Origin of the sequence: Aeromonas oralensis (genome assembly GCF_049665575.1) — a bacterium.
GTDB lineage: Bacteria > Pseudomonadota > Gammaproteobacteria > Enterobacterales > Aeromonadaceae > Aeromonas > Aeromonas hydrophila.
Map to the genome: position 1 here is coordinate 2,636,667 of NZ_CP187186.1, position 229,944 is coordinate 2,866,610.

A 229,944-nucleotide genomic window follows, 5' to 3' on the forward strand; every position below is an offset into this window, starting at 1 on the left:
ATGCCCACTCTCATGAGCACGGCCATTCCCACGCGCATCCCCATGATCACAGCCATGACCATGACCATGACCATGACCATGACCATGACCACCAGCAGGGTGATCTGCACTACGGCAAAGGGGAAGCGGGATTGTCGGTGCCCGGCATGGGGCCGCGCCAGCTGATCGCCATCGAGATGGACGTGCTGGCCAAAAACAACGCGCTGGCCACCCACAACCGCGAACACTTCGACGAGGCGGCCCAGCTGGTGCTCAACCTGGTATCGAGCCCGGGTTCAGGCAAGACCACCCTGCTGTGCGAAACCCTGCGCCAGCTGGCCGACAAGCGCCCCTGCGCCGTGATCGAAGGGGATCAGCAGACCAGTGCCGATGCGGATCGCATCCGTGCCACCGGTGTGCCTGCCGTGCAGATCAACACCGGCAAGGGCTGCCATCTGGACGCCAAAATGGTCCACGACGCCTGCCACCAGCTGCCCGCCAATGAAGGGGGCATCCTCTTTATCGAGAACGTGGGCAATCTGGTCTGCCCCGCCAGCTTCGATCTCGGCGAGAAGTACAAGGTGGCGATCCTCTCCGTCACCGAGGGGGAAGAGAAACCGCTGAAATACCCGGACATGTTTGCCGCCGCCCAGCTGATGGTGATCAACAAGATCGATCTGCTGCCCTATGTCAGCTTCGATGTCGCCCGCTGTATCGAGAACGCCAAACGGGTCAACCCCTATATTCAGGTGATCCAGGTCAGCGCCACTACAGGCGAAGGGATGGATGCCTGGCTCAACTGGCTGGCGACTGCCTGAGTGCGGATAGATCAAAACCGCTGATAACGGTGGATAACAAAAGAGGGAGGCTGATGCCTCCCTCTCTTTTATCTGTAGACCTTGTCGGTCATGCTATCCGTCCAAAATGGCCAGCATCCCACACTCGCTTCCCCTCACCCTAGCCCTCTCCCCAGGGAGAGGGAACCGGTTTGTGGATGCCGCGGCTATACGACGCCCTCAAACCCCTCAGGGGGCTTCGAGCATAACAACCAGCCATATTTTCAAACCCCGAATTTTTCCAAACCCTAACCCCGGGCGGGTGAGATGGCACCGTCTGCCCCCTTCTCCCCTTGCGGGAGAAGGGCTGGGGATGAGGGGGAACTAACCCTCAGGCCGCATTTTCAGCCAATACACCAGTCACGGGCTGCATCTCACCAAAGCGCAGCACCCGATGACAGATCTGACGCAGCAGTGCCTGCTGGTGACTGAAGACAAGCATGGCAAGGCCGCGCTGCTCGCATTCAACCATCAATTCACGCCAGAGTTGGCGCTGGATTTGCGGATCCAGCTGGGCGGTCACCTCATCGGCAATCAGCAATCGAGTGCGGGGATCGAGGGCGCGCAACAGCGCGATGCGGGCCAGCTCGCCGCCGGAGAGTTGGCCGGGTTTACGGCCAAGCCATTCAGGCTTGACCATAAAGCGGGCCAGCATGGCGTCATCGGGGCGCCACACATCCCACAGCGCCTGCCCAGTGGTGCGATAGGGATTGAAGGTGAGTTCCGGGTGCTGGGGCACCAGCTGAATGGGGTTATAACCTTTTATCTGTTCAGGCACAGGCTGCCCATCCAGCAGGAACTGACCACCAACCCCAATCGGTTGCCAACCGGCCAATACCCGCCCCAGCGTGGTCTTGCCATAACCGCTCGGGGCGGAGATACCGAGCCGTTCGCCCGCTTTCACCGTCAGCGATAAACCCTGCCAGAGGGGACGTTCCCCCTGGGCGATAGTGAGGTTTCGTACTTCCAACATCAGGAAACCTCCGGCACAGAGAAGAGCGCGTTGAACTCCGGCAGCGCCTGCCAGTGGGCACGTAGCATCTCGCTCCCCTGCCCCTGGCGCAGATGGTGGCAGCTCAAGGTATCGCTCACCTGCCCCTGATGCAGCGCCACGATGCGATCGGCAAAGCGGGCTGCCAGCGCCAGATCGTGGGTCACCCAGAGGATACCGCTGCCCTGATTGGCCAATTCACGCAACTGGCCGAGCAGCAGACAGGCCAGCCCCTCGTCGAGCCAGGCGGTGATCTCGTCTGCCAGAATGTAGCGGGCACCGCCGAGCGCCGCGGTGCAGGCCAGAATGCGCTTGGCCATGCCGCCGGAGAGCTGGCGCGGATAGCTGTCCAGCGTGGTGGCGGGCAGCTGGTAGCGCAGCAGCTGCTGGCCGAGCCGCTCGCGGGAACCGCTCTGGCCGCAGAGACGCGCCACACGGCCCAGCTGGCGCTCCACCGTCAACAGTGGATTGAGGGCGCTCACCCCTTGCGGCACATAGCAGAGGGTATGGCCGCGCAGACGGGCGCGGCTGGCATCGCACAGAGGTGTGCCATCGAGGGAGATGCGGCCGCGCATCCTCAGGTTGTCCGGTAGCAGGGTCAGGGCGCTTTGCAGCAACAGGCTCTTGCCCTCGCCGCTCCCCCCACCAGCGCCACTATCTCCCTTGGCGCCAGTTGCAGGCTGATATCGGTCAGCAAAGGCTGCCAGCTGCGCCGCCCCAGCCAGGAGTAGTGGGCCGCCTCTATGGTCACCTGATCAAAACTCAGCATGGTTCACTCCTGTGCCACAACAGCTGTTGCAAGGCGCGGGTAGCCTGATCAAACAGCAGAACCAGCAGCAGCAACATCAGTCCCGGAAAGAGGGCCAGCCACCAGCCACCACCGGCCAGATAACGCAGGGCATCGGCCAGCAGTAGACCCAACGAGGCCTCATGGGCCGCCAGCCCAAAGCCGAGAAAGCTCAAGGCCGCGCTGTGCAGCACCGCATGGGGAAACATCAGCAAGGTGCCGATAAACCACTGGGGCAGCAACCCCGGCAGCAAGTGGGTGCACCAGCGACGCAGCGCCCCCATCCCCTGACAGCGGGCCAGCACCACATAGTCGCTGCAGGCGATCCGCCGCGCTTCTGCGCAAAGAATGAGTGCCAGCTTGGGCCAGTGGGTCAGTGCCACCGCCAGGATCACTCCGCGCATACCGCCCCCCACGGTAAAGCAGATGAGGATCAGCAGCAGCATATGGGGCAGCGCCAGCATGGCGTCGATCACCATTCGCACCGCCGCATCACATCTGGGGTGAATGAGCGACACGCTTGCCGCCACCATGGCCAGCAGGCCACTGCAGAGAGCCGTGCTGATCCCCAGCTCCAGGCTGGTGAGGGTGCCCTGAAAGGCCCGCAACCAGAGATCCCGTCCCATCTGATCGGTGCCGAACCAGTGGGTCAGCGAGGGAGGCTGCTGGCGCGCCAGCAGATCCATCGGCACATCCTGATGAGAGAGGTTCCAGCCGTAGGCGGCCAGCAGCGCCAATCCGAGCAGGGCAAAAACCAGCCGCAGTATGGAGGGAAGCGGATTAAACAGCATGCTCACCCTCCCAGCCTCGATTGATGCGGGCCAGCAGCAGACAGGCCACCGTGTTGCCAATAAAGACCAGCAGGGTGCAGAAGAGCACGATGCCCATCAGCAAGGGGATATCGCCCCGCAGCCCCGCATCCACAGTGGCCTGGCCGAGCCCCGGATAAGAGAAGACCTTCTCAGCCAAGAGCGACCCGCCAATCAGCTCGCCTAGAGAGGCAAACTGCAGGCAGAGCGCCGGGGTCAGGGCGTGGCGCAGCACATGAAAACGCAGCATGGGCCAGCCGCCATCCCCCTGAGCGCGGGCATAGCGGATAAAGTCGCTCTCCAGCACCTCGGCCACCCGCCCCCGGGTATGCAGGGCAATATTGCCCAACCCGAGCAGGGCGAGCGTGGTCACCGGCAGCAACAGATGGCGCGCTCGCAATGCCCAATCTGCTTCCTCGGCAGCGAGCCCCGGCGTCCAGGCGCAGCAGACCGGCAACAGCGGCCAGTGCACCGCAAACAGCGCCAGCAGCAACAGGCCGACCCAGAAGGTGGGCAGGGAGGCGAGCAGATAGGCAAAGCGGCAAATCAGGCGATCGGGCCAGCGATTGAGATAGCGACCGGCGCATAGGCCCAGCAAAATCCCGAAAAAGCCGGAGAGCAGCCAGGCGCCCGCCAGCAGCAGGAAAGAGGCAGCAAAGCGCTGGCCTATGACTTCACCCACAGGCGCGTTGTAGAGCATGGAGTAACCGAGATCCCCATGCAGCACTTGGCTAAACCAGTGCCAATAGCGCAGCCAGAGCGGCTGATCCAGCCCCCAGCGGGCGGCGATGCGGGCGTACTGCTCCGGCGGCACATGGAGCAGATCGTTGCCGATATAGGCCTTGATGGGGTCGATGGGGGAGTAACTCAGCAGCACAAAGGTGGCGACCGAGACCAGACAGAGCAGCCCTGCCAGACGCAGCAGGGCTTTTAGAGTGGCAGTCATCATAGTGGGGAACTTAACGGCACGTCCACCGCCAATCCTGCAGGTTGTTGAGCAGTGACCAGCTACCGTGGATTTCCGGCGCCCCCTTGCCAAGGTCGATGCAGCGATTGGCCAGATAAGTGTGCTGCACGTTGAGCAGCCAGGCCCAGGCCGCATCTCCCTGCACTCCGGCGCCGGTCTTGCCATCCCACTCCACCTGCTGCCAGAACGGCACGGCCGCCTGCCAGTTCGGGGCATCCAGCGCCTGCTTGAGGTGGCCATCCACCACAGGGTTGCTGTAGTAGCCCGGATTGTAGAACTCCACGCCACCGGAGCCGCTCTGGTAGTGGTGATAGAGCTCCATGGGATCCAGACTCCCCCACCCCATCAGCACCGGATTGGCGTGCATCTCCCGCTCCACCTGCTCCCAGCTGCCGGACTTGAGGCTCACCTCAAGGCCAATGGGCCCCAGCATGGCGCGCACCGCTTCCGCCAGATCCCGGCGGGTGCTGTCACCGCTGGTGTACCAGAGGGTAAAGGCAGCGCGCAGATTGCCCTTGTGGCGAATGCCGTCACTGCCCATCTTCCAACCCGCCTCGTCGAGCAGGGCGTTGGCGTGGGCGGCATCCCCGTCCTTGAAGGCGGTGGCTTTGTTTAGCCAGGGCAGGCCTTCTACCGCGCTGTAAGCGGGGATGGCGTGCCCTTCCAGCAGCTGCTCGGCCAGCAGCTTGCGGTCGATGGCGTAGTTGATGGCACGGCGCACCGCTACATCCGAGGTCACGTCGTTGCCGATGGGATAACCCTTGGCATCCTTGCCGCCCGCAGGCGGAATGGGGAAGACGATGCCGCGGTTCTCGACACTCGGCCGCACCCACAGCTTGAGGGAAGCAGGCTCGGTGGGCGCCAGTGACGGGGCAATGCGCACCACATCGAGCTGGCTGCTCTGGGCCGCGGCATAGGCGCTCTCTTCATCGATAAAGACAAAGACCAGCCGTTTGAAGTCATTGTTGCCGCCGGCGTAATAGGGGTTCGCCTCTACCACCAGCTGTTGACCGGGCAGGAAGCTCACCAACCGGTAAGGGCCGGCACCGACCGGCTTTTGGGCATATGCTTTTGCGTCGTAATCACGCTTCGACACTATCCCCAAAGATCCCAGCACGTTGACGAAGGTGCTCTGGGGAGCACTCAGGGTGATGGCAACCTCGGTGGGCGAGAGCACCTTGGCCGAGACAAAGTTGCCCATGTCGATCTTGCCGCCGCCTTGGGCTGCGCTGTTGTAGGTGAAGGCCACATCCTCGGCGGTGAGCGGTGCACCGTTGGAGAATTTCAGGTCAGGCTTGAGGGTAATGAGCCACCCCTTGCCATCCTTGCTCGGGGTCACCGATTGGGTGAGCACATTCTGCCAACTGAGATCGGCGTTCTGCTTGAGCAGCGGACTGTGTAGCAGCAGGTAGCTGCCGTGGCTCCAGCCGAGCAGAGGATCAAACCCTTCGGTGGGTTCAGCGCCGATGGCGAGCTTGAGCTCGGCAGGCACAGGCTGGGCAGCCAGCGCCATGGACGAGAAACCGCCCGAGAGCAGGGCCAGCAAGGCGGCCGCAGTGACAGAGAGGCCTTTACGGTGGCCGGCGTTGCTGCCTGAGTGGCAGCCAAAGCATTGAATGGTCATAAGATCCCTTATTCGTTTTACCACTCACTATCGAAAAACAGGGGGACGACAGAAGCGAGTGAGGGGCCAAAACGGCCCCTATTCTAAACCTGATTGCAGATGAGACCTAGCGCTGGGTGTCGCCAACAGGGTCGCCACACCGGCCGCTGAACAGGCGGCGCCGGCTCAAGTTCACGCCGCCCTCCCCCTGCTGCACCGGAAGCGAAAGCAGCATCTTGAGGGTGCTGCTCACCAGCGCGCGCCCCTCGTCGGCCCCCAGATGCGGGTCGATGGGGGACATGAGCGAACAGGCCAGCAACTGCCCCGTCTCGGGCAATGCCCCCACCATAAAGGTCAGGTTGCCGCAGGGGAGCTGCAGGGCGAGCCGATCGCTGCTGCTGCGCACCGGCCACAGTTGATCCGGCCCCGGCAGCACTACCACGCTCAACATCCAGGGGGTGAGCACGCAGCCAAGCCACTGCCCTTCAAACAGGGTGCACTCCGCCACGATGGGCATGGTGGCGTGATAGAAGGGCAGCGCCTGCATCTCTTGTTTGGCAATCCGCTCATACTGGGCCACCAGCAAAGGGGCTGGATTGGTGGCAAAACCGGCAAATTCCTGCGCCGTCTCCGGTACTATTTCCGGCACTCTCTCAGCCTCATTCACAATGGATTGCGCCATACGCCCTCCCGCGCTCGCTCGGCCTTCTCCTGCTCGGAGAGCGGGATGGCTGGAGCCCCCAGGCTGGCCAGCAGAGTCAATATCCGATCTGTCGCCTCCCCCATGGCAGCCGCCACCACAGGGGTGAGGCCGATGCGGGGCTCGAGGGATTCGGGCTCGACCCCGATCAGGGTGAGCCGCTTTGGCGACTCCCCCGTCATGTGCAGCGCCGAGAGCACATCCGCCAGCCCCAGCTGATGGGGGGAGATCTTGCGACCGAACAGGGTCGGGATCTCCTCATCCTTCAGGGTCACCACTGTGCCCGGCGGATTGCCGCTGCGCACCGCGTCCGCCAGTATGATGTGGTCGCGACTGGCCATCGCTTCGAGCAGCTCCATGCCGGCGGTACCGCCATCGAGCAGCTCGATGCCGGGGGCGAAGCGGTAGTCGCGCTCCAGCCCCTCGACGATGCGCACGCCGACGGCCTCATCGCTCAACAGCAGGTTGCCCACGCCCAGGATCAGGGTGTTCATCACAGCACCTTCACCTGAGTCACGTCGCCGCTCTGGGTATCCACCACGTGCACCGCGCAGGACATGCAAGGGTCGAACGAGTGGATGGTGCGCACCACCTCCAGCGGCTTGGCGGGGTCGGCCACCGGGGTGCCTACCAGGGATTGCTCGTAGGGGCCGGGCTCGTCGTTGAAGTTGCGCGGGCCTGAGTTCCAGGTGGAGGGCACCACCGCCTGATAGTTCTCGATCTTGCCACCCTTGATGACTACCCAGTGGGAGAGCATACCGCGCGGCGCCTCTTCAAAGCCCACCCCGCGAAACTCTTTGTCCGCCGGGATCTCGGTCTTGATGTAGGCGCTGAAATCCCCCTTGCCGATGTTGTCCACCAGCGCCTTCCACTGATGGGACAAGGTGTCTTTGAGCACGCAGCAGCGTACCGCCCGGCCTATGATACGGCCCAGGGTGGAGTGCAGCTGTTCGGTCTTGACCGCTGAACCGGTGAGCGTCTTGTAGAGACCGTTCAGCTGATCGAAATGCGCCACCGTCTCCGGATGCTTGGCGGCGAGCTTGACCAGCAAGTCGGCAAGCGGCCCAACCTCCACCACCTTGCCGTAGAAGGTGGGAGATTTGACCCAGGAGTACTTGCCGTCATCCTGCCAGCCGGTGTAGTTGGGCTCGGTCTTGCCCTCCCAGGGCTTGAGGGGCTCGTCATCCTTGTACCAGGCGTGCTTGTTGCTCTCGGCAATGCCATCCATCAGCCACGCATCCTGATGGCTCTCGATGGGGCGATAGCCGGCCAGATCGCCGTTCTCGATGTAGCCACCGGGCATCAGGAAGCTGCCGCCGTCACCGTCGGTGGGCAGCTCCGGCACGCTCAGGTAGTGCTTGGCCCCCTGCCCCAGGTTCAGCCACTCGGGGTAGTGCGCGGCTATGATGGCGGCATCCACCTTGTAGACCTGCTCGATGAACTCGCCGAGCCGGTCGATAAAGCTCTTCACATAGAGCAGCCGCTCCAGATTGAGCACGCTCGGTGCATCCAGGTTGATGGGGTTGGCCACCCCGCCCACCGCCAGATTCTGAATGTGGGGGGTCTTGCCGCCCAAAATGGCGACGATGCGGTTGGCATCGCGCTGGCACTCCAGCGCCTGCAGATAGTGAGCCACGGCGATGAGGTTCACCTCCGGGCTCAGCTTCATCGCCTTGTGGCCCCAGTAGCCGTTGGCAAAGATGCCGAGCTGGCCGCTCGCCACCAGGGCGCGGATCTTGTCCTGCACCTTGGTCAGCTCGTCGACGCTGTTGAGGGACCAGGTCGATACCCCCTTGAGCATGTCCGCCGCTTTTTGCGGATTGGCCTCAAGGGCCGCGGTGATATCCACCCAATCCAGCGCGGAGAGCTGATAGAAGTGGACGATGTGATCGTGGATGTTGTGGGCCGCGATGATGAGGTTGCGGATAAACTGGGCATTGACCGGCACCTTGGCGCCGATCGCATTCTCCACCGCCCGCACCGAGGCGATGGCATGAATGGAGGTGCACACCCCGCAGATGCGCTGCACTATCATCCAGGCATCGCGCGGGTCGTTGCCCTTGACGATCTCCTCCATCCCGCGCCACATGGTGCCGGACGACCAGGCCTTGGTGACGACGCCGCCTTCGATTTCACAGTCGATACGCAGGTGACCCTCGATGCGGGTGATGGGGTCTATGGTGATACGTTGGCTCATACGTTGGCTTTCCCTCGGGCCTGATAATCTTGGTGAACACGTTCAAGTGATGGCAGTACCGGCAGCAGCCGGATCAGCAGCAAATAGGCACACACCTCGATGGCGACGAAGCCCAAGGAGATCAGCACTTCCGCCGCAGAGGGGAAGTAGTGGTAGCCATTGCCGGGGTTGAAGGCGAGCAGGGAGTAATCCAGTCGCCAGAGGGCGGCGCCCAGCAGCATGCTGAGGGCCCCCAGGAACAACATGCGCGAGTCCCGGCGGCTCTTGTCCCAGTGGAACACCAGCAGCGGGAAGATCATCAGCGCGATCTCGCTCCAGAACATCAAGGCGTAGCGATTCCACTCGGAGAGATACTCCGACTTGTCGTTGATGACGATCTCGGCAAAGCGCAGCGCCACGAACAGGATCAGGAAGATGTCGATCACCTGGGTCAGCTTGTAAAACAGCGACTTCTCGTTGGGGCCGCGCCCCGCCAGCCCCGCCTGCACCAGGGAGCCTTCAAACACTACGATGGAGAAGCCCATGATGAAGGCGGTCAGAAGCGAAAAGACCGGCAGCAGCTCATAGCTTTGCCAGAGCGGATGGATCTTCTCCCCCGCCACAATCATCAACGAGCCCATCGAGGATTGGTGCATGGTGGGCAGCAGTGCCCCCAGCGCCAGAATGAAGAACATGATCTTGTTGAGACGCGCCATGGAGGTTTTCCAGCCTAACTTCTCCAGCAGCACGGGGGCAAACTCCAGCGCCATCACCCCGATGTAGATGGTCATGCAGACCGCCGTCTCGAACAGCACCGAGGAGGTGTTGAAGAAACCCGGAATGTAGAAGTAGGGCAAGTTCCAGTAACGGCCGACGTCGATGGTGATGGAGAGGCCGCCCAGCGAATAGCCAAACAGACTCGCCAGCAGGGCCGGCCTTACCAGGGGGTGATACTCGCCCCGGTTGAAGACGTAGACCGCCCAGGCCAGCGCCCAGCCGCCGCAGGCGAAACCGGTGCCGATCAGCAGATCGAACGAGATCCAGAGCCCCCAAGGATAACCCCCGTTGAGATCGGTGACCGAGCCCAGCCCGAAGATGAGGCGTTTGAGGATCAGCATGCCGCACAGGATGACGAACGGCGCCAGCACCATGACCGGCCAGCTGACCAGCCTGCCCCCCAGCGGATGTGCCTTGTGATTACTCATGATCCTTGCCTCCCGATTGCTTGTCATGGCCCGCGTGCGAGTCATGATCGTCGCCATCCTGATGGTCCTTGGTGTTGCGGCGAATGAGCACCGACAGCCCGGTCAGCACCACCAGCGGCAGCACCATTCCCTTGTAGAGGGTGTGCTGGATGTGCTCGGAGCGCGCCCCGGAGGAGAGTTCCGGCAAAGCGGGCATGTCGAGCTTGGTGTAGGGCACCCCGGCCAGCACCAGCACCTGGGTACCGCCCCCTCCTTCTCGCCATAGACGTAAGGCTGGTAGTTGGGCACCTCGTGCAGGTAGGGATCGTTGGCGCTGAAGGTCTGGCGCGGGTAGGCATATTCGCAGCCCGGGGTGGCCAGCAGCCGGCGCTTGGCTTCGGCCATCAGCGCCTCGCGGGTGCCGAAGATGACGGCGCCGGTCGGGCACACCTCGACACAGCCGGGCAATTTGCCCTGATCAATCCGTTCAAGCCCCTTCTGGTTGCAGAGCTCGCACTTGTGGATCGCCCCGAACGGGTTGTCGTAGTCATATTTGGGCACGTCGAACGGGCAGCCCACCATGCAGTAACGGCAACCGGTACAGACGCTCGGGTCGTAGTGAACGATGCCGGTCTTGGGATCCTTGGTCAGCGCCTGCACCGGGCAGACGGAGACGCAGTTGGGATCGACACAGTGCATGCACTGCTTCTTGATGTAGGCATAGCCATCCACCAGCTGATCCTTGTGCTCACCCGCGCCGCTCTTCCACACCTGAATGATGTTGTTGGTGTAGGGGCTCAGCTTGTCGTTGTTGGACCAGGTCGCTTCCCCGGCCGGATTGGCCGGGTTGCCGTTGAGGCGCTGACACTCCGCCACACAGGCCTGGCAGCCGATGCAGAGGGTGGAGTCGTAGAGCATGCCGAGTGCGCCGGGAATGGGCGGCTTGTTCTCGGCCGCCGCCAGGGCAGTGCCGGAGACGGTGGTGCCCGCCGCCAGCGCACCGACGGAGGCGAATTTGAGGAAGTTGCGTCTGTTCACGGTCACTCCTCCCGTGAGGTGTGCTGCCCGGCCTCATGGCGCTTCTGCTGGCGACCGAGCTCGCGCACCGTCATCAGACTCACCCCGACCAGCACCCCGAGCGCCCCACCGATAAGGCCGGTGGCGGTGGGCGACATGTGTCCTCCCTCCTGGATGGCCACGTCGGGCTTGTTCACCCGCGGGGTGGGATTCTCCACCTTGGCGAGCTGGAAGATCCCCTTGCTGAAACCCACCCCCTGCTCGTTGCAGCCGTAGCAGGGATGGCCGATGCCCACCGGCCAGATGCCGCCGCCCACATCGCAGAACTCCAGGGTCGAGCAGTTGCCGTAGGTCTCCGGCCCCTTGCAGCCCAGGTGATAGAGGCACCAGCCCTGACGGTGGCCCTCGTCACCAAACTCCTTGGCGAAACGGCCGGCGTCGAAGTGCGGGCGACGCTCGCAGTTTTCGTGGATGAGCCGCTCATAGGCAAACAGCGGCCGCTTCTTGCTATCCAGCGCCGGCAGCTTGCCGTAGGTGATGTAGTAGGCGACCGTGGTGAGGAAGTTGTGGGGATTGGGCGGGCAGCCCGGGATATTGATAATCGGTGTGCCGAGGTTGCCGAGGGCCTCCTCCAGGCTGACGGCACCGGTCGGGTTGCCGCCGCTGGCGGGCACCCCGCCCCAGGCGGCGCAGGAGCCGATGGCGATGACGGCAGCCGCATCGGCAGCCGCGCGGCGAATATGGTCGACGATGGGTTCCCCCGCCACCATGCAGTAGATGCCGCCATCTTTAAGCGGGATGGAGCCATCCACCACCAGCACATACTTGCCCTTGTAGCGTTCGATGGCATTGTGCTTGTTCTCTTCGGCCTGATGGCCGAAGGCCGCCGAGAGCACCTCGTGATACTCCAGCGAAATGGTGTTGAGGATCAGGTTCTCTATGGTGGGGTGGGTGGCGCGCAGCAGCGACTCGGTGCAACCGGTACACTCCTGCGCCCCTATCCAGATCACCGGTGGCCGCTCGGGGCTGGTGAGCGCGGTGGCCATCTTGGCCACGGCATGCTGGCTTAATCCAAGGGTTGCGGCCATCCCGGCGCACAATTTCATAAAGTCACGGCGATTAATTCCATGAGCCGATAAAAAAGTATCCTCGACCATTCTTTTTATTCCCGTAGTGAGCACTTGTTTGATAAATGCTTAATAGCGGAAATGCTAAGTACTCCCCCCTGCCCCGCGTTGATCTCCATCAAGTGACGGAACATTATTCAAATAGAAAACCCATCAGCATGGATTTAAAAAATTCATATGTAGCATAGACTTAGAAAGCATATCGCCAACCACAAAAATACCCACTAGGAGGTATTTTTGCGTGTTAATGAATTTAATTCATTTAAATTACCCGTTAATTCGTGATGTTAAATAATCAGAATGAAAGCGTTGTCACACTATTTTACCCGGTCTTTATGTTACCAGCCATAGGCTATTTTACCTCGCCAAAAGTGGCTGACAATATATACCTTTATATTTGTATGATTATATGTAAACAAGTGGAATGGACGCGCGAACGATATTTATTATCAGATTCTGAAATAAGCTTCCCTGCCTATTTCAAGAAATATCCCCCTTGCTTGATTAATTAACTGTCATCAACAGGGTATCTGCATTTCCCCCTCTTGCGATAGGTGGCCAGACCCCTCCTTCCCTGCCCGGCTGCGCCATCTGGCCCGTACAACTGGCGCCATTTGTCTCTATTAGTCAGTGATGACATAAAAATCTCTCCAACATCAAGCTGTTGAACAACAATTATCACTGAGCCCTGTACGGGCTCTGCCCTTGGCGCTAAGGGCAAGGAACCGATGAAGTCGATGAGGATGACCGATGAGCAAAACCATACTGGTGGTGGACGATTCCGTGGGGATCAGGGCGGCCATCACCATGACGCTCAGCAGCGCCGGTTTTGAGGTGATTGAGGCCGGCGACGGCGAAGCCGCCCTCATCGAACTGGATCAGCGGCGGGTACACCTCATCATCTCCGATCTCAACATGCCCGGCATGGATGGCATGACCCTGCTAAGACGGGTCAAGGCCCAGCAGAGTACCCGCTACCTCCCCTTCATCATGCTGACCACCGAAGACTCCGAGCAGATCAAGCGGGAAGGATTCGAGGCCGGTGCCCGGGTCTGGCTCACCAAGCCGTTCGAACCGCTCAAGCTGCTGGACGATGTCTGCAAGGTGGTGCAGCCATGAGCCTGGCGATCGACACCCGGCAAACGCCGGTGACCGCCACCCTGAGCGGCGAGCTCAGCGTCATTACATTGGGGGATCTGCAGGATGAGCTGTTCGGTCTGCTCAATTTCTCGGTGTTGACGCTGGATCTCACCCCGCTGGAGATGCTCGACGGCTGCGGTGCCCAGCTCATCGCCATCCTGCAGCAGGAGGCAGGCCAGCAGGGCAAGCAGCTGCGACTCGAGGCCGCTGAAGGCAGCCAGGCCCGCCATGTCTTGAGCCTGATGGGATTGTGGCCAGCCGACCATGGGGAGGGCCGTGTGGATGGACATCAATAAGGCCCGCGCCCTCTTCTTCGAGGAGGCCTACGAGCAGTGCGACAATCTGGAACATGCCCTGCTGGATCGCGACACCTATCCGGCCCACCCCGACACCTACAACCTGATGTTTCGCACCGCCCACACCATCAAGGGCTCGGCCGGCATGCTGGGGCTGGCCATGCTGGTGCGCTTCGCCCACGCCATGGAGAACATGCTGGAGCGGCTGCGCAGCGGCGAGATCGCGCTGGACGAACACCTCATCAACCTGCTGCTGGCCTGCAACGATCAACTGCGCGACCTGCTGCAGGGGGCCGAACACAACCCCGAGCTGCAACAGACCGAGACCCAGCAGATCCTGGCCCTGCTCTCCCAACTGCAGGGGCACCAGACCCTGCCCAGCCAGCCGCTGACCATGCCGGCTCCCGCACCGGTCAATCAGACGGACCGGCGCGCCTGGCACCTCTCCCTACGCTTCTATCCCGCCCTTTATCAGGACGGCTTTGATCTGCTGGCCTTCATTCGCTACCTCGGCAACCTGGGGGAGATCCGCGTCATCCAGCCGGTCTGGCAGGAGTGGCCGCCGCTGCAACTGCTCGATGCCACCGAGTGTTTTCTCGGCTACGAGATTGGCCTGCTCAGCGCCGAACCGGCCGAGCGGATCCTGAGCACCTTTGATTTCGTTGCCCACGCCAGTCTCATCTGTCTGCTCAGCCCCCATCAGGATCTGGCGCAGTTTTCAGAACAGGGGCAACAGCTGGCGGCCTGGCGCAATGAACCGCTCGCGGCCCAGTTGCAGCGCTGGGTGCAGGCCGGCGCGCTGAGCGAAGAGGAAGCGGCCTGCATCGCGCGGGGCGAACTGACGCCCGGCGCGGCAAGCGTCGAGCCGGCCCTGGCGCCCCCCATCCTGTTAGCCCAGCCACCGCAGGAGGCCCCCCCACAGCAGGCCAGATCCGCACCGCTGCGGGCAGAGGGGCACTACATCCGCATCGAGGCAGCCAAGCTCGACCGGCTGATCAATCGGGTCGGCGAGCTGGTGATCGCCACCTCGGCCACCACCCTGCAAGCGAGGATGAGAGGCGATGCGGAGCTCATCGAATCAGTGGCCATCGTCAACACCCTGGTGGAAGGGATCCGCGATGATGCGCTCACCCTGCGCATGGTGCCCATCAACGAGATCTTCAACCGCTTCCCGCGACTGGTGCACGAACTGTCCCAGCAGACCGGCAAGGAGATCCAGCTGCAGATCCGCAACGCCGATACCGACATCGACAAGTCGATGGTCGAGAAGCTGACCGACCCCCTGATGCACCTAGTGCGCAACGCCGCCGATCATGGCCTGGAAGAGCAACAGGCTCGGCTCGCCGCCGGCAAGCCGGCGCAGGGAACCATCACCCTCAACGCCTATCACGACGCCGGCGCCGTGGTGGTGGAGGTCAGCGACGACGGCCGCGGCATCGACCGCGACAAGATCCTCGCCAAGGCCCATGGCCAGGGGCTGCTGCCGGAAGGCAAGGTCTTGGGTGAACAGGAGATCTTTCAACTGCTGTTTCTGCCCGGTTTCTCGACGGCCAGCGATGTCAGCGATCTCTCCGGGCGGGGGGTCGGGCTCGACGTGGTCAAGCGCAACCTAGAGTTTCTGCGCGGCGAAACCACCATCGACAGCCGGCTGGGGCTGGGCACCACCTTCAGGCTGAGACTGCCGCTCACCCTGGCCATCATCGACGGCTTTCGCATCGAGGTGGATCACGCCTCCCTGGTGATCCCCCTCGACATGATGGTCGAGTGTATCGATCTGCCGCAGGATGCCCTTCGTACCCCGGCCCGCCAAATCAACGTGCGTGGCGAGTGGGTGCCCTTCATCGTCCTGCGCGAGCTGTTTGCCCTGCCCCCTGCCGACGAACCCGAATTCGTGGTGATGGTGGACTATGCCGACCATCGTGCCGGCATCGTGGTGGATCGCCTGATTGGCGAGGTGCAGGCCGTCATCAAGCCGCTCGGCGAGCTGTTCAAGTCCCTGCGCTACGTAAGCGGCTCCACCATTCTTGGCAACGGCCAGCCGGCGCTCATCCTCGACGTCCCCCAGCTCATCCAGCTGGCCTGGCGGCGGGAACAACATGCGCTCCGGCAACAGACCGATGCCCTCTACAGCCTCAGAGATTGACCACACACCTTAAGCAGATCAACGGAATTGACGGAGTCAGACCATGGACTGGTTTCACAACTTGCAAGTCAGAACAAAGCTGGTGTTCTCGTTCTCCATCCTCATGGTGCTGCTGGTGGTGCTGTCGCTCACCAGCTACTACTCCACCAGGACCATGGTGCAGCTGGTCAGCAACATGCACGCCAACCAGCTGTTGCCGATCAAGGACATCGCCAACGCCAACATCTATGCGGTCTACCAGAACCGGGCTCTCTATCGCTACATCGGCGAGGTTGACCCGGCTCTCAAGGCCCAGGCGTTGGTCAATGTCGACAAGTTCGAAAAGGGAATGTGGGATTTTCTGGCCAGCTACCGCAAAACCTACCTCACCCAGCGGGAGGTGGACCTGCTGGCCCGCTTCGATCAGGCTTGGGCCACTTACAAGCAGTACGCCAGCGAGATCCTGAAACTGGTTCAGACCCCGGGGCAGCAAGGAGAACCTGAGCGCAACGCCTTTCGGCTGATGGGGGGCAAGGGGCGCCCGGCCTTCGACATCGCCGATGGACTGCTGAGCGATCTGGTCAAGATCAATGCAGAACTGGCATCCCAATCCATGGATGAGAGCCAGGCCATCTATCAGGACAACCTGCAGCTCCTCATCGCCATCGCCAGCGCCGCCTTTCTCATCTGCCTCATCCTGGCCCTGCTGGTGACCCGCAGCATATTGCGCCAGCTGGGGGGCGACCCTTCCTACACGGTGCAGGTGGTGGCCCGGGTCGCCGAGGGGGATCTCTCCACCCCGGTGCAGCTCAAGGCCGACGACACTTCGAGCCTGCTCTATGCAATCAAGAGCATGGCCCACCGCCTCTCCGACACCCTCAACGAGGTGGGCGCCATGTCGGAAGCCATCGGCTCCGCCTCCGAGCAGGTGGCCGCCACCGCCAACGCCCTCTCCCAGACCTCCTCCGAGCTCGCCTCCAGCGTCGAGCAGACCAGTGCCTCGGTCGAGGAAATGACCGCCACCGTCAGCCAGAATGCCGACAATGCCAAGGTGACCGAGAACATCTCCACCAAAGCGGCCAGCAGCGCCACCGAAAGCGGCAAGGCGGTCGGGGAGATGGTGCACGCCATGAAGGAGATAGCGTCGCGCATCACCGTCATCAACGACATCGCCAACAAGACCGACCTGCTGGCCATCAACGCCGCCATCGAGGCGGCCCGCGCAGGCGAGCACGGCAAGGGCTTTGCCACAGTCGCCGCCGAGGTGCGCAAACTGGCCGAACGCTCCCAGACCGCCGCCAAGGAGATTGGCGAGCTGGCCGGGCGCTCGGTCAGCGTCGCCGAGCAGGCGGGATCCTTGCTGCGTGAAATGCTGCCCGGCATCGATCAGACCGCCACCCTGGTGCAGGAGATCGCCTCCGCCTCCCGCGAACAGCGGGCCAGCGTCTCCCAGATCAACATCGCCGTGACCCAGATAAGCGATGGCATGCAGGCCTCGGCCGCCTCAGCGGAAGAGCTCAGTTCCACCTCGGAAGAGCTGAGCTCCACCGCCCTGCAGTTGCAGGAGCTGATGCAGCAGTTCACTCTGCGCGGCGGCAACACCCGCCAGCTCTATACCCCGCACGGCGGCGCCCATGTTGTCCGACGCAGCAAGCCGAAGTCGGCATTCTCCCGCCCCTACCCCTTTCATGAAGAGGATCTGGAGCGAGAGATAGATGATGGCAAGTTCACCAACTACTAGGAGCCGGCGATGAGAGACAAGCTTGCCCCTGACACCAGCGCCCACTTTCACTGCGTCACCTTCATGCTGGGCGGCGAACTGTACGGCATCGACATCTGCTGCATCCGCGAGATCATCGAGTTCGAGGGAATGACCCCGGTGCCCATGATGCCGCGCTTCGTGCGAGGCATCATCAACCTGCGCGGCGCCGTGGTGCCGGTGATCGACCTCTCCATCCGTTTCGGCCGAGGACAGACCCTGCTGCAACCCACCACCTGCGTCGCCATCCTCTCCCTGCCCAACAGCACCGGCGAGGAGCAGGAGATCGGCATGCTGCTGGATGCGGTCTGCGAGGTGCTGGAGATCCGCAGCGACGCCATCGAACCGGCCCCCACCTTCGGCACTCACATCCGCGGTGACTTCATTCAGGGGGTGGTCACCATCGATCAGCAGTTTGCCATCCTGCTCGACATGCACAGAGCCCTCTCCATCGCCGAGCTGAGCGCCATGGCCGAGGCGGCCACCGAGCAGCAGTTCTCCCCGGAACAGGGCGGCTGACCATGGTGGCGCCCCCTTCACGGCCGAACTCACCCCGCCCCTCAGCCAGAGTGAGTTCGATCTGTTTCGCCGCTTCATCCTGAATTCGGCCGGCATCGATCTTGCCCCCTGCAAGCGGGCGCTGGTGCAATCCCGACTCGCCAAGCGGCTGCGGGCGCTGCACCTTACCAGCTATCACGCCTACTGGGAGCGGATCAATCAGTCCAGCGATCCCCACGAACGGCAAGTCGCCATCAACCTGCTCTCCACCAACGAGACCTATTTCTTTCGCGAATCCCAGCACTTCAGCTGGCTCAAGCACCATGCCGAACAGCTGCTTGCCACTCGCCGCCAGCCGCTGCGGATCTGGTCCGCCGCCTGCTCCACCGGGGAAGAGGCCTACTCCGCCGCCATGGTGCTGGCCGAACAGCTCGGCATCAACGATCGCTGGAGCATCCATGGTACCGACATCAACACTCGGGTCATCCCCTTTGCCCGCCGCGCCGTCTACTCGGTCGAGCGGGCCCAGCACGTGCCGCCCCATCTGTGGCTGCGCTATTTTCAGCGCGGCCATGATGAGTTCGCCGGCAAGATCCGGGTCAAGCCGGAGCTGGCCGGCAAGGTCACCTTTGCCAACCTCAATCTGCTGACCTGCGGCGACTATCCGGAGCGCAACTTCGACGTCATCTTCCTGCGCAACGTGCTCATCTACTTCAATGACGAGACCAAGGCCCTGGTGCTGTCGCAGCTTTGCAACCTGTTGCGCCCGGACGGCTACCTGCTGGTCGGCCACTCCGAGATCATCCGCCAGCAGGATCTGCCGCTGGTGCAGGAGGCACCCTCCCGCTACCGCTGCCTGCCCCTTCAGCCCAAGGAGCTGCCATGACCATACGCGTGCTTATCGTCGACGACTCGGCCCTGGTACGAGAGGTACTGACCCAGATGCTGAGCAAGACGGAAGATATCGAGGTGATCGGCGCCGCCTTCGACCCCATCTTCGCCATGCAGCAGATGAAGAAGTGTTGGCCCGACGTCATCATCCTCGACATCGAGATGCCACGCATGGACGGCCTCACCTTCCTCAAGAAGATCATGGCCGAGCACCCCACCCCGGTCATCATCTGCTCCTCCCTCACCGAAGAGGGGGCCATGATCACCCTGGAGGCGATGTCGGCGGGGGCCATCTCCATCGTCACCAAACCCAGCGTCGGCATCAAGAGCTTCCTGCAGCAGTCCGCCAGCGACTTCATTCAGGAGATCCGGGGCGCCGTTGGCGCCAAGCTGCGCAATCTGTTGCCAGGTGCCGCCCCGCTACCGGTCACCCCGAGGCGCAATGCCGACGAGGTGCTCTCCCCGCCGGCGGAGCGGATCTCCTTTCGCACCACCGAGAAGATAGTTGCGCTCGGCACCTCCACCGGCGGCACTCAGGCGCTGGAGTATCTGCTCTCCCGCCTGCCCGCCACCTGCCCGGGGATCGCCATTGTCCAGCACATGCCGGCCCGCTTCACCGCCTCCTTTGCCGAGCGGCTCAACAGCCTCTCCCAGCTGGAGGTGAAAGAGGCCGAGACCGGCGATCGCCTGCTGCCCGGGGTCGCCATCATAGCGCCAGGGGGCAAGCACCTGCTGATCCAGCGCAGCGGCACCCAGTATCTGGCAGAAGTCAAAGAGGGGCCGCCGGTCTCCCGTCACTGCCCCTCGGTGGACGTGCTGTTTCGCTCGGTGGCGGTGAGTGCGGGGCGCAACGCCCTCGGCGTCATCATGACCGGTATGGGGGATGACGGCGCCCGCGGCATGCGGGAGCTGCACGACACGGGCGCTCGCACCATCGCCCAGGATGAAGCCAGTTGCGTGGTATTCGGCATGCCCAAAGAGGCCATAGCCCACGGCGGAGTGGATGAAGTCATGTCCCTCACCCACATTACCCAGACGCTCAGCCGTCCGGATCTACGAGGCGTGTAATTATGTCATTGGAAAAATGGCAAGGCCGCAGTGCCATGGTGGTGGATGACTCCCGCACCCAGCAGTACGAAGTGACCTGCCTGCTGCAGGAGCTGGGGTTCGGCCAGATCCACCTGGCCCATGATGGCCAGGATGCCCTGAACAAGCTGCAGCAGCTCGAGCGCATCGATCTGCTGCTGACCGACCTCAACATGCCCGGCATGGACGGGGTCGAGCTCATCAGCAACCTGGAGAAGAACACCCACTACCGGATGTTCGTGGCCGTGATGAGCGGGGTGGAGCGGGACGTGCTGGACGTGATCCACGCCATTGCCGATGCCAGCACCCTGGAGGTGATCGGCGTGCTGTCCAAGCCGCTGCGACAAAGTGATCTGCGCAACATGCTGCAGCATTGCGATCCGCTGGCACACCGGGAAAACAAGAAGTGGATGCAGCTCACCTTCACCGCCGAGGATGTGCAGCAGGCGCTGGACAACCGCCAGCTGATCCCTTTTCTGCAACCCAAGGTGCTGATGGCGGACGCCAGTCTCTACGGCTTCGAGGCGCTGGTGCGCTGGATCCATCCCGAGCACGGGGTCATTCCCCCCATCTGCTTCGTTCACCACCTGGAAGAGGGGCAGCTGGCGCTCGATTTCTTCTACCAGTTTCTGCATGCCACCTGCGAGGCACTCACCACTCTGGACGCACTGTCCGATCACCCCACCTGCTCCATCAACATGCCGGTCAGCCTGCTGCTGACGGACAAGCTGGTCGAGAACATGATTGCCATCGTGCAGGCCCATCAACTGCCCTGCAGCGCCATCATCATCGAAGTCACCGAGACCACCTTCATGTCCAATCTCGCCATGTCGCTGGGCACCCTGGCACGATTGAGACTGCGGGGATTCGGCATCGCAATGGATGATTATGGCACCGGCTACTCCTCCATGAAGCAGCTATCTCGCTGTCCTTTCACCGAGATCAAGATTGACAAGGAATTCGTGCACGACGCCCATAGCAGCCCCAAGAAGCTGGCTATATTGACCTCAGCCATCGTCATGAGCCAGAAGCTCAACCTCAAGACGGTCGCCGAGGGAGTGGAAACCGAAGAGGACTGGAAGCAGCTGGCAATGCTCGGCTGCGAGCTGGCGCAAGGCTATTACATCAGCCGACCGCTGCCGGTCGATCAGATTGGAAAATGGTTTGCCGAATGGCAGGCCAGAGCGACCTGAGTCGTGACCCTTTGCGCTATTGAGGAACCCCGCTCTGAGAGGGCGGGATAACAACAACACCGGCAGTATCGACATCGCTGCATGGACGCTTGAAACAAGCATGAGGCTACCATGAACAACCTACTTCGCCAGCTCTCCATCAAGACGCGGCTTATCGTCTCCTTCCTGTTGCTGAATCTCATCCTGATCGGGGTCGGCCTCTACGGCAAGCAGAACACCAACACCATCAATGACATGCTCAATGACATGTACCTCAACATCCTGACCCCCATCACGGATGTCGCCAACGCCAACATGCAGGCCATCTATCACAACCGCTCGCTGTTCGACTATGTCATCGAGCCGAGCAAAAGCGGCATGGACCAGATTGCCAGGGATATGGATCTGCACGAGCAGAAGATGGCCGCCCTGCTGGACAAGTACCGGGCAACCCCGCTGAGCGAACCGGAAAAACTGGTACTGGCGGACTTTGACCGCGCCTGGCCGCTTTACAAGGAGGCGGCACACAAGGCGATGGCGGCAAGTGCAGCCAATGACAACGACAATGCGATCAAATTGATGAAGGGGGACGCGGCCACCAGCTTCAAGGTGGTGGACGATCTGCTCAGCAAGCTGGTCGACATCAATCAGGGGCTGGGCAAGCAGGCCTTCCATGAGAGCGACGTGATTGCCAGCAACATCAACACCGCCACCTACACCATACTCGCCATCTCGGTACTGCTCTCCTTGCTGCTGGGCTGGTTGCTCAGCACCAGCATCAACCAGCCGCTGCTCGCCATCATGCAGGATCTGCAACAACTGGCGCAGGGCAGGCTCACCGCCCCGGATCAGGCCGAGGGCAACGACGAGCTGACCCGCATGCAGCAGGCGATGATCAGCACCCGCCGCAGCCTGCGCGACATCGTCTCGACTATGCAGCATGCCGCTGAAAGCCTCACCGCCAGCGCCTCCCAGTTGGGAGCGGCGGCCGAGCAGGTCAATACCAGCTCCCAGCAGCAGTCCCTCGCCACCGCCAACACCGCCGCCTCGGTCGAACAGCTCACCACCTCCGTCTCCCAGCTCTCCTCGTTCGCCAATCAGGCCAACAGCGTGGTGATGCAATCCGGGGAGATTGCCCAGGCCGGCGAGAAGCAGGTCAAGCACGCCTCAGAGGAGGTGCTCAGGGTCACCACGGCGGTCAACGACTCCGCCAAGCAGGTGCAGGGACTGTTTGACGACATCACCCGCATCAGCCAGATCTCGGTGATGATCCAGGGGGTCGCGGATCAGACCAACCTACTGGCGCTCAACGCCGCCATCGAAGCGGCCCGGGCCGGCGACATGGGCCGCGGCTTCGCCGTGGTAGCCGACGAGGTACGGACCCTGGCAGCACGCACCACCCAGGCCACTCAGGAGATCAACGAGATGCTCACCTCTATCCAGCAGGGGGCTACCAGCGCGGTCAAGGGGATGAGCGCCTGCTCCGACAGCATGAGCACGGTGCGGGAAACCACCGAGGGATCCAGTGAAACCATGGCTCAAGTTGATCAGAGCTCCCGCAAGGTGGTGGAGCTGATCCAGGAGATAAGCTCCATGCTCCACGAGCAGGCCGCCGCCAGCCAGCTCATCGCCCAGTCGGTGGAAGAGATCACCCAGATGTCGCTGGAGAACGTCTCCGCTGCCGAGAGCGTCAATCACGACGCCTCCCAGCTGACCACCATCATCCAGCAGCTCAACCAGGGCATCGGGTTCTTCAAGGTCTAATAAAAACGCCGAGACCCGCCCAGCCATGGGCCGGGCGGGTCTCTCTTCCTTATCCTGCCATCAAGACCCCATCTTGACCCCGTCTCTTTGCTACGGGCTCCCGAAGGTCCGGCGCAGGAGTGCCAACATCAGCACGGCATTCACTCAAACATCCATCAGAAATGGCCCAAAACAACCTTATTCCCCTCCCGTTTTGAGGGACAAAACCAGTGATAAATACTGGGTCATAGGGAGCCAGAGAAAGCGTCGGCAGGCAAATTTATACAGAGGAATATCCCGTATTTTGCGCATTTACGCATTCCTATTCGCCACATAATTTACCAACAAAAAAACAACTGATAACATCTTTTTACATTTTAAAGCACATAAAACAACATGGTTCGGTGGCCCCCCGTTTGCTCGTTCCGGCAGCCAGGATCACCGGATCAGGATTGAAACCAGCAGCCAACTTCTCATCGAGCAGACACCCGACCCCATGATGAACACAGTTACGGCCAGCATCGATATCGATGCACTCCAGCACAATTTCGCCGTGGTGCGCCGCCATGCCCCCCACAGCAAGATCATCGCGGTACTCAAGGCCAATGCCTATGGCCACGGGCTGCTGCCGGTGGCCCATGCACTCGCCCAGGCCGATGCCTATGCGGTGGCCAGGGTCGAGGAGGCGCTGGTGCTGCGCGCCAACGCCATCACCAAGCCCATTCTGGTGCTGGGAGGCTTCTTCAGTGCCGAAGCGCTGCCGCTGCTGGCGAAACACGAACTGCAAACCACCTTGCATACCTGGGAGCAGTTGGCACTGCTCGAGCAGGCCAGTCTGCCCGCCCCCATCAAGGTGTGGCTCAAGCTCGATACCGGAATGAACCGGCTCGGGCTGCGCGCCCTGGAGCTGCCCGCCTTCATCGATCGGCTGAGCCATTGTCGCAACGTGGTACAACCGTTCCATCTGATGACGCATTTCAGCCAATCCGATGAACAGGATACCCAGGCCACTCAGTTGCAGATCGAGGAGTTCAACCGCCTCTCTGCTCATCTGCCGGGCGAGCGGGCCATGGCCAACTCCGCCGGCATCCTCGCCTGGCCGGCGTCCCGCAGCGACTGGATCCGGCCTGGCCTCATGCTCTACGGCGCCTCCCCGTTTGCCGGTCAGCTCGCCGCCGACCATGACCTGCGCCCGGTCATGACCCTCAAGAGCCAGCTCATCGCCACCCGCGCCTGCGCGCAGGGCGAAGCGGTCGGCTATGGGGGGCACTGGGTGGCGGATCGAAATACCACCCTCGGCGTGGTGGCGGCGGGCTACGGGGATGGTTACCCCCGCATGGCACCCGAAGGGACCCCCATGCTGCTCAATGGCCGCCGGGTACCCATCGTGGGTCGGGTTTCCATGGACATGATCACCGTCGATCTGGGGCCGGCGGCCAGCGACAAGGTGGGAGACGAGGTGACGCTGTGGGGGGAAGGGTTGCCGGTGGAACAGGTGGCCGAAAAGATAGGCACCATCCCCTACGAGCTGCTGACCCGCCTGACCAGCCGGGTCCATCTGACGCACTGTGACAAACGCGAACAGATGCCGATGTTGAAGCTGGCCTGAGCAAGCCGGCACGGGCCTGCGATGTGGGCCTTTTCATCCCATCATCAGGAGCAGGTAAGCCTTATACCCAGCCTCCTAGCGAGAGCAGCAACTTCACAGAAGGAGCCCCTGCCTCTTAGCATTGGCATGAAGGGCGTCCCTGCTGCCGGGTTCAAGGAAGATCGAAGCCGACCAGGTTCTGCTCTATGCGGGCGTCAGGCAGCATGCGCCGCAGCCCGTCCCCCAGCCTGGCACCGGCCTCCTGCAACGCCGCCAGCGGCATCTCGGGCAGGCCCTGCGGGCGGCTCGAACCGAGCTACCGTCATCGGATAAAATAAAGGGCCTGTCTTGCGACAGGCCCTTTATTTTATTGGGCGGTGAGGGAGGGATGATTCGCCACTACGTGGCTCACCCCTTCGGGGCGGCCTGCGGCCGTTCATCGCAGCAAGCTGCTCTGCTCGAACCCGGCGAGGGTTCTTACCCTCCCTCTTCGACATGAGCTGATAATTCTTCCCCCAAAGCAAAAAACCGACCATCAGGTCGGTTTTTTGTAATTTGGCGGTGAGGGAGGGATTCGAACCCTTGATACGTTGCCGTATACACACTTTCCAGGCGTGCTCCTTCAGCCACTCGGACACCTCACCAAATTTTGGTCTGCTGTTTAACGTGCTCAGCCAGCACGATGTTCGCTGCGCTGTTGCGCTGGAACGGGGCGTAATGTACGGGATACGACGGCATGCGGTCAATGCAATTTTTCACTTTTTGCGTTCGCTTGCTCATTATCCGAACCAAGTGACTAAAAACATGCCGTTTCGTATCCCTTTCCATCAATTTCCAGTCGCTTCGTGCAAGTGCTCGCCTTTGAGCGCCTCTTCCAGCGAACCGTAAAACTCCAGCTGACCGGGCACCGGACGCACCTTGGCGCGCGCCAGGGTCTTGAGCGGCTGGAACTGCAGCTCGGCGACCCGCAGTTGCACTCCCGCCTTGGCCATCTGCTTTTCAAACTGCAGGAAGGCGGAGAGCCCGCCGGCGTCCAGGATGGAGACCGCCTCCATCTGCAGCACCAGCAGCTTGTGGCCCTTGACCTGGGCTGCCAGTTCGCCGAACACCCGCTCGGCAGCGGCAAAGAACAGCGGGCCGTTGATCTTGTAGAGCAGCGCCTGCTCCGGCACCTCATGGGCATAGCGCTTGTGATCCGCCAGATCGTGCAGCTTGGTCATCTTGGCAATCTCGCGCATGAACAGCAGGGAGGCGAGGATCACCCCGAAGGTGATGGCGATGACCATGTCAAAGATCACGGTCAGCGACAGACAGACCAGCAGCACCAGCACGTCGGATTTTGGGGCACGCCGGATCAGCTCTACCACCTTGTGCGCCTCGCTCATGTTCCAGGCGACGATGAACAGCAGGGCCGCCATGGCCGAGAGCGGCAGCCAGGAGAGCCAGGGCGCCAGCACCAGGATGGCCGCCAGCACCACCAGCGCATGCACGATGCCGGAGATGGGAGAAGTAGCCCCGGCCCGCACGTTGGCGGCGGAGCGGGCAATGGCGGCGGTGGCGGTGATGCCACCGAAGAAGGGGGCGACTATGTTGCCAAGCCCCTGCCCCACCAGCTCGGCGTTGGAGCTGTGCTTGCGACCTGTCATGCCGTCCAGCACCACGGCGCAGAGCAAGGATTCGATGGCCCCCAGCATCGCCATGGAAAAGGCGGCGGGCAACAGGCGCTCGATGGCGGCCAGGTTCCACTCCACCGGCGAGCCATCCGGCCCCGGCAGAGCCCAGGGCATAACCAGGGTCGGCGCGATAGGCGGGATCCCCATGCCCTGACTGCCGTCGGCCAGGGTATAGCTGAACTTGCTGCCGATGGTGGCGACGTCCACCCCGAACTGATGCAAACCAAACCCAAGGCCCACCCCCACCAGCACGGCGGGCAGGTGGCCTGGCACCGGCAGCCGCAGGCGCGGCCAGAGCAGCAGCACCGCCAGGGTCGCAATCCCGACCAGCGTATCCCCCCACTGCCAGCTGGGCAGGGCATGGGCCAGCGCCTCGACCTTGCCGATGTAGGTTTCCGGCATCTCGGGCACGTGCAGGCCGAAGAAGTCCTTTATCTGCAGGGTTGCAATCACGATGGCGATACCACCGGTGAAGCCCAGAGTCACCGAAGGCGGAATGTACTCGATGAGACGTCCGAGCCGGGCCACCCCCATGGCCACCAGAAAGAAGCCCGAGATCAGGGTCGCCATCAACAGGCCGCCCACGCCGAACTGCTGGGCTACCGGATAGAGGATCACCACGAAGGCGGCGGTCGGTCCCGAGATGGAGAAGCGGGAGCCACCGGTCACGGCGATCACGATGCCGGCGATGATGGCGGTATAGAGACCGTGCTGCGGCGGCACGCCACTGGCGATGGCCAGCGCCATGGCCAGCGGAATGGCGATGATGCCGACCGTGATACCGGCGATCAGGTCGCGGCCGAAGCGGGGAACGCTGTAGGGTTCGTCAATACAGGATTGGCGTAAAGCAATAGCCAGCTTCACGCTTTGCAAAGGTGCTTGGTTGTGCATGTATTCGTAATACCAGAAGAGGGAGATAAAGGCCGGATTGAACCGGCGCCCGATCATCATCAAGGGCCGGCAGAGCTGTCGACACGGCGATGGTATCCTGGCCAACCATACCCCAGCCGATGAAATATTTCGATGGGCGGGATCAATGAATGGCCGTTACCACGCAGAATTAGCGTTTATTGTCAGCATATCGACCACTTTTCTCACCATTACGCAGCACACTAACTTCGCCTGCTAACCAATTTATCCCGCCCTTATGCATCCCCTGTCTCTCCCCTCCTTTATATCTGCCATTGCTCGGCCATAAGACAACTGCTCATCCCGGACCATGCCATCCCGAGCATCGGCACATCCTCATCCATCCCCTCCTTATGCCACTGAGCCGTCTCGATGAGCCCGAGAGGGCCGCGCCAAGCTGCTGATTGTGCTGAAAATAGTCCACAGCGGCCAAGTTTTGGTCAAACGGGCCAAAATCCCCTTTTTGCAGCGGATCGCGGGTTGACACCCGGCGGATGGGCCATTAATATCCGCAGCGTCTCGACGAGACAGGCAATTCCTCCTTAGTTCAGTCGGTAGAACGGCGGACTGTTAATCCGTATGTCACTGGTTCAAGTCCAGTAGGAGGAGCCAATTCCCTCGTAGTTCAGTCGGTAGAACGGCGGACTGTTAATCCGTATGTCACAGGTTCAAGTCCTGTCGAGGGAGCCACATTTTAAAGCCCAGCCTTATGGCTGGGCTTTTTCGTTTCCCCTTTCTTTGCCGCCATCAGCCCTCTGTGCGCAAACCGGGATGCCCTCGATGGCGGATCCGCGCCATAATCAGCTCAACCTCACCCTCTTCAGGAGTTTTCATGCGTCGATTCAATTTCATGCTCAATGGCAGCCGGTTGATGATGTTCCCCTTCTATGTCTGCATTCTGGTGTGCGTGGCCCTGCTAATGGTGAAATTTGCCATGCAGCTCTATCTGCTCTGCACCAACATCATCGAGATCCACTACATGGACCTCATCACCGGCGTACTCACCCTGGTGGACTTCGTACTGGTGGCCCAGATGCTGATCCTGGTCGCGGTCTGCGGCTATGTGCAGTTCATTCAGACCCAGGAGCAGCGCGAGGCCATCGGCGACAACTGGCTCAGCAAGATCAACTTTGCCTCCCTCAAGCTCATCGTCATCAACTCCCTGGTCACCATCGCCGGGGTGGAGGTGCTCAAGGCGTTTCTCGAAGATGGGATCACCAATGAGGTGGAGATGAAGTGGTCCGTGGTGGTGTTTCTCGCCTTCTCCACCGCGGCACTCATCTACGCGGTCACCGAGCGACTGGCGGACCATAAATAGCGCCGGTTTTCATTCAGCCTTTATTCATCAAGAGCGGAATTGATAACTCTTTTCATTACCTTTCCTGCATTGTAAACTTGCTCCCCCCAGGCTGCAGTGCCTGGGCGTTGGAGCACCTATGACAAGCCTTTCCCTCTCACCACGACACTGCTGGCAGTGGCTGGCCTATCACCATCAGGCCGCCGAGGGCTCCCTCTATCTGATGTTCTTCTCCGGCCTGCTGCTGTGGGAACCGCTGACCCCGCTCTGGTCGCTGGCACGCTGGAACCTGTTTTTGCACGTCGCCCTCTCGCTCACCCTGTTTCCCCTGCTGTTCGGCGCGTTCTGGCTCTCCCATCGCAGCCTGCTGAGCAAAAGCCGCAAGCCATTCTTGCGCACCACCGGCCGCATCATCGAAGCCTTGCTGCTGGTCTGTCTGGCCAGCGGACTGCTGCTGGTGCTGCACGGCACCCCGGGCGATGACATGGGCAACCTTGCCAGCTGGGCCCACTGGCTGAGCGCGCTCGCGTTGACTCCCCTGGTGCTGCGCCACGCCTGGCGCTGGACCATCTTGAAATGGCGCACCTGATCTTATGTTGAAGTTGTTGTTATCCCTGATGTTGGCCGCCCTGCTGCTGGGGACCGCCTCGGCCCAGGAGATGGGCACCGCCATGATTGCCTATGACGAGGGGAGTGCCCCGCGCCTTGTCACCGCCAACCAGAACGCCGGCTCGGTCACCCTGCTTGAGCGCGATAGCGGCAAGCGACTCAAGGAGGCACAACTAGGTGGCGATCTGCGCCAGCTGGCCCGCGCCGATGACGGCACCCTGCTGGTCACCGACTACAGCGGTGATCGCCTGCTGCTGCTGGATGATGCTCTCGACCTGGAAAAGGTGATCCCCACCGGCCATAGACCCTACGGGGTCATTTTCGATGCCAAGCGGCAGTGGTTTTGGGCCACGCTGTTCGAATCAGCTCGCCTGCAGGCCTATGACACAGCGGGCAAGCTGCAGCTGGATGTGGCCACTGCCGAAACCCCGCGCGGACTGGCCTTGACCGACAATGATCGCCTGCTGCTCACCCACACCATGACCGGCCAGCTCGCCATCTATGATCTTGCCAAGCTTGAGAAGGACGCTAAGGGAGCTACTCTGCCCAAGCCCAAGCTCATCACCCTGGCGGAAACCCACAGCGATACCCCGAGCGACTCCCAGGGATTGCCGCGCCTGCTGGACGGCATCGCCCTCTCCCCCGATGGCAGCGAGGCCTGGCTGCCCCATGTGCTGTGGAGCTTCGACCACCCCTTCCAGTTTCAGAGCACCGTCTTCCCGGCGGTCTCCATCATCGATCTCGATGAAGAGAAGGAGCGGGTCGATGAAAGAAAACAGCTCTTCTTGCAGATCAACCTGCCCAGCGTCGGCAACCGCAGCCAGATCGTCTCCAACCCGTTCGCGGCGCGCTTCGCCGCCGACGGCAAGCGGGTCTACCTGACCCTGGCGGGCTCGGAAGATCTGCTGGTGTTCGACCTGTCGCGCAGCGGCAAGCAAAACAGCAACCGCCACCGCCGCAAGAAGTTTCAGGGGGGGGCCAAGGCGACCCAGCTCTTGCGTCACCTGCCGGGCCAGAATCCGCGCGATCTGCTGATCGATGGCGACCACATCCTGATCCACAACGTCATGGGGCAGGATCTCACCCGCCTCAATAGCGGCGGCAGCGGCCCGTTTGCCCGGGTCACCGTGGATGTGCCCCACTTCGCCAAACTGGTAGAGACGGATCCCCGTCCCGCAGCGCTCAAGCGCGGTGAGCGGTTGTTCAACCTCGGCAACACTGCCGCCAACAGCCGCTTCCCCATGGCAGGGGACAACTGGATGAGCTGCAACTCCTGCCATCTGGACGGGTTCAACTTCACCAACCGCTATCTGATGGCGGCCCACCGCCAGCAGAGCGGCGACAACGCCATCAACGGCCACGCCAACCTCGCCAACATGGTGGCGGGGGATTTTATCGGCGAATACCTGCGCATGACCCAGCAGACCCAGGGCGGCATGGGTCATGACACCCGCGATGGCGCCGAGCCGGTCGACCCCGCGAGGCCCCAGCCCGAGGTGAAAGCGATGATGGAAGATCTGCACGCCTTCGTCACCGCCGATGGCAACCTCCCCTATCTTGCCAACTGGCTGCGGCTCGATGCCCCGCGCACGGATCCCGCCAAGGCACCGACCACTCACCCGAAGGAGTGGCTCAACTCCGCCTCCTGCCAGAACTGCCACCAACAAGCGTTCCAGGACTGGAGCGAGAGCAACCACCGGCTGATGGGCAACTCCCACCCCTACTACAAGGTGGTGCAGGCGCTGGCCCGCGAAACCGAGGGCGAAGCCTTCGGCCAGTGGTGCCAGGGCTGCCACATGCCCCAGCAGGTAATGAACGGTCAGCAGGATCTGCCCAAGGGATCCCACATGTTTGAGCGGGGTGGTGCCTCGCTGATCGCAGCACACCAGAAAGGCGAGCCCGTGGTGGAAGAAGGCACCGGCTGCGTGCTCTGCCATCGTATCACCCGGCTCGAGGATGCTGGCGGCAACAGCGCCTTTACGGTGAATCTGAAAGACCGCGAGAGCTATGTGTTCGAGGATGCCGCCGGTGGCAGCCTCCAGCACTGGCTGGCCGAGCGGCAGATCAACGCCCGTCCGGCGGCCCACAAAGCCTCTTACCAGAAGGATTTCTACCGCGACGCGGCCCTGTGCAAGTCGTGCCACAACGAGTTTGCCCCGGGCACCGGTGCCAATATCGTCAACACCTGGGACGAGTGGGAAAAATCCAGCTTCGCCAAAGCCGAAGATCCTGCCAAGCGGCGCACCTGCATCGACTGCCACATGAATCCGGAGCCGGGCAACGGCGGCGCGCCGGTGGCGGGCCAGTCCACCGAAAACGGCACAGTGAAAGAACGACTCTATCGCCACAACTTTACCGGCGCCCAGCATCAGCTGGTGGGGCTGAGAAGTGCAACCCTTGAGCAGGAGAGCCTGGCGCTCTTGCGCTCCAGCGCCACCCTCTCGGCCCGCATTGAAAACCAGAGTGGCCAACCCGCGCTGGTAGTGAGAGTCGCCAATACCGGCGCCGGCCACGCCCTGCCCACCGGGGTTGCCGATTTCCGTGAACTCTGGCTGGAGCTGACCGTCACCGACGCCAGTGGCAAGCTGGTGCTTGAAAGCGGCCAGCCGGTAGATGGCGCCGTGCCCGACGATGCGCGGCTGTTTCGCAAGGTGTTCGGCGACGCCGAGGGCAAGCCGGTGGGGCTCAAGTTCTGGCGCTACGCCAAGCTCTTGGAAGATACCCGCATCCCGGCCGATGGCTGGCGCGATGAAGCCTGGCCGCTGCCCGCAGATGCCCAAGGGCCCTTCAAGGCCGATATCAAACTCAATTTCCGCACCTACCCCAAGTGGGTCAATGATGCGGTGCGCGCCGCCGAGCCGAGCTTGCCGGAGCCACCCATAGTGCAACTCAATCGGCTGCAACTGACCCTGCAGCCCCTCCCCGTCACGCCCGATACGGAGCCTCAATCCTGATGTTTGCAAGTTTTCTCATTACCCTGCGCGAGGGGCTGGAAGCCTTCCTGCTGGTCGGCATCTGCCTCTCCTACCTCGCCAAGCTGGGGGCAAGCCGCTACAACAAGTTCGTCTATCTGGGGGTGGGGCTGGGTCTTATCGCCTCCCTCGTCGTCGCCTTCCTGTTCCAGGTGGTGGTGAGTCAGTTCGAGAGCGAGCGCTACAACCATTTGCTGATGGCGGGGATCCTGATTTTCGCCACCCTGGTGCTCACCTACATGGCGGTCTGGATGCAGAAGCAGGCCAAATCCCAGGTGGGGGCCATGACGGCGCGCATCGATGCCGCCATCGACGGCGGCAACCTGTTTGGTCTGGTGCTGCTCGCCTTCCTCGCGGTGATGCGCGAAGGCTTTGAAACCGTGCTGTTCTTCTCGGCCTTGGTCTACTCCGGGCAAGGGGTGGATCTGCACGAGGGGCTGATGGGGGCGCTGGGCGGCCTGCTGCTGTCGGTGGTGCTGGTGTGGGGGCTGCTGCGCTCCACCCGCAAGGTGGCGCTGGCGCCCTTCTTCCGCTGGACCGGCCTGCTCATCATCATCATCGCCGCCGGGCTGCTGTCGTCCGCCGTCAACATGCTGCAGGCGGCCGGGCTCATCACCTTCTGGACGACGCCTGTCTTCAACATCAGTCACATTCTCGACGATCAGGGGGTATTTGGTACCTTCCTGCGTGCCCTGTTTGGCTACAATGCCTCACCAGCCGGCCTGCAGTTGCTGACCTGGGCCAGCTACCTGGTGATCTTCGTCACCGTCTGGCATCGCAACTATCGTCCCCAGCCCCAGCGCTGATCGCCCAGCGCGGCAGCGGATGACAAGGCGGCTCAGCGGGGCCGCCTTTTCAACGTCTTCTCTTTTGGTCAGCTTTTCGGATAACAGAGTCATGAGCGACAACAACACACAACACATTGCGGTACTGGGCGCCGGCCCTGCCGGTCTGATGGCCGCCTGGCGCCTGCGCCAGGCCGGTTTTGCAGTCACCCTGTTCGAGCAAGAGCCGGTAGTGGGCGGCATGTGCGCCACCCAGACCTTCAAGGGGCGCGATGGCGAGTATCGCTTCGACTACGGCGGCCACCGCTTCATTACCAAGAACCCCGAGCTGCTCGCTTTTATCGACGAGCTGATGGGGGACGATCTGCTCCACGCGGAGCGCAAGAGCGTGATCCGCTTTGGCGGGTGCACCTATGACTACCCCTTGAACCTGCCCAATCTGCTCAAGACGGCGCCGCTGGCCCTGATGGCCGGGGCGGTGAAAGATCTGCTGCTGTTGCCCTTTGCCAAGAAGCCCACCGATTTTGCCAAGGCGAGCTTTGCCGAGTGGATCCAGAGCCACTTCGGTCGCACCCTCTATCGCCAGTTCTTCGAGGGCTACACCGGCAAGCTGTGGGGCATCAACCCGGACCAGCTCTCCGCCGACTGGGCCGGCCAGCGCATCAGCCTGATCGATCTCAAAGACGTGGCGCGCCGCCTGCTGCCAAGGCGCAACGGCAGCATGTCGGTGCGCACCTATGCCCGCAAATACCGCTATCCCAAGTACGGCTTCGGCCAGATCTTCACCACCTTGGGGGAGCGTCTGGTAACCGAGGGGGTTGAGCTGAAAACCGGCGCCACCATCACCCGACTCGAGCAGACCGATGGCCGCATTGAACGGGTTTATTGGTCACAAGATAATGTGGAGCAGAGCGCACGCTTTGATCAGGTGATCTCCACCCTGCCGCTGCCGCTTACCTGCCAGCATCTGGGCTTGCCGTGCGATCTGCACTACCGGTCCCTGCGCTTCGTCAATATGCCCCTCAAACAGGAGAACCTGTCGGACAACACCTGGCAGTACCTCTCCGACCCCGATATTCTGGCGACCCGTCTGCAGGAGCCGCGCCGGCGCAGCCCCTTTATGGCACCAATGGGGCAAACATCCGTGATGCTGGAGATCCCCTGCAATCCGGGGGATGCCACCTGGCAGGCACCGCTCTCTGATCTGCGCGGCCGGGTCACCGCCGATCTCGCCAGCCTCGGCGTCGACACCCAGAAACTTGGCGATGAGACTTTTGAAGCACGTAGCGAGTACGCCTATCCGCTGATGGATCTGGGCTATCAGGCCCGCCGCAACGAAGCCATCAAGGCGCTGATGCCGATCACCAACCTTATCATGACCGGCCGTCAGGGGACATTCCGCTACATCTTCACCGACACCGCCATGGAGATGGGGATGATGGCCGCCGACATGGTGATCGACGGGGTGGACAGACGCCACGCCATCTTCAATCATCGCAACGAAAACACCGTGATCGAAACCCAGAGCGTGGCCTGACCGCCCCTGAATGCGGTGAACGAAGGAGGCGGACATACGCCGCAACACCTTCAATCATCGCAACGAAAATACCGTGATCGAGACCCAGAGCGTGGCCTGACCGCCGCGCCATGGGCATAACCTCTTGGCATAAGTAAGGAGAACAGGATGACCATCCGCCCGGGTTTACTTGCCCTCACCCTGCTGCTGACCCTCTGCGGGCAGGCGCAGGCTTACTCCTACGCCGCCGCCGGCAAGGAGCCGCTGATCGATGCCCGCGAGGCGCTGCTGGGCGCCGCCACTGACGGCAAGGATGCCAGCGCCACCTTGAGCGAGATTGCCGAGGAGCTGACCTATCTGGAGGAGCACCACAAGGTCGAGTTGCAAGCTCCGCTCGCGGCCGCCATCAAGGCCAAAGACGCCGCGGCTACCGCGGCTCTGCTCAACCGGGCCTACAAGGCGGAGATCGAGCGCCGTCTCGAGGGAGCCAGCCAGAACCTTGGGGACTACCAGACCGCCAAGGTGTTGGTGGTCAAGAGCAAGCGCTTCCTCGATTTGATCCTCCCCTCCCTCAATGAAGGGGATCGCAAGGCCGCCGAGCAGGCGCTAGCCAAGGTGCTCGATGCCATCGGCAACCCTGGGGTATTCGGGGTGGGTGCCAAGCCCGCCGACGCCGCCGCCTTTAGCGATGCAGAAAAAGCGCTGATGACCGTGCTGGCACCGCTTTGATGGCCACCAACCCATCATTGCGCCAATTCGTTGTGACAAACGGTGGGTTTCGCTGCACTCTCCCCACCCTACGCACAGCCTGCCGATAGATGCACCCGGACGCCGGTTTGCCCCCTTCTCCCCTTGCGGGAGAAGGGCTGGGGATGAGGGGGAAGGCAACGTATCGGCGTTGGGCTTCCACCAGCTCAATCACCATGTGGCTGCTTGCCCTGCTGCAACTGGCCTGGCTTGGCTGGCTGCTGACCTTCCCGGTAGCACTCGATTCCGACGATGCCCTCAACTTTGCCCACGGGGTGGTGCGCTTCAGCGTGCTGGAGTTCTCCCCCACTTTCCGGGCTACCCCGCCTTTATCTGGCTGGCACGGCTGATCAATCTGTTGGTGGACGATCCCGCCCGTGCCGTGCAGTGGGCAAGCCTCTTGGGTAGCAGTTTGCTGGCGCCGCTTGCCGCCTCCCTCGCGGTCAGATTGTGGCAACGGCCAAGCCTGCTGGCGCCGGTCTGGCTGCTGGTGCTGGCCCTGCCGCTCACCCCGACGCTCGCTCTTTCCGGCCTCTCGGACGGGCCGGCGCTGGCCGCCTGGCTGGGCGCGCTCCTGGCTTTGCAACAGCGAAAGATAGCGCTGGCGGGTCTGCTGCTGGGCCTTATGCTGGCGCTGCGTCCCTCCTACTTCGTGCTGGCCCTGCTGCCCCTTTGGCTGGGGATGGCGCAGAAGGGTCAGCGACTTAACTTTCTGCTCCCCATTGTTCTGGTGGGGCTAGCCTGCCTGCTGTTTGTCTGGCAGGCCGATGGCTGGGCCTATTTCAGCGAGGGGCGCCGCTTTACCGACGGTCACTTTACCCTGTGGGGCAACACGGCGGCGGCCCACGGCGATCGGCTGCTGAGCTGGGCGAATACCTTCAACGATCAGCTCACCACGCTCTGGCCCCTGTTGATGGGAGCCTTGCTGGTACTGCCACTCTGGCAACGCTCAAAGGATCACAATGCAGCTCCTTCCGTGCTCTGGACCCTCTACTGGCTCGTCCTGCTGCTGTGGACCCTGTTTGGCCAGAACCCAGACAATCCCCGCCATCTGGCCCCCATCACCCTGCTTGGCCTGGTGCTGCTGGCAGACTGGCTGCCGCGCCGGGGCGAGCTGCCAGCCATGCTGGGAGCCCTGTTGCTGCTGCTCTGCACCCTCACCCCGCCGGCGGCGCCAGCCATGACCCGGGCCGCCAGGCTGGCCGAGCAGGCGTGCCCGGCGCTGGTGACCCAGTGGGGGGTGAGGCTGCTGCGTGAAACCACGCCCCTGCCCGTCACCGACGGCTGGTATCAGGGGGATGCTCGCCTTGCATTGGCGCAAGGGGCCTGCCGGCTCAGCCGGCGTCCCCTCGGCCCGGAGGAGCTTCCCGCCGGCGGCCAACGGGTCTGGTTTGCCCCCCGCTTTCACGCCGAGCCCGGCCTTTGGCTCGGCATACAGGATCACCCCCGTCACCAAAACTGGTAGACTGGATGTTTGTCACTCCCTGACTTCGCACTCATCAAGACTGGATAGCCTATGCCCCACGCCCCCCTCTCCCCCCGTTTTCTGTTCATCCTGCTCGGCGCGCTGGCGGGCCTGACGCCGCTCGCGGTCGACATGTACCTGCCCGCCATTCCGTCCATCGCTCGGGATCTGGCCACCAGCATCGACGGTGCCCAGCTCACTATCAGCGCCTTTCTGGGCGGCTTTGCCATCGGCCAGCTGTTCTACGGCCCGCTCGCCGACAGCTATGGCCGCAAGCCGGTGATCCTGGCGGGGCTGGTGATGTTTGCCATCGCCTCGGTAGGCTGCGCCATGGCGGACTCCCTGCCCGAGCTGCTGGCATATCGGATGTTGCAGGCAGCTGGCGGGGCGGCCGGCTCTGTGGTGGTCAATGCGCTGCTGCGCGACCTGTTCGAGAAGGAGGCCTTCTCCCGCGCCATGTCGTTCGTCATTCTGGTGATGACGCTCGCCCCTCTTGTCGCACCGGTGGTGGGCGGCTACATCAGCGCCCACAGCGACTGGCGGGTGATCTTCTGGCTGCTGGTGGGGATCAGCCTGCTCATCTGCCTGATGATGCAGTGGAAAATTCAAGAAACCCTGAAGCCCGAGCACAAGCAGCCCCTCAACCTCGGCCAGATCCTGAAAAACTACTGGGGCGTGCTCTCCCATCGCGGCGCCATGGGCTACGTGCTGTGCGGCTCGCTCTCAAGCTCCGGCATGTTCGCCTTCCTGAGCGCCTCCCCCTACGTCTACATCGAGTACTTCAAGGTACCGACCGAGCACTATGGCTGGCTGTTTGGCCTCAACATCCTGCTGATGATGGTGGTCACCTTCGTCAACAGCCGGCTGGTGAAGGGGGTGGGCGCCGAGCGGATGCTGCAATACGGCCTGCTGGTGCTGCCCTGTGCCGGCGCCCTACTCATCTACAACGCCTGGAGCCAGACCGGCGGCCTGTGGGGCATCGTCATTCCGGTGGTGCTGTTCGTCGGCCACATCAGCCTGGTGGGGGCCAACGCCATGACCGGCCTGATGGGCCACTTCCCGCAATCGGCAGGTACCGCCTCGGCGCTGGCGGGCACCTTGCGCTTTGGCATCGGCGCCGCGGTGGGGATCCTGGTCAACCTCAATCCCCCCGAATCCCCGCTGCCGATGGCCATTGCCATCGCCGGCTGCGGGTTCGGCTCGACCCTGAGCTACTGGCTGCTGACCGGCAAAAAATAAGCCCAGACCACCAACAAGCAACAAGCGACAAACAACAAGGCCGCCCACCTGCATCGCAGGGGGCGGCCTTGTGTTATCTGCACGTTGTCAACGGATCCTCTGCCCTGAGGGGCGAGGGCTCAGCCTACTTCTTGCCGAACCCCGAGCGTTTGAGGGTGTAGCCGGCGCTGTTTTGCCAGGCGTCCAGCCCGCTGCGGTTGTTGCCCGCCACCAGGCTGGCAGCCAGGCTCGGGCTGTTGAACAGCTGATCGGCGGTAAAGACGAAGCCCCCTTCGCTGCGCGGGGCCAGGATCCCCTTGCCCAACAGCTCCTGGCGCAGTTCGATCACCGCCTCGCGCAGGGAAGCCGCATCCTCGCCGTTGGCGGTGGAGCCCGCCAGCACCATGAAGCCGGGGTTCTGCCGCTTGCCCACCGGATAACCGTGCGCCTCGGCCCCCTTGCCGTTGAAGTGGTAAAGCTCGCGCTCGCCCGGCTTGTTGTCGGAGAGCGCCTTTTGCAGGGTCATCAGCTCGTTGTAAATCTCGATGGGGACCACGGCAGCCTGCTTGTTGCCCTTGCTGTCGATGATAAAACTGACTTGCTTGTGTAACATCCTTGCGCATCCTGTGACCCATGGAGGCCCCTATTCTAACCACCACAGGCGAGCGGGATCCAGCCAGGATCCTCACCTCTTTTGCAGCCTTGATCACTAACTGGCACTCTCGCACAAAGGCAAAGCCGCGTGATCATTAGGCAGGGGAGCAACGTACATGGCATGATGAAAGCCATTGACCATCAACCGGTTATCCCATGCTGACCCTGCGCAATCTCGGCAAGAGCTTCGATAACGGCAGCCAACGGCTGCCGCTGTTTCACCACCTTGATCTGACCCTGGCGGCCGGCGAGATCACCCTGCTGCTGGGGCAGAGCGGCTGCGGCAAGTCGACTCTGCTCAACCTCATCGCCGGCCTCCTCCCCCCGGATGAGGGGGAGATCTGGCTGGGGGAGACCCGCCTTGACAACCAGTCGGCGGACGAGCGGGCCCGCCTGCGCGGTCGCCATTTCGGCATCGTCTATCAGGACTTCAACCTGCTGCCGACCCTGACCGTGGCCGAGAACCTCGCCCTGCCCCTTGCCATCAACCAGCTTGCCCGCGATGAGACGCGCATTGACGGCCTGCTGGAGCGCCTCGATCTGGCCCACAAGCGCCACGCCTGGCCGGAGCAGCTCTCCGGCGGCCAGCGCCAGCGGGTGGCGCTGGCCCGCGCCCTCATTCACCAGCCCCAGTGGCTGCTCGCCGACGAGCCCACCGGCAGTCTCGATGAACACAACGCCGAGCAGGTGATGGCACTGATGATGGCGGCGGTGCGGGGCACCGGCGCCGGCCTCTTGCTGGTGAGCCACAACCCCGCCTATGGCGCCCTGGCGGATCGGGTGCTGCGCCTTGAGGGGGGCCAACTGGTCGAGCTCAAGGGGCGCCGCCATGACTGACGCCCGCCACGGAGGGCCGTGATGTTGCCGCTGCCGCTCAAGGCGCTGCTGCGCCTCTATCGCGCTCACCCCTGGCTGCTGCTGATGAGCCTGGTCGGCCTCACCCTCGGGGTCTCTTTGGTGGTGGCAATCGAGCTCTTGAACCACAGCGCCCGCACCAACTTTGTTGCCGCCCGCAGCCAGCTGGCGGGGGAAGCGAACTACCGGCTGGCGCCGGACGGCGGGCTGGACGAGCAGCTCTATGTGACGCTGGTGCGCAGCCAGCCGAACTTCGACGCCATGCCCCAGCTGCACGGCTGGCTGCAGGACGAGCAGGGGCGCAGTTTTCAGCTGCTGGGGATGGATCTGTTCAACCCCGGCCCCCTGCGCCGACTGTTTGGCGCTGCGCCGGACAAAGAGCCCACCTTCTCCCTCACCCGCGTCGACAGCGTCTGGCTGGCTGCCCCCGAGGCCAAGCGCCTTGGCTGGCAAACAGGCCAGAGCCGGCGCTTCGTGCTGGGTGGCGGTGAAGGGGCGCCGCCCCGCCCGCTGACCCTCACCCTGGCCGGCACCTTCGAGCCCGGCGCCGTGCCCATGGAGCGGCTGCTGGTGACCGACATCGGCCTCGCCCAGCCGCTGCTGGGCAAGGAAGGGCGGCTCGATCGCATCGTCTTCAAACTCAGCGAGCAAGAGGCCACGGCCTTGCAGACGGCCCTGCAATCCTATGCTCACCATCAGCCCCTCTGGCTTGAGCCCATCAGCCCGGCGCTCGATGCCAGCCAGCTCGGCGATGCGCTGGCTCTGAACCTCACTGCCCTCTCCCTGCTCGCCATGGCGGTGGGATTGTTTTTGGTGTTCAACGCCCAGCGCTTCGTGCAGAGCGTACGCCGCCCCCAGCTGGCCCAGCTCATCATCCTCGGCATGCCGCCACGCCGGCTGCTGCGCTGGCTGACCCTGGAGATCCTGATCCTCGCCAGCATCGGCACCCTGCTCGGGCTGCTGCTGGGGAGCCTCCTGGCCCTCGCCCTGATGGGGCAGCTCACCCAGGCGCTGGCCGATCTCTATGGCCCCAACCCCATCGATCTGCTACGCCTCTCCCCCGCCAGCCTTGGCAAGGCGCTGGTGATCGGCCTTCTCGGCACGCTCGCCGCCAACCTGCCCGGCTGGTGGCAACTGCTGCGCCAATCCCCCTTGAGCTGCGAGAGGGCAACAGTCGCCCGCCGGCCCATCCCTGGCAACGTCGGGGGCTCGCCATCGTCATCTTGCTGCTCTGTGCGCTTTGTCTGTGGCGGCCAGAAACCGGGCTGGGCGGCGCCCTCTTCGTGGCCGGTGGCTGGCTGCTGGCCATGGCGCTCGCCCTGCCCGATGTGCTGCGCGCCGTGCTGGGCAGGCTGCGCCGACGCGAGCGCGGCCCCCTCAGCGCCCGGCTCGGGGTAGCCGAAACCCTCTATCACCTGGATCGCACCGCCATCGCGGTGATGGCGCTGCAACTGGCCATCGCCGCGGCCATCGGCATCGGGGTCATGGTGTCGAGCTTTCGCTCGAGCGTGGAGATCTGGCTCGGCCAGCGCCTGGCCGCCGATCTCTACGTCACCGCCCCCAAGGGGGTGGCCGGCAGCAAGGGCACCCTGAGCGAGCAGACCCTCACCACCATCCTCGCCGCGCCGGATGTGCGCGCCGCCTCGCGCCGCTCGGTGCACCCGGCCCACTGGCAGGGGCAGCCCATCGAGTGGGCGCAGATGGACTTTATCCCCGAGCTCAAAGCCGCCTATCCGCTGCTGGCCGGACGCTGGCCCGCCACCCCCGACGAGGTGCTGGCGAGCGAACCGCTGACGGTGCGCCTCGGGGTCAAGGTGGGCCAGCGCCTCGAGGTGAGCGGCGAGCAGGGGCCGCGAACGCTCACCGTCACCGGCGTCTATCAGGATTACGGCAGCGACAAGGGGCAGATACTGCACGCCTTCGAAGGGGGCAAGGTGCAATCCCTGGCCCTCTTCAGCCCGCACGTTGATCGCCTCGCCGATCGCCTGCGGGCCCAGTTTGGCGAGCGGGTGAACCTGTTGCCCGCCCCCGCCATCCACGCCGCCGCCCTCAGGGTGTTCGACCAGACCTTCGTGGTGACCGAGCTATTGAAGTTGCTGATCCTGGGGATCGCGTTCGTCGGCATCGGCTCGGCCTTCATGGTACTGGGGCTGGCCCGGCGCGGCGAGTTGCAGACCCTGCAAAGTCTTGGATTGAGCCCGCGCCACTGCCGCCGGCTGCTGGTGTGGCAAGGGGCGGGCCTCGGGCTGCTCACCGCGCTGCTGGCCCTGCCGGTGGGCTATGGCCTTGCCTGGGTGCTGATTGAGGTGGTCAACCCTCGTGCCTTCGGCTGGCGGCTGACCTTCGAGGCCGCCCCCTTGCACGCCGTCACGGCGCTCCTGCTCGCCCCCGTCTGTGGCGCGCTCGCCTCCTGGTACGCCGCAAGGAGAGTGGTATGAAATATTGGTTAGCGCACTGGCTCAGCAATGGCTTGACGTTCCCATTGACTACATCTCTGCCACCGCCCTTGATTCAGCGCAGAGAAGCGCACAGAGCTGCCGCGAACCATCCCCTCTCCCTTCGGGAGAGGGCCAGGGTGAGGGGAATCTTGTCCTCTTGGCTCGCAACCCTCTTGATCCCGCTTGTTGCCATAAGCGGCAACGTGCAGGCCAGCGATCTGGGGAGCATCCTTGGCGGCGGCAATGATCACTTCAAAAAGGCCCTGCCGGGTCAGTCCATCAACCTGCCCGCGGATCACGCTGCCCACCCCGACTACCGCTCCGAGTGGTGGTATCTCACCGGCAACCTGAAAGACGAGCAGGGGCGCGGCTACGGCATGCAGTGGACCCTGTTTCGCCAAGGCATCGAGCAGGAGATAACATCCGACAACCCCTGGCTCACGCCCCAGCTCTGGCTGGCTCAGTTCGCCATCACGGATGTGAGCAAAGGTAGCCACCAGCAGGACGAGCGCACCAGCCGCCAGGGGCCAGGGCTCGCCGGTGCCAGCGGCGGTCAGTATTGGCTCAAAGAGTGGGTGCTGGCTTCTCAAGGGGAATCGCTTTTTCCCGCCACCCTCAAGGTGCAAAGCAAAGCGGGAGATCTTGATTTGCAGGTGGGCGCCGCCAAGCCGGCGGTACTGCAGGGCAAAGCGGGTTACAGCGAGAAGAGCCCGGGCAACGCCTCTTTCTACTACTCCTACCCGCGCCTGACCATCAGCGGCACCCTGACCCTGGATGGCGAGATCCGCAACGTCAGCGGTGAGGGCTGGTTTGATCACGAGTGGAGCAGCTCGGTATTGGCCCAGTGGCAATCGGGCTGGGACTGGTTTTCGCTGCAATTTGAAGATGGCCGCGAGCTGATGCTGTTTCGCCTGCGCACCAAATCGGGCCACACTGAGCCGGAGAACCGCTACGGCATCCTGATTGAACGAGACGGCAGCAGCCGGGTATTAAGCCCAGATCGCATCCGCCTCACCCCCGGCAAGACCTGGCGCGGCCCCAAGGGGCAACCCTACCCCATCGAGTGGCAGCTTAAGGCCGGGGATCTCAACCTCCGCATTCAGGCTCGACAGCCCGATCAGGCCATGACGGGGCGCTTTGACTACTGGGAAGGGGCGGTCTTAGTCTCGGGAGATGCCAAAGGCGTTGGCTATCTGGAGATGACGGGGTATTGAGATATTCGGAAATGAGTTTGTTCACCTGATTTCTGAATGGCTTTCTCTTACCATATTTAATAGATTGAAAATAAAGGGTTTTTATTCTCAGGCAAAATAGCAGAGATCCACCGCATGCAAAGTGTCAGATCTTGCAGTTGATACTTATATAGAGAGTGTTGAATATCTATCGGCAATCAGAAAAGTCTTCATTCCTTTAATTTCATCAGTGTACTTGATGGCAAGTTAAGTCGTCCATCCGGTCTCTTCGAAATTAAAAATAGCATCATTACTACAAATTATAGGATGATAATATGGGAAGTTTAACCATAGTGAATGCTCTGGGTGTTGATGTAGAAATTATCGAAGCAAGCCCTTACCAATTCATGGCGCTGACCATCAAAAATGGCCAGTCAGCAGTGGCAAAGGTTTCAACCGATTTTGAACAATTCAAATTAAAAATAGGAGTGCTGAAAAATGTATACTCCTATGACCTTAATAAAGGTCATTGGTATGGTGGTGATGGTAATGAACACTACCCTAACCCAAACAGTAAAGTGAATATAATTTTGACTGGCGATCGTGGCAGTTATATTGAGACCAGCTATAACTATGCCCCTGATAATACCGACACCATGTGCAAGTATGCGTCAGATACCAAAGCATTGGATAAAGTCTAAATTCTCCCCTGACACATTTTAAGATTATGCCAATCAGACCCTAGGCAACCCCAGGGTCTGATTGATAACACAAGATGGTCAGTATTTCTCGCCCACCATCATCAGGCCATGTTGTTCGGGGAAGCCCATCACCAGGGTCGTCTTGCGGGTTTCCGGCATCTCGAATGCGGCGACGTAGGCCGTTGCCCCCTCTTTGGCCTTGCCCAGACCCAGCATCCACTTGTTCTCAAGCGGGCTGAGATCGCTTGACGCCTTGAAGCTGCACTTGCCAAACCCGCTCAGGTTTAACTTGCTGAGCCCCTTGCCAGACTCTGCACTGCCCTTGCCGGTCAGGGTACAGCCCGCCTTGGGAAATTCGATCTCCAGAGTCAGGGAGCCGCCATTGTTGGTGCTGCGGATCATCCCCACCATGGCATCGCCAAAGCCGGCGTCCTCTGCCACCCGCCAGCTGTCGCTGGTGATCGTCCGGGTGGCGAGCTTGCTCACGGCAAGGTGGCCGCTCCAGTCGCGATAGAGGGCGGTGCTCTGATCCGGATCCCGGAACTGGGTGCCGGTACGGCTGAAGTCAAAGGTCCAGCGCTTGACCTCCTTGCCAGCCAGATCGGTTACCGCTTTGTCTTGAAAACTGATCAGGTTGTGGTCGTTGCTCTGGGCATCGAGCCGCTTGCCCCGCACCGAGGTGCGCTCCAGCAGCACCGGATAGATGCCATCCTTGTTCTCTTTCTGGGCGGCCTGCCCCATCCATTGCGAAGAGGTAATCGACTTGCCGTCATTCTCGACCCAGACGCCCCAGCGCTGCTCACCATCCCCCTTGGGGTAGACCAGCGCCAATCCCTCCACTCCCTTGATCATCTTGAGCGGCCCCTGATCGCCATCGCGGCTGAGCAGGTTCGCCTCATAGACGCCGGCATCGGGCAACGGCAGCGGCGCGCGCTTGGCGATGCTGTTGGCCGCCTTCTCGCTGTCGCAGGCGGACAGGGCAGCGGTGCAGGCGATGGCCAGCATGGCTTTGTGGTGCATTCTCATGACTCTTGTTCCTTGCAATTGCTTTGTTATGTGAGGTGCATTCAATCGCCGCTGAATTTACTGGAGGAAGGGTTCGTCGGTCGACGCAAGATCTGTAACCAGCTGTTACAAGGCATTGATGAGCAAGAGATAACATATGACTTGGTTGACCGGGCGGTGCAGCAACAAGAAGAGAAGCCATCTCCCCTCCCCCATTTCTCTCGACCTTTCCATGTCAAAATCTGACCGCCATCAAGATTTCATTCAAATCCCACGAACTGGTTGTGTTTTAACTCAACAAAGTTAGCCGACGTTTGATAACCTACTCATCAGCTCCAAAGGCAGCCAGGGAACAACCATGATTTTTCCCACATCAATTCGGCTAATAGCAGCAAAATGAAAGCTGTGATCCGTGTGGTAGAATTTCCGGATGCAAGGTCATCAATTATCGGTGCACATTACATAAATTATATAGTAACCAATACATAGTTTTAGAATCATGAAATTATATACTTTAATTTATTGACTTAATCAAAAAGCACTAATAACAGAGAATAAATATGAACATATTAGAAAATTTACTACGTAGTCTTAATTCGGATATGGTTAATACTGTTTTTTTACTCAGCATGCTGGCCGTATTCGCTCTCGGGCTCAGATTCGCCAAAAAGGGAACACAGGTAGAATTCGTAAATTATGTGCCTACATTGTTAACCACCACAGGTATTTTTGGTACCTTTTTGGGCATTGTAATGGGTCTTCTCGACTTTAATCAAAATGATATTGAGGCTAGCATCCCCCCCTTCTGGAAGGCCTAAAGACTGCCTTCATAACCAGCTTAGCGGGCATTCTTTTCTCACTTGTCTTCAAGACCTTATCAACGCTTTCCTTTCTCAAAGCAAAACTGGTCGAAGAAAGTATTACTCATGCTACCCCAGAGGCAATTCTAGGAGCAATGCAAGCTCAGGTAATCGAAATAATAGCGCTAAAAGAAGCAATGACAGGTAATGAAGAATCGACATTATTTGGCCAACTGAAAATTCTGCGTGGAGATATTAATGATAATGCCAAGCTGTCTTTGAACAGTTCTATTACTCAAGCCGAGAAAAACCAACATAACTTTGAGGCATTTTCTGAGAAATTATGGCTGAAGCTGCAAGACTTCGCGGATACCTTGTCCAAATCTGCTACTGAGCAAGTAATCGAAGCTCTCAAGCAGGTTATTGTTGATTTCAATAACAAAGTCACTGAACAATTTGGTGAAAACTTTAAGCATTTCAATGAAGCTGTTCACAAGTTGGTTGAGTGGCAGGAGAACTACAAGCAGCAGTTGGATCAAATGCAACAACAATATGCACGTGGTGTTGAATCCATTACTGCCACTGAGGCTTCGGTCGCCCATATCAGTGAGCAGAGCAAAATCATTCCTAAATCCATGAGTGATTTAAAAAATGTCATGGAAGTGAACCAGCATCAACTCGCTGAGCTGGAACGCCACCTTGAAGCATTTCAAATAATGCGTGACAAAGCTGTCGAAGCTGTACCACAAATCCAACAGCAGGTACAGGCGACTGTTAATGATATATCTGCGGCAGTTATTACGGCCAGTGAGCATTATAAACAGTTACTATCTGAATCCGATGAGTACATCAGAGCTCACGTTAATACCTCCAATGCCCTGCTAGAAAAATTTGCGACTGAGACAGAAAGGGGGATCACTCATGTTGGTGAGAGGCTGAAAGAAAGCTCTGAACGTATTAGTAAAGATGTTGAAGTAGCAGCCAACGAATTCACTGATAACACGTCTCGAACCAATGAGGCATTACAAACCAGCTCCGACTATTTACAGGCTCAAACTGATATCATCAAGCAACATCTACAAGATGCGGTAAGCGACCTTAATAGTGTGATGCGCGACATGATTGAAAAAATGGTTATCGATGCAAAAGATATGACCTCGACTATGAAAGAGGCCAACCAAAATTTGGTAGTCGATACCGTACAAGTACGCGATACCGTCATTCAGTCTGCGGAAAAACTTCAGCTGAGATTGAATAAAGTGATTGATGAAGCTGCTACCCAGCAGATCAATCAAGCCAAACGCACATTCGATGCAATGGAGGCTCAAGTTAAACAACAAGTTGGTTTTACAGCCGAAGCTGTTGACTCCCAACTGAAACTAATTGACTCTGCAATGCAGCAAGAAATAAACCGAGTAATGAACGAGATGGGGCAAGCTCTGGCGCAAGTCAGTGGTAAGTTTGTTGAAGATTACATCAGGTTGACCCAGGCAATGAATGACGTTGTGAGTAAGCGAGTAGCATAATGGACAAGTTCTTTGGAACCAGTAATTCAACCCAGGAGAACGGCGAACATTGGCTGACCGTTTCTGACCTAATGGCCGGCCTGATGATGGTATTCTTGTTCATTGCCATCGTTTTCATGATGAATACTCAGAAAAAAAATGACAAAATCAAGGATGTCGCTGTAGCTTATCAACAGAATCAAGTAGCTATCTATGAGGCGCTACAGACAGAATTTAAAAATGATCTCAACAAGTGGGGCGCAACCATAGAGAAAGAAACTCTAGCATTTAACTTTCAGTCTCCTGACGTCTTGTTTGCTAACAATGAGACAACCCTTAGTGACGCATACAAAAATATTTTGAATGACTTTTTCCCTAGATATATAGATGTACTGAGACCTTATCGCGAGTCTCTCAATGAAATTAGAATTGAAGGTCATACATCAAGCGCAGGGCTTAGAGGTTCAAGCGAAAGCCAAGCTTACTTCTATAACATGCGCCTTTCTCAGGGACGAACCCGTGCTGTGTTGGAATACGCTTATGGATTGATGCCTGATGAAACAAGCTGGATCAAAGCCAATATAGCAGCTGTGGGTTTTTCTTCTTCTCGTTTGATCATGAAAGATGGAGTGGAGGATGCGGCACAATCTCGTCGTGTTTCATTTAGAGCAATAACTAATGCCGATATTCAAATCAAGCGAATATTGGAGAATAATTAAGTGAAACTGAACGTTGATCTCAGTGCATTGCATCGGGCAGTTGCACCTCTTGGCAAGATAGTAACAGGTTTTTCAATAAAGAGCCTATCCGGAGAGTGGATAGATATCGGGGAGCACCTGAAAAGTGGGATGATTTTAGGAAAAGACATCCAGCTGGATGATATTGATGGCAGCGAAGGCATACTTCATTACAATGGTCATCAGGTTATGTTGTACATTCCAGACCAAGGTGCCTTTATTAATCAGGTTCTTGCTGATGGTAAGCAAAGAGGAGCAAAGCGAGTACACGTTGCAGAGTGTAAAACAATAATAGGTATGCGTGAACGTGGAAGATTCAATGACAGATATGATGTTATCAATCGAATGGATGGTTTTTTTCCAGTATTCGGTTCTGAATACCACTCACATGAAAACATTACAGGCGAGGCCGAACTTGCTGTATGCCAGAATTGTCTTGCACTCCTTAATCACAAGAATTTTTCAAATCTCAGCTGGGGAGATAAGGCTAAATTGGTTGATGATTTTTCATATGCTAATTTTTTCGAAACCTACAGTTCATATTTTAAGTCTTTACCCAAGTCCACTGTAGTACTACAGTCAGGTAGTTATGCACCCAATTGGCCGGAAATTTCATCGAAGCTAAGAAATGAGTTGGACTATACCTGTGAGCAATGCGGGGTTAATCTTACCAAGCAAACTAAATTATTGCATGTCCATCACATCAATGGAAATAAAGCTGACAATAGCAGAAAAAACTTGCGAGCATTATGTGCGGACTGCCATAAAAAGCAACCACACCACGGTCATTTATATGTAAGTAATGAGGATACTTTGAAAATTAATGAGTGTCGACGTGAACAACATAAGTTTGACGTATTTAATTATGACAACATAGTGAAATGCACTGATTCAGCCTTGGAAGGGTTGGTATTAAAATGTCAAACCTCCGCTCTTCCTGGTCCGGAGCTTGGTATAGTCATCAATGATGGTGGGAAATTTATTTCAATGGATCTTTGCTGGCCTAGACGAAAGGTCGCCGTGTTGATAAATATGACGACCTCTCACGTGTTGAGAAAACATGGCTGGAGTGTTTTTTCTGCATTTGATGCATTAAGTAATTTCCCTGAATTCCAAGCAAAAATAAGATAACTGTAAACGTGGTCTCAAGCCAAGAGAAGCACCCACTTACATATCCATCCAGTAACCCCCGGCCGAATATATTCGGCCGGGGGGAGGTATTTATTTTGCCGCCTGATCCACCAGATAGAGGATGCTGTGATAGGGAATGCCGGCGTGCTGGCTCAGTCCCATCTCGCAGGTGCGGCTGTTGCTGAAGCCCTGACGGCAATCGCTGGGTACTTGGGCGGGCAGGCTGGCAAGCGCCGCGGCGTTGAGCTCCGGGATCATCAGCCCCTTGTCGCCGGCAAAGCCGCAGCACTGGATATGCTCAGGCACGATCACCTCCCGGGCGCAGGCGCGGGCCAGCGCCAGCATCTTATCCCCCAACCCCATGCGCCGGCTGCTGCAGGTGATATGGATCATCACTGTCTCATCGATGGGGGTCAGCTCAAGGTGGGGCAGCAGGTATTCGAGCACAAAGGTAGCGGGCTCAAACACCCGAAGGCCCTTGCCAAGCGCCCCCGAGAGCAGTCGCTGCACGCAGGGGCTGGTGTCGAGCAGCACGGGCCAGCGCCCCTGCTCGCTTGCCTGCCACAATACCTCAGCCAGCTCAGTACGCTTGGCTGCGGCCACCTCGACCATCCCCTTGCTGTCATAGGGCATGCCGCAACAGAGCTCCTCAATGCCTTGCGGCACTATCACCCGGCAGCCCGCCTTCTTGAGCAGAGATAACACCACGTCCGGCAGTGACGGGGCCTCCTCCTGCTGGCCGAACACCCGGCTGGCGCAGGATGGCAGATAGACCACAGCGCGCTCGCGTGAACCGTCATTGCTCCCCTCCCCTTGCGGCCACCGGTAGCGGCTCGGCCCCGGCAGGGTGGGCAGCCAGGCGGGTGTGCGCTGGCCGCTCAGATGGCGAACCCCGTTCACCAATCCTGCCAGCGCTTTGTCTCCCAATAGCTTGCCGGCAATCCCTTTGAGGCCCAGCGCACTGCGGGCCGTGCGGGTAACGCCGGCGAAGTGCTCGGCGCTCCAGCGGGCGATGGGCACGAAGCGCTGGTACTTTTCGCTGCGCAGCTTCTTGATCAGGCTGCCGGTGTTGATGCCCACCGGGCAGCGATCGGCGCACAGCCCGGTGGCGGCACAGGTCTCAATCCCCTGATAGTCAAACAGCCGGGCAAGATCCCCTGCCACTTCACCGCTGCGACCACGGCGTGACAGCTCCCGATAGAGCACGATGCGCTGGCGCGGCGACAGTGACAGGGTGCGCGAGGGGCAGACCGCCTCGCAGAAGCCGCACTCGATGCACGGATCCACGATGGCATCGCTCGCCGGCATGGGCTTGAGGTGGGCCAGGTGGGCCTTGGGGTCGTCGTTGATGATGACGCCGGGATTGAGCAGGTTATCGGGGTCCAGCAGCGCCTTGATGCGGCGCATCAGCGCCATCCCCTCCGGCCCCCATTCCAGCTCTACATAGGGGGCCATGTTGCGGCCGGTGCCGTGCTCGGCCTTGAGGGACCCGCCAAAGCGCACGGCGACCAGCTCGGCCACCGCATCCATAAAGGCGCCGTAGCGGGCCACCTGGGCCGGATCCTCGAACCCCTGGGTAAAGACGAAGTGCAGGTTTCCCTCCAGCGCGTGGCCAAAGATGATGGCTTCACCGTATTCGAAGCGATCGAACAGGGCTTGCAGCCCCGCCACCCCTTCGGCCAGACGCTCGATGGGAAAGGCGACATCCTCGATGATGACGGTGGTGCCGGTGGTGCGCACCGCCCCCACCGCCGGGAAGAGCCCCTTGCGAATGGCCCAGAGGCTGGCGCTGTCGCCGGTAAAGGGCACCGAGGCGACCTGGGCGAACTCGGCGGCCATGGCCGTCACCTGCTCGCAGCGATCCACCAACTCTTCCTTCGACTCCCCATGCACCTCCACAAGCAGGGCGCAGGCGGCCAGATCCAGCGTCTTGATAAAGTCCGGCAGGCCGGGCTTGCCCGCCACCGAGCGAAGGGAGCGCCCATCCATCAGCTCCACCGCCGCCACTGGCGCAGCTTTGAGCCGCGAGGTGGCCAGACAGGCCTGCTCGGCGTCCCGAAACACCAGCAGGGCTGAGGCCTTGTGGGGGTATTCGGGCACGGTGTCGAGCACCACCTCGGCGATAAAGCCGAGGGTCCCCTCCGAGCCAATCATCAGGTGGGTGAGGATATCGACGGGGTCCTCATGGTCGAGCAGGGCATTGATGGCGTAGCCGGTGGTGTTCTTGAGCCGGTACTTGTGGCGGATCTTGGCGGCAAGCTCGGCATTCGCCAGCACCTCGGCACGCAGGGCGGCAAGCCCCGTGAGCAGCTCCGGGCGCCTGGCCGCAAAGGCGGCGCGGCTCTGGGGGTCGCCGCTCTCCAGCACGGTGCCATCGGCCAGCAGCAAGGTCATGGCGTGCAGGGTGTGATAGCTGTTGTGGGCGGTGCCGCAGCACATGCCGCTCGCGTTGTTGGCGGCGATGCCACCCAGCTTGCAGGCGTTGATGGAGGCAGGATCCGGCCCAATCTTGCGCCCCAGAGGCGCCAGATAGCGGTTGGCATCGGCGCCGATCACCCCGGGTTGCAGGGCGATGCGCGCCCCCTCGTCCAGAATGCGGTGGCCGCGCCAGCTGTCGGTCAGGGTGATGAGCACCGAATCGCTCAGGGCCTGGCCCGAGAGGCTGGTGCCGGCGGCGCGAAAGGTACACGGCAGGCCCAATTCGCGGCACACCGACAGCACGAAGCGCACTTCATCGAGGGAGTCGAGGCGCACGATGCGCTCGGGCACCAGCCGGTAGAAGCTGGCGTCCGTGCCATGGGCGAGGCGCAGATCCGGGTCGCTCACCAGCCGCTCCGGCGAGATGCGCGAGAGTACGGCGGCGTCAAATTCATTCCAGCGCATCAGCAATCCTCCACCAGCACCACCAGCAGGCGGCTCGGGCCGTGGGCGCCGTAGGCCAGGGTCTGCTGGATGTCGGCGGTCTTGGAGGGGCCGGAGACCAGCAACAGATTGGTGGGCATGGCCTGCTGCCAGCGCCCGGCCGCCACCAGCCCCGCCAGGTTGTCGGCGATGGTGGAAGCCGCCAGCAGGGCGATATGGCAGGGGGGCACAAGCGAAATAGTGCGCGGCTCGCCGCCATCGGGCAGCAACACCAGGGTGCCGGTATCGGCGATGGCCCCCGCGCAATGGGTGATGCCCGCCTGACAGGCGTCGAACAGATCGTCCTTCCAGCTCGCGAACTCGCCAGAGGGGGTCAGCACAGAGCGCCCGGCGCAGGCGGCCAGAGTGGCCTCCTGCCAGCGGCCGCCCTGGCCACATGCCAGGCTCGTCACTCCCTCTTCATCCAGCCAGGCGCTCAGTTCGCGGGCAAGGGTCGCCTCCTTGACGGTCAGGATCTCGGCGTGGCTGGCGGTGATCCCGGCGAGGAAGCGCTCGCGCCGCACCTGATCATCCTCCCCACGCCAGGGCTGCCAGCCATGGGGGGCGTGGGCCATGGGGGTGGCGGCACCGCGCAGGCGATTCAAGATAGCCTCTTTGCTCGACATCTCAGGACTCCTTCTTCTTCTGGCGCAGCAGGGCGTGCAGGCTCTGGGGGGCGGGTTTGGGGGCCTCGCGGCACTGGGTCCAGGGGCCCAGATGTTTAGGCATCAGCCCCCGCAGGCGACCGGCCACCCCGGTCGCGGCGTGATAGAGGCGCGGGTGGGTGGCGGCAAAGGCAAAGCCCTGCATGGCAAGCGTCTCGAGCCGGCTCCTGGCCACCCCCTGCCCCGCCAGCGGTTCGTGGCCGGGCTGTGCGTCGTGCTTGGCCTCCCGGCGCAGGCGCTGCAACATGTCGGGAATGGGGATGCGCACCGGGCACACCTCGCCGCAGGCACCGCACAGGCTGGAGGCCGTCACCAGATCGCTGGTGCTTTCCAGCCCCAGCAGGTGGGGGGAGATGATTTTGCCGATGGGACCCGGGTAGATGGTGCCGTAGGCGTGGCCTCCGATGCGGGTGTAGACCGGGCAGTGGTTCATGCAGGCGCCGCAGCGGATGCACTGCAAGGTCTTGCGCAGCTCTTCGTCCCGGTAAGCCTGGCTGCGGCCGTTGTCGAGCAGCACCAGGTGCACCTCGTCCGGGCCGTCCAGCTCCCCTGCCCGGCGCGGGCCGCTGATGACGTTGAAGTAAGTCGTGATGGCCTGTCCGGTAGCCGAGCGGGTCAGGGCGCTGTAGAGGGGCGGCACGTCGGATAGGCACTCCACCACCTTCTCGATGCCGGTGATGGCCACATGGACTTTCGGCACAGTCGTGCACATGCGCCCGTTGCCCTCGTTCTCGACGAGACACAGGCTGCCGGTTTCGGCTACCGCGAAATTCACCCCCGAGAGCCCCATGCCGGCGCGGCGAAACTCTTCACGCAGGGCCCGCCGTCCGGTCTGGATCAGGGCGTCCACGTCCGTGGTGGGGGTGAAGCCTTCCAGGTTGCTTGCGAAGGTGTCGCTCACCTCCTGCTTGTTCTTGTGGATGGCGGGCATGATGATGTGGGACGGGGTGTCGCCGTCGAGCTGGACGATAAACTCCCCCATGTCGCTCTCAAGGCAATGGATGCCGTGGCGCGCCATCTCGTGGTTGAAGCCTACCTCCTCGCTCACCATGGACTTGCCTTTGACGATGCTGCTCACCCCGTGTTGCTGGGCGATGCCAAGGATGATGGCGTTGGCCTCAGCCGGCGTCTGGGCCCAGTGTACCCGGATGCCGTTGCGCTCGCAGTTGGCTTCGAGCTGCTCCAGCAGTTCCGGCAGACGTGAGAGACAGCGCTGGCGAATTTGCTCCGCCGCATCGCGCACCGCCGCTTCTTCCTGCGGGTCGGCGAAGGCATCCCGGCGCTTGGCGCGCAGGTAATCCATGGCGCCGCGAAAATTCTGGCGCAGCACGGGGTCGGCCAGGGCCGCCTCGGCCTGGGGATGGAAGCGGCGCGGCGAATACTTGGCGTGATCAGACATGGGGCTGGGCCTCTTTGGTATGAGCCAAATCGCTAACAGCGGCGCCGTTATGAGCTATTTCGTCACTGTCGGGGCGGCTGTGGGCGAGCAGGAAGCTCGCCAGGTGGGTGGCAGGCAAGATCCTGCCCTGATAGGCCAGGGATCCCTTGATGTTCAAGAGGCACCCCCAGTCGGCGCTCACCAGGGTGTCGGCGCCGGTGGCCAGCAGGTGGCGGGTCTTGTCCTCCACCATGGCCTGGCTGATGTGGGGGTGGCGCACCGAGAAGGTGCCGCCAAAGCCGCAGCACTCGCTCTCGTAGGCCTGTTCATGCAAGGTGACGCCATCGAGCTGCCCCAGCAGGCTGCGGGCCGTGGTGTGTACCTGCATCTCGCGCCGGGCCGAGCAGGAGGTGTGCATGACGATGCTCGCCTCCCCCACCCCGTACCAGCGCACCCGGCAGACCCGGGCCAGAAACTCGGTGAGCTCGAACACCCGATCGCAAAAATCGGCCACCTCGGGGCTCTCGGGGAAGAGGCGGCGGTAGTGGTGGTGCATCATGCCGCCGCAGGAGCCCGACAGCACCACCACCGGCCAGGGCTCGGGGAAGAGCGCCATCTGGCTTTGCGCCACCTTGCGCGCCTCCTCCTCGTGACCCGAGGTGTAGGCCGGCTGCCCGCAGCAGGTCTGTTTCTCGACAAAGTGCACCCTTATCCCTTCCCGCTCGATCAGGGCGATGGCATCGAGCCCCGCCACCGGGTCGAACAGGTCCACCAGACAGGTGGCGTAGAGATAGACATCGGCCGGCTTGGCCGGGTAGACCCGCATTACCTTCATCACTTGCTCTCCTTACTTGAGCTGCAGCAGTGCGTCCGAGATGTGGAAGCTGTACATGAGCGCCAGCCCGATAAGGCCGGTGGCCAGCAGGTAGTAGAGGGTCGGCAGCGCCGTCTTGCGCAGCGTCGCCCCCTCACGACCGAGCAGCCCCACGGTGGCCGAGGCCGCCACCACGTTGTGAATGGCGATCATGTTGCCCGCGGCGGCACCGACTGCCTGCAGGGCCAGCATGGCGGCGGTGGAAACCCCCAGGGTCTGGGCCACCTCGAACTGGAACTGGCTGAACATCATGTTCGATACCGTGTTGGAGCCGGCGATAAAGGCCCCCAGCGCACCGATGGTGGCGCTGAGCGCCGGGAAGAACTCCCCCACCAGCCCGGCGGCAAAATTCGCGGTGGTCACCGGCATGCTGGCAAGATCCGCCCCGTTGACGCCGGAGTTGATGAAGATGCGCACCATGGGCACGGTGAAAATCAGCACGAAGCCGGCGCCGATCAGGGTGCGGCTGGACTCCCCCAATGCCCGCCCGAAGGGGGCGAGGGAGCGCGATTGCAGCCAGGTGGCGAGCAGGGCGCAAAGCACCAGCAGGCCCCCCGGCAGGTAGAGCGGCTCAATGGAGGCGCTGACCCCCTTCTCCCCCAAAAGGTCCGTGAAGGCGAGGCTCACCGACAGGAGGCTGGCCTTGAATGCCGGGCTCACCCGGCTCGCCACCAGCAGGAGCGCCAGCGCCACATAGGGGAGCCAGGCCAGCATGAGCGACATGGGGCGACCGGCGGCCTCTTTGAGATCGAGCTTCAAGGAGCCCAGCCACTCGGCGGGCCACTCGTTCTCGGGGGCGAAATCCCAGGAGTTCTTGGGCACCAGAAAACCGGCTCGCGCCGCCGTCACCACCAGGGCCAGCCCCACCAGGCCGCCGATGAGGGACGGGAACTCGGGGCCGAGCAGCATGCCGGTGAGGGCATAGGGGACGGTGAAGGCGAGCCCGGCGAAAATCGCGAAGGGCAGGATGGCGAGCCCTTCGGTCCAGCTGCGGTTGCGGCCGAAGAAGCGGGTCAGCATCATCACCATCAGTACCGGCATCAGGGTGCCGACGGTGGCGTGAATGAGGGCCACGTTGGTGGTCACCTGTTGCAGGTAGATGTCCCAGCTGCTGCCACCGGCGCTCAGGGTGTTGCCGATGGCCTGGTTATCCAGCCCCTTGTTGATCCCCACCAGGATGGGGGTGCCCACCGCACCGAACGACACAGGTGTGGACTGGATCATCATGCCGAGCAGCACGGCGGCGAGCGCCGGAAAGCCGATGGCCACCAGCAGGGGTGCCGCGATGGCGGCCGGGGTGCCAAAACCGGAGGCCCCTTCGATAAAGGCGCCGAAGCACCAGGCGATGATGATGGCCTGGATGCGCCTGTCCGGCGAGATGTTGGTAAAACCGCCGCGAATGGCGCTGATGGCACCGGTGTGTTTGAGGGTGTTGAGCATCAGGATGGCGCCGAACACGATCCAGAGCACGGTCACCGTGATCACCAGCCCCTGCAGGGTGGAGGCGAAGACCCGGGTCGGGCTCATCTGCCAGCCCCACAGGGCAATGAACACGGTCAACAAAAAGGCGACGGGCATGGCGCGCTTGGCGGGCCAGTTGAGGCCGACCAGCAGCACGGCGGCCACCAGGATCGGCGAGAAGGCCACCAGGGCCAGCAGGGTGTCTGTCATCATTGCGTCCTTGTCCGAGCGGTGCAGAGGCGCACCTTGTTGTTGTTTTGTTAAGCGGACGTGACCTTACCCTGTTCCTTTTTCGCGATATATGGAAATAATGAACAACATTCGTTCCAAAAGTTGATCAATATGGCCAGTACCGACGACCTCATCCTCTTCGCCCAGGTGGTGGAGGCAGGCTCCTTCAGCAAGGTAGCTGAACAAAATTCCCTGACAAATTCGGTAGTTAGTAAGCGGATCGGGCGCCTGGAGGAAGAGCTCGGGGTGCAGCTGCTCTATCGCACCACCCGCCGGCTCACCCTGAGCGAGGCCGGCAAGGCGCTCTATCAGGGTGCCAAAAATGTGAAGGCCGCCGCACTGGACGCCTTCGACGCGGTGGCGGGTTTTGGTGAAAAAGTGAGCGGCCATGTGCGCATGTCGGTGCCCACCATCTCCGGCGAGCTGCTGTTGGCCGATGCGGTGGCCGATTTTTGCCAGCAACACCCGGGGCTCACGGTGGAGATGTCGCTGGACAACCGCTTCGTCAATCTGGTGGAAGAGGGGTTCGACCTGGTCATTCGCACCGGTTATCTGGATGACTCGAGCCTGATTGCCCGCCACATCCTCGACTCCCAGTGGGTGATCTGCGCCGCCCCCGCCTATGTGCGCCGCTTCGGGGCGCCGCGCGAGCCGTCAGACTTGCTCACCCACAACTGCCTGCGCTACGCCTACCAGAGCACGGGGGCCTCGGAGTGGGCCTTCAAGGGCGAAGAAGGCAACTATCTGCTGTCGGTGTCGGGCAGCTTTTGCACCGACAACGCCGGCGCCCTGCGCAAGGCGGCGCTGGGGGGACGCGGCATCGTCTATGTGCCGCGCTGCCTGGTCTATCACGATCTGATGAATGGCGAGCTGGTGGATCTCTTCCCCGATCAGGTGGGCAAGAAGCTCGGCATCTACGCCGTCTACCCCTTTACCCGCCAGCCGCCGCGCAAGATCCGGCTGCTGATCGAGCACATCCGCCAGCGCTACCTCGACATCGCTCACTACTTCGGCTAGCGGGGATGGCGGTCATCCTAGGCCCAAACGGGGGGCTTTTTGACCCGGACGGCAGAGTTGCCTACCATGGCCCTCCCCTTTACCGCTCAGGACCAGCCCATGTGCACCGTCTTCTCCGGCCAGGATCCCACTCACTACGCCTGCACCACCCGCTCGGTGCGGATCTGCGGCCACAGCACCAGCATCCGGCTGGAAAACAAGTTCTGGACCATCCTGGAGCAGCTCTGTCAGACCCAGGGGCGCTCCATGGGGCTGTTTCTCTCCGAGCTCTATCAGGAGGCGCTCGGCAACGGCATGGAGATGAGCAACTTTGCCTCCCTGCTGCGCTGCTCCTGCCTGGTCCATCTGGAAACAAGACAGGAGCAGAACGTCGCCGCCTGAGGGGCCTTTTCCTTCCTCATGAAAAAAGGGCCGCAGCACCAGGCTGCGGCCCTTCATATTCACCTCTTCAAGCTCAGGCGAAGCGACCGGCCCGCTCGATGAACTCGATCTGGTAACCATCGGGGTCGGTCAAAAAGAACAGCCGGGCCAGCAGGGTGCCCTCATGGTGCATCGCCTTGACCGGCGCAGGGGCCAGACCCAGGGCCGTCAGGCGCTGATGCGCCGCCTCGATGTCTTCCACCGTCACCGCCAGATGGCCATAGCCGTTGCCATGGCGGTAGGGCTCGGCCTGACCCTGGTTGTGCGTCAATTCGAGTTCGAAACCACTCTGGTCATTGGCGAGGTAGGTAAGGGAAAAACCGTCGAAGGGGAAGTGATCCCGCACCGCCAGCTCGAGGGCCTCGCGGTAGAAACGCACGGATCTATCCAGGTCGCGAACCCGGATCATGCTGTGAACGAGTTTGATCATAGGGACTCCTTGGTGATGGGAGTCACAGGGTAACCAAGGGCTCAGCCGGCCGGGTAGTAGTGGACTAGCACCCGGTGATTGGCGGCCAAAACCTGACATGACCTCGCAGGCTCAAGCCACCAGGGCCGCATCAAATCGGCGGCTGGCGCCAGCTCAGCCGGGCTGGGCGGTGAGAAAGGCCAGCGACTGGCGGTTGAAGTGCTCTGGCCGCTCCACGTTGCAGACGTGGCCGCAGCCGTCGATGATCTCGAGCCGGCTGTAGGGATCGCGCGCCACCTGCTCGCGTACCGGCGCCAGGAACATGTGATCCTCCTCCCCCATCACGTAGAGGGTCGGAATGGGCAGGGCCCGCTCCTTGAAGTAACGCATCAGGGGGTTCACCTCGGTGGCGAGGCGAAACCAGCGCTTGAACTCTTTTTGGCACAATTTGCGCGCCTCGCGCACGAACAGGTTGCGCGACTCCTGATGGTGCTGGCGCGGCATGATGATGAAGGCAAACAGCCGGTAGAGCCACATGTAAGGCAGGATATGCTGGCCGAGGCGGCCGAGCTGCACCAGCACCCGCGAGCGGATGTCGAGCCGCAAAATGGCGCCACCCAGCACCATGCTCTTGACCCGCTCAGGGCAGAGCTCCGCCAGATGGCGAATGAGGATGGTGCCAAGGGAGATGCCAACGAAGTGGGCGCGGCGAATGTTGAGGTGATCGAGCAGTTGCAGGATATCCTCGGTCACCGCCCGAAAGCTGTAGTGGCCCTTGATCACCTGCTGCAGCTTGTGGGACTGACCGTGACCACGCAGGTCCAGCAACAGCACGTTGAAGTGTTCGCGATAGGCGCGCAGCTGCTTGAACCAGATGGAGGAGCTGCCGCCCGCCCCGTGCACGAATACTACCCAATCCCGCTCGGGACCCAGCTCGAAGGTCTTGTGATACAGCATCTTGCGACTCCCTCATCGACGGCATTGGGGTATAGTAGGCGCGCATCTTAGCAGATTTTTTCACCCGACTAATACGTTTGCACCGCAAGCGGCCAGGAGCATGACCATGGAGTTGACCCGTTTGAGATCCTTTCTGCTGACCCTGCCGGGCGCTCAGGAGGATACCCCCTTCGGCCCAGAGATCCTGGTCTATCGCATCGCCGGCAAGATGTTTGCCCTGCTGGACTGGCAGGCCGAGCCGCTGCGGCTGAACCTCAAGTGCGAACCCGAGCTGGCCCTGCTGCTGCGCGAACTCCACCCCGAGGTCAAACCGGGCTGGCACATGAACAAGCAGCACTGGAACACGGTCACCTTCAGCAACGGCCTGGCCGACGATCTCTGGCAGGGCTGGGTGCATCACTCCTACGAGCGGGTGGTGGCCGGTCTGCCCAAGGCCAAGCGCCCGCAGGCACCGCAGCGATGAGCCCCGCCATGGCAGCAGAGCCCAGGCTCGTCCAGCTGAACGAGCAACACATCCCCGCCCTTTGCGCCCTGTTCGAGCAGTCGGTGCGAAGGATTGGCCCCCAGCACTACAGCCCGGAACAGGTGGAGCAGTGGGCCCTCGGCGCCCATCATCCCGGCTTTGCCGGCCAGCTGCGCGAGCACCACGGCTGGGTGCTGGAGCAAGGCGGCGAGCCACTCGGTTTCGTCACCCTGAGCCAGGATGGCCACCTCAGCCTGCTCTATGTGAGCGCCGATCACCCGCGCCGGGGCTATGGCGGCCTGCTGCTGGCTGCGGCCCTCGCCGAGGCAAAACGGCTCGGACTCACACAGCTGACAACGGAAGCCAGCGTCTTCAGCTATGGGCTATTTTTACGGTATGGCTTTGAGCTGACCGGATTGGAGAGCGTGGAGCGCGGCGGGGTCAGTTTTATCCGTTATCGCCTGCACTGCCGCTTGCCAAGCTAGGTCCAGCCACTAAAATACGCACAGTTTTTTCGTATTGTTGAGGATTGAGGCCGCCATGGTTGTAGAAAGCGAAGGCTATATCGCCCTGATTGAGTATCTGGTGGAGAGTCTGGGACTGTTTGAAACCCAGCAACAGAGCAGTGGTGAACAGACCATCGAAGATCTGGTGAGCGGCCGGGTGGCCAGCAACCTGATGGCCATCTGCGAGCAGAACCCGCAGCTCGATCCCAAATTGCGCTTCGTGATCATGCAGGAAGCCGATGCGGTGGTGGCCGATCTGGAAGAGGTGCTCTCCGCCGTCTGGCTGCGCGCCCCGACCCCGGAGCAGAAAGCCTTCCTCGAAGAGTTCATCGATCTTATCAAGAACCTGTTTGACGGCGCCATCAGCTGATCACAATGGCGAACGCCAAGTTCGCCACACCCTCGCAAATTTTCCGCACCGCAAACATGAAAAGGGCCGCCTTCAACGGGCAGCCCTGCTTGCTATCATTTCAACTCATCAAGCTTTTCAATGACTTTTATGAATTTTCGAGGCAAGAAATGTGTCTGGTCTTAGCCGCCATCCATGGTGGCTACTAGGTTAGGCAAAGCGGGTTCAATTTAGTTCCCACCCATGACACATTTTTTTATGATTTTTTCATTCTCCTGACAACGCCCGATAAAAAGGCCGCAAACGCGGCCTTTTTCTTTTTCACCATCAATGACAAGCAACAGATACTCGTCATCTTCACCTAGCGGTTGAGGCTCGGTGGCAGGCAGACGCCGATGCCACCCAGGCCGCAATATCCGTCCGGATTCTTCTCCAGATATTGCTGATGGTAATCCTCGGCGTAATAGAAGGGCGCCAGCGGCAGAATGCGGGTGGTGATGGTGCGCCCGTCACCGCTCGCCGTCATCGCCTGCTGGTAGGCGGCCAGACTCTGCTGGGCAATCGCCTCCTGGGTGTCGTCCCCGAAGAAGATGACGGAGCGGTACTGGGTGCCGATGTCACCGCCCTGGCGCATGCCCTGGGCCGGATCGTGCTGCTCCCAGAACAGCTTGAGCAGGTCACCGTAACTGATCACCTTGGGATCAAACACCACCTGCACCGTCTCGGCATGGCCGGTCAATCCGCTGCACACCTCCTTGTAGGTGGGATTCTGGGTCACCCCGCCCTGATAGCCGGCGGCGGTGGAGTAGACCCCAGGCTGCTGCCAGAACAGGCGTTCCACCCCCCAGAAGCAGCCCATGCCGAACCAGGCCACCGCCATCCCTTCAGGCCAGGGTCCCTGAGTCGGGTGACCATTGACCGCATGCTGCTGGCCAATCACCATCGCCTCGCGGCGTCCCGGCAGCGCGTCTGCCGGCGAAATAATCTGTTCCATGCACCCTGTCCTTGTATAAAAACCTGTGCGATCGCACAGCTGACGAAAAGGAATATCGAAGATAACAGTTTATGGGCCGGGATCAACCTGAGGCGCACCCTCACACCGCTGACGCCCCTGCCCTGCCTGGTGTCACCACTGTTCTGTCCGCCTGGCCGTCCCGGTGACAAAATCACGCCAAATCAATATTTAATCTTGATTTGTGAATTTATTTTCATATATTGAGCCCATTGCTGTTTTTTTATGGAAGAAGCCTCAAGTGCGTGAACGCGAACCCAGCCTGGTCTATGCCTTTCGGCAGTCTACCCCCTACGTCAATGTGCACAGAGGCGCCACCTTCGTGCTGATGATGGGGGGGAAGCCCTCTGCCACCCCAATTTCGCCAACATCGTCAGCGATATCGCCTTGTTGCAGACCTTAGGGATACGCCTGGTGCTGGTATTCGGCTCCCGTCCGCAGAACGACGAGGCGCTGGCTCGTGCCGGCATCGAGGCCCAGTACCACAAGCGCATCCGGGTCACCGATGACGAGAGCTTCGCCATCATCAAGCAGGTGTGCGGCGGGTTGCAGTATGACATCACCGCCCAGCTCTCCATGGGGCTCGCCAACACCCCCATGCAGGGTGCCCGCATCAGCGTGGTGAGCGGCAACTTCGTCACCGCCCAGCCGCTCGGAGTGGATGATGGCATCGATTTTTGCCACAGCGGCCGGGTACGCCGCATCGACGTGGAGGGGATCACCCGCCAGCTCGATCAGAAGAGCCTGGTGCTCATCTCCCCCATCGGCTGCTCGGTCACCGGCGAGAGCTTCAACCTGAGCTCGGAAGAGGTGGCCCGCCGGGTGGCGGTCGACCTCAAGGCAGACAAACTCATTTGCTTCAGCAGCACCCAGGGGGTGATGGACCGCCACGGCGAGGCCATCTCCGAGCTCTTCCCCGAGCAGGCCGAAGAGCTGCTGGTGGAGCTGGAGCAGGCGGGAGAAGAGATGTCCGGCACCGCCCGCTACCTGCGCGCGGCCATTGCCTCCTGCCGCGGCGGCGTGCCCCGCTCCCACCTGGTGAGTTATCAGGATGACGGTGCCATGCTGCAGGAGCTGTTCAGCCGCGACGGTCTCGGCACCCAGATAGTGCGGGAAAGCGCCGAGCAGGCGCGCGCCGCCACCATCGAGGACATCGGTGGCATCCTGGATCTCATCCGCCCGCTGGAGGAGGAAGGGATCCTGGTGCGCCGCTCCCGCGAGCAGCTGGAGATGGAGATCGACAAATTCACCATCATCGAGCGCGACGGCCTCATCATCGGCTGCGCGGCGCTCTACTGCTTCATGGAAGAGGCGATGGCGGAGATGGCCTGCGTCGCCATCCACCCCGACTACCGCAACTCCAACCGGGGGGATCAGCTGGTGGCCAAGGTGGCCGAGCGGGCGAAACGGCTCGGCATCCGCCGCCTGTTCGTGCTCACCACCCGCTCCATCCACTGGTTCCGGGAACGGGGCTTCGATCCGCTGGAGGTGGAAGATCTGCCGGTGGCGCGCCAACGCCTCTACAACTGGCAGCGTCGCTCCAAGGTTTTGTCAAAGACAATCGTATAAGCCATTGATTTTGCGTTGACTTGGCTGACTTTTTGAACTTTTTCACAAACTCGATTGACAGTGCAATCCAACGCAAGGTATTTCTAAATGCACTCCACCGCCCTGGTGGAGCCAGAAGAGGAGCGCTGCCCAGGCAGCCCGAGGGAGGACACCAGTGTCCGGTGAACTTGGGTCAGGGGGAGCAGCGCCGAGACATCTGAGGCAACTGGATACCTCAGTGTCGGCTGCGGGGGCTGAATCCCCCGGGTTGTCATCGGTAGTGGTCATCCCCCACCGCGCCCCGTCAGGGGCGGGTACGGGATGGGCTCTGCGGGTGGAGTGCTTCTGGCCGGGATAGCTTCGATCATTCCTGCCATTTTCAGCCTCCTCCTCTCTTTTTGCCCGATGGATCCGGATTTTCATATTAAGACAGGAGTAAGCAATGAGCCCGATCAATGTCGCCAAGTTTGGCGGAACCAGCGTCGCCAACGCGGCAACCATGAACAACTGCGCCGATGTGGTGCTGGCCAACCCGGCCACCCGGGTGGTGGTGCTGAGCGCCAGCGCCGGCGTCACCAATCTGCTGGTGGCACTGGCTCAGGGCGATCTGGACGAGGCGGGCCAGGAGGCGCAACTGGCCAGGCTCACCGAGATCCAGCAGGCGATTCTGACCGAGCTGGGCGACCCAGGAGACCTGAGTGACCTCATCCACGGCCAGCTCGGCGAAATCCGCACCATGGCGCGCCAGGCCCATCTGCACACCGATGCCGAGCTGGCCGACAGGATCATCGCCTGCGGCGAGCTGATGTCCACCCGCCTCTTTACCGAACTGCTGCGTCAGCGTGGCGTGAGAGCCTGCTGGCAGGATGCGCGCCAGCTGCTGCGCACCGACAGCCGCTTTGGCAAGGCCAGCGTGGATCTGGCCGCTACCCGATCCCTCTGCCAGGCCACGCTGGGCCCCCTGCTTGGCGACAGCCTCATCATCACTCAGGGCTTTATCGGTGCCGACGGCGATGGGCGCACCACCACCCTGGGCCGGGGTGGCTCCGATTACAGCGCGGCCCTGTTGGCCGAGGCACTCGACGCAGGAACCATCGAGATCTGGACCGACGTGCCCGGCATCTACACCACGGATCCGCGCCTGGTCACCCGGGCCCGTCCCATCCCCGAAATCAGCTTCGTGGAGGCGGCCGAGATGGCCACCTTCGGCGCCAAGGTGCTGCACCCGGCCACCTTGCAGCCGGCGGTGCGCCAGGACATCCCGGTGTTTGTCGGCTCCAGCAAGGATCCGGCTGCCGGCGGCACCTGGATCCGCGCCAGCACTCGCACCAATCCGCTGTTTCGCGCCGTGGCCCTGCGCCGCAACCAGGTACTGGTCACCCTGCACAGCCTCAACATGTTCCACGCCTACGGTTTTCTGGCCAAGGTGTTCGGCATCCTGGCCCGCCACCGCATCTCGGTGGATCTCATCACCACCTCGGAGGTGAGCGTGTCGCTGACCCTGGATCATACCGGCAGCCAGAGCAACGGCGAGCCCATCCTCGGCGACAAGGTGCTGGCGGAGCTTGGCCAGCTGTGCAAGGTGCAGGTGGAAACGGGGCTGGCGCTGGTAGCGCTCATCGGCAACCGGATGAGCGAGGCGGCCGGGGTGGGCAGTCAGGTCTTTGACGCTATTCGCGAGCACAACATCCGCATGATCTGTTACGGCGCCAGCGCCCACAACCTCTGCTTCCTGGTCAAGGAGGACGAGGCGGGCCACATCGTCAACCGCCTCCACCAGGAACTGCTCGACTGATGTACTGACACCGCATGGAAATAAAGAGAGGGGCCGGTTGGCCCCTCTCTTTATATAGGGTGATACGCAAATGAGATCTAAGTGCGGTTCTCCCTAACCCACCAGAGTCGGTACCGGCAGCAGGTTGGCCCGGATCTCCTCGCGCAGCCCTTCCAGCCGGCTCAGCAGCGCCGCCTGACTTAAGCCCGCCTCGTCGGGGCCCAGGTTGTCCACCAGCTCGGCGAAGTGTTCGGTCACCGCCTGCTGCAACCAGTCGAGCCGGCGCAGGGTGAGCGGGCCGCAGCTCTTGCCGCTGAGATCGTCGTCAATGTCGAGCCGGTGGCTGCGATACATGTCGCGCCACCAGTTGGCAGCCAGCGCTTCATCGCTGGCCAGCGCCGAACGCCACTCCCCCAACAGGCCCTGCAAGCGGGCCAGCACGGGTGCGCTCGCCCCCTCCCGGGTCAGATGCTGCAGCTCCCGCTGCGCCCAATTGATGCACAGGCCGCGCCAGTAGCGAAACTGCGGCAGCGGATCCGGCTCGTCGAGCCACAGGCCCGAGAGGGTGCGGGTCTCCAGCCGCTCCGGCACGTGAAATGCGGGATCGGTGAGGCCGTTGGAGTTGAATTCATGGCGGGGGTCAAAGGGCCACATGTAGCCAAAGTCGAACACGCTGATCTGCTGGCCGTCGTCGAGCAGGTTGCCGGGGCTAGGATCCCAGTCGAACCAGCCCCAGTGGGCCAGCTCCGCCTGCACCGCCAGCATCTGCGCCAGGTTGCGCTCGTTCAGTGCATGCACCGGCACGCCCCGCAGCCAGGGGGAGACCAGCACGCCAGCCCGGGCCGAGCCAAAACAGGTACAGACCACATTGGCCAGGATGGTGGGGTGCAACTCCCGCAGGGCCTCTATCTCGCGGCGGCGCTCCAGCTCGGTCAGGAAGGCGGTTCTGCCGTCCACGTTGGCCACCAGGGAGTCGTGCCGGCGCCGCTTCAGGCACCAGTGATGTCCCTCCACCTTGAGGTGGAACACCTCGGCGGTGAGGCCGTGACGATAGACCTTAAGCACCGCCGGATGATCCTCCTTGAGTCGCACCAGCTTGGCCACGGGCAAGGGGCAGTCCTGCTCGCGCCCGATCCGGATCTCCTGTTTGCTCTCCAGCATGCGGAGCAATCTTGCCTGACGTGCCGCTACTTTGGGATTCATACATGTACCTCCATCCATATTGAGAGACTAAGCAGCAAGGCAGAGGCAGGCCAGCGGCAAATCGCCATGATGACGCTTTCATCACAGAATGAGTGCGGCCCCCGGATCGGGATCACAGTTTGCATGGTTTCACGGTCACGCAATGTTCATTGTCCGGTCATTAAATTGACAACAAGGAACAAGCCCATCACCATCGGGTCAAATTAAATGCAGCAGCCATGTTTCATCGTCACTCGCTCAAAGGATGAGCCCATATGAAAGCCCTCACTTCAGCGCGCTTGTCAGCCAGGGTGCCCGCACTGCCCGCCGTGCTGCTCGCCATGCTGACCGCGCTGCTGCTGCTGACCCTGTTGCTACCGCAGATCAACCCCGCCAGCTGGCTCGGCCGGGCCCAGCCGCTGGTACTGGGGCCGGCGGACAACCCCATCGCCACCCTCACCCGTCACGCCCTGCTCTACAAGAGCGACAGCCGCGGCCTCTATCTGGTGGTGCGCAGCCAGTGGCAGTTGCGCGGGCCGCTGCAGGAGGGTGACAAGGTCAGGGTGGAGCTGCTCAATGAGAGGGGCGAGCGCATTGATCAGCTGAGCCAGCCGGTGGACAAGCGCCAGCTGTGCCGCAAGGGACGCTGCACCCTGGATCTCAACAGCACCCTGCGGGCCCCCGACGACGCCCTGGCCAGCCGCTATCAGCTGCGGATCGGCCTGCTGCTCAAGGAGAGGCCCGAGAGCGGTGAATTCAGCCAGATCCTGCAGACCCTGCCGGAGCGGGGTTTCAACCTCACCTATCTCTGCACCAGCCTGCTGCTGGTACTGGCCCTGAGCGCCGCCGTGCTGAAGGTGGTGCTGCCCAGCCTCAGGCGCAATCTGCGCTGGCGCATCGCCGGCAGCCTGCTGCTCGGCAACCTCACCTTCGTGCTGCTGCACGGCTTCGTGGTGTTCAAGCTGGGGGAATTTCTGCTCTGGTCAGGCTTTCGCCCCGAGCACTACTACCTCGCCTGGGGCAGCATGGTGCTGGGCTGGAGCCTCTGTGCGCTGGCGGGCTTCAACCTCTATATGGGGCTGGTGTTCACGGCGCTGTCCGGCATCGGGCTGCTGGCGAATTTCATGAAGATCGCCATCTACGGGGTACCGCTCGGGGGGGACGATCTCGGCAACCTGGTGGCGCTGCTGCGCATCCTGCTGGAGCAGCACCCGGTGCTGCCGCTGCTGGGCGGCGCACTCGCCCTCTTCTTGTGCTGGCGCTTCGCCCTGTCGCGCTGGATCCTGCGCACCCTGGCCGCCACCGCCGCCTTCTTTGCGCTGTGCGTGTTCGCCACCCAGACCGGCAACAAGCTGCTGGGGCCCAACATTCGCTACGTGGACAGAGCGGTCAACTACCACAGAGACATCATCCGTTCGGGGCCCGGCCTCTATCTGTTCAACCTGGTGGACGAGATGCTGCAAAGCGGCAGCGTGTTTCGCTATCCCTTGCAGATCAACGAGTTCACCCCTCAGCTCAGCCACGTCAGCCTGAGCCAGCCGCCCCGCTTCGATCTGGTGATCGTGCTGCAATATGAATCCCTCTGGCTCGGCTGGCAGGGCAAGATCTGCGCGCCGCCCCCCACCCTGAGCCTGCCGGCCAGCGTGCAGCAGTGGCACAAGACCATCCACTCCCCCACCACCGGCGGCATGACGGTACTGGCGGAGTTCGAGATGAACACCGGTCTGCCGGTGGGGCTGCTCAAACAGGGGGTGGTGCCCTACTACTACCTCTCGGAGCAGGTGCCGGGCCTGGCGCAAAGTGCGAAGCAAAGTGGCTACCAGACCCTGTTTGCCCACCCCTATGTGGAGAAATTCTGGGGCCGCGCCAAGGCGATCCCGGCCCTTGGCTATGAAGAGCGCTGGTTCGACACCCGCTTCACCACGCTCGAACACAAGGGGCTCTATATCTCTGATGATGCGTTGATCGACCACCTGCTCAAACGCAGCGAGCAGGATGAGCAGCCGCTGTTTGCCTACGCGGTCACCATGCAGGGGCACGGCCCCTTCGACGGGGATCGCTACCAGGCCCAGCAGCTCGACAAGGCCTGCCCGGACCAGAGCGACGCCGATCGCCAACTGCTCAACACCTACTACACCGGCGTGGTGGATGCCATGGCCTCGCTGGAGCATCTGCTCACCAGCCTGGATCGCTCAGGCAAACGCTACCTGGTGGTGGCGTTTGGCGATCACCAGCCATTCCTGATGTCCGCCGGCAAGGGCATTCACGGCGACAAGCCGCCCCGCGATGCCAGCTACCAGATCCCCATGATGGCCTTTGCCCGCGCCGATGACTCCCTCAATCTGGCGACCCAGTTTGCCCCGGTGCGCCAGCTCTATCAGATGGGTCAGGCCACTCGCCAACTGCTGGCGGGCGACATGACCCCCATCCCGGATCTGGCCCTGCTCCACCCGGTGCTGGGAGAAGAGAAGGGATTTGATGTCGCGCCCCTGGTGCCGCAGATCCGCGCCAGCTTCCGGCCCGACGCCCTGCCCTGAGCCCCGCTACCGCGGGACAGATGACAAAGAGGTCGCCCGGGCGACCTCTTTGTCTATTTGCCGATGCGGCGATGGCAGCCGGAGCAGGCTCACTCGCCAAGCCAGGACTCGCACAGGGTGAGACGCTGGGCATCGAGATCCAGCATCGCCTCGATGCCAAGGGGCAGGGTCAGCATGGGGTGGGTGTGGGCGCAGTCATACTCCGCCAGAATGGGGAAGGTCGGCTCCCCTACTACCTCCAGCAGGATATCGAGCGGCCGCCGGCCGCTGCCCTGACTGTCGAACAACTCATGTTTGCCGAGCACCAGGGCACCGATGCGATCAAACACCCCGCACAGCTTGAGGTGGGCAAACGAGCGCTCCACCGTCGCTGCCAAATGGAGGCTGTCCTCCAGCAGCAGAATATCCCCTTGCTCGATGGCCGGCATATAGGGGGAGCCCCAGATCCCCGCCATCGTATTGAGGTTGCCGCCGATAAGCCGGCCCCGCACCCGACCGGTACCCACCGAGATCAGTCGGTTGGGTTGGCACTGCTTGGCCCTGGTCTGGTTTTCCCAATCCAGTCGTTCATCAGTCCACTGCGCCGGGGTCGGCACTGTGTGGGGCACGCTGGCGCCCCCGGCCTGGCAGATCTGGCGAAAGCCCGCCAGCGTTTCGTCCACCAGCGGCGAGAGCTCGCCGAAAGAGGCCACCAGCGCCGGGCCGTAGAAGGTGACCAGGCCAGTGCGGGCATGAATGCCGAGCAGCAGGGCCGTCACGTCGGAGTAGCCGATGACTATCTTGGGATCGCGCTTGAGTGCATCGAAATCGAGGTAAGGGAGCAGGGAATTGGAGTTGTTGCCGCCAATCACCGACATGATGCAGCGCACCGCTGGATCGCGAATGAGGGCATTGAGCTCCTCGGCCCGGGCGGCGATGGAGCCGGATCGCCAGTGATCCTGCTGGCCGGTGAGACTGCCCGCCTTGAGTCTGAAGCCCTGCCCCTCCAGAAACGCCCCGGCACGGGCAAAGCGGTTTGGCGCCCAGGCGGTGGCCGCACTGGAGGGCGAAAAAAAGCCGATGGTATCGCCGGGCTTTAGCCCCGGCGGTTTGAGCAGAGTCATGAATTGCGTACTCCCTGACAGAGATGATGGGGCCCCTCCTTCCCGGGGCTGAGGATAAAAACGTCCCCATACTAGTCCCTTCCTGGTCTGCTTCACAAGCAGTCAAGCAACCCCTTTTGTTTATAAAAACAAAACGACTAATTCAAAATTTACAGATATACCGAACAATATCCCCTGCCTAGAATGAACCCAATCCGCTCGCCGGCCCACCGCTGGCCTTCCTAATACGGCTCTGTTTGGCCGGATCATCGATAAGGCGTCAGTCATGAAAACACACCCATCCCCCAGCGCTCTGGTTGTCGAAGGCGGCGCCATGCGCGGCATATTTGCCAGCGGCGTGCTGGATGCCTTCATCGAGCATGACTATCGCCCGTTTGACTTTGCCATCGGCGTCTCGGCGGGGGCCACCAACCTGCTGGCCTATCTCGCCAGCCAGCATGGTCGCAGCCACGACATCCTGACCGAGCTGGCCTGCCGCCAGGAGTTCATGGACCCGCTGCGTTTTGCCAAGGGAGGCAATCTGGTGGATATCCACTGGCTGTGGAACACCAGCTGCCGCAAGTACCCGCTGGACGTACACAGCTACCGGCAAAGCGGCATCCCCTTCTACGCGGTGGTGACCAATACCCTGACCGGCAAGGCGGAGTACATCCGGGTCAAACCGGAGAACATGAATGAAGTGCTGCCCGCCAGCTGCGCCATCCCCCTCGCCTCTCGCGAATATCCCGAGGTACACGGGGTGCCGATGACCGATGGCGGGGTGGCCGACTCCATCCCGGTGATCGAGGCCTACCGGCGCGGCGCCCGTCAGCTGACGGTGATCCTCTCCGAGCCGCTGGGCTATCGGCTCAAGCCGATGCCCTTCCCCTGGATGATCCGCACCCTGCTGAAAACTCGCCCCGCCCTGGCGCAGGCACTGGAACAGCGGGATCGCAGCTACAACGAGGCACTCGATTTTATCGCCAATCCGCCAGCGGACTGCCAGATCGAGGTGATAGCACCGGCCGACTACTTTCCGGTCTCCCGCTTTACCCGTGACCCCGACAAGCTGGAGCTAGGTTACGTGATGGGCAAGTGCGCCGGCTATCAGGCCGCCCTGCTCAACTAGCACCGACAGAGAGTGATACAGCCGGGCTACAGGCCGGCTCGTCCGACATCGCAACCCAGCCATAACCTCGTTTGGGGAAGCAGAGCATCAAGGTCGACAACCGGTGGGGATCTGTCGTCGGGCCGGCGCGTGGCTCCGCTTCCCCTTTTTTCTTGGCCACACAAAAAAGCGGCGCAAGCCATCGCCTGCGCCGCTGTTACCCTCTAGATGAACTGTCGGTTATTCCAGCGTGATCGGGCCGGTCGAGCCGGCATCCGTATCCTGCCAGTTGCTCTCGCTGCGCACCCGGGGATCGCCCTGCAGGGTATAGAGGATCATCCCCTGACGAAACTGCAGGGCACCGTCGGTACGCTTGGCCTTCACCTTGACCTCGTTGACCCACACCTGCTCCTTGCCGTCGATCCGGATCTCGGCCACGGTCTGGCCGGTGCCGCTGTTCTTGGCGGTCCACTTGCCCTGATAGGGAGAGTTCCCCTTGGCCATCGGCAACGCGGCCGCCTTGCCTGCTGACCAGGATTGCACGGTGCAGAGGCCGTTGGCCCGGTTGTCGTGCTTGATGGCGTAGTCGATGCTGGGCTCGCTGGTGGCGGAATCCGAGGTGATGCCGATCATGATCTTGCCGCTCTGGGCCGAATAGGCATTGGGGGCATCGGTTTTCAGGGTGGCCTTCTTGCCGTTGATGTAGACGCTTCCCCCTTCTCCCTTGACCTGGATATTCATGGGGCAGCTGGCGCTGAAGTTGGGCACGGCCGCCGCAACGCTGCCGGCATGGGCGGTGATGGCCAGGGTGATGATGGTCAACAGAGCTGATTTCTTGTGCATCTTGATACGCCTTGAGAGAGATGAAATGTCATCCGTGCCGGATGTCGTCCTGATGGCACACACTCTAGTGCTGACGACTCACCGCCGCCCAGTTAAAAAATATAAAATCGGCAACGGGCCATTATTAAAAAATATTAAAGATAACAATCAACAAGTTATGAGCATACATTGACTCATTTTCCGCTGATGGCCAGGGAAGCGGCACCGCCAGCCCCCACAAAAAAGCCGATAACCAGGTTATCGGCCTAGATCACAACAGCAGGAACGCAGGCTTAAACCAGCACGGCGGTTCCGCTAATGCTGACCATCAGCATGCTGCCGCTTTGCCCCACTACCTCGTAGTCGATGTCGATGCCGACCACCGCATTGGCGCCCAGCGCTGCGGCGCGCTCCTTGAGCTCGTCGAAGGCGATTTCCCGGGCCCGGGCCAGCTCTTTTTCATAGGCGCCGGCGCGGCCGCCGATGATGTCGCGGATGCCGGCGAACAGATCCTTGAACACGTTGGCGCCGAGAATGGCTTCGCCCACGACGATGCCACGGTACTCGCGAATGGTCTTGCCTTCCAGGGTGGGAGTGGTTGAGAGGATCATCTTGCTTTCCTTGTGGAGTGTACTGGGGAGACAGCCTAAAGCAGCGCAGGAGACCAGGCAAGCAGGCAGACTCGACACGATCAGCCAGACCCTGGCTGATCGTGTCCCATATCCCACAGCCACAGCCCGATGACAGGCCTGTTTACCGGCAGAAGTTATCGGCAAAGGACAACACCGGGCCGCCAAAACGCCCCGTGCAGACGCCCCTTTTATTAGCCGATCCAGCTCAAACATCAAGTGACAAAAGTATCAGTTGTGACCCATTTTGCCTTTCCCTAGGGTGAGTCTGTCCCGGCACAGCACGGGGACAGACCCACTTAGTCACGAGGAGAGCAGCATGATGCAGCAGGATACCCGACTACCTCACCCCACCCTCGCACTGGGGGCATGTTCCCCCGCCAGTCCGCTCGCCGACACCGCTATGGAGACCATGTCATGACCACGATCGCCACCCTGGATCTGGGGGATCAAGGTCTGCTGGCCGCCTACCTGTCCGCGACCTCACCCGCCCTGCTCAACCAGACCTATGCGAACTTGCTGTTGATGCAGCAGTCCTTGGCCAACAGCGAGATCGACTCCACCCTCGCGGTAAAAATCGAGGCCTACCAGGCCCAGATGATGAACCAGGCACGCTATTACCAGCAGACCAACCTGTCCGGTCTTATCCATCTGCTGAGCAACGGCTCCAACTTCTACGCCCTGGTCGCCGCGTTCAACCGCCTGCTGGGTCAGGAAGACGACGCCGCCGTTCTCGCGGGCGGGGCACGGATGGGACAACAACTGACGTCACTCGTCGATCAGGCCCAGAGCTATCGGCTCAATGCCCAGGCACTCAATACCCGCGTGCAGGTGGCCTGGAGCTCCCTGCGCCCCCTGATGACCCAGTTCAACGGCGTCATCACCCAGCTCGAGCAGGATCTGATGGCCGACGCCAAGCGTCAGACCGAGATCATTGACGCCCTCAACAAGGCTATCGCCGCCAATATCCAGGCGATCGTCGACGAAGGCGGCAAGGCCGGTGAAGGGGTCAACCAGCTGGGACGGGCCATCGTCACCTCGCTGACGCTGGAGCAGAAACCGGCTGACAAGGGAGCCAAACCTGCCACCTCGCAGGAGATAGCCAAAGAGACCGATCAGCAGACCCAGTACATGATCTCCGGTCTCGAGGCGCTCTCCTCCGGCATCGCTGGCTCCAGCCAGGCGGCCCGCGAGCTCAAGACCAACACCGACAAGCTGGCCCAGGCCTACCAGGCGCTGGCCGCCACCAACGCCCTGCTGAGCGTGGCCAAGTCGGTGCAAGCGCAAAACCAGCTGTTTGTCGACACCTACAGCCGGGTTGCCGACACCGTCACCCAGTTGCCCGCAGGCTGGCAGAAGGTGGCCGACGCCTACCAAGGGGCCGTGCCCGTGGTCACTGACCTCAACAGCCCCGACGACGTACGCCAGCTGCGACGCACCGTGGCGCTCAACACCCAGTCCTGGCAGCTGCTCTCGAGCCAGGTTGACGACATCAAGGCAGCCTACGCCGGCAACGGCATTCTACCCGACGCTTAATCCCACCACGCAAGGACACGCCAAATGACCAACGCAACAACCATCACCATGGACCAGGGTATGGCCAACCAGGCTTCCCAAGCCATGCAGATCCAGACCTACTGCAACAGCGTCAAGCAGCAGGTGCCGGTGGACTTCAGCCAGTTCCCGAACCTCAAGGACAACCAGACCCAGATCAACCAGGGGCTCGATCTGGCGAAGGGGCACGCCGACCTCTATCTCAATACCATCCAGCCGCAGATCATCACCAACATCAGCAACATCTCCAACTACTTTGCCCTGCAAAACGCCATTCCGGCCGTGCTGCCGCCCGGCTCCACCAAGGCGCAGTGGCTCAGACAGCTGAGCGTCATCAAGGAGCAGGCCACCGAATATCAGCGGCTCTCCGCCGACACCCGCCTGGTGATCGTCAATCTGAACAACAACCTCATCACCGACTCCAGCAACTTCCAGGGGATCGTGGTGAACCTCAACAGCAAGGTGCAGGGGGATAACGGGGTGCTCGCCCAGCTCAACGGCGACATCGACAAGGTGAATGCGGCCATTGACGGCGCCATCGCCGGCATCGTCGCCGGGGGGCTGCTGGTGATTGGTGGCGCCTTCGTCACCGCCATCGGTGCCGTGGCCGACTTCGTGACCGCCGGCACCTCGACCCCGGTGGTCATCGGCGGGGTCGCCATGATGGTGGCCGGGGCCGGCGGCATCACGGCTGGCGCCATTGTGCTGCACAACTCGCTGGGCGCCCGCCAGGATCTGTACCAGAAACGCAGCAACCTCAACAGCGAGGTGCTGATCGCCACCCAGATCGGCAACGGCTACAAGGGGCTGCAGGTACAGGCGCAAAACGCCGTCACCGCCGCCACCCAGATGAGCAACGCCTGGGACTCCCTCACCTCCGATCTGGGCAGCCTGATCACCGACCTGGACAAGGGGATCACCAGCGGCGACGACATCCGCCAGCTCTGGCTGACCGCCGCCGACACCACGGTCAAGACGGTGCTCACCGACGTGACCACCATCAAGGCCCAGATGGCCGGGGTGAGCCCGCTGCAAGTACCGCAGACCGACACCATCGCCAACTTCGTGGCGCGCCTGGCCGCCTAAACCACGGGAGGGCGGCCTGGCCGCCCTCTTTCAGCAAGGAGACCCCATGAGCAACGGCATTCTTTCCCAATCCATTGCCAACATGCAGCAGGCCGAAGCGACCATTCAGTCCTTCAGCGGTCTGCCGCAAAACGCCGTCAACATCCAGCAGAACGTCGGTGAGGTGGTTGCGGCCCTGCTGCCCCAGGTGCAAACCATGCAGCAGCAGGTCCTGGTATTTGCTGCCCGCCTGGAGCTGCAACTGACCCAGCAGCTGGCCAATACCGGCCCCTTCAACCCCGAGGCGCTCAAGGCGTTCGTCGATCTGGTCCAGCAGGAGATCGCTCCCATCCAGACCCTGACCGCCCAGACTCTGACCGCCAGCCAGAGCGCCAACGATCGCATCACGCAAGACAACATCGCGTTGCAACGGATCGGCGTGGAGCTGCAAGCCACCATCGCCGGGCTGCAATCCAACCTGGACGGCGCCCGGCAGGAGCTCGACTCCCTCAACAAGAAAAAACTCTACCTGCTGGGGCTGGGATTGCTGGGGCTGCCGGGCCTCATCGCCCTGGCCGTCACCCTGACGCAGACCCAGAACAAGGTGAGCAGCCTGGAGGGACAGGTGAACCAGATTGAGGGGCAGATCCAGCGTCAGCAAGGCTTCCTCGGCCAGACGACGGCCTTCTCCCAGCAGTTCGGCTCCCTCATCGATCGGGTGAGCAAGGTCGGCAACACCATCAGCCTGCTCGGCGGCGACATTGCCAACGTCGCCCGCGATGCCGGGCAAGGGGATCCGGAGCTCGCGCGGCTGTTCTTCACCGCCGCCCTCACCGAGGTGCGTACCCTGCAGGTGGACGCCTCCTGATCTGCCCGCAACAAAAAAGGAGAGGCCAGGGCCTCTCCTTTTTCATAGTGCGCGTTTCATGGTGCGCGGGGCCGTTGCCGTCCCGCCACGTTTGCCCCAGGCGGCTTAGTGCAGCTTCAGGGTCGGGCGCAGCACCCGGTTGATGCGACCCACCAGCATGATGAGGCCGGTCTTGACGTAGCCGTGCAGGGCGATCTGGTGCATCCGGTAGAGCGAAATGTAGACCAGACGGGCGATGTAGCCCTCCACCATCATGGAGCCGCGCATCAGGTTGCCCATCAGGCTGCCCACGGTGGAAAAGCGGCTCAAGGATACCAGCGAACCGTGGTCATGGTAGAGGTAGGGCTTGAGCTCGCCACCGTTCATCTTGGCCAGGATGTTCTTGAACGCCTGGGTTGCCATCTGGTGGGCGGACTGGGCGCGGGGCGGCACGAACTTGCCGTCCGGCTGCGGGCAGGCGGCGCAGTCACCGATGACGAAGATGTTCTCGTCACGGGTGGTCTGCAGGGTCTCTTTCACCACCAGCTGGTTGATGCGGTTGGTCTCAAGACCGGCGATATCCTTCATGAAGTCCGGCGCCTTGATGCCGGCCGCCCACACCATCAGGTCCGCTTCAATCAGCTCGCCATCCTTGGTATGCAGACCATCGGCAGTCGCTTCGGTGATCATGGTGGCGGTACGCACGTCCACGCCGAGCTTGACCAGCTCCTGGTGAGCTGCGCCGCTGATGCGCTCAGGCAGGGCCGGCAGAATGCGGGGGCCCGCTTCCACCAGGGTCACCTTCAGGCTGTCGGTGGTGAGGTTCTTGAAGCCGTAGGCGTAGAGCTGCTCGACCGCGTTGTAGAGCTCGGCAGAGAGCTCGACACCGGTGGCGCCGCCGCCGACGATGGCAATCTTCACCTTGTCGCCCGGCTGGTATTCGGTGGCGAACTGCAGGAAGCGGTTCATCATGCTGTTGTGGAAGCGGTGCGCCTGGGAGGGGCTGTCCAGGAAGATGCAGTGATCCTTGATGCCCTTGGTGTTGAAGTCATTGGAGACGGAACCGATGGCCATCACCAGGTAGTCGTAGGGCAGCTCGCGCTCGTTGACCACGATGTCGCCGTTATCGTCGACGATCTTCCCCAGCACGATGCGTTTCTCGTCGCGCTTGATGTCGGTCAGGGTACCCAGCTGGAAGTCGAAGCCGTGGTTCTTGGCGTGGGACTGGTAGCTCAGGGCGTCGATGCCCGCGTCCATGGAGCCGGTGGCCACTTCGTGCAGCAGGGGTTTCCACAGGTGGGTACGGTTGCGATCAACCAGGGTGATCTTGGCCTTGTTCTTCTTGCCCAGCTTGCGGCCCAGGCTGGTGGCCAGCTCCAGACCGCCGGCACCGCCGCCGACGACAACAATATTGGTCATGGTTAATTACCTCGGTTCCATTAAAGCGAAGGGAGCCATCGGCTCCCTTGATAGTTGAATCCATGACGTGACGATCAATCAGGCTTCTTTGAAAGCCTTCATCTGTTGCAGGTGATGAGAGATGTTCTTGAACTTGTGCGTCTCTCGCTCATCCCACACGATGTTGTAATAATTCTTCAATTCACGCTCAGTTTCGCCATTATCGCGCACTTCATCCTGAACGGAAAGGATGCAGAGGCAATTTCCTGAATTTTTACTACGAAATTCAGACACACATTTGGTGCCAATATCCTCGTACTCTTCCGGTCGGTCGATCTTGCCCTGCATGGTGATTTCGGGGTGCAGGTTGGGGTTGAAGATCACCTGCTTGATGCCGCACAGGAAGCCGATGCGCTCGCTCCAGTACCCACCCAGCCCCACCCCGCAGATGAGGGGCTTGGGATCGGTGCTCATGTCGAGCTGCTTCTTCACTTCCTTGAGCAGGTGGCTCATGTCATGACGGGGGTGAACCGTGCTGTAGTGCACGAAACGCACATCATCATCAATAAACTGCAACTGCAGCACTTTCTCGTGATTGCCCGGGCTGGTGGCATCGAAGCCATGCAGATAGATGATCATGGATAAGACCTCAGGATCTGTGTCGGTTTTATCGAAACTACCCCAGCGGCGGGGCCCTGCGCCACCAAAACATCCTACTTTCTTGCTTTGGATCACGCCCTCGGTTACGGATGAAACCAGACGGCGCGCCGCCGTCCACTGCCGGCTATCAATCTGAGAGCCCGACCGACCGAAATGATAACCGGGCTACCAATCTGAAAGCCCGGCCCCATCGACTGGAAAACGATTGTCAGTCGTCGGCGCGTGCAAGCGTGATCCCGCCTGCAAAAAAGCGCACAAACAGGGCCAACAGACACCCATGCCTGCCGGCTGAGCACGGTTCCTGCACTCACCCTGCGATACCGTGCGAAGGCAACCTCGCCTGCGCGGCCGGATCCAGAGCGACCCGGACCCCATCCATGAACGGGGCAGCCAGCCTGCCCCATCTTGCCCGGCTCTCGCCGCCGGGTCGCAAGGAGTGATCTGTTCATGAACCAGACCCAGCCCCCGGGGCGGCCAAGGGCCGCGCCATCGACGAAGTGGAGCGCCTGCTCCCCCCGGCCAGCTCTTTACCCTCGGCCTGCAGCATGTGCTGGTGATGTATGCCGGCGCCGTGGCGGTACCGCTGGTCATCGGCGGCAGCCTGGGGCTGCCCAAGGATCAAATCTCCTATCTCATCAGTTCGGATCTCTTCTGCTGCGGCATCGTCACCCTGCTGCAGTGCCTTGGCATCGGCCGCTTCGCCGGGATCCGCCTGCCGGTCATCATGTCGGTCACCTTCGCCGCCGTCATGCCCATGCTGGCCATCGGCGCCAACCCGGCGCTGGGGCTCACCGGCATCTTCGGCGCCACCATCGCCGCCGGCATCCTCTCCACCCTGCTGGTGCCCCTCATCGGCCGCTTGATGCCGCTTTTCCCCACCGTGGTGACCGGGGTGGTCATCACCTCCATCGGCATCAGCATCATGCAGGTGGGCATCGACTGGATGGCGGGGGGCAAGGGCAACCCCGAGTACGGCAGCCTGCGCTACATCGGCACCAGCTTTCTGGTACTGGCCTTTATCCTGCTGGTGACCCGCTTCACCAAGGGCTTTTTCAGCAACATCTCGGTGCTGCTCGGCATCCTGTTCGGCTTCGGGGTAGCCATCGCCATGGGAGAAGTGAGCCTGGACGGGCTCGGCGAAGCGGCCTGGTTCGCCCCCATAGTGCCGTTCGCCTTCGGCTGGCCCACCTTCGATCCCATCTCCATCGCCACCCTCACCGTCATCATGCTGATCACCTTCATCGAGTCGATGGGGATGTTTCTGGCACTCGGCGACATCGTCGGCCACCCGGCCAGCCGGGGCGACATAGTACGCGGCCTGCGGGTGGACGGCATCGGCACCATCATCGGCGGCATCTTCAACAGCTTCCCCCACACCTCCTTCTCCCAGAACATCGGCCTGGTGAGCGTGACCGGGGTGTCGAGCCGCTGGGTCTGCGTCATGTCGGGGGGATCCTGCTCGCCTTCGGCCTGGTACCCAAGATGTCGGTGCTGGTCGCCTCCATTCCCCCTTCGTGCTGGGAGGCGCCGGTATCGTGATGTTCGGCATGGTGCTGGCTACCGGCATCCGCATCCTGGCCAGGGCCGACTACAACAGCAATCGCCACAACCTCTACATCGTCGCCATCAGCTTAGGGATAGGCATGATCCCCACCGTCTCCGGCCACTTCTTCCAGCACTTCCCCGCCGCCCTGCAACCGCTGTTTCACAGCGGCATCCTCTTGGCCACCCTCAGCTCGGTGCTGCTCAACCTCTTTTTCAACGGCTACCAGCCGGACCTGCGCCATCAGCCGAGGCCCCTGCTGGTGGGGCCGGTGCGCCCGCCCGCTCAGCCGCAGCCAGGCAAACCCGCCCCATAAAAAACCGCCGTGCAGCATGGCTGCCCGGCGGTTTCATTCAACAAGCCTGTGTTAGCCGCGGGTCTGGGCGAAACGCTCCACCGCCGCTGCTACCAGCGCCAAGCTCCCCTGCCAGAAGGCGCTCTGGCGGATGTCCTGGCCCAGGTGCTTGGCCACCAGATCTTCGGCGCTCATGCGGCCGGTATCGCGCAGCAGGTCGCGGTAGGCCTGGGCCACATTCTGTTCTCCCGCCTTCTGACGATGCATCAGTTGCTGATAGACGCCGAGGCTGAACAGATAGCCGAACAGGTAGGGGTAGTTGTAAAAACCCAAGCCCGCGATGGAGAAGTGCGCCTTGGCCGCCCAGAACAGAGGGTGATAGCGGCACAGACTCTGCTCGTACCAGCGGCCCCAAGCCTCGTCGGTCAGCGCCTTGAGCCGCGCCGGCGAAACATAGCCCGCCGCCCGCTCCGCCACCAGTGCGCGCTCGAAATCGAAGCGGGCCGGGATATTGACCAGGAAGGTGGCGGCGCCGTCGGCTTCCGCCCAGGCGATGGCCTGTTGCTCTTCGGGGGTCTGCGCCTGCTCGAACAGGGCGCTGCGCACCAGAGTCTCGGCGAAGATGGAGGCGGTTTCGGCCAGCGTCATGGGGTAGCTGCGCTGGCTCATGGGCAGATCTCGAATGAGCCAGTTGTGCCAGGCGTGGCCAAGCTCGTGCGCCAGGGTAATGACGTTGTCCATGGTGCCGGCATAGGTGATGAAGACCCGCGGCTCCACCGGCTCGGCAAACTTGGTGCAGTAGGCCCCAGTGCGCCGGTTGGGGGTGGGCGCGGCATCGATCCACCCCTTTTCGGCCATCATGCGGGCAAACTCGCCCATCTCGGGATCAAAACGAGAGAACGCCTCGGCGATGATCTCGATGGCCTCCTCGAACGGGATCTCGCGGCTCACCGCGGCCGGCGGCGGGGCAAACAAATCCTCCGGCCCCAGCTCTTCGATGCCGAGGCGCTCGGCCATCAGCCCCAGCGCCCGCTGACCGAGCCCGCGTGCGCGCCAGGTCTCCTGCATCAGGGTATCCAGGGTCGCCCGCTCGATGTGGCTCTGATGGCAGGAGAGATCGAGCGCATCGAGCTGGCGGCTGCGACCGCGCTGGCGCGAAAGCTCAAGCCGCCAGCCATTGATGGCGTTGAGGATGGCGGCCACCGTCTCCTGCTCCCCCTCCCAGCCGGCGCTGATGGCATCGAACGCCTCCCGGCGCAGGGCACGCAGCGGGCTGGAGAGCAGGTTGCTCGCCTCGGCCAGCCCCATCTCGCGGCCATCGATCACCAGCCGGATCTTGCCCACCAGATCGTTGTAGAGGTTGCCCCAGGCGTGCAGGCCGTCGGTGCCAAGACCGATCACCAACTGCTCCGCCTCCACCGGCAGGCGCTGATCCTGCAAGCGGCGCTCATGACGCAGCCGGTACGCCTCCTCCCCCAGCAGGGAGTCGGCCATCAGCTGCTCGAATTCGGGCTCCGGCAGCGCCAGCATCAGATCCTCGACCGGGGCCAGGGTCTTGAACAGATCGGCATTGAGGGCGCGGGCGCGGGAGGCCAGCTGCTTGGCCAGCTCGTCGCGGGCATCCTGACTGCCCCGACAGGCAGCCAGCACGGCCAGGTTCCAGCCGATGTTGCGAATGCGCTGGGCCCGCAGCCGCACCTCGCGCAGAAAATCCTGCAGCGCCTGCGCATTGGTCCGCACGGCACCAAGCCCCTCGAGGAACAGGCCAAGCTCGTCCACACTGGCGCGCGCCAGGGCGAGATCGGCGGCCACCTGCGAGCAGTCGAGGGCGGGATAGATATGCTGGTTTTGCCACTGTTGTGGGTAGATTCGTTGCTGCATCAAATGCTCGTCATCAGGTTGCGGGGCCGAGCCCCGTTGAATGCGCGTGGCGAGCCACAGGGCCCGCCACCAGGATAAAAACCGCCGTGCGGCCTACACCAGCCGCTCAAGGCGGGCGACCGCCTCTTCCACATAATCAAGGCTCTCCTGCCAGAAGGCGGGCGCACGGATGTCGACCCCCAGGTGCTTCTCCACCAGCTCTTCTGCGCTCATGCGGCCGGTGTCGCGCAGCAGCTCTCGATAGGCGTGAACGAACTCGCGCCCCGCCCGCGCCTGCTGGGCATAGAGTCCCAGGCTGAACAGGTAGCCAAACAGATAGGGGTAGTTGTAGAACCCGAGCTCGGCGATGGAGAAGTGGCCCTTGCTGGCCCAGAACAGCTCGTCATATTGACTCAGGGTGTCACCATACCACTGCTGTTGCGCCGATTTCATCATCTGCCGCAGTTGACCGGCCCCCACATAGCCCTCCTCCCGCGCCGCCACCAGGGCCCGCTCGAAGGTAAAGCGGGCCGGCACGTCGAGCAGCAGGCTGGCGGCGCGCTCCCCGTCCAGCCAGGCGATGGCCCGGCGCTGCTCCATGTTGTCGGTGGCCGCCAGCAGGGCATCGCGCACCAGCGCCTCAGCAAACAGGGAGGCAGTCTCCGCCAGCGTCTTGGGGTAGTCACGCTGCTCCAGCGGCAACTCCCGCAGCAGCCAGCTGTGCCAGGCGTGTCCCAACTCATGAGCGAGCGTGATGACGTTGTCCAGGGTCCCCTCGAAGGTGAGAAACACCCGCGGCTCGGGCGGATCGGCATACTCGGTGCTGTAGGCACCGCTGCGCCTGTGTTCACTCGGGGCAGCGTCAATCCAGCCATTGGCAGCCATCATGCGGGCAAAGGCCCCCATCTCGGGGTCAAAGCCGGCGAAGGCGTCGGCCACCAGGGTCAGCGCCTGCTCGAAGCTGATAAGGCCGCTCGCCACAGCCGGCGCCGGGGCATAGAGATCCCAGGGGGCGAAATCACTAATCTGCTGGGCACAGGCCATGGCGCGCAGGGCCCGTCGCCCCAGCTCCTTGTGCTCGCCGGCCGCCGTCATCAGGGTCTCCAGAGTGACCCGCTCCAGGTGCCCCTGATGGCAGGAAACGTCGAGCGCATCCCACCTGCGTTCCCTGCCACGCTGGCGAGCCAGCTCGTTGCGCCAGCCGTTGATAGCGTTGAGGATGGCGGCCACCGTCTCCTGCTCAGCCCCCCAGGCAGCCTGGATGGCGTGCCAGGCGGCGGCGCGCCGCGCCCGCTGCGGGTGGGCCAGCAGGTTGTCCGCCTGGGCCAGCCCCATGGGCTGCCCCTCCACCACCGGCCTGAGCCTTCCGACCAGGTTGCCGTAGAGATCCCCCCACCCCTGCAGGCCGTCCACGCTCAGCCCCGCGATCAGCTGCTCGCTCTCCAGAGAGAGCCACTGATCCTGCTGGCGCCGGTCGTGGCGAATGGCGTAGGCGAGCTCGAACAGCTCGGGATCCTGCAGCAGGGCGCGCACCTGCTCCTCGGGAGCGCGCACCCAGAACAGGGTCACCGTCTTGCAAAGCTGGGCCAGGCCCGCCTGCAACTGCTGGCCACGAGAGAGCAGCACCCGGGCCGCCTCGTCGCGTCCATCCCGGCTGAGCCGGTTGTAGCCGTAGGTCTGGCAGTTCCACTCCAGCTGGCGCACCTCGCGCCAGCAGGCCCGGATGGCCCGAAGCAGATGGCGCAAGGCATTGATGTCGTTGGTCTTGGTGAGTTCATCCAGCAGGGGTTGCAGGCGGTTAAGGGCCTCGCGGGCAAGCTGGAAATCGGCGTCGATCGCCGGGCAGTCGGGGGCGGCATAGATGTGATCATCCAGCCAAACGGGTGGTTTCATGAGCTTCCTTGTCTGTTTGCGTCCATGTGGGCTGACCCCGCCTCTGTGAGCGGGTGTCAGCCGGATAGTACGAAGGGGGCAGACCCTTGCCTAGCCCCCATCCGAGGCAACAAACGAGACAGTATCTGACGGAATGCTCCCATCGCAGGGATATGCCCGCGATGGTCAGCCCGCCGGTACTATTTGGCGGGTTTGAGCTTGCTCACCAGGGTCATGGCCAGCACCAGCACCAACCCGGCCACCACACCGGCCACGGCGTTGAGCAGGGTCGGCGTCACCAGCGCGAGGGCTGCGCCGACCGCAGGCAAGGTAGCCACGGCGGCGGCCGCCCCTTCAATCAGGTGATGCACGAAAGGCCAGCCGTGCACCAGGATGCCGCCCCCCACCATGAACATGGCGATGGTGCCGACCAGTGCCAGCAGGTGCATCAGTCGCGGCGCCGTCACCAGCAGCCCCTGCCCCACCGCCCGGCGCAAGGCACTGCCATTGGACTTTTGCAGCAGGTGCAGGCCGATGTCGTCGAGCTTGACGATGAGCCCCACCAGGCCGTAGACCCCCACCGTCATCAGCAGGGCGATGCCCGCCACCACCGACAGTTGCAGCGCCAGGCTCGCCCCCTGTACCGTGCCAAGGGCGATGACGATGATCTCGGCCGACAGAATAAAGTCGGTGCGAATGGCCCCCTTTATCTTCTGCTGCTCAAACGCCACCAGATCATCGGGAATGGGTGCAGTGTGCACTTCACCCTCGCTCGCCTCATGGGGCAGAAACTTGTGGGCCAGCTTCTCGGCCCCCTCGAAGCAGAGGTAGGCGCCCCCCAGCATCAAGAGCGGGGTGATGAGCCAGGGCACCAGCGCACTGATGGCGATGGCGGCAGGCACCAGGATAAGCTTGTTGCGAAACGACCCCTTGGCCACCGCCCACACCACCGGCAGCTCCCGCTCGGCACGCACCCCGGAAACCTGCTCGGCATTGAGGGCCAGATCGTCCCCCAGCACCCCGGCGGTCTTCTTCGCCGCCATCTTGGTCATCAACGCCACGTCGTCGAGCACGCTGGCAATATCGTCGAGCAGGGCCAACAAACTGGTTCCGGCCATATCAGAGAATCCTTATGTCAGTAGAAGAGAGCTTCCCGCAGCACACCGCGCCCTTGTTGGCCACATCATCAGCGCCACACCATCGAGTACATTGGCCATGTCATCCGACAGGACCGACCAACCGGTTCCGGCCGAAGGGGGATCCCTATTTCGGGAAAAGATGGCACAGTGTAACGAGAAGCCGCCCGTTCGGCAGCAACCACATCAGGGTCATTTGGCCTTGTTTCATCCGGTGCCCGCAGGCCCAAGGAGTATTCCATGCAACCCTGGCAACCGCTGATCACATTCTGGTTTGGTGAAGAGACCGACGACGTCACCCGCGCCAAACGCCAAGCGCCCCTCTGGTGGGGCAAAAACAGCGACACCGACGCCCTGCTCGCCAGCCGCTTCGGTGACCTGGCCGCCGCAGCCGCCGCCGGCGAGCTCGCCCACTGGGCCGACGCGGCCGAGGGCCGGCTGGCCCTGATCCTGCTGCTGGACCAGCTGCCGCGCAACATCCATCGTGGCACTCCCGCCGCCTTTGCCCAGGATGCCAAGGCGCGGGATCTCTGCCTCAAGGGGCTCTCTCTGGAGGCAGATCTGGCGCTGCCACCGCTGGGGCGGGTCTTTTTCTACCTGCCGCTGGAGCATGCCGAATCCCGCGAGCAGCAGGCCAGAAGCGTGGCACTGTTCGAGGGACTGGCGGCCGAGCAGGCAGACGGCCCGGCGCGGGAGACCTTCGCCGGCTTTGCCGACTTTGCCCGCCGCCATCAGGTGATCGTCGAGCGTTTTGGCCGCTTCCCCCACCGCAACGCCATCCTGGGCCGCCAGGACACGGCCGAGGAGGCCGTCTTCTTACTGCAACCGGGCTCGGGTTTTTGAGCCTCATTTCAGATGCGCATAAAAAAACGGGCCCGAGGGCCCGTTTTGCATGGGAATGGCGAGGTCACGCCGCCTCCGCCAGCTCCTCTTCTTTTTTCTGGTAAGCCTGCGGCGAGAGCCCCAGCAGCTCCTGCACGGTGGAGGCCACCGTGATGGAGGAGATGGTGCCCACCAGGATGCCGGCGAACAGAGTGAAGGAGAAACCGTAGAGGGCGTCGCCACCGAACAACAGCAGAGCCCCCACCGTGAACAAGGTGGTGCCCGAGGTGATCATGGTGCGGCTGAAGGTGGCCTTGATGGCCACGTCGGAGCAGTCGTGGATCCCCATCTGGGTGCGCGAGCTGAGCAAGTCCCGCAAGCGGTCGGAGATGACGATGCTGTCGTTGAGGGAGTAGCCGATCACCGCCATCAGACCGGCGATGACGTTGAGGTCGAACTCGATGTTGAACAGCGCCAGCAGCCCCAGCGCCACCAGACCGTCGTGCAGCACCGACACCAGGATGCCGATGGCTTGGCGCCACTCGAAACGCACCGCCAGGTAGGCGGAGATGGCAAGCGAGGCCACCAGCACCGCCAGCATCCCCTGCTGGAACAACTCGGCGCCCACCTGGGGGCCGACGATGGTGGTGCGCAGCAACTCCACCGGCAGGTTGAGCTGCTGACCCAGCATCACCGCCAGTTCCTCGGCCGCCCAGGGCAGCTCGTGGGGGGGCAGCTTGATCAGCCACTCGCCGGGCACGCCGGCGCCGTGCAGCTCGACCACACCCGCCAGGGGGGCCGTCAACAGGGCGTTGAGCTCGTGGGCCTCCTTCAGGGTCTGGATGCGAAATTCCAGCAGGATGCCGCCGGTGAAGTCGAGACCGAGGGAGAGGCCGTTGATGGCAAGCACCGCGATGCTCGCCACGGTCAGCAGCACGGAGGCCCACAGGCCAATGTAACGCCAGCGGGTCAGCCCCATGGCAATGATCATTCTCAGCATTGTTGTTCCCTCGACAGCAGATGGCTCGGGCTTCCCGCAGGGAAGCGCGTGACGCGGGCGCGGAGCAGGCTCGAACGCGCGGCGCGATGACACAGGTGGTGGACAGTCATGGTCACACCCTCAGCAGCTTGGCGCTGCTCTTGCCCCACAGGGGGTTGATGATGGCGCGCGTGCCCCAGATGCCGGTCACCATGCTGGAGATGAGGCCCAGGATCAGGGTGATGGAGAAGCCCTGCAGCGGCCCGGAACCGATGGCATAGAGCACCACGGCGCAGATCAGGGTGGTGATGTTGGCATCGAAGATGGTGCGAAACGCCGAGCGGTAACCAAAATCGATGGCGTTGGCCAACGAGCCCCCTTCCCGCAGCCGGTCCTTGATCCGCTCAAAGATCAGCACGTGGGTATCCACCGCCATGCCGACGGTGAGCACCAGACCGGCGATCCCCGGCAGGGTCAGCACCGCGCCCGGCAGCACCGCCAGCATGCCCACCTGCATCAGCAGGTTGGCGATGAGCGCGGTGATGGCGACCCAGCCGAACTTGCGATACCAGGCCATCATGAACAGCATCATGCCGGCCATGCCGAACGCCAGCGCGGTGAAGCCCGCCTCGATGTTCTGCAGACCCAGGGTCGGGCCGATTGAGCGCTCCTCCAGGATCTTCAGCGGCGCCGTGAGGGCGCCGGCGCGCAGCAGCATGGCCAGCTCCTGAGCTTCCGGCAGGCTGCCGATCCCGGTGATGCGGAACTGATTGCCAAGGGCGGTCTGGATGGTGGCGACGTTGATCACCTCGCTCCTGGCCCGCAGCTTGCCTTCGGCATTGGTCTTGTACTCGGTAAAGACGGTGGCCATCGGCTTGCCCACGTTCTGGCGGCTGAACTGGTTCATCTTGCTGCCGCCCAGGCTGTCGAGCACGATGTTGACCTGGGGTTGCCCCATCTCGCCCATGTTGGCGCGGGCATCGACGATGTGCTCGCCGGTCAGCACCGGCTTGCGGGCCAGCCCGACCGCCTGGCCGTTGCGATCCGCCATGAAGAAGCGGCTGTCGGCCTGGGCCTCGTAGAAGGCCAGCGAGGCAGTGGCCCCGATCACCTCTTTCGCCTGCTTGGGATTGTGCACCCCAGGCAGCTCGATGCGGATGCCGTCCTGACCCTGACGCTGTACCGAGGCCTCGACGATGCCGAGCTCGTTGATCCGCTTTTTCAGGATCGACAGGTTCTGGGTCACCGCGTTGTTGGCCAGCAGGGTACGCTCGGCCTCGCTCATCACCAGCCGCAACTCGTTGCCGCTGCGCTTGAGGGTCCACTGATCCTGGCGGGTGCCGGCGGAATCCTTGATGATGGTGAGCCAGGGCGTCTGATCGGTCACCTCAGGCAAAATCACCCTCACCTCCCCTTCGCTCACCCGGGCCACGTTGGCGCCGCGCAGGCGCGCCTCGCGAAACTGGGTGCGCAACATGTCCACCAGGTTCTTGGTCTGGTTGTCGACCACGAAGCTCAGATCGACCCCGATCAGCAGCTGGGAGCCGCCGCGCAGATCCAGCCCGAGCTTGATGGGGGCGGCGCCGAGCTGGCTGATCCAGCCCGGCGCGTTGGAGTAGAACTCCAGGGTCAGCGCCGAGCTGTCATAGCCCTGCTGCTCCAGCAGCTGCTTGGCGCGCTGCTGTTCGGCCTGGCTGGCAAACACCAGCTCGACCCGCTCGCCCTGTTGCACCTGCTTGAGTGGCTCGATGCGGTTGTCGGCCAGCAGGGTACGCTGTGCCTCGGTCAGGCTGGTCTGGCCGTGCAGACCGAGGGAGGGCTGCTCACCGAAGAAAGTGGGCAGGGAGTAAAACGCAAAGGTGAACAGCATGAGCAGCAGCAGGGCGTACTGCCACATGTTCATGCGGTTCAAGGTGATACGACTCTTTTTTCTCATGAAATCAGCCTCTGTCAGGAGAAGGCTGCGCACTCGCCACGCAGGCGGCACGCAAGAAAATACGAATGAGACAGTGGCCCGTTCACGCGCGGTGAGCAGGCATCAGGAGGCGATGAGGTGGTGCGAAAGGACCGGACCCCATCGGGATCAGGCGAGGTAACTCTGACAGAAACGGTATTGCAGGTGCTGGCGTTGCAACCGGTGCCGATGGATGGTGGCAAACCGATTGCGGAAACTGTGTTTGCGATAGAAGAGGGCGGCATAGAACAGCAGGCCACACAGCAGCAGCAGGATCGCCTGCTGGGACCAGCTCATGATCAGCTGGTATACCACGTTGCCGGGCTGATGATCGCTGCGCAGGGAGTGTTCGAGCCGCAGCAGGTGATTCTGGTGGGAGCTGACGAACTTGACGACCCCGTCGTCGCTGTCGCTGGCACTGTGGATCACCTGACCGCCATCGGTCGGCGCCACTGTATCCCCCATCAGCTGTACCTGCTGGGTCGACTGCTGGGCGGCGGGCAGCTTGACCCCCTCCACCGAGAGGGTAGAGAACAACAGAGCGAGGGTGATGAGCAGGGTCATCAGCGCCAGTTTCACTTTGTCGGTCAGGCTCAAAAAGTTAATTCCCGCATAATAGAAAGGGCAAACTACCACAGGGGCCCCGCCAGAACAAGGGCATGGGGGCCGGCCGGCCCCTGCCCTGCGGCCCTCTTGGCGCCATTATCCCTCCGACATCTGCCTGAAATCGCGGGCATAGCCCTTGAGCAGGCTGTAGAGGTGGGCTCGCTGGGAGATGTCCAGCGACTGGCTGAGATCGCTCAGCCAGTTGACGGTGCGCTGGCGCGACTGATCGGTGTAGCCGGTGAAGCGCCCATCCATCAGGCCGTCCCCCTGTTGCAGCAGGGCGGTGAGCTGGGCGCCGAAGTCCTGGCTCTGGCGCTGCTTCATCAGCCGGTCCAGCTCCTTGGTCCAGGCGGTCTGGAACTCAAGCCAGGGGGCCTGCAGCTCGTACTGCCACTGGGCCCACTGGGCCACCAGCGGGGCTTGGGCCGGTTTCACCTCGCCAATCCAGAACACCAGCCGCTCGTTCATCTTGTCGCGAAACTCCTTGAGCATCTCCTCTCTGGGCTTGTCGGCAAACTCCTTTTCCCGTTCCGCCTGGCGGGTGAGCCGGTCCTTCATGAACATGGCCACCTGCGCCTCGGTCAGGGTGCGTGCCAGCCGCACCGCCCGCGGCACCGTGTTCTCCAGGGTGCGGGTCAGGCTCTGCTGGGCCGCATCCAGATGGCGGGAGACCTGAGCCGGGGTCATGGGGCTCGCCACCGCCTTGGCCAGCGCATCGAGATCGTCGGCATAACGGGGCACCTCTCGCTGGCGGTGCCAGGCCATCAGCCCCTTCACTTCGTTGTCCAGCAGCCGCTTCTGGCTGCGATCCAGCGAGAAGTAGTCGTCCAGCTGCCAGACGATGGCCACGTCGAGCCAGTAATAGACGACCCGGGTGGAGCAGCCGGCCAGCAGCAGACAGAGCAGCAGCAGACTCCAGCTACTGGGCTTGCGCCAGGAAAAGGTGGTCACCATGCAAGGCTCCAATGTTGATGAAACAGGGTTGACGCAACGGATGATTCATAATGCCTGATGCCTACTCCAGTCGCTGCCGGTTGAGATCGATCAGCGCCTGGTAGTCGGGCCCCGGCTGCTGCTCGGCCATCAGCAGCGCCCACAGCAACCCTATGTAATCGACCCAGGGCAAAAAGGCCCGGCTCTGAAAGCCGCGTGGTCCGACCGGCCCCCCTGCCCGCTCGCAATATGCCTGCTCCAGCGCCTCGCGCTGGGTATCCTGCCAACCGTGGGTGCGCTGGATGCTGGCCACCTCGAAACCGGGATGCCCGGCGGCGCCATACTCCCAGTCGATGACCCAGGGCCGGCTCCCCAACAAATTAGCCGGATTGAGATCATGATGGCAAGGGAGCCAGCAATCGGCGGGCTCGCGGCTGACCAGCAGCCCCCGCTCCAGCGCAGGCAGCCAGGCAGGCACCTGGGCCAGCCGGGCACGATAGCCGGCGCTGTGGGCCCGCACCGCCATCACCACGCTCGGCACCGGCAACCGGTGCAGCCGCGTCAGCACCCCGGCCAACAGCGCTGGCTGCAACGCAGCCGGGGGCGGCGCCGCCAGCCAGTTCGGCTCGTCGCACCAGTCCAGCAGCATCAGGCCGGTGGCAGGATCGCTGTGATGGCAGGGCAAGGCCAGCCCCTGCCCCACGGCCCCCTGATAGAGCTGCCATTCGGTGGCCCGGTCGATGCCAAGGCGCACCGGATCGGGGTGGCCCTGGCGCAAAAAGTGACTGCGCCCCGAGGGGAGGCGCAGTCGATAGTTGCAGTTGGTCAGGCCGCTGGCCAATGGCGCCAGCCGGCCCGAGCGCCAGGGCGGCGGCAGGCGGGCCAGCAGGGCGCGTTCGGCGGCCTCCAGAGAGCCCTCGCTCGACTTACCAGCCAAAGGTGGACTTCTTGGCCTGCTTGCGGATCTCTTTCTGGTCGGCCCACAGCAGCTCGCCATTTTGCAGATCCATCAGGTTCATGGTCATCTGGTAGTAGACATCCTTCACCTTGCCGTTGTCCTTGACGATGCTGGCGAGGTTGCCATAGACCATGTAGCGGGCGCCGGTCTGCTTGCCCAGGCGCACCATGGAGGCAGGATCCACCATGCCGCTGCTCTGCTGGTATTCGAGCTGCTGCTTGACCGCCGCCACCTTGCTCATGTCGACGAAGCGGAACTTGCCGGCGCGCAGCAGCTTGGTGCGGATGGTGTCGGTGATGGCCTCGGTGTCGATGTGCTCGGAGGTCTTGTTGCGGATGGAGTCCATGAACATCACCGGACGGCCGCCGGCGGTGATCTCGCTGGTGGCCGGCGATGCCAGCATGGAATCCGCCATCTTGTCGGCGATGGCCTGCAGATCGCTGGAACCATAATCGACAGTCACCGTCTCGGTTTCGGTCGGATCGCCATAGCTGACGGTGGTGCTGGAGCAGCCGCCCAGCAACAGGGCGCCGGTCAGGATCAGCAGGGCATGATTCATTTTCATCAGTAGGATTCCTCAATCACTTCGCGTACGTAAATCCGGTAGCCCCGGGCGGCCGGGCTCGGCGCCAGGGCAGACAGGGTGCGGGTCTGATAGCCGTGCAGCTTGAGCGGCGTCCAGCCGCGGCCATCACTGGCCACCTCCTGCCCCGCCTCATCATACCAATAGAACAGGTATTGCAGCTTGTTGTCGCCGCGCTGGGTGCTGGCCGCCGCTACATTGACCTGCAGCAGGCCGTTCTGTTCGCGCCGGCTGAGCTCGGTCAGGGTGACATTGACGTTTTGATGCTGCTCCGCCACTGGCGCGGCGCCCGCCGCCCCATAGAGCGCCACGCCGGAGGTATTGGTGGCGCAGCCTGCCAGCAGCAGAACCAGGCCCAGAGCCAACCCATGTGCTTTCATCTTGCTCTCCTTGCCGGCGACCCCGAGGGGCCCGACCGGTCACTCATGTGTATTGCCATCGTTCGCCGTCACAGCGGCATCACCCGCGTCGTCAACCCGGCGCCGAGGCGCTGCACCCACACCAGGGTGGTGCGTCCCTGGTGGATGGTGAGCGGCAATTGCCGCTGTGCTGCCCCCGTGCCCAGGGTGAGGTTCACCTCGCCCGCAGGCAGCATCCCCTGCCAGCTCGCTGCCTGGGCCGGCAGCGTCAACCAGCTGCGGGTGTCAGCCCGCTCCGAGAGGGTATTGAAGATACCGACCAGAATGTTGCCCACATCGCCCCCCTCCTTGGCCGCGGTGCGCCGCACCTGCTCCTTGGCCACCAGCCGCAGCGCCTGGCGGGTCAGCATGCCGGGCAGCCGCTCCTGCAGATCTTTGGCCGCCAGCGCCTCCAGCCTGACCAGCTCGCTGGTCTGCTCGACGCGCTTGCCCACCGATACCGTGAGCGGCCCGGTGTCGCTGGCCCGATTATCGTAATAGGGGATGGCGACGGTAAAGGTGCGAAAATCGCCGCCGGAGGTGGCGATGGGCAGCGGCAGGAACAGCTCGCGCCGTGCCGGGATCAGGCCATCTTCAAACAGTACCACCAGTTGGCCCTGATCCTTGGCCAAGGGCGGCGCCTTGCGGCCCACCTTTTTCTCGGTTTCGCGGATCTCGTCCGCGGCGCCCCGAAGCACAGCAAGGCGCAGCAAGGCATCCTGCAGGCTGCGGTTGTCCGGCGCTATCTGGTAGCCACGCTGATAGTCGACCCAGGCATCGTTGAGCTCGCCGGCCGCCTCATAGAGCACGCCGGAGAAATAGAAGGTGTAGGCGTTCTGAAAACCGTTCTTGACCCGCCCGATCAGCCGGTCAAGCTCGGGGGCGCCGCGCGACATCAGCTGGCGCATCTCCCCTTCTGCCTCGGCCTCTTCGCTCTTTTGCTTTGCCTTGCGCACCTCGTCGGCCCGCCGTTTGAGGGCCTGCTCCTGCACCTGGTTGGCGCGGCGCACCTCCACCAGGGCGCCCTCGGCATCCCCGCGCTGCAGGTAGTTGAGAGCCAGATAGTGGTGCAACATGGAGCGCTCGTAATCGGGCGCCCGATAGGCCATGGTCTGGTCATTGGTAAGCAGGCTGCCCGCTTGGGCCAGCCCCTGGCTGATCCGGTACTCGGCCTGATTGTCTTCCCACGCCAGCCGGCTGTCGGCGGCGGCAAAGGCCTGCTTGCTGGCGGCATCCTGACTCGCCAGCCAGGCGATGCGGCCCTGCTCGAGCCGGTCCAGCACATAGGTATCGTCCCCCGGCGTGGAGTCGCGCACCTCGGGCAGCGCCTCGGCGGCATGACCCAGCAACAGCTGGTTGCGCAGCGGCACCATCTGATCGGAATAGGAGACGAACATGTCTTGCCAGTGGGAGGCACAGCCCCCCAGCAGGGAACCGGCCAGCAGCAGGCCGGCCAGTGGAAGGCGCGGCATCACAGGCTGAGCAGGGGTCCCAGCGGCTGGCCGCCGACCAGATGCAGGTGGATGTGGTAGACCTCCTGCCCGCCGTGGCGGTTGCAGTTCATGATGAGGCGATAGCCATCCTCCGCAATGCCCGCCTCGCTGGCCAGCTTGCGGGCCACGGTGAACATCCGGCCCAGCGCCAGCTCATGATCCGGCTCCACGTCGTTGACGGTGGGGATCAGCACGTTGGGGATGATCAGGATATGGGTCTTGGCCTTGGGCTGGATGTCGCGAAAGGCGGTCACCAGGTCGTCTTGATAAAGGATGTCGGCGGGGATCTCTTTGCGGATGATTTTGCTGAAAATGGTTTCTTGCGCCATGGATAACTCCTTTATATGAAAAAGAAAATTCAATGCCTGTCTCAAGCGGTTCCAACGCCCGTCATCAAGGCCCGGCAAGTGTGACACAAGCCGACATTTGACACAGCCGTTGTCCCATTCTCTTCAGTTATTGTTAAAAATACCGATAGCCGGAAGACGTCTGCCGACGTTGCTCGCCCACAGTGGTAGCAGGGTATCAAATGGACGGGGTATTCAGGCAAGGGACTTTTGCATATACAGCGGGACAATAATGAAACAAACAATGTCAGACCTCTCCATCTTGCAGAGGGTCTATCTTGGCTTTGCCATCCTGGTGGCCGTGATGGCGGCCACCTCGGTACTCACCTTCCGCAGCCAGAGCGAGCTCAATCAGGCGCTGGATCAGGTCACCCGGCAGACCATGCCGCTGGTGATCGCCAGCAGCCAGACCCAGATTAGCCTGCTCAGCGCCAACAAGTGGCTCACCGACGTGCTGACCGAGCAGGATCTCAAGCAGATCCCGGCCGAAGTGGCCGAGCTGCAGCAGGCCAAGGCGCTGGTCGACCAGACCCTCGCCACCCTCGCCCGGCAGGCGGCGGAACACCCGGAGCTGCAGGGGGAGCTCGGCGCGCTCAACCAGCTGGTCAAGGACTACCTGCAGCTGACCGACACCCTGCCCACCGAACACCAGGCCCTGCTCACCCGGCTCTACAAGGTGAACCAGGCCAAGGGCCAGTTCCAGGTCAGCCTGCCCCAGTTCAAGAAGAACCTGGGGGACATGATGATCACCATCGACGACAGCTTCATCAAGATGCTCTCCGAGACCCTGACCACCAAGCTCTCCGCCATTGAACTCTCCACCATGGATGCCCTCAACCAGAGCATCCCCGCCCCCATCGAGGCGGCACTCAAGCGCAACAAGATGCAGATCGAGGGCTTCAACAGCACCATCAAGGATCTGCAGGGGGAGCTCAAGGATTTTGACAACAACATGGGCCACTACGTGCACGGCTTCGTGCGCGACACCACTGCCAGCGACGGCGTGCTGGCCCAGTACCTGGCGCTGATGCAGCAGCAGGAGCGGATGCGCGAGCAGAGCAAGCAGGCCAGCAAGCTCATCGTCAACATCCAGAGCAAGCTCGAGCAGATCACCGCCCAGAGCCAGCAGCTGATGAACAACAGCATCCGCGCCTCCGGCAAGGTGCAGACCCAGAGCACCCTCACCCAGGGGGTGGCGCTGGTCATCGCCATCACCATCGCCATCCTGGTGGCCTACACCCTCGGCAAGGCCATTCGTCGTCCGCTCAAGGAGCTGCTGCGGGTGCTGACCGAAGTGACCCAGGGCGACATGACCCAGCGCATCGGTTTTCGCAGCAACAACGAGTTCGGCCGGCTCGGCAGCCAGGTCAATCTGCTGATCGAGCAGATGGGCGAGGTGTTGAGCCAGCTCTCCCAAGCGTCGGCCCAGCTCAACAACGCCGCCCACGACAACCGCCACACCACCGAATCGGTGCGGGCGGATCTGGAGAAACAGCGCCAGGAGACCGCCTCGGTCGCCGCCGCCATGACCCAGATGGAGGCCTCGGTGCGCGAGGTGGCCCAGGCCGCCAACCAGACCCTAGAGCGGGTGATGGACGTGGAGAAAGCCTCCGAGACCGGCCGCAAGGTGATGGCCGGCAACATCACCACCACCCACCAGCTGGCGGGCAAGCTGCAGCAGACCGGCAAGGTGATTGGCGACGTGAGTGCCATGAGCGGCCAGATCGGCAACATCCTCGACGTCATTCGCGGCATCGCCGAGCAGACCAACCTGCTGGCCCTCAATGCCGCCATCGAAGCGGCGCGGGCCGGCGAGCAGGGACGCGGGTTTGCGGTGGTGGCCGACGAGGTGCGCAGCCTGGCCGGGCGCACCGCCCAGTCCACCAGCGAAATCCAGACCATGATCGAGAACCTGCAGCAGGGGGTCGCCAAGGCGGTGACCGTGATGCAGGAGTGCTCGCGCGAGATGGACAGCTGCATGGATCAGAGCTCCCACGCCAACAACGCCATGGAGGAGGTGCAGGGCATAGTGGTGCTCATCAGCGACATGTCGAGCCAGATCGCCTCCGCCGCCGAGCAGCAGCAGGCCACCAGCGCCGACATCGCCACCAACCTCAACCGCATCTCCGACATCTCGGATCTCAACTATCAGGGCATAGAGCGGGTGGCCGAAACCAGCCAGCAGCTCGACTCGCTGGCCGAGCAGCAGGAGAGCCTGGTCAAGCGCTTTAGGCTCAGCGCCTGACGCCCACGCCAGCCCCAGCAACGACAAGGCCCCGCATCTGCGGGGCCTTGTTTTGTGCCGGCAAGCGGCGCGGGTCAGGCGTAGGCGATGGCGCCCTTGCCCACCCCTTCATAGGCGACAATCTTGATGAACTTGTCGCCCACGCTCTTCTTCACCTCGCGGGCAATGTAGTGGGCCAGCAGCTCTATGGTGGTGTCGGTGTCGATCATCTCCACCTCCACCGCCGGCATGGCCAGCTGGAACAGCCCTTGCGGTGCCACATACTTGAAGCCGACGTAGTGCTCGCCAGCCTCTTGCAGGATGGCCTTGGCCTGCTCGCTCAACGCGAGATCGCCGAGGGCCACCCGATCCTCGTCGGTCCCCAGATAGATGTCGGCCCAGCGCTCGGCCCAGTTGAGCTCAAGCTCCTGGTCGCGCTCGCCGTCCACGTGGATCTCGATGGGAGAGCGGTGGCCGTGGGCGATGCGCTGGCAGTTGCCGTCGTGCTTCTTGAGACCGTGGCTGTAGTGATAGAAGGCGCCGTCGATGGCCTCCTGGCGCAGGGTCAGCGACAGATCCTTGATGTTGCCCGGCAGCCGCTTGGCCAACACCGCCAGCAGATAGCGGGTAACGGACTCCTTGTCCACCTGAGGGGCCGGAATGAAGGCAAAGCCCTGGCTCGGGCAACGCAGGTGAATGGAGCGACCCGGCCGCAGCAGATCAACGGTGCTCTCGTCACCGTCCAGCTGGGCCACCTGCACCAGGGGGCACTCGGTCGGCACCAGCAGCTTGTGATCCACCTCGTCGTCGATGATCGACTTGATCAGTTTCTTGACCCGGCCGAAGTCCAGCAACATGCTCATCTCGTTGAGCTCGCCGCTCATTTCGATGTCCACCAGCCAGCTCTCCCCCACCATACCACGGCGTTCGCACAGGTAGCTGGAGTCGATCACGGTCAAATCTTTTACAAATAACTTCATCAGTCAGGCCTTGCTACAGAGAAAGGGCGGTTTGCGCTATTATGACCCGCGATTATCGGCAAAGGAACTGGAACCCCCCATGAACAAATTGCTTATCAAGAATGCCACCCTGGTCAACGAAGGCCGCATCTATGCCTCCGACGTGCTGATCGAGGGGGAACGGATCGCCCGCATCGCCCCGGATATCCAGGCCCCCGATGCAGTGGTGATCGATGCCGCGGGCCGTCACCTCATCCCCGGAATGATCGATGATCAGGTCCACTTCCGGGAGCCAGGGCTGACCCACAAGGGGACCATCGCCAGTGAATCCCGGGCCGCCGTGGCCGGTGGCACCACCAGCTTCATGGAAATGCCCAACGTCAATCCCCAGACCACCACCCTCGATGCCCTCGAAGCCAAATACCAGATAGCCGCCAACTCCTCCGCCGCCAACTACAGCTTCTACCTCGGCGCCACCAACGACAACCTGGAAGAGATCAAGAAGCTCGATCCCAAACAGTCCTGCGGCATCAAGATCTTCATGGGTGCCTCCACCGGCAACATGCTGGTGGACAATCAGGAGACCCTGGCCGCCATCTTCCGCGAGAGCCCGGTGATGATCGTCACCCACTGCGAGGACACCCCCACCATCAAGGTGCTGGAAGACGAAGCCCGCGCCAAGTGGGGCGAGGATGTGCCGATGCGCGAGCACGGCCGCATCCGCAGCGCCGATGCCTGCTACAAATCCTCCAGCCTGGCGGTCTCCCTGGCCAAGCAGTACGGCGCCAAGCTGCACGTACTGCACCTGACCACCGCCAAAGAGCTGTCGCTCTTCACCGCCACCCCGGATCTGGAGGATCTCAAGGACAAGAACATCACCGCCGAGGTGTGCGTTCACCATCTGTTCTTCAACGAGGCGGACTACGACACCCTAGGCAGCCAGATCAAGTGCAATCCGGCGGTGAAGAGCGCCGCCGACCAGCACGCCCTGCTGGATGCGGTGCGCAATGACGTGCTCGACATCATCGCCACCGACCACGCCCCCCACACCTGGGAAGAGAAGCAGAACAGCTACTTCAAGGCGCCGTCCGGCGTGCCGCTGGTGCAGCACTCCCTGCTGGCCCTGCTGGAGCTCTACCACAACGGGGTATTCTCGCTGGAAACCATCGTCAAGAAGACCTCCCACGCGGTGGCCGAACGCTTCCAGGTGCAGGATCGCGGCTACATCCGCGAGGGCTACTTCGCCGACCTGGTGCTGCTGGATCTGGGCAAGCCCTACGTGGTCAACGACAGCAACCTGCTCTATCTGTGCGGCTGGTCGCCCTTCAACGGCTACCGTTTCCACAGCACGGTGGAGATGACCCTGGTGAACGGCCACATCGCCTGGCAAAACGGTCAGGTCACCAACGAGGTGCTGGGCAAGCGGCTCACCTTCACCCGCTGATCCCTCTTGTATGTGCTCCGTCACCACAGCACACAGCACCATCACAGGCCGCCCACCCGGGCGGCCTGTTTTTTTGCAGTCGCTCACGGCCCTGCCATGCGTGGTTTTTCGGCGATTGGCGACACTTTAAGCGCAGATTGCTCGCAAAGCAGGCGAACGATCCCGGAGTGGAATTTCCTATGTTGACAGGCAGGGTCCATCTCCATAAACTCAGCCCCCGTCAGCCGAGCTGACTCCGTCGGTGTGTAGCGCAGCCAGGTAGCGCATCTGCATGGGGTGTAGAGGGTCGGAGGTTCGAATCCTCTCACACCGACCAAATTCCCCGAGAAAGGCCTTGTCAGATGACAAGGCCTTTTCTTTTGGCGCGGAGCGCCACCACGCAGCCTGCATTGTGTCACCGATCGGTTTGTGCTGTAGTGATACCCTGTGTTGCCAACCGGTGTTCGAGATGCCCTCTCCCCGCCCCTTTTGCCAGCGTCTGCTGTGGCTCGGCCTCTGTGCTCTCCTGCTGCTCGGCTGTGCCACCCCTTATCACAGCCAGCCGTCATTCTGGAACGGCCGGACCGGTTTCTCCCAGACCCGGCTCGGGCCTGACAAGTGGCAGCTGGAATTTGTCGGCAACGATCTGGTGAGCCGGGAAACCGCTCGCAAGTATGTGCTGAAACGGGCGGGCGAAGTGGCACAAGCCGAAGGTTATCAGTGGCTTGAGGTCAATGAGTTGACCCTGCAACGGGACGCGGTCAGGGTGACGCCAAGTCGTCCCCTGTTCGGGTTCGATGACGACGAGCCAGATCCCTTTCTGGAGCAGCGCACCGTGGAGCACCGCATCTCGGCGTTGCTCATCTTCACCCTCACTCGCAGCGCGAAAAACGACCAAACCATGAAAGCCGATTATCTTGCAAAAATTAAAATAAACAGCGATTAATATAGCGAAGTTGCAAGATATATATCACATACAACTAATGACAAGATAAAATTCTGCCACAAGGCGCTGGATTTACCCCCCCGGATTAGGCATGCTGCCAGCACACCGGCTGTCAGGAATCTACGGCTCGGATCACAAAAACGGACTGAAGCGGCACCCTTGCCGCTTGAAACGCTCTGCACTTATCAAAACTGGGACCCACCCCATGAAAATGAACAAATTGACGGTTGCCATCCTCATCGCGATGCTGGTTGGTATCCTGACTGGCCAGGGCTATCGCATGTTTGCCCCTGACCAGGCCGCCGGCTTTGCCAGCGACATCACCCTGTTGACCGATATCTTCCTGCGTCTGATCAAGATGATCATCGCCCCCCTGGTGTTCACCACCCTGGTGGTCGGCATCGCCAAGATGGGCGATACCCGCACCGTGGGCCGTATCGGCGCCAAGACCCTGGGCTGGTTCATGCTGGCCTCCCTGCTGTCGCTGACCCTGGGTCTGGTGATGGTCACCCTGATGCAACCGGGCGTGGGGCTCTCCCTCTCCCTGCCTGACGACACCGCCAGCTCCGGCGTGGTTGCCAGCGCCATCTCCCTCAAGGATTTCGTCACCCACGCCATTCCCAAAAGCGTGATCGAGGCGATGGCCACCAACGAGATCCTGCAGATCGTGGTGTTCTCCCTGTTCTTCGGGCTGGCTGCTGCCGCGCTGGGTGATGCCGCCAAACCGGTGGTGATGCTGATGGCCAGCGCCGCCGAGATCATGCTCAAAGTGACCGGCTACGTGATGAACTTCGCCCCGTTCGCGGTGTTTGGCGCCATTGCCGCCATGGTCGCCAAGGAGGGGCTCGGCATCCTCGCCACCTATGGCACCTTCATGGCGCAGTTCTACCTGGCACTGGGTTGCCTCTGGCTGCTGCTGATCGCCATGGGCTGCCTGTTTATCCGCCGCCGCATCGTGACCCTGCTGGCAATGATCCGCGAACCGATCCTGCTGGCCTTCTCCACCGCCAGCTCCGAAGCTGCCTACCCGAAAACCCTGGATCGTCTGGAGAAGTTCGGTTGTGACAAACGCATCGCCAGCTTCGTGCTGCCGATGGGCTACTCCTTCAACCTGGATGGCTCCATGATGTACTGCACCTTCGCGGTGATGTTCATCGCCCAGGCCTACGGCATCGAGCTCTCCATGGCCCAGCAGATCACCATGCTGCTGCTGCTGATGGTCACCTCCAAGGGGATGGCAGGCGTACCGCGCGCCTCTCTGGTGGTGATTGCCGCCACCCTCAACCAGTTCCACATTCCGGAAGCGGGCATCCTGCTGCTGCTCGGCATCGACCACTTCCTCGACATGGGTCGCTCCGCCACCAACGTGCTGGGTAACGCCATCGCCGCCAGCGTGGTCGCCAAGAGCGAAGACAGCCTGGGTGAAACCGAACCTCTGGGTGACGTGGACACCGCCAAGGCGTGATCCCCGCATCACCGCCATCAAAACGGCCCGCAGACGCGGGCCGTTTTTTTATGCTTCTTTATGGCGACACGGCAAGGCTCAGCACCAACGCCTCACCCGCCGGCAATAGTCGGCATAGGCATCGCCAAAGCGGGCCTGCAGCGCTCGCTCTTCTGGCACTATCTGCCAGCGGTTGAGCCAGCCCCACAGCAGCAGCGGACCGAGCCACACCAGCAGCCCGCCCAGATAACAGGCCAGCGCCATCGTCCAGCAGAGCAGCCCCAAGTACATGGGATTGCGGCTGAGGCGATAGAGCCCGCCCGTTACCAGCGCCCTGGCCTGCTCGGGGTACAGCGGTGTCACCGTGGTGCCCTGGCGGCGAAAGCGCAGCACGCCCCCCAAGCCAAACACAGTGCCCAGCACCGCCAACAACAGAGCGGCCAGCCGCCAGCCGGCGCCACTGCCGCTCTCGGCAGCGTCCCCCCATCCCAGCATGGCCACCACGATCAGGCCAAACAGCAGCAGCGGTGGCACCCGACACTCAAGACTCATCATCTATTGACTCCTGGCAGGTGCCACGATCGGCACCTTGCGTTACACTTCCCGACGGGAATAGCGCCCTGGAAAATTGACAAAGTTCATAACAATAACAATGCCTTGGCTACACTTTATCCCACCTGCGTGAAAACGGCCGCCTGGCGGCCGTCATGCACCTCAACCCAAACAATAAAAAAGGAACCACCCCATGCACAAGAAGACACTGCTGGCCACCCTGATCCTGGGCCTGCTGGCCGGTCAGGCCGTCGCGGCCCCTTACCTGCCGCTGGCCAGCGATCATCGCAACGGCGAAGTGCAGACCGCCAGCAATGCCTGGCTGGAAGTCGATCTCGGCGCCTTCGAGCACAACATCCAGACCCTCAAGGATCGCCTCGGTGACAAAGGGCCGAAGATCTGCGCCATCATGAAGGCCGACGCCTACGGCCACGGCATCGACCTGCTGGTGCCCTCTGTGGTCAAGGCCGGTATCCCCTGCATCGGCATCGCCAGCAACGAAGAGGCCCGCGTGGCCCGCGAGAAGGGCTTCACCGGCCGCCTAATGCGGGTGCGTGCCGCCACCCCGGCCGAAGTGGAGCAGGCCCTGCCCTACAAGATGGAAGAACTCATCGGCAGCCTGGTGAGTGCCCAGGGCATCGCCGACATCGCCCAGCGCCACCACACCAATATCCCGGTGCACATCGCGCTCAACTCCGCCGGCATGAGCCGCAACGGCATCGATCTGCGTCTGGCTGACTCCAAGGAAGACGCGCTGGCCATGCTCAAGCTCAAGGGGATCACCCCGGTCGGCATCATGACCCACTTCCCGGTGGAGGAGAAAGAGGACGTCAAGATGGGGCTGGCCCAGTTCAAGCTGGACTCCCAGTGGCTGCTGGAAGCGGGCAAGCTGGATCGCAGCAAGATCACCATCCACGCCGCCAACTCCTTCGCCACCCTGGAAGTGCCGGACGCCTACTTCGACATGGTGCGCCCGGGCGGCCTGCTGTACGGTGACTCCATCCCCTCCTACACCGAGTACAAGCGGGTAATGGCGTTCAAGACCCAGGTTGCCTCCGTCAACCACTACCCGGCCGGCAACACCGTCGGTTATGACCGCACCTTCACCCTCAAGCGCGACTCCTGGCTCGCCAACCTGCCGCTGGGCTACTCCGACGGCTATCGCCGGGCGCTGAGCAACAAGGCCTATGTGCTGATCCAGGGCCAGAAGGTGCCGGTGGTGGGCAAGACCTCCATGAACACCATCATGGTGGACGTGACTGACCTCAAAGGGGTCAGACCCGGTGACGAGGTGGTGCTGTTTGGCCGTCAGGGAAGTGCCGAGGTGAAACAGGCTGATCTCGAGGAGTACAACGGCGCCCTGCTGGCGGACATGTACACCATCTGGGGCTACACCAACCCCAAGAAGATCAAGCGCTAAGCCAGTCTTTGCCATAAAAAAGGGCTCCCGCGGGAGCCCTTTTGCTTGTTTGCCAATTATGCCGTTTTCTTGCGGGTCACCCAGAGGCTCAACCCCATGGAGGCCAGCAGGATCAGCGCAACCACGCCGAGCGCAATCCCGGTGGGGATCTTGAAGATATCCAGCAGCAGCATCTTGACCCCGATAAACATCAGGATCAGCGCCAGGCCGTACTTGAGCAGAGCAAAACGCTCGGCCACGCCGGCCAGCAGGAAGTACATGGCACGCAGACCCATGATGGCGAAGATGTTGGAGGTCAACACGATGAAGGGATCCGTGGTCACCGCGAAGATGGCCGGGATGCTGTCCACCGCGAAGATGAGATCGCTCACCTCCACCAGCACCAGAATGAGCAGCAGCGGCGTGGCGTAACGCACGCCCTCGCGCCAGACGAAGAAGTTCTCCCCCTCCAGCGTCTCGGTCACCTTGAAGCGACGGCGCATCCAGCCCAGCAGCGGGTTGTTGGCCAGATCAGGCTCCTTGTCGGCCGCCCACAGCATCTTGACCCCGGTCAGCAGCAGGAAGGCGCCGAACAGGTAGAGGATCCAGTGGAACTGCTCGATGAGCCAGCTACCCGCAAACACCATGCCGGCCCGCATCACGATGGCACCCAGTACCCCGTACAGCAGCACCCGGCGCTGCAGCTCGGCCGGAATGGCAAAGTAGCCGAACAGCATCAACCAGACGAAGACGTTGTCCACCGCCAGCGCCTTCTCGATGAGGTAGCCGGTGAGGAACTCCAGCCCCTTCTGGTTGGCAATTTCACGGCCTGCGCTGTGATCCAGCCAGAACCAGATGGCCAGGTTGAACAAGAGCGCCACGCTGATCCAGATGAGGGACCAGATCCCTGCCTCTTTGAGCGACACCTTGTGCGCCTTGCCGCCGCCGACAAAGCGGATATCAATCCATAACAGGACCAGCACTATGCTGAAGAAACCGGCCCACATCCACCATTCACCCATGTTCACTTCTCCCAAAAACGACAAAACCCACGACCGAGAGGCGTGGGTTTGCGTTTGGAGCAGATACACCTTGCCTCTCGGCAAGGTCTCACTTACAGCTGATTTGCATCAACTGCCCGGCTGCCGGGTGCACTGCAGGATATGGGTGCACCGTAATGACGACAAACCGGCGAGAAGTTACTCCCCTTGTTGCGCGGATAGTAACAGCGGAAAAAGATCACGCCAAGAGGCATCTTCATGCCGGCTGCAAAAAACAGGGCGCCACCCGGGCGCCCTGTCTTGCCTGCTCATCCTCAGAGCGGATCCGCCTTGAGACAGGAGACCGCATGGTCGAAGTTGCCCTCGAGCTGGGGCCGGGTCTTGGCACACTCAGGGCCGGCCACCGGGCAGCGGGTGCGGAACACGCAGCCTGACGGCGGGTTCATCGGCGATGGCAAATCCCCCTCCAGGATCTGGATGGTCTTGCTGCGCTCCAGATCCGGATCCGGAATAGGCACCGCCGACATCAGCGCCTTGGTATAGGGGTGCAGGGGGTTGGCGAAGATCTCCTTGCGGGTCCCCAGCTCCACCGCATTGCCCAGATACATCACCAGCACCCGATCCGAGATGTGCTTGACCACCGACAGGTCGTGGGCGATGAAGATGAGCGACAGCCCCATCTCCTTCTGGATAGCCTTGAGCAGGTTGACCACCTGGGCCTGGATGGAGACGTCCAGCGCCGACACCGGCTCGTCACAGATGATCATCTTGGGCTCGAGGATCAGCGCCCGGGCGATGCCGATCCGTTGGCACTGACCACCGGAGAACTCATGGGGATAGCGGTTGACCAGGTTGGGCAAGAGCCCCACCTTGCTCATCATGGCCCGCACCTTCTCCTTCACCTGATCTCGGGAGAGGTCGGGATAGAAGGTGATGAGCGGCTCGGCGATGATGTCGCCGATGGTCATGCGCGGGTTGAGGGAGGCCAGCGGATCCTGGAAGATCATCTGGATCTCTTTGCGCTTCTCGCGCAGCGCCTTCTGGTCGAGCTTGGTCAGATCGTTGCCCAGCCACACCACCTTGCCATCGGTGGCCGGCACCAGGCCGATCAGTGCCCGGGCAAAGGTGGATTTGCCGCAACCCGACTCCCCCACCACGCCGAGGGTCTCCCCTTCGTACAGACGCAGGGTCACCCCGTCCACCGCCTTCAGGGCGGAGGGTTTGGCCCAGGGCCAGGCCTTGTCACTCTTGATGCTGAAGTGGACCTTGAGGTCGGACACTTCCAGCAGCAGTTTCTTGTCAGTCCCCATTTAGTTCACTCCCTTGATCATGGCATTCGATACCCAATGGCAGGCCCGCTCCCGGCCGTCGTTGAACGGCGTCAGGAGCTTGGAGGATTGCTGGCCGCATATAACAGCATTCATACGCTCACCTCCTTGGCATTGATGGCATCAGACACCCAATGGCAGGCCCGCTCCCGGCCGTCGTTGAACGGCGTCAGAACTGGCGACTGCTTGCCGCAAATCTCGCTCACCCGGTGGCAGCGCTCCTGGAAGGGACAGCCGGTGGGCAGACGCAGCAGGTTGGGCGGATTGCCCGGGATGGTGGGCAGCTCTTCCCCTTCGGTGTCGAGGCGGGGAATGGCGCGCAACAGGCCCTCGGTATAGGGGTGGCTCGGGCGATAGAAGATATCGTTGACCTTGCCATACTCCATGGTACGACCGGCATACATCACCAGCACCTTGTCGCAGATGCCCGCCACCACGCCCAAGTCGTGGGTGATCATGATGATGGCGGTGTTGAACTCGCGCTTGAGCTCGTTCATCAGGGTCATGATCTGGGCCTGCACGGTCACGTCCAGCGCGGTGGTCGGCTCGTCGGCGATGAGCAGTTGCGGCCGGCACAACAGCGCCATGGCGATCATTACCCGCTGGCGCATGCCACCGGAGAACTCGTGGGGATACATCCCCATCCGCTTGCGCGCTTCCGGGATCTTGACCGCATCCAGCATGCGCACCGACTCCTCGAACGCTTCAGCCTTGCTGACGCCCTTGTGCAGCATCAGCACTTCCATCAGCTGATCCTTCACCTTCATGTAGGGGTTGAGCGAGGTCATGGGGTCCTGGAAGATCATGGCGATCTTCTCGGAGCGGATCTTGTTGAGCTTGTGCTCCGGCAGGTTCAGGATCTCGTCGCCCTGAAATTTGGCCGAACCGGTGATGACACCGTTCTTGGCCAGCAGCCCCATGATGGCGAACGCGGTCTGGGATTTGCCCGAACCGGACTCGCCGACGATCCCCAGAGTCTCGCCCGCAGCGAGGGAGAAGTTGAGGTCGTTGACCGCCACCACATTGCCGTCCGGGGTCTTGAACTCGACCCGCAGATCTTTTACATCCAGTAATTTCATAAAAAACTCCTTATCGATCTTTCGTGACGTTTTCCTGTCGATCCGATGCGCTATCCGCCCGATTGAGCCGCACTCTGCGGCCCTTCGACGCGTTGTTTCAGCGCTCCTTCGCCGTTCTATCAGCGATCTTTCGCCGCTTTCTCAGCGATCCTTCGGATCGAGGGCGTCACGCAGACCATCCCCGAGGAAGTTGAAGCAAAACAGGGTCACCACCATGAAACCGGCGGGGAACAGGAGTTGCCAGATGGCCACTTCCATCGACTTGGAGCCTTCATCCAGCAGAGCACCCCAGCTGGTCATGGGCTCTTGTACGCCCAGCCCCAGGAAGCTCAGGAAGGATTCGAACATGATCATGCCCGGCACCAGCAGGGTGGCGTAGACCGCCACAATACCCAGCACGTTCGGCACGATGTGACGGGTGATGATCTTCCACTTGGAGACGCCGCAGACGTGAGCCGCCTCGATGAACTCCTTGCTCTTGAGGCTCAGGGTCTGGCCTCGCACGATCCGCGCCATGTCGAGCCAGCTCACCGCGCCGATGGCGATGAAGATGAGCGCCAGGTTGCGGCCGAAGAAGGTCACCAGCATGATCACGAAGAACATGAAGGGGAAGGCGTTGAGGATCTCAAGCACCCGCATCATCAGGCTGTCGACCCGACCGCCGATAAAGCCGGAGGCCGCGCCGTAGAGGGTGCCGATGATGACAGCCACCATGGCACCCATGATGCCGACCATCAGCGAGATACGCCCGCCGAGCAGGGTGCGCACGAACAGATCGCGCCCCAGGCTGTCGGTGCCGAACCAGTGGCCGGTTTCCATGTCCGGAGCCGCCTGCATGGCGCCCCAGTCAGGATCGTCGAAGGTGTATTGGGACAGATGCGGCCCCACGATCACCGCCAGACCTATGATGGTCAGGATGATGAGGCTGGTAAGCGCGGCCTTGTTGCGCAGGAAACGGCGACGGGCATCCTTCCACAGGGAGCGTCCTTCCACCACTTCCACTTGCTGGGCGAACGCCTCGACGGCTTCGCGTTTTTCAGTTGTGACAACCATGATGTACTCCCGACTTAGTAACGGATCTTGGGATCGATAAAGGCATAGAGAATATCGACCACGGCGTTAAAGGTGATGGTGAGGGCGCCGACCAGAATGGTCAGACCGAGCACCATGGAGTAATCACGGTTGAGGGCACCGTTGACGAACAGCTGGCCAATCCCCGGCAGGCCGAAGATGGTCTCGATCACCACGGAACCCGTGATGATGCCCACGAATGCCGGTCCCAGATAGGAGACCACCGGCAGCATGGCCGGACGCAGCGCGTGTTTGAGGATGATGTGGCGCAGCGGCAAACCCTTGGCGCGGGCGGTACGGATGAAGTTGGAGTTCATGGTCTCGATCATGCTGCCCCGCATGATCCGCGAGATGGCGGAGATGTAGTACATCATCATGCCGAACACCGGCAGCACCATGAATTGCACCCCACCACCCTGCCAGCCACCGGCCGGGAACCAGCCGAGATGAATACTGAACAGCAACACCAGCAAGGGAGCCAGCACAAAGCCCGGGATCACCACCCCGGCCATGGCCGACGACATCAACAGGTAGTCGATGACGGTATTCTGTTTCAAGGCGGCAATGGTGCCGAAGGTGACCCCCAGCGTCACCGCGAACAGAAATGCGAAGGAGCCAATCTTGGCCGATACCGGCAGCGCCTGGCTCACCAGATCGTTGACGGTAAAGTCCTTGTATTTGAAGGAGGGACCGAGGTCGCCCTGAACCAGATTGCCCAAATAGGTGAGGTATTGCACGCCGATGGGCTTGTCGAGGCCATATTTGGCTTCGATGTTGGCCAGAACTTCCGGCGGCAGGGAGCGTTCGCTGGTGAAGGGGTTGCCCGGCGCGAAACGCATCATGAAGAAGGAGACGGTGATCAAGACCAGCAGAGTCGGGATCGCTTCCAGTAGACGTTTAAAAATGAATTTCAACATAGACAATTCCTGTCCTGTACTGCTTCCAAAGGGTCGCGGTTGTAATAAAGGCCCGCCATCCGGCGGGCCTGCTTTGTTATGCGACGTGTTACTTTACTCAGTGAGCAATGATGTACATGTCTTTGCTGTAGAGGTTGTCCAGCGGGTTGGCCGGGTAGCCGCCCACGTAGGACTTGACCATGCGGGAGGTCACGTACTGATAGATGGGAGCGATCGGCATGTCCTTGGCCAGGATCTCTTCAGCCTGCACATAGAGCTTGTTGCGGGCATCGGCATCCACCTGATTGCGGGACTCGTTCATCAGCTTGTCAAACGCCGGGTTGGAGTATTTGCCGTCGTTGTTGCCGTGGGTGGTCTGCATCAGATCCAGCATGGAAGAGGCTTCGTTGTAGTCGGCGATCCAGCCGGCACGACCCACATCAAACTGACCCTGCTTCTTGGTTTCCAGGTAGGTTTTCCATTCCTGGTTGACCAGGCTCACCTGCACGCCCAGCTTCTTCCACATGGAGGCTACGGCAACCGCCACCTTCTTGTGGTTGTCGTCGGTGTTGTAGAGCAGCTCGAACTTGAGCGGTTTGCCCGGGCCGAAACCGGCTTCGGTCAGCAGCTCTTTCGCCTTGGCATCGCGCTCTGCCTGGGTCAGCTTGGACCAGGCCGGCGCCACCGGCTTGAAGCCGTCCACAAAATCAGGCACCAGGGTGTAGCCCGGAGTTTCGCCCTTGCCCATCACCTTGTCGGCGATCACGTTGCGGTCGATGGCATAAGAGAGGGCGGTACGCACCCGCACATCGTCAAACGGCTTGTGCTTGAAGTTGTACTGGTAGTAGTAGGTACCGACATAGCCGCTCACCTTCACCTCGTTTGGCAGCTCCTTCTTCATCTGCTTGAAGCGCTCGATGGGCATGTTGTAGGTGAGATCCACTTCGCCAGCCAGATAGCGGTTCAGTTCGGCGTTGGTGGACTGGATCGGCAGATAGGTCACCTTGTTGATGACGGTCTTGGCGTTGTTCCAGTAGTTCGGGTTGCGCTCGACGTCAACGCGCTCGTTGACCACCCAATCCTTCAGCACATAGGCACCGTTGGATACCATGTTGCCGGGCTGGGTCCACTTGTCACCGAACTTCTCGATCACCTTCTTCGGCACCGGGTAGGTGGTGGTGTGGGAGAGCATGCTGACGAAGTAAGGCACCGCCTTCTCCAGCTGCACCTCGAAGGTGTAGTCGTCCACTGCCTTCACACCCAGGGTGTCGGCCGCTTTCTTGCCGGCGATGATCTCGCTGGCATTGACGATGGTCGGGATCTCCAGATACCAGGAGTAGGGAGACGCCGTCTTGGGATCCACGGCCCGCTTGAAGGCAAACTCGAAATCGTGGGCTGTCACGGGATCCCCGTTGGACCACTTGGCATCTTTGCGCAGGTGGAACACGAAGTGTTTGTTGTCCTTGGTTTCCCAGGACTCGGCCATGGCGGGAAGAATTTCCCCTTTGGGGCCGGAGGCAACGAGACCTTCGAACAGGTCACGCAGAATATTGGATTCAACCGTTCCTTCGGTTTTGTGCGGGTCGAGAGTGGCAGGCTCGGAGCCATTGCCTTTTACCAGCTGCTGAACGTCAGCCAGTTTGGTACCTGCGGGAACATCGGCGGCTTGTGCCGCGTTGACACCGCCGAACAGTGCTGCCACCAAGAGGGTATTAATCATTGTTTTTTTATGAGTCATTTCCATACTCCACAAGAACATTCCATGCAATTTTCCATCGACGAGATAAGTACCCCGCTGCCAGCATAATTCCCTGACATTTCTGATAATGCAATAGATATCGTCAGGCAGGACTGGACTTCATGGTCAAAAAAGCAGCTTTTAACCAATTATTCAGAATTTAAATATCCCGTAATGGACGTTTTTTATACAAACCCGCTCGATTCTAGGAAATGACCAACAAAAAAGAAACAATAAAAAGCCGGTCACAAGGACCGGCTCCAACAAAACAGACCTGAATCACATCAATCCAGGGAAGACCCCCTTGATCCCCGCCACCATGATCTCGATGCCAAGCGACATCATGATGAGACCCATGATCCGGGTGACCACGTTAATGCCAGTGTTGCCCATCACCTTGAACAGCAGGGGGGCGGCGCGGAAGATGAGCCAGGAGCAGAAGGCAAACACCATCACCACCACCGACATCCCCAGCATCTGGGACCAGGTGCTCTGGCTGGCATAGACAATAGAGGAAGAGATGGCGCCGGGACCGGCCATCAGCGGCAGCGCCAGCGGCACCACAGCGACAGATTCCCGCGCGGCGAGCTCCCCTTTCTCCTGCTTGTTGTGCTTCACCTCCCCCAGCTTGCCCTGCAGCATGGACCAGGCGATCAGGGTGATGAGCGAGCCGCCGGCAATGCGGAACGACGCCAGCGAGATGCCGAAACCATCGAGGATCAGCTGCCCCATGTACATGGAGACCAGCAGGATGATCATCACCGCAATGTTGGCGGTGGTGTTGGTCTTCATCCGCTCTTCCGGCGTTTGGTGGCTGGTCAGGCTGACAAACACCGGCAACAGGCCGAGCGGGTTGATGATCGCAAACAAACCGATGAAAAACTTCAGATATAAAGAGACGTCAATTGCTGCCATAGGCGCCATCCAGAAGTAGAACGAGGCCCTGCGGGCCACCCCGATAAACCGTGCGTAAATTTACACCATGGCCGAAACCTTCACCAATCAAATAATCTCACCCTTTCCGTGGCTTTTCAGTTAGTTCCTCTAATGTCACGACGAAATTCAACATATCGAGTTGTTAATAAAGATTGTCGCCATTTAACACTCTGATAAAATCACTTCGAGTTTTATGTGGCCACGGAGTTTTGGCGCAACATTTCATCTTCGTAAAAAAGGATTTTGTAATGATTGATACGGACATCAAGTTGCAATGGCATCTGGATTCACTGCCCGCTGGCAGTGTCGCCCCCCTGCTGGGCTTCTTCGACCGGCTGCCGGTTGATCCCTATATCCAAGGCCGCTTTCGCGAACGCCGTTACGGCCGGGTTGAAAAAGAGGGCAGCCACTTTTATGCCCTCGACAACGGCGTCTTCTTCCAGGCGGCCGCCATCAACAAGTTTCTGGGGGACGTGCCCAGAACCTATGCCGAGCTGGATCCCGCCTTCGTCGCCCACCCCACCTTTCAGCTGATGCTGGCCCGCTTTGCCCGCCATACCCGGCTGGCGGATGGCCAGGCCATCGGCATTCACCAGATGCGTATCGTCACCGGCGAAGGTGAAAGCGTGCCGCCCGCCCCGGAAGGCGTGCATCAGGACGGCTTTGATTTCATCGGGGTGTTCTTTTGTGGCAGTGACGGGGTCAGCGGCGGCGCCTTGCAGCTCTATCATGGATTAAAAGAACAACCATTTTTTCAACAACAATTAAACGCTGGCGAGTATCTGATCCTGGATGATCGCCGTTTCTATCACAATGCCGCCCCCATACTGCCCCAAGACTCGCACCGGGGACACTGGGACGTAGTCGTGCTAACTGCTTGAAAAATGGTGCGTGAGCCCCTGTTCACGCCCCATTCATCCCATCTCTGGCTCACTCTACAACTGCGCAACATCTGGAAAACATGTATTGTGAAACAAAATTTCTTTTGTTCTTTTGTTACACATGATCCAGATCAAGTTTTTCTGAGTCAGCCCCGCTCTATAATCGACTCAGAAAGCGATTTAGTAAGGCATGTAAATACCCCGTTGTGGTGATTCTGTTCTTGACAGGGCATCTATAATTGCCGGGCATTGCCAACGTCTTACTAAACAGTTTTCAAATCATCAGGAGATAAACATGGCAGTAACCAATATGGCTGAACTGGATGCACTGGTCGCCCGCGTCAAAGAAGCACAGCGTGAATTCGCCAGCTTCTCGCAAGAGCAGGTAGACAAGATCTTCCGTGCCGCCGCCCTGGCCGCCAGCAATGCCCGTATCCCCCTGGCCCAGATGGCCGTGGAAGAATCCGGTATGGGTATCATCGAAGACAAGGTTATCAAGAACCACTTCGCCTCCGAATACATCTACAACAAGTACAAAGAAGAGAAGACCTGCGGCATCCTCAGTGAAGATGACGAGATGGGTACCATCACCATCGCCGAGCCGGTAGGTATCATCTGCGGTATCGTACCGACCACCAACCCGACCTCCACTGCGATCTTCAAATCACTGATCTCCCTGAAGACCCGCAACGCCATCATCTTCTCCCCGCACCCCCGTGCCAAGAACTCCACCAATACCGCTGCCAAGCTGGTACTGGATGCAGCCATTGCCGCCGGTGCACCGAAAGACATCATTGGCTGGATCGATCAACCGACCGTTGAACTCTCCAACGCCCTGATGAAACACAACGACATCAACCTGATCCTGGCCACCGGTGGCCCGGGCATGGTGAAAGCCGCTTACTCCTCTGGCAAACCTGCCATCGGTGTAGGTGCCGGTAACGTACCCGTTGTCATCGACGAAACTGCCGATGTGAAGCGCGCCGTCGCCTCCATCCTGATGTCCAAAACCTTCGACAACGGCGTGGTCTGTGCCTCCGAGCAAGCCGTCATCGTGGTTGACTCCATCTATGACCAGGTGAAAGAGCGTTTCGCGACTCACAACGGTTATGTGCTGACCAAAGAAGAAGCTGACAAGGTCCGCAAGGTCATCCTGATCAACGGTGCCATGAACGCCAACATCGTGGGCCAGCCTGCGACCAAGATCGCCGAAATGTCCGGCGTGACCGTGCCCCCCACCACCAAGATCCTCATCGGTGAAGGTCTGGAAGTGTGTGAAGAGGAAGAGTTCGCTCACGAGAAGCTCTCCCCGACTCTGGGTATGTTCCGTGCCAAGAACTTCGAAGAAGCCGTCGAAATGGCCTGCACCATGGTCAACCTGGGTGGTATCGGCCACACCTCCGGCCTGTACACCGACCAGGATCGCAACGCCGACCGCATCAAGTACTTCGGCGACAAGATGAAGACCGCTCGTATCCTGATCAACACCCCGACCACTCAGGGTGGTATCGGTGACCTGTACAACTTTGCCATCGCACCGTCCTTGACGCTGGGTTGCGGTTCCTGGGGTGGTAACTCCATCTCCGAAAACGTGGGTCCCAAGCACCTGATCAACAAGAAGACAGTCGCAAAACGGGCAGAAAATATGCTGTGGCACAAACTTCCGAAATCCATCTACTTCCGTCGTGGTTCCCTGCCGATCGCCCTGGGCGACCTGGAAGGTAAAAAGCGCGCACTGGTCGTGACCGACCGCTTCCTGTTCAACAACGGCTACGCCGACGAAGTGGTTCGTCTGCTCAAGGGCCTGAAGATGGAAGTGGAAGTGTTCTACGAAGTAGAAGCCGACCCGACCCTGTCTGTAGTACGCAAAGGCGCCGAGATGGCCCACTCCTTCAAGCCGGACGTGATCGTCGCGCTGGGCGGTGGTTCACCGATGGATGCGGCCAAGATCATGTGGGTGATGTACGAGCACCCGGAAACCGCGTTCGAAGATCTGGCCATGCGCTTCATGGACATCCGCAAGCGTATCTACAAGTTCCCGAAAATGGGCGTGAAGGCCGAACTGGTCTGTATCACCACCACTTCCGGTACCGGTTCTGAAGTGACCCCGTTTGCGGTCGTGACCGACGACGCCACCGGCATGAAATACCCGCTGGCCGACTACGAGCTGACCCCGAACATGGCCATCGTCGACGCCAACCTGGTCATGGGCATGCCCAAATCCCTGTGTGCCTTCGGCGGTATCGATGCCGTGACTCACGCCATGGAAGCCTACGTTTCCGTACTGGCCAACGAGTACTCCGACGGTCAGGCGCTGCAAGCCCTGAAACTGCTCAAAGAGTACCTGCCGTCCAGCTACCAGAACGGTGCCAACGACCCGGTTGCTCGCGAGAAAGTACACAACGCTGCCACCATCGCCGGTATCGCGTTCGCCAACGCCTTCCTGGGTGTGTGCCACTCCATGGCTCACAAACTGGGTGCCGAGTTCCACATTCCGCACGGCCTGGCCAACGCCCTGCTGATCAGCAACGTGATCCGCTACAACGCCAACGACAACCCGACCAAGCAGACTGCGTTCTCCCAGTACGACCGTCCGCAGGCTCGCCGTCGCTACGCCGAAGTGGCCGACCACCTGGGTCTGACTGCCGCCGGTGACCGTACCGCAGCCAAGATCGAGAAGCTGCTGGTATGGCTGGACGATCTGAAAGCCACCCTGGGCATCCCGGCCTCCATCCGTGAAGCCGGCGTGTCTGAAGCTGACTTCCTGGCCAAGGTTGACCAGTTGGCTGTAGAAGCCTTCGATGACCAGTGCACCGGCGCCAACCCGCGCTACCCGCTGATCAGCGAGCTGAAAGCCATCCTGCTGGACACCTACTACGGCCGTCCCTTCACCGAAGACGCTCAGGTAGCGGCCAAGGTAGAAGCCAAGGTTGAAGGCAAGAAGAAGTCCAAAGCCTGATAAGCTGAACCGACTCGAGAGCCCGCGCACATGCGCGGGCTTTTTTGTTTGTCTATCTGCTTAATTTTGCTAGCTTGTTCATAGGCATTCATGAAATGCGAGCTAGCGTATGGCGCTGATACAAGCCTCCATCGAGCAGTTGAGAGTAGGTCACTACATCCATCTCCCCACGGGATGGACCAACCACCCTTTTATGTTCAATGCATTCAAGATCAAGGATCAGCAGCAGCTCGACATCATTCGCCATCTCGAGCTCAGCCTGCTGATGGTGGATCCCGACAAGAGCGACCTGCCTATCGAACCCATCTTGCGCGGTGACATTCCTTCCGCCGGGCCAGACCTCTCGCTCATTGAAGAGCTGGTGGATAGCGGCCCTCCGCCGTTTGATGAGAAAGCCTTTCGCCGCTCCCTGCGCGCCGCCGACAAGGCCTTCGGCCAATCCATGTCCGAGCTGCGCGATGCGCTGGGGGCACTGAACCTCAAGCCGGACGAAGGGCTCGCCAACACGGCACAGATAGTGCGCAACGCCGCCGCCCGCATCAGCGCTCACGAAGGGCCGCTCGGCCTGCACCTCATTCGCAGCCCGCACACCGACATCCTGCTGCAGCACAGCCTGAACGTGGCCTTCATCGCCATGTTGATGGCTCGCGAGCTCGGCATGAACCCCATTGAAATCGAAGAGACCGGGCTGGCCGGCCTGGTGCACGACATCGGCGAGCTGAAGATCCCGACCCAGATCACCCAGAAACGGGGGGAGCTCAACAAGTCGGAGCAGAACTTCCTCAACATGCACCCCCAGTACGGGCTGGAGATGCTGACCCAGTTGCAGGCCTTCGAGCCCAAGATCCGCCAGGTGGCCCATCTGCACCACGAGCGCCTTGACGGCAGCGGCTTTCCCCTTGGCATCAAGGGGGGCGAGATCCCGCCGCTGGCGCGGATCATCGGGCTGGTCGACTTCTACGACGAGCTGCTCCATCCCCGCAACAGCGGCAATCCTGCTGCGCCGAGTCAGGCCATCAGCCAGCTCTACAAGTTATCCCAGAAGAAATTCGACCAGAATCTGGTCAAGTTGCTGATCAAGGTGCTGGGGGTCTATCCGCCGGGCTCTCTGGTAAAACTCTCGGACGAGAGCATCGCGCTGGTACTCTCCACCGAGCCCACCATGCCCCTTAAACCGAAGATCCTGCCCTATATCAAAGCCCAGCGCCCGGAAGCGGTATCCATGATCGACCTGCGGGAAGATGAGCGGATTATTGCCGGAATATTGAAACAGGAAGAGCTGGATGAGGGACAACGGCTGTTTTTCAACCTGACACGACGCTTCTGTTACTATTTTGCCTTCTGAGTTATCCCCAGAAGCTGGGGATAACTCATTGGACAAACCTGAATAATCACTCGATTGCCCGCAAAATTGTTCGCCATCCACCCTGGATAAAAAACGCCCAGCCAAGGGGCCGGGCGGAGCATGCCACCTCCGTGTGGCGCATCCAGCGGATACATTCATGCTCCATCCAGCAATATCAACCCTTGGTCGATTACACAAATATCAATTTAACATGCTGATTTAATATGGTTTTATTTCACGTTTCTGGCACACTGCGGCCGCAATCCCGCCCAGGCACACCGCAGAACAAGATCCTGATCACATTTATTCAAGGTTGCCGCTTTTTTCGGCACGGACTCTGAGGAACGTTTTTTATGCAGTTGGTCCTCTCCCTGCTTCAACAGATGAGCGTCAGCCTGGTCATCGCCTACCTCTTTTCCAAGAGTCCGCTGCTGCGTCCGCTGGCCAACTACTCGGTCAGGTTGCCTCACAAGGTGCTCATCTACATTACCTTCTCCTGCTTCTGCATTCTCGGCACCTATGTGGGGCTGGACATCGACGACGCCATCGCCAATACCCGCGCCGTTGGCGCCGTGCTGGGCGGGCTGCTGGGGGGCCCGCTGGTGGGCTTTCTGGTAGGGCTGACCGGCGGCCTGCACCGCTATACCCTGGGCGGCTTCACCGATCTCGCCTGCGCCATCTCCACCACCTGCGAGGGGCTGCTGGGCGGGCTGGTGCACTGGCGCCTGATGCGGGCGGGCAAGATGGATGCGCTGTTCGAGCCACGCATCGCCTTTTTTACCACTCTCTACGCCGAAATCATGCAGATGGTGATCATCCTGCTGGTGGCCACGCCATTCGATAAATCCCTGCTGCTGGTGCGCACCATCGCCACTCCCATGATCCTTGCCAACTCCTGCGGCGCCGCGCTCTTCATCAGCATGATCCGCGATCAGCAGCAGATGTACGAGAAGTTCTCCCGGGTCTTCTCCGCCAAGGCCCTCAATATCGCCAACCGCACCGTCGGCATCATGAGCCAGGGCTTCACCCCACAGGCCAGCCAGAAGATTGCCCGCATCATCCAGGAGGAAACCGGGGTGGGCGCCGTCGCCATCACGGATACCGACAAGATCCTCGCCTTCATCGGCATCGGTGAGGATCACCACCGGCCAGGTACCCCCATCACCTCGGCCATCACCATGCAGGCCATCGCCCGCAACAAGGTGCTGTTTGCCGACGGCAACAGCCAGCCCTACCGCTGCAGCATCTCGCCCCAGTGCCAGCTCGGCTCGGTGCTGGTGATCCCGCTGCACGGCGACGAGGGGGTGATCGGCACAATCAAGCTCTACGAGCCCAAGAAGCGACTGTTTCTCAAGATCAACCACACCCTGGGAGAAGGGATTGCCAACCTGCTCTCCCAGCAGTTGTTGACCGGCCGGCTGGAACAGCAGCAACGGCTGCTGGTGCAATCCGAGCTCAAGCTGGTACAAGCCCAGATCAATCCCCATTTTCTGTTCAACACCCTCAACACCATCAGCGCCATCACCCGGCGCGAGCCGGAGCGGGCGCGCCAGCTGCTGCTGCACCTCTCCCTGTTCTTTCGCAAGAACCTCAAGCGCCAGAGCGGCCTGGCCACCCTGCAAGAAGAGCAGGAGCACTGCCAATCCTATCTGGAGATCGAGCTGGCCCGCTTTGGCGACCGGCTGACGGTGCAAAACGAGATCCCCCCGACTCTCGCCGACCTCACGCTACCGAGCTTCACCCTGCAGCCCCTCATCGAGAATGCCATCAAGCACGGCACCTCCACCCTGCTGGAGCAGGGGCACATTCGCCTCTACACCGAGCAGACGGCAGAGCGGGTCATCATTCACGTGGAGGACAATGCCGGCACCTGGCAGGAGAAACCGGCCGGCGACGGGCTAGGCATGACCCTGGTGGACCGGCGTCTCCAGAGCGCTTTCGGCAACCGCTATGGCCTGAGCGTCAGTTGCGAGCCCGACTGCTGGACCCGGGTCTCCGTCACCCTGCCAAGGGAGCAGCCATGAACCGGTCGCCGTCCAACTCCATCTCCACCCACTACCCCAATCACGCAGGAGAACCCCATGATCCGCACCCTCATCGTCGATGATGAGCTTTATGCCCGCGAGGAGCTGATGCAGCACCTGGCCGCCGAGCCCGATATCGAACTGCTGGGGGCGGCTGCCAATGCCATCGAGGCGCTGCCGCTTATTCAGCGGCTCAAACCCGACGTGGTGTTTCTCGACATCCAGATGCCCAAGCTCAGCGGCATGGAGCTGGTGGCCATGCTCGATCCCCTGCCCCGCATCGTCTTTGTCACCGCCTTTGACGAGTACGCCATCCAGGCGTTCGAGGAGAACGCCTTCGACTACCTGCTCAAACCGGTGGAGCCGGCCCGCCTCGCCAAGACGCTGGCGCGGCTCAGGCAAGATCTCAGCCCCCAGCCCATGACGGCGCTCGCCCCCGCCATTCGCCATATCCCGGGCTACCTGCACAACCGGGTACGGCTGCTGCCCATCGAACAGGTGGAGTACGCCTTCTCCGATCTCGGCGGGGTGCACGTGGCAAGCCAGGGCGAGCGGTTCCATACCCAGCTCACCCTCAAATCACTGGAGGAGAAGACCCCGCTGCTGCGCTGCCATCGCCAGTATCTGGTGGCCCCGGCCGCCATCTTCGAGATCCGGCTGCTGGAGAACCAGCTGGCGGAGATAGTGACGCCGAGCGGCGCCCGGGTGCCGGTCAGCCGCCGTTACCTGAAGGAGTTGAAGGAAATGCTGGGGCTGGAGTAAGCCCCGCGGTGTGAGCCGGATCACGAGCGCCGACCGCTCGGCACGCCATGGCGCCGCTCATCTTTTTTCACCTGCCATTAACAGCCCAACGTCCTAGAGTGGCTGCGCACACCTAAAAATAACAAAGCAGGAGCGTAGCAATGATCTGGTTCTTCCTCTGTGTCGGCTTGCTGATAGCCGGCTATTTCGTATACGGCAAATTCATTGAACGGATATTTGGCCCCAAGCCGGAGCTGAAAACCCCCGCCATCACCATGGCGGACGGGGTGGACTATGTCCCCATGTCGGACAAGAAGGTCTATCTGGTTCAGCTGCTCAACATCGCCGGCGTCGGCCCCATCTTCGGCCCCATCCTGGGCGCCCTCTACGGTCCGGTCGCCATGCTCTGGATCGTGTTCGGCTGCATCTTCGCCGGTGCGGTGCACGACTACTTCTCCGGCATGCTGTCGGTGCGCGCCAAGGGCGCCTCGGTGCCGACCGTGGTCGGTGAGCATCTGGGCACCACCGCCAAGCACTTCATGAACCTGTTCGCCGTGGTGTTGTTGATGCTGGTGGGCGTGGTGTTCGTGCTGAGCCCGGCTGGCCTTCTGGCCAACCTCACCTCCACCGATCTGGTCTACTGGATTGCGGCCATCTTCGCCTACTACATCCTGGCGACCATCGTGCCCATCGACAAGATCATCGGCCGCTTCTACCCCATCTTCGGCGCCCTGCTGGTGTTCATGTCGGTCGGCCTCATCATCGGCCTCATCGTCTCCGGCAAAGGCTTCTACAACACCGGGATGGATTTCTCCAACCTGCACCCGACCGAGCTGCCGCTGTGGCCGCTGTTGTTCATCACCATCGCCTGCGGCGCCGTGTCGGGCTTCCACGCCACCCAGTCACCGCTGATGGCACGCTGCATGCAAAACGAGAGCTCCGGCCGTTTCATCTTCTACGGCGCCATGATTGGTGAAGGGATCATCGCCCTCATCTGGTGCACGCTGGGTCTCTCCTTCTACGACAGCACCGAGGCGCTCAACGCCACCCTGGCCAGCGGCGGCCCCTCTGCCGTGGTGCACGAGGTATCCACCAGCCTGCTCGGCACCGTCGGCGGCATCCTGGCCATCCTCGGCGTGGTAATCCTGCCCATCACCTCCGGCGATACCGCGTTTCGCAGTGCCCGCCTCATTGTCGCGGACTTCCTGAAACTGACCCAGAAGCCCATGGCCAAGCGACTGCTCATCGCCATCCCCATGTTCATCCTCGGTTTCATCATCTCCAAGGCCGAATTCGGGGTGATCTGGCGCTACTTCGGCTGGGCCAACCAGACCACCGCCGTGATGATGCTGTGGGCGGCGGCGGCCTACCTCGCCAAAGAGGGCAAGCTGCACTGGGTTTGCACCATTCCCGCCATGTTCATGACTGCCGTGGTGTTCACCTACCTGGCCAACGCTCCCATCGGGTTCGGACTGGAGATGGGCGTCTCCACCATGATTGGGCTGGCCAGCACCCTGATCATCACGGTGGCCTTCCTGGTGAAATTCAGGCCCGCACTGATCAACAAGCCCAGCGAAAGTTGATCCACGCCGACCATGTCAAAAAAGGAGCCGTCAAGGCTCCTTTTTTTGCTGAACATTTCCCTTCAGCAATGCCATACTCCCAGCGTAAGTCCTTGTCATGGATACGACTTTACGGACTTGCCCCCAACAACATCAGCGTCTTTTTGACGACTTGGACACTACTTAAGCTTCAGTACAACAAAACGACTTAAGATTTCGGGCCCGACAGGAGGGAAATCAGGTGGCTGACTGCCTTGCAGAACCCTGTTCCCAATCACAATGCGGTGCGTCAAGCCAGCGGAGGCGTAAATGGCACTCGATTATTTTGCTCTTGGTCTGCTTTTTTTTGTGGGTTTGGTCATTTTTTACGGGGTCATCGTCATTCACGACATCCCGTATGAAATAGCCAAGCATCGTCAGCACCCCCATCAGGACGCCATTCACGTGGCCGGCTGGGTCAGTCTATTCACCCTGCACGTGTTGTGGCCCTTCCTCTGGATATGGGCCACCCTCTATCGTCCCGAACGGGGCTGGGGCTTCAATCAGCGGCTGCAGCAGGATGAAGAGGATATCCAGCAGCTCAAACAGGAGCTGGCCGACCTCAAAACCCGTCTCAATATCATCGAACAGACCGAGCAACAGGGATAAATCATGGACCTGCTACTGATCCTGACCTACACGGCCATCTGCGTGGCCATCTTCAAAATCTTCCGCATTCCGCTCAACAAGTGGACCGTACCCACTGCCGTACTGGGCGGCGTGCTGCTCATCGGCACCCTGATCATGCTGATGAACTACAACCATCCCTACTCGGAAATGGCGCGCAACTACTACGTCTCCACCCCGATCGTGCCGCTGGTCAAGGGCCGTGTCATCGAGGTGCCGGTACAGGCCAACCAGCCGGTGAAGAAGGGCGACGTGCTGTTTCGCCTGGATGCCGCCCCCTTCCAGCTCAAAGCAGACAGCCTGGCCGCACGGGTTGAATCCAACCGCAACCACCTCAAGTCCATCGAGGCCAGACTGCGCTCCGCCAAGCTGGACCGGGATCGCGCCAGCGACCTGATGCGTCGCGGCGTCGGCAAGCAGCGCGACCTCGACGTTACCCAGGCCAACGTGGACGACATCGTAGCCCAGCTCGAGCAGCAACAGGCAACGCTGGAAGATCTGCAGGCCCAGCTGGACGAGGCCAAATATCAGGTCGAACAGACCGTGGTCTATGCTCCGAGCGACGGCCACGTGGTGCAGCTGGCCCTGCGCCCCGGCATGATAGCCACCCCGTTCATGTATCGTCCGGTGATGACCTTCATCCACAAGGACGAGACCGCCTATGTTGGCTGGTTCTGGCAGAACAGCATGCAGCGCCTGGCGGTGGGCGATGAGGCCGAGGTGGTGATCGACGGCATCCCCGGCAAAATCTTCCAGGGCAAGGTGACCGCCGTGATCCCGGCCATCGCCGCAGGCAATGTGCAGGCCAACGCCGGTTTGCTGGATCAGACCAGTGCCGTGCGACCGGGTCGCCTGCCGGTGCTCATCTCCATCACCGACCCCGAGTGGGCCAAGTATCAGGTGATCGCCGGGGCCAGCGGCCAGGCCGCCATCTACACCAAGCACTTCCACCATGTCTCGGTGATGCGCAAGGTGCTGCTGCGCATGGCCAGCTGGATGAACTACGTCTTCCCCTTCCACTAAGCGAAGACGTCATCGCCAGCGGGCCGGCACCATGCCGGCCCGCTGTTTTTTGGCGCCAGGATCCCTATAATGGCGCCATCCTGCATCACCCCACATCGATACCCCAAGCCTGCATGTTCGTCCTCAGACCCTATCAGACCGACGCCGTCAACGCCGTGATCAGCCACTTTCGCCAGCACCCGGATCCCGCCGTGGTGGTGCTGCCCACGGGGGCCGGCAAGAGTCTGGTGATCGCCGAACTGGCACGCAAGGCACGCGGCCGGGTGCTGGTGCTGGCCCACGTCAAGGAGCTGGTGGAGCAGAACCACGCCAAGTACGAGGCGTGGGGGCTCAAGGCCGACATCTTCGCCGCCGGGCTGAATCGCAAGGAGGCGAGCGCCCAGGTGGTGTTTGGCTCGGTGCAGTCGGTGGCACGCAATCTGGCAGCATTCGACGGGGCGTTTTCGCTGCTCATCATCGACGAGTGCCACCGGGTCTCGCTCGATGACGACAGCCAGTACCATCAGGTGATAGACCGCCTCAAGGCCGCCAATCCCGCCCTCAAGATCCTCGGTCTCACCGCCACCCCCTATCGGCTCGGGCTGGGCTGGATCTATCGGCGCCACTACCACGGCATGGTCAAGAGCCACGGCGAGCGGCTGTTCGGCGACTGCGTGTTCGAGCTGCCGCTGCGCTTCATGGTCAAAAACGGTTATCTGACGCCGCCACGCATGGTGGATGCCCCCATCGTCCACTACGACTTCAGCAAGCTGGTGGCGCGGGAGAATGGCCTATTCAGCGAGGCGGAGCTCAACGGCGAGCTCAAGCGGCAGCAGCGGGTCACCCCCCATATCCTGAGTCAGGTACTGGAGTATGCCGCCGACCGGCAAGGGGTGATGATCTTCGCCGCCACCGTCGAGCATGCTAGGGAAATTCACGGCCTGCTGGGCGCCAGAGACCAGCAGGCAGCCCTTATTACCGGTGAGACGCCGGGGCCGGAGCGCGACGCCCTCATCAACGCCTTCAAGGCGCGCGAGCTCAAGTTTCTGGTCAACGTGGCGGTGCTCACCACCGGCTTCGATGCTCCCCATGTCGATCTTATCGTGATGCTCAGACCCACCGAATCGGTCTCGCTCTATCAGCAGATCGTCGGGCGTGGCTTGCGTCTCTCGCCGGGCAAGAAGGATTGTCTGGTGCTCGACTACGCCGGCAACAACTTCAACCTGTTTGCCCCCGAAGTGGGGGAACCTCGCCCCCACGCCGGTACCGAGCCGGTGCAGGTGCCCTGCCCTGCCTGCGGCTTTGCCAACACCTTCTGGGGTAAGACCGACGAGGATGGCAAGGTGATCGAGCACTACGGCCGCCGCTGTCAGGGGCTGTTTGAAGATGACGAGGGCAACCGCGAAGAGTGCGACTACCGCTTTCGCGCCAAGATCTGCCCCGCTTGCGGCAGCGATAATGACATCTCTGCCCGCCGCTGCCAGAGCTGCGATCAGCTGCTGGTGGACCCTGACGACAAGCTTAAAGAGGCGCTCAATCTCAAGGATTGCATGGTGATCCGCTGCGCCGGTCTCACCTTCACCACAGGGCGCGGCAAACAGGGGGAGCGGCTGGAGGTGATCTATCACGATGAGGATGGTCTCACCCTCAATGAGTACTTCGGATTTCACTCCGAGGGCGCACGGCGCTTGTTTCAACAGCACTTTGTGCGTCATCATTGGCCCGCCCCGGGTCTGGAGCCCGAATTTGCCACCCTGGCGAGCGTGCTGGCGGCAGAAAGCCAGTTTCGCCATCCCGATTTCGTCATCGCCCGCAAGTCGGGGCGCTTCTGGCAGATAAAAGAGAAAATTTTTGATTATGAGGGTCGCTATCGCACCGCCAACTCGCTGGCGTGATGGCCAGTGGCGACCGGCATAAATCGTATGAATTGCTTTGCCACGGCCGATCCTGCATCGGCGGGTGAAACAAGGTTGAATTATCAGGGTCAGTGCTATCGGTCTGGCCCCTTCGTCACGTTAGAGGATGTTATGCAGCGGCTGTTGATTGGTTTTTGTGCTCTTTTCTCTCTGGCGGCTCACGCCGCCCCGCTGACGCCCCCTCAGGGTGGCCAGTACGCCATCATAGTGCAGGGCAACAACGGCGTTGAGTTTGCCCGTCATGCGGATCAGATGATCGCCCCCGCCTCCACCATGAAGGTGCTCACCGCGCTGGCGGCCCGCCTTGAGCTGGGTGCCGACTTCCGCTTTGCCACCGACATTCAGGCTCAGCCAGGCGCCAAGCAGGGCAACGTCATCAATGGCGATATCTGGATCAACTTCGTCGGCGACCCCACTCTGTCACGAATGGATCTGCTGGCCCTGTTCAAGCAGCTTGGCGTGAACCGCATCAAGGGCAACGTCTACGTCAACACCGGCGCCTACAACGGCTATGAGCGCGGCAACGGCTGGTCGTGGGGGGATCAGACCCTCTGCTTCGCCGCGCCCGTCTCCTCGGTCATCATCGACAAGAACTGCGCCTACGGCACCATCACCGCCACCCAGATCGGCAAACCGGCGGTCGGCAACGTGGCCACCGGTGTCCCCATCGGCATCGGTGCCGACAACGTGGAAGTGATGAGCTACGCCGACATGGCGCGCCAGTTCTGCGCACTGGAAGTGGACATGGCTAAGGGCAACTTCTACGAGCTCAAGGGCTGCATTACCCCGAACAAGGATCCGCAGGGTCTGCGCTTCGCCATCCACGACGTGGAAGCCTGGGGCTGGGACAACATCCGCTGGGCGATGGACAGAGCCGGCATCAAGCATGACGGCCTGCTGCGGGTGACCCACAAGGCGCCGGACAACGCCGAGACGCTCGGCACCCACTACTCGGTCTCCCTGCCGGTAATGCTGGCCAAGATGCTGAAGAAATCGGACAACCTCTATGCCGATACCTTCCTCAAGACCGTGGGCCGCCACTACTACAACAAGCCGGGCAGCTATCGCAGCGGCACCATGGCAGTGCGCGCCATCCTGACCAAGAACGGCATCGATCTGGGCAACGCCACCCTGGCCGACGGCTCCGGCCTCTCCGCTCACAATCTCATCAGCGCCCGCCAGATGCTGTCGGTGCTGAACTTCATCCAGAAAAATGATGCCGAGCTTGGCCTCATCAAGCTGCTGCCAAGCTCGCAGGTGGATGGCACCCTGGCCTGGCGGCGCAGCGTCACCGCCCCCATGATGAAGAACAAGGTGCATGCCAAGACCGGCACCATCACCGGCACCTCCAACCTGGTGGGCTTTATCGACACCGCCGGCGGCCAGCGCAAGGCCTTCGTGATGTTCCAGCGCGGCCTGTCGCAAGATCCGGCAACCCATGAGCGCTACCGCGCCAGCAAGGCCGCCTGGCCCTGGACCGTGTTCGAGAAGGGAGTGCTGGAGAGCATCTATCAGCAGCAGCCGATCCAGATCGCCGATCAGGGTTGAGCTGCCGCATGGTGATTGACGATGACGGCCGGCGAAGCGCGCCTTATCGAAGATGGCGAACGGCCGTATCGACAATTTCCACTTTGACTAGTCACGAGGCGGGGCTATCCTGTCCCCAGCCTCATATGAATGGAGAGAGAACATGTTTGCAGTGATTTTTGGTCGTCCCGGTTGCCCCTATTGTGTCCGTGCCAAGCAGATCGCCGAGCAGCTGGTTGAACAGCGTGACGATTTCAAATTCCGCTACGTGGACATCCACGCCGAAGGCATCACCAAGGAAGATCTGGCCAAGAGCGCCGGCAAGCCGGTCAATACCGTGCCGCAGATCTTCCTGGACGAGCAGCACATCGGTGGCTGCACCGATTTCGAAGCTTATGCCAAAGAGAACCTGGGTCTCTACCAGTAAGCTCACGTTGTGAAAAAGGCGCCGTCAGGCGCCTTTTTTCATGGTCAATGGTCAGCCTTAGCCGGCAACCGGGGTGAAACGGCTCACCACTTCTCCCTGATGCTCGATCCACTCCATGAACATGGCCACCGGGCGGGCGTAGACGGCGCCATCCTGCTCGCTCTGGTAGATCACCAGCTGCTCCCCGGTTTCGGTGTGCAGGGCCAGGGTCAACACCTGATAATACCCACCCTTGAAATGGCGGTAGCGACCAACTGCGGGGGCTTGCATGGGAACTCCTTCGATATCGACGCCAAGCGGCGCCAGCATGGCGCGCAGACCACATGCTCTGCTTTTGGGGCCGGCGCCGACAAAAATTATGGCATTTTTCACGCAAGCCAATCGTGCCAGCGAGAATGAATATTTCAACACAGTCGGGTAGCTTTGTTAATCAGCCCCTCATCTTTCACTGGTGAAACTCGGTTACCACAAACGATCGTGCTGAATTTAACGTTTGAGCAACCCTGTTTTAGGGCTAAAAATCAGGGAATTCTACTAAAAAGAGGATTGTTCTAGCATTCAATTCTGTGAAGAATAGGGGAAAGGAAATTTGATACTAAAAAACGCCTTTTTCGCCAACGCGCCCCCAGGGGAAGGAATCACAGTCACCATGTTCACTATCGACAAGTCGCACAAGCTCGACGATGTCTGCTATGACATCCGCGGCCCGGTGCATAAAGAAGCTCGCCGTCTCGAAGACGAAGGCCACCGCATCATCAAGCTCAACATCGGCAACCCGGCCCCGTTCGGTTTCGATGCACCGGAAGAGATCATCAAGGATGTGATCCTCAACATGCCGCTCAGCCAGGGCTACTGCGACTCCAAGGGGCTGTTCTCGGCCCGCAAGGCGGTGATGCAGTACTACCAGCAGAAAGGGATGCGCAAGGTCGACATCGACGACATCTACATCGGCAACGGCGCCAGCGAGCTCATCGTGATGGCGATGCAGGCGCTGCTCAACAACGGCGACGAGATGCTGGTGCCCTCCCCCGACTACCCGCTCTGGACCGCCGCCGTCACCCTCTCCGGTGGCCATGCGGTGCACTACCGCTGCGACGAAGGGGCTGACTGGTATCCGGATCTCGACGACATCCGCGCCCGCATCACCCCGCGCACCCGCGGCCTGGTGCTGATCAACCCCAACAACCCGACCGGCGCCGTCTACGGCAGCGAATTTTTGCTTGAAGTGATCGAGATCGCCCGTCAGCACAACCTCATCATTTTCGCCGACGAAATTTACGACAAGATCCTCTACGATGACATCTCCCACACCAGCGTCTGCACCCTGTGCGACGATGTGATGGTGGTGACCTTCAACGGCCTCTCCAAGGCTTACCGTGCCTGTGGCTTCCGTCAGGGCTGGATGGTCATCACCGGTCCCAAGGGCCGTGCCAAGGGCTACATCGAGGGACTGGAGATGCTGGCCTCCATGCGGCTGTGTGCCAACGTGCCGATGCAGCACGCCATCCAGACCGCCCTGGGTGGCTACCAGAGCATCAACGAGCTGATCCTGCCGGGCGGCCGCCTGCGCCGCCAGCGCGACAAGGCGTGGGAGCTGCTCAACGACATCCCTGGGGTCTCCTGCGTCAAACCCAAGGGGGCGCTCTACATGTTCCCGCGCCTCGACCCCAAGGTGTATGACATCCGCGACGACCAGAAGATGGTGTTCGATCTGCTGCAGCAGGAAAAATTGCTGCTGGTACAAGGTACTGGATTCAACTGGCCAGCGCCGGATCACTTCCGGCTGGTGTTCCTGCCCCGGGAAGAGGAGCTGGAAGAGGCCATCGGCCGTCTCGCCCGCTTCCTCAAGGGCTACAAGCAGTAAGCAAGGCTCATGAAAAAGGCTCCCGCGGGAGCCTTTTTGTTGTCTGTCGTTTTCTATCCGTGCCATCAGCCGTGCAGCAGGGCACCGGCTACCAGCACCGCCATGGTGATGAGGGCCACCCCGATGATGAAGGGCAGCACCCAGCGCACGAAGCGATCATAGGGGATCTTGGCCAGCGCCAGCCCCGCCACCAGATGAGCGGCGGTGGGGGCGAACAGGTTGATCCAGCCGGAGGCGGACTGATAGGCGGTGATCACCAGATCCCGCGAGATGCCGGAGAAGTCCGCCAGCGGCCCCATCAGCGGCATGGAGACGGTCGCCAGCCCCGAGGTGGACGGGATGAAGAAGCTCAGGATGATGTGCACCAGATAGGCCATCAGGATGAAGACCGACGACGACAGCCCGCTCACCAGCCCCTCGGCCCAGTGCAAAATGGTGTCGATGATGACGCCATGTTCCATCACCACATAGATGCCGCGCGCCACCGCCACCACCAGCGCCACCCCGATGAGATCCCGAGCGCCGCTCAGGAAGGTCGCCACGTAGTTGGACTCCGGCATCCGGTTGATCAGCGCGATCAGGATGGAAGCGCTGAAAAACAGGGTGGAGAGCTCGTCGAACCACCAGCCCAGGGTAGGCAGCAGATCGATGCCCAGATCCGACCAGGGCACCACCGCATAGATCATCAGCAGGAAGGTGCCGAAGAACACCAGCATGGTGAGCTTCTGCTTGCCGCTGAAAGCGAGATTGCCGCTCTTCATCTGGGAGAACTCGTCGTCATAGGCGATGTCGGCCAGCACGGAGCGGGACTTGTCCTGCTGCACCTGCTTGGCGTAGCGCATCACGAACCAGGAGGCGAAGATCACCAGCAGCAGCCACTGCACAACCCTAAGGCCAATCCCCTCACCGATGGGAATGCCGGCAAAACCGGAGGCGATGCCGGTGGCAAACGGGTTGACGGTGGAGGCGAGCACCCCGACCCCGGAGCCAAGCAGGATAATCCCGGCCGCCACCATGCGATCAAAGCCCGCCGCCATCATCACCGGCACGATCAGTGCCCAGAAGGCCACCGTCTCCTCCGCCATGCCGAAGGTGGAGCCGCCGAGGGCAAAGAGAGCGATCAGCACCGGGATCAACAGCCGCTCACGCCCGGCAAAGCCGCGCACGATGGCCCCCACCCCGGCATCCAGCGCCCCGCTCTGCATGGTCACCGCCAGGAAACCACCGATGATGAGCACGAACAGCGCCACGTCGGCTGCCTTGTGAAAGCCCTGGATGGGCGCCTTGAGCACATCGAATACCCCCTGCGGTTGGGAGGGGAGCTCGGTGTAGCTGCCGGGCACCGGCAACAGTCGCTCATCGCCGCTGTAGTCGGCCACGGCGGCTGCCGCCACCGGCTGCTGGGTCTTGGCAGTCACATAGTTGTATTTGCCCGCCGGCAGCACCCAGGTCAGGGCCGCCATCAGGGCGATGATGATGAAAAGCAGGGTATAGACAGTGGGGAGTTGGCGCTTTTTGGGCGCTTCATGTGGAGTGGTCATAGCTTCCGTACCTCGGCAATGCCGTCATGTGATCCGATCACCGCCAGACTAGCGGGTTTGATATGGGAAAAAGGTGATCGCGGATAATAAAATTCCGTAACTTAGCGGGATTTTTGCCAAAAAAACAGGGCCCCGCGGGGCCCTGTTTTCACTTGGGTCAGACTCAGAGCTCGACCACATCAAATTGCACGTCCGGATTCACATCCGCATCGTAATCCACCTCGTCCAGCCCGAAACCGAACAGACGCAGGAACTCCTGTTTGTAACCGGTGTAGTCGGTCAGGTCGGAGAGGTTCTCGCTGGTGATGGAGGGCCACAGGTCGCGGCAGGTCTGCTGCACGTCTTCGCGCAGTTCCCAGTCATCCATACGGATGCGGGCCTGATCGTCCAGCGCCATGTCGGCAGCGTAGAGGCGAGTGCGCATCATGCGGTCAACCTGCTCCATGCAGCCTTCGTGAATGCCCTTCTCCTTCATGATCTTGAAGGCCATGGAGATGTAGAGCGGCATCACCGGAATGGCGGAAGAGGCCTGAGTTACCACGGATTTCAGCACGGCCACGTGGGCGGTACCGCCCTTGGCAGCCAGATCGCCACGGATGGCGGCAGCGGCGCGGTCCAGATCTTCCTTGGCGCGGCCCAGAGTACCGTGCCAGTAGATTGGCCAGGTCAGGTCGGTGCCGATGTAGGAGTAGGCAACGGACTTGGCGCCGTCGGCCAGCACGCCTGCATCGCGCAGGGCCGCCATCCACAGCTCCCAATCCTGACCACCCATGACGGTGATGGTGTTCTGGATCTCTTCCTCATTCGCCGGCTCGACGGTGGCGGTGATGATCTGATCCTTGTTGGTGTCGATGGCAGTGGTGGTGTAGACCTCGCCGATGGGCTTGAGGGCAGAGCGCACCACTTCACCGGTATCCGGCAGCTTGCGCACCGGCGAGGCCAGGGAGTAGACCACCAGATCAATCTGACCCAGATCCTGCTTGATGAGCTCGATCACCTTGGCGCGGCATTCGTTGGAGAAGGCATCGCCATTGATGCTCCTGGCGTAGAGGCCAGCCTCTTTGGCGGCCTTGTCGAAGGCGGCGGAGTTGTACCAGCCGGCGGTGGCAGTCTTGGTCTCGCTACCGGCTTTTTCGAAGAAGACACCGAGGGTGGCAGCGCCGGAGCCAAAGGCGGCGGCAATGCGGGAAGCCAGGCCATAACCGGTGGAAGCGCCGATCACCAGCACCTTCTTGGGACCATTTTCGATGGTTCCCTTGGCCTTTGTATAAGCGATCTGGCGACGAACATTGGCTTCACAACCGACCGGATGAGTGGTGGTGCAGATAAAGCCGCGAACCTTGGGTTTGATGATCATTTTGGGTCTCGGATCCGTTTAATGGATGAAATCGGGGCATAAGATACCTCATCTTGCCGCGATAAGGTGCTCTGATGTGTTGAATCGCAGGGAAAATGAGCAAAGCGTGGGACAAATGCCGCCGCAGGAGCCTGCCGTCAGACTGCGGAGCAGGACCGGCCTCCCCACCCCTCTGCACGGCTTGCCAACATGGCAAGATTGATAATGACAAAACAGACAATTACCCCTGATGGCTGAGGTGACAGCCAAACAACCTGTACTAATATTCAGCCGGTCGGGTATTGTCATGGAAGGCCTCACCAGGGTCTTAACAAGGAGCTCAGCCATGTTTTGGAATCGCACGGGTAGAAGTGAAAAGAGTGAACAAGCGGCACAGATCGCAGAACTTGGCGCCTTTGAGCAGGCCATCCAGTCACGGGTTCCCTATATCGAGTTCACCCCGGAGGGGGTGGTCACCTTCGTCAACGATCGCTTTCTCGCCATCATGGGTTACGCCCGGGAGGAGGTAATTGGCAAGCACCACAGCGCCCTCTGCTTTCCCGAGGACGTGAAAACCCGTGAATATGAGCAGCTGTGGCAGGATCTGCGCAGAGGGGAATCCCGCAACAGCCGTTTCATCCGGCAGGCCAAATCGGGCAAGGCGGTCTGGCTCGAGGCCAGCTACTTTCCGATCCTCCTCGATGGCAAGGTGATCAAGGTAGCCAAGGTGGCCTCCAACGTCACCGAGCAGCAATCCACCCTGGAACGCAGCCAGGCTCTGCTGGCGGCACTGGACAAATCCCTGGCCGTCATCGACTTCCAGCCCGATGGCACCGTCATCACCGCCAACCAGAATTTTCTGCACTGCTTCGGCTACCGGCTGGACGAGGTGGTGGGCCAATCCCACCGCATGTTCTGTGACGAGGAGTTCTATCAGCAGAATCCCAACTTCTGGCGGGATCTGGGGACGGGCTCCATCCAGTCCGGGCTCTTCATGCGCCGTGGCCGCCACGGCGAGAAGATCTGGCTGGAGGCCACCTACAACCCCATCTTCAACCACGAAGGCAAGGTGATCAAAATCATCAAGCTGGCGAGTGACATCAGCGAACGGGTGGAGAAGTCCATCTCGGTGCGCGAAGCGGCCCAGAAGGCCTGCGCCATCGCCGGAGAGACGGTGCTGAGCGCCGCCAGGGGCCGGGAGGTGATCGACAAGGTGCTGGAAACCTCGGCCCACATCAACAGCTCGGTCAGTGAAGTCAGCCGGCAGATAGAGAACCTCAACCAGCAATCCAGAAGCATCGAGTCCATCATCTCGACCATCAGCAGCATCGCGGATCAGACCAACCTGCTGGCGCTCAACGCCGCCATCGAGGCGGCCCGCGCCGGCGAGCAGGGCCGCGGGTTTGCGGTAGTGGCCGATGAAGTGCGCCAGCTGGCGGCGAGAACCTCCACCTCCACCGGCGAGATAGTCTCCGTCATCCGGCTCAACTCCGACATCACCTCCAGGATCACCCAGACCGTCTCGGTGGTATCGGACAAGGCGATGGCGGGCCAGGCCCAGGCCGACATCATTGCCGGTGTCATTCAGGAGATCATCGAGGACGCCAACTCGGTGTCGGACACCGTCAAGGGCCTCTCCATCTAGGGGCCTCGCCATCACAACACACGGGGCCAGGCCCCGTGTTTTTTATCTTCCGATCAAAGCGTCAATCCTGCCCAGACAGACAGTACCCGGCCTCATCATCCGCCTGCAGCAGGGCGCTCTCCCCCAGCTCGGCGATACAGAGCCCCTCCTCGCCCACCGCTTCCTCTTCCAGCGCCTCCAGTGCCCGCGCATCGGCCAGGGTGAAGGGATGGTGGCCAAGCAGCAGTCGCGCCTGCACCAGTAACCTCATATCACTCATGATCCCGCTCATCACGGCTACCAGCCCTGACTGTCGTCAATTTGCGGCCATCACGGGCCTGTGGTGGCCGCCGGCATCCGGGCGCGCCTGGCCGGCAGTTGTCCCACCGCGATCCCCAGCAGCACAGCGCCGCAGGCCACCCATTGCAAGGCGTTGAGGGTCTCCCCCAGCAGCAGATAGGCCAGCAGCAGGGTGAACACCGGGATGAGATTGACGTAGGCCGCCGCCAGCGTCACCTTCACCTGGGTCACCGACCAGTTGTAGAGCAGGTAAGCCCCCAGGGTCACGCAGGCGCCGAGAAAGACGATAACCGCCATGTCCTGCCAGACCCAGGCCGTCGGCCAGGGTTCGCCAAAGGCAAAGGGGGCGAAGAAGAGGGTGCCGACGAAGGCCTGCAACGCAGTCAGGGTCAGCACGCTGTAGCGGCTGCAGAGCTTCTTGAACACCACCGAGTAGGTCGCGGCGCAGAACATGGCCGCCATCTCCAAGCTGTTGCCAAGCAGGGCATTGGGGGCAAATTCATCCGTCCCGCTGCCAAAGCCGAGCAGCGCGATACCGAAGATGGCGATGGCAAAGCCGAGCAACTGGCGCCGGCTCACCCGCTCGCGGATCAGCACGAAGGCCACCAGCGCCACGATGAGCGGCAACAGGGCACAGACCATGCCGGCCTGACCGGCACTGGTGTAGCGCAGGGCGTTGACCTCCAGCAGGAAATAGAGACAGGGCTCCAGAGCCCCCATCAACGCCAGCCAGCGCCAGTCCCCTTTCTGGTAGCGGAAATTGCCGAGATAGCGGTAGCAGCACAGCCAGCAAAGCGCCGCCACGCTCATGCGCATGAACAGCACCTGGCCGAAGCCCCAGACCCCCAGCACGTGCTTGAGCGCGATGAAGGAGCTGGACCAGAGCAGCATCGCCAGGGTCAGGGTAAAAATGGGTAAAGGGCGCACCTTTCCTCCATGAAATTGGCTATTTGAATAATAACCATGCGGCCTTGCGGTTGTTAAAAGGCACCTAAAATCAGATAATACCGCCGCCTTCACACCGGATAACCAACCTGCAATGACTGAGTACCTGCTTTTATTGGTCGGCACTGTGCTGATTAACAACTTCGTGCTGGTGAAATTCCTCGGCCTCTGCCCCTTCATGGGCGTCTCCGGCAAACTGGAAACCGCCATCGGCATGGGGCTGGCGACCACCTTCGTGATGACCCTGGCCAGCGCAAGTTCCTATCTGATGGAACACTATATCCTGATCCCGCTGAACATCGCCTACCTGCGCACGCTCGCCTTCATTCTTGTGATCGCTGTCGTGGTTCAATTTACCGAGATGGTTATCCGCAAAAGCAGCCCTACTCTCTATCGTCTGCTGGGCATCTTCCTGCCGCTCATCACCACCAACTGCGCCGTACTGGGTGTAGCCCTGCTCAGCATCAACGAGCACCACAATTTCATCCAGAGCATCATTTACGGCTTTGGCGCCGCCACCGGTTTCTCGCTGGTGCTGATCCTGTTTGCCGCCATGCGCGAACGTCTGGTGGCCGCTGACGTCCCGACCCCGTTTCGCGGCGTCTCCATCGCCATGATCACCGCCGGCCTGATGTCGCTGGCCTTTATGGGCTTTACCGGCCTCATCAAGATATAGCGCTATGACTCACATACTCTTTGCCGTTCTGGTGTTGGCTCTGCTGGCTCTGGCCTTCGGCATCATCCTGGGCTTTGCCGCCGTCAAATTTCATGTGGAAGCCGATCCCATCGTCGATCAGCTCGACGCCCTGCTGCCGCAAACCCAGTGCGGCCAGTGCGGCTACCCGGGCTGCAAGCCCTACGCCGAGGCACTGGCCAATGGCGACCAGATCAACAAGTGCGTGCCAGGTGGCGATGCCACCATGCGCAAGATTGCCGACCTGATGGGGGTCGAACCCCAGCCGCTGGGCGGCGCCGAGGCCGCCGCCCCCATCAAGAAAGTCGCCTTCATTCATGAAGATCAATGCATCGGCTGCACCAAGTGCATCCAGGCCTGCCCGGTCGACGCCATCGTCGGCGCCACCAAGGCGATGCACACCGTCATTGCCGACGAGTGCACCGGCTGCGATCTCTGTGTCGATCCCTGCCCGACCGACTGTATCGAAATGATCCCGGTGCCGACCACGGTCGACAACTGGAAGTGGGATCTGGCCAACGTCGCCATTCCGGTCAAGATAGTGGAATAAGTAACCATGCAGTCCTTACTCGAACGCATCAAAGCCGGCACTCTGTGGGATTTTCACGGCGGTATTCACCCTCCCGAAAACAAAGACCAATCCAGTCTCACCCCGGTGGTGGACGCCGGTCTGCCACCCCAGCTCATCATCCCGGTGCGCCAGCACGCGGGCCCGGCCGGCGACCTGCTGGTACGGGTCGGCGACAAGGTCAAGAAAGGCCAGCCGCTCACTCGCCATGACAAGGGGCGTTTCGTGCCGGTGCACGCCTCCACCTCCGGCACCATCACCGCCATCGGTCACCACACGGTGGCTCACCCCTCGGGTCTCGACGATCTCTGCATCACCCTCACCCCGGATGGCGAAGATGCCTGGGGTGAACGTCAGGGCCGCAGCGACTACTGGAATCTGGAGCGGGGCGAGCTGCTCGAGCGCATCCAGCAGGCCGGCATCGCGGGCCTCGGTGGTGCAGTGTTCCCGACCCACAGCAAGCTTGATGGCCGCGGTCAGCTGACCGAGATCCTGATCGTCAACGGGCTGGAGTGCGAGCCCTACATCACCACCGATGACCGGCTGATGCAGGAGTATGCCGACGAGATCATGGACGGCATCCGGGTGCTCAAGCACCTGCTCAAGCCCAAACTGACCCTGATCGGGGTGGAAGACAACAAGCCGGCCGCCATCGGTGAGCTGACCCGTCATGCCACGGACGAAGACGTACTGGTCAAGACGGTGCCCACCAAGTACCCCTCGGGCGGAGCCAAGCAGACCATCGAGCTGCTCACCGGCCGCCAGGTTCCCAAGGGGGGCCGCGCCGTGGACATGGGCATCATGGTGCTCAACGTGGCCACCGTGTTTGCCATCAAGCGCGCCATCATCGACGGCGAGCCGCTCATCTCCCGCATCGTCACCCTCACCGGCGACGCCTTCAAGAAACCGGGCAACGCCTGGGTGCTGCTGGGCACCCCGGTGCGCTGGTTGCTGCAGCGTTTCGAGCTGCAGCCCGAGGCGGATCAGCGGGTGATCATGGGCGGCCCCATGATGGGCTTCACCCTGCCCCATGCCATGGTGCCGGTAGTCAAGGCCACCAACTGCCTGCTCTCCCCCACCCGGGCCGAGCTGCCGCCGCCCGGTCCGGAGCAGGCCTGCATTCGCTGCAGCGCCTGTGCCGATGCCTGTCCGGCCAACCTGCTGCCCCAAGAACTCTACTGGTACAGCCGGGCCAAGGAGTACGACAAGGCCGAGGGGCTCAACTTGTTCGACTGCATCGAGTGCGGCGCCTGTGCCTGGGTCTGCCCAAGCGAGATCCCGCTGGTGCAGTACTACAAGATTGCCAAGGATGACATCCGCGAGGCGCGTGCCGAAGCCGAGAAGGCCGAGCGCGCCAAGCAGCGCTTCGAGGCCAAGCAGGCCCGCTTCGAACGGGAAAAAGCCGCCCGCGAAGCCCGCCATGCCGAGGCTGCCGCCCAGCGTCGCCAGGCCATGACGGCGGCCGGCGGAGAAGATCCGGTGGCCGCCGCACTGGCCCGCATCAAGGCCAAGCAGGACGCAGCACCCGTTGGTGCCAGCGAACTCGCACCGGACAACAGCGCCATGATTGCAGCCCGCGAGGCGCGCAAGCAAGAGGCCATCGCCCGCCGCGCCGCCAAGGCGGCCGCCAGCGAGCCCGACTCGGCCCAGGCTGATGTAGCGGCAACGGACGGGCAGGATGCCAAGAAAGCCGCCATTGCGGCGGCACTGGCACGTGCCAAGGCCAAAAAAGCAGCTCAGGAGCCCGGCGAAGCAGCGGCTGTGGATAGCCCTGCTGCAGCGCCGCAGCCTAACTCAGCTGCCGATACGGATCCCAAAAAGGCCGCCATTGCTGCCGCCATCGCCCGTGCCAAAGCCAAAAAAGCCGCCAGCACGCAAGGTGATGAAACGGCTGCGGATATTCCTGCAGCAGCGCCCCAGTCTGACCCCGCTGCCGATACGGATCCCAAGAAGGCCGCCATTGCGGCTGCCATTGCCCGCGCCAAGGCCAAGAAGGCCGCTCAGGCGCAAGGGGACGCAGCCGTGGCCGAAAGTGAAGAGGCTGCCGTGGCAGCCCCTGCAGCAGCGCCGCAGCCTGACTCAGTCGCCGATGCTGATCCCAAGAAGGCGGCTATCGCTGCTGCCATCGCCCGCGCCAAGGCAAAGAAGGCTGCTCAGGTGCAAGGGAACATAGCCGAGACCGAAGGTGAAGGGGCCGTCGTGGCAGTCCCTGCCGCAGCGCCGCAGCCTGACTCAGCCGCCGAGGTCGACCCCAAGAAGGCGGCCATTGCTGCCGCCATCGCCCGTGCCAAGGCCAAGAAGGCCGCTCAGGCACAAGGTGAGGAGGCCGTTGCCAAGCCCGCAGAGGTGCAAGACGAGGAGGCAACTGCCAAACCCGAGGTGACCACCGTAGCTGCACCGGCTGCCGATGCACCGCAACCAGCCGCCGATGCGGATCCCAAGAAAGCGGCCATTGCCGCCGCCGTGGCCCGTGCCAAGGCCCGCAAACTGGCGGCCGAAGCAGCAGCCCAGGCCTCTCCTTCTCCATCGACCGACAAGAGCCACTGATCCATGTTCAATATCGCGAGTGCGCCGTTTGCCCACAACCGCAAACAGACCCAAACCCTGATGTTGCTGGTGATCCTGGCCTGCCTGCCCGGTTTTCTGGCGCAGAGCTGGTTCTTTGGTTGGGGCACCCTGATCCAGATCCTGCTGGCGCTGGTCACAGCGCTGGGTTCGGAGGCGCTGGTGCTGCGCTTGCGCGGACGCCCTGTCAAACCGGCCCTGCTGGATGGCAGCGCGGCCCTGACCGCCGTGCTGATCGGTCTCTCCCTGCCGCCGCTACTGCCCTGGTGGATGCTGGTACTGGGCACGGCGTTTGCCATCATCATCGCCAAGCACCTCTATGGCGGGCTGGGTCAAAACCTGTTCAACCCCGCCATGGTGGCCTATGTGCTGCTGTTGGTCTCCTTCCCGGTGCAGATGACCAGCTGGCTGCCGCCCTCCAGCATCGCCGCCTATGACATCGGCTTTGGCGATGCGGCCTCGGTGATCTTCACCGGCTTCAGCCTCGACGGTTACAGCATGGCGCAGCTCAAGCAGGGGGTGGATGGGCTGACCATGGCCACGCCGCTCGACACCCTGAAAACCGGACTGACTCAGGGCCTCACCACCGGCGAGGTGATGACCCACACCGTCTTCGAAGGCTGGGGCGGCATCGGTTGGAGCTGGGTCAACCTCGGTTACCTGCTGGGCGGCCTGTTCCTGCTGCAGCAGAAGGTGATCAACTGGCGCATTCCGACTGCCGTGCTGGGCTCATTGCTGCTGGCCGCCACCCTGGGCTATCTGGCAACCCCGGATGCCACTGCCACGCCCATGCTGCACCTGTTCAGCGGTGCCACCATGCTCGGGGCTTTCTTCATTGCCACCGATCCGGTGAGTGCCAGTACCACCCCACGCGGCCGCCTGGTCTATGGTGTGCTCATCGGCGTGCTGGTCTATGTCATCCGTCGTTTTGGCGGCTATCCGGATGCCTTCGCCTTTGCCGTGCTGCTGGCCAACCTGTGCGTTCCCCTGATCGACAGCCTGACCCGCCCGAAAGTTTACGGAGCCCGTCGCAAATGACCCTCGCGCACACCTCACCCTCAGGAATGATGCAATGTTAAAGAGCATGCGCAAAAACGGCGTCACTCTCGCCCTGTTTGCCCTCGCCTGCACCGCCGTGGTGGTGCTGACCAACGAGCTGACCCAGGGGCGGATCGCCCACCAGCAGCAGCTGGAGAAGCTGCGCACCCTCTCCGCCCTGCTGCCGGAGGGGAGCTATGACAACGATCTGGTCGCCAGCTGCAAGCTGGTACAGAGCAGACGCTATCTGGGCAGCGACCAAGCCATGCCGCTCTACACCGCGACCAAGCAGGGCGAAATCACCGGCTACGCGCTGGAAACCGTGGCTCCCGATGGCTACAGTGGGGCCATTCGCCTCATCGTGGGCACCGATGCCAAGGGCGCCGTGAGCGCTGTGCGGGTGTTGGCCCACAAGGAAACCCCCGGCCTTGGCGACAAGATCGAGCTGAAAAAATCGGACTGGATCAACAGCTTCGTCGGCAAGTTTCTCAGCCACGACAACGAAGCCAGCTGGGCCGTGAAGAAAGACGGCGGCGAGTTCGACGCCTTCACCGGCGCCACCATCACCCCCCGGGCGGTGGTCAAGGCGGTGAAGAACCTGTTGCTGCTGCAACAGGAGCACCCAGAGTTGCTGCGCGACGCCCCCGCCTGTGACGCCACCCCCTAACGCCGGAGCACAAGCTATGGAACAAGTCGATGTGATTGACGGGCAGAGCCCGCTCAGCGAGAGCAATGGCCGCCGCGAAGAGCTCAAAGAGCTGATGCTGCAGGGGCTGTGGAAGAACAACCCCTCTCTGGTGCAGGTGCTGGGCCTCTGCCCCACCCTGGCAGTCTCCTCCACCTTCACCAACGCGCTGGGGCTCGGCCTTGCCACCATGGCGGTGCTGGTCAGCTCCAACCTCGCCATCTCGCTGGTGCGCAACCTGGTGCCCAAGGATATTCGCATCCCGGTCTACGTGATGATCATCGCGGCGCTGGTGACCAGCGTGCAGTTGCTGATGAACGCCTACACCTACGGCCTCTATCAGGCGCTCGGCATCTTCATCGCCCTCATCGTCACCAACTGCGTCATCATCGGCCGGGCCGAGGCGTATGCATCCAAGAACCCGCCGCTGCTGGCGGCCCTCGACGGCTTCATGATGGGGCTCGGCTTTACTCTGGTGCTGCTGGTGCTGGGTGGGCTGCGCGAGATCATCGGCATGGGCACCCTGTTCGACGGTGCCGACCTGCTGCTGGGAGAGTGGGCCAAGTCACTGCGCATCGAGCTGTTCCACGCCGATGCCAGCCTGCTGCTGGCAATCCTGCCCCCTGGCGGCTTCATCGGTCTCGGCCTGATGATCGCCGGCAAGAACGCCATCAACGACTGGATGGGTCGCAAGCAGAGCGCCGAGAAGGCCCACTGCAGCGTGCCGGCCGCGGGTGCCCGCGCGACCCAGCTCTGAGCCAAGAGAGAGCCATGAACAATCAGAAACGTAGGCAGATACTGGAGCGACTGCGGGACGACAACCCCCACCCCACCACCGAGCTCAACTTCAAGACGCCGTTCGAGCTGCTGATCGCCGTGCTGCTGTCGGCCCAGGCCACCGATGTCAGCGTCAACAAGGCCACCGACAAGCTCTACCCGGTAGCCAACACCCCCCAGGCCATGCTGGAACTGGGGGTAGACGGGGTCAAGGAGTACATCAAGACCATTGGCCTGTTCAACACCAAGGCCGAGAACGTCATCAAGACCTGCGCCATCCTGCTGGAGCGCCACGGTGGCGAGGTGCCGGAGAACCGCGAGGCCCTCGAGGCCCTGCCCGGAGTCGGCCGCAAGACCGCCAACGTGGTGCTCAACACCGCCTTCGGCTGGCCCACCATCGCCGTCGATACCCATATCTTCCGGGTCTCCAACCGCACCGGCTTTGCGGTGGGCAAGAACGTCGATCAGGTGGAGGAGAAGCTGCTCAAGGTGGTTCCCGCCGAATTCAAGCTGGACGTGCACCACTGGCTGATCCTGCACGGACGCTACACCTGTCTGGCTCGCAAACCGCGCTGCGGTTCCTGTATCATCGAGGACTTGTGCGAGTACAAGGAAAAGGTCTACCCGGAGAGCTGAACACGGCTGCCGGCTCGCAAGCGGCGTAGCCATGGCGCCGCTCCTGGCGAGCACGGGCTTGAGCCAAGCGCCGGTATCCGCTCCCTTGGGCGGCCCCAATACCACAAGAACCACTACCCGGAGAATTGAGCAATGAGAATCCTGCATACCATGTTGCGCGTCGGCGATCTGCAACGCTCCATCGACTTCTATACCCGAGTGCTGGGGATGAAACTGCTGCGCAAGAGCGAGAACAGCGAATACAAGTACACCCTGGCCTTCGTCGGCTACGGTGACGAGAAAGATGAAGCGGTGATCGAGCTCACCTACAACTGGGGTGTCAGCGAGTACGAGCTGGGCTCGGCCTACGGTCACATCGCACTGGAAGCGGACGACATCTACGCCACCTGCGAGGCGCTGCGCGCCGCCGGTGCCAAGATCACCCGCGAGCCGGGCCCGGTCAAGGGTGGCACCACCGTCATCGCCTTCGTGGAAGATCCGGACGGTTACAAGATTGAGCTGATCGCCAAGAAGGATGCCGGCAGCGGCCTCGGCGACAGCTTCTGATCCAGACTCATCCCCGAAAAACAAAAAAGAGCGCCACGGCGCTCTTTTTTCATGGATGGGTTTACCTCAGATGGCGCCGTTGCGGCCCATGTTGATCACCACCCGCCGGTTCTTGGCACGACCATCTTCGGTTTCGTTGGAGGCGACGTGCTGCTTCTCACCGTGCCCCTCCACCGAGATCTTGCCGGGTTCGATACCCAGATCCACAAACACCTTCTTGATGGCATCGGCCCGTTTTTCGGAGAGCTTCTGGTTCGGCCAGCGGCCGCCATAGCTGTCGCTGTAGGCGTCGATCACCACCACGTCGATGCTCTTGTCCACCTTCACATACTCGCCAATCATCGCCAGCCGCCGCTTGGAGGCCAGCGACAGCTCGTCACTGTTCTTGTCATAGGTGAGCACGCTGAAAGCGATGTCGTTGAAACTGTAGGGCAACAGGCCATTGAGGCAATCCACGAAGGCCTGATACTTGACCCGGAAGTTGACCGAGGAGAGCGAGACCCGCACCGGCCGATTCTGCCGATACCAGTCGCGGTACTGGAAGGTCGGCATGCGCCCCCTTCCAGCTCGTCCAGCATGGTCCAGGCGGTCTGCCCCTCCACCAGCCCGTCAAACTGCTGGTAAAAGCGCAGCTGACTCACTTCCCGCCCGGCAATGCCAGGGCGCCAGACCGGCGGCATGATGCCCAGGCTGACGGTCTGGGTCTGGGCCTGCTGGCGCAGCCCCTTGAGCTCGAAATCCAGATTGATCTTGCGACCGGCGCGACTGACGAATGCCCCTGTACCCCAGTTGGGGATGGGGTGCTCGAGCCGGCACTCCACCTGGGTGTCGGAGGTCAAGCGCCAGACGGATTGATCCAGGCCGGCACCGAACTCGGTGACTCCCGCCTGTAACTGCATACTCACGGATATGCTGACCAACCCCAACATCCAAGCGTTCAACTGCCTGCCCTCCACACGATCTCAGGTTAGATATCGGCAGGGGCAGGACAAGCTTTAGGGCAAACCGATCAGTGGGTCGAGGTAGCGTCCATCAGTTTGAAGCGGGCGATGCGCCCCGCCAGCTCCCGCGCCAGCAGATCCAGCTCGGCGCTGTTTTGCTGCAGGGTTTCCGAGTGCAGGCGGTGTGCCTCGTACACCTCACGGATGGTCATCACGTTGTGCTGGATGTCGTCGGTGACATAGCGTTGCTCCTCGGTGGCGGTGGCCACCTGGGCGGTCATGTCGCTCACCTTGCGCACCTCGTTGACGATGTCGGTCAGCTCGCTGCCCGCCCGCTTGGCCTCTGTCACACTCAGCCCCGCCTGCTCGGTCCCCAGGTGCATGGCAGTCACCGCCTGATTGGCCCCCTGCCGCAGCCGCACCAGCATCCGCTCTATGTCGTCGGCGGCCTGCTGGGTGCGCGACGCCAGCGCCCGCACCTCTTCCGCCACCACCGCAAAACCGCGACCGGATTCGCCGGCGCGGGCCGCCTCGATGGCGGCGTTGAGGGCCAGCAGGTTGGTGCGATCCGAGATCTGCTTGATGAGATTGAGCGCCTCGCCCACCGACTCAGTGTCCTGATGTAGGCTGTCCACCAGTTGCTGGGTATCACTCAAGGTGCCCGCGACCTGCTGGATGGCATCGATGGTCTGATCCACCTCCTTATCACCCTGCCGGGCCCGGCCGATGGCCTGCTGGGTCGCGAGCGATGTCTGGGTCGCGTTGCGCGCGATCTCGGCCACCGTCGAGGCCATCTCGGTGGCGGCTGTCGCCACCAGATCCACCTGACCAAATCCCTTGGCCACCCCGGCGTTGACGTCGGCAATGACGTTGGCCGAGGCGGCGGCGCTGCGGGCCAGCACCTCGCAGGAGCGGCGCACCGCCAGCATCAGCCCTTCCAGATGTTCGAGGAAGTGGTTCAGATCCCGCGACAATGCCCCCAGTTCGTCACCGGATCGCCAGTTGACCCGCACCGTCAGATCGTTCTCCTGTACCAGCCGCTTGAAGGTATGGTGCAGGGCCATGAAGCCCAGATGCAGATCCCGCACTACCCGCCAGCAGACGAAGCTGGTGAGCAGCACGCACAGCAGGACTCCGGTGGCGGCCCACCAGAAGTCGCTGGCGCTCTTCGCCCGCATCTGATCCACCCGCTCGGACAGCTGCTGATAGAGGCGGTCTTCGCTCTCCTTGAGCAGGCTGATCTTGTCGGTGCTCAGGGCAAACCAGGCTTCGGCATCCACTCCGAAGCCGCCGCTGGCTGCCTTGTCCAGCGCCAGCTTCTCCATGTCGGCCACCTTGCTCACTACCGGCAAGGCCAGGCTGTCGGCCAACAACTGGCGCTGGGAGGGGCTCGCCACCGCCTGGAAACGCTCGAGATAGGTATTCTGGGCCGCCAACAGGGAGATGAACTGCTGCAACAGCGCCGGCGTGAAGCCGTCACGGCCGAACACGTTGCTCAAGGTTGCCCGCTCCAGCCCCATCCGCTCCTTGCTCTGCAAAAAGGCGGCATAGGCATTGGTCTGCAGCGCTATGGTGGCATCCCGGCTATTGATGCTGATCCGATCCACCACCGCCAGCAACTGGGTGATCATCCGGGTATAGAAACTGACCTGCTCCGCCACCTCGACCCCCAGTGCACTGACCCGCTCGCGCATGGCGGTGAGCCCGGCCAGCTCCTGCTGCACCTCTTTGAGCGCCAGCAAGGCGGGATCCTCACGAAAGCGCTGCAGCAGGGTATCGACCTGCTTGCGCTGCGCCGGCAGGGCATCGCGGAACTTGTTGCCGCCGGAACCCAGGAAGCCGGCCGACATGCCGCGCTCCTTTTGCAGCTCGTGGGCCAGCTGCGCCGCCTCCCGTACCACCTCTAGTGCGGCCTGGGCCTGACTCATCTCCTGCTCGACCCGATAACGCTCATAGACGTATCGGCCGGAGAAGAACAGCAAGGCCAGCAGTGGCAGGCAGACCACCAGCAACATCTTGTGCGCCAATCCCAGCTTCTTCATCCTTGCTCCCCATTCCATTGTTGAAGTGGTCAATTATAAGTCCGAGTGTCGATAATAGAATCGGCCACCGCACCAATGCGGCCGATGAGGGACAAAGGCCGGCTTTTTTGCCATAATGCCGCCTCATTTCACGCCGACCGAGATACCATGACCGACGCTGTTCACACCCTCAAGGGCCGTTTTCGTGGCTTTTACCCCGTCGTCATCGATGTTGAAACCGCCGGGTTCAATGCCAGAACCGACGCCTTGCTGGAAATCGCCGCCTATACCCTCAAGATGGACGAGCAGGGCTGGCTCGTACCCGACCAGATCTTCCATTTTCATGTCGAGCCGTTTGAAGGGGCCAATCTGGAAAAAGCGGCGCTGGAGTTCACCGGCATCGACCCCTTCAATCCGCTGCGCGGTGCCGTCAGCGAGAAAGAGGCGCTGACCGAGATCTTCAAGGGCATCCGCAAGGGGATGAAGGAGCAGGATTGCAGCCGCGCCATCATAGTGGCCCACAACGCCACCTTCGATCACGGCTTCGTCATGGCCGCCGCCGAGCGGGCCGGCCTCAAGCGCAATCCGTTCCATCCATTTGCCACCTTCGACACCGCCGCCCTCTCCGGCCTGGCGCTGGGCCAGACGGTGCTGGCCAAGGCGTGCCAGAGCGCGCGCATTCCGTTTGACAATAAAGAGGCGCACTCCGCCCTCTACGACACCGAGCGCACCACCGAGCTGTTCTGTCATATCGTCAACCGCTGGAAGAGTCTGGGTGGCTGGCCCCCGGCCCACCCGGACGAGGCGGCCGACGACGCCAACGAATAACGACGCCCCCTTCTCAAGAGGCTGCCACGGCAGCCTCTTCTCTTGCGCCATTGGCGAAGCCATCTGGTTTGACCAGAGTGTCGAAAAAAGGCCCATCCAGCACCGTTTTTTACCTCTCAAGACCCTTCTTTGAGGCTGAACCGCCGGGAATGCTGTAGATAGGCCATTCACCTGATTTTTTACTCGACATTTGTCACATTTTTCGCAAACTAACTGCCTTTCACACGACAGACAGCAACACATACTATAAGGAAATCAAATGAATCCTGTTGTTATCGCGGTGGCGCTGATGCTGGTGCTCAGCCTGCTGCGGATCAATGTGGTGGTCTCCCTCGCCATCGGCGCCATCGTCGGCGGCCTGATCGGCGGTCTCTCCCTCGAGCAGACCCTCAGCACCTTCAGCGGTGGCCTGGGTGGCGGCGCCGAGATCGCCCTCTCCTACGCCATGCTGGGAGCCTTCGCAGTCGCCATTTCCCGCTCCGGCATCACGGATCTGCTGGCGCGCAAGGTGATCAGCCAACTCGGCAAGGATGCCAGCAGCTCACGCATCCTCTGGGTCAAGGCCTTGCTGCTCAGCTCGGTGCTGGGGGTCTCCATCTCCTCTCAGAACCTGATCCCGGTCCATATCGCCTTCATTCCCATCCTGATCCCGCCGCTGCTGCACGTCATGGCCCAGATGCAGATCGACCGTCGTCAGGTGGCCTGCGTCATCACCTTTGGCCTGACCGCCACCTATATGCTGCTGCCGGTGGGCTTTGGCGGCATCTTCCTCAACAACATCCTGGCCAAGAACCTCATCGACAACGGCGTGCCGGTCGAGCACAGCCAGCTGCCGCTGGCGATGGCCATTCCGGTGCTGGGCATGTTCGTCGGCCTGCTGATCGCCGTCTTCTTCAGCTACCGCAAGCCGCGCCAGTATGACCTGGAGCAGATCCTGGCCGCCGAACCGGAGACGGTCGATCTCAACCTCAACCACATCTGGGTCGCCCTGCTGGCCATCGCCGTGGCGCTGGGGCTGCAGCTGATGACCAACAGCATAGTGCTGGGGGCACTGGCCGGCTTCGTCATCTTCACCTGTGGGGGTGTCATCAAGTTCCGCGAGAGCCAGGATGCCTTCACCCAGGGTGTGCGCATGATGTCCCTCATCGGCTTTATCATGATCTCCGCCGCCGGCTTCGCTGCCGTGATGAAAGAGACTCACGGGGTGGAAAGCCTGGTACAGGCCGTCTCCGGCATGATGGCCGGCCACAAGGGACTGGCCGCCTTCCTGATGCTGCTGGTGGGCCTGCTCATCACCATGGGGATCGGCTCCTCCTTCTCCACCGTGCCCATCATCGCCACCATCTATGTACCGCTGTGCATCCACCTCGGCTTCTCCCCCCTGGCGACCATCTCTTTGGTAGGGACCGCCGGCGCCCTGGGAGATGCGGGCTCTCCCGCCTCCGACTCGACTCTGGGCCCCACCTCGGGCCTCAACGCCGACGGCCAGCACGACCATATCTGGGACAGCGTGGTGCCCACCTTCATCCACTACAACATCCCGCTCATCATCTTCGGCTGGATTGCCGCCATGGTGCTCTAAGCCCCCAAGATAGATGCATAAACATAAAAGGCGACCCCAAGGTCGCCTTTTTGCTACCTTCATCGCGTGGCATAGACCGGGACAGACGAGCCCGGGCGCCTCTCCCTGCCTGCTCTTGCTGCTGCATCCTTCCCTATTTATGCGGGAGTGGCTCGCAACCCCCGCTACCCTGCGTTTATCTGTTCTTCCCTGCCACATCCCCACACAGCCAGGACGATGTCAGGCCGACCCATCAGTGATATCAAGGGTGTGCCATGGACGTACCCATCCATATCACCCACCCATGTGGCGCTGCGGCGTCGCCTGGATGAACGACAGGCAACAAAAAGGCCGCTCGATGAGCGGCCTTTTTAGCTAGCAGTCAGGGTTTAGCTGTCGCGGCGCTTGCCACCGAATTTGCGACCCTTGTCGAAACCGCCTTCACGGCGATCCTTGTTGAAGGGACGGTCACCCTGCGGACGGCGATCCTTGTTGAAAGGACGGTCGCCACGGAACGGACGATCACCACGAGGCGGACGGGGAGCAGTATTGCTGCCGGCCGGCACTTCGGTGTAGCGGCTGATCTGCAGCGGACGCTGGCAGACGCGGGCCTTCTTGATCACTTCCAGTACTTCGGCGCTCATGCCCTTGGGCAGATCGACGGTGGAGAAGTCATCGGCGATGTCGATGTTGCCGATAAAGCGGCTCTCGATGTTCGCTTCGTTGGCGATGGCACCCACGATCTGGCCCGGCTTGACGCCGTGATGGGCACCCACGTCGACGCGGTAGCGCTCCATCTCCACGTCCGGGTTGTCTTTGAGCGGACGCGGCTCCAGGGAAGGCATGCGACGAGCCGGGCGATCGCCACGGTCGGCGAAATCACGGCCACCACGGTCGTTGAAGTCACGACGCTCGAAACCACCGCGATCGTTGCCGGCGTTGAACACCGGATCCGGAATGGAGTCATCCAGCAGCAGCGGTTGGTCACCCTGTACCAGCTTGGCCAGTGCGGCAGCCAGCTCCAGCGGATCGGCAGAATCTTCTTCGATCAGCTCGTTCACCAGGTTCACGTAGATCTCGAGCTCTTCGCCCATCATGGTTTCGCGGATGCGCTCCTTGAACTTGGCCAGACGGTGCTGGTTGATGTCCTCGGTGCTCGGCATCTTCATCGGCTCGATGGCCTGACGGGTTGCGTGCTCGATGGCGCGCAGCATGCGACGCTCGCGCGGTGCCACGAACAGGATGGCTTCGCCCTTGCGACCGGCACGGCCGGTACGGCCGATACGGTGAACGTAAGATTCGGTGTCGTAGGGGATGTCGTAGTTCACCACGTGGGTGATGCGCTCAACGTCCAGACCACGGGCAACCACGTCGGTGGCGATCAGGATGTCCAGCTGGCCCTGACGCAGCTTGTCGACGGTACGCTCACGCAGCTTCTGCGGGATGTCACCGTGCAGCGCTTCACAAGCATGACCACGGGCTGCCAGCTTGCCAGCCAGTTCTTCGGCGGCGTTCTTGGTGCGTACGAACACCAGCAGGGCTTCGTAGGGTTCGACTTCCAGCAGACGGGTCATGGCGTCCAGCTTGTGCAGACCGGTCACCTGCCAGTAACGCTGGCGAATGGTGGTGGCGGTAGCAGTCTTGGAGGCGATCTTGATCTCTTTGGGCTGCTTCAGGTGCTTCTGGGCCACACGACGGATCTGCTCCGGCATGGTGGCGGAGAACAGGGCAACCTGACGACCGGCCGGGCACTGTTCCATGATCCAGTCCACGTCGTCGATAAAGCCCATGCGCAGCATCTCGTCCGCTTCGTCCAGCACCAGGGCTTTCAGGCCGGAGAGGTCCAGGTTCTTGCGACGGATCAGGTCCATCACGCGGCCCGGGGTACCCACGACAACCTGAGCACCGCGGCGCAGGGCGCGGGTCTGGGTTTCGTAGGAGGCGCCGCCGTAGATGGGCAGCACGTGGAAATCAGGCATGTGGTGGGCATAGCGTTGGCACGCTTCAGCCACCTGCAGAGCCAGTTCACGGGTCGGAGCCAGCACCAGGATCTGGGTGTTGCGGTTACCAGCTTCCAGACGAGACAACAGAGGCAAGGCAAAAGCAGCGGTCTTCCCTGTACCGGTTTGCGCCTGCCCCAGCAGATCATGGCCCGCCATCAGGTGGGGAATTGCTGCGGCCTGGATGGGGGACGGGCGCTCATAGCCCACGTCCTGCAGCGCTTTCAGTACAGGCGCGGCCAGTCCAAGCTCACTAAAAAGGGGCAGTTGTTCGGTATCAGACATAGATTCGATTCTTCCAGATTAAGGCAGGCGGCTAACACCGCGGAATAGCAAAAAGGCGGCGATTATAGCGCCACTTTGTTCTGCTGTCTTGAAAAATGTGATAGGCATCTCAAGACGTTGGCAATTATAGAGGGATCTCGCGACTATGGCTTGCTTATTTTGCACACATAGTGCGTTATTGCGGATCACTCCTCGCGGGAGTCCTTGTCCCGCTTGTGTTTGAGCACCGCCATGGTCAACCGGCTGGAGCACAATAAACGACCACGTTCATCCCGAATTTCTATCTGCCACACCTGAGTCGTGGTCCCCAGATGCAGCGGGCTGCAGCGCCCAGTCACCACCCCTTCCCGCTTGGCCCTCAGGTGGTTCGCATTGACCTCCAGCCCCACGCAGTAGCTCTCCGCTCCCACCGCCATGTTGGCTGCGAGCGATCCCAGCGTCTCCGCCAGCACCACAGAGGCGCCGCCGTGCAGCATGCCAAGCGGCTGATGGGTTCGGTGATCCACCGGCATGGTGGCCTCCAGCCAGTCGGGACCAAAGGCGGTATAGACGATGTCGAGGTGGGCCATCAGGGTGTTGCGGGAGCTGGCGTTAAGCCCTTCAAGGCTCATGGGCTTGCGCCAGATAGGGCTGCTTTCTTGACTCATGGTGCGCGGACTCCTTGCGTGATCAACGGGTTATCGATGCGCCGTAGCGGCAAACCAGCAGTGTCGGCGAAAAAGGAGCAAAAAAAAGATGCCCACGCACGGGCATCTTGCATCGAGGTTGACTCTCACCAGGGATAGGTCACCCCTGGCCACTCGGACCAGAGCTGGTCGCGCCCCGGCAGGCGCGGCGCGGGCCACTGCCACACCTTGCCGAGCCAGGCGCGCAGTTCAGCCTCCAGTTCGACATCGGTGAGCGGCGCCTCGGCCACCTTCCAGAAGAAGAGCTCTACCGCCACCTCCGGCAGCACCGAGGGGTAGAGGTAAACCCCACCCCAGAACTCGGGCTCCCGCGCCGGGCTCCAGAGGCCATAGGCAAAGGAGCGTTTGGCCAGAAATTCGGAGTGCTGCCACTCCAGATCGGCCTCGTGCTGGCTCAGGCTGAAATTGGCGGAGGGCCACACATCGTCCGGGCGAAACAGCTGATGAAGCTGTTCGCGCTCGCGCAGCATGGCGACGAACTCCACCACTGCCTGGGTCGGGTTGACCGGCAGCAGCAGGAAGTGCGGGTGCCGATAGGCTTGCGGCACCCGAAACCGCTTGGGCAGGGTCAGCATCAGAGTAGTTCCAGCAGGGCCTGCAGCGGGTGCTTGAGTTTCTCCCCCTCCATCCGCTTGACCTGGCTGCGGCACGAATAACCGGTGGCCAGACAACGGGCTTGCGGCAGGCGAGCCAGAGGCTCGGCCCAGCTCAGGCCATAGATGCCCTTGGAGTTTTCCACCTGTTTGGCATCGTGGCCATAGGTACCGGCCATGCCGCAGCAGCCCACCGACACCGGTTGCAAGGTGGCACCGAAGCGGCGGAACAGGGTGCTCCAGTCACCGTGGGTCGACGGCTTGGTGGTCTTCTCGGTGCAGTGGGCAAACAGATACCAGGGCTCGGCGCCGGCGTCAGCTTCTCGCACCGGCAACACTTCGACCGGCAAGGAGAGCAGCCACTCCTGGGGCAGCAGCACCTGGAAGTCGCCACGGGCGGGGCCGAGCGCCTTCACGTATTCGTCCCGATAGCAGAGTACCAGGGAGGGATCGACCCCCACCATGGGGATGCCGAGCGCCGCCACCTTGTTGAGGAACTGGGCGCTGCTGGCTGCGGTACGGGCGAAGGCGCGCAGGAAACCCTTCACGTGCTGGGGCTTGCCGTTGGGCTTGAACGGCAGCAGATAGGGCTGCAGGCCGAGCTTGCTGGCGAGCTTCACCAGATCACGCACCACGGGGGCGTCGTAATAGCTGGTGAAGGGATCCTGCACGATGAGCACCACTTTTTGACGCTGCTCGGGGCTCATGGCCTCCAGACCCGGCAGGTCGAAATAGCGGGCGCGATGGTCGCGCAGCTCCTCGGCCAGGGTCGGCACGCTCAATAGCGGCACGTCCACCATGCCGATGCTCTTCTCGGTCGCCTTCTGGGCCCACTCTTTCTCGAGGAAGAAGTTGACTAGTTTCGGTGCTTTGGCCAGCAAAGGGGCATAGCTTTCCACCGTGCCGACGAAGTAATCCTTGGGGCCGCGCAGATAACGGCTGTGATAGAGCTGCATGAAGCGGGCACGGAAGGTGGGCACATCCACCTTGATGGGGCACTGGCTGGTGCAGGCTTTACACGCCAGACACCCCTCCATCGCCTCCATCACTTCGTGGGAGAAGTCATACTGGCCGCGGGCGCGGGCCACCGTGTTGCGAAACTTGTCGACAATCTGCTTGAAGCGCAGACCACCGCTTTGCAGCGCCACCTCCTCACTCAGCGGATCGAAGCCCTGCTCTGCCAGCTGGCGCAACCATTCGCGCATCAGGCCGGCTCGCCCCTTGGGGGAGTGACGGCGATCGCGGCTGATCTTGACCGAGGGGCACATGGGGGAGTCGGTCTCGAAGGTGAAGCACAGACCGTTGCCGTTGCAATCCAGCGCCCGGGTATAGCTGGTGCGCACCGCCAGCGGGATCTGGCGGTCAAACTTGCCGCGCTTGGGCCCGTCCACCGACACCAGCTCGGCGCCGCTGCCATAAGGCATGCAGATCTTGCCCGGGTTGATGCGGTTGGCGGGGTCGAACGCCCCCTTGACCCGTTGCAGTTCCTCCCACAGCTCGCCGAAGAAGGCGGGGCTGTATTCGGAGCGAAAGCCCTTGCCGTGCTCGCCCCACATCAGGCCGCCATATTTGGCGGTGAGCGCCACCACCTGATCGGAGATGCGCCGCAGCAGCACCTCCTGCTCGGGATCGCACAAGTCCAGCGCCGGACGCACGTGCAGCACCCCGGCATCGACGTGGCCGAACATGCCGTAGTCAAGGCCGTGAGCATCCAGCAGGGCACGAAACTCCATGATGAAGTCCGCCAACGACTCCGGCGGCACGGCGGTGTCTTCGGTGAAGGCCACCGGCTTCTTGCGCCCTTCGGCATTGCCGAGCAGCCCCACCGACTTCTTGCGCATGGCGTAGATGGTCTCGATGCTGGCCAGGTGGTTGCACACCTGATAGCCGATGATACCCGCCTCCCCCTTGGCCAGCAGGCCATCGATGCGCCGGCACAGCTCGGCCACCTTGGCCTTGTGCTCATCCTCGTCGGTGTCGGCAAACTCGACGATGTTGAGCCCCTGCAGATCCTTGCCGGGCACCTCCTGAATGAACTCTTTGACCGAGTGCCAGATGATGTCGGCGCGGGCCAGTCCCAGCACCCGGGAGTCCACCGTCTCCACCGACAGCGCCTGGGCCTCGACCATAAAGGGGGCATTGCGCAGGGCGGAGGGGAAGCTGTCGTACTTGACGTTGACCAAAGTCCGGTAGCGCGGGATGGGGGTGATGTTGAGCCTGGCCTCGGTGATAAAGCCCAAGGAGCCTTCTGAGCCGCACAGCACCCTGCTGACGTCCAGGGTGTCGGTATCGGGCTGATAGAGGTGCTTGAGATCGTAACCGGTCAGAAAACGGTTGAGCTTGGGGAAGGTAGCCTCGATGTCGGCGCGCCGCTCGCGGCCGATGCGATAGAGGGTGCGATAGATCTCCCCTTCGCGGTTCTCGAGCGCCAGCTTGTCAGCAAGCCGTTCGCCACTTAGCGGCTCGGTGGCCATGAGATCGCCGTTTTCCAGCACGGCCTTGAGGCCAAGCACGTGATCCGAGGTCTTGCCGTATACCAGCGAGCCCTGCCCCGAGGCGTCGGTGTTGACCATGCCCCCCAGGGTGGCGCGGTTGGAGGTGGAGAGATCCGGCGAGAAGAAGTAGCCGTGGGGCTTCAAATAGGCGTTGAGCTGATCTTTGACCACCCCGGCCTGGGCCCGCACCCAGCCCTCTTCCAGATTAATTTCCAGGATCTGGTTCATATGGCGCGAGAGATCGACGATAATGCCGCCGCCCAAGGATTGACCATTGGTGCCGGTACCGCCGCCGCGAGGGAAGAAACTCAAGGTCGCGTACTCGGGCCCCTGGGCCAGCTTGAGCATCACCGCAATATCATCCGCACTGCGCGGATAGAGAACCGCCTGAGGTACTACCTGATAGACGCTGTTATCCGTCGCCATCGCCAACCGGCTTGCATAAGACTTTTCGATATCACCACGAAATGCTGATCGCGCCAGCAACTCAAGAAACTGCAGGGTTGTAGGTGACAAACTGTCCTGGTAATCGAGTCTCGGGATCATGAATCCTTGTTCCCTTCCTTTGCTTGATGCCGGAACTCCGGCGACAACGACCGTTCGGGCCAGCCTCTTCGCGGGCCCCCGAACCAGTCCGCTCACATGTGAGCGGGCAGTATATCAGCTAGAAAACCGCTTGCGCGCGCAATCTTCACCATTTGAAAGGAGGACTTTTATGGCTCATTACAGCCATGTTATCAGTACGCTTATTCGCACCGAAAAACAGGCGCTGACCCTGTCGCTGTTTGGTTGCATCACCTTTGCCATTTTCGGGATCGGCTATGGCCTGTTCGTCGGTTCCAACGCCATCATGCTGGACGGCATCTTCACCCTGTTCAGCATGGGCATGACGGGCCTGGGGCTCATCACCGCCTACCTGGTTACCCGTCCCTCCGACGCCCGCTTTCAATACGGCTACGCCCACTTCGAGCCCATCGCCAACGTCATCAACGGCACCATCATTCTGCTGCTCTGCCTGGCGGCACTCTACAACGGCCTCACTACCCTGCTGGCGGGCGGACGGGAGATCGATCTCGGCCACGCCCTCATCTATGCTGTCGTCTCCACCTTTTTCTGCGGCATCATCTACCGGGTCGAAGCCGACGTGGCCGAGCGGGTCAACTCCGAGCTGGTGCGGGTGGACTCCAAGGAGTGGCTGGTCGACACCCTGCTCAGCACCACCCTGCTCATCGGCTTCGTGGTCGCCATCGGCCTCGATGCCATCGGCTACGGCCACTACAACCGCTACATAGACCCGGTACTGGTCTCGCTGCTGGCCCTGTGCGCCACCCTCATTCCCATAAAGGTGCTCGGTCGCAACCTGCGGGAAGTGCTGAAGATCGCCCCCAAGGGGGATGTCTCCCGGCTGGTGGCAAGCGAAGTCGAGGCCCTGCGCCTGCGCCATGGCATCGAGTGCTACAGCCATCTGGCGAAAAGCGGTCGCCGCTTCGATCTCGAACTCAACATTCTGGTAGCACCCGGCCAGGAGTGGCCCGTCGAGCGCCAGGATGCCCTGCGCCAGGAGCTCTGGTCTCGCCTCGGCGATACCCTGGGGGATGCCTGGCTCTCGGTCTGCTTCACCCGCGAGAAACGCTGGCTGTAAGCCGCACGGCGGGGCTTGCCTGGCAAGCTCCGCCCGCTCCTGTCGCCCCGCTGGGCGAGCGCGCCTCCCCCTGTGCTGCCCGCCCCCTCTTGCCAAATACGGGATTCCCGTTATCATCAGGGCTCACTTTTAACCCGAGGTTTTATTGCCCATCATGGACAATCCCCGAAGTTGCCCTTCGTTTCTTCCCGTCAAAGCCTATCTTTATCTGCTTAATCAGCGCCTCTGAATAACGCCATTGCCTTGCTGTCACTGCGGCCATCGTACGCCGTGCTTACTCTCTGCTCTGTCTGTTTTTTATTGAGGTCACTACATGGAATTGCTGCTGGATCCCCACATCTGGATCGGTCTGTTTACCCTGATCGTCCTGGAAATCGTGCTGGGGATCGACAACCTGGTCTTCATCGCCATCCTGGTGAAAAAGCTGCCCCCCGCCCAGCGGGACAAGGCCCGCGTCATCGGTCTGTCACTGGCCTTGCTGATGCGCCTGGGGCTCTTGAGCGTGATGTCCTGGCTGGTCACCCTGACCACCCCCATTTTGCACCTGTGGGATCACCCCTTCTCCGGTCGGGACCTGATCCTGATGGGGGGCGGCCTGTTCCTGCTGTTCAAGGCCACCTCCGAGCTGCATGAGCGGCTGGAAGCCAAGCCGCCCGAAGACGGGCCGGTCGGCGTCTACGCCAGCTTCGGCGTGGTGATCACCCAGATCCTGGTGCTGGATGCCATCTTCTCGCTGGACTCCATCATCACCGCTGTCGGCATGGTGGAACACCTCGGCGTCATGATGGCGGCCGTGACCATCGCCATGCTGGTGATGGTGCTCGCCTCCAAGCCGCTGACCCGCTTCGTCAACGCCCACCCCACAGTCGTGGTACTCTGTCTGAGCTTCCTGCTGATGATCGGTTTTAGCCTGGTGGCGGAAGGGTTTGGCTTCCATATTCCGAAGGGTTACCTCTACGCAGCCATCGGCTTCTCGGTGCTGATCGAATTCTTCAACCAGCTCTCCCAGCGCAGTGCCGAGCGCCACGAAGCCAAGCAGCCCCTGCGCGAGCGTACCACCGCCGCCATCTTCAAGCTGATGGGCAGCAAGGCGTATCAGGACCGGCCGGACGACGATCTGGACGCCCCCGCCGCCCAGCCGGTAAGCTTTGGCGAGGAGGAGCGCTACATGGTGACCGGGGTGCTGTCGCTGGCCGAACGCTCCATCCGCACCATCATGACCCCGCGCTCCGAAATGGCCTGGATCGACGTCAACGACTCCAACGACGAGATCCGCACCCTGCTGCAGCAGGAGCCCCACAGCCTGTTCCCGGTCTGTGACGGCGATCTGGACGAGGTGATCGGGGTGGTCAAGGCGCGCGACCTGCTGTTTGCCCTCAACGAAGGGCAATCCTTGAGCGAGCTCGCCAGGCAGAACGACCCCATCATAGTGCCGCAGACCATCAACGTGATTAAGCTGCTGGCGGAGCTGCGCCAGGCGAAGGGCAGCCTCATCCTGGTGGCCGACGAGTTCGGCGTGATCCAGGGGCTGGTGACCACCCACGACCTGCTGGAGGCTATCGTCGGCGAGCTGCCCGATGAAGACGAAACGCCAGACATCATCCGCGATGGGGAAGGCTGGCTCATCAACGGCAGCACCAACATCCACCACGTGGAGCAGGTGCTGGAACACGAAGGGCTGGTGAGCGAGAGCGACGAGTACGTGACCCTGGCCGGCATGCTGCTCTCCCACTTCGGCACCCTGCCCGCCCCGGGCCAGCAGCTGCAACTGCAGCAGCTCGGCTTCGAGGTAGTCGAGGTGAGCGAGCGGCGCATCGAGCGGGTGCGCGTCATGCCGCTGGAGGCCTGACGCCATTGCGTGAACCATGCTGAAAAAGGGGGCCTTGCTGGCCCCCTTTTTTATTCAGGCGCCCCCCTCTTTTCACCATTGCTGCCATCAGCGCAATTCTTTTCTGCAATTACCCCTCTTTTTCGCAAGGGATACCGGCACTAGAGTGAGCCCATCATCACCATGAGGAATTCACCATGCACCACGATCACCTGTTCTGCCCCCTGCGTCTCGGCCAGCTGCACCTCAACAATCGCATCGTCATGCCCCCCATGACCCGCTCCCGCGCCAGCCAGCCCGGTGACGTGGCCAATGCCATGATGGCCACCTATTACGCCCAGCGCGCCGGGGCCGGCCTCATCATCAGCGAAGGCACCCAGATTGACCCCATGGGCAAGGGCTACGCCTGGACGCCGGGGATCCACAGCGCCGAACAAGTGGCTGGCTGGAAGCAGGTGACCGACTCCGTCCACGCCAAGGGCGGCACCATGTTCGCCCAGCTCTGGCACGTGGGCCGGGTCACCCATCCTGACAACCTCGGCGGTGCCCAGCCCATCTCCTCCTCCGCCATTCAGGCGAAAGGGGTGCGGGTATTCGTCGACAACGGCAGCGATGCCCCTGGTTTTGTCGAAACCGTCACCCCGCGTGCCATGACCCAGGCCGATATCGACGCGGTAGTGGGGCAGTTTCGCCAGGCGGCTCGCAACGCCATGCTGGCAGGTTTTGACGGCATCGAGCTGCACGCCGCCAACGGCTACCTCATCAACCAGTTCCTCGACTCCGAGTCCAATACCCGCACCGACGGCTATGGCGGTTCGCTGGAAAACCGGCTGCGCTTCCTCAAAGAGGTGACCGAGGCGGTCTGCAGCGAGATCGGGGCTGACCGGGTTGGGGTGCGCCTCGCGCCGCTCACCACCCTCAACGGCACCGTGGATGCCAACCCGCAGGAGACCTACCTGGCCGCCGCCCGCCTGCTGGGCCGGCTCGACGTGGTCTATCTGCACATCGCCGAGGCGGACTGGGACGATGCCCCGCTGATGGCGGAGGGCTTCAAGCAGGGGCTGCGCGACGCCTTCCCCAACACCCTCATCTATGCCGGCAAATATGATGGCGAGCGTGCCCGGGCGGCGCTAGAGGCGGGCTGGGCCGACATGATAGGCTTCGGTCGCCCCTTCGTGGCCAACCCCGACCTGCCCGAGCGGCTGCGCCACGGTTATCCGCTGGCCCCTCACGATCCGGCCACCCTGTTCGGCGGCGGCGAAAAGGGCTTGATTGACTACCCGGCCTATCAGGCGGCCGCCCAGCCCCACACGGCCTGAGTCACACCCGCCCAGGCATAAAAAACGCGCCCACCAGAGATGGTGGGCGCGTTTTTTTGCCTGTCATGCTTGCCGGCGCCGCAGGCTAATGGAGGCTGACCCCGTAGCAGGCGGCGTAGCTTCTGATCTCCCGGGTCAGCCGCGCCTTGTCGGCCAGGCTCAGCCAGCTCGCCTCCACCGCGTTCAGTGACAAGCGGCAGAGCTGGTTCATGCTGGCCCCCAGCTCATGGGCCAGGGCGTGGAAGTTGGCATTCATGTAGCCGCCGAAATAGGCGGGATCGTCGGAGTTGATGGTGACGCACAGCCCCTGTTCCAGCAGCGCCAGCACGTTGTGGTGGGCCATCTTGTCAAACACCTTGAGGCGGGTGTTGGAGAGGGGACAGACGGTGAGCGGCAACCGGGTATCGGCCAGATAGCGCAACAGATCGGGATCGTCGACGCAGCGCACCCCGTGATCGATGCGCCGAACCTCAAGCTCCCGGATGGCCTGCCAGATGTAGTCCGCCGGTCCCTCTTCGCCGGCGTGGGCCACCACCGGCAACCCCAGCTCGCGGCAGCGGGCAAACACCCGGGCAAACTTGCTGGGCGGGTTGCCCCGCTCCCCCGAGTCGAGGCCGATGCCGTGAATGCGCGACAGGAAGGGAGTGGCCTCTGCCAACGTGGCAAAGGCATCCTCCTCGCTCAGGTGGCGCAAGAAGCTCATGATGAGCCGCCAGCTGATGCCAAACTCCCGCTCTCCGCGCTGCAGCGCCCGCTCGATGCCCCCCAGCACGGTGGCGAAGGGCACGCCGCGGGCGGTGTGGGTCTGGGGGTCGAAGAAGATCTCCACATGCACCACCTTGTCGGCGGCACAGCGTTCCAGATAGGCCCAGGTAAGGTCGAAGAAATCCTGCTCGGTGATGAGCACGCTGGCCCCCAGGTAGTAGAGATCGAGGAAGGATTGCAGACAATCGAACTCATAGGCGGCGCGCACGCTGGCCACGTCGGGCCAGGGCAGGGCCACGCCGTTGCGCTGGCCCAGGGCAAACATCAGTTCCGGCTCGAGCGAGCCTTCGACATGGAGGTGCAGCTCCAGCTTGGGCAGACCGGCAATAAAGTTATCCATGATGACGGCTCCATCGGTTCACAGACAGCGGGACCAGCCAGTGGCAGAGCGGATCCCTCCCCTCTGTCGTTCATTGTGCACCTATCTCTGTTTATGGGGGAGACTTGTCATCAAACAGACTTATAATGGCGTCACAAAAACAACATAACTATTTGAAGATCTTGAGAGTTGGCGCAACTTTCCGCCGCCTCTTGCGCCTACACAAGGAGTCCCCATGAAGAAAAACGTCATCTGCGACATCGACGGCGTCATCCTGCACAACAACGATCTGGTGCCCGGTGCCGACCGCTTCGTTCACCGCCTGCTGGAGCAGGGCAGCAAGCTGCTGTTCCTGACCAACTACCCGGCCCAGACCCAGAAAGATCTGCAAAATCGCTTCCGCTCCGCCGGGATCGAAGTGCCGGAGGAATGCTTCTACACCTCCGCCATGGGCACCGCCGACTTTCTCAAGCGCCAGGATGGCAAGAAGGCTTATGTGATCGGCGAAGGGGCACTGACCCACGAGCTCTACAAGGCCGGCTTCACCATCACCGACATCGACCCCGACTTCGTGGTGGTGGGCGAGACCCGCAACTACAACTGGACCATGATGCAGCTGGGGGCCAAGTTCGTCGATCAGGGGGCCCGCTTCATCGCCACCAACCCGGATACCCACGGCCCCATGATGCACCCGGCCTGCGGCGCTCTGTGCGCCCCCATCGAGCGGATGACCGGCAAGAAGCCCTTCTACGTCGGCAAGCCGAGCGCCTGGATCATCCGCGCGGCGCTCAACCGGATGGAGGCCCACTCCGACGACACCATCATCATCGGCGACAACCTGCGCACCGACATTCTGGCGGGCTTCCAGGCCGGCCTCGAGACAGTGCTGGTGCTCTCCGGGGTGAGCAAGGTGGCCGACATCGACCGCATGCCGTTTAGGCCGAACCACATCTTCGATTCAGTGGTGGATATCGACATCGTCTGATCCCTGCCGGCTGACGGGCCGGCCTGGCGCAAGGCCAAGGTCTGCCTCGTTACCCCTGAAGGACGCGTAATGGAACCTGTCATGATCGCCGTGGCCTTCGGCTGCGGCATGCTGGTCAACCTCATCGGCCTGCCGCCCTTGCTGGGCTTTCTGGCGGCCGGTTTTCTGCTCAACGGCATGGGCTATCAGAACACCCCGGCCCTGAACGAAATTGCCGATCTCGGCGTCACCCTGTTGCTGTTCACCATCGGCCTCAAGCTCAACGTCAAGATCCTGATGCGGCGCGACGTCTGGGGCACTACCAGTTTGCACCTGCTGCTCTCCACCCTGCTGTTCACCGTGGTGCTGCTGGTATGCAAAGGGCTCGGGCTGGCGCTGGCCATGTCGCTGGACTGGCGGCTCGCACTGCTGCTGGGCTTTGCCCTCTCCTTCTCCAGTACCGTGTTTGCGGTCAAGGTGCTGGAGGAGCGCAGCGACATGAACGCCCTCTATGCCCGCCTCGCCGTCGGCGTGCTGGTGATGCAGGATCTGTTCGCGGTGGCCTTCCTGGCGGTCTCCAGCGGTCAGTGGCCCAGCATCTGGGCGCTCTGGATCCTGGGCCTGCCGCTGTTGCGCCCCTTGCTGCTGAAATTGCTGGAGCGGGCCGGTCACGGCGAGCTGCAGGTGCTGTTCGGGATCTTCCTGGCGCTGGTGGTGGGGGCCGCCGGTTTCGAAGTGGTGGGGCTCAAGCCGGATCTGGGGGCGCTGGTCATCGGCATGCTGATCGCCTCCCACCCCGCCTCTGCGGGGCTGGCCAAGTCGCTGTTCAACCTCAAAGATCTGTTTCTCATCTGCTTCTTTCTCACCATCGGCCTCAACGGCCTGCCGACCCACGACACCATGTTGCTGGCACTGGCGTTGGTGCTGACCCTGCCGCTCAAAAGCGCGCTCTACTACCTGGTCTACAGCGGCGCCCACCTGCGGGTACGTACCGCCCTGCTCTCCACCCTGGCGCTCACCAACTTCTCGGAGTTCGGTCTCATCGTCGCGGCCATCGCCGCCAAGGCGGGCTGGATCTCCCACGAGTGGCTGGTTGCGCTCTCCCTGGCGCTGGCGGCCAGCTTCATGATCTCGGCCCCCCTCAACGGCCAGAGCGAGCGCATTTACCATCGGCTCGGCAACTGGCTGCGCGGCATGCAGGCCACCACCCTGCACCCGGAGGACAGGCCCATCGAGCTCGGCGATGCCGAGGTGATCATCCTCGGCATGGGACGGATCGGTCAGGGCGCCTACTTCGAGCTGGAGAACAAGTACGGCACCGTGATCCTCGGGGTGGAGAACGACAGCGAGAAGCTGCCTACCCTGCGCGCCCAGGGCATGAACGTCATCGAGGGGGACGCCACCGATACCGACTTCTGGGACAAGGTGCTGCTTTCCAACCAGGTCAACCTGGTGCTGCTGGCGATGCCCCACCACTCGGGCAACCTCTACGCCATCGAGAAACTGCGCAGCCACGGCTTTGCCGGCAAGATTGCCGCCATCGTCCGCTTCGAGGACGACATCGCCTCCCTGAAAGAGCAAGGGGTGGATGCGGTGTTCAACGTCTACGACGAAGCGGGCAGCGGCTTTGCCCGCCACGTCATCAAACGGCTGCAGCCACGCTGACGGGGGCTGCGGCCCCCTTGGCAAGGGAGGCGCTATCGTTTACTTTATGCGCAACATCGTTTAATAAAACGAACAATCACGGGCCTGGATGGCCCCGTTTTTTTATCCCTTGCCAAGGAGGCAGCATGAAGACCCTCAACGACTGGATCCTGCTCGACCGCCACGAGGCGGCCCCCACCCCGCTGATGCCCGCCCCCGAGCGCCTGCGCGCCGGCAATCCGCTCCAGACGGTATGGAACCACTACTCAGACCCGAGCCAGCAGTTTCACGTGGGCTTCTGGCACTGCGAGCCCGGCCGCTGGGCCATCCACTACACCGAGCACGAATATTGCCAGCTGCTGGAAGGCGAGGCGGTGATACACGACGGCCAGGGCGGCAAACTGCCCCTCAAACCCGGCGATCAGTTCGTCATCCCGGCCGGCTTTGTCGGGGAGTGGGAGACCCTCACCCCCTGCCGCAAGCTCTATGTGATCTTCGAGCCCGCCGCGACTTGACGTCTGCGTCAACCAAGGTCGCCGTAGCCGCCCTTTTTCAGGCCGACCGGGTTGACGTGTACGGCATGATTTTCTGCGGTTTTCCCGCTTGCAAAAGGTTTTTGCACTAGGCATTGTGATTGGCGAGGAATGTAAATGGAATTTCGAGCCCGAACGTGGGGGGCTCATATAAAAATCAAGAGGATTACCGCCAATGTGTTCTATTTTCGGCATTCTGGACATCAAATCCGATGCGGCCGCACTGCGCAAATCGGCGCTGGAGATGTCCAAGCGATTGCGCCACCGCGGTCCTGACTGGTCCGGCGTCTACAGCTCCGACAAAGCCATTCTGGTGCACGAGCGCCTAGCCATCGTCGATCCGGGCAATGGCGCCCAGCCGCTCTACAACCCCGAGCGCACCCACGTGCTGGCCGTCAACGGCGAGATCTACAACCACAAGGAGCTGGAGAAGAACCTCAAGGTCGACTTCCAGTTCCAGACCCACTCCGACTGCGAGGTGCTGCTGGCCCTCTACAAGGAGAAGGGCCCCGCCTTCCTGGATGACCTGAACGGCATCTTCGCCTTCATCCTCTATGACGCGGAGCAGGATGCCTACCTGATTGGTCGCGACCACATGGGGATCATTCCCCTTTACACCGGCCGCGACGAGCACGGCAACTTCTACGTCGCCTCCGAGATGAAGGCGCTGGTACCGGTCTGCAAGAGCGTCGAAACCTTCCCGCCGGGACACTACCTGTGGAGCAAGGATGGCGAGCTCAAACAGTGGTACAAACGTGACTGGATGGAGTACGGCGCGGTCGAGCACAACGTCAGCGACAAGGCCGAGCTCAAAGCCGCGCTGGAAGCAGCGGTCAAGCGCCAGCTGATGTGCGACGTGCCCTATGGCGTGCTGCTCTCCGGTGGTCTGGATTCGTCCGTCATCTCTGCCATCACCAAGCTCTATGCCGCCCGCCGGGTGGAAGACGATGGAAAGAGTGAAGCCTGGTGGCCTCAGCTGCACTCCTTCGCCGTCGGCCTGGAAGGCTCGCCGGATCTCGCCGCCGCCCGCAAGGTGGCCGATCACCTGGGCACCATCCACCACCAGATCCACTTCACCGTGCAGGAAGGACTGGATGCCCTGCGGGACGTCATCTATCACCTCGAGACCTATGACGTCACCACCATCCGCGCCTCCACGCCGATGTATCTGATGGCCCGCTACATCAAGGCAATGGGGATCAAGATGGTGCTCTCCGGCGAAGGCTCCGACGAGCTGTTCGGCGGCTACCTCTACTTCCACAAGGCGCCCAACGCCCGCGAATTCCACGAAGAGAACGTGCGCAAGCTCGCTTCACTGCACCTCTATGACTGCCTGCGCGCCAACAAGTCGATGGCCGCCTGGGGGGTGGAGGGTCGCGTGCCCTTCCTCGACAAGGAGTTCATGGATGTGGCGATGCGCCTGCAGCCTGCCGACAAGATGTGCGGCAAGGGCAAGATCGAAAAGCACATCCTGCGCGAAGCGTTCGAGGATCTGCTGCCCCACGAAGTGGCGTGGCGCCAGAAGGAGCAGTTCTCCGACGGCGTGGGCTATTCCTGGATCGACAGCCTCAAGGCCATGGTCGAGGAAGAGGTGACGGATCAGATGTTCGAGGCGGCGGCCTTCCGCTTCCCCGTCAACACCCCGCTCACCAAGGAGGCCTACTTCTACCGCGCCATCTTTGACGAGCACTTCCCGCTGGAGTCCGCCGCCCGTACCGTGCCCTACGGCAAGTCGGTCGCCTGCTCCACCCCGACCGCGCTAGAGTGGGATGCCAAGTTCAAGGAGATGGCCGACCCGTCCGGTCGCGCCGTGATGGACGTCCACCAGCAGGGTTACTGATCTGCCGGCGACCTCCTTTGCCTCAATGCCAAGCCCCTCCTGCGAGGGGCTTTGTTTTTTCCCGCCGACCCATTCCCGCTTTTTGCATAACAAGCGCCCATCTCGCCCTTGGCGGCCGGGCTCGCTCGTGTCACATTGTTGCGGCTTGGAAGCAACCACAACAACACAAGGAGCACGTGATGAACCGACTGCTATTGCCGCTGGTGCTTGGCACCGCCCTGTTTCATGGCGAGGCGTACAGCGCCGGCCACCTCTGGAGCCAGACCCTGCCCGATTACAGCCAGGGCTATGACGAGCAGCGGGACCCGGCCCGCGATCTCGCCGCCGCCACCGCCAAGGCCAGTGCCGAGGGCAAGAAAGTCCTGCTGCTGGTGGGCGGCGAGTGGTGCAGCTGGTGCCAGGAGATGAACCACTTTCTGGACCAACAACCCGATCTTGCCAGTCAGCTCAACCGCACCTTCGTGGTGGTCAAGGTGAACGTCAGCAAACAGAACAAGAACGAGTCCTTCCTCAAGGATTATCCCGAGTATCTGGGGGTGCCCCACTTCTATGTGCTGGATGCCAAGGGCAAGCTGCTGGAATCCTTCAACACCGGGCTGCTGGAGAAGGGTGACAGCTACGACGGGGAGAAATTCGGCAAGTTCATCGCCTTCTTCCAGCCCAAGACCACCCACGGCTAGTGAGCCCCTGATATCAAAGCCCCGCACGGTCGGCTGACCGTGCGGGGCTCGATAATTGGAACCTGGCAGGAGGGCGCAGCCTCAGGGCTGGGCATCCGGCTGCTGCTCTGGCGCGGCCTTGATAAACGCCTGCAACTGCTCGCAGTTGGAGACGATGCGATTGATGGTGGGGTAGTCTTCCAGCGACATGTCGTAGCGGCGGGCGTTGTAGACCTGGGGCACCAGCATGCAGTCCGCCAGGGTCACCTCGTTGCCGACGCAATAGATGCCGGCGGTGGTCATCAGCAGCTGCTCCAGCGCGGCGAAGGTTTCGTCAATCCAGTGGCGATACCACTCGTCGCGGTGTGCCTTGCCCTGCCCCAGCGACTGCTCCAGATAGTTGAGCACCCGCAGGTTGTTGAGGGGGTGGATGTCGCAGGCGATCATGTTGACGATCTGGCGTACCCGGGCACGCTCCTGCGGGGCAGAGGGCATCAGCGGGTGGGCGGGGTAGGTTTCGTCGAGGTACTCCATGATGGCCACCGACTGACCCACCTGCACCTCGCCATCCACCAGAAACGGCACCAGCCCCTGGGGGTTGAGCCGGCGATAGGCCTTCTCGCGCTGCTCGCCCTGCCGCAGATTGACCGGATGCTGCTCATAATCGAGCCCCTTGAGCTGCATCACGATCCGTACCCGATAACTTGCCGATGAACGCCAATATCCAAACAACTGCAACATAATCTGTCCCTGTGTTGGCAGGTGCAAGGGCACCTGCCGCTCACCAGCCGGCCTCGTATCCATGCTGGCCCCTCACTTCGTCTGACTGGCCCCCGCCGGCGTGACCCGCTGCAAAATGGTGCCAAACAGACTCATCCCGTTGCGATCCTGCATCGCGATGGACACTGTATCACCAAAGCGCAGAAAGGGTGTAGTGGCTTGACCTGACTCGATAATTTCCAGCATTCGCAGCTCGGCGAGGCAGGATGAGCCGCGGCTTCGGTCGTAGTTGGAGACAGTCCCCGAGCCGATGATGCAGCCCGCCCCGAGCGGCCGGGTCTTGGCGGCATGGGCGATCAGCTCATAAAAGTTGAAGGTCATGTCCACCCCGGCGTCGGGGGCCCCGAACAGGGCGCCGTTGAGGTGGGTTTCGAGGGGCAGGTGCACCTTGCCGTCGCGCCAGTCATCCCCCAGCTCGTCCGGGGTGATGGCCAGCGGCGAGAAACTGCTGGAGGGCTTGGACTGGAAGAAGCCAAAGCCTTTGGCCAGCTCCCCCGGGATGAGGTTGCGCAGGCTCACGTCGTTGACCAGCATCAGCAGCTTGATGTGGCCGGCAGCCGCCTGCGGGCTGGTGCCCATCGGCACGTCATCGGTGATGACGGCGATCTCCGACTCGAAATCTATGCCCCACTCCTCCGACCCCATCGGGATGGAACCCCGCGGCGGCAGGAAGCTATCCGAGCCCCCCTGATACATCAGGGGATCGTGCCAGAAGCTTTCTGGCATCTCGGCGCCGCGGGCCTTGCGCACCAGCTCCACATGGTTGACATAGGCGCTGCCGTCGGCCCACTGGTAGGCGCGCGGCAGCGGGGAGAGACAGGCCGTCTCGTCGAACGGGAAGGCGTCGGCGCAGGCGCCATCGTTGAGCTGCTGATAGACGGCGGTCAGTTTGGGCGCAAGTTCGGCCCACTCGTCGAGGGCCGCCTGCAGGGTGGCGGCCAGCTGCGGCACGCGCACCGCGCGGCTCAGATCGCGACTCACCACCACCAGGGCGCCGTCCCGCTTGCCATTGTTCAGGGTTGCCAGTTTCATAGGGATTCCTTTTATTTGCCGTTCGTGGCTGGCGTGAGTTCCGGGCGCAACCAGCTGGTGACGTAACGCGGGTTTTCCACCCCGTCACACAGGCTGCCAACGTTGAGCGCATCGCGGGTATCGAGCATCACCGCCACCTCGTCGGTGAACTTCTTGGCGTAGGCCTGACCCGCAGCAAACGCCTTGGGATGGGGGCCGTGGGTAAAACCGGCGGGATGGAAGGTGACCATGCCTCGCTCGATGTTGTCCCGGCTGAAGAAATCCCCGGCGTGGTAGAAGAGCACCTCGTCGTAGTCGTCGTTGCTGTGGTAGAAGGGCACCTTGAGAGCGCCGGGATCGCTCTCGATGGGGCGCGGCACGAAGGTGCAGACCACGAACCGGCTCGCCACGAAGGTGGAGTGAGCCGAGGGCGGCAGGTGGTAGCGATGGCTCATCAGCGGGCGGATGTCACGCCAGTTGAGGCGTACCACGCAGAGATCCCCGTGCCACCCTTGCGCATCCAGCGGATTGAACGGCCAGGTGATGACCGAGACCTGGTTGTGACGCTTCACCTGCAGCGACCAGGGGTTCTCATCCTGCTGGGCCCGGAAGCGCTCGTTGATGGCCGGTACGTCCAGCGCTGCGGGATCGAAGATGGCGTGATTGCCCACCAGCCCCTTGTCCGGCAACTGGTAGCTGTCGTTGGTCGCCTCGATCATCAGGATGAACAGGGGCGCCGTCGGCTCGATGCGCCACATGGTGCCGCGGGGGATCACCAGGTAATCGCCATCGCGCAGGGTCAGGTGACCGTAGTCGCAATAGAACTCGCCGCTCCCCTCGTGGATGAACAGAAGCTCGTCGCCATCGGCGTTGCGCACCAGAAACGGCATGGGCTCATGCAGGCGCCAGATGCGGTAACGGCAGTGGGGGTTGCTCAGAATATCCGGCATCACCCAGGGGGAGAGGGAGCTCACCTCTTCGCCGAGGGCGTTGAGATCGAACAGGCGCGGGCGCAGCGGCCCCTCCCAGTTGACCCAGTCGGTGGGGGCATGCTTGTGGTGCATGTGGGTGGCCGGCCCAAAAAAGCCGGAGCGGCCCAGTTCACGCTCATAGATGGCCTGCTCGGGCAGGTCGGCATGAGCCTGACGGGAGTGTGTCCCCTCCCGGTGGGGAAAGTTAATCCAGTTGCGCATCGCCAACCTCCCTTGCTTGACAACCAACTCGCGTGTGACGGTTCCCGTTACGCATCATTGAGCACCCCGCGACGGATCTGATCCAGCTCGATGGATTCGAACAGTGCCTGGAAGTTGCCCTCGCCAAAGCCTTCATTGCCCTTGCGCTGGATGATCTCGAAGAACACCGGGCCGATCACGGTGTCGGTGAAGATCTGCAGCAGGATGCCGTCCTTGGTGGGGGAGCCGTCGATGAGGATGCGCAGCTCTTTGAGCGCCGCCAGATCCTCCTGGTGCCCCTCAACCCGGCTGTCCACCTTCTCGTAGTAGGTGTCCGGGGTCGGCATAAAGCCGGTGCCACGGCCACGCAGGGTACGGATGGTGTGGTAGATGTCGCTCGACGCCATGGCGATGTGCTGGATCCCCTCCCCCTTGTACTGGCGCAGGTACTCCTCGATCTGGGACTTGTCGTCGGAAGATTCGTTGATGGGGATGCGAATTTTGCCGCAGGGGGCTGTCATGGCACGGGAATGGAGCCCGGTCAGCTTGCCCTCGATGTCGAAGTAGCGGATCTCGCGAAAGTTGCCGATCCGTTCGTAGAAATTGGACCAGACATCCATGTTGCCGCGCTGCACGTTGTGGGTCAGGTGGTCAATCTCGTACAACCCGGCATCCACCTCGGCCATGCGCGCCTGCCAGTCGGGATAAAAGACGAAGTCCACGTCATAGATGGAGCCCTTGTCGCCGTAGCGATCGACAAAGGAGAGGGTGCTCTCGCCGATGCCGTAGATAGCGGGGATGTTGAGCTCCATGGGGCCAATCTTGCCGACGAACGGCTTGGCACCCTTGCCGATGGCGTACTGCTGGGCCTTGCCTGCATCGCTCACCCGAAACGCCATGCCGCAGACGCTCGGCCCGTGCAGGCTGGCAAACTGCTCGGCCTGGGAGTGGGGCTCGGCATTGACAACGAAGTTGATGTCCCCCTGGCGGTAGAGCCAGCACTGCTTGTGCTTGTGCTGCGCCACCTCGGCAAAGCCCAGCGAGACGAACAGCGCCTTGAGGGCGGCAATCCCTTTGGCATCCGGCGCCGTGTACTCGACGAATTCGAAACCATCGGTGCCAAGCGGATTGATGGTGTGAGTACGGGCAGAAGAAGTGGTCGTCATGATGCGCTCCTTGCGATTGACTGATAACGAAGAGGGTAACACCGGGGCGCTGCGGGCAGCCGCCACCGGCATTGTTAACAACTTGTTTCATTAGAGGTGGCAGCGCGGCGGAAGAGAAGAGGCGGCGTTCAGATAGTTTGCCGAGGGGGATGGCCAAAAGATGTAAATAGATTGTGACATTTAGGCCGCAGCCTTGTGGCGCGCTCGGTGGCGCCCCGCAAGGCTGTCAGCTTTGCCTTACAGGGACCAGTATCTGGGCTCGATGCGGGGCAATGTCTGCCTCGCTTGTTGCAGCCGCGCCGGAGTGGGATTGATGAGCCAGGCCGCCTGGCCCTCTGCCAGCAATGGCAAGTCGTGCAGGCTGTCGCTCAGGGCCAGGGTGGCGCCGAGGGCCTGGATCCCGGGCTGGATCTTGTGGCGACCGTGACAGTAAAAACGCGGCATCAGGCCGCCGAGGCGATAGTGCATCCGCGAACCCAGAATGCGATGGGGCAGGCGGCCGGGCAGTTGCTGATGCAGCTGGCCCCGCACCAGGGCGCGGGGGCTGGCGGAGAGCACCCAGCAGCGCTGCCCTTCGGCCAGCAGCAGGGCGCGCGCCTCACGAAACAGCCCAGGACGGGTACGGCAATAGGCCCGCACCAGGCGTCGCCACCCCAGCGGCGACAGCCCGAGGGTGATGGCCCACCAGATCAATGAAATGCCGCGCCGACGCTGGCTTGGCAGCAGATAGACCAACCCGCCCAGCGCCATCACCGGCCACAGCAGCAGCGGCCAGATGCGGCGGCGCAGGATGAAACGCAGCAGCCCGGCATGGCTGTCATCCGGCGCCAGGGTGTCGTCAAAATCCGCCAGGATCCAGCCGCTGGCGGGCAGATCCGGTACGCCTGGCACTGTCACCCCCTTCATTCGGCCAGCCCCGCAATGGCGGCGTGCAACTCGGGCAGCACAAACAGCGTGCCTTCGTCGGGCGGGCAGACAAAGTCGAACGCCTCCCCCGCCAGGGTGAAGGCGAGGCGCCAGGCATGCAGATAGCCGCGATCGGCCGCCGTGCCGCCGTAGCGCTCATCCCCGAGGATCGGCGCCCCCACGCTCTTCAAGGCCACCCGGATCTGGTGGGTCTTGCCGGTTTGAGGCTTGATGCGATAAAGGCGCAGCCCCTCGCGTACCGACACGGAGTCGAACCAGCTGATGGCGGGGTTGTCGAGTGTGCGGGTCAGCATCCAGCTGCCGCCCCGCCCCTTCTGCATGTCCCCCTTCACCCAGCCCTGCTTCTTCTTGGGCTTGCGATCGGAGAGGGCCAGATACTGCTTGCTCACCTCCCGCGCGGCAAAGGCCATGCTGAGGGCACGGTTGGCCTCGGTGGTGTGCGCCAAGAGCACCAGCCCGGAGGTCATTTTGTCGAGCCGATGCACCGGATAGAGCTGCAGACCGGTGTCGGCCTTGACCCGGCTGACCAGCCCCGGATGGAGCAGGCCAACCTCGTCGGTCTCATCATGCATGCCAAGCCCGGGCCCCTTGTTGATAACCATGAAATCTTTGTGCTGCGCTAGTATCCGGTACATCAATAACCCTTTAGAATATTTTTCATTACAAGAACATGACCCTGCGGGGTCGCACCCCATGAACACTCAGAACAAGACTCGCACGGATGAAGAGATACTTGCTTTGGCTGCTGCTGATTGGCATCAGTCATGCTGTTCCCCTGCGGGCCAGCGAATCCAATCTTGAGGCGCCGGAGCGGGTCGTACTCCAGCTGCGCTGGCTGCATCAGCCCCAGTTCGTTGGCTATCACATGGCCAAGGCCAAGGGCTTTTATGCCAGTGCCGGGCTGGACGTCGAGATACGGCCCGGCGGCAAGGACATCAGTCCGGTAGAAGAGGTGCTGAGCGGGCGGGCCGACTTCGGGGTCGGCAACACCGAGGTACTGACCAGTTACGCCAGCGGCCAGCCGCTGTTGGCGCTTGCCAGCGTCTATCAGCACTCCCCGTCCATCTTTCTGGCTCGCCGTGACAGCGGCATTCTCACCGTTGACGACATGCGTGGCAAACGGATCATGATGTTTTCGGCCCATCAGGACGCCGAACTGCTGGCCACCCTCTTCTACCAGGGGCTGAGTGAGCGTCAACTCATCCCGTTGCCCACCTCGGTCAACATCGAGGATCTCATCGAAGGCCGGGTCGACATCTTCAACGCCTACCTCAGCAACGAGCCCTTCTATCTGGAAGAGCGCGGCATCCCCGTCTCCGTCATCAATCCGCGCAACTACGGCATCGATTTCTACAGCGACATCCTGTTCACCACCCAGGTGCAGGAGCGCACCCATCCGGATCGGGTGGCCCGGTTTCGGGCCGCGAGCCTGGCGGGCTGGCGCTACGCCCTCGCCCACCCGCAGGAGGCCATCGCCCTGCTGCGCAAGGAGTATGGCGTCAACCGCAGTCAGGCCCACATGGAGTACGAGCTACAGGTAAGCAAGGAGATGATCCAGCCGCTCTATGTGGAGATCGGGTATATGAATCCCGATCGCATGACCCACATCATGCAACAGCTGGTCGAGATCGGGCTGGTGTCCAAGCCGGTCTCCTTGCACGAATTTCTCTATCAGGCCCCTTCCGAGCAGTGGATCTTCTGGCGCCCCTGGTTCCTGCTGAGCCTGGCGGCCAGCGTGCTGATCCTGCTGCTGGCCCTCTATCTATTGATGTGCAACCAGCGGCTCAATCGCGAAATCGCCTTGCGCCGCCAGCGGGAGGAGGAGATCTGGCAGCTCGCCCGCCGCGACCCGCTCACCGGCCTGCCCAACCGGCTGAGCCTGATGGAGCGGCTCGATGCCCAGGTCAAGGGCCCGACCCCCGGCTGCCTGCTGTTTTGCGATCTCGACGACTTCAAACAGGTCAACGACAACTTCGGCCACAGCCACGGCGATGCCCTCCTCTGCCAGCTGGCGGAGCGGATCAGCCGCAGCCTCGGGCCACAGCACTTCTTCGCCAGGCTGGCCGGCGACGAGTTCGTGCTGCTGTTGCCGGGCCATGATCAGACGCAGGCCGACGCCATTGCCGAGCAGATCAGGGTCACCATGCAGTCGCCATTCGAGGTGGAAGGAGTCCCGCTGGCGGTCGGCATCAGCGTCGGTATCAGCCAGTACCAGCCGGGCTGGCGCGCGGAACAGTGGCTGATCCAGGCCGATCGCGCCATGTACCAGGACAAGGGGGCTCCGCTGGCAGCGCCCCCAGGCTGACCCCAAGTCCCCGACAGTACAAGGCCACCCGCAGGTGGCCTTGTTGTATGGATAGCAGCGGCGGCTAGCCGAAGGTCTGCCCCAGGGATTTGAGCTGTCTGGCCTTGGTCAGCAGGATCTCGCTCGACTCGTCCACATCCTGCATCTTGCTGCTGTTGGCATGGGAGTGCTGGGAGATGAGGTTGACGTTCTGGCTGATGTCTTCCACCACCGCCTGCTGCTGTTCCGCCGCCGCCGAGATCTGGGCCGAGAAGTCCATCACCAGCTCGATCTCCGCCAGCACCTGATGCAGGCTGTCCGACCCCATTCGCGTCATCTCTACGCAGGCCTGGGTCTGTTGCAGGTTGTTCTGCATCATCCCCTTCCAGCCGTTCAGGGTGCGCTGGATCTGGCCGATGCTGCTCTGGATCTGTTCGGTCGCCTTGTGGGTGCGGGTAGACAAGGTGCGCACCTCGTCCGCCACCACCGCAAAACCGCGCCCCTGTTCGCCGGCCCGGGCTGCCTCGATGGCGGCGTTGAGCGCCAGCAGGTTGGTCTGATCGGCGATGCCCTGGATTTCCCCCATCAGCACCCCGATACGATCCGACTCGCTGGCCAGCGCTACCGCCGAGGCAAAGGCGTGCTCCGCCTCCTTCGCCAGATCGGTGATCTTGTGCTCGGTCTCGATCAACTGCTGATCCGTATGCTGGCAGTGAGCCTTGGCTTCGGCAATCTGGCTGTTGGTATCCTGGATGTTGCGGGCGATCTCCTGGGCCGTACTCGCCATCTCGGTGATGGCAGCCGCCATCTGCTGGGTCTGGGCATCCTGCTCGGCGATGTCCGAGCTGGCCTCGCTGGAGGCGCTCTTCAGATGTACCGCCAGATCCTGCAAGGCGTGAGTGGCATCATCCACCCGGCCAAGCACGGTGCGAATACGGGCCTGCAGCAGCTTGATGTGGAAGTCGGCGATGGCGCTTGGCTCCTGCCCCGAGTAGATGAGCCGGGTCAGGCTGTCGTACTCGCCGGCCAGTTGCTGCAGATAACGGGGGGTGGTGATGAGTTCGTGGCGATAGAGCAGCCCCAGCAAGATCAGCGGCAGCGCCATGTAAAGCGCGGCCCAGCCGCCCAGTTGCACGGTGCCGAGCCAGCCCAGCGCCAGCAACCCGGCCACGGCTATCCCGTGGCGCAGCCGCGCCAGCGAAATTCTGGGCTTGCCGCCGCCCTGCTCCGCCGCCCGCAGCCGTGCATAGGTACGGGCAGCGATCTGCTTCATCTGCGGATCGGCGCGGCAGCGCACCGACTGGTAACCGCTGATCTTGCCCTGCTCGAAGATGGGGGTGACGTAGGCATCCACCCAGTAATAGCGACCGTCCTGGCAGCGGTTCTTCACCATGCCGCGCCATGGCTGGCCCTGCTTGAGTTTGCCCCACAAGTCGGCGAATGCCGCCTTGGGCATGTCGGGATGGCGCACCATGTTGTGGTGCTGCCCCACCAGCTCGGCCCGGCTGTAACCAGCGACCCGGCAGAAGTTGTCATTGGCGTAGGTGATCACGCCCCGCAGATCCGTGGTGGACACCAGCTGCTCATCAGCTGCGAAATCCACTTCCTGATCAACAAGATGGCCTTTTTGTTCGCGCATGTAGCCCCCACTTTTACGCTGTTGCTCAGTAGAGTGTTGGGAAGCAATCAGCACCTGTAAAGGTCAATTCAAAAAGATTCTGACGGGGTGAAAACGGATCGGGTCGGCAGGAAATAATCATTGATTCAAATCAATATTTCCTGCCTTTGCGCGATATTTATTGCAGTGACAGATGGCTGGCAATGGCCTTGAACAGCACCGGGTAGTCATCTTCGAAATGGTGCGAACCGGGCAGGGTCACTGTGGTCACGTTGGGCTGCTGCAGACGGGGACAGAGCCGTACCGGCGAGTCGTCATCCGCCCCCTGCACGCAGAGCATCGGCAAGGTGTGGATGGCATTGACCTCGGGCTGGGTGGGATAGCTGCCCGCCTTGTCGTGGGTCACCATGTCGCTGACATGGATCTCGAAATCGGAGGCGGTCGAGGGGGAGAGCATCACGGCCCCGATCAGGCTCTGGCGATAAGGTTCGGGCAACCGGTTGATGACGAAGGGCACTATCTCGGCACCGAAGGAGAAGCCCACCAGCAGCCAGCGCTGGCGCCCCCAGCGGGACTGGTAATCATCCAGGATCCGCACCAGATCGGCGGTGACCTGCTCTGGATCCTTCTTCTTCCAGTAGTAGGTGAGCGAGCTCCAGCCCACCACCGGCATGCCGTGCTGCTGCAGCTGGGCGCTGAGGCCCTTGTCCAGCGCCGCCCAGCCGCCGTCACCGCTCATGAACACCACCATGGGGGCGCTTGAGGCTTGCGCCACCGGCAGCTCCACCAGCCCCAACTCCTCTTTCACCGGCGCGGCAGAGAGCGAAAAGGCGCAGCACGCCAGCAGCAATAACAGGATTTTCATGGCCGACTCCTATTTTTTGATGAGCCCGAACGGGCCTCGGCTGATCAGGGATATCAGGTTGGTCAGCACCCTCGGCAGCACCAGCTTGCTGGTACAGAGCAGGTAGCGCGGCTCCCAGTCCGGCGAGAACTTCTCCTTGTAGCGTCTGAGCCCCTGGAAATTGTAGAAACGGCTGCCCCGGGTGAAGATGGTATTGCCAAGCCGGGTCCAGTAGCCGCTCAGGGGGTGATCGTTGAAACCGGACATGGGCGCCATGCCAAGGTTGAAACTGGCATAGCCCTCGGCCTTGCCCCACAGCAGCAGCTCGACGAACAGGAAGTCCATGATGGGCGCCGTGCCCGTGTCCAGGCTGTAGCGCATCAGGTCGATGGAGAGGCTCTCCTTGTTGTCGCTGACCCAGAGGTTGGCAAAGCCGACGATCTGCCCCTCGTGACGCACCAGCGCGGCTGGGCTCAGGCTGAGGTAGGCGGGCTCGAAACTGCCCACCGAGAAGCCCTTCTCCTTGCCCTGCTTGCTCTGCAGCCAGGTGTCCGACACCTCCTTGAGGCGTGGCAACAGTGCAGGCACGCATTCAGGCGCCACCACCTCGAACGACAACCCCTCCCGCTTGCCCTTGGCATGACTCTGGCGCAGGTTTCGCAGCCGGCTGCCGGCCAGCTCGAAGGCCGCCAGATCGACGATGGCCTCCTCCCCCAGCTTGAACGGGATCAGCCCCAGCTCGAGATAGAGCGGCAGGTAGCGGGCCGACACCTGGTAGAACACCGGGCTGGCATCGTGCTGATCGCACAGCTCGCGAAACTGCCAGAGCAGCTCCTCGATAAGCTCAGGCTGACCGATGGGATCCCCCATCACGATCCAGCCATTGCCCTCGACGCCGTACATCAAAAACGCCTCGCCGCCGGGATGAAACAGCAGCGACTTGTCGCCAAGCTGGGCCAGGTAGCCATGACCGCCCCCCTCGCGCAGCACCAGGGCATGGGCACGGGCCAGCTCCTCCGGCCCCGGCTTGCGCCCGGAGACCCGCAGCGGCGCCAGCAGCTGGGCTACCCCGACCACGGCCAGCACGGCCACCACGCTGCCCATGGCCCGCAAGCCGCGGGAGGCGGCGCCATGGGGCGAGAAGTGGAACCAGAGGGCGTGGTCATACTCCACCTGGCGGTAGGAGAAGAGCAGCAGCCAGAGCGCCCCCAGCAGCACGGCCCCCACCGAGATGAGCCAGCCCGGGGTGAACTGGGCGTGCAGCAGGGAGCCCTTGCGATAGAACAGTGACCGGCAGGGAGTGATAATGAGCAGGAACAGCCCGAGCAGCAGGGCCGACTCCCAGTCGAACCCCTTGAGCAGGGAGAAGATCATCCCCAGCCCCAGCAGCAGCTGGGTGATGCGAAACGCCGCATCGTGGCGCCGGTAGAGGCTGCGGGCCAGCAGGATCAGCAGCACGCCGCTGACGCTGCCAAGCACATGAGAGAGCTCCAGCAGGTGCAGCGGCAATACCTGCAGGAACATCTCGATGCGCCCGCGCATGGTGGGGATCATCCCCGAGCAGAGCAGCAGGCTGCCCGCCGCGAACGCCCCCAGGCTGATCAGCGCCGGCAGGAACTCCCGTACTGCGGTCATGATGCCCTGCAACCGGCTCCAGCGCGCCTTCTGCTGCAACAGCTCCTGGCTGGTGAACAGCAGCAGAGCACACAGGAAAGGCAGCACATAGTAGATGCAGCGATAGAGCAGCAGGGAGGCCAAGAGCTTGTCCACCGGCAGGTATTTGGCCAGCAGCAGGCTCATGCTCGCCTCGAACACCCCGATCCCGCCTGGCACATGGGCCAGCACCCCGAGGAAGCTGGCCAGCACGAAGGCACTGAGCAGCACCGGATAGGAGACGCTGTCCGCTGGCAGCAGCACATAGAGCACGGCGGCCGCAGCCATCCAGTCCAGCAGCGCCACCAGCAGTTGCAGCAGCCGGGTTCTGAAGACCGGCAACACCAGCTCGTGACCACGCCAGACCAGCGCAGGCTTTGGCCAGAACAGATAGCCAAGCACCGCCAAGAGCGCCAGAGCGCCCGCCACGTTGAGCAGCTGATCTGCCCACAGCGGCCAGTCCGGCAGCAAGGTGGTGGCCTGCCCCACCAGCAGGGCCGTGCCCCCCCAGGCCAGCAGGCCGAGGAAGAAGGTCACCGAGCAGAAGACGATGATCCTGGCCACTTCTCCGGTGCCGAGCCCCAACGACGAGTAGATGCGATAGCGCACCGACGAGCCGGTCAGCAGGGCGAAACCCAGAGTGTTGGAAAAGGTGTAGGCGATGAACGAGGTGACCCCCACCTGCTGCCAGGGCAGCCGCTTGCCGAGGGCGTGCACTGCCAGCATGTCGTAGCAGCAGAGGCAGGCATAGCTGAGCAGGGTCAGCAACAGGGCACCGCCCAGCAGCGGCGCGGCAAAGACCAGATGGCCAGCCGGATGTCGTGCCAGTGCCAGAGGTGAGTCAAACGATAGAGCACGGCCAGCGCCGCCCCCAACAACAACAAGCTACATAACGGGCCTAACCAGATAAACAGATGACGCCGCATTGCCGATCCCTACCGACGCGAGGCCATGGCCATGCGCGTCACGTTGCTGAACGTGGCCACTGGCAGCGAGAAGCGCAGCTCGCACTCCTTCGTGCCTTGGCCTTCAAATAGATGTTTTATGGGCCATGGGCGGCGAACGGTCGGCACGGATGACATGGCCGGTTTGGCCCTGGCTGCCCGGAAAATGCTCCCGCCCAGCATGGCATCCCACTTTATATCGACTTTTTTGCAAAAGACGAGCCTTGCTCTCGAAATAAAATTACTCAGCTGCCGGCAGATTAATTCACCGCTTACCCTGGCGGTCAGCCTAGCCACATCCCGTGGGCGCACCGTACAATTAATGAGCAGAGACATCATACACCAGATAACAGGGTTTACCCGACCCATCTGGTCAGGTTGGCAAGCCGCTCATGGGTCATCAATAGACTGAGCCTAAATAAAAAGGGGAGCCTGGCTCCCCTTTATCTCAATATGGCGTTACTGCACGCTGCGACACTGACTGAAGATATCCAGCTGCTGGTCATATACCGCCGTATTCACATCCCAGATCCCCAGCATGGACGAGAACAGGTTGTCGTGGGAATAACGGGTATTGGCTGCCTTTTGCTGCAGACAGTCGAGATTCATTCCCTTCTCTTTGGAGAAACCGGGCGACATCCATACCTGCATGGGCACCCGGGTCTGATCATCCGGTGCAAATTTGTAAGGGGTGCCGTGCAGATAAAGCCCCAATGCCCCCAGTGACTCGCCATGGTCGGAAATATAGATCAGCGCCGTGTTGTATTTGTCTTCATATTTTTTCAGCCGTTCGATCATGCTGGCAATCACAAAATCGGTGTAGCGAATGGTGTTGTCGTAGGTATTCTCCAGCTCCTGATCGGTGCAGTTTTCGATATCGCTGCGCTGGCAATCCGGCAGGAAATGGCGATGTGACCCCGGATAACGTTTGTAATAGGTCGGGCCATGGCTGCCGATGAGGTGGAAGCCCACCAGCTTGTCCCCCTTCATGCCGGCCAGCTCGTCGTCCAGCCCCTCCAGCACCACCTCGTCATAGCAGGTGTTCTTGTCGCAGAACTTGGGGTGATCCTTGGGCTTGACCACCATGTTCGGCACCCGATCGCACACCCCCTTGCAGCCGCCGTCATTCTCCTTCCAGAAGATGGAGATACCGCTCTTTTGCAGCACATCCAGCAGCCCTTCGCTGTTGCGGGCCTGGTTGCCGTCGAACTGGTTGCGCCCCATGTTGGAGAACATGCAGGGCACCGAGACAGCCGTCGCCGTGCCGCAGGAGCGCACGTCGTTGAAGGAGATGATCCCCGCCTGCTTGCTGGTGAAGGGGTTGGTCTCCTTGTGATAGCCGTTCATGGAGAAGTTCTTGCCGCGCGCCGTCTCCCCCACCACCAGGAACATCATGGTCGGCTTCTCCTTGCCGGCCACCCGCTTGGCGTCGTCACCCATGCGCTGGAACGGCACCGGCTCCGCCAGATAGCGTTTGTAGAGATACTTGGTGGTGCTGTACATGTAGTTGGCCGGCGTGATCTCCCGGTTCAGGGTCTGGTTGTTGCGCCCGACCGAGGCATAGTCCTGATAGTAGGCTGCGGCGATGAGCCCCAATACCACCAGCGAGGCCAGCATGGAGAGGCCGCGCTGCAACAGGCCCTGATACCATTTGGCCGGATACTCTATCTTGACGAAGAACAGCAGTACCGCTGGCAGTACCCCGGCCAGCAATACCCAGACCACGATGGGCACGCTCAGGTAGGAGTAAGCCTCGCTCTGGTTGGTCTCAAAGATGTTCTGGATCATGTCGCCATCAAACAGCACCTTGTATTTCATCATGGTGTAGCTGGCAATGGCACCGGTGATAAACAGAAAGGCAAAGAAAGGCTTGATGAAATAACGCACAGAAAATGGCATGAATACAAAGTTCAATGCCGCGACCAATACGATGGGAATGGAGATGGCAAATCCGATTTTAAAATGCTCAAGCTGCGTCAATATCTCATAAAAATGCAGCAGGACTGGCCAGTTGAGCAAGAAGGCAAAGATAAATGCCAACAACAAAATAAATGGAACAATTCTTATTCTAAGAAAAGAAGGCATGCATATCTCCCTGTTACGCTTCTTTATTACACGTCGAAATAGCCGAACCAGAGTCGACACGCCGATATTTGGCGCCGGATAGTAACAGCGTGCTGAAAACACCAAATATACTATTTTCAAACATCATCAATAATGTGATTTATATCAACAATCATCAGCAAACCGACAGCCTAGCCGACGATACTTAAGGAAAAATTAAGATACCCGTGTTATTTGACCGCTCAAAAAACAGCCACACACATACGATTCATCTCCCCGCCTGGCGCTCGCACCACTCTTTCTCAGACGACCGCTCGTCCTTGAGTTTTGCTTAAGACTGCTCGGCGAGGCTGTTCCCTGACGAGTCCTCGTCACATGACAGATGCGAGAGAGGGTTAACATGCACAACAGCAGCAGCGCAGCAATCAGCCTGGTGCCAGAGATCACCCTGGCGTTCTGGGTCATCAAGATTCTGGCGACCACCCTGGGGGAGACAGGGGGTGACGCCGTCTCCATGTCGATGGAACTCGGTTATCTGGTGAGCACGGCCATCTTTGCCGTGATCTTCTTCGTGTCGGTCAGCGCGCAGATCGCATGAGCCACCGCCCCCTGCTGATCTGGGGGGTGTTGGTACTGATTGCCGCCGACCTGGTGCTGGCGGCCAGCACCCACTGGAGCGTGCTGCTGGCAGGGATGATGCTGTGGGGCATTCACATGGGAATGACCCAAGGGCTGCTGGCTGCCATGGTGGCCGCCACGGCCCCGGCGGATCTGCGCGGCAGCGCGTTTGGCTTCTTCAACCTCGTCTGCGGCCTCGCCATGTTGCTGGCCAGCCTGCTGGCCGGCCTGCCGTGGGACCATCTGGGCCCCGCCTTCACCTTCTACGCCGGCGCCGCCTGCTGCCTGCTCACCCTGCTAGTACTCGGCAAATACCAGCCGCCGCCATCCACCACGACGCCATAACCCGAAAACACCGGCGGCCGGATAGCAAAAAGCCCGCGGCAACCAGGTTGCCGCGGGCTTTTTCTGAAGATGACGGAGGAGATCAGCCCCATCATCAACGGTTATTTTCACACAAATAGATTGCCAGTCCGGACTGGGCCGCATCCTCTGGCGCCTACAACAGCGGCAGCAAAGTGACATATGCACTGTGGCCCAAATTACCTGACATGGTGCGGATTAATGCGCAGGATGGTCGCCCCGCTCAAGCGTCATGGAAATGGCCCGTGACAGTGCCTCCAGCTGGCCATCCAGACTGGCATCAATGATCCCCACTTCGGTTTCCAGGATACATCCCCCCTGATCGAGCCGGGCATCAGCGGAAATATCCAGATAACCGATCTCCGGGAAATCCTTGTGTACCCTGGCGATTTGATCCCGTACCGCCGTGACTTGCTCAGGGTGCACCCGCACAGTGACCTGTTTCTGGTTGCTCACCAACGAGAGTGCCTCGCGCACTACCTTGAGGGTCAACGCAACCTGGTCATAATCATGCAGGATCTTGCGCACGGCTTGCAACACCACCTCGCTCATCTGCTGTTCTACAGTACGATAGTACTCTTGGCACTGCAGTTGGGTCTGGTGGATCAACACCGCCTGTTCACGGCGAGCCTGCTCCATGCCAGCTTGCCAACCAAGCTCGCGCTGCTGCTCGTACACGGTACGAGCTTCCTGCACAATCTCGGCCGCCTGTTCCCTGGCCGCCTCAACCAGTGCCTGGGCACTCAGATAGGATTGGTAATCCTGACTGCGCAGGATCCGCTGACCAGGCTCCAGTTGCAGGTGTTCACTCTTTATTTCAACAAATGGCAGCATTGTGGTGTGACCTGTTTGGCGATTTTAAGACAGAGCGCCCGAGCCAGTGGCAAAGACTCACTCGCCAGATGCCAGGATGGTACGGAGATAGATGGAGGAAGACGCAAGGCAAGCCTGCGAGCCCAGCCAGGTTCAGCATTTCCCGCCGCTGCCAACCAGAATTGCAAGCCGGCCGCTTCCAGATAAGAACCATTTAGTTCAAGCGGCAACGGCTGCTGCCAGCCTGTAGGCCAGGGACCGATCAACAGATCAAGCTGGGACAGCAGACTCCTGTGCCCCTCTTCCCCCAACAAGCCGATGATATGGCGCAGCGTGGTCCCCTGCAGACAATGACGAATGGCCTCCCCATGCAACACGGCGCCAAGGTGTGACAAGGTACTCGCGAGCTCAGACTGGGGGAACAACGCCAAGCCGCCAAGGGATGGGGGCGACTCATAGGTAATCTCCAAGGCCAGCTCCTCAAGCAGCGCTTCATTAACGGCGGGGTGGGTACGCCAGTCAGGCAGTGCGTCCTGCAGCCCGCGCCATGAATCGGGAAAATGGCCGTCATCAAGATAGGCTGCCGGACAGAAGCGTAATTGATAAGGTGTCAGGCCTACCGTCATCAACGACTCCGGCTCCGGTGCCACATGTACTGGGCCAGATTGGTGGTCACGACCAGCATCAACAACAGGGCAATCAGACCTGCCAGCCGCCACTTCGACGACTCACTCACCTCGATGGAGAAGAGGCTGGTATTTCGCGATACCAGAGGCATCTGGCGAATATCGGCCGAGGGTACCAGCACTACGCTGATCCGATCGTAAGCCAGCCCCTCAATGCTGTTGTTGACCAGCTGCTTGATCTGCGGAATATAGCTGTCCAGCTGGATGTCGGCGGCATGCTTGATGAAAACGGATGCCGAAGCGGGTGAGGGTTTCTTGCTGATCCCTTCATTTCCCTCTGGCAGCACCACGTGTACTCTCGCGACCAATACGCCATCGATTTCCGAGAGGGTGTGGGAAATTTCCTGGGCTTTGGCGTAGTTGAGCCTCGCCCGCTCTTCGGTAGGCGAAGAGATGAGGCCATCCTTGGGAAATACATCCTGCAAGGTGGAGAAACTCTCCCGCGGGTAGCCCTTGCGCTTGAGTGCCTCAATGGCTTGCGCTACATCGGACTCCTCCACCAACAACTTGATATTGCCATCCTTGTCCGGTTGCTTGTCTGAGGAGATCCCCTCGGTACGCAGCAACGCCAGCATTTCATTACCTTCTTTCTGACTGACTCCGGTATAGAGCTCCACTTTGCAACCACCTAGCAGCAGTGAGGTGCACAACACCCCCATCAGCATCGATCTCTTCACACTACCTCACTGGGTCTTCAACAGGGTTTCTACGTTCTGGCTCATCTTGCCAACTGTCTTGGCAATCAGCTCTTCCTGCATGGTGATACGCATCAGCGCCCACTGCATCTGCATCAGGCTGTTGGGATCGTCTCCCGGCGTCGACAGCTCGGCCCGCAGGCTCTCCTTGGCCTCCACAAACTGCTGCTTTATTTCCCCCAGCTCACCAAGCAAAGAACCGCCTATGCCCTGAGATGGAGCGCTCATCGCCTGTTCAAAGCTGGTAATTTGGGAAGAGGCTGTGTCCGCCGTTTTCAACTCATCCAGGCTGGTCACGACCGCCTGGGCTGACTGGGTAATTTCCATCACGCCTCCAGATCAAGTTTGTGTGAATGCCGCATCAGGTTGTTCACCACGCCGTTAAGCGGGAGCAACGTCATCAGCTCACGACGAGCTAACTCCTCGAGATATGCCAGGTCAGCCTGAGCACCGTTGGCAGCCTTCTTGATATCTGCCATCACATTTAACAGCACCTTCTCCCGCCGTGATGACAGTGGATCAAACTCTCGCATCAGTGCGCGTAGCTCAGGCTGGTCAATGGCAGCAACGACAGGCAGCTGACGGCCGGAAAAATGTGCCACCAACCTCTCGGTGACAGGCTGGAACAGTTGCTTGCCAACCGCCTGGGCATGCTCTCCTCCCTGCTGATGGATATGCCAGAGCAGGTCCCGCTGGGCAGAAGGCGAAGCACCCTCGAGCAGACTCTCAAGCCCGGCCCCCTGCTGCCAGCGACTTAACAGGGTAGGCTCATCTGCTTTTGCCAGCAGCCGTTCAAATTGATGTTGAACCTGTTGTCTGGGAAGTGGTTCGGTATCGGTAAATCCGCTTTGAGGCGGATGCTCGCTGCCTTCAATCTTCATAATGCCATCTGCTCACGCAAGCCGGCCGCAAACTGACACAGGGAGGGCTGACCGCTCGCTTCCAGCCTTGCCAACCGCAATACCAGCTCATCATGCATGCCGAGCCGCCATTCACACAGGGCGAACCAGGGTTCAACATCCGCAGAGTGGTGCGAGTTTTCCAGCAGCAGTGCACTCTGATAATCCCCTTGATTCATCAAGGATGAGAGGCGGACCAACGTGACGCATTCGGCCATGCACTCCTCTTGCACCAGCCAGTCGGCAATGGATGCGGCCTCGTGGTGGCAATGATGACCTGTACCAGCCAGGGCCAGTTCTGCTAGTTGTTTTTTGAGTTGGAGGTTCATCATCAGATCTTCTGTAAAATGCCCTGCATCAAGTCTTTCATTGCCCGCGTCACAGTGGAGTTGATGTTGTAGATAACCGACCATTTGTTGATCTTGTGCTGCAGCTCGGCAAGCAACGCCGGGTTGTCCGGATTGGTTTTCATCGCCTCAATGGCCTTGTTGACCTCGGTGTTGGCGTCATTAGCCTGCCCGGAAAGGTTCGATGCAACCTGATCGAGAGTGTTAGTAGTACCGTCCGCATACTTAAAGTAATCAGCCATGGTTATGCTCCTCTATCTTGCCAATAATCTTGAGCCCCGCCTCGATGGCGTCGGCTTCCTGTTGCCACAGCTGATACTGCTGCTGGGTACCCCCACGCAGCAGTTGCCGCTTCACGTCACCCAGCGCCTGGACAAGCTGCGCATGCAGCTCGCGGGCAAATACCGGATCAGCGCCGGACAGTCGCGTTTCCAAATTGGTCATCATGACGCTCGACTCCTTTTAACTTGACGATGTATTGCTGTTTGCCCTTGCTGACCACCACGGCATCAGGACGAATCGCTAATACGCGAACCCCGTTGACAGTCGCCCCTCCAATGGGATAACGCTGGTTATCCGTCAGGGTCACGTAAGGTATCCGGCCAAACGAGACACTGCGAACCTCAAACTCCAGCTCATCATGGCGTGGGCTCCGTTCCTGATTGACCAGCTCCAGCACAGGGTGGGAACCGAACTCGCGTTTGAATTGCTGCTGGGCCAGTTGAAACTTGGCAAGCTGGGCACTGTCCAGCTGACCGGACACCTCGATACGGCCGCTGGTTTCAGCCACTCGCAACAACCCGGCCAACCCCTGCACCTGCAACAAGTCATCGAGTCGTTTACGATAGGCCCCTGCCACCTGAACCTGATTCTCAATTCCCAGCACACCGGGCACTTCTTGCCTTAGTAGCGTATCGAGCGTGCTCCACTTCGGGTCCTGCGTATCAATCTCACCACTTAGCCGCAGCCAGCCAGGTTCTTTGCCATTGCGGATCTGGAGTCGCTCATACCCCAGCTTTTGCAAGATGAAACCGGCCCCCTGACGCAGATCCTCCATGGTGCGAACGTCCAACCGATAATTGAAACCGTTCCCCTCCAGATACTGCTGCAGGGCGAGTCGCGTGCTGTTCTCATCGACATAACCAGCCAGCTGCCAAATGCCATGGGCATCGTTAATCAGCGTGACCTGCTGATAGGCGGGCGCCACAAGGAAACGCTTCAGAGCCTGCTCCTGGCGTGCCGCATCATTTTCACTGCTCCCCTGCCACCAGCCATGCCCTAGCAGGGCCAGCACGGCGATGATCAGCATCAGGCATAGCCCTCCCATCCAGACATCGGCACGCGCAGCCCGTTTCGGTGGGCGAAGGGCCGTCTGCACGGTAGTCAGTGGCTCAAGTTGCTCTGGCAATGAACAACTGCTATCACAAAAACTCCAGAGCAGCGGGCCCGCTTCAAGCCGGGTTGTTGCCTTGAGCAAAGTCCCAGCAGCCAACACTTCCCCATCCTGAGTCGGTATCACGCCATCGGCCCACTCCTGCAGTACGATGCCCTCTGCCGTCACCATCAACGTCAGATGAACAGGCGCCATGCCCTCGTCCACCAATACCAGGTCGGCTTGCAGCGGATCGGCACCGATTATCAGGCGCCCCTCCGGCAGGGGCACTTCAACGCCGTGGTTCAACCCGCGGTATATGCGACATTTCCAGCTCATCGGGCTTCCCCGGCTTGCACGCACCAGGTTAATGCCGGCGTACACTTCTGCGCCTTGCCCATCTCGACCAATCGCCACCCCAGTTCATTGCCCATCTGGCATTGCGTCAAAGAAGAACTCTTGCCTCCCTGGCGCATCAGTTGCTGCACCTCACGAGCGGCCGCCAACGGCTGACACTGGGCACCTCCCAGTACCTTGCCAAGAGAGAGACTCTGGTTGGATATTTCGTCAACTCCCAGTACACCTGCCCGCAGATCCTGGCCATGCCCCAACGACAGATAGTGAGCGATGCCATCGTCGATCAGCCGAGGTTCGATGATGAAGAGCCGAACCTGACGGCGTGTCTGACTCTCTTTGCTGCGAAACAGGGCGCCCAGGTAAGGGATGTCGCCCAAAAAAGGCACTTTGCTCAGGCTCTCGCTCAGTTCATCGCGGTAGATACCGCCGATCAGCAGGCTCTGGCCATGTCCTACCCGGGCTATGGTATCCACCACGGTACGACTGATGGTAGGAATGCCATCCAGACCCGAGCTGTTTGGTTTTTGATTACCATCCTCGATATGCAGGCTAAGACTCACTTCCGGTCTGTCTCCCAGCTGGATCACTCTGGGCGTCATTCTCAACATGGTGCCATAGGTGATCCCTTTCAGCTCCGCCACCCGCTCGCCACTGATCTTGACGTAGTAGGTTTCGCTGTGGTCTATGACCGCCTGAGTGTTTTCCTGGGTCAGCAGTGTCGGCCGGGAGACGACCTGGGCATTGCCCTGGTTCTCCAGCAGATTGACCCGAGCCAGCAGATAGTCGAGCCCCTTGGAATCAACCAGGCTGCCCAGCGCCGCGCCGCCTTCGATCCCTTTGCGATCGCCGGTGGTCTTGATAATCACCTGTTGGTTGGAGCCGGTACGGATCCCGACTCGCCAATCTACCCCCAGCTGGGAGAGATCCTCGGCATTGATATCAATGATGGAGAGCGCCACTTCAATACGGGCAGACGGCTTGTCCAGTGCAGCAATCAATTTGCCATACATGGCCATCCGCTCCGGGGCATCGCGCACCAGCACGGCATTAAGGGAAGGATCAGCCTGCACGATTGCCTGCCCTGAATGGGATGTCCCCCTTTTGCGCCCTCGCCATTGACCATCTGTACGCCAGCATCGCTGAGCAAGCGAGAGAGAATGGTGGCGACGCCGGGTGCCTCAACATCCGTATCGCGATACTGAATGGAACGATCGGTCGCAGAAGCGTACTTGAGCGGGAAGAGCTCGATGGCAAGCGGTCCCGTCTTCTCGCTACGCAATTGGGACTGTTGCTCCAGCGCCAGGGCCGTTTGTTCAACCAGCTCAAGGTAGCGGGGGGGGCCGGAAACATAGACCAAGCGATTGTCTGTGTCTGGGCGCCAGCCAAAACGCGCCTCCCAGATCCCGGCGCGCTGCAGGGCTTGCTGCAATTCCGCCGCACCAGTCTGTGCCAGTTTGATGAGACGAGACTGAACTTCACTGTTCTTGAACACGTACAGCACGTTGCCATCGTAGTACCAGACCAGGTTGTAGAGAGAAGCAAGCTGCTGCAAGAACGCCTGCGGCTCATCATGTTCGAACTGGCCATTGACCTGATCATTGACCTTGTCGCTGACGACGACCGACACCTCGTAGTTGGCACCGAAGTTGACCAGCACATCACGCAGGCTTTCCCCTTCCGCCACGTAGCTATAGGGCATGGGTAACCAGTCAAGCTCTTGCGCCAGCAAGGGACGCGACCACATCATCATCCCCATACCGAGCCATAGCAGAGGATGCAGCAGACATTGCATGTTTACGGATGCCATATCATCTGCCTCCATTCCGGGGCTAAGGCCGCCTCATTCAACTGGGGCTCCAACCGCTCCAGCAAGGTAATGTGCTGGCTCAGAAAGACTTCCAGCTGGTGTTCATCAAGCCCGTCAAGCTCCAGCCTGGCTTCCAGTTGCAGATTACCGAGCTCATCGAATGTCAGAGCCTGGGGCGCATGGCGCCCCCAGGCCACGACCTGTTGCAAGAGGCGTTTCAACAATGCCGGATCCAGAGATTTACCTTCAGACGTGACGGCGCTTGCCAGGGGAGTGCTCAGCAGCAGTTCGTTGTGCCTGGGTAGCAGAAACAGAGGATAACCATCGAGTCGCAAATGATATTTGCCCTGAACGTCGGCAACAAAAGGCCCTTGGCCAAGCTTTTCGGCCAATCGATTAAGTAGATTTTGCATAGTTCCTCGGGTTATCTAGCGGGCCGGTGGCTGCCAGTAGAAGCGGTCCTTAGAAAGGGCCAGCCCTCTTTCAGCAAGCCACTCGTGCAACATCTGAGCTGCTGTGGATTGTTGCGGTAACTCCTGTAGGGCATGCCAGAATGCCTCCAGCTCGAGCGGTACCGGCATGAGCACATTCGGGTCACCCTCATCAGTCTGCAGCCCATACCAGGCTGGCCAGGCCAAATGAAGTCGCTCTTCACATTCGGCCTGCAGCTGTTGCAGCTCCCGTTCACGCAGGGTCAATTGTGCCAGCTGGGCTGCAATCTTGCTCTCAATGTCAGACTGCACATCCACCACCGTCTGCCAGAAGATGGCCTGGGCATGCAACTGCCGTCGCATGACCTGCAACTGTGCCAACTCATTGACCCAGCTAGCATGGAGGGGTTCCTGATGACGGACCCACCAGCGGTGCAAGGGATACAGCACCCAATGCCATAACTGCGACCGCTCTGCCAGATTGATGCTATCCCCCAGTTGGGCAATCCAGTCACCCTCCTCACCCGCAGCCAACCGCAGGATCCGCTGCAGATCCTGACGTGACACGGCCATGGCGACATCCACACGGCGCTGAAACCAGACCGATGCCAGCAGACACTCAAGACGGGTTCTGGGCAACACCCGCTGCAACAGGCTCATCTGCTGGGCAGTCAACACACCGGCATCCTGATAACTGAGCACGGAGTGCTGGCCAACCAGCTGGTCTTTACAAAGAGACGCTGACTGGACGACAGTGACCCGGCGGCCTGCAAACAGACCTTGTTTGGGAGAGTGGTGATCTTGCTGACTCATGCTATGCCTTGCTCATCTTGCTGCGGGCAATAATGGGGTAATGTTTTGATATACGACCATTCTATCCGTTACGCCCTTCCCTGACTTATAAAAAACGTCAGATTATTTTAGTCCGGCGTTAATCTTTGCCATGTCTGGCACGACTTGGCGTACAACCGAAACGGCGGCGATAACTCTGGGTGAAATAGGACTGGCTGGAGAACCCTGCTTCCATCGCAATATCCACTATGCTCATCTCGCTATTGAGTAATAACTGATGAGCATAGAGAATACGCCGTTCGCTGATCCAGGCTCGGGGAGACACCCCATAAATAGACCCGAAAAGTTCCTTGAATGTGGTCAAGCCCATGCCAAATTCTTTGGCAAATTCACTGAGTTTCCACTCCATCAAGTAATGCTTTTCCATGAAGTGCTGCAACCGTTCAACCTGGCGGTTGCTCAATTGACGCAAAATCGACATCAGTTGCGGGCCGGACTCACCAAAGGCCAATAGAAACAACAGCTCCTCAGTACGTAGCTGAGCTAATGCCGGCGGGTATTCATGTTCGGTCAAGCCACGTAAACCCTGAATACATTGGGTCAATAGTGGCGAGGCACAAAATGGCAACAGACTGGGTGCCACGGAGTCAATTCTGGGCACGTCGCTCAGCAGTGAACCAAAACGTTGCAAGAAGCCTTGCAGAAAGGTATTTGAAAGGGGTAACCAAAGCAGGTGGCAAGGTGCTTCACCGGTACAAACCGCATAATTGCCACGGCGTACGAACATCAACTCATTGGCGGATAACTCGTAGGTATCGGTGCAGTCTTGCCAGGTCATGGAGCCTTCCAGCAGGATGTATATTCCCTCCTGCGTATGCTCAATGACGTTAAAAGCAGACATGCACCACTGGAGCTGGGCTATATCGCCCTTCTCTGTGGTTGTAATGCCTTTCATATTTTTCGTTTTCCTGAATCTGCGTGTGGTGCCTGTGACGCCTCAGCAAAGACAGGATTTCTGCTGGGAGTCTTATTATTGGCGTTTTATTTTTAAATTAATTCATCTCAATACCAGCAACTAATTAATCACCATTGAAATGAGGGGGAGCATCCTACACAGCTATACGCAAGAAAACCAGCCACAAATTAGAGTCAATACACTAGCCATGCGTTATTTGGAGATTCAAATTAAGTTACTGTTATATGCTGGGATAGTTTGTTACAAAAAGAAACGTTACCGTTGAATCATAAGAGCCATAAACAGCTGATTTCAGTATTGTTTGTGAACAACGTTATTATTGACATAATGGATAGCAAGTTCTGGACTGCAGATTAATGATGTATCCGCCAAGATTAAATGCCTTAAAAACTTTTTGCTGATAACTGGCTTGTACTGCTGAACTGCCGATGAAACGCAATCGCGCACGCAGATACAAGTCCCCCTCCGCCATTTGCAAAGGTGTCAGACGTAGCTCAAATACCAGTGGCAACATGGTCACATCATATTCCGTTGCAGCCACCGCCAAAGGACGACCATCTATCACGCTCAACACAATGACCTCCACCCGGGCCGGGAAAGGCAATGTTCCCGCCAGACGCACCTCTCCTTTTACCTGTGTCAACGCAGGTTTGAACACGGGTGTCGTGACACAACCACTCAGCGCAATCAGCAGCACCAGCGCAATAAACGCTCTCATACGACCCTTATTTTGCGTGCAGACAGCGGCAAATGTTCACCTTGCTGCAAACGCTGCAACGCCATTTCCTGAACCCGATCGAGAGCAATGGAACCACGTAACAATACCGACAAGGGCTGCTGAACGCGGGTCATGGGGAGCACATGCATCGCTCGCCCAGCAAAGCTGCCATCACTTGCTTGGGGCGTGCCCTGCGATACCGTTATTGTTTGCTGTTCCTGTATCTTCATGGCTATACCCGAACTCCCCTCATCTCATCATGGTCATGCTCGACCTCATGCCTTGATTGCAGTAACTCCTGCCAGAACTCGGCATGTTCCAGCATACTGGCCAGACTCTCTTCAAGGGCTGTCAATGTCAGTTGACTGGCGGACATCTGACGATATAGCTGTACCGTCAGACTTTCGTCATCAAAACCGAAGTGCAGATTGAACTGATACCAATGGCGGTTGAAACTGGCCAATTGACGAAAAATACCTTCGCCAACCTGATGCAATTCGGCGACATCAACCTGCAAAACCAGATGATCCCGCTCTGGCACCAGGATCAGACCAAGCTTTAGCTGGTCATCAAAGCACAATGCCGCAACGCCTTCCTGATTCAAGGCTAAAGATGGCAAGCCATATTTGGTAGCAAACTCAGCAAACAGCTGATTGATGGTGAGAGTTAGATCCATGATGTCCTCCAGCAGAGAGGAAGGCATGGTAGCCTGCCACCGCCATGTGGGCTGTCACTCAAAGGCGGCACTTTTAAGAAAAATGGCCGGAAAAACCAAAGGCGCCCGAACGGGCGCCTTGATTGCCATCGCGTTTATGCAACGCCGAATGCCGCTTTCCAGGCCTGATTCTGGCTCTGGGAATACTGCTGCATCAGTTGCAGCAGATCTTTCATAAAGTTGGCATTGAAGGACATATTCTCCTCGGCCTTCTGCTTCTCGGTCTGGCTGATGGTAGCCTCGACCTCGTCTTCTTTCGCATTGGCCTGGCTGTCACCCTGCGCCACCTGCACCGCAGAGTTGCTCATTTGCCCAGCAGACTGGGTTACGGTGTTGAACACCTGGCCCCGCTCGGAAGTACGAGCAAATTTCTTGTCCAACAACCGGCTCGCGTTACTGTCTGCAACTTGATCCTGCTTCCAGACTTTGCCCACATCAGCACGGTCAACCTGCTGACCCTGCTTGCTCAAGCTATCAACCTTGGCATCGATCAAGGCCTCGCGACCGGCAATCTTGCCATCAAGGGATTGTTGCTGCTTGATGGTCTTGGCCCCCTTGCCCAAGCTGATCCCGCCCATAATTGCAGAGAACCCTGCCATCACGCCGGAGACCACCGCCATGGCAATCATCAGCTTGGCGCCGTGGCGCATCTCGTCAACCTGTGCCTGCTGGTTGCTGATGACCAGCTTGTTCTCGATATCCCGAACCTGTAATCCCTCCTCACGGGCCTGACGGGCCAGCTTGAACAGCAGGGACATCATATCCATCGCACTGTCCAGCTGCGCAACCATCTGGGTCACCCCTTTGGTATCGAAGGAGATGGAGGGGCGTGGCAGGGTAGGAACGCTCTTGGTCTCTGACCCTTGCGGGCGAGTCGAAGCCGCGGCCTCATGGGCAGTGGCCGCATTGCGAACCTGTTGTGCCTCACCGGCCTGTACCTCGGTCAGCGGGGCGGTACGGGTCACGCCATTTACATAATCACTGTTAATCATGGTCGGTACTCCTTAGATAGCGGCAGGTCTGCGGGCCAGGTTGTTCATCATGTCGCCCTTGGCATTGATCATCTGGAAGATCATCTCCATGGTCTGCTGGAACGCCTCGATCATCTGGGCTATCGCCTCCTTGAGCTTGTCGATGACCCCTTGCAGTTCGGTCATCTCGCTCTTGCTCAAGGCAAGATCAGCCTGAGCATCGAGCGACTCGGACTCTTTCGCCGACTGGACCGTTTTGGCCACGCCACTGCTCACATCAATGAGGATATCGGTGCTCTGGGTCGCCAGTTTGGCCACTTTCGCCACCTTCTCACTTACCTTCACCGCCTCAACGGTTGCTTTGGCACCAAATTTGGCGGCCACTTCGCCCACCTTGGTAGCGATTTTGGCGGTAACATCCGCGACCTTGCCACCCACCTTGCTGGCCAGATTAGTAATCGCATTACCTAGGGTCGAGCCGAAGCTGAACGCGGCCGAAATTACTGCCAACGCAATCTCTATCCCCATCAGGGCAGGCCCCAGTTTCTCCATCACCTCCTTTGAGATAAGGCCATCCGCAGCAGCCTGCTGCACGGCCATATTTACCACACCAACGACGCCGGCCGCGATCATCAAGGCACCGGCGGCAGCACCAATCCCGGTTGCCACCATGATGGCACCGATCACCAGCGAGGCGATGGCACTGATCCAGCCAAAAATCTTGCCAAAGATACCGGCCTTCTTGGCCTCTTGGGCACTCTCTTCTGCCTCTTTGATCTTCTCCTGGTTTTCGCCGATCTTCTTCTCGTTCAGCGTGCGAGCTTGCCGGATATCATCAAGCTTCAGCTTGGTCTGGGTCTTCTCCAGATCGCTGGTGAGCTTGCCCAGCTCAATCTCGAACGCTTCGGGCGAGGTAAAGGCTGCGGTCACCAACCCGGTGGTGTGCGGCAGAATCAAGCGGGTGTTCTCTTTCACCGAAGCCACCAACTTGCCGATTTCACCAAGTTGCTGCGCACTAACCTGGCTATTGCTTACCGCCAGTGGTGGGTTCAGCGAGACCCCTGACTTGCGGGCCTGACCGGTGACTTGCACCGTGGCGGCATCGAGCCGCGTTTCACTGCGAGGTTGGGTAACGGGCGCCAGGCCCGCAACATCACCTGTGTTTCCCAGCGGGGAAACCGGTCTTTCATTGCTGATCGGGTTCATCTTGCAGATCCCTTCTGATTGCGATGGCTTCCAACATGACCTTGGCGCTTGCCGCCAGGTCTGCCTGCTGGGGATCTGTGTCCGCCAGCAGTCGGGCCGAGTGGAAACCACTCTCGGCCCCGTTCAAATCACCTTGTTGCAGCCGGCACTCGGCAGCATGAAACGGGAAACGGGGATCTTTCAGGTCGAGCATGGCGCCAAAGCTGTAGCTTTGAACCGCCGTTTCAAACTCCCCCATCGCCTGACGGCAGGCACCCAGCCCGAGGAAATAGCGCGGCTCGTAGTGATCCAGCATGCAGAGGGCCTGGAAGATTTTGTGAGCATCCTCCCACTTGCCGGCCTGATACTGGCCAAAAGCCAGGGCATAGAGCTGCTCCAGGGTGTCGCCCGAGATATCCTGCAGCATGGCCAGGGTGCCGCCGTCAGCCATAAAGGCTTCCAGCTCTGCTTCATATTCCGGGGTCAGGGTGGTATCGGTCTGCATGATCTCTCCTCAAATGGCGCCAAGAATGTCGCGCATGATGCTGTCGTATTTCTGGATAAAGCGGTTGAGTGCCTCGATGGCGGCGTTGTAGCGCGAGCTGACGTCGTTGAGGCGGGTGGTCTTTTCACTGACCTGATCGTTAAGCGGGCGAGAACGGTCGCTCACACTGGTGGAGAAGTTGCCGAGCTTGTTGTTGTCCTTGTCATAGCTGTAGCTGGCTTCGATATTTTTCATTGCGCCGCTCTTCTTCTGGTCACTTTCAAGGAAATCCTTAACGGTGACACGCTGCCCGGCCACCACCTGCTCCAGAATCAATTTTTTCTTGTCATAGTCAGCCTGAGCAGCAGGTAGCCGCTCTCTAGCTCCAAATGCCTCTATAGTAGATCCCGAATTAGCAATCACCGTTAAACGTGTCAGTTCGCTTTCAGCATTGGTCAAATCTTGTTGAGCTTTATTAACCAGATCATTGGTGAGCATTTTTGACAGCAGCTTATACTCGGCCCCGTCCATAAATTTGGCCTGAGACTCATAGCCATAGAGCTTGTAATTCATCAGATTGAAATCTGTGTTGAAGGTCTGGCTGGATGCCGCAGAGAGCACCTTGTTGATCTCGGACTGGATCACCCCGTAGATCTTCAGCTCAGCGGTCATCTCTGCCAGCTCCTCTCGCAACCCTTTACGCTGGTTGTCCTGAAACGCCATCACACCGGTAAAGGTCGTGATGAGATCGTCATCGATGCGATCCATAGTCAGCGCACTGAGGGAGAGCAGCATAAATTCAGGGACGGTCCAGTGGGTGACTGACGGGGTTTGTTTTTCTCCCCGCTCGATCATCCCCTTGATGGCGGCAATGGCCGCATCTTGCCCCCCTGGAACTGGCCCAGCGCCCAGACTCCGTTGATCGAGGCGGGATCCGTCAGATAGGCAGCCAGCAACGTCTCCAACTGCTCCTTGGTCAGCGGTGTCGGCAGATCAGTACTGATAGTGATCTTGCCCTTGAGCAGCTCGACCAGTTCGGTCAACTTGGGGTTTTTATTGCCCGGCAATGCGTCCAGCGCTTGCCCATCAAGCCAGCCGACGAACGCGCCGGGGTTGGTGTTGTAGTCAGGGATAGTGCTCATCACGACTCCTTAAATCATCAGTCCGCGCATCATGGTGGGACGGCGACTCTTGCGGCCCTCTCCCGGCTGGGCCGGCAGTAACGCCTGTCTGCGCTGGATCTCTGCCAGCAACTCCTGCTCGGCCACGGCCACTTGCTCGGTCGGCGCATCGAACAGCAGCTGACAGGTCTGATCCGAGAGGGCTAGGCCAGCCAGCATCTCTTGCAACAAGGCATTGCGGTGATCGCTGTCGGCAATGGCCTGCTCTGCCTGCGAAATGGTCTTGCTATGGTCGGCAAAACGCGGTTGTTTCATCTTGGCTCCTATTCTATGAGGCCCTTTTGGACATGCCTGTCACGCAAGGCCGTGCTTTTGTCGTTTTCGCATATCCCGCAGGGAACAGACTTGCTCGGCGGCCAACATGAACCAGCCGGGCTCGGGTTCGCAGGCTCCCGTCCAGCGCAAGTAGAAGCGGCCAAGCCGCTCACCGCTCAGGCTACTGCCGCGAAAGACATCGACGTTGCCGTAGAGGAAATGGCCCGGCCCGAGCACAGCCAGAGTGGCTTCGGCCAGCAGATAGAGGGCGGCAAAGGGATTGGCCAGTCCGACCCGCTCCCCCTCTCGGCGCACCAGCAGGATCCAGACCCGTCGGGTCGCAGGATCAAAGCGCCAGGCGAGATAAATTTGGCGATAGCAGAAAGCGTGGCCGAGCTGGATGGGGGTTGCCCCCAGATGGTGAGGTACCACCGCCGCTCCCCTGGCCTGCAGCCAGGGGAGCAGGGGGTCAGAGGTTAACGGGTCCCCGCTCACAGGCAGACCCTCCCGAGGGGCTGGATATTGATCTGCTGGGTCAGCTCCTGATAGGAGAGCACCGGCAGGGCGTGGTAATCCCCCTCGATGAGCTTGCGCACATAGCGGCGGATATCCATGGAGACGATGAGCACCGGCTTGTTCTGCATCTGGGCCAGATCACCGACGGTATGGCGCACCTGATCGAGGAAGCTCTGGGTAATGGTGGGATCGAGCGCCAGATAGCTGCCGGCACTGGTCTGGCGAATGCCGCCGCGGATCTGCTCCTCCACCTGCTGATCGAGCAAATAAGCGGGCAAGATGTTGTTGCCGTTGGCGTACTTGTAGCAGATATAGCGCTTGAGGCTGCTACGGATGTACTCGGTAAGCTGCACCACATCCTTCTCCTTCTGGCCCCACTCCACCATGGCCTCGAGAATGGCGCGCATGTTGCGGATGGAGATGTCTTCCCCCACCAATCGCTGCAAAATCTCAGTCATTCGCTGCAGCGGGATGATGCGTTGGGTCTCCTTGACCAGCTCGCCATAGCTCCCCTCCATCTGCTCCAGCAGGTAGCGGGTCTCCTGAATGCCGATAAAGTCCTCGGCATATTCCCGCAATACATGGGAGAGGTGCCAGGTCACCACCTGATCGGTGGTGAGGGTGGCCAGCCGTGACTTCTCCAGCCGCTCCTGATGTTCATTAGCGACCCACAAAGTCGGCTGTCCCGGCAGCAACGGCGCCCCCTCTTCGTAGGGGATCCCCAGCAGATCGAGCTGGGAGGCGCTCTCCTGCACCAGCTGATGGCCCGGGCGCAGCAGACCGCGGGCGACCGGCACCTCCTGCAGCTGGATCAGGTATTCACCAGGCCCCATCCCCTCGTTGAAACGCAGGTGAATACCCGGGAAGGGCACTCCGAGATCGAGATAGAGGGCGCGGCGCACCCGCACCAGTTCGTCGTTGAGGGCAATCGCCTCCAGCTCAGCCTGCAAAGCGGCATCCACATCGATCAGGAGCGGCACCGTCATGGCGAACTCCTCCTTCTCCCCCAGCTTGCCCCGCGGCTTGCTGCCCGGTTTTGGCTTGCTGCGGGCGGCGGGGGCTCCCGCCCCCTGCGCCAGCACGGCAGGAAGATCCTGACTGTTGCTGCTCTGCGCCTTGCGCTGACGCAAGCCGATAAAATAACCGCCTGCCGTGACGATGGCCGCCAGCGCAAAGAAGGTGATCATCGGGAAGCCCGGGATCAGACCAAACAGTACCAGCAGCAGACCGCCGATCAGCAGCGCCTTGGGCTGGGCCACCACCTGGGCACCGATATCGGTACCCAGATCGGAAGACTCTTCGGAGGAGACCCGGGTAACGATGATCCCCGCAGTGATGGCGATCAGCAGTGCCGGCACCTGGGAGACCATGCCATCACCCACCGTCAGGATGGAGTAGAGCTGCAGCGCATCGGCGGCGGATAACCCCTTCTGGGTCACCCCTATGGTGACGCCACCGAGAATGTTGACGAAAATGATGATGAGGCCCGCAATGGCATCCCCCTTCACGAACTTCATGGCGCCATCCATGGAGCCGAACATCTGGCTCTCCTTCTCGATGACCCCGCGGCGATCCCGCGCCTCGTGCACGTCGATCACCCCGGCGCGCATGTCACCATCGATACTCATCTGCTTGCCCGGCATGGCATCGAGGGAGAAGCGGGCACTCACCTCGGCGACCCGTTCCGAGCCCTTGGTGATCACCAGAAACTGGACGATGGTGATGATGAGGAAGATGACGATCCCCACCACCAGATTGCCCCCCACCACGAAGTTGCCGAAGGTGTAGACAATCTGCCCCGCATCGGCCTGCAGCAGGATCATCCGGGTAGTACTCACCGACAAGGCAAGCCGGAACAGGGTGGTGATCAGCAGCACCGCCGGAAAGGCGGAGAACTGCAGCGGCGAATTGATATAAACCGCCATCATCAGCAGTACCACCGAGATGGTCATGTTGATGGCAATCAGAATATCGAGGGCCACCGGCGGCAGCGGCAAGACCATCATAAAGACGATGGCCAGCAGCAGGATCGCCAGCATGATGTCCTTGCGCTCGCCTATCCGGCGCAGCAACTCAAGGGAGCGTTGATTCATTCTGCTCTTCCAGTTCGAGGTATTGTTGATAGGCAAAACGGGCTTCATCCAGCCGCCCTGCCAACTGGCAGGCCCGGCTGCGGCAGAGCCAGAGCGGGCCGTCGGCCTCACCTTGCTGCATCAGCTGATCGACATGGGCCAGCGCCGCCTCCCCCTCCCCCTGTTTGAGCAGGGCCACCAGCAAGGTCCGTCGCCCTCCCCGATGGTCGGGGTGGATCTGCAGCAGGGCGGCCAGCAGCACGCTAGCCTTGTCGGGGTGGCCATATTGCAGTTGCAGCCAGCCGGTGAGCAGCAGCGCATCCTGCTGCTGTGACGTAAGCACCATGGTCATACCTTGTGCAGCAGATGAAGGGTCATCTGCATCAGTTGTTCATCGGCGTGCATTTGTTCGAGCAGCGCAGCGCCGCTCGCAATTCTGGGCTCTGCCCCTCTGCCAGCACACTGCGCAGCCCCTGCATCGCCTGATTGAAATCAACCGGCCGCAGCAAGTCGTGGAAGCCGCGATCCGGGGTGGCGAAATCGAGCAGCGCCCGATCCGCCAGCCGCTCGGGGTAGAGGCGGCTGATATGGGGTTCGATGGACTGTCCATCGGGCAACAGGGCATAACGCCCCGGCAGGCTTCGCTCCTGATCGTCAAGTGAGATGGCGCTGAGCTGCTCGATCCCGATATGCGCGGCAGTGATCCGGCTCATGACGCCAGCACCTCTCGCTGCAGCCGGGTCAGGGTGGTCACTGCCTGATGGAGCTGGGGCAGAGTCACGGCCCGCTCATCGAGAGTGATGAAAAGGATCAGCTGATCCTCTCCCAGCCAGCCGCTGCGCACCGGCAGTGCCGGGCCTTGCGCCGCGGCGATCAAGGTCATGGCGCGGCGGATCGCCTCGCCACTCTGATGCCAGGGCACGGCACGGGCCAACCAGAGGGTCAGTTGCCCCTGATGGCGCTCCAGTTGCAGAGTGCCGCTCTGCTCCAGTTCAAGCTGGATCAGCGAATGGGGGTTATCCCCTATGGTGATGCCCAAATCCTGGCAAAACTGCACCAGCAGGGGTTCAATCCAGTTCATGACGACTCTCCAGACAACTCATCCTCTTCCCGCTCGATGGCGTTATCGAGCGCCCCCTGACAGCACTGCAACAGGTTCTGGCGCTGCTCCTCCTCACTGAACAGCTCCACCGGCAGCAGGCGGATCAGCCGCTTGAGCTCCTGATAAAGCAGCACCTGCTGGCGACAATCTGGCAGCTCAAGAGCCACACCGACTTGCTCCACATCCCGCACGCTGGCCCAGCGTTTCTCCACCAGGGCGATCAGATCGCCCATCAGATCAGAAGGCCCGTATGCCATGGGCCGAGCCCTCCTTCACCCGTAGCCACAGCTCGTCCACTTGCGCCGAGAGAGTGTTGAGCAGCCGCAGCTTGTGCATGTCGCTCATCACCCGTTCCAGCTTGACCGGGTCGAGCCAACGCTGCTGGCTGTCGAGATCGGCGCTCAGGGCCTTCATCATGAAACCGGTCACCTTCTCCAGCGCACCGTTGCCAAAGCGGCTGTGAATATCGCGCCAGGCGGCAGAGAGGGCGCGGTAGTCCTGCACCGCATCGCGATAGAGATCCCGCAGATCCTGCTCGGCTCCCACGCCCGCTTTGGCCGCTTCGGCCGCGGGGCCGGTAATGCGCGCCCCCAGCACGATGGCACTGCCCTGCTCGTCCGCCAGCTTGGCCAGCGCCTGCTCCACCAGCGCCAGGGTGCCCTGCATCTCCGGTCGTCCAGCGAGGACCTTGCGCGCCTGGCAGAGCGCCTCGAACTGCTCGCTCACCTCCCCCGAATAGCTCTCGAGGTAGGCCAGCAGCTGGGAGAGATTGGCCAGCCGACCGCTGCCGAGGTGGCTCACCATCTCCTTGATCTTCTGCTGGCGTTCGAGCTCCGGCACTTTGTCGAGGTAATCCCCCACCAGCGCCTCGATCTCGCTGATGCGGGCATGGCTGTCACTCAGCTTGCGCTTGGCGAGCGAGAGTTCGGATCGCTCGGAGAAGACGAAGGTGAGCTCTTCGGCGGCATCGGCCAGCGACTGGGCGGCACTGGCCAGCACGACCCGCTCTCCCTGAAATTGCCCTCTCTGCAAAGTGGGTTGCCGGGACACCTCCTCTACCGCGCGCCCTTCAGGCTGGGCGGCAGAGAGGTAGGGGTTGCTCTGGATAATGGCCATGGAAACTCCCGTGATGAATGGATTGACGAGGATTGCATTATAAAAATCACCGTTCCTCACCTATGCCAAAATCAGCCGTGAATTTTTAGCCCTCTCCCAACTGTTTTCTAAAAAGTCCCGACTCGCGCTGAAATCCAGCTCTGGCCGCCATCACTTATAGTGCTCACCGTTTTTACTGGTGTTGCTTCCTATGAATCTTTCCTTCGACCACATTGCAGGCCAACTGCGTCACGCCATCGACGAGTGCCGCCTGATCCAGATCCGTGGCCGGGTCACCCAGGTGACCGGCACCCTGCTGAAGGCCGTGGTCCCCGGAGTTCGCATTGGCGAGTTGTGCCATCTGCGCAACCCGGACAACACCCTCTCCTTGCAAGCAGAAGTGATCGGATTTGCCCAGCATCAGGCGCTGCTCACCCCTCTTGGCGAGATGTTCGGCATCTCCTCCAACACCGAGGTGAGCCCTACCGGCACCATGCATCAGGTCGGAGTGGGCGAGCATTTACTTGGCCAAGTATTGGACGGGCTTGGCAATCCTTTTGCCGGCGGACACCTGCCAGAGCCAGCCGCTTGGTATCCGGTCTATCGGGATGCTCCTCCTCCCATGAGCCGTAAACGGATCGCACAACCCATTTCGCTGGGTATTCGCGCTATCGACGGTCTGCTGACCTGTGGTGAGGGACAACGGATGGGGATCTTCGCTGCAGCCGGTGGCGGCAAAAGCACCCTGCTGGCGTCGCTTATTCGCAGCGCCGAAGTGGATGTCACCGTGCTTGCCCTCATCGGTGAGCGAGGCCGCGAGGTGCGGGAGTTTATTGAGGCGGATCTGGGAGAAGAGGGGTTAAAAAAGGCCGTGCTGGTGGTGGCCACCTCTGATCGCCCCGCCATGGAGCGCGCCAAAGCCGGCTTTGTCGCCACTTCCATCGCCGAATACTTTCGGGATCAGGGCAAACGCGTGCTGCTGTTGATGGACTCCGTCACCCGCTTCGCCCGTGCCCAGCGTGAGATTGGCCTGGCCGCTGGTGAACCGCCCACCCGCCGCGGCTACCCGCCATCGGTGTTTGCCGCCCTGCCCCGACTGATGGAACGGGCAGGCCAGTCGGACAAAGGTTCCATCACCGCTCTTTATACCGTGCTGGTGGAAGGTGATGACATGACCGAGCCGGTGGCCGATGAGACCCGCTCCATCCTCGATGGTCACATCATCCTCTCGCGCAAGCTGGCGGCAGCCAATCACTACCCGGCTATCGACATACTTCGCTCCGCCAGCCGGGTCATGAATCAGATCATCAAGCCTGAGCATCAGGCACAGGCCGGTCGCCTGCGCAGCTGGTTGGCCAAGTACGAAGAGGTCGAACTGCTGCTGCAGATCGGCGAATACCAGAAGGGTCAAGACAAGGTGGCCGACGAGGCAATCGCCCGCATCGAAGCGATCCGCCAGTGGCTCAAGCAAGGCACCCATGAGCCGAGCTCGCTGCCCGAGGCGCTCGCTACCCTAGAGGCGTTGACCCGATGATAAGCCGTCTGCAACAGATAAAGCAGTTGCGGCTGGAGCGGGCCGAGCAGCAGCTCGCCGCCCAGCAGGCCAGATTGCAGCAGGCCCATGCCCGGCAACGAGAGGCGCAGCAGGAGTGCCTTGACTACCGTCAGTGGCGTCTCATCGAAGAAGATCGTCTGTTTGCCCTCTGTCAGGCAGAGCAGCTTGATCGCAAAGGACTCAAAGAGTGGCAACAGCAGGTCGCCCTGCTGCGAGAACAAGAAGCCCACCTTGAACAACTGGCCGCCGAGCAGGGCGAGCGGGTAGCCGAAGAGCGCTCCCGACTACAGGCATGCCAGCTAGCGGTGCACCGTGCCCGCCAGCAGCAGGAAAAGTTTGCCGAATTACACCGGCAGGAGCTGACAGCCCAACAAGCCCTGCGCGACTACAACGAAGAGCAGGAACAGGAAGAGTTCCGCCAGCAGATCAGGATGTGACCAGAGATGAACCGACTCAACGCTCCCCGCTCAGAAACCCGGGTTGCTGACGAACAGCAAGGCTTGCCGCGCGAACCGCTCAAAGCGGATCCGGCGCAGCAGCTGCGCTTCGAGCAAGCCCTGCACCTCAAGTCCGCATCACAGAAAGTGCGTGTTCAAAAGAGAGTACCAGGCAAACAGGAGCAAGAGCGCCGGTCAAAACCGGATGCCCCCCAGTCAAACAGCAAAGCGACTAACAAGGAGGCGGAACTGGCAGAGAGAAAGCTGACACGCCCAGACCCACACGCCAAAACCCCTCGTGGCAAGCAGGAGAGACGCGATTGGCAGGAATCCCAGTTGCTTCCTGCGACGTCGCCTCAGATCCACGAGGGTATACAGGCACCAACCACGCAGCAAGAGCGTAAGACAGCACAAGCCAAGCTGACAGAGCAAGCCAGGACGTTACCACGTGAGATCACCAGCGGCCCTGAATTGATTACCGTAGCCGAACCGGATACTCAAAGCAGCCTCAATGGCCCCTCCCCCGAGCTGCCATTGACCACCCCAAACGGAACCCAAGCCAAACCACGACAGGATACATTGTCAATAGAGAGCAACCTGCTGACCAATCCTCACAAGTTACCTGTAGCAGACGACTCGGACACTCGGGACAAAGTCGATGAATGTGCCTTGGACCAGACACTGCCTATGCCAAACGAAATACTCATCCGGCTACAGCAGAGCGAAAAGCCCGTCGAGAGTATCCAGCTAAGAGACAGCAACAAACTGCAAGAACCTGGCGAACTGGCCACTCGGCCTGAGGTCAGCGAACGGCTGCAAACAGAAGATGAACCTACCGAACTGGTGCCAGTGGCCAGTGAGGAGGAGTTGCTTGCGAGAGAGAACTTTGCCGGTTCGGCCATCCGGGTTCCTCCTCTCGCGACCACGCCGGGAGATCTGCTGCTGGCCCGGGTAACGCACAGTTTCGATCATCACGAACTGGGCCAGTTGATCAGCCGACTGGCGGTGGATATGCACCTTGAACTGGGTCGCCTGGAGCGCCCCCTCTGCTGCAACTCTCTCTGCCCGCGCTCGGGGAACTCACCATCCGCATCGAGCGCCATCAGGGCATGCTGCAGGTGGAGATGCTGGCCAGCGAACAGGGCTCCCAGCTGCTCAATCAGGGTCGCAGTGAGCTTATCGATCGCTTGCAACGTCTATACCCCGGTGAGCGAGTCGCTGTTGATCTCTTTACCCGGGGCGACAGCGAGCAGGGGTCGCGCCAGAAACGATCCATCTATGACGAATGGGATGCCGACGCATGACATCGATTGCCTTTACCTCCGCCTCACCAGCGGAGCTGACCCTGCAACAGCGGCTCAGCCAGTGCCGCCACCACTATGGCTGGAGCGGTGGCGAGCTCATACTCGCCATCGCATCGCAGCCAGCGTCCCTCGACTACCGGTTGCAACTGCAGTGGCAGGGGCTCTCGCTGCCGCTTTTGTGCCATGGCGCCGAACTGACCCGCTGGCTTGCGCCAGACCTGCAGCAGGCAGCCCTGTTCAGTCTGCCAGCGTCGTTGCAACTGGCGCTGATCGAGCGCCTCGGGCAACCCCTTGGCGGCCTCAGCTGCTCGGCGTTGGCTCCGCTCGCCACCAACGAAGCCGCCGGTCAGCCGGCACTGCAGCTGCTGCTCAAGCGGGAGGGGGCCACTCTCGCCTTCTGGCTTGCCGAACCCGGTCCGCTGTTTGGCAAGCTGCCCACACGACCAAGCCAACAGCGCCTGGCGCAGCCCCTAATCCTCTCCTTGCAGTGGGGGGCGATGCGGGTCGCCATCAGCGAGCTTGAGGCGTTGACCTGCGGCGATGTGTTGTTGCCGCCGCCTCACCCGTTGCTCGGCCAGCAATTGCTGCTCTGTGTCGAGGGGCGACCCTTTGCCTATTGCCTTCCCCATCAACAACATCTGGAACTGACTGCCATGCACAACGCCGCCGATGACAATCTCGATGCCACCCAGCTGGATAACCTCCCCATCCAAGTTACCTTTGAAGTGGGCCGCCAGACTCTGGACTGGCACTCTCTGACCACCTTGCAACCGGGTTCCCTTATCGATCTAGGCACCCCCATCGATGGCGAGGTACGCATCATCAGCAATGGCCATCAGCTCGGTAGCGGCAGACTGGTTGAGATCCAGGGGCGACTCGGTGTGCGGGTCGAGAGCCTCAAGAGCGAGCCAGCGTCATGATCCAGCTGCCAGACGAGCTAAACCTTATCGTCGGGCTGGCGCTGCTGGCGCTGCTCCCCTTTATTGCCGTGATGGCTACCTCCTTCGTCAAGCTAGCGGTGGTCTTTTCGCTGCTGCGCAACGCCCTGGGGGTACAGCAGATCCCCCCCAACATGGCGATGTACGGACTGGCCATCATCCTCAGCATCTATGTGATGGCGCCGGTCGGTTTTGCAACCCAGGATTACCTGCGCCAAAACGAGGTATCGCTGGCCAAATCCGAATCGGTGGAGAAGTTTCTCGACGAGGGAATGGCCCCCTATCGCACTTTCCTGAAAAAACAGATCAAGCCGCGGGAGCACGCCTTCTTCATCGACAGCACCAAACAGCTTTGGCCCAGCGAGTATGCCGACCGGCTGGAGCCCGACAGTCTGCTGATCCTGCTGCCTGCTTTTACCGTGAGCGAGTTGAGCCGGGCCTTCGAGATAGGGTTCCTGATTTATCTCCCCTTTATCGCCATCGATCTCATCATCTCCAACATTCTGTTGGCGATGGGGATGATGATGGTCTCCCCCATGACCATCTCACTCCCCTTCAAGCTGCTGCTGTTTGTGCTGCTCGATGGCTGGGCCCGCCTCACCCACGGGCTGGTCATCAGTTACGGAGGCTAATATGAGTCACGCCGATATCCTCCACTTCACCAGCCAGACCCTCTGGCTGGTGCTGATCCTCTCCATGCCGCCGGTGTTGGTGGCAGCGCTGGTGGGGACGCTTGTCTCTTTATTGCAAGCCTTGACCCAGATCCAAGAACAAACCCTGGGCTTCGTCGCCAAACTGATTGCCGTGGTGATCACCCTGTTTGCCACTACCGCCTGGCTTGGCAACGAACTCTACAGCTTTGCCGACATGGTGCTATTCAAGGTGCCTCAGATCCAATGAACCTGGATAGCCTGCAGGGCCAGATGCTGGCCTACACCCTGTTGCTGCCGCGCTTTATCAGCTGTTTCGTCATGTTGCCGGTACTGAGCAAACAGATGCTGGGGGGGCAATGATCCGCAATGGCGTAATCTGTTCGCTGGCCCTCTTTGCCTACCCCATGGTGGCCGACACGTTGCCACCCACCATCACAGCACTGGATCTTGCCCTGCTGGTAGCAAAGGAAGTACTGCTGGGCCTGCTGATCGGCTTTGTGGCCGCCATCCCCTTCTGGGCTATCGAGGCAAGCGGCTTTCTCATCGACAACCAGCGTGGCGCGGCCATGGCCTCCATTTTCAACCCGAGTCTTGCCAGCCAAACCAGTCCGACCGGACTATTGCTGACCCAGACTCTTATCACCCTCTTCTTTGCCAGCGGTGCCTTTCTTGCCCTCCTTTCTGCTCTGTTTCAGAGCTATGCCAGCTGGCCTGTCGCACACTTCTTCCCCACCATCGGCGATCACTGGGTCAGCTTCTTCTACAGCCAGTTCAGCCAGATGCTGCTGCTTTGCGCTCTGCTGGCAGCACCGCTGCTTATCGCCATGTTTTTGGCTGAATTCGGGCTGGCACTCATCAGCCGCTTTGCCCCCTCCCTCAACGTCTTCGTACTGGCAATGCCCATCAAAAGCGCCGTTGCCAGTCTGTTGCTGGTTATCTACATCAAGTTGATGATGGACCACGCCTATAGGCAGATGCTGGCGGTCATGGATCCGCTGCGACTGCTGATCCCTATTCTGGAGGCGCGATGAGCGGAGAGAAAACCGAGCTGCCCACCCCTAAAAAATTGCGAGACGCACGCAAAAAGGGTCAGGTGGTCAAAAGCAAGGAGGTGGTTTCCACCGCCATCATTTTGAGTCTTATCGGCATGTTGATGGCGATGTCCGATTACTATCTGGAACACTTGGGCAAATTGATGCTGATCCCAGAGTCCCATCTCAACCTCCCATTTACTCAGGCCCTCAACCATGTGCTGGAAAACCTGATGCAGGAGATGGCTTATCTCTGCATCCCGCTGCTCGGCGTCTCGGTACTGGTGGTGCTCGTCTCCCACTTTGCCCAGTACGGCTTTCTGCTGAGCGGCGAGTCCATCAAACCGGACATCAAGAAGATCAACCCGGTGGAAGGGGCCAAGAAGATTTTCTCCATCAAGAGCCTGATGGAGTTCGTCAAATCCCTGCTCAAGGTCACCCTACTCAGCCTGCTGGTCTGGATCACCATAGAAGGCAACCTGCAGGCGCTGTTGCAGCTGCCAGGGTGCGGCATGAGCTGTATTCCTCCTGTGCTGGGAGGCATGCTGGGCCAGCTGATGGCGGTCTGCGCCATGGGCTTCGTGGTGATCGCCATCGCCGACTACGCCTTCGAACACTATCAGCACACCAAGCAACTCAAGATGAGCAAGGACGAGGTAAAACGGGAATACAAAGAAATGGAAGGGAGTCCAGAGATCAAGAGCAAGCGCCGTCAATTCCATCAGGAGCTGCAGTCGAGCAACATGCGTGCCGACGTGAAGCGTTCCTCAGTCATCGTCGCCAACCCGACCCATATTGCCATCGGCATCCGCTACGAGCGAGGTGAGACCCCCCTGCCAGTGGTGACACTCAAATTCACCGATGCCCAGGCACTTCAGGTTCGCAAGATAGCAGAAGAGGAAGGTATTCCTGTGTTGCAGCGTATCCCATTGGCCCGTGCCCTCTATCGAGATGCGCTGATCAACAGCTACATTCCTGCCGATCAGATCGAAGCGACCGCCGAGGTGCTGCGCTGGCTGGAGCAGTGGCGCCAAAACGAAGGGCCGCAATGGTAACCACCATTGGGTTATCTGTGCACCGCTTCACCTAAAAATATCCGGCTTCAATTAATATCCAGTTGACCCCTGTTCTTGCGATCCTGTGCGCCAATCATCAACCACACGAAGAGATGGGTATGGAACTCAATTCCCGATTGACCCGACTGGTCAGGCAACTGGATGTCTATCAACTCAAGCAACTGTCTACCGACGAGTGGCGGCTGCTCGCAGCAGATAGACGCTCCCCAGCCGGCACGCCAGACAGAGCATTGATGGCTAATTTATGGCCACAAGCAACGTCCATTTTTCACACCACCAGCCAGGAATTCCCATGACATTCGATGCCATGCTATCCGGCCTCTGCCGCCATCTTTACCTGCCTCCACACTATCAACATGCAGATGGACTGGACATCCCGGCGGGCCCCTTCACTCTTCATATCAGGCAGCAGGATCGGCTGGTCACCCTGTTCATTTCATTGGGCGATATTCAGACCACATCGCTCACCAACATGGCTGATTGGCCAACACTCCAGCTCAGCAACACAGATGAACGTAATACCCTGCTCTGGGCTCGCGAGTGGCTCGATAAGCTCAACCAAGACATCATGGTAGATTTGATTAGCCGCATGCTACATCAGGCGCAAGCCTTGACGCTGGACAGCCAACCGTCCACGACTTTGTCAAACAATCGACACTCGGCAGCTCTTCACTGCTAAATGTTGAGCACATAGATAGCAAAAAGCCCCCGGCAACCAAGTTGGTTGCCGGGGGCTTTTCTGAAGATGGCGGAGGAGGTGGGATTTGAACCCACGGATGGTCGCCCATCGCCGGTTTTCAAGACCGGTGCATTCAGCCGCTCTGCCACCCCTCCGAACGGCGTGCATACTACGTCAGCCCCTTGTTCATATGCAATACATATTTGATTTGGGATAGTAGGGGGTAATAGGCTGGGGTGGGGCTTGAAATCAGCGCTCGTCATCCCGACATTCAGTGCATACAATGCGTTAACGAGGCGGATTGCCGCCTCACCCCGGAAATCAAGAGGACACCCAAGATGGATACCCGTTCTATCTATACCGGCACCCAGAGTGCCGCGCGCGATACCAACAAGGTACTGCGCAACACCTATATGCTGCTCTCCCTCACTCTTGGCTTCTCTGCCGTGGTGGCCGGGGTAGCCACCGTGATGAACATGCCGCCCCTGCACTGGGCCATCTTCCTCATCGGCGTCTACGGTCTGATGTTCCTGACCGAGAAGAATCGCGAAAACGGCATGGGGCTGGTGTTCACCTTCGCCCTGACCGGTCTGCTGGGCTACAGCCTGGGCCCCATCATCAACATGTACATGAACAACGGCGGCGGCGAGATAGTGATGACCGCGCTCGGCGGCACCGCGCTCACCTTCTTCGGTCTGTCGGCCTATGCCCTGACCACCAAGCGTGACCTCTCCTTCATCGGCGGCATGCTGTTCGTCGGTTTCTGGGTCCTGCTGGTGGCCATGATCGCCAACATCTTCCTGCAGATGAGCGCCCTGAGCCTGGCCCTGTCCGCCATGTTCATGCTGTTCTCCTCCGGCGCCATCCTGCTGACCACCCAGCAGATCGTGCGCGGCGGCGAGACCAACTATATCTCCGCCACCGTCACCCTGTACGTCTCCATCTACAACATCTTCCTGAGCCTGCTGAGTCTGCTTGGCGGCAACCGCAACTAATCAAACACCCCGCTTCGGCGGGGTTTTTATTGGCTCCTGTTTCTGTCAGGATAAGTTGTAAATCAAGGATATGAAGCGAAGTGGCCCTGATCCAAATCAGGGCCGTTTCGTTGTTGACCGGTTATGCTCTGGTTTTCGTTTCGCTCAAGGGTTGCGCTCTCCCATGCCCACGGATTTCTCTGGCCTGTTGCGCCGTTTGCTGACTGACAGTCATATCTATTTCGCCCTCAAGGTACTGCTGGCCATCATGGGGCTGCTTGCCTTCACTCTGGCGACCGGCGACATCCAGCTCACCGTGCTGCTCTCCCTCGGAGTGGTGGCCGGTGCCATCGCCGAGACCGACGACAGTCTGTGGGGCCGAGTCAAGAACCTCGCCATGACCCTGCTCTGCTTCCTGTTCGCCTCCCTGTGCGTGCAGTACCTCTTCCCCACGCCCTGGCTGTTTGCCCTGGGACTGGCAGGTTCCACCTTTATCTTCGTGATGGTGGGGGCGCTCGGTCAGCGCTACGCCACCATCAGCTTCGGCTCCCTGCTCATCGCCATCTACACCATGCTGGGGGCCGCCAAGGCACCGGATCTCTTCTATCAGCCGCTGGCCCTCGGCGCCGGAGCACTCTGGTATGGCCTGGTGTCGCTGATCTGGCTCTGGCTGCTGCCCTACAAGACCCTGCACGAGCAGCTGGCCCAGAGTTACTTTGCCCTCTCCCGCTATCTACTGGAAAAATCCCGCTTCTTCCCGGCCGACGAGCACGGCGCCCAGGCCATTCGTCACAACCTGGCCCAGCTCAACATCAACCTGGTCAACGCCCTGACGCTCACCAAGTCGGCGCTCAACGCCCGCCTCAGCACCCGTCACCGGGCCTCCCCCGAGCTGGCCAGCCTGCTGCGCCTCTACCTGCTGGCGCTGGAGATCCACGAGCGGGCCACTTCCAGCCACTACCCCTACAGCAAGCTGGAGGCCGAGCTCAAGCAGGGCATCGTGCTTGACGGCTTCCAGGAGGTGTTCCTGCAGCTCTCCGAGGCGTGTCAGCGGCTCGGCTACGCCATCCTGGTGCACAAGCCCTATGCCCACAACAAGCGCATCCACTGGACGCTGGAGGCCCTTGGCGATCAGCTGGAGTTCACCCACCTCAAGCAGCACTACCCGAAAACCCTGCTGACGCCGATGAAGTTCCTGCGCCGCAATCTGGCCAGCATCAACCAGCTGCTGCAAAGCGCCGAGGAGCTGCAAAATCCCGAGCAGGCGCCGCAGAACCTGCCGCCCCTGGCCAGGCCCGCCCGCCTGCCGCTGCTGATCCAGCTCAAACAGCACCTGACCCCCAACTCCATGGTGTTTCGCCATGCCCTGCGGCTGTCGCTCGGGCTGGTGGTGGGCTATGGCATCCTGCAGGCGTTCCACCTGGACAAGGGTTACTGGATCCTGCTGACCGTGCTGTTCGTCTGTCAGCCGAGCTACAGCGCCACCCGTCGCCGGCTGGTGCAGCGCATGCTCGGTACCTTCGCCGGCCTGCTGGTGGGGATCCCGGTGCTCTGGCTGTTCCCGGAATTGCACGTGCAGCTGGTGGTGATGGGGCTGGCCGCCTTCCTGTTCTTCACCCAGGTGCGCAGCAACTACAGCGCCGCGGTCTGCTTCATCACCCTCTACGTGTTGATGGCGTTCAACCTGCTGGACGGCATCGGCTTCGCCATCCTGGGGCCGCGCATTCTCGATACCTTCCTCGGCTGCCTGCTCTCCTACGCTCTGGTGGCCTGGCTGTGGCCGGACTGGCAGTACAAGCGGCTGCCAACCCTGATCGCCAACTCGCTCTCGGCCAACGCCCGCTACCTCTCGGCGGTGCTCGCCAGCCTGCAGCAGCAGCGGGATGAGTCCATCGACTACCGGGTGGCGCGCAAGAGCGCCCATCTGGCGGACAGCGAGCTGGCCATGGCCTGGCAGAGCATGCTGGTGGAGCCGCAAAAGCGCCGTCGTTTTCTCGACCTCTGCTTCACCCTCACCTGGCGCAACCACGCCCTGCTCTCCTACATCTCGGCGCTGGGAGCCCATCGCGACAAGCTGGAGGCCATCGGCGAGCTGGACGAGATCAGCCGTCACCTGAGCCACACCCTGGAGCGGGCTGCCGGCCATCTGGCGGGAGAGATGCCGGAGCAGATCGAGGGGCAGTGCCCGGTCATCACCCCCGACAGCAGCGAGGAGCAGCTGATGCTGACCCAGCAGCTCAACCTCATCAGCCAGCTGGCCGATGAGTTACTCACCCTGGCCAACGAGAGCCGGTTGCTCACCCGGGAACAAGGCGCTACCATGCCCGCCCAATCCTGACAGGCCACAAGGAGCCCACCATGTCCGAGCATCACCAGCTGGAATTCAACGGCCAACTCATCGACACCGATGCCAAGGGTTATCTGCTCAACAGCAACGACTGGAGCGAGGCGCTGGCGCTGGTACTGGCCGAGCAGGAAGGTATCGTGCTGGAGGAGCCGCACTGGGAAGTGGTGCGCTTTGTGCGCGCCTTCTATCTGGAGTTCAACACCTCCCCCGCCATCCGCGCCCTGGTCAAGGCAATGGAGAAGCAGTACGGCCCCGAGAAGGGCAACAGCCGCTACCTCTACAAGCTGTTCCCGGAAGGCCCCGCCAAGCAGGCCACCAAGATTGGCGGCCTGCCCAAACCGGTGAAATGCATCTAAAAAAATACCGCGCCCATCCAAGATGCAGCGCGGTATTTTTTTACCTTGTCGACCCTGTTAAGGGTTGTAAGCCACCACGGAACCACTCAAGCCGGTCATCTGGCCGATGCGGCTCTGCATGCCCTGCAGCTTGGCCTTGGAGACATCCGGCCCGATGAAGACCCGGTTGAGCTGACCCTGGACAGGCGTACGCGGCGAGGTGTGCGCCGAGTAGCCCGCAGCCCGCAGCTTGCCCACCAGCGCATTGACGCTGTCGACGTTCTTGAAGGCGCCGAGCTGCAGGATCCAGCTGCCCTGGGCCGGTGCAGCAGCGGCAGGAGCCGGGGCTGTTGTCGCGGTCGGTTGCCCCATCTTGCTGGCGATGAGATCGTCCATCGACTTGATCTGGCCCGCCTGTGGCTTGTTCTCAACCGGTTTTTGCACTTCGACCGGCTTGGGCGGCACCACCTTGGGCTTGGGCTGCTCCACCGGTTTCTTGGCGATCACCTCAGGCTTGGGCTGGGGCTTGACCACAGGCGGAGTGACGGGCTGGGTCACCGGCTTGGCGGCCGGTTGTTGCACCGGCGGCTGGCCCTGCTTGGCCCCCAGGGTTACCGGCTCAGATACCTCTTCCACCTGCCACTGCTGGGCAGCAGAGGCCTGCTGCTGGCTGGCCAGGTGTTCCGCCGGCAGGGTGCTGGCGGCCGATACCTGCAAGGCGGGCTTGGCGGGCTCCAGCTCCGGGCGCAGCGGGATCTTGGCAAACGCCTCTTCCTTCTGCTCCAGCTTGTGGCCGTCCATCAAATCCGGCAGAAAAATGACAACCAGGGCCACCAGGATGACGGTGCCCACCAGACGGTTTTGAAACTTAGAGGCCAAGTTGAATCCTACCTTTACGTAACTCAATATGCGATTCGGCTCCCCGCCAGAGGGCCGGGGAGCCGGGGTGTGGCCTAGACGGCGACACCCGCCAGAATGTCGGCAACAGTGTAAAACGAACCAAACACAATGACCATATCATCAGGACTCGATGCGGCCAACGCAGCAGCATAGGCCTGCCCCACGCTGTCAAAGGTGGTCGCCGGCCCCCGCTCGCTGCCAAGGGCGGCCGCCAGCTGGGCCGCACTCGCCGCCCGCGGGCCGGTCAAGCTGGCCAGATACCATTCACCGATGAGACCATCAAGCTCGGCGAGCGACCCCGCCATGTCCTTGTCCTTGAGCATGCCGACCACGGCGCGGCGCACGCCGGTGCAGGGCATCTTGCGCAGCTGGGCTGCCAGATAGGCGGCAGAATGGGGGTTGTGGGCCACATCGACGATGACCAGCGGCGCACTTTGCAGTTGCTGCATCCGCCCCGCCAGCCGGGCATTGGCCAGCCCTTGCCGAATAGCCTCTTCCGGCAGCGGCAGGCCGAGGGACTCCAGCGCCGCCAGCACGGTGACCGCGTTCATCAGCGGCAGGGCCGGTTTGGGTAGGTCGCGCCACTGATGAAGGCCGTGATAATCCCAGCCGCTGGCGTGCTCATCGCCACGAAAATCAATGCCGACCTGACGCAGGCAGGCACCGAGGCGCGCCGCCTCGCTGGCGATGGTGACGGGCGGATTGGGCTCACCGCTGATGGCGGGTTTGCCGGCGCGATACACCCCCGCCTTCTCCACCGCCACCGCCTCGCGGGTATCCCCGAGCCAGTCGCAGTGATCGAGCGCAATGGAGGTGATCATGGCGACATCGGATTCCACCACATTGGTGGCATCCAGCCGACCGCCCAGCCCCACTTCCAGCAGCAGCACATCGGGCACGGCGCGGCGGAACAGCCACAAGCCCGCCAGGGTGGCGAACTCGAAGAAGGTAAGGGCAATCTCGCCGCGGGCCGCTTCCACCTCGGCAAAGGCGGTACAGTGATCGCTGTCGGCCAGTTCGGCCCCGTTGATCCGCACCCGCTCGGTGAAGCGCAGCAAATGGGGAGAGGAGTAGACGCCGACCTGGTAGCCGGCTTCCATCAGTATGCTGGCCGCCATGGCACAGCTGGAGCCCTTGCCATTGGTGCCCGCCACCGTGATCACCTTGAACGGCAGTTGGGTAAGACCCATGCGATGGGCCACGGCACCGACCCGATCCAGCCCCATGTCGATGTTGACCGGGTGGATCTGCTCCAAATAAGAAAGCCAGTCGACCAGCGACCGGCTTTGGGATTGTTGCATGTTGGAACTCATCTTCACTCTTCGATGACGTGAGTATTCAGCATTTTGGCGAGCAGGCTGGCCAGACGGTTGCGCATCTCGCGGCGATCGATGATGAGGTCGATGGCGCCCTTCTCCAGCAGGAACTCGGAACGCTGGAAGCCTTCCGGCAGCTTCTCGCGCACGGTCTGCTCGATGACGCGCGGACCGGCAAAGCCGATCAGTGCCTTGGGCTCGCCCACGTTGATGTCACCCAGCATGGCCAGACTGGCGGAGACGCCACCCATGGTGGGGTCGGTCAGTACGGATATATAGGGCAGACCGGCCTTGGAGAGTCGGTCCAGCGCCGCACTGGTCTTGGCCATCTGCATCAGGGAGAACAACGCCTCCTGCATGCGGGCACCACCCGAGGTGGAGAAACAGACCAGACCGCGACCTTCCTTGATGCTCTCCTCGACGGCACGCACGAAGCGGGCACCCACCACAGAGGACATGGAGCCACCGATGAAGGAGAACTCGAATGAACAGGCTACGACCGGCACCCCCTTAAGGGTCCCCTTCATCACCACCAGCGCATCTTTTTCTCCCGTCTCTTTCTGGGCGGCAGACAAACGATCCTTGTAGCGCTTGGAATCCTTGAATTTCAAGACATCCTGCGGCTCCAGCTCGGCACCGATCTCGGTGCGGCCCTGCTCGTCGAGAAAACTCTCGAGACGGGCACGGGCGCTGATGCGCATATGATGATCACACTTGGGGCACACTTCGAGATTGCGCTCCAACTCTGCCCGGTAGAGCACCTGTTCACAAGCACTGCACTTGGTCCACACCCCTTCCGGAATGTTGTGACGACGAGGTGTAGTGATCTTGCTCTTGGGAAGGATCTTCTCAAGCCAGCTCATGGAATTCCTTAATGCTTTTGTGCCTGACAAAACGCATCGAGCCTAGATTGTTCAATGACTTAATAGCTCGATGGCAATAAATGACGGATCATTAAACCACAAATTTTCGGGGCCAGTTACTAAAAACTGGTCGTACCCGGTGCCGAGTCCGGCAGCCACAACGGCCCCAGCGGCATCCGCGGCAACCCCAGCTCCGCCGGGTAATCCACGTCCACCAGATAGAGTCCCCCCGCCTTGGCAGTCGGGCCCGCCAGGTTGCGATCCCGGGCTGCCAGCACCTCGGCAATCCACTCCACCGGCTGAAGCCCCTGCCCCACCAGCAGCAGGGAGCCGGTGATGTTGCGCACCATGTGGTGCAGGAAGGCGTTGGCCTTGATGTCGAGCACGATGTAGGGGCCGGAGCGGCTGACACAGAGGTGCGTCACATTGCGCCACGGAGTGTTGGACTGGCAGGCGACGGCCCGGAAGGTGCTGAAGTCGTGCTCCCCGAGCAGGCTCTGGCCCGCCAGGTGCATCAGATCGGCATCGATGGTTTCGTGGTAGTGACTGACGCCACTGCCGAGGATGGCCGGCCGGTAGTTGTGGTTGTAGATGACGTAGCGGTAGCGACGGGCGGTGGCGCTGAAGCGGGCATGAAACCCCTCGTCTACCTGCTTGACCCAGCGCACGGCGATGTCCGGCGGCAGGTTGGAGTTGAGGCCCAGGGTCCAGGCCCCTTCGGCGCGGTTCGCATCGGTATCGAAGTGGATCACCTGGCCAGTGGCGTGGACACCGGCATCGGTGCGCCCTGCGCACTGGATGGAGACGGGGTGATTGGCGATCCGGCTGAGGGCCTTTTCCAGCTCCTCCTGTACGCTGATCACTTCGCGCTGACGCTGCCAGCCGAAATACCGGCTGCCGTCGTATTCAATACCTAGGGCAATTCGCATGGATAAACTTGTCTTCTGATGAAAAGGGGCGGTAAACGAAACGGGGCGGATTATACGCGTCTCGCCTCAAAAATCCCAAATAGCAACGCCCAGGCCGGACCAGGCGCCAAAACACAGGAGCCAAAAACAAGGGGCAGCCCATCGGCTGCCCCTGCTTTCACCACTATGCGCTGGCTCCCTAGCCAAGGCGCTTGAGCAGCTTCTCGGCTTCGGCCCGTTGATGCTCGGAACCCTGCTCCGCCGCTTCTTGCAGCAGTTCGCGGGCGCTATCCTTGTCGTCGATCTCGAGGTAAGCACGGGCCAGATCCAGCTTGGCCCCGACCCCGCCATCGTCGGCATCCACGTCAAACCCGGTGGACTCCGGCAGCACCTCGGGGAAGCCATCCAGCCCCACGTCCAGCGAGAAGCCCTGATAGGGTTCCTGCTCGGTGGTGGTGGCGTCTGCCTCAGCCAGCAGCTTGTCGATCTCGACATAGCCGCTCTCCTGGGCCTGTTCCCGTGGCTTCACCTCGCCCGGATGGGACTCCACTTCGGCGAAGGCATCCTCGAAATCGGCCAGTGCCAACTCGTTGGGATCCCACTCCAGATCCTCAGCGGCCTCCTGTTTCCCCTTGCTCGGCTCGGGCTCCAGCCCCAGCTCCGCCAGCAACTCATCAGCGCTGGCGTCGGCCGGGGCACTGGCCGCCTTGTCGGCGTCAGGCTCAGCAAAGGCGGTCTCAAAGTCGCTCAAATCGAAGGAGGCGAGATCCTCGTCGCTGACCATGGGGTCGGCATCGGGCTCATCCAGCGCCAGATCGGCTTCCAGGTCTGCGTCCAGCTCGGCGAACAGGGCTGCCTGCAGCTCCTCTTCGCTCATGATCTCGTTGTCAGCCTTGGGCTTGGGATTGAATTCGCTGGCAAGATCCAGATCCGGCTCGGTGTCGAGGGTGATGGACTCGTCATGGGCCAGATCCAGCTCGGGCACCAGATCCGGATCCCGGATGGCGGCCTTGGCGGACGGGGCCGGCTCGGCATCGAAGCTGGCCAGGTCCATCTCGCCATCGTCGCTGAACACCAGGTCGGCCGGCGCGGCAGGCTCTTCCACCGCCATGTAGCCATCCGGCGTATTGAGATCCGGACGCGGTCGTACCGGCTCGTCGTCGGTGATGCCGACCGTCATCAGCTCGTCAAATTCGCTGCTCTCCTGATCCATCACCATGGCGGTGGATTCGGACAGGCTCTTCTCCTGCTCTTCCAGCTCGCGGCGAGCACGCGCCCGCAGCCACAGGGTCACCAGCGCCAGCACCAGCAGCACCGGCAACAGGATGATCATGGCCAGGTTGAGCGGCGAGGAGAGCAGGTCCATCAGCCAGTTCTGCTTGGGCTCGGGGGCCGGCGCCACCGGCGGAACCGGCTTGGCCTTGAGCTCGGCAATCTCTTTTTGCAGCGCGGTCTGATCCTGCAGCTGGGCCTTGAGGGTCTCCACCTCTTCGGTCAGTGATTGCAGCCGCAGCTTGAGCCTGTGGTTCATCTCGGTGACCTGGCCGAGCTGGGCGTTGGCATCTTCCAGCGCTAGCGCCATCTCGGTGGAAGGCTTGCCGACCGGTTGATTGACATCGGCCGGCAACGGCGCCGGTGCGCTGGCCGTGGCGGCGCTGGTGGCAGCCGCCTGGCTGGCTACCGACTCGGGAGCCTTGGCAACCGCCTTCACCTCGGTGGCCGGCTGGGGTGTCTCCACCTTGGGTGCCGGGGCCGGAATGGGCGCCGCCTTGGCGGGCGCGGCCTTGGCTACCTCGGGTTTGGCCGGCTCGGCCGCCTTGGTCGGGGCCGCTTTGACGGCCACCGGCTTGGCCGGCTGGGTATGCTTGCTCGCCAGGTATTTCGGGCTCAGCCCTTTCCAGCTGGCGTTGTCACTGCGGAATTTGGCGCGGGCCTCGGCATCGGTGATGATGCTGGCATCGGCGGTGGTGGGCAGCTGGATGCGCGAGCCCACCAGAATGTGGTTGATGTTGCCATCGGCGAAACTGCGGGGGTTTTTCTCGTAGATCGCCACCATGGTCTGGTAGACGCTGACACTGCTGGAGGGACGGTACTTGCTCGCCAGGCTCCAGAGGGTATCGGTGGGACGAATGGGGCCATAACTGCCGGCATTGCTCGCAACCTGCCGCACGATCGGCTGGGCCGTGGCTCGGCTGGGTTGGGACGTGGCGCGGGGAGCGGCGACGGGTTGTGCCAGCGGCTGGGAATTGACGGCGGGCGGAGCCGGCTCGTCCGGGCCTTTGAGCTCAACAAAAAAAGGCTCCCGCGCCGAGTCTTCAGCCTGGGCCGTGCCCAGCAGACCCAATGCGAGTAGCGTTGCCAATGTTATGCGGGAATGTCCCATATTCGTTCCTTCGTATGACGGCCCTATCACATTGAAAAATCTGGATAGTTACCCCAAAACAGTCGGTTCAATATAAATCAGGCTCAGGTTGCAAGCCAGCAGTCCGACACATTTAGCACCCAACTTGCCCCTGAGTGTAGGAAAAAACTTAATCAGTTGATATCGCGAAAAATTCTCGCGTCAGCAGAGTGCGTCCCCGGTCACATCCACCCTATGGGTGCACAGACTGGCAGCCTGGCGGATTTCCCTCCCCGCCAGGCCAATGGACCCGGCGATCAGAGGTAATCGCGCACCAGCAGTTCGGCAATCTGCACGCTGTTGGTCGCCGCGCCCTTACGAACGTTATCGGCCACGATCCACATATTTATACCGCAGGGGTGAGAAATATCCTGGCGAACCCGGCCCACCAGCACCTCGTCCTTGCCGGTTGCGTCGCGCACCGGGGTCGGATAGTCGTTCTCGTCATCAAACAGGGTGACGCCCGGCGCATTGCGCAGCAGCTCTTTCACCTGTTCGGCGTCGAGCGGCTGGTGCAGCTCGACGTGGACTGCCTCGGCATGGCCGTAGAACACCGGCACCCGCACACAGGTGGGGTTCACGGCGATGCTGGCATCCCCCAGGATTTTCTGGGTCTCCCACACCATCTTCATCTCTTCCCGGGTGTAGCCGTTGTCGGTGAAGCTGTCGATCTGCGGGATCAGGTTGAAGGCGATCTGCTGCGGGTAGAGGCTCGGCTCCACCGGACGACCATTGAGCAGGTGGGCGGTTTGGCCCGCCAGCTCGCTCACCCCCTCCTTGCCGGAGCCGGAAACGGACTGATAGGTCGCCACGTTGATGCGGGCAATACCTACCTCATCGTGCAACGGCTTGAGCGCCACCAACATCTGGATGGTGGAGCAGTTGGGGTTGGCGATGATGTTGCGGTTGCGAAAATCGGCCAGCGCATCCGGGTTCACTTCCGGAATGACCAGCGGAATGTCTTCGTCGTAACGGAAGCAGGAGGTGTTGTCGATGACGATGCAGCCGTGCTCGGCGGCAATCGGCGCCCACTTGGCAGAGACCTCGGCCCCGGCGGAGAAGAGAGCGATCTGCACCTGGCTCCAGTCAAACTCCTCCACATCCAGGATCTCGACGTTCTTGCCGGCAAAACGCACCGTGTCGCCGGCGCTGCGGCTGGAGGCCAGCGGATAGAGGGTGGCGATCGGGAAGGCACGCTCTTCCAGGATCTCGATCATCGCCTCGCCCACGGCGCCGCTGGCGCCCAATACCGCTACGTTGAATTGCTGACTCACTGCTGTTCTCTCCTATGATGGTGCCGGTGACGCGCGCTGGCATCACCGCTGGCAGGCGGACCTGCCTGATAGCGGGTCTGGCGTCGGCCAGACCGGGTGTGGGCGGGACAAGGCTCCCGCCCCTTCAAGTATGTAAAGTGTTCAGTCTGGCTGGCAGACAAACCCGAGCCGGGCCAGGGCATCGCCGGCAAACGGCCCTTTCAGCTGCAGGGAAGAGAGCTCGCGTCGCTCAGGATAGTGTTTGCGCTGCTCATCGAAACTGCCCGCCACACCGAGCCGGTTGCGAAAACGGGCGTCATCGCGGCGCACGTCATAAATAAGGTGGACCAGTTGCTTGATCAAGGCCTGATCCGCCGGCTGGCCCGGTGTCACCTCGCGCACCTCGGGAATGGGCAGCAAGCTTTGCAGATCCTGGCGCGGCGTGCGCCCCAGTTGCCGGCAGAGTGCCTCATAGAGCATCCAGGTGCCACGGGCCTTGCCTTCCAGGCTGTAACCCGCGATGTGCGGGGTCGCGAGCTCAGTGTGGGGCACCAGGGCCTGCAGCGGCTCCGGCTCCCCTTCCCACACGTCCATCACCAGCCGCAGCGGCGCCTGGCTCTGCTGGCGCGCCAGCAAGGCCTGGTTGTCCCACACCTCGCCACGGGAGGCGTTGATGAGGATCTGCCCGGCCGGGCGGGCGGCAATCAGCGCCGCATCCAGCAGGTGGAAGGTGGCGTCCGGCCCCTGGTGGGTGATGGGAACGTGGAAGCTGACGATGTCGGCCTCAAGGGCCTGCCGGTAGTCGACAAACTGTGCCGCCTCGTTGGCCTCGGCGGCGCGGGCACGGGGCGGATCGCAGCGCAGTACCCGCATGCCGAGGGCTTCGGCCTTGCCTGCCACACACTCGCCGGTATTGCCGGCACCGATGACCGCGAGGCTCATCTCGCTCAAGTTGAGCTCATGGCGCTCGGCCAGCACCAGCAGGGCGGAGAGCACATAGTCGCCGACCGAATATTTGTTGCAGCCGGGGGCGCTGAAGAAAGGAATGCCCCGCTCGGCCAGCAGCCCCTTGTCCACGTGATCGGTGCCGATGGTGGCGGTGCCGACGAAGCTCAGTCGTGGGCAGCTGGCCAGCAGCGCGGCGTCCACCCGGGTAACGGAGCGCACCAGCAGCACGTCGGCCTCTTGCAGATCCGCCGCCTGCATCTGCCTGCCGGGCAGCGGGATGACCTCGCCAAATTCGGCAAACAGCTCACGGGCGTGGGGCATATTTTCATCAACGACGATCTTCATCGGGCTCTCTCACTTCGCTAGCGGCCACAAGCGCGCCATTCTAGCCCAAACAGACCGAAGTTTCAGATGCTTATTCATCCATGAGCGGCCGTCGCCGCGACTTTCTGGCGGGAACCTGCGCGCTGCTGGCTCATCTCTGCTCAACCGAGTGGTGCAACCTGCACAAGCGACCTCGGGTGTTCCCCCTCGCCACCAGCCGGATTGCACGCGGCAGGTCGGCCATCACCACACTCATTTGTAACCCCGTGTTACAGCGAGCAGGGCGCGACTTGACCGACCGGACTGGGCTGGCACAATGGCGCCTCTTTTTTTGCTGCCCAGGAATGGGCACCTTGCCGAGCCCCGTTATGCCGACTCACGCCTCTTCCCTGCCGCGCCGCCAGGTGCTGTGTTTCAGTGCCGCCCTGATCCTGCCGCTGCTCCTGCTGGCCTGCCTGCCCTGGCAACCGTTCATGAGCCAGGCCCTGCACTCGGACTGGCTCTGGTGGCCCTACGCCCTTACCCGCATGGTGGATGTGCCCGGCATCGCCGTCAGCATCCTGGCCCTGCTGCTGCTGACCCGACACAAGCTGACGCTGAGCCTGCCCGCCCTGCTGGCCCTCGGCAGCGCCCTGTTTGCCGTGCTGGCCGGCGACTGGCTCATCAAGAGCCTGATCAAGCATCTGACCGAGGAGCCCCGCCCCTACCTGCTCTGGCTGGAGAGCCAGCAGCTGATCCCCGCCATCCCGCAGTTCTACGCTGGCAAGGTGGAGGTGCGCAGCGAGCAGGTCCATGCGGCCAGCCAGCTGCTGGCACTGCCCGAGTGGCTCGCCAACCACTGGCAGGCGGAGGTGAACTACGCCTTCCCCTCCGGCCACAGCATCGCCGCCATGAGCCTGGCCCAGTTCTTCGGCCTGATCTGGCTGGCGCGCGCCCCTGCCGGCGCCTGGCTGCTGCCGCTGTGGGCCATCGGTGTCGGCCTGTCGCGCATGCTGATCGGCATGCACTGGCCGCTGGATGTGCTGGCAAGCGCCCTGCTCGGCAGCCTCACCGCGCTGTTCGCCGCCCGCTGGTGGCTACGCCGTTACTGACATCTGCACGACATAAAAAAACGGGCACCCGCGGGTGCCCGTTTTTGTTCAAAGCCTGTGATGCTGGCAACTCAGTTGCTGGCGCTCGCGCCCTGCCACCCTTCGGGGTACTTGTAACCGACGAAGCGTTTGGCGGCATAGGCCTTGAAGGCGGCCGAGTTGTAAGCCGCTGCCACGTCTTTGGCAAAGGGCTTGTCCGCATCGGCACTTTTTACCACCACCCAGTTGATGAAGTCGTAGCTGCGCTCAAGGAACAGCCCGGAGCTGAAGGGAATGCCGCTTGAGGCGGCAAAGTTGCCGTTGATGACCGAGAAGTCCACGTCTTCGCGCGAGCGGGGCAACTGGGCTGCCTCCAGCAGCACCAGCTTGAGGTTGTGCGGGTTTTTCACCACGTCGAACTCGCTCGCCTTGAGCGGGTTGATCCCCTCCTTCAGGGTCAGCCAGCCCAGATCCTGCAGCATCAGCAGCGCCCGCGCCTGATTGGTGGGGTCGTTCGGAATGGCCACCGTGCTCCCCTCCTTCACCGCCTTCAGATCTCCCAGTTTGCCGGCATAGAGGCCCATGGGGCCGGTCGGTACCTGGGTGATGGGGGCAAGCGACAGCCCCCGATCCTTGGCAAAGCTCTCCAGGTAGGGCTTGTGCTGGAAGCAGTTCACATCCAGCGAGCCGTCGGCCAGCGCGATATTGGGGGTCACGTAGTCGGTGAACTCCACCAGTTTGACCTGGTAGCCCTTGGCTTCGAGCTGCGGCTTGATGGAGTCGGTCACCATGTCGGCAAAATCCCCCACCGTGGTACCGATGACGATCTCCTGTTTGGCCGGATCGGCAGCCAGCGCGGCCAATGGCAGAGTACCGGCCAGCAGGGCCAGGGCGGAAAGGGCAAAGAAGGAACGACGCAGCATAAAAACTCCCTGTAAACATCTCAACGGCTGGCGCGATGGCAGAGTCGTGCTTGAATCACTGCAACCATCTAGCCATCCAAATGGCTAATTAAGCACACCATAACAGAGCCGTTTCGCTTCGCCAAGCAACAAAATCGGGCAAGCTTATTTATAAAAAATCACGGCCTTTGATATAAGGACTCAATGCGGCTGAGCACCATCGGCTACCCATTTCATTCCCTAGAAAGGAGTCCATCATGCTGACCACCACGAACACCGGCCTGCTGGTCGTCGATATTCAGGGCAAGCTGGCCCGGCTGGTCGAGGGGAGCGATGCCCTGATCGCCAACACCGCCAGACTGGTGGCGGGGGCCAGACTGCTGGGTCTGCCGGTTGTCTGGCTGGAGCAGAACCCGGACAAGCTCGGGGCCACCGTGCCCAAGCTGCAGTTGATGCAGGCAGGCGATCTTGTGCTGGCCAAGCACAGCTTCGGCGCCCTGGGGGAACCGGCGTTGGCCGACGCCCTAGCCCGCCAGGGCGTCAGCCACTGGCTGGTGTGCGGCATCGAGGCTCATATTTGCGTCTACCAGACGGTGCTGGGGCTACTGGATGCGGGCAGCCAGGTGTCGCTGGTGGTGGATGCGGTGTCGTCGCGCAGCGCCGCCAACCGGGAGATCGCCATCCACAAGCTGGCGGCGCACGGGGCCGAACTCACCTCGGTGGAGATGTGCCTCTACGAGCTGCTGGGTGATTGCCGCCATCCGGCCTTTCGATCCATTCTGGCGTTGATCAAATAGCCCTCCTGTCGACCGGCCCCACCGTCCGGCATTCCGCGCTATATTGCTGGTGCTGATTAAATAGCCTCCCCTGCCGACCAGCCACTTCATCCGACACTGCTCCATTGGCGCCCTGTGGCTTGCCTGCATTGACCCTCACTCTGCTTTCGATCTCGGCGCCCCCCGCCTGCACGGTGCGCCTCCCATTTCGCGCCGCTCCGTCCGCTCCCTTTCGCACCGGCCTCCTCACCAAACGTTAATGAACAGTTACTAATAGGTTGATCTACAAAGATAAATATCAACACTGATTAGCTGAGAAAAGTTCTCAATACAGCACATAAAAGGATTCACAGGAACCCCCACATGGTCTGTGAAATATTTGTTGTGGGATTTTTTTGAGCCTTATCTCAGAATCAAAACGAGTGCTTTTTGACTCTGTTTTTCCCGTGTATAGATGCCAGTCGCACCCAGGACGGTGCGATATAAGATGGAGTTTATGAATGAGAAAAACATCGTTAGCGTTGGCAATCTCGGCCCTGCTCTCGGCCCTGCCCATCGCTTCAGTTCAGGCGAGTGAGAGTTGCACCCCATTGACCGGCAAGGAAGCCGGCCTCGATACCGGCCGCAGCAGCGCAGCGCGCTGCCTGCCCGGCATCAACCCGCTGCAGGATCAGCAGTGGCACCTGCTCAACAGCGGCCAGAATGCCTTCAGCCCCCGTGGCGGCATAGCAGGCAACGACCTCAACCTCTGGTGGGCACACCGTACCGGCGTGCAGGGTCAGGGCATCAACGTGGCCGTGGTGGATGACGGCCTGGCCATCGCCCACCCGGACTTGGCCGACAATGTGCGCCCCGGCTCGAAGAACGTTGTCACCGGCAGCAGCGACCCCACCCCGACCGATCCGGACAGTGCCCACGGCACCTCGGTCTCCGGCCTGATCGGGGCGGTCGACAATAGCATCGGCACCCTGGGGGTGGCTCCCCGCGTCCAGCTGCAGGGGTTCAACCTGCTGGATGAGCGCAGCAAGCAGCTGCAGAAAGACTGGATCTATGCGCTGGGCGGCAGCACCGCCACCGCCGACAACCGGGTCTTCAACCAGAGCTACGGCATGAGCCTGGTGGATCCGCAAAGCGCCAGCGGGCTGGATCAGGTTCAGCTCGATCGCCTGTTCGAGCAGCAGACCCAGCAGGCGCAGGGCGCGGCCTATATCAAGGCGGCAGGCAACGGCTTCAACCGCATCGCCGCGGGCGACTACATGTTCAGCCGCACCGGCGCCCTGCCCAAGCTGCCGTTCGAGAACAGCAACATAGACCCCTCCAACAGCAACTTCTGGAACCTGGTGGTGAGCGCCATCAACGCCGACGGAGTGCGTTCCTCCTACTCCAGCGTCGGCAGCAACGTCTTCCTGAGCGCCCCCGGCGGGGAGTACGGCACCGATGCGCCGGCCATGGTGACCACGGATCTGCCCGGCTGCGACATGGGCTACAACCGCACCGACGATCCCAGCACCAACCGGCTGCACAACAACCCGCAGCTGGATGCCACCTGCGACTACAACGGCGTGATGAACGGCACCTCGTCGGCCACCCCCAACACCTCGGGCGCCATGGCGCTGCTGATGTCCGCCTACCCGGATCTGTCGGTGCGGGATCTGCGCGATCTGCTGGCCCGCAATGCCACCCGCATCGATGCCGGCCAGCAGCCGGTCCAGGTCAGCTATACCGCCGCCAACGGTCAACCCCGCCAGGTCACCGGCCTGGAAGGGTGGGAGCGCAACGCCGCCGGCCTCTGGTACAGCCCCACCTATGGCTTTGGTCTCATCGACGTGAACAAGGCCCTGACGGCCGCCGCCAACCACACCCCGCTGCCGCCGCTGGTGCAGTTGCCGGCTCAGAAGGTCACGGTGCCGCGCAGTGAAGGGAGCATCGCGGATGTGGGCAGCAGTGCCACCCGCTCCAGCACCCAGGTGGCGCAAGCCTTGACCGTGGAAGCGGTCCAGGTCACGGTGAGCCTGGATCATCAGCGCCTGCCCGACCTGCTGATCGAGCTGGTCTCCCCGTCCGGCACTCGCAGCGTGCTGCTCAACCCCAACAACAGCCTGGTGGGGCAATCCCTCGACCGGCAGCAGTTGGGTTACGTGCGCACCAAGGGGCTGCGCGACATGCGCATGCTCTCCCACAAGTTCTATGGCGAAGCGGCCCAGGGCGAGTGGCGACTGGAGGTGACCGACGTCTCCAACAGCAGCCGCCAGCTGACGCTGGTTGACCTCAACACCAACCGCCGCAGCACCCTGACCGAGCGCAACAACAGCCAGCCGGGTCAACTGCTCAACTGGTCCCTGCGGGTGATCGGCCACGATGCCGCCCGCTCATGATCACAAGGAGTCACAAGATGAAACACAGCTTACTCGGCCTCGCTCTGGCCGGCCTCCTGGCTTCGGCCGGCGTGCACGCCGCCGATGAATCGGTGGTGATCGACGGCAAGCAGTACCGCACCATTGAGGTGAACGGTCAGACCTACCTCACCCCGGACAACGGCAGCAAGCAGCGGGTCGCCCGCAGCGCAGACGGCAAGGCGCCCCGGCAAACCCTGCGCAGCGGCGACGTGTTGCTGCAAGGGGTGGCCAGCCCGGAACTCACCGCCAGCGGCACCCTGCTGGTGGAAGCCGATGACAACCAGGCCAGCGCGCTGGCCAGCCGTCACGGCCTACGCTTCAAGCAGAGCAGCGGCGGCATCGCCCTGCTGGAAGCCAAGCCGGGCACCGATCTGAACGCCATCGCCACGGCGCTCAAGCAGGAGGGGGTCAACGTGCAGATTGAACTCGCCGGGGCCCTCAAACAGCCCAAGTGAGCCGTCCCGGGCCATTGCCCGGGCATATCAGCAGATCTTCGAGGGGGCCGCCGGCCCCCTCGCGCGTTGCTCGCCGTCATCCTCAGTGACCATCAGGCCACCCGTTTCCCCTCAATCTTCCCCGCCCTTCTCCCCTGCCCTTGCCACCTTTCACTCTTGGTTTGACGCCGCTTTTCGATGCGACCTTGCTCACAACTCGGTCCCCTTGCTCCCGCCGGCACATTTCTCGCTCCCCCGGGGCAAGGCTGCCCTCGCCCGGCTTGTTAACCTGCCTGTAGCCAAACACCTGCCCACGGGCCCGTTCGGCCTTCCTTGCGATATCCAATGGCAGCCGCCAGCAGAGCGGCCCAGCCCGGGCGGATGCCTTGCGCCCGGTGTCGATATCTCCTTTTTATTTTTATTCAGACAGTTACGAGGACGTCTTCATGCCTATCACCACAAAATTGAAAGCGGTTTCACTGGGTGTCAGCCTGGCGCTGGCCGGCCTGCTGGTCGGTTGCAACCAGAATGACTCGGATCCCCTGGTCAAGGACGATGCCTATTACCGTGGCCAGGCCGAGGCCATGGTGGCCAAGCTGACCCTCGGCGAGAAGCTGGACCTGCTCTCCGGCCCCGGTTACGGCAGTGCCAACGGCGCCATCAACGTCAAGCAGGACGTGCACGGCGTGGCGGGTTACATCAACGGCGTGCTGCGCAGCGCGGACGGCATCGACATTCCGGCCCTCAAACTGGCGGACGGGCCAGCCGGGGTGCGGATCAACGCCAACCGCGACGGTGACAGCGCCAGCTACTACGCCACCGCCTGGCCCATCGGCTCGCTGCTCGCCTCCAGCTGGGACGTCAAGCTGGTCAAGGCCGTCGGCGAAGCCATGGGGGACGAGGTGCGCCAGTACGGGGTCGACATCCTGCTGGCCCCGGGCATGAACATCCAGCGCAACCCGCTCAATGGCCGCAACTTCGAGTACTACTCGGAAGACCCCCTGCTCACCGGCAAAATCGGTGCCGCCATGGTCAACGGGGTGGAAAGCAACGGGGTGGGCACCACCATCAAGCACTACTTTGGCAACAACTCCGAGACCAACCGCAACCAGATCAACGACATCGGCGAACCGAGAACCTTCCGCGAGATCTATCTGCGCGGCTTCCAGATAGCGGTAGACGAGGCCCAGCCCTGGGCGGTGATGACCTCCTACAACAAGGTCAACGGCACCTATGTCAACGAACGCAGGGATGCACTGACCGACCTGCTGCGCGGCGAGTGGAAATTCGACGGCCTGGTGATGTCCGACTGGTTTGCCGGCGATGTGGCCAACAACGCCTACAAGCAGGTGCTGGCGGGACAGGATTTGATCGAGCCGGGCAACGTCAAGGAGCAGTTGCAGCAATCCATCGAGCACGGCGATCTCGACGAGGCCAAGGTGAACGAGGCCGCCATCCACATCCTGACCCAGGTAATGAAGAGCCCCTCCTACAACCAGCTGGCCATCAGCAACAGCCCGGATCTAACCGCCCATGCCAAACTGGCCCGTCAGGCCGGCGCCGAGAGCATGGTGCTGCTGCGCAACGACGCCGCAGCCCTGCCACTGGCGGCAAGCAGCACGCTAGCCAGCTTTGGCATCAACCAGATCAACACCTACAAGGGCGGCACCGGCAGCGGGGATGTGAACGCCGCCAGCACCACCACCATCGCACAGGGACTGGCGGCACGCTTCCCGGTCAACGAGGCGTTGCAGAGTTACTACCGCGATTTTTACGAGAACAACAAGGTCTATCACGAGGGACAATTTGGCGCCAAGGGCTACTACACCTGCGCCGAGGCGCCAATCAGCGGCGATCTGGCGGCCCTGATCGCCAGTGCAGCCGCCACCCAGCAAGCCGCCGTCATCAGCATCGGCCGCCAGGCCGGGGAAGGGGCGGATCGCAGCAGCGGCAAGGGGGACTATCTGCTCGGTGATGACGAGCGCGCCCTCATCGATGCGGTGAGCAGCGCCTTCCACGCCCAGGGCAAGAAGGTGGTGGTGGTGCTCAACGTCAACGGCGTCATCGACACCGCCCAGTGGAGCGACAAGGTGGATGGCATCCTGCTGGCCTACATGGCTGGCCAGGAGACCGGCCACGCGGTGGCGGACGTGCTCTCCGGCGCGGTCAACCCGAGCGGCAAGCTGGCCCAGAGCTTCCCGCACAGCTACGCCAGCGTTCCCTCCGCCGGCACCTTCCCGGGTGAGGACACCGACGGGGACGGCGAACCGGACGATCTCTACTACAACGAGGGGATCTACGTGGGCTATCGCTACTACAGCACCTTCGAGCAGGCGGTCTCCTACCCGTTCGGCTTCGGTCTCTCCTACACCAGCTTCAGCTACACCAGCCCCGCCATCGCCAGCAACACCCTGGCGGACGGCAGTGCCGGCAACCTGGTGCTGACCGCCACCATCACCAACACCGGCGCCGTGGCAGGCAAGGAGGCGGCCCAGGTCTATGTGACCGCCCCCGAGGTCAAGCTGAAGAAACCGCTCATCGAGCTCAAGGCCTTTGCCAAGACGGCGCAACTGGCACCGGGGGCCAGCGAACAGCTGAGCTTCACCATTCCGGCCAGCATCCTTGCCAGCTTCGATGAGGCCAGCAACCAGTGGATCGTGGAGCCGGGTCGCTACAGCGCCTACATCAGCCCCTCGTCGGATGTCTCCGCCAGCACGCCGGTCAGCTTCACGGTGAGCAAGGAGATCGTAGTGAGCAACACCACGCCAGGGGCACTGGCACTGCCGGGCCGGGGTGGATCCCGCCAGCGTCACCACCATCACCCGCTAACAGAGGCTGGCACGGCCGGGCACCCTACCCAGCCGTGCCTGACAATTGCCTAGCAATGACCCGACCACGGGACCGGCCTTGCGCCGGTCCCGTTCTTATTGGCGGGCGTTGCGATAGGCCAGCGGCGTCATGCGGGTGTTAGCCTTGAAGAAGCGGTTGAAGGCGCTCTGGGACGAAAAGCCGACCCGATCGCTGATGTTCTGCAGCGGTTGATCTCCCTCACCCAGCAAGCGGCAGGCTTCGCTCACCCTCGCTTCCCTCAGCAGAGTGGAGAAGCTGCTCCCCTCCCCCTGCAATTTGCGATTGAGGGTCCAGCGGCTGACGTTCATGGCCGCGCACACCTCCTTGAGCAGGCTCTCGTCGCTCTCCAGCTCCCCTTCCCGGATCTTGTGGCGGATCCGCTCCCCCACCAGATAGGCAAAGGGGGCCCGCTCGGCGATGTCGGCGCAGATCTGCGCCAGCTGGGCCAGTTGCAGATGACCCAGCGGCTCGTTGTAGCAGTGGCTGGGGCAGTCGAGTTGGGCGTTGTCGATGGTCAGGGTGTTTTCCCCCTGCTCCCAGCGGCAACGGGCTCCAAAGAACTGGTCCAACAGTTGATGGCGTGGTGGCGGCAGCCCCGTGAAGCCCACCGAGACCCGGGGATCCGCCAGATAGACCCGCAGGATCCGGTAGAGCATGATGAAGTTGGGGATGGCTTGACTTGCCCCCAGGCTGGCAGGCCCCTGATTGACATACAGGTATTGGCTGGCCTGCGCCCCCCGCCGCACCCGCAGCTCGTCACAACTGCCGATGATGGGGCGATAGGCCAACAGCACCTCGAGCGCCGCCCGCGGCGAGGGCTGGTTCAGGCACAGGCTGATGAGCGGCGGATAGTGCTGGTAGAGCTGGCCGATGTCGTAGGAGAGGATGGTTTCGTGAAAACTGGCCAGATAGGGCTGCATCAGTTGCAGCATCCGGTAGTGGCTGTGGGCCGGCAGCCGACCCTGCTCCCGATCGATGTCGAACGACGTGAGGCCGCCCGCCATCAGAATCGCATCGGGATCGCCCCCCTGCTGCTGGCAGGCTCCCAGCATTCGTCTGATCACTTGGTTTGATACGCTCTGTGACATCTGCCGTCCTGGCCTCCGTGCTGACAGGAAACTGCTCGTGATCCCCCGGCCAGCCACTGACGGCGGGCCTGCCACCCCGTGCAGCGGGCTGGCGCGACCATTATGGGGCGGTTGCAAAGCGAGCAGATGTAACGGAGTGTAAAAGCACGCGCCAGCGCGCCATTTTGGGCACATCTGGCCGTCATATCGGACCAGCTGCGTCAGGTTCGGTCATGAAAAATGGCGCCCGTGGGCGCCATTTTGATGGGGGCTGTGCAGCCGGCGTCAGTTCGCCTTGTGCTGCTCGGCCAGATAGAGCCAGGTGTCGACCACGGTATCCGGGTTGAGGGACACAGAGTCGATGCCCTGCTCGACCAGCCAGGCGGCAAAGTCCGGGTGATCGGACGGCCCCTGGCCGCAGATCCCCACGTACTTGCCCGCCTTGCGGGCGGCAGCAATGGCCATCGCCAGCAGCGCCTTGACCGCTTCGTTGCGCTCGTCGAACAGGTGGGCGATAAGCCCCGAGTCCCTATCAAGTCCAAGGGTGAGCTGGGTCATGTCGTTGGAGCCGATGGAGAAGCCGTCCACGTGCTCGAGGAACTTGTCTGCCAGCAGGGCGTTGCTCGGGATCTCGCACATCATGATCACCTTGAGCCCCCGCTCGCCACGGCGCAGACCGTTCTCTGCCAGGATGTCGATCACCTGCTCCGCCTCGCCTACGGTGCGCACGAAGGGGATCATCACCTCGACGTTGGTCAGCCCCATGACATCGCGCACCCGCTTGATCGCCTCGCACTCGAGGGCAAAACAGGGGCGGAAGCTGTCGGCGATGTAGCGTGACGCACCGCGAAAACCGATCATCGGGTTCTCTTCATGAGGCTCGTAGCCACGGCCGCCCACCAGGTTGGCGTACTCGTTGGACTTGAAGTCCGACATCCGCACAATCACCCGCTCCGGCCAGAAGGCGGCAGCCAAGGTGGCAATGCCCTCGGTCAGCTTGGCGACGTAGAACTCGCGCGGGCTCTCGTAGCCGGCGATCATCTTGCCGATGCTGGCCTTGAGCTCGGGGCTCTGGCTGTCGAATTCCAGCAGCGCCTTGGGGTGTACCCCGATCATCCGGTTGATGATGAACTCGAGACGGGCCAGACCGACACCGGCGTTCGGCAGCTGGGCGAAGTCGAACGCCCTGTCCGGGTTGCCGACGTTCATCATGATCTTGATGGGCAGGCGCGGCATGTTGCCCACCTCGGTCACCGCCACGTCGAAGTCGAGTTCGCCGTCATAGATGAAACCGGTATCCCCTTCCGCGCAGGAGACGGTAATGAGCTGGCCCGGTTCAATGCGCTTGGTGGCATCACCACAACCCACTACCGCCGGAATGCCCAGTTCGCGGGCGATGATGGCGGCGTGACAGGTACGCCCGCCCCGGTTGGTGACGATGGCGGAGGCCCGCTTCATGATGGGCTCCCAGTCCGGGTCGGTCATGTCGGTGACCAGCACGTCGCCGGGCTGCACTTCGTCCATCTGGCTGATGGAGGAGATGACCCGTGCCGGGCCCGCCCCGATCTTGTGGCCGATGGCGCGCCCCTCGATCAGCACCTTGCCCGCTTGCTTGAGGGCAAAGCGCTCGAGGGTGTTGGCCTCCTGACGGCTGCGCACGGTTTCCGGGCGAGCCTGCACGATGTAGAGCTGGCCATCCTGCCCGTCCTTGGCCCACTCGATGTCCATCGGGCGGCCGTAGTGCTGCTCGATGATGAGGGCCTGCTTGGCCAGCTCCATCACCTCGGCATCCGTGATGCAGAAGCGGCTGCGCTCGGCATCCAAGGTGTCGACGATCTGCACCTGGCGGCCGTGGCTGGCATCGCCGGAATAGGTCATCTTGATGAGCTTGGAGCCGAGGGTCTTGCGCACCACCGCC

At 61.5% G+C, this 229,944-nt stretch carries 193 protein-coding genes, 5 tRNA genes, 1 other RNA gene, 17 pseudogenes and 1 riboswitch (3 of these 217 only partly in view); of the genes and pseudogenes, 102 read left to right on the forward strand and 114 right to left on the reverse strand.

Annotation, left to right across the window (positions count from 1 at the left end; genetic code table 11):
* On the reverse strand, positions 1-44 hold the beginning of the coding sequence (locus ACPDZI_RS12270; protein WP_438833207.1) for a hypothetical protein. It extends 331 nt beyond the left edge of the window; only the first 44 of its 375 coding nucleotides appear in the window; the start codon lies at positions 42-44; its stop codon lies off the left edge, out of view.
* On the opposite strand from ACPDZI_RS12270, the gene hypB reads away from it, so the two are divergent.
* Positions 1-797 carry the 3' portion of a hydrogenase nickel incorporation protein HypB gene (hypB, locus tag ACPDZI_RS12275; RefSeq protein ID WP_438833208.1) on the forward strand. 70 nt of this gene lie to the left of the window's left edge, so 797 of the gene's 867 nt are visible here — the last part of the coding sequence; its start codon lies off the left edge, out of view; it ends in the stop codon at positions 795-797. The genes ACPDZI_RS12270 and hypB overlap by 114 nt on opposite strands.
* A 349-nt stretch (positions 798-1,146) precedes the next feature.
* Here hypB and ACPDZI_RS12280 read toward each other — a convergent pair whose 3' ends face one another.
* From ACPDZI_RS12280 to hybO, 11 genes and pseudogenes are all read right to left on the reverse strand, one after another.
* Positions 1,147-1,788 carry an ATP-binding cassette domain-containing protein gene (locus ACPDZI_RS12280; protein WP_438833209.1) on the reverse strand — a complete coding sequence of 214 codons (642 nt, stop codon included), beginning with the start codon at positions 1,786-1,788 and terminating at the stop codon, positions 1,147-1,149.
* Positions 1,788-2,575 (reverse strand): annotated as a pseudogene (locus ACPDZI_RS12285) (ATP-binding cassette domain-containing protein). The gene ACPDZI_RS12280 and the pseudogene ACPDZI_RS12285 overlap by 1 nt, the downstream one beginning before the upstream one ends.
* Entirely contained in the window at positions 2,569-3,384 is an 816-nt protein-coding gene (locus ACPDZI_RS12290; protein WP_438833210.1) for an ABC transporter permease, read from the reverse strand. The pseudogene ACPDZI_RS12285 and the gene ACPDZI_RS12290 overlap by 7 nt, the downstream one beginning before the upstream one ends.
* A pseudogene (locus ACPDZI_RS12295) lies at positions 3,374-4,377 on the reverse strand (ABC transporter permease). Before ACPDZI_RS12295 ends, ACPDZI_RS12290 begins: the two are co-directional and overlap by 11 nt.
* Complete coding sequence (locus ACPDZI_RS12300) at positions 4,362-5,993, reverse strand: ABC transporter substrate-binding protein (protein WP_438833211.1); 1,632 nt, start codon at positions 5,991-5,993, stop codon at positions 4,362-4,364. Before ACPDZI_RS12300 ends, ACPDZI_RS12295 begins: the two are co-directional and overlap by 16 nt.
* Before the next feature lie 106 nt (positions 5,994-6,099).
* On the reverse strand, positions 6,100-6,654 hold the full coding sequence (hybE, locus tag ACPDZI_RS12305; protein WP_438833212.1) for a hydrogenase-2 assembly chaperone: 555 nt from the start codon (positions 6,652-6,654) through the stop codon (positions 6,100-6,102).
* On the reverse strand, positions 6,636-7,166 hold the full coding sequence (locus ACPDZI_RS12310) for a HyaD/HybD family hydrogenase maturation endopeptidase (RefSeq protein ID WP_438833213.1): 531 nt from the start codon (positions 7,164-7,166) through the stop codon (positions 6,636-6,638). The genes hybE and ACPDZI_RS12310 overlap by 19 nt, the downstream gene beginning before the upstream one ends.
* Entirely contained in the window at positions 7,166-8,869 is a 1,704-nt protein-coding gene (gene hybC / locus ACPDZI_RS12315) for a hydrogenase 2 large subunit (protein ID WP_438833214.1), read from the reverse strand. The genes ACPDZI_RS12310 and hybC overlap by 1 nt, the downstream gene beginning before the upstream one ends.
* The gene (hybB, locus tag ACPDZI_RS12320) at positions 8,866-10,053 is read right to left on the reverse strand and encodes a Ni/Fe-hydrogenase cytochrome b subunit (protein WP_438833215.1); all 1,188 of its coding nucleotides are present in this window, start codon (positions 10,051-10,053) and stop codon (positions 8,866-8,868) included. The genes hybC and hybB overlap by 4 nt, the downstream gene beginning before the upstream one ends.
* Positions 10,046-11,070: pseudogene (hybA, locus tag ACPDZI_RS12325) on the reverse strand (hydrogenase 2 operon protein HybA). The gene hybB and the pseudogene hybA overlap by 8 nt, the downstream one beginning before the upstream one ends.
* 2 nt (positions 11,071-11,072) lie before the next feature.
* A complete protein-coding gene (hybO, locus tag ACPDZI_RS12330; RefSeq protein ID WP_438833216.1) occupies positions 11,073-12,206 on the reverse strand; it encodes a hydrogenase 2 small subunit in 1,134 nt (377 codons plus the stop codon).
* Between the two features lie 720 nt (positions 12,207-12,926).
* Between hybO and ACPDZI_RS12335 the strand changes: the two genes are divergently transcribed.
* The 10 genes from ACPDZI_RS12335 (at position 12,927) to alr (ACPDZI_RS12380) (ending at position 24,492) form a co-directional block, all read left to right on the forward strand.
* Positions 12,927-13,295 carry a response regulator gene (locus ACPDZI_RS12335; protein WP_166463848.1) on the forward strand — a complete coding sequence of 123 codons (369 nt, stop codon included), beginning with the start codon at positions 12,927-12,929 and terminating at the stop codon, positions 13,293-13,295.
* Positions 13,292-13,612, forward strand: a complete 321-nt coding sequence (locus ACPDZI_RS12340; RefSeq protein WP_139393648.1) for an STAS domain-containing protein — start codon at positions 13,292-13,294, stop codon at positions 13,610-13,612. The genes ACPDZI_RS12335 and ACPDZI_RS12340 overlap by 4 nt, the downstream gene beginning before the upstream one ends.
* Positions 13,599-15,755 carry a chemotaxis protein CheA gene (locus ACPDZI_RS12345; RefSeq protein WP_263678356.1) on the forward strand — a complete coding sequence of 719 codons (2,157 nt, stop codon included), beginning with the start codon at positions 13,599-13,601 and terminating at the stop codon, positions 15,753-15,755. The genes ACPDZI_RS12340 and ACPDZI_RS12345 overlap by 14 nt, the downstream gene beginning before the upstream one ends.
* Before the next feature lie 43 nt (positions 15,756-15,798).
* Positions 15,799-17,475: a methyl-accepting chemotaxis protein gene (locus ACPDZI_RS12350; protein WP_438833217.1), complete on the forward strand. Its 1,677-nt coding sequence runs from the start codon at positions 15,799-15,801 to the stop codon at positions 17,473-17,475.
* Between the two features lie 9 nt (positions 17,476-17,484).
* Entirely contained in the window at positions 17,485-18,012 is a 528-nt protein-coding gene (locus ACPDZI_RS12355) for a chemotaxis protein CheW (RefSeq protein WP_438833218.1), read from the forward strand.
* A gap of 61 nt (positions 18,013-18,073) precedes the next feature.
* A complete protein-coding gene (locus ACPDZI_RS12360; protein ID WP_438834572.1) occupies positions 18,074-18,877 on the forward strand; it encodes a CheR family methyltransferase in 804 nt (267 codons plus the stop codon).
* Entirely contained in the window at positions 18,874-19,950 is a 1,077-nt protein-coding gene (locus tag ACPDZI_RS12365) for a protein-glutamate methylesterase/protein-glutamine glutaminase (protein ID WP_263678353.1), read from the forward strand. Before ACPDZI_RS12360 ends, ACPDZI_RS12365 begins: the two co-directional genes overlap by 4 nt.
* Positions 19,951-19,952: 2 nt before the next feature.
* Positions 19,953-21,161 (forward strand): EAL domain-containing response regulator, encoded by a 1,209-nt coding sequence (locus ACPDZI_RS12370; RefSeq protein WP_076360935.1) that lies wholly within the window; start codon positions 19,953-19,955, stop codon positions 21,159-21,161.
* Positions 21,162-21,272: 111 nt separating this feature from the next.
* The gene (locus tag ACPDZI_RS12375) at positions 21,273-22,904 is read left to right on the forward strand and encodes a methyl-accepting chemotaxis protein (RefSeq protein WP_124252734.1); all 1,632 of its coding nucleotides are present in this window, start codon (positions 21,273-21,275) and stop codon (positions 22,902-22,904) included.
* A 475-nt stretch (positions 22,905-23,379) separates the two neighbouring features.
* On the forward strand, positions 23,380-24,492 hold the full coding sequence (gene alr, locus ACPDZI_RS12380; protein ID WP_438833219.1) for an alanine racemase: 1,113 nt from the start codon (positions 23,380-23,382) through the stop codon (positions 24,490-24,492).
* A 351-nt stretch (positions 24,493-24,843) separates the two neighbouring features.
* Here the strand turns inward: alr (ACPDZI_RS12380) and ACPDZI_RS12385 are convergent.
* The 3 genes from ACPDZI_RS12385 to dauA all read right to left on the reverse strand — a co-directional run bounded on the left by ACPDZI_RS12385 (position 24,844) and on the right by dauA (position 27,095).
* A non-coding RNA gene (locus tag ACPDZI_RS12385) (RtT sRNA) lies at positions 24,844-24,972 on the reverse strand.
* Positions 24,973-25,027: 55 nt separating this feature from the next.
* A tRNA-Ser gene (locus tag ACPDZI_RS12390) sits at positions 25,028-25,115 on the reverse strand.
* Between the two features lie 183 nt (positions 25,116-25,298).
* Positions 25,299-27,095, reverse strand: coding sequence for a C4-dicarboxylic acid transporter DauA (dauA, locus tag ACPDZI_RS12395; protein ID WP_438833220.1), 1,797 nt, complete (start codon positions 27,093-27,095; stop codon positions 25,299-25,301).
* 494 nt (positions 27,096-27,589) lie between these two features.
* Here dauA and ACPDZI_RS12400 point away from each other — a divergent pair.
* From ACPDZI_RS12400 to ACPDZI_RS12445, 10 genes and pseudogenes are all read left to right on the forward strand, one after another.
* Positions 27,590-27,665 (forward strand) — tRNA-Asn (locus tag ACPDZI_RS12400).
* A 2-nt stretch (positions 27,666-27,667) separates the two neighbouring features.
* Positions 27,668-27,743: transfer RNA gene (locus ACPDZI_RS12405), tRNA-Asn, on the forward strand.
* 142 nt (positions 27,744-27,885) lie between these two features.
* Positions 27,886-28,371: a YqhA family protein gene (locus tag ACPDZI_RS12410; RefSeq protein WP_146061300.1), complete on the forward strand. Its 486-nt coding sequence runs from the start codon at positions 27,886-27,888 to the stop codon at positions 28,369-28,371.
* Positions 28,372-28,489: 118 nt separating this feature from the next.
* Positions 28,490-28,939 (forward strand): hypothetical protein, encoded by a 450-nt coding sequence (locus ACPDZI_RS12415; protein ID WP_168967260.1) that lies wholly within the window; start codon positions 28,490-28,492, stop codon positions 28,937-28,939.
* A gap of 4 nt (positions 28,940-28,943) precedes the next feature.
* A complete protein-coding gene (locus tag ACPDZI_RS12420) occupies positions 28,944-31,913 on the forward strand; it encodes a YncE family protein (RefSeq protein WP_438833221.1) in 2,970 nt (989 codons plus the stop codon).
* Positions 31,913-32,737, forward strand: coding sequence for an FTR1 family iron permease (locus tag ACPDZI_RS12425; RefSeq protein WP_146061298.1), 825 nt, complete (start codon positions 31,913-31,915; stop codon positions 32,735-32,737). The genes ACPDZI_RS12420 and ACPDZI_RS12425 overlap by 1 nt, the downstream gene beginning before the upstream one ends.
* 91 nt (positions 32,738-32,828) lie before the next feature.
* Entirely contained in the window at positions 32,829-34,253 is a 1,425-nt protein-coding gene (locus ACPDZI_RS12430) for an FAD-dependent oxidoreductase (RefSeq protein WP_438833222.1), read from the forward strand.
* Between the two features lie 147 nt (positions 34,254-34,400).
* Positions 34,401-34,961 (forward strand): hypothetical protein, encoded by a 561-nt coding sequence (locus tag ACPDZI_RS12435; RefSeq protein ID WP_194759934.1) that lies wholly within the window; start codon positions 34,401-34,403, stop codon positions 34,959-34,961.
* A 200-nt stretch (positions 34,962-35,161) separates the two neighbouring features.
* Positions 35,162-36,444: pseudogene (locus ACPDZI_RS12440) on the forward strand (hypothetical protein).
* A 51-nt stretch (positions 36,445-36,495) separates the two neighbouring features.
* Entirely contained in the window at positions 36,496-37,683 is a 1,188-nt protein-coding gene (locus ACPDZI_RS12445; protein WP_438833223.1) for a Bcr/CflA family multidrug efflux MFS transporter, read from the forward strand.
* Between the two features lie 124 nt (positions 37,684-37,807).
* Here the strand turns inward: ACPDZI_RS12445 and ACPDZI_RS12450 are convergent, their stop codons facing one another.
* A complete protein-coding gene (locus ACPDZI_RS12450; protein ID WP_016351033.1) occupies positions 37,808-38,275 on the reverse strand; it encodes a DUF4357 domain-containing protein in 468 nt (155 codons plus the stop codon).
* Between the two features lie 197 nt (positions 38,276-38,472).
* Between ACPDZI_RS12450 and ACPDZI_RS12455 the strand changes: the two genes are divergently transcribed.
* The 4 genes and pseudogenes from ACPDZI_RS12455 (at position 38,473) to ACPDZI_RS12470 (ending at position 43,482) form a co-directional block, all read left to right on the forward strand.
* Positions 38,473-39,153, forward strand: a complete 681-nt coding sequence (locus ACPDZI_RS12455) for an ABC transporter ATP-binding protein (RefSeq protein ID WP_438833224.1) — start codon at positions 38,473-38,475, stop codon at positions 39,151-39,153.
* A gap of 21 nt (positions 39,154-39,174) precedes the next feature.
* Positions 39,175-41,609 (forward strand): annotated as a pseudogene (locus ACPDZI_RS12460) (FtsX-like permease family protein).
* A 173-nt stretch (positions 41,610-41,782) separates the two neighbouring features.
* Positions 41,783-42,823: a lipocalin-like domain-containing protein gene (locus tag ACPDZI_RS12465; RefSeq protein WP_438834573.1), complete on the forward strand. Its 1,041-nt coding sequence runs from the start codon at positions 41,783-41,785 to the stop codon at positions 42,821-42,823.
* Positions 42,824-43,116: 293 nt separating this feature from the next.
* A complete protein-coding gene (locus ACPDZI_RS12470; protein WP_076360947.1) occupies positions 43,117-43,482 on the forward strand; it encodes a hypothetical protein in 366 nt (121 codons plus the stop codon).
* A gap of 78 nt (positions 43,483-43,560) precedes the next feature.
* Here the strand turns inward: ACPDZI_RS12470 and ACPDZI_RS12475 are convergent, their stop codons facing one another.
* Positions 43,561-44,502, reverse strand: a complete 942-nt coding sequence (locus ACPDZI_RS12475) for a hypothetical protein (RefSeq protein WP_438834574.1) — start codon at positions 44,500-44,502, stop codon at positions 43,561-43,563.
* Between the two features lie 545 nt (positions 44,503-45,047).
* Between ACPDZI_RS12475 and ACPDZI_RS12480 the strand changes: the two genes are divergently transcribed.
* The 4 genes from ACPDZI_RS12480 (at position 45,048) to ACPDZI_RS12495 (ending at position 48,660) form a co-directional block, all read left to right on the forward strand.
* A complete protein-coding gene (locus ACPDZI_RS12480) occupies positions 45,048-45,305 on the forward strand; it encodes a hypothetical protein (protein ID WP_438833225.1) in 258 nt (85 codons plus the stop codon).
* 137 nt (positions 45,306-45,442) lie between these two features.
* Positions 45,443-46,813 carry a hypothetical protein gene (locus tag ACPDZI_RS12485; protein ID WP_438833226.1) on the forward strand — a complete coding sequence of 457 codons (1,371 nt, stop codon included), beginning with the start codon at positions 45,443-45,445 and terminating at the stop codon, positions 46,811-46,813.
* Entirely contained in the window at positions 46,813-47,511 is a 699-nt protein-coding gene (locus ACPDZI_RS12490; protein WP_438833227.1) for an OmpA/MotB family protein, read from the forward strand. The genes ACPDZI_RS12485 and ACPDZI_RS12490 overlap by 1 nt, the downstream gene beginning before the upstream one ends.
* Complete coding sequence (locus ACPDZI_RS12495) at positions 47,512-48,660, forward strand: HNH endonuclease (RefSeq protein WP_438833228.1); 1,149 nt, start codon at positions 47,512-47,514, stop codon at positions 48,658-48,660.
* Between the two features lie 90 nt (positions 48,661-48,750).
* On the opposite strand, the gene ACPDZI_RS12500 is transcribed toward ACPDZI_RS12495, so the two are convergent.
* The 5 genes from ACPDZI_RS12500 to ACPDZI_RS12520 are packed head-to-tail and all read right to left on the reverse strand — an operon-like array spanning position 48,751 to position 56,149.
* Positions 48,751-51,543 carry an FAD-binding and (Fe-S)-binding domain-containing protein gene (locus ACPDZI_RS12500; protein WP_438833229.1) on the reverse strand — a complete coding sequence of 931 codons (2,793 nt, stop codon included), beginning with the start codon at positions 51,541-51,543 and terminating at the stop codon, positions 48,751-48,753.
* Positions 51,543-52,187 carry a LutC/YkgG family protein gene (locus ACPDZI_RS12505; protein ID WP_438833230.1) on the reverse strand — a complete coding sequence of 215 codons (645 nt, stop codon included), beginning with the start codon at positions 52,185-52,187 and terminating at the stop codon, positions 51,543-51,545. The genes ACPDZI_RS12500 and ACPDZI_RS12505 overlap by 1 nt, the downstream gene beginning before the upstream one ends.
* Position 52,188: 1 nt before the next feature.
* Complete coding sequence (locus ACPDZI_RS12510; RefSeq protein WP_438833231.1) at positions 52,189-53,625, reverse strand: LutB/LldF family L-lactate oxidation iron-sulfur protein; 1,437 nt, start codon at positions 53,623-53,625, stop codon at positions 52,189-52,191.
* Complete coding sequence (locus tag ACPDZI_RS12515) at positions 53,618-54,439, reverse strand: (Fe-S)-binding protein (protein WP_438834575.1); 822 nt, start codon at positions 54,437-54,439, stop codon at positions 53,618-53,620. The genes ACPDZI_RS12510 and ACPDZI_RS12515 overlap by 8 nt, the downstream gene beginning before the upstream one ends.
* A 12-nt stretch (positions 54,440-54,451) precedes the next feature.
* Positions 54,452-56,149: an L-lactate permease gene (locus tag ACPDZI_RS12520; RefSeq protein ID WP_438834576.1), complete on the reverse strand. Its 1,698-nt coding sequence runs from the start codon at positions 56,147-56,149 to the stop codon at positions 54,452-54,454.
* A gap of 60 nt (positions 56,150-56,209) precedes the next feature.
* Between ACPDZI_RS12520 and ACPDZI_RS12525 the strand changes: the two genes are divergently transcribed.
* On the forward strand, positions 56,210-57,187 hold the full coding sequence (locus tag ACPDZI_RS12525) for a LysR family transcriptional regulator (protein ID WP_011706382.1): 978 nt from the start codon (positions 56,210-56,212) through the stop codon (positions 57,185-57,187).
* Positions 57,188-57,253: 66 nt separating this feature from the next.
* Positions 57,254-57,568 carry a ribbon-helix-helix domain-containing protein gene (locus ACPDZI_RS12530; protein WP_268015174.1) on the forward strand — a complete coding sequence of 105 codons (315 nt, stop codon included), beginning with the start codon at positions 57,254-57,256 and terminating at the stop codon, positions 57,566-57,568.
* Between the two features lie 73 nt (positions 57,569-57,641).
* Here ACPDZI_RS12530 and ACPDZI_RS12535 read toward each other — a convergent pair whose 3' ends face one another.
* Positions 57,642-58,037 carry a VOC family protein gene (locus ACPDZI_RS12535; protein ID WP_438833232.1) on the reverse strand — a complete coding sequence of 132 codons (396 nt, stop codon included), beginning with the start codon at positions 58,035-58,037 and terminating at the stop codon, positions 57,642-57,644.
* A 153-nt stretch (positions 58,038-58,190) separates the two neighbouring features.
* Complete coding sequence (locus ACPDZI_RS12540; RefSeq protein WP_005302068.1) at positions 58,191-58,973, reverse strand: alpha/beta fold hydrolase; 783 nt, start codon at positions 58,971-58,973, stop codon at positions 58,191-58,193.
* 106 nt (positions 58,974-59,079) lie between these two features.
* On the opposite strand from ACPDZI_RS12540, the gene ACPDZI_RS12545 reads away from it, so the two are divergent.
* The 3 genes from ACPDZI_RS12545 to ACPDZI_RS12555 are packed head-to-tail and all read left to right on the forward strand — an operon-like array spanning position 59,080 to position 60,312.
* Positions 59,080-59,436, forward strand: coding sequence for an MmcQ/YjbR family DNA-binding protein (locus tag ACPDZI_RS12545; RefSeq protein WP_168967244.1), 357 nt, complete (start codon positions 59,080-59,082; stop codon positions 59,434-59,436).
* Complete coding sequence (locus ACPDZI_RS12550; protein ID WP_202010495.1) at positions 59,433-59,921, forward strand: GNAT family N-acetyltransferase; 489 nt, start codon at positions 59,433-59,435, stop codon at positions 59,919-59,921. Before ACPDZI_RS12545 ends, ACPDZI_RS12550 begins: the two co-directional genes overlap by 4 nt.
* 55 nt (positions 59,922-59,976) lie before the next feature.
* Positions 59,977-60,312: a DUF3802 family protein gene (locus tag ACPDZI_RS12555; RefSeq protein WP_024944925.1), complete on the forward strand. Its 336-nt coding sequence runs from the start codon at positions 59,977-59,979 to the stop codon at positions 60,310-60,312.
* A gap of 340 nt (positions 60,313-60,652) precedes the next feature.
* On the opposite strand, the gene msrA is transcribed toward ACPDZI_RS12555, so the two are convergent.
* Positions 60,653-61,285: a peptide-methionine (S)-S-oxide reductase MsrA gene (msrA, locus tag ACPDZI_RS12560; RefSeq protein WP_024944924.1), complete on the reverse strand. Its 633-nt coding sequence runs from the start codon at positions 61,283-61,285 to the stop codon at positions 60,653-60,655.
* A gap of 259 nt (positions 61,286-61,544) precedes the next feature.
* Here msrA and argA point away from each other — a divergent pair.
* Both argA and lysC read left to right on the forward strand, forming a co-directional pair.
* A pseudogene (gene argA / locus ACPDZI_RS12565) lies at positions 61,545-62,872 on the forward strand (amino-acid N-acetyltransferase).
* A 107-nt stretch (positions 62,873-62,979) separates the two neighbouring features.
* Positions 62,980-63,204, forward strand: a riboswitch (Lysine riboswitch).
* A gap of 89 nt (positions 63,205-63,293) precedes the next feature.
* Entirely contained in the window at positions 63,294-64,646 is a 1,353-nt protein-coding gene (gene lysC / locus ACPDZI_RS12570) for a lysine-sensitive aspartokinase 3 (protein WP_438833233.1), read from the forward strand.
* Positions 64,647-64,739: 93 nt separating this feature from the next.
* Here the strand turns inward: lysC and ACPDZI_RS12575 are convergent, their stop codons facing one another.
* Entirely contained in the window at positions 64,740-65,828 is a 1,089-nt protein-coding gene (locus ACPDZI_RS12575) for a hypothetical protein (RefSeq protein WP_323944229.1), read from the reverse strand.
* A 254-nt stretch (positions 65,829-66,082) separates the two neighbouring features.
* On the opposite strand from ACPDZI_RS12575, the gene ACPDZI_RS12580 reads away from it, so the two are divergent.
* Positions 66,083-68,344 carry an LTA synthase family protein gene (locus ACPDZI_RS12580; protein ID WP_146061287.1) on the forward strand — a complete coding sequence of 754 codons (2,262 nt, stop codon included), beginning with the start codon at positions 66,083-66,085 and terminating at the stop codon, positions 68,342-68,344.
* Between the two features lie 89 nt (positions 68,345-68,433).
* Here ACPDZI_RS12580 and ACPDZI_RS12585 read toward each other — a convergent pair whose 3' ends face one another.
* Positions 68,434-69,447: a S66 family peptidase gene (locus ACPDZI_RS12585; RefSeq protein WP_438833234.1), complete on the reverse strand. Its 1,014-nt coding sequence runs from the start codon at positions 69,445-69,447 to the stop codon at positions 68,434-68,436.
* 265 nt (positions 69,448-69,712) lie between these two features.
* On the opposite strand from ACPDZI_RS12585, the gene ACPDZI_RS12590 reads away from it, so the two are divergent.
* Positions 69,713-70,555, forward strand: coding sequence for a patatin-like phospholipase family protein (locus tag ACPDZI_RS12590; RefSeq protein WP_168967239.1), 843 nt, complete (start codon positions 69,713-69,715; stop codon positions 70,553-70,555).
* 219 nt (positions 70,556-70,774) lie between these two features.
* Here ACPDZI_RS12590 and ACPDZI_RS12595 read toward each other — a convergent pair whose 3' ends face one another.
* Both ACPDZI_RS12595 and ACPDZI_RS12600 read right to left on the reverse strand, forming a co-directional pair.
* A complete protein-coding gene (locus tag ACPDZI_RS12595; protein WP_146061285.1) occupies positions 70,775-71,377 on the reverse strand; it encodes a hypothetical protein in 603 nt (200 codons plus the stop codon).
* A 272-nt stretch (positions 71,378-71,649) separates the two neighbouring features.
* A complete protein-coding gene (locus ACPDZI_RS12600; RefSeq protein WP_076360967.1) occupies positions 71,650-71,967 on the reverse strand; it encodes a heavy metal-binding domain-containing protein in 318 nt (105 codons plus the stop codon).
* A gap of 435 nt (positions 71,968-72,402) precedes the next feature.
* On the opposite strand from ACPDZI_RS12600, the gene ACPDZI_RS12605 reads away from it, so the two are divergent.
* From ACPDZI_RS12605 to ACPDZI_RS12615, 3 genes are read left to right on the forward strand one after another with little or no spacing between them, the layout of a single operon-like run.
* Complete coding sequence (locus ACPDZI_RS12605; protein ID WP_336989160.1) at positions 72,403-73,521, forward strand: hypothetical protein; 1,119 nt, start codon at positions 72,403-72,405, stop codon at positions 73,519-73,521.
* A 24-nt stretch (positions 73,522-73,545) separates the two neighbouring features.
* Positions 73,546-74,625, forward strand: coding sequence for an HBL/NHE enterotoxin family protein (locus tag ACPDZI_RS12610; protein ID WP_194758648.1), 1,080 nt, complete (start codon positions 73,546-73,548; stop codon positions 74,623-74,625).
* 46 nt (positions 74,626-74,671) lie between these two features.
* Positions 74,672-75,472, forward strand: a complete 801-nt coding sequence (locus ACPDZI_RS12615; RefSeq protein ID WP_268015184.1) for a hypothetical protein — start codon at positions 74,672-74,674, stop codon at positions 75,470-75,472.
* A gap of 105 nt (positions 75,473-75,577) precedes the next feature.
* Here the strand turns inward: ACPDZI_RS12615 and ACPDZI_RS12620 are convergent, their stop codons facing one another.
* Together ACPDZI_RS12620 and ycfP are read right to left on the reverse strand one after the other, a co-directional pair.
* A complete protein-coding gene (locus tag ACPDZI_RS12620) occupies positions 75,578-76,870 on the reverse strand; it encodes an NAD(P)/FAD-dependent oxidoreductase (protein ID WP_076360969.1) in 1,293 nt (430 codons plus the stop codon).
* A 78-nt stretch (positions 76,871-76,948) separates the two neighbouring features.
* On the reverse strand, positions 76,949-77,488 hold the full coding sequence (ycfP, locus tag ACPDZI_RS12625) for an alpha/beta hydrolase YcfP (protein WP_016351064.1): 540 nt from the start codon (positions 77,486-77,488) through the stop codon (positions 76,949-76,951).
* A gap of 509 nt (positions 77,489-77,997) precedes the next feature.
* Between ycfP and ACPDZI_RS12630 the strand changes: the two are divergent.
* Positions 77,998-79,368: pseudogene (locus ACPDZI_RS12630) on the forward strand (nucleobase:cation symporter-2 family protein).
* 51 nt (positions 79,369-79,419) lie between these two features.
* On the opposite strand, the gene ACPDZI_RS12635 reads toward ACPDZI_RS12630, so the two are convergent.
* The 3 genes from ACPDZI_RS12635 to ACPDZI_RS12645 form a co-directional block, all read right to left on the reverse strand.
* Positions 79,420-81,228, reverse strand: a complete 1,809-nt coding sequence (locus ACPDZI_RS12635) for a M3 family oligoendopeptidase (protein ID WP_438833235.1) — start codon at positions 81,226-81,228, stop codon at positions 79,420-79,422.
* 93 nt (positions 81,229-81,321) lie between these two features.
* Positions 81,322-83,100 (reverse strand): M3 family oligoendopeptidase, encoded by a 1,779-nt coding sequence (locus ACPDZI_RS12640; RefSeq protein ID WP_438833236.1) that lies wholly within the window; start codon positions 83,098-83,100, stop codon positions 81,322-81,324.
* 179 nt (positions 83,101-83,279) lie between these two features.
* The gene (locus ACPDZI_RS12645) at positions 83,280-84,197 is read right to left on the reverse strand and encodes a DUF808 domain-containing protein (RefSeq protein ID WP_268031152.1); all 918 of its coding nucleotides are present in this window, start codon (positions 84,195-84,197) and stop codon (positions 83,280-83,282) included.
* 258 nt (positions 84,198-84,455) lie between these two features.
* On the opposite strand from ACPDZI_RS12645, the gene ACPDZI_RS12650 reads away from it, so the two are divergent.
* Positions 84,456-85,058, forward strand: coding sequence for a DUF924 family protein (locus tag ACPDZI_RS12650; protein ID WP_408798798.1), 603 nt, complete (start codon positions 84,456-84,458; stop codon positions 85,056-85,058).
* Between the two features lie 64 nt (positions 85,059-85,122).
* Here ACPDZI_RS12650 and secF read toward each other — a convergent pair whose 3' ends face one another.
* The 9 genes from secF to hinT form a co-directional block, all read right to left on the reverse strand.
* Positions 85,123-86,037, reverse strand: a complete 915-nt coding sequence (gene secF, locus ACPDZI_RS12655) for a protein translocase subunit SecF (protein WP_024944906.1) — start codon at positions 86,035-86,037, stop codon at positions 85,123-85,125.
* Positions 86,038-86,149: 112 nt separating this feature from the next.
* Entirely contained in the window at positions 86,150-87,952 is a 1,803-nt protein-coding gene (gene secD / locus ACPDZI_RS12660; protein ID WP_438833237.1) for a protein translocase subunit SecD, read from the reverse strand.
* A gap of 147 nt (positions 87,953-88,099) precedes the next feature.
* A complete protein-coding gene (locus tag ACPDZI_RS12665; RefSeq protein ID WP_268031156.1) occupies positions 88,100-88,606 on the reverse strand; it encodes a hypothetical protein in 507 nt (168 codons plus the stop codon).
* Positions 88,607-88,672: 66 nt separating this feature from the next.
* On the reverse strand, positions 88,673-89,530 hold the full coding sequence (locus tag ACPDZI_RS12670; protein ID WP_043123699.1) for a DUF6279 family lipoprotein: 858 nt from the start codon (positions 89,528-89,530) through the stop codon (positions 88,673-88,675).
* Positions 89,531-89,591: 61 nt separating this feature from the next.
* A complete protein-coding gene (locus ACPDZI_RS12675) occupies positions 89,592-90,446 on the reverse strand; it encodes a phosphotransferase (RefSeq protein ID WP_438833238.1) in 855 nt (284 codons plus the stop codon).
* Positions 90,436-91,032, reverse strand: a complete 597-nt coding sequence (lpoB, locus tag ACPDZI_RS12680; protein ID WP_005302153.1) for a penicillin-binding protein activator LpoB — start codon at positions 91,030-91,032, stop codon at positions 90,436-90,438. The genes ACPDZI_RS12675 and lpoB overlap by 11 nt, the downstream gene beginning before the upstream one ends.
* A complete protein-coding gene (locus ACPDZI_RS12685; RefSeq protein ID WP_010633660.1) occupies positions 91,032-91,430 on the reverse strand; it encodes a YcfL family protein in 399 nt (132 codons plus the stop codon). The genes lpoB and ACPDZI_RS12685 overlap by 1 nt, the downstream gene beginning before the upstream one ends.
* 68 nt (positions 91,431-91,498) lie before the next feature.
* Entirely contained in the window at positions 91,499-92,920 is a 1,422-nt protein-coding gene (locus ACPDZI_RS12690; protein WP_438833239.1) for a COG3014 family protein, read from the reverse strand.
* On the reverse strand, positions 92,920-93,270 hold the full coding sequence (gene hinT / locus ACPDZI_RS12695) for a purine nucleoside phosphoramidase (protein ID WP_010633658.1): 351 nt from the start codon (positions 93,268-93,270) through the stop codon (positions 92,920-92,922). The genes ACPDZI_RS12690 and hinT overlap by 1 nt, the downstream gene beginning before the upstream one ends.
* 262 nt (positions 93,271-93,532) lie before the next feature.
* Between hinT and ACPDZI_RS12700 the strand changes: the two genes are divergently transcribed.
* Complete coding sequence (locus tag ACPDZI_RS12700; RefSeq protein WP_227656830.1) at positions 93,533-95,533, forward strand: methyl-accepting chemotaxis protein; 2,001 nt, start codon at positions 93,533-93,535, stop codon at positions 95,531-95,533.
* Positions 95,534-95,607: 74 nt separating this feature from the next.
* Here ACPDZI_RS12700 and ACPDZI_RS12705 read toward each other — a convergent pair whose 3' ends face one another.
* Positions 95,608-96,492 (reverse strand): 6-carboxytetrahydropterin synthase, encoded by an 885-nt coding sequence (locus ACPDZI_RS12705; RefSeq protein ID WP_168967224.1) that lies wholly within the window; start codon positions 96,490-96,492, stop codon positions 95,608-95,610.
* Positions 96,493-96,571: 79 nt separating this feature from the next.
* Between ACPDZI_RS12705 and ACPDZI_RS12710 the strand changes: the two genes are divergently transcribed.
* The 4 genes from ACPDZI_RS12710 (at position 96,572) to ACPDZI_RS12725 (ending at position 100,305) form a co-directional block, all read left to right on the forward strand.
* Positions 96,572-97,915, forward strand: coding sequence for a dihydroorotase (locus tag ACPDZI_RS12710; protein WP_438833240.1), 1,344 nt, complete (start codon positions 96,572-96,574; stop codon positions 97,913-97,915).
* Positions 97,916-98,154: 239 nt separating this feature from the next.
* A tRNA-Pro gene (locus ACPDZI_RS12715) sits at positions 98,155-98,231 on the forward strand.
* Positions 98,232-98,354: 123 nt separating this feature from the next.
* Positions 98,355-98,840, forward strand: a complete 486-nt coding sequence (locus tag ACPDZI_RS12720) for a CC0125/CC1285 family lipoprotein (RefSeq protein WP_438834577.1) — start codon at positions 98,355-98,357, stop codon at positions 98,838-98,840.
* 205 nt (positions 98,841-99,045) lie between these two features.
* A complete protein-coding gene (locus tag ACPDZI_RS12725) occupies positions 99,046-100,305 on the forward strand; it encodes a dicarboxylate/amino acid:cation symporter (protein WP_438833241.1) in 1,260 nt (419 codons plus the stop codon).
* 78 nt (positions 100,306-100,383) lie between these two features.
* On the opposite strand, the gene ACPDZI_RS12730 is transcribed toward ACPDZI_RS12725, so the two are convergent.
* The gene (locus ACPDZI_RS12730; protein ID WP_438833242.1) at positions 100,384-100,839 is read right to left on the reverse strand and encodes a methyltransferase family protein; all 456 of its coding nucleotides are present in this window, start codon (positions 100,837-100,839) and stop codon (positions 100,384-100,386) included.
* Between the two features lie 190 nt (positions 100,840-101,029).
* Between ACPDZI_RS12730 and alr (ACPDZI_RS12735) the strand changes: the two genes are divergently transcribed.
* Positions 101,030-102,256, forward strand: coding sequence for an alanine racemase (alr, locus tag ACPDZI_RS12735; protein WP_146061280.1), 1,227 nt, complete (start codon positions 101,030-101,032; stop codon positions 102,254-102,256).
* Positions 102,257-102,312: 56 nt separating this feature from the next.
* Here the strand turns inward: alr (ACPDZI_RS12735) and ACPDZI_RS12740 are convergent, their stop codons facing one another.
* The 8 genes from ACPDZI_RS12740 to ACPDZI_RS12775 all read right to left on the reverse strand — a co-directional run bounded on the left by ACPDZI_RS12740 (position 102,313) and on the right by ACPDZI_RS12775 (position 110,263).
* The gene (locus ACPDZI_RS12740; protein ID WP_438833243.1) at positions 102,313-103,257 is read right to left on the reverse strand and encodes a TerC family protein; all 945 of its coding nucleotides are present in this window, start codon (positions 103,255-103,257) and stop codon (positions 102,313-102,315) included.
* Positions 103,258-103,550: 293 nt separating this feature from the next.
* Positions 103,551-104,546 (reverse strand): murein tripeptide/oligopeptide ABC transporter ATP binding protein OppF, encoded by a 996-nt coding sequence (oppF, locus tag ACPDZI_RS12745; RefSeq protein ID WP_011706426.1) that lies wholly within the window; start codon positions 104,544-104,546, stop codon positions 103,551-103,553.
* A complete protein-coding gene (locus tag ACPDZI_RS12750; RefSeq protein WP_438833244.1) occupies positions 104,547-104,660 on the reverse strand; it encodes an oligopeptide transporter ATP-binding component in 114 nt (37 codons plus the stop codon).
* Positions 104,657-105,643: an ABC transporter ATP-binding protein gene (locus ACPDZI_RS12755; protein WP_168967217.1), complete on the reverse strand. Its 987-nt coding sequence runs from the start codon at positions 105,641-105,643 to the stop codon at positions 104,657-104,659. The genes ACPDZI_RS12750 and ACPDZI_RS12755 overlap by 4 nt, the downstream gene beginning before the upstream one ends.
* Before the next feature lie 141 nt (positions 105,644-105,784).
* A complete protein-coding gene (gene oppC, locus ACPDZI_RS12760; RefSeq protein ID WP_011706428.1) occupies positions 105,785-106,696 on the reverse strand; it encodes an oligopeptide ABC transporter permease OppC in 912 nt (303 codons plus the stop codon).
* 14 nt (positions 106,697-106,710) lie between these two features.
* Complete coding sequence (gene oppB / locus ACPDZI_RS12765; protein WP_011706429.1) at positions 106,711-107,631, reverse strand: oligopeptide ABC transporter permease OppB; 921 nt, start codon at positions 107,629-107,631, stop codon at positions 106,711-106,713.
* Positions 107,632-107,728: 97 nt separating this feature from the next.
* A complete protein-coding gene (locus tag ACPDZI_RS12770; protein ID WP_076360985.1) occupies positions 107,729-109,348 on the reverse strand; it encodes an ABC transporter substrate-binding protein in 1,620 nt (539 codons plus the stop codon).
* A 279-nt stretch (positions 109,349-109,627) separates the two neighbouring features.
* Entirely contained in the window at positions 109,628-110,263 is a 636-nt protein-coding gene (locus tag ACPDZI_RS12775; RefSeq protein ID WP_016351085.1) for a YchE family NAAT transporter, read from the reverse strand.
* Between the two features lie 269 nt (positions 110,264-110,532).
* Here ACPDZI_RS12775 and ACPDZI_RS12780 point away from each other — a divergent pair, with 269 nt between their 5' ends.
* The 11 genes from ACPDZI_RS12780 to ACPDZI_RS12830 all read left to right on the forward strand — a co-directional run bounded on the left by ACPDZI_RS12780 (position 110,533) and on the right by ACPDZI_RS12830 (position 125,334).
* The gene (locus ACPDZI_RS12780; RefSeq protein ID WP_168967216.1) at positions 110,533-111,165 is read left to right on the forward strand and encodes a 2OG-Fe dioxygenase family protein; all 633 of its coding nucleotides are present in this window, start codon (positions 110,533-110,535) and stop codon (positions 111,163-111,165) included.
* A gap of 295 nt (positions 111,166-111,460) precedes the next feature.
* The gene (gene adhE / locus ACPDZI_RS12785) at positions 111,461-114,124 is read left to right on the forward strand and encodes a bifunctional acetaldehyde-CoA/alcohol dehydrogenase (protein WP_438833245.1); all 2,664 of its coding nucleotides are present in this window, start codon (positions 111,461-111,463) and stop codon (positions 114,122-114,124) included.
* Positions 114,125-114,233: 109 nt separating this feature from the next.
* Positions 114,234-115,469 (forward strand): HD-GYP domain-containing protein, encoded by a 1,236-nt coding sequence (locus ACPDZI_RS12790; RefSeq protein ID WP_076360988.1) that lies wholly within the window; start codon positions 114,234-114,236, stop codon positions 115,467-115,469.
* A gap of 353 nt (positions 115,470-115,822) precedes the next feature.
* Positions 115,823-117,493 carry a sensor histidine kinase gene (locus ACPDZI_RS12795; RefSeq protein ID WP_336988694.1) on the forward strand — a complete coding sequence of 557 codons (1,671 nt, stop codon included), beginning with the start codon at positions 115,823-115,825 and terminating at the stop codon, positions 117,491-117,493.
* 57 nt (positions 117,494-117,550) lie between these two features.
* Positions 117,551-118,255: a two-component system response regulator BtsR gene (btsR, locus tag ACPDZI_RS12800; protein WP_207137748.1), complete on the forward strand. Its 705-nt coding sequence runs from the start codon at positions 117,551-117,553 to the stop codon at positions 118,253-118,255.
* A gap of 140 nt (positions 118,256-118,395) precedes the next feature.
* Positions 118,396-119,817: a carbon starvation CstA family protein gene (locus ACPDZI_RS12805; protein WP_076360991.1), complete on the forward strand. Its 1,422-nt coding sequence runs from the start codon at positions 118,396-118,398 to the stop codon at positions 119,815-119,817.
* Positions 119,818-120,105: 288 nt separating this feature from the next.
* Entirely contained in the window at positions 120,106-120,444 is a 339-nt protein-coding gene (locus ACPDZI_RS12810; protein WP_076360992.1) for a DUF3302 domain-containing protein, read from the forward strand.
* A gap of 3 nt (positions 120,445-120,447) precedes the next feature.
* Positions 120,448-121,485 carry an HlyD family secretion protein gene (locus tag ACPDZI_RS12815; protein WP_076360993.1) on the forward strand — a complete coding sequence of 346 codons (1,038 nt, stop codon included), beginning with the start codon at positions 120,448-120,450 and terminating at the stop codon, positions 121,483-121,485.
* A 113-nt stretch (positions 121,486-121,598) separates the two neighbouring features.
* On the forward strand, positions 121,599-123,359 hold the full coding sequence (locus ACPDZI_RS12820) for a DEAD/DEAH box helicase (protein ID WP_438833246.1): 1,761 nt from the start codon (positions 121,599-121,601) through the stop codon (positions 123,357-123,359).
* A 132-nt stretch (positions 123,360-123,491) separates the two neighbouring features.
* Entirely contained in the window at positions 123,492-124,928 is a 1,437-nt protein-coding gene (dacB, locus tag ACPDZI_RS12825) for a D-alanyl-D-alanine carboxypeptidase/D-alanyl-D-alanine endopeptidase (protein WP_438833247.1), read from the forward strand.
* A 142-nt stretch (positions 124,929-125,070) separates the two neighbouring features.
* The gene (locus ACPDZI_RS12830; protein WP_010633640.1) at positions 125,071-125,334 is read left to right on the forward strand and encodes a GrxA family glutaredoxin; all 264 of its coding nucleotides are present in this window, start codon (positions 125,071-125,073) and stop codon (positions 125,332-125,334) included.
* 57 nt (positions 125,335-125,391) lie between these two features.
* Here the strand turns inward: ACPDZI_RS12830 and ACPDZI_RS12835 are convergent, their stop codons facing one another.
* The gene (locus tag ACPDZI_RS12835) at positions 125,392-125,604 is read right to left on the reverse strand and encodes a DUF1653 domain-containing protein (RefSeq protein ID WP_029302765.1); all 213 of its coding nucleotides are present in this window, start codon (positions 125,602-125,604) and stop codon (positions 125,392-125,394) included.
* A 379-nt stretch (positions 125,605-125,983) separates the two neighbouring features.
* Between ACPDZI_RS12835 and ACPDZI_RS12840 the strand changes: the two genes are divergently transcribed.
* The gene (locus ACPDZI_RS12840) at positions 125,984-127,198 is read left to right on the forward strand and encodes a pyridoxal phosphate-dependent aminotransferase (RefSeq protein ID WP_011706443.1); all 1,215 of its coding nucleotides are present in this window, start codon (positions 125,984-125,986) and stop codon (positions 127,196-127,198) included.
* A gap of 65 nt (positions 127,199-127,263) precedes the next feature.
* Here ACPDZI_RS12840 and ACPDZI_RS12845 read toward each other — a convergent pair whose 3' ends face one another.
* On the reverse strand, positions 127,264-128,739 hold the full coding sequence (locus tag ACPDZI_RS12845) for a YfcC family protein (protein WP_101149472.1): 1,476 nt from the start codon (positions 128,737-128,739) through the stop codon (positions 127,264-127,266).
* 163 nt (positions 128,740-128,902) lie between these two features.
* Positions 128,903-130,096 carry an enoyl-ACP reductase FabV gene (gene fabV, locus ACPDZI_RS12850; RefSeq protein ID WP_438833248.1) on the reverse strand — a complete coding sequence of 398 codons (1,194 nt, stop codon included), beginning with the start codon at positions 130,094-130,096 and terminating at the stop codon, positions 128,903-128,905.
* 325 nt (positions 130,097-130,421) lie between these two features.
* Between fabV and ACPDZI_RS12855 the strand changes: the two are divergent.
* Positions 130,422-131,180 (forward strand): annotated as a pseudogene (locus ACPDZI_RS12855) (PAS domain-containing protein); the annotation flags it as partial.
* Between the two features lie 108 nt (positions 131,181-131,288).
* Complete coding sequence (locus tag ACPDZI_RS12860; protein WP_258955074.1) at positions 131,289-131,720, forward strand: methyl-accepting chemotaxis protein; 432 nt, start codon at positions 131,289-131,291, stop codon at positions 131,718-131,720.
* Between the two features lie 61 nt (positions 131,721-131,781).
* On the opposite strand, the gene ACPDZI_RS12865 is transcribed toward ACPDZI_RS12860, so the two are convergent.
* Positions 131,782-131,979: a hypothetical protein gene (locus ACPDZI_RS12865; RefSeq protein WP_438833249.1), complete on the reverse strand. Its 198-nt coding sequence runs from the start codon at positions 131,977-131,979 to the stop codon at positions 131,782-131,784.
* 50 nt (positions 131,980-132,029) lie between these two features.
* The gene (locus ACPDZI_RS12870; protein WP_202010545.1) at positions 132,030-132,926 is read right to left on the reverse strand and encodes a DMT family transporter; all 897 of its coding nucleotides are present in this window, start codon (positions 132,924-132,926) and stop codon (positions 132,030-132,032) included.
* Between the two features lie 112 nt (positions 132,927-133,038).
* Between ACPDZI_RS12870 and rsxA the strand changes: the two genes are divergently transcribed.
* The 8 genes from rsxA to gloA all read left to right on the forward strand — a co-directional run bounded on the left by rsxA (position 133,039) and on the right by gloA (position 140,453).
* A complete protein-coding gene (rsxA, locus tag ACPDZI_RS12875; protein ID WP_076361000.1) occupies positions 133,039-133,620 on the forward strand; it encodes an electron transport complex subunit RsxA in 582 nt (193 codons plus the stop codon).
* A 4-nt stretch (positions 133,621-133,624) separates the two neighbouring features.
* Complete coding sequence (rsxB, locus tag ACPDZI_RS12880; RefSeq protein WP_011706450.1) at positions 133,625-134,188, forward strand: electron transport complex subunit RsxB; 564 nt, start codon at positions 133,625-133,627, stop codon at positions 134,186-134,188.
* Between the two features lie 6 nt (positions 134,189-134,194).
* Positions 134,195-136,753 (forward strand): electron transport complex subunit RsxC, encoded by a 2,559-nt coding sequence (gene rsxC, locus ACPDZI_RS12885; RefSeq protein ID WP_438833250.1) that lies wholly within the window; start codon positions 134,195-134,197, stop codon positions 136,751-136,753.
* Positions 136,754-136,756: 3 nt separating this feature from the next.
* Positions 136,757-137,809, forward strand: a complete 1,053-nt coding sequence (rsxD, locus tag ACPDZI_RS12890) for an electron transport complex subunit RsxD (protein ID WP_168967207.1) — start codon at positions 136,757-136,759, stop codon at positions 137,807-137,809.
* Between the two features lie 34 nt (positions 137,810-137,843).
* Entirely contained in the window at positions 137,844-138,476 is a 633-nt protein-coding gene (rsxG, locus tag ACPDZI_RS12895; RefSeq protein ID WP_011706453.1) for an electron transport complex subunit RsxG, read from the forward strand.
* 16 nt (positions 138,477-138,492) lie between these two features.
* The gene (locus ACPDZI_RS12900) at positions 138,493-139,251 is read left to right on the forward strand and encodes an electron transport complex subunit E (RefSeq protein WP_024944880.1); all 759 of its coding nucleotides are present in this window, start codon (positions 138,493-138,495) and stop codon (positions 139,249-139,251) included.
* A gap of 14 nt (positions 139,252-139,265) precedes the next feature.
* Complete coding sequence (gene nth / locus ACPDZI_RS12905; RefSeq protein WP_017408071.1) at positions 139,266-139,907, forward strand: endonuclease III; 642 nt, start codon at positions 139,266-139,268, stop codon at positions 139,905-139,907.
* Between the two features lie 132 nt (positions 139,908-140,039).
* Positions 140,040-140,453 (forward strand): lactoylglutathione lyase, encoded by a 414-nt coding sequence (gloA, locus tag ACPDZI_RS12910; RefSeq protein WP_011706456.1) that lies wholly within the window; start codon positions 140,040-140,042, stop codon positions 140,451-140,453.
* Positions 140,454-140,519: 66 nt separating this feature from the next.
* On the opposite strand, the pseudogene ACPDZI_RS12915 reads toward gloA, so the two are convergent.
* Together ACPDZI_RS12915 and ACPDZI_RS12920 are read right to left on the reverse strand one after the other, a co-directional pair.
* Positions 140,520-141,394: pseudogene (locus ACPDZI_RS12915) on the reverse strand (flagellar protein MotY).
* 68 nt (positions 141,395-141,462) lie between these two features.
* The gene (locus ACPDZI_RS12920) at positions 141,463-143,436 is read right to left on the reverse strand and encodes a methyl-accepting chemotaxis protein (RefSeq protein ID WP_438833251.1); all 1,974 of its coding nucleotides are present in this window, start codon (positions 143,434-143,436) and stop codon (positions 141,463-141,465) included.
* Positions 143,437-143,583: 147 nt separating this feature from the next.
* On the opposite strand from ACPDZI_RS12920, the gene rnt reads away from it, so the two are divergent.
* Together rnt and ACPDZI_RS12930 are read left to right on the forward strand one after the other, a co-directional pair.
* Entirely contained in the window at positions 143,584-144,243 is a 660-nt protein-coding gene (rnt, locus tag ACPDZI_RS12925; protein ID WP_175610152.1) for a ribonuclease T, read from the forward strand.
* Positions 144,244-144,502: 259 nt separating this feature from the next.
* Positions 144,503-145,825, forward strand: a complete 1,323-nt coding sequence (locus tag ACPDZI_RS12930) for a Na+/H+ antiporter family protein (protein WP_076361006.1) — start codon at positions 144,503-144,505, stop codon at positions 145,823-145,825.
* A gap of 368 nt (positions 145,826-146,193) precedes the next feature.
* Here ACPDZI_RS12930 and ACPDZI_RS12935 read toward each other — a convergent pair whose 3' ends face one another.
* The 4 genes from ACPDZI_RS12935 to ydiJ form a co-directional block, all read right to left on the reverse strand.
* Positions 146,194-148,089: a DEAD/DEAH box helicase gene (locus ACPDZI_RS12935; RefSeq protein WP_016351112.1), complete on the reverse strand. Its 1,896-nt coding sequence runs from the start codon at positions 148,087-148,089 to the stop codon at positions 146,194-146,196.
* A 185-nt stretch (positions 148,090-148,274) separates the two neighbouring features.
* Positions 148,275-148,736 (reverse strand): hotdog fold thioesterase, encoded by a 462-nt coding sequence (locus tag ACPDZI_RS12940; RefSeq protein WP_438833252.1) that lies wholly within the window; start codon positions 148,734-148,736, stop codon positions 148,275-148,277.
* A 125-nt stretch (positions 148,737-148,861) separates the two neighbouring features.
* Positions 148,862-149,350, reverse strand: coding sequence for a hypothetical protein (locus ACPDZI_RS12945; RefSeq protein ID WP_438833253.1), 489 nt, complete (start codon positions 149,348-149,350; stop codon positions 148,862-148,864).
* Positions 149,350-152,409, reverse strand: coding sequence for a D-2-hydroxyglutarate dehydrogenase YdiJ (gene ydiJ / locus ACPDZI_RS12950; protein WP_438833254.1), 3,060 nt, complete (start codon positions 152,407-152,409; stop codon positions 149,350-149,352). The genes ACPDZI_RS12945 and ydiJ overlap by 1 nt, the downstream gene beginning before the upstream one ends.
* 169 nt (positions 152,410-152,578) lie before the next feature.
* On the opposite strand from ydiJ, the gene ACPDZI_RS12955 reads away from it, so the two are divergent.
* The 3 genes from ACPDZI_RS12955 to ACPDZI_RS12965 all read left to right on the forward strand — a co-directional run bounded on the left by ACPDZI_RS12955 (position 152,579) and on the right by ACPDZI_RS12965 (position 156,652).
* The gene (locus tag ACPDZI_RS12955; RefSeq protein ID WP_011706465.1) at positions 152,579-153,505 is read left to right on the forward strand and encodes a cation diffusion facilitator family transporter; all 927 of its coding nucleotides are present in this window, start codon (positions 152,579-152,581) and stop codon (positions 153,503-153,505) included.
* A gap of 313 nt (positions 153,506-153,818) precedes the next feature.
* On the forward strand, positions 153,819-155,354 hold the full coding sequence (locus ACPDZI_RS12960; RefSeq protein ID WP_438833255.1) for a TerC family protein: 1,536 nt from the start codon (positions 153,819-153,821) through the stop codon (positions 155,352-155,354).
* A gap of 176 nt (positions 155,355-155,530) precedes the next feature.
* On the forward strand, positions 155,531-156,652 hold the full coding sequence (locus tag ACPDZI_RS12965) for an alkene reductase (RefSeq protein ID WP_438833256.1): 1,122 nt from the start codon (positions 155,531-155,533) through the stop codon (positions 156,650-156,652).
* An 85-nt stretch (positions 156,653-156,737) separates the two neighbouring features.
* On the opposite strand, the gene ACPDZI_RS12970 is transcribed toward ACPDZI_RS12965, so the two are convergent.
* Positions 156,738-157,757 (reverse strand): adenosine deaminase, encoded by a 1,020-nt coding sequence (locus ACPDZI_RS12970; RefSeq protein ID WP_438833257.1) that lies wholly within the window; start codon positions 157,755-157,757, stop codon positions 156,738-156,740.
* 214 nt (positions 157,758-157,971) lie between these two features.
* Between ACPDZI_RS12970 and ACPDZI_RS12975 the strand changes: the two genes are divergently transcribed.
* From ACPDZI_RS12975 to ACPDZI_RS12995, 5 genes are all read left to right on the forward strand, one after another.
* The gene (locus tag ACPDZI_RS12975) at positions 157,972-158,721 is read left to right on the forward strand and encodes an HAD-IIA family hydrolase (protein WP_011706469.1); all 750 of its coding nucleotides are present in this window, start codon (positions 157,972-157,974) and stop codon (positions 158,719-158,721) included.
* A 69-nt stretch (positions 158,722-158,790) separates the two neighbouring features.
* Entirely contained in the window at positions 158,791-160,365 is a 1,575-nt protein-coding gene (locus tag ACPDZI_RS12980) for a cation:proton antiporter family protein (protein WP_276845188.1), read from the forward strand.
* Between the two features lie 125 nt (positions 160,366-160,490).
* Positions 160,491-160,859 (forward strand): cupin domain-containing protein, encoded by a 369-nt coding sequence (locus ACPDZI_RS12985; protein ID WP_408755534.1) that lies wholly within the window; start codon positions 160,491-160,493, stop codon positions 160,857-160,859.
* A 193-nt stretch (positions 160,860-161,052) separates the two neighbouring features.
* Positions 161,053-162,717, forward strand: coding sequence for an asparagine synthase B (gene asnB / locus ACPDZI_RS12990; protein ID WP_024944497.1), 1,665 nt, complete (start codon positions 161,053-161,055; stop codon positions 162,715-162,717).
* Between the two features lie 179 nt (positions 162,718-162,896).
* Positions 162,897-163,397, forward strand: a complete 501-nt coding sequence (locus ACPDZI_RS12995) for a thioredoxin family protein (protein WP_438833258.1) — start codon at positions 162,897-162,899, stop codon at positions 163,395-163,397.
* Positions 163,398-163,478: 81 nt separating this feature from the next.
* Here the strand turns inward: ACPDZI_RS12995 and maiA are convergent, their stop codons facing one another.
* The 6 genes from maiA to ACPDZI_RS13025 form a co-directional block, all read right to left on the reverse strand.
* Positions 163,479-164,117, reverse strand: a complete 639-nt coding sequence (gene maiA / locus ACPDZI_RS13000; protein ID WP_331415027.1) for a maleylacetoacetate isomerase — start codon at positions 164,115-164,117, stop codon at positions 163,479-163,481.
* A 72-nt stretch (positions 164,118-164,189) separates the two neighbouring features.
* The gene (locus ACPDZI_RS13005) at positions 164,190-165,188 is read right to left on the reverse strand and encodes a fumarylacetoacetate hydrolase family protein (RefSeq protein WP_171280734.1); all 999 of its coding nucleotides are present in this window, start codon (positions 165,186-165,188) and stop codon (positions 164,190-164,192) included.
* A gap of 11 nt (positions 165,189-165,199) precedes the next feature.
* Positions 165,200-166,360 carry a homogentisate 1,2-dioxygenase gene (locus ACPDZI_RS13010; RefSeq protein WP_438833259.1) on the reverse strand — a complete coding sequence of 387 codons (1,161 nt, stop codon included), beginning with the start codon at positions 166,358-166,360 and terminating at the stop codon, positions 165,200-165,202.
* A 47-nt stretch (positions 166,361-166,407) separates the two neighbouring features.
* Positions 166,408-167,505 (reverse strand): 4-hydroxyphenylpyruvate dioxygenase, encoded by a 1,098-nt coding sequence (gene hppD / locus ACPDZI_RS13015; protein ID WP_017408053.1) that lies wholly within the window; start codon positions 167,503-167,505, stop codon positions 166,408-166,410.
* Between the two features lie 237 nt (positions 167,506-167,742).
* Positions 167,743-168,411 carry an HAD family hydrolase gene (locus ACPDZI_RS13020; protein WP_438833260.1) on the reverse strand — a complete coding sequence of 223 codons (669 nt, stop codon included), beginning with the start codon at positions 168,409-168,411 and terminating at the stop codon, positions 167,743-167,745.
* On the reverse strand, positions 168,408-169,067 hold the full coding sequence (locus ACPDZI_RS13025; RefSeq protein WP_263678300.1) for a TIGR01621 family pseudouridine synthase: 660 nt from the start codon (positions 169,065-169,067) through the stop codon (positions 168,408-168,410). The genes ACPDZI_RS13020 and ACPDZI_RS13025 overlap by 4 nt, the downstream gene beginning before the upstream one ends.
* An 86-nt stretch (positions 169,068-169,153) precedes the next feature.
* Between ACPDZI_RS13025 and ACPDZI_RS13030 the strand changes: the two genes are divergently transcribed.
* Positions 169,154-170,737 carry an ABC transporter substrate-binding protein gene (locus tag ACPDZI_RS13030; protein WP_438833261.1) on the forward strand — a complete coding sequence of 528 codons (1,584 nt, stop codon included), beginning with the start codon at positions 169,154-169,156 and terminating at the stop codon, positions 170,735-170,737.
* Between the two features lie 64 nt (positions 170,738-170,801).
* Here the strand turns inward: ACPDZI_RS13030 and ACPDZI_RS13035 are convergent, their stop codons facing one another.
* The 4 genes and pseudogenes from ACPDZI_RS13035 to ACPDZI_RS13050 all read right to left on the reverse strand — a co-directional run bounded on the left by ACPDZI_RS13035 (position 170,802) and on the right by ACPDZI_RS13050 (position 177,860).
* Positions 170,802-172,355: a methyl-accepting chemotaxis protein gene (locus ACPDZI_RS13035; protein ID WP_323933314.1), complete on the reverse strand. Its 1,554-nt coding sequence runs from the start codon at positions 172,353-172,355 to the stop codon at positions 170,802-170,804.
* A 157-nt stretch (positions 172,356-172,512) separates the two neighbouring features.
* Positions 172,513-173,199, reverse strand: coding sequence for an AcvB/VirJ family lysyl-phosphatidylglycerol hydrolase (locus ACPDZI_RS13040; RefSeq protein WP_323944357.1), 687 nt, complete (start codon positions 173,197-173,199; stop codon positions 172,513-172,515).
* 9 nt (positions 173,200-173,208) lie between these two features.
* Positions 173,209-175,757: pseudogene (gene mprF, locus ACPDZI_RS13045) on the reverse strand (bifunctional lysylphosphatidylglycerol flippase/synthetase MprF).
* 477 nt (positions 175,758-176,234) lie between these two features.
* On the reverse strand, positions 176,235-177,860 hold the full coding sequence (locus ACPDZI_RS13050) for an MCR-3-related phosphoethanolamine--lipid A transferase (protein WP_101150900.1): 1,626 nt from the start codon (positions 177,858-177,860) through the stop codon (positions 176,235-176,237).
* 379 nt (positions 177,861-178,239) lie between these two features.
* Here ACPDZI_RS13050 and ACPDZI_RS13055 point away from each other — a divergent pair.
* A pseudogene (locus tag ACPDZI_RS13055) lies at positions 178,240-178,434 on the forward strand (hypothetical protein); the annotation flags it as partial.
* A pseudogene (locus ACPDZI_RS13060) lies at positions 178,416-178,802 on the forward strand (MFS transporter); the annotation flags it as partial. The pseudogenes ACPDZI_RS13055 and ACPDZI_RS13060, both read left to right, overlap by 19 nt.
* A gap of 216 nt (positions 178,803-179,018) precedes the next feature.
* Here the strand turns inward: ACPDZI_RS13060 and ACPDZI_RS13065 are convergent.
* The 28 genes and pseudogenes from ACPDZI_RS13065 to aopN all read right to left on the reverse strand — a co-directional run bounded on the left by ACPDZI_RS13065 (position 179,019) and on the right by aopN (position 198,310).
* Complete coding sequence (locus ACPDZI_RS13065; RefSeq protein WP_103828103.1) at positions 179,019-179,654, reverse strand: HrpE/YscL family type III secretion apparatus protein; 636 nt, start codon at positions 179,652-179,654, stop codon at positions 179,019-179,021.
* The gene (locus ACPDZI_RS13070) at positions 179,633-180,259 is read right to left on the reverse strand and encodes a SctK family type III secretion system sorting platform protein (RefSeq protein ID WP_438833262.1); all 627 of its coding nucleotides are present in this window, start codon (positions 180,257-180,259) and stop codon (positions 179,633-179,635) included. The genes ACPDZI_RS13065 and ACPDZI_RS13070 overlap by 22 nt, the downstream gene beginning before the upstream one ends.
* Positions 180,259-180,996: a type III secretion system inner membrane ring lipoprotein SctJ gene (gene sctJ / locus ACPDZI_RS13075; RefSeq protein ID WP_269150197.1), complete on the reverse strand. Its 738-nt coding sequence runs from the start codon at positions 180,994-180,996 to the stop codon at positions 180,259-180,261. Before sctJ ends, ACPDZI_RS13070 begins: the two co-directional genes overlap by 1 nt.
* Before the next feature lie 6 nt (positions 180,997-181,002).
* On the reverse strand, positions 181,003-181,341 hold the full coding sequence (gene sctI, locus ACPDZI_RS13080) for a type III secretion system inner rod subunit SctI (RefSeq protein WP_146061203.1): 339 nt from the start codon (positions 181,339-181,341) through the stop codon (positions 181,003-181,005).
* The gene (locus tag ACPDZI_RS13085; protein ID WP_438833263.1) at positions 181,341-181,895 is read right to left on the reverse strand and encodes a YopR family T3SS polymerization control protein; all 555 of its coding nucleotides are present in this window, start codon (positions 181,893-181,895) and stop codon (positions 181,341-181,343) included. Before ACPDZI_RS13085 ends, sctI begins: the two co-directional genes overlap by 1 nt.
* Positions 181,892-182,245 (reverse strand): YscG family type III secretion system chaperone, encoded by a 354-nt coding sequence (locus tag ACPDZI_RS13090; protein WP_207137773.1) that lies wholly within the window; start codon positions 182,243-182,245, stop codon positions 181,892-181,894. Before ACPDZI_RS13090 ends, ACPDZI_RS13085 begins: the two co-directional genes overlap by 4 nt.
* Positions 182,245-182,502 (reverse strand): type III secretion system needle filament protein AscF, encoded by a 258-nt coding sequence (gene ascF / locus ACPDZI_RS13095; protein ID WP_040065226.1) that lies wholly within the window; start codon positions 182,500-182,502, stop codon positions 182,245-182,247. Before ascF ends, ACPDZI_RS13090 begins: the two co-directional genes overlap by 1 nt.
* Complete coding sequence (locus tag ACPDZI_RS13100; protein WP_331415015.1) at positions 182,495-182,707, reverse strand: EscE/YscE/SsaE family type III secretion system needle protein co-chaperone; 213 nt, start codon at positions 182,705-182,707, stop codon at positions 182,495-182,497. Before ACPDZI_RS13100 ends, ascF begins: the two co-directional genes overlap by 8 nt.
* Positions 182,670-183,971 carry a type III secretion system inner membrane ring subunit SctD gene (sctD, locus tag ACPDZI_RS13105; RefSeq protein WP_438833264.1) on the reverse strand — a complete coding sequence of 434 codons (1,302 nt, stop codon included), beginning with the start codon at positions 183,969-183,971 and terminating at the stop codon, positions 182,670-182,672. Before sctD ends, ACPDZI_RS13100 begins: the two co-directional genes overlap by 38 nt.
* Positions 183,968-185,811, reverse strand: a pseudogene (gene sctC, locus ACPDZI_RS13110) (type III secretion system outer membrane ring subunit SctC). Before sctC ends, sctD begins: the two are co-directional and overlap by 4 nt.
* Positions 185,784-186,209: a YscB family type III secretion system chaperone gene (locus ACPDZI_RS13115; RefSeq protein ID WP_438378048.1), complete on the reverse strand. Its 426-nt coding sequence runs from the start codon at positions 186,207-186,209 to the stop codon at positions 185,784-185,786. Before ACPDZI_RS13115 ends, sctC begins: the two are co-directional and overlap by 28 nt.
* Before the next feature lie 15 nt (positions 186,210-186,224).
* The gene (locus ACPDZI_RS13120) at positions 186,225-187,040 is read right to left on the reverse strand and encodes a T3SS regulon anti-activator ExsD domain-containing protein (protein WP_438833265.1); all 816 of its coding nucleotides are present in this window, start codon (positions 187,038-187,040) and stop codon (positions 186,225-186,227) included.
* Positions 187,041-187,158: 118 nt separating this feature from the next.
* Complete coding sequence (locus tag ACPDZI_RS13125; protein WP_207137778.1) at positions 187,159-187,974, reverse strand: helix-turn-helix transcriptional regulator; 816 nt, start codon at positions 187,972-187,974, stop codon at positions 187,159-187,161.
* A gap of 337 nt (positions 187,975-188,311) precedes the next feature.
* Positions 188,312-188,713 (reverse strand): YscW family type III secretion system pilotin, encoded by a 402-nt coding sequence (locus ACPDZI_RS13130; protein WP_438833266.1) that lies wholly within the window; start codon positions 188,711-188,713, stop codon positions 188,312-188,314.
* Entirely contained in the window at positions 188,710-188,943 is a 234-nt protein-coding gene (locus tag ACPDZI_RS13135) for a T3SS regulon translocated regulator ExsE family protein (RefSeq protein ID WP_438833267.1), read from the reverse strand. The genes ACPDZI_RS13130 and ACPDZI_RS13135 overlap by 4 nt, the downstream gene beginning before the upstream one ends.
* Before the next feature lie 2 nt (positions 188,944-188,945).
* On the reverse strand, positions 188,946-189,389 hold the full coding sequence (locus ACPDZI_RS13140; RefSeq protein WP_146061195.1) for a type III secretion system chaperone: 444 nt from the start codon (positions 189,387-189,389) through the stop codon (positions 188,946-188,948).
* 134 nt (positions 189,390-189,523) lie between these two features.
* Entirely contained in the window at positions 189,524-190,420 is an 897-nt protein-coding gene (aopD, locus tag ACPDZI_RS13145; protein WP_438833268.1) for a type III secretion system translocon subunit AopD, read from the reverse strand.
* Positions 190,421-190,432: 12 nt separating this feature from the next.
* Positions 190,433-191,605 (reverse strand): type III secretion system translocon subunit AopB, encoded by a 1,173-nt coding sequence (gene aopB, locus ACPDZI_RS13150; protein WP_438833269.1) that lies wholly within the window; start codon positions 191,603-191,605, stop codon positions 190,433-190,435.
* Positions 191,586-192,089, reverse strand: coding sequence for a SycD/LcrH family type III secretion system chaperone AcrH (acrH, locus tag ACPDZI_RS13155; protein ID WP_017411833.1), 504 nt, complete (start codon positions 192,087-192,089; stop codon positions 191,586-191,588). Before acrH ends, aopB begins: the two co-directional genes overlap by 20 nt.
* A gap of 9 nt (positions 192,090-192,098) precedes the next feature.
* Positions 192,099-193,210, reverse strand: a pseudogene (locus ACPDZI_RS13160) (virulence-associated V antigen).
* A 9-nt stretch (positions 193,211-193,219) separates the two neighbouring features.
* Positions 193,220-193,504 (reverse strand): LcrG family type III secretion system chaperone AcrG, encoded by a 285-nt coding sequence (gene acrG, locus ACPDZI_RS13165; RefSeq protein ID WP_323914859.1) that lies wholly within the window; start codon positions 193,502-193,504, stop codon positions 193,220-193,222.
* Between the two features lie 39 nt (positions 193,505-193,543).
* The gene (locus ACPDZI_RS13170; protein WP_438833270.1) at positions 193,544-193,999 is read right to left on the reverse strand and encodes an LcrR family type III secretion system chaperone; all 456 of its coding nucleotides are present in this window, start codon (positions 193,997-193,999) and stop codon (positions 193,544-193,546) included.
* On the reverse strand, positions 193,996-196,161 hold the full coding sequence (ascV, locus tag ACPDZI_RS13175; RefSeq protein ID WP_438833271.1) for a SctV family type III secretion system export apparatus subunit AscV: 2,166 nt from the start codon (positions 196,159-196,161) through the stop codon (positions 193,996-193,998). Before ascV ends, ACPDZI_RS13170 begins: the two co-directional genes overlap by 4 nt.
* The gene (ascY, locus tag ACPDZI_RS13180) at positions 196,094-196,444 is read right to left on the reverse strand and encodes a type III secretion system chaperone AscY (RefSeq protein ID WP_331415004.1); all 351 of its coding nucleotides are present in this window, start codon (positions 196,442-196,444) and stop codon (positions 196,094-196,096) included. Before ascY ends, ascV begins: the two co-directional genes overlap by 68 nt.
* A pseudogene (gene ascX / locus ACPDZI_RS13185) lies at positions 196,441-196,805 on the reverse strand (type III secretion system protein AscX). The gene ascY and the pseudogene ascX overlap by 4 nt, the downstream one beginning before the upstream one ends.
* A complete protein-coding gene (gene acr2, locus ACPDZI_RS13190; protein ID WP_438833272.1) occupies positions 196,802-197,173 on the reverse strand; it encodes a SycN family type III secretion system chaperone Acr2 in 372 nt (123 codons plus the stop codon). The pseudogene ascX and the gene acr2 overlap by 4 nt, the downstream one beginning before the upstream one ends.
* Entirely contained in the window at positions 197,170-197,451 is a 282-nt protein-coding gene (gene acr1, locus ACPDZI_RS13195; RefSeq protein WP_438833273.1) for a type III secretion system gatekeeper subunit Acr1, read from the reverse strand. Before acr1 ends, acr2 begins: the two co-directional genes overlap by 4 nt.
* Positions 197,432-198,310 (reverse strand): SctW family type III secretion system gatekeeper subunit AopN, encoded by an 879-nt coding sequence (gene aopN / locus ACPDZI_RS13200; RefSeq protein WP_438833274.1) that lies wholly within the window; start codon positions 198,308-198,310, stop codon positions 197,432-197,434. The genes acr1 and aopN overlap by 20 nt, the downstream gene beginning before the upstream one ends.
* A 190-nt stretch (positions 198,311-198,500) precedes the next feature.
* Between aopN and ascN the strand changes: the two genes are divergently transcribed.
* The 10 genes and pseudogenes from ascN to ACPDZI_RS13250 all read left to right on the forward strand — a co-directional run bounded on the left by ascN (position 198,501) and on the right by ACPDZI_RS13250 (position 205,962).
* On the forward strand, positions 198,501-199,823 hold the full coding sequence (gene ascN, locus ACPDZI_RS13205) for a SctN family type III secretion system ATPase AscN (RefSeq protein ID WP_438833275.1): 1,323 nt from the start codon (positions 198,501-198,503) through the stop codon (positions 199,821-199,823).
* Complete coding sequence (gene sctO / locus ACPDZI_RS13210) at positions 199,820-200,281, forward strand: type III secretion system stalk subunit SctO (RefSeq protein ID WP_438833276.1); 462 nt, start codon at positions 199,820-199,822, stop codon at positions 200,279-200,281. Before ascN ends, sctO begins: the two co-directional genes overlap by 4 nt.
* A gap of 1,091 nt (positions 200,282-201,372) precedes the next feature.
* The gene (locus tag ACPDZI_RS13215) at positions 201,373-201,585 is read left to right on the forward strand and encodes a type III secretion system needle length determinant (protein WP_438834578.1); all 213 of its coding nucleotides are present in this window, start codon (positions 201,373-201,375) and stop codon (positions 201,583-201,585) included.
* Positions 201,582-202,505: a type III secretion system cytoplasmic ring protein SctQ gene (sctQ, locus tag ACPDZI_RS13220; RefSeq protein ID WP_438833278.1), complete on the forward strand. Its 924-nt coding sequence runs from the start codon at positions 201,582-201,584 to the stop codon at positions 202,503-202,505. The genes ACPDZI_RS13215 and sctQ overlap by 4 nt, the downstream gene beginning before the upstream one ends.
* Positions 202,502-203,155: a SctR family type III secretion system export apparatus subunit AscR gene (gene ascR, locus ACPDZI_RS13225; protein ID WP_207137792.1), complete on the forward strand. Its 654-nt coding sequence runs from the start codon at positions 202,502-202,504 to the stop codon at positions 203,153-203,155. Before sctQ ends, ascR begins: the two co-directional genes overlap by 4 nt.
* 1 nt (position 203,156) lies before the next feature.
* The gene (gene ascS, locus ACPDZI_RS13230; protein WP_017408012.1) at positions 203,157-203,423 is read left to right on the forward strand and encodes a SctS family type III secretion system export apparatus subunit AscS; all 267 of its coding nucleotides are present in this window, start codon (positions 203,157-203,159) and stop codon (positions 203,421-203,423) included.
* Positions 203,420-204,207 (forward strand): annotated as a pseudogene (sctT, locus tag ACPDZI_RS13235) (type III secretion system export apparatus subunit SctT). The gene ascS and the pseudogene sctT overlap by 4 nt, the downstream one beginning before the upstream one ends.
* A complete protein-coding gene (sctU, locus tag ACPDZI_RS13240; protein WP_438833279.1) occupies positions 204,204-205,262 on the forward strand; it encodes a type III secretion system export apparatus subunit SctU in 1,059 nt (352 codons plus the stop codon). The pseudogene sctT and the gene sctU overlap by 4 nt, the downstream one beginning before the upstream one ends.
* Positions 205,263-205,381: 119 nt before the next feature.
* On the forward strand, positions 205,382-205,579 hold the full coding sequence (locus ACPDZI_RS13245; RefSeq protein WP_438833280.1) for a hypothetical protein: 198 nt from the start codon (positions 205,382-205,384) through the stop codon (positions 205,577-205,579).
* On the forward strand, positions 205,576-205,962 hold the full coding sequence (locus ACPDZI_RS13250) for a hypothetical protein (protein WP_438833281.1): 387 nt from the start codon (positions 205,576-205,578) through the stop codon (positions 205,960-205,962). The genes ACPDZI_RS13245 and ACPDZI_RS13250 overlap by 4 nt, the downstream gene beginning before the upstream one ends.
* A 67-nt stretch (positions 205,963-206,029) precedes the next feature.
* Here the strand turns inward: ACPDZI_RS13250 and ACPDZI_RS13255 are convergent.
* Positions 206,030-206,117 (reverse strand) — tRNA-Ser (locus tag ACPDZI_RS13255).
* 183 nt (positions 206,118-206,300) lie between these two features.
* Between ACPDZI_RS13255 and ACPDZI_RS13260 the strand changes: the two genes are divergently transcribed.
* From ACPDZI_RS13260 to ACPDZI_RS13270, 3 genes are all read left to right on the forward strand, one after another.
* Positions 206,301-206,957, forward strand: a complete 657-nt coding sequence (locus ACPDZI_RS13260; RefSeq protein ID WP_016351136.1) for a Bax inhibitor-1/YccA family protein — start codon at positions 206,301-206,303, stop codon at positions 206,955-206,957.
* A 163-nt stretch (positions 206,958-207,120) separates the two neighbouring features.
* Complete coding sequence (gene yccS / locus ACPDZI_RS13265) at positions 207,121-209,274, forward strand: YccS family putative transporter (RefSeq protein WP_438833282.1); 2,154 nt, start codon at positions 207,121-207,123, stop codon at positions 209,272-209,274.
* Positions 209,275-209,294: 20 nt separating this feature from the next.
* Positions 209,295-209,639, forward strand: coding sequence for a TusE/DsrC/DsvC family sulfur relay protein (locus ACPDZI_RS13270; RefSeq protein WP_017407983.1), 345 nt, complete (start codon positions 209,295-209,297; stop codon positions 209,637-209,639).
* Between the two features lie 57 nt (positions 209,640-209,696).
* Here the strand turns inward: ACPDZI_RS13270 and dedD are convergent, their stop codons facing one another.
* The 7 genes from dedD to ACPDZI_RS13305 all read right to left on the reverse strand — a co-directional run bounded on the left by dedD (position 209,697) and on the right by ACPDZI_RS13305 (position 218,552).
* The gene (gene dedD / locus ACPDZI_RS13275; protein WP_216989536.1) at positions 209,697-210,497 is read right to left on the reverse strand and encodes a cell division protein DedD; all 801 of its coding nucleotides are present in this window, start codon (positions 210,495-210,497) and stop codon (positions 209,697-209,699) included.
* A 74-nt stretch (positions 210,498-210,571) separates the two neighbouring features.
* Positions 210,572-211,831, reverse strand: coding sequence for a bifunctional tetrahydrofolate synthase/dihydrofolate synthase (gene folC, locus ACPDZI_RS13280; protein ID WP_411637047.1), 1,260 nt, complete (start codon positions 211,829-211,831; stop codon positions 210,572-210,574).
* A gap of 2 nt (positions 211,832-211,833) precedes the next feature.
* Positions 211,834-212,697 (reverse strand): acetyl-CoA carboxylase, carboxyltransferase subunit beta, encoded by an 864-nt coding sequence (accD, locus tag ACPDZI_RS13285; protein WP_011706493.1) that lies wholly within the window; start codon positions 212,695-212,697, stop codon positions 211,834-211,836.
* A gap of 119 nt (positions 212,698-212,816) precedes the next feature.
* Entirely contained in the window at positions 212,817-213,626 is an 810-nt protein-coding gene (gene truA, locus ACPDZI_RS13290) for a tRNA pseudouridine(38-40) synthase TruA (RefSeq protein ID WP_102988490.1), read from the reverse strand.
* Positions 213,627-213,804: 178 nt separating this feature from the next.
* Complete coding sequence (locus ACPDZI_RS13295) at positions 213,805-215,988, reverse strand: FimV/HubP family polar landmark protein (protein WP_438833284.1); 2,184 nt, start codon at positions 215,986-215,988, stop codon at positions 213,805-213,807.
* A gap of 275 nt (positions 215,989-216,263) precedes the next feature.
* A complete protein-coding gene (locus ACPDZI_RS13300; RefSeq protein ID WP_016351142.1) occupies positions 216,264-217,280 on the reverse strand; it encodes an aspartate-semialdehyde dehydrogenase in 1,017 nt (338 codons plus the stop codon).
* Positions 217,281-217,421: 141 nt separating this feature from the next.
* On the reverse strand, positions 217,422-218,552 hold the full coding sequence (locus ACPDZI_RS13305) for a 4-phosphoerythronate dehydrogenase (protein ID WP_438833285.1): 1,131 nt from the start codon (positions 218,550-218,552) through the stop codon (positions 217,422-217,424).
* A 323-nt stretch (positions 218,553-218,875) separates the two neighbouring features.
* Here ACPDZI_RS13305 and ACPDZI_RS13310 point away from each other — a divergent pair, with 323 nt between their 5' ends.
* The gene (locus ACPDZI_RS13310) at positions 218,876-219,622 is read left to right on the forward strand and encodes a phosphatase PAP2 family protein (protein ID WP_438833286.1); all 747 of its coding nucleotides are present in this window, start codon (positions 218,876-218,878) and stop codon (positions 219,620-219,622) included.
* Between the two features lie 71 nt (positions 219,623-219,693).
* Here ACPDZI_RS13310 and ACPDZI_RS13315 read toward each other — a convergent pair whose 3' ends face one another.
* The gene (locus ACPDZI_RS13315; protein ID WP_263678275.1) at positions 219,694-220,524 is read right to left on the reverse strand and encodes a MetQ/NlpA family ABC transporter substrate-binding protein; all 831 of its coding nucleotides are present in this window, start codon (positions 220,522-220,524) and stop codon (positions 219,694-219,696) included.
* 236 nt (positions 220,525-220,760) lie between these two features.
* Between ACPDZI_RS13315 and ACPDZI_RS13320 the strand changes: the two genes are divergently transcribed.
* The 4 genes and pseudogenes from ACPDZI_RS13320 to ACPDZI_RS13335 all read left to right on the forward strand — a co-directional run bounded on the left by ACPDZI_RS13320 (position 220,761) and on the right by ACPDZI_RS13335 (position 226,938).
* Positions 220,761-221,300, forward strand: a complete 540-nt coding sequence (locus ACPDZI_RS13320) for an isochorismatase family protein (protein ID WP_168967179.1) — start codon at positions 220,761-220,763, stop codon at positions 221,298-221,300.
* Positions 221,301-221,779: 479 nt separating this feature from the next.
* Positions 221,780-223,654: a serine protease Asp gene (gene asp / locus ACPDZI_RS13325; RefSeq protein WP_438833287.1), complete on the forward strand. Its 1,875-nt coding sequence runs from the start codon at positions 221,780-221,782 to the stop codon at positions 223,652-223,654.
* Positions 223,655-223,671: 17 nt separating this feature from the next.
* Positions 223,672-224,130 carry a serine protease chaperone gene (locus ACPDZI_RS13330; protein WP_408755562.1) on the forward strand — a complete coding sequence of 153 codons (459 nt, stop codon included), beginning with the start codon at positions 223,672-223,674 and terminating at the stop codon, positions 224,128-224,130.
* A gap of 425 nt (positions 224,131-224,555) precedes the next feature.
* Positions 224,556-226,938 (forward strand): annotated as a pseudogene (locus ACPDZI_RS13335) (beta-glucosidase).
* Positions 226,939-227,033: 95 nt separating this feature from the next.
* Here ACPDZI_RS13335 and ACPDZI_RS13340 read toward each other — a convergent pair.
* Together ACPDZI_RS13340 and ppsA are read right to left on the reverse strand one after the other, a co-directional pair.
* Positions 227,034-228,011 (reverse strand): helix-turn-helix domain-containing protein, encoded by a 978-nt coding sequence (locus ACPDZI_RS13340; protein WP_438833288.1) that lies wholly within the window; start codon positions 228,009-228,011, stop codon positions 227,034-227,036.
* A 300-nt stretch (positions 228,012-228,311) separates the two neighbouring features.
* Positions 228,312-229,944, reverse strand: partial view of a phosphoenolpyruvate synthase gene (ppsA, locus tag ACPDZI_RS13345; RefSeq protein ID WP_438833289.1) — the 3' portion only. 746 nt of this gene lie beyond the right edge of the window; the window shows 1,633 of its 2,379 coding nt (coding positions 747-2,379); its start codon lies beyond the right edge, outside the window; its stop codon occupies positions 228,312-228,314.

Excerpts from the sequence above, each read along its gene's own strand:
- ACPDZI_RS12280 (WP_438833209.1), bottom strand. The coding sequence starts at position 1,788 with ATGTTGGAAGTACGAAACCTCACTATCGCCCAGGGGGAACGTCCCCTC.
- ACPDZI_RS12290 (WP_438833210.1), bottom strand. The coding sequence starts at position 3,384 with ATGCTGTTTAATCCGCTTCCCTCCATACTGCGGCTGGTTTTTGCCCTG.
- ACPDZI_RS12300 (WP_438833211.1), bottom strand. The coding sequence starts at position 5,993 with ATGACCATTCAATGCTTTGGCTGCCACTCAGGCAGCAACGCCGGCCAC.
- hybE (WP_438833212.1), bottom strand. The coding sequence starts at position 6,654 with ATGGCGCAATCCATTGTGAATGAGGCTGAGAGAGTGCCGGAAATAGTA.
- ACPDZI_RS12310 (WP_438833213.1), bottom strand. The coding sequence starts at position 7,166 with ATGAACACCCTGATCCTGGGCGTGGGCAACCTGCTGTTGAGCGATGAG.
- hybC (WP_438833214.1), bottom strand. The coding sequence starts at position 8,869 with ATGAGCCAACGTATCACCATAGACCCCATCACCCGCATCGAGGGTCAC.
- hybB (WP_438833215.1), bottom strand. The coding sequence starts at position 10,053 with ATGAGTAATCACAAGGCACATCCGCTGGGGGGCAGGCTGGTCAGCTGG.
- hybO (WP_438833216.1), bottom strand. The coding sequence starts at position 12,206 with ATGGTCGAGGATACTTTTTTATCGGCTCATGGAATTAATCGCCGTGAC.
- ACPDZI_RS12335 (WP_166463848.1), top strand. The coding sequence starts at position 12,927 with ATGAGCAAAACCATACTGGTGGTGGACGATTCCGTGGGGATCAGGGCG.
- ACPDZI_RS12340 (WP_139393648.1), top strand. The coding sequence starts at position 13,292 with ATGAGCCTGGCGATCGACACCCGGCAAACGCCGGTGACCGCCACCCTG.
- ACPDZI_RS12345 (WP_263678356.1), top strand. The coding sequence starts at position 13,599 with ATGGACATCAATAAGGCCCGCGCCCTCTTCTTCGAGGAGGCCTACGAG.
- ACPDZI_RS12350 (WP_438833217.1), top strand. The coding sequence starts at position 15,799 with ATGGACTGGTTTCACAACTTGCAAGTCAGAACAAAGCTGGTGTTCTCG.
- ACPDZI_RS12355 (WP_438833218.1), top strand. The coding sequence starts at position 17,485 with ATGAGAGACAAGCTTGCCCCTGACACCAGCGCCCACTTTCACTGCGTC.
- ACPDZI_RS12365 (WP_263678353.1), top strand. The coding sequence starts at position 18,874 with ATGACCATACGCGTGCTTATCGTCGACGACTCGGCCCTGGTACGAGAG.
- ACPDZI_RS12370 (WP_076360935.1), top strand. The coding sequence starts at position 19,953 with ATGTCATTGGAAAAATGGCAAGGCCGCAGTGCCATGGTGGTGGATGAC.
- ACPDZI_RS12375 (WP_124252734.1), top strand. The coding sequence starts at position 21,273 with ATGAACAACCTACTTCGCCAGCTCTCCATCAAGACGCGGCTTATCGTC.
- alr (WP_438833219.1), top strand. The coding sequence starts at position 23,380 with ATGATGAACACAGTTACGGCCAGCATCGATATCGATGCACTCCAGCAC.
- dauA (WP_438833220.1), bottom strand. The coding sequence starts at position 27,095 with ATGATGATCGGGCGCCGGTTCAATCCGGCCTTTATCTCCCTCTTCTGG.
- ACPDZI_RS12410 (WP_146061300.1), top strand. The coding sequence starts at position 27,886 with ATGCGTCGATTCAATTTCATGCTCAATGGCAGCCGGTTGATGATGTTC.
- ACPDZI_RS12415 (WP_168967260.1), top strand. The coding sequence starts at position 28,490 with ATGACAAGCCTTTCCCTCTCACCACGACACTGCTGGCAGTGGCTGGCC.
- ACPDZI_RS12420 (WP_438833221.1), top strand. The coding sequence starts at position 28,944 with ATGTTGAAGTTGTTGTTATCCCTGATGTTGGCCGCCCTGCTGCTGGGG.
- ACPDZI_RS12425 (WP_146061298.1), top strand. The coding sequence starts at position 31,913 with ATGTTTGCAAGTTTTCTCATTACCCTGCGCGAGGGGCTGGAAGCCTTC.
- ACPDZI_RS12430 (WP_438833222.1), top strand. The coding sequence starts at position 32,829 with ATGAGCGACAACAACACACAACACATTGCGGTACTGGGCGCCGGCCCT.
- ACPDZI_RS12435 (WP_194759934.1), top strand. The coding sequence starts at position 34,401 with ATGACCATCCGCCCGGGTTTACTTGCCCTCACCCTGCTGCTGACCCTC.
- ACPDZI_RS12445 (WP_438833223.1), top strand. The coding sequence starts at position 36,496 with ATGCCCCACGCCCCCCTCTCCCCCCGTTTTCTGTTCATCCTGCTCGGC.
- ACPDZI_RS12450 (WP_016351033.1), bottom strand. The coding sequence starts at position 38,275 with ATGTTACACAAGCAAGTCAGTTTTATCATCGACAGCAAGGGCAACAAG.
- ACPDZI_RS12455 (WP_438833224.1), top strand. The coding sequence starts at position 38,473 with ATGCTGACCCTGCGCAATCTCGGCAAGAGCTTCGATAACGGCAGCCAA.
- ACPDZI_RS12470 (WP_076360947.1), top strand. The coding sequence starts at position 43,117 with ATGGGAAGTTTAACCATAGTGAATGCTCTGGGTGTTGATGTAGAAATT.
- ACPDZI_RS12475 (WP_438834574.1), bottom strand. The coding sequence starts at position 44,502 with ATGCACCACAAAGCCATGCTGGCCATCGCCTGCACCGCTGCCCTGTCC.
- ACPDZI_RS12480 (WP_438833225.1), top strand. The coding sequence starts at position 45,048 with ATGAACATATTAGAAAATTTACTACGTAGTCTTAATTCGGATATGGTT.
- ACPDZI_RS12485 (WP_438833226.1), top strand. The coding sequence starts at position 45,443 with ATGCAAGCTCAGGTAATCGAAATAATAGCGCTAAAAGAAGCAATGACA.
- ACPDZI_RS12490 (WP_438833227.1), top strand. The coding sequence starts at position 46,813 with ATGGACAAGTTCTTTGGAACCAGTAATTCAACCCAGGAGAACGGCGAA.
- ACPDZI_RS12500 (WP_438833229.1), bottom strand. The coding sequence starts at position 51,543 with ATGCGCTGGAATGAATTTGACGCCGCCGTACTCTCGCGCATCTCGCCG.
- ACPDZI_RS12505 (WP_438833230.1), bottom strand. The coding sequence starts at position 52,187 with ATGTCGAGCAAAGAGGCTATCTTGAATCGCCTGCGCGGTGCCGCCACC.
- ACPDZI_RS12510 (WP_438833231.1), bottom strand. The coding sequence starts at position 53,625 with ATGTCTGATCACGCCAAGTATTCGCCGCGCCGCTTCCATCCCCAGGCC.
- ACPDZI_RS12515 (WP_438834575.1), bottom strand. The coding sequence starts at position 54,439 with ATGAAGGTAATGCGGGTCTACCCGGCCAAGCCGGCCGATGTCTATCTC.
- ACPDZI_RS12520 (WP_438834576.1), bottom strand. The coding sequence starts at position 56,149 with ATGACAGACACCCTGCTGGCCCTGGTGGCCTTCTCGCCGATCCTGGTG.
- ACPDZI_RS12530 (WP_268015174.1), top strand. The coding sequence starts at position 57,254 with ATGGCCCTCCCCTTTACCGCTCAGGACCAGCCCATGTGCACCGTCTTC.
- ACPDZI_RS12535 (WP_438833232.1), bottom strand. The coding sequence starts at position 58,037 with ATGATCAAACTCGTTCACAGCATGATCCGGGTTCGCGACCTGGATAGA.
- ACPDZI_RS12540 (WP_005302068.1), bottom strand. The coding sequence starts at position 58,973 with ATGCTGTATCACAAGACCTTCGAGCTGGGTCCCGAGCGGGATTGGGTA.
- ACPDZI_RS12545 (WP_168967244.1), top strand. The coding sequence starts at position 59,080 with ATGGAGTTGACCCGTTTGAGATCCTTTCTGCTGACCCTGCCGGGCGCT.
- ACPDZI_RS12550 (WP_202010495.1), top strand. The coding sequence starts at position 59,433 with ATGAGCCCCGCCATGGCAGCAGAGCCCAGGCTCGTCCAGCTGAACGAG.
- ACPDZI_RS12555 (WP_024944925.1), top strand. The coding sequence starts at position 59,977 with ATGGTTGTAGAAAGCGAAGGCTATATCGCCCTGATTGAGTATCTGGTG.
- msrA (WP_024944924.1), bottom strand. The coding sequence starts at position 61,285 with ATGGAACAGATTATTTCGCCGGCAGACGCGCTGCCGGGACGCCGCGAG.
- lysC (WP_438833233.1), top strand. The coding sequence starts at position 63,294 with ATGAGCCCGATCAATGTCGCCAAGTTTGGCGGAACCAGCGTCGCCAAC.
- ACPDZI_RS12575 (WP_323944229.1), bottom strand. The coding sequence starts at position 65,828 with ATGAATCCCAAAGTAGCGGCACGTCAGGCAAGATTGCTCCGCATGCTG.
- ACPDZI_RS12580 (WP_146061287.1), top strand. The coding sequence starts at position 66,083 with ATGAAAGCCCTCACTTCAGCGCGCTTGTCAGCCAGGGTGCCCGCACTG.
- ACPDZI_RS12585 (WP_438833234.1), bottom strand. The coding sequence starts at position 69,447 with ATGACTCTGCTCAAACCGCCGGGGCTAAAGCCCGGCGATACCATCGGC.
- ACPDZI_RS12590 (WP_168967239.1), top strand. The coding sequence starts at position 69,713 with ATGAAAACACACCCATCCCCCAGCGCTCTGGTTGTCGAAGGCGGCGCC.
- ACPDZI_RS12595 (WP_146061285.1), bottom strand. The coding sequence starts at position 71,377 with ATGCACAAGAAATCAGCTCTGTTGACCATCATCACCCTGGCCATCACC.
- ACPDZI_RS12600 (WP_076360967.1), bottom strand. The coding sequence starts at position 71,967 with ATGATCCTCTCAACCACTCCCACCCTGGAAGGCAAGACCATTCGCGAG.
- ACPDZI_RS12605 (WP_336989160.1), top strand. The coding sequence starts at position 72,403 with ATGACCACGATCGCCACCCTGGATCTGGGGGATCAAGGTCTGCTGGCC.
- ACPDZI_RS12610 (WP_194758648.1), top strand. The coding sequence starts at position 73,546 with ATGACCAACGCAACAACCATCACCATGGACCAGGGTATGGCCAACCAG.
- ACPDZI_RS12615 (WP_268015184.1), top strand. The coding sequence starts at position 74,672 with ATGAGCAACGGCATTCTTTCCCAATCCATTGCCAACATGCAGCAGGCC.
- ACPDZI_RS12620 (WP_076360969.1), bottom strand. The coding sequence starts at position 76,870 with ATGACCAATATTGTTGTCGTCGGCGGCGGTGCCGGCGGTCTGGAGCTG.
- ycfP (WP_016351064.1), bottom strand. The coding sequence starts at position 77,488 with ATGATCATCTATCTGCATGGCTTCGATGCCACCAGCCCGGGCAATCAC.
- ACPDZI_RS12635 (WP_438833235.1), bottom strand. The coding sequence starts at position 81,228 with ATGCAGCAACGAATCTACCCACAACAGTGGCAAAACCAGCATATCTAT.
- ACPDZI_RS12640 (WP_438833236.1), bottom strand. The coding sequence starts at position 83,100 with ATGAAACCACCCGTTTGGCTGGATGATCACATCTATGCCGCCCCCGAC.
- ACPDZI_RS12645 (WP_268031152.1), bottom strand. The coding sequence starts at position 84,197 with ATGGCCGGAACCAGTTTGTTGGCCCTGCTCGACGATATTGCCAGCGTG.
- ACPDZI_RS12650 (WP_408798798.1), top strand. The coding sequence starts at position 84,456 with ATGCAACCCTGGCAACCGCTGATCACATTCTGGTTTGGTGAAGAGACC.
- secF (WP_024944906.1), bottom strand. The coding sequence starts at position 86,037 with ATGCTGAGAATGATCATTGCCATGGGGCTGACCCGCTGGCGTTACATT.
- secD (WP_438833237.1), bottom strand. The coding sequence starts at position 87,952 with ATGAGAAAAAAGAGTCGTATCACCTTGAACCGCATGAACATGTGGCAG.
- ACPDZI_RS12670 (WP_043123699.1), bottom strand. The coding sequence starts at position 89,530 with ATGGTGACCACCTTTTCCTGGCGCAAGCCCAGTAGCTGGAGTCTGCTG.
- lpoB (WP_005302153.1), bottom strand. The coding sequence starts at position 91,032 with ATGAAAATGAATCATGCCCTGCTGATCCTGACCGGCGCCCTGTTGCTG.
- ACPDZI_RS12685 (WP_010633660.1), bottom strand. The coding sequence starts at position 91,430 with ATGAAAGCACATGGGTTGGCTCTGGGCCTGGTTCTGCTGCTGGCAGGC.
- ACPDZI_RS12690 (WP_438833239.1), bottom strand. The coding sequence starts at position 92,920 with ATGCCGCGCCTTCCACTGGCCGGCCTGCTGCTGGCCGGTTCCCTGCTG.
- hinT (WP_010633658.1), bottom strand. The coding sequence starts at position 93,270 with ATGGCGCAAGAAACCATTTTCAGCAAAATCATCCGCAAAGAGATCCCC.
- ACPDZI_RS12700 (WP_227656830.1), top strand. The coding sequence starts at position 93,533 with ATGTCAGACCTCTCCATCTTGCAGAGGGTCTATCTTGGCTTTGCCATC.
- ACPDZI_RS12705 (WP_168967224.1), bottom strand. The coding sequence starts at position 96,492 with ATGAAGTTATTTGTAAAAGATTTGACCGTGATCGACTCCAGCTACCTG.
- ACPDZI_RS12710 (WP_438833240.1), top strand. The coding sequence starts at position 96,572 with ATGAACAAATTGCTTATCAAGAATGCCACCCTGGTCAACGAAGGCCGC.
- ACPDZI_RS12725 (WP_438833241.1), top strand. The coding sequence starts at position 99,046 with ATGAAAATGAACAAATTGACGGTTGCCATCCTCATCGCGATGCTGGTT.
- ACPDZI_RS12730 (WP_438833242.1), bottom strand. The coding sequence starts at position 100,839 with ATGATGAGTCTTGAGTGTCGGGTGCCACCGCTGCTGCTGTTTGGCCTG.
- alr (WP_146061280.1), top strand. The coding sequence starts at position 101,030 with ATGCACAAGAAGACACTGCTGGCCACCCTGATCCTGGGCCTGCTGGCC.
- ACPDZI_RS12740 (WP_438833243.1), bottom strand. The coding sequence starts at position 103,257 with ATGGGTGAATGGTGGATGTGGGCCGGTTTCTTCAGCATAGTGCTGGTC.
- oppF (WP_011706426.1), bottom strand. The coding sequence starts at position 104,546 with ATGGGGACTGACAAGAAACTGCTGCTGGAAGTGTCCGACCTCAAGGTC.
- ACPDZI_RS12750 (WP_438833244.1), bottom strand. The coding sequence starts at position 104,660 with ATGAATGCTGTTATATGCGGCCAGCAATCCTCCAAGCTCCTGACGCCG.
- ACPDZI_RS12755 (WP_168967217.1), bottom strand. The coding sequence starts at position 105,643 with ATGAAATTACTGGATGTAAAAGATCTGCGGGTCGAGTTCAAGACCCCG.
- oppC (WP_011706428.1), bottom strand. The coding sequence starts at position 106,696 with ATGGTTGTCACAACTGAAAAACGCGAAGCCGTCGAGGCGTTCGCCCAG.
- oppB (WP_011706429.1), bottom strand. The coding sequence starts at position 107,631 with ATGTTGAAATTCATTTTTAAACGTCTACTGGAAGCGATCCCGACTCTG.
- ACPDZI_RS12770 (WP_076360985.1), bottom strand. The coding sequence starts at position 109,348 with ATGACTCATAAAAAAACAATGATTAATACCCTCTTGGTGGCAGCACTG.
- ACPDZI_RS12775 (WP_016351085.1), bottom strand. The coding sequence starts at position 110,263 with ATGGCAGCAATTGACGTCTCTTTATATCTGAAGTTTTTCATCGGTTTG.
- ACPDZI_RS12780 (WP_168967216.1), top strand. The coding sequence starts at position 110,533 with ATGATTGATACGGACATCAAGTTGCAATGGCATCTGGATTCACTGCCC.
- adhE (WP_438833245.1), top strand. The coding sequence starts at position 111,461 with ATGGCAGTAACCAATATGGCTGAACTGGATGCACTGGTCGCCCGCGTC.
- ACPDZI_RS12790 (WP_076360988.1), top strand. The coding sequence starts at position 114,234 with ATGGCGCTGATACAAGCCTCCATCGAGCAGTTGAGAGTAGGTCACTAC.
- ACPDZI_RS12795 (WP_336988694.1), top strand. The coding sequence starts at position 115,823 with ATGCAGTTGGTCCTCTCCCTGCTTCAACAGATGAGCGTCAGCCTGGTC.
- btsR (WP_207137748.1), top strand. The coding sequence starts at position 117,551 with ATGATCCGCACCCTCATCGTCGATGATGAGCTTTATGCCCGCGAGGAG.
- ACPDZI_RS12805 (WP_076360991.1), top strand. The coding sequence starts at position 118,396 with ATGATCTGGTTCTTCCTCTGTGTCGGCTTGCTGATAGCCGGCTATTTC.
- ACPDZI_RS12810 (WP_076360992.1), top strand. The coding sequence starts at position 120,106 with ATGGCACTCGATTATTTTGCTCTTGGTCTGCTTTTTTTTGTGGGTTTG.
- ACPDZI_RS12815 (WP_076360993.1), top strand. The coding sequence starts at position 120,448 with ATGGACCTGCTACTGATCCTGACCTACACGGCCATCTGCGTGGCCATC.
- ACPDZI_RS12820 (WP_438833246.1), top strand. The coding sequence starts at position 121,599 with ATGTTCGTCCTCAGACCCTATCAGACCGACGCCGTCAACGCCGTGATC.
- dacB (WP_438833247.1), top strand. The coding sequence starts at position 123,492 with ATGCAGCGGCTGTTGATTGGTTTTTGTGCTCTTTTCTCTCTGGCGGCT.
- ACPDZI_RS12830 (WP_010633640.1), top strand. The coding sequence starts at position 125,071 with ATGTTTGCAGTGATTTTTGGTCGTCCCGGTTGCCCCTATTGTGTCCGT.
- ACPDZI_RS12835 (WP_029302765.1), bottom strand. The coding sequence starts at position 125,604 with ATGCAAGCCCCCGCAGTTGGTCGCTACCGCCATTTCAAGGGTGGGTAT.
- ACPDZI_RS12840 (WP_011706443.1), top strand. The coding sequence starts at position 125,984 with ATGTTCACTATCGACAAGTCGCACAAGCTCGACGATGTCTGCTATGAC.
- ACPDZI_RS12845 (WP_101149472.1), bottom strand. The coding sequence starts at position 128,739 with ATGACCACTCCACATGAAGCGCCCAAAAAGCGCCAACTCCCCACTGTC.
- fabV (WP_438833248.1), bottom strand. The coding sequence starts at position 130,096 with ATGATCATCAAACCCAAGGTTCGCGGCTTTATCTGCACCACCACTCAT.
- ACPDZI_RS12865 (WP_438833249.1), bottom strand. The coding sequence starts at position 131,979 with ATGAGTGATATGAGGTTACTGGTGCAGGCGCGACTGCTGCTTGGCCAC.
- rsxA (WP_076361000.1), top strand. The coding sequence starts at position 133,039 with ATGACTGAGTACCTGCTTTTATTGGTCGGCACTGTGCTGATTAACAAC.
- rsxB (WP_011706450.1), top strand. The coding sequence starts at position 133,625 with ATGACTCACATACTCTTTGCCGTTCTGGTGTTGGCTCTGCTGGCTCTG.
- rsxC (WP_438833250.1), top strand. The coding sequence starts at position 134,195 with ATGCAGTCCTTACTCGAACGCATCAAAGCCGGCACTCTGTGGGATTTT.
- rsxD (WP_168967207.1), top strand. The coding sequence starts at position 136,757 with ATGTTCAATATCGCGAGTGCGCCGTTTGCCCACAACCGCAAACAGACC.
- rsxG (WP_011706453.1), top strand. The coding sequence starts at position 137,844 with ATGTTAAAGAGCATGCGCAAAAACGGCGTCACTCTCGCCCTGTTTGCC.
- ACPDZI_RS12900 (WP_024944880.1), top strand. The coding sequence starts at position 138,493 with ATGGAACAAGTCGATGTGATTGACGGGCAGAGCCCGCTCAGCGAGAGC.
- nth (WP_017408071.1), top strand. The coding sequence starts at position 139,266 with ATGAACAATCAGAAACGTAGGCAGATACTGGAGCGACTGCGGGACGAC.
- gloA (WP_011706456.1), top strand. The coding sequence starts at position 140,040 with ATGAGAATCCTGCATACCATGTTGCGCGTCGGCGATCTGCAACGCTCC.
- ACPDZI_RS12920 (WP_438833251.1), bottom strand. The coding sequence starts at position 143,436 with ATGAAGAAGCTGGGATTGGCGCACAAGATGTTGCTGGTGGTCTGCCTG.
- rnt (WP_175610152.1), top strand. The coding sequence starts at position 143,584 with ATGACCGACGCTGTTCACACCCTCAAGGGCCGTTTTCGTGGCTTTTAC.
- ACPDZI_RS12930 (WP_076361006.1), top strand. The coding sequence starts at position 144,503 with ATGAATCCTGTTGTTATCGCGGTGGCGCTGATGCTGGTGCTCAGCCTG.
- ACPDZI_RS12935 (WP_016351112.1), bottom strand. The coding sequence starts at position 148,089 with ATGTCTGATACCGAACAACTGCCCCTTTTTAGTGAGCTTGGACTGGCC.
- ACPDZI_RS12940 (WP_438833252.1), bottom strand. The coding sequence starts at position 148,736 with ATGAGTCAAGAAAGCAGCCCTATCTGGCGCAAGCCCATGAGCCTTGAA.
- ACPDZI_RS12945 (WP_438833253.1), bottom strand. The coding sequence starts at position 149,350 with ATGCTGACCCTGCCCAAGCGGTTTCGGGTGCCGCAAGCCTATCGGCAC.
- ydiJ (WP_438833254.1), bottom strand. The coding sequence starts at position 152,409 with ATGATCCCGAGACTCGATTACCAGGACAGTTTGTCACCTACAACCCTG.
- ACPDZI_RS12955 (WP_011706465.1), top strand. The coding sequence starts at position 152,579 with ATGGCTCATTACAGCCATGTTATCAGTACGCTTATTCGCACCGAAAAA.
- ACPDZI_RS12960 (WP_438833255.1), top strand. The coding sequence starts at position 153,819 with ATGGAATTGCTGCTGGATCCCCACATCTGGATCGGTCTGTTTACCCTG.
- ACPDZI_RS12965 (WP_438833256.1), top strand. The coding sequence starts at position 155,531 with ATGCACCACGATCACCTGTTCTGCCCCCTGCGTCTCGGCCAGCTGCAC.
- ACPDZI_RS12970 (WP_438833257.1), bottom strand. The coding sequence starts at position 157,757 with ATGGATAACTTTATTGCCGGTCTGCCCAAGCTGGAGCTGCACCTCCAT.
- ACPDZI_RS12975 (WP_011706469.1), top strand. The coding sequence starts at position 157,972 with ATGAAGAAAAACGTCATCTGCGACATCGACGGCGTCATCCTGCACAAC.
- ACPDZI_RS12980 (WP_276845188.1), top strand. The coding sequence starts at position 158,791 with ATGGAACCTGTCATGATCGCCGTGGCCTTCGGCTGCGGCATGCTGGTC.
- ACPDZI_RS12985 (WP_408755534.1), top strand. The coding sequence starts at position 160,491 with ATGAAGACCCTCAACGACTGGATCCTGCTCGACCGCCACGAGGCGGCC.
- asnB (WP_024944497.1), top strand. The coding sequence starts at position 161,053 with ATGTGTTCTATTTTCGGCATTCTGGACATCAAATCCGATGCGGCCGCA.
- ACPDZI_RS12995 (WP_438833258.1), top strand. The coding sequence starts at position 162,897 with ATGAACCGACTGCTATTGCCGCTGGTGCTTGGCACCGCCCTGTTTCAT.
- maiA (WP_331415027.1), bottom strand. The coding sequence starts at position 164,117 with ATGTTGCAGTTGTTTGGATATTGGCGTTCATCGGCAAGTTATCGGGTA.
- ACPDZI_RS13005 (WP_171280734.1), bottom strand. The coding sequence starts at position 165,188 with ATGAAACTGGCAACCCTGAACAATGGCAAGCGGGACGGCGCCCTGGTG.
- ACPDZI_RS13010 (WP_438833259.1), bottom strand. The coding sequence starts at position 166,360 with ATGCGCAACTGGATTAACTTTCCCCACCGGGAGGGGACACACTCCCGT.
- hppD (WP_017408053.1), bottom strand. The coding sequence starts at position 167,505 with ATGACGACCACTTCTTCTGCCCGTACTCACACCATCAATCCGCTTGGC.
- ACPDZI_RS13020 (WP_438833260.1), bottom strand. The coding sequence starts at position 168,411 with ATGAAGGGGGTGACAGTGCCAGGCGTACCGGATCTGCCCGCCAGCGGC.
- ACPDZI_RS13025 (WP_263678300.1), bottom strand. The coding sequence starts at position 169,067 with ATGTACCGGATACTAGCGCAGCACAAAGATTTCATGGTTATCAACAAG.
- ACPDZI_RS13030 (WP_438833261.1), top strand. The coding sequence starts at position 169,154 with ATGAAGAGATACTTGCTTTGGCTGCTGCTGATTGGCATCAGTCATGCT.
- ACPDZI_RS13035 (WP_323933314.1), bottom strand. The coding sequence starts at position 172,355 with ATGCGCGAACAAAAAGGCCATCTTGTTGATCAGGAAGTGGATTTCGCA.
- ACPDZI_RS13040 (WP_323944357.1), bottom strand. The coding sequence starts at position 173,199 with ATGAAAATCCTGTTATTGCTGCTGGCGTGCTGCGCCTTTTCGCTCTCT.
- ACPDZI_RS13050 (WP_101150900.1), bottom strand. The coding sequence starts at position 177,860 with ATGCCTTCTTTTCTTAGAATAAGAATTGTTCCATTTATTTTGTTGTTG.
- ACPDZI_RS13065 (WP_103828103.1), bottom strand. The coding sequence starts at position 179,654 with ATGCTGCCATTTGTTGAAATAAAGAGTGAACACCTGCAACTGGAGCCT.
- ACPDZI_RS13070 (WP_438833262.1), bottom strand. The coding sequence starts at position 180,259 with ATGACGGTAGGCCTGACACCTTATCAATTACGCTTCTGTCCGGCAGCC.
- sctI (WP_146061203.1), bottom strand. The coding sequence starts at position 181,341 with ATGGAAATTACCCAGTCAGCCCAGGCGGTCGTGACCAGCCTGGATGAG.
- ACPDZI_RS13085 (WP_438833263.1), bottom strand. The coding sequence starts at position 181,895 with ATGAAGATTGAAGGCAGCGAGCATCCGCCTCAAAGCGGATTTACCGAT.
- ACPDZI_RS13090 (WP_207137773.1), bottom strand. The coding sequence starts at position 182,245 with ATGATGAACCTCCAACTCAAAAAACAACTAGCAGAACTGGCCCTGGCT.
- ascF (WP_040065226.1), bottom strand. The coding sequence starts at position 182,502 with ATGGCTGATTACTTTAAGTATGCGGACGGTACTACTAACACTCTCGAT.
- ACPDZI_RS13100 (WP_331415015.1), bottom strand. The coding sequence starts at position 182,707 with ATGATGACCAATTTGGAAACGCGACTGTCCGGCGCTGATCCGGTATTT.
- sctD (WP_438833264.1), bottom strand. The coding sequence starts at position 183,971 with ATGAGCTGGAAATGTCGCATATACCGCGGGTTGAACCACGGCGTTGAA.
- ACPDZI_RS13115 (WP_438378048.1), bottom strand. The coding sequence starts at position 186,209 with ATGCAAAATCTACTTAATCGATTGGCCGAAAAGCTTGGCCAAGGGCCT.
- ACPDZI_RS13120 (WP_438833265.1), bottom strand. The coding sequence starts at position 187,040 with ATGAGTCAGCAAGATCACCACTCTCCCAAACAAGGTCTGTTTGCAGGC.
- ACPDZI_RS13125 (WP_207137778.1), bottom strand. The coding sequence starts at position 187,974 with ATGAAAGGCATTACAACCACAGAGAAGGGCGATATAGCCCAGCTCCAG.
- ACPDZI_RS13130 (WP_438833266.1), bottom strand. The coding sequence starts at position 188,713 with ATGAGAGCGTTTATTGCGCTGGTGCTGCTGATTGCGCTGAGTGGTTGT.
- ACPDZI_RS13135 (WP_438833267.1), bottom strand. The coding sequence starts at position 188,943 with ATGAAGATACAGGAACAGCAAACAATAACGGTATCGCAGGGCACGCCC.
- ACPDZI_RS13140 (WP_146061195.1), bottom strand. The coding sequence starts at position 189,389 with ATGGATCTAACTCTCACCATCAATCAGCTGTTTGCTGAGTTTGCTACC.
- aopD (WP_438833268.1), bottom strand. The coding sequence starts at position 190,420 with ATGATTAACAGTGATTATGTAAATGGCGTGACCCGTACCGCCCCGCTG.
- aopB (WP_438833269.1), bottom strand. The coding sequence starts at position 191,605 with ATGAACCCGATCAGCAATGAAAGACCGGTTTCCCCGCTGGGAAACACA.
- acrH (WP_017411833.1), bottom strand. The coding sequence starts at position 192,089 with ATGCAGACCGATACCACCCTGACCCCGGAATATGAAGCAGAGCTGGAA.
- acrG (WP_323914859.1), bottom strand. The coding sequence starts at position 193,504 with ATGAAACAACCGCGTTTTGCCGACCATAGCAAGACCATTTCGCAGGCA.
- ascV (WP_438833271.1), bottom strand. The coding sequence starts at position 196,161 with ATGAAGCCCGTTTTGCCTATCAACAATACCTCGAACTGGAAGAGCAGA.
- ascY (WP_331415004.1), bottom strand. The coding sequence starts at position 196,444 with ATGACCATGGTGCTTACGTCACAGCAGCAGGATGCGCTGCTGCTCACC.
- acr2 (WP_438833272.1), bottom strand. The coding sequence starts at position 197,173 with ATGAACTGGATTGAACCCCTGCTGGTGCAGTTTTGCCAGGATTTGGGC.
- acr1 (WP_438833273.1), bottom strand. The coding sequence starts at position 197,451 with ATGGCATACGGGCCTTCTGATCTGATGGGCGATCTGATCGCCCTGGTG.
- aopN (WP_438833274.1), bottom strand. The coding sequence starts at position 198,310 with ATGGCCATTATCCAGAGCAACCCCTACCTCTCTGCCGCCCAGCCTGAA.
- ascN (WP_438833275.1), top strand. The coding sequence starts at position 198,501 with ATGAATCTTTCCTTCGACCACATTGCAGGCCAACTGCGTCACGCCATC.
- sctO (WP_438833276.1), top strand. The coding sequence starts at position 199,820 with ATGATAAGCCGTCTGCAACAGATAAAGCAGTTGCGGCTGGAGCGGGCC.
- sctQ (WP_438833278.1), top strand. The coding sequence starts at position 201,582 with ATGACATCGATTGCCTTTACCTCCGCCTCACCAGCGGAGCTGACCCTG.
- ascR (WP_207137792.1), top strand. The coding sequence starts at position 202,502 with ATGATCCAGCTGCCAGACGAGCTAAACCTTATCGTCGGGCTGGCGCTG.
- ascS (WP_017408012.1), top strand. The coding sequence starts at position 203,157 with ATGAGTCACGCCGATATCCTCCACTTCACCAGCCAGACCCTCTGGCTG.
- sctU (WP_438833279.1), top strand. The coding sequence starts at position 204,204 with ATGAGCGGAGAGAAAACCGAGCTGCCCACCCCTAAAAAATTGCGAGAC.
- ACPDZI_RS13245 (WP_438833280.1), top strand. The coding sequence starts at position 205,382 with ATGGAACTCAATTCCCGATTGACCCGACTGGTCAGGCAACTGGATGTC.
- ACPDZI_RS13250 (WP_438833281.1), top strand. The coding sequence starts at position 205,576 with ATGACATTCGATGCCATGCTATCCGGCCTCTGCCGCCATCTTTACCTG.
- ACPDZI_RS13260 (WP_016351136.1), top strand. The coding sequence starts at position 206,301 with ATGGATACCCGTTCTATCTATACCGGCACCCAGAGTGCCGCGCGCGAT.
- yccS (WP_438833282.1), top strand. The coding sequence starts at position 207,121 with ATGCCCACGGATTTCTCTGGCCTGTTGCGCCGTTTGCTGACTGACAGT.
- ACPDZI_RS13270 (WP_017407983.1), top strand. The coding sequence starts at position 209,295 with ATGTCCGAGCATCACCAGCTGGAATTCAACGGCCAACTCATCGACACC.
- folC (WP_411637047.1), bottom strand. The coding sequence starts at position 211,831 with ATGAGTTCCAACATGCAACAATCCCAAAGCCGGTCGCTGGTCGACTGG.
- accD (WP_011706493.1), bottom strand. The coding sequence starts at position 212,697 with ATGAGCTGGCTTGAGAAGATCCTTCCCAAGAGCAAGATCACTACACCT.
- truA (WP_102988490.1), bottom strand. The coding sequence starts at position 213,626 with ATGCGAATTGCCCTAGGTATTGAATACGACGGCAGCCGGTATTTCGGC.
- ACPDZI_RS13295 (WP_438833284.1), bottom strand. The coding sequence starts at position 215,988 with ATGGGACATTCCCGCATAACATTGGCAACGCTACTCGCATTGGGTCTG.
- ACPDZI_RS13305 (WP_438833285.1), bottom strand. The coding sequence starts at position 218,552 with ATGAAGATCGTCGTTGATGAAAATATGCCCCACGCCCGTGAGCTGTTT.
- ACPDZI_RS13310 (WP_438833286.1), top strand. The coding sequence starts at position 218,876 with ATGGGCACCTTGCCGAGCCCCGTTATGCCGACTCACGCCTCTTCCCTG.
- ACPDZI_RS13315 (WP_263678275.1), bottom strand. The coding sequence starts at position 220,524 with ATGCTGCGTCGTTCCTTCTTTGCCCTTTCCGCCCTGGCCCTGCTGGCC.
- ACPDZI_RS13320 (WP_168967179.1), top strand. The coding sequence starts at position 220,761 with ATGCTGACCACCACGAACACCGGCCTGCTGGTCGTCGATATTCAGGGC.
- asp (WP_438833287.1), top strand. The coding sequence starts at position 221,780 with ATGAGAAAAACATCGTTAGCGTTGGCAATCTCGGCCCTGCTCTCGGCC.
- ACPDZI_RS13330 (WP_408755562.1), top strand. The coding sequence starts at position 223,672 with ATGAAACACAGCTTACTCGGCCTCGCTCTGGCCGGCCTCCTGGCTTCG.
- ACPDZI_RS13340 (WP_438833288.1), bottom strand. The coding sequence starts at position 228,011 with ATGCTGGGAGCCTGCCAGCAGCAGGGGGGCGATCCCGATGCGATTCTG.